General features: G+C 62.5%; 173 protein-coding genes, 2 tRNA genes, 1 pseudogene and 1 riboswitch. Of the genes and pseudogenes, 35 read left to right on the top strand and 141 right to left on the bottom strand.

Going from position 1 to position 214,522, the window contains the following annotated elements; genetic code table 11:
* Window positions 1-269: 269 nt before the first annotated feature.
* Together GMST_RS15785 and GMST_RS15780 are read left to right on the top strand one after the other, a co-directional pair.
* The gene (locus GMST_RS15785; RefSeq protein WP_183355649.1) at window positions 270-560 is read left to right on the top strand and encodes a type II toxin-antitoxin system RelE/ParE family toxin; all 291 of its coding nucleotides are present in this window, start codon (window positions 270-272) and stop codon (window positions 558-560) included.
* A gap of 8 nt (window positions 561-568) precedes the next feature.
* The gene (locus GMST_RS15780) at window positions 569-862 is read left to right on the top strand and encodes an addiction module antidote protein (RefSeq protein ID WP_183355648.1); all 294 of its coding nucleotides are present in this window, start codon (window positions 569-571) and stop codon (window positions 860-862) included.
* Window positions 863-914: 52 nt separating this feature from the next.
* Here GMST_RS15780 and GMST_RS15775 read toward each other — a convergent pair whose 3' ends face one another.
* The 5 genes from GMST_RS15775 to GMST_RS15755 all read right to left on the bottom strand — a co-directional run bounded on the left by GMST_RS15775 (window position 915) and on the right by GMST_RS15755 (window position 4,748).
* Entirely contained in the window at window positions 915-1,208 is a 294-nt protein-coding gene (locus GMST_RS15775; protein WP_183355647.1) for a hypothetical protein, read from the bottom strand.
* Between the two features lie 25 nt (window positions 1,209-1,233).
* Entirely contained in the window at window positions 1,234-1,884 is a 651-nt protein-coding gene (locus tag GMST_RS15770; RefSeq protein ID WP_183355646.1) for a dihydrofolate reductase family protein, read from the bottom strand.
* Between the two features lie 203 nt (window positions 1,885-2,087).
* A complete protein-coding gene (locus GMST_RS15765; protein WP_183355645.1) occupies window positions 2,088-2,582 on the bottom strand; it encodes an FKBP-type peptidyl-prolyl cis-trans isomerase in 495 nt (164 codons plus the stop codon).
* A 64-nt stretch (window positions 2,583-2,646) separates the two neighbouring features.
* The gene (locus tag GMST_RS15760) at window positions 2,647-3,351 is read right to left on the bottom strand and encodes a GGDEF domain-containing protein (RefSeq protein WP_183355644.1); all 705 of its coding nucleotides are present in this window, start codon (window positions 3,349-3,351) and stop codon (window positions 2,647-2,649) included.
* 488 nt (window positions 3,352-3,839) lie between these two features.
* Window positions 3,840-4,748 (bottom strand): AraC family transcriptional regulator, encoded by a 909-nt coding sequence (locus GMST_RS15755; RefSeq protein WP_183355643.1) that lies wholly within the window; start codon window positions 4,746-4,748, stop codon window positions 3,840-3,842.
* 271 nt (window positions 4,749-5,019) lie between these two features.
* Between GMST_RS15755 and GMST_RS15750 the strand changes: the two genes are divergently transcribed.
* Window positions 5,020-6,264, top strand: coding sequence for an MFS transporter (locus tag GMST_RS15750; RefSeq protein WP_198424567.1), 1,245 nt, complete (start codon window positions 5,020-5,022; stop codon window positions 6,262-6,264).
* A 52-nt stretch (window positions 6,265-6,316) separates the two neighbouring features.
* Complete coding sequence (locus GMST_RS15745) at window positions 6,317-7,348, top strand: alpha/beta hydrolase (protein ID WP_246399738.1); 1,032 nt, start codon at window positions 6,317-6,319, stop codon at window positions 7,346-7,348.
* Between the two features lie 713 nt (window positions 7,349-8,061).
* Here the strand turns inward: GMST_RS15745 and GMST_RS15740 are convergent.
* From GMST_RS15740 to GMST_RS15710, 7 genes are all read right to left on the bottom strand, one after another.
* On the bottom strand, window positions 8,062-9,750 hold the full coding sequence (locus GMST_RS15740) for an AIPR family protein (RefSeq protein WP_183355641.1): 1,689 nt from the start codon (window positions 9,748-9,750) through the stop codon (window positions 8,062-8,064).
* A 160-nt stretch (window positions 9,751-9,910) separates the two neighbouring features.
* Window positions 9,911-10,525, bottom strand: a complete 615-nt coding sequence (locus tag GMST_RS15735) for a hypothetical protein (RefSeq protein ID WP_183355640.1) — start codon at window positions 10,523-10,525, stop codon at window positions 9,911-9,913.
* A gap of 681 nt (window positions 10,526-11,206) precedes the next feature.
* A complete protein-coding gene (locus GMST_RS15730) occupies window positions 11,207-11,569 on the bottom strand; it encodes a hypothetical protein (protein WP_183355639.1) in 363 nt (120 codons plus the stop codon).
* On the bottom strand, window positions 11,566-11,991 hold the full coding sequence (locus tag GMST_RS15725; protein WP_183355638.1) for a hypothetical protein: 426 nt from the start codon (window positions 11,989-11,991) through the stop codon (window positions 11,566-11,568). The genes GMST_RS15730 and GMST_RS15725 overlap by 4 nt, the downstream gene beginning before the upstream one ends.
* A gap of 236 nt (window positions 11,992-12,227) precedes the next feature.
* Window positions 12,228-14,390 carry a hypothetical protein gene (locus GMST_RS15720; protein WP_183355637.1) on the bottom strand — a complete coding sequence of 721 codons (2,163 nt, stop codon included), beginning with the start codon at window positions 14,388-14,390 and terminating at the stop codon, window positions 12,228-12,230.
* A 422-nt stretch (window positions 14,391-14,812) separates the two neighbouring features.
* Complete coding sequence (locus tag GMST_RS15715; protein ID WP_183355636.1) at window positions 14,813-15,592, bottom strand: hypothetical protein; 780 nt, start codon at window positions 15,590-15,592, stop codon at window positions 14,813-14,815.
* 983 nt (window positions 15,593-16,575) lie between these two features.
* Window positions 16,576-16,953: a hypothetical protein gene (locus GMST_RS15710; RefSeq protein ID WP_183355635.1), complete on the bottom strand. Its 378-nt coding sequence runs from the start codon at window positions 16,951-16,953 to the stop codon at window positions 16,576-16,578.
* A gap of 406 nt (window positions 16,954-17,359) precedes the next feature.
* On the opposite strand from GMST_RS15710, the gene GMST_RS15705 reads away from it, so the two are divergent.
* Window positions 17,360-17,560 carry a hypothetical protein gene (locus GMST_RS15705; RefSeq protein ID WP_183355634.1) on the top strand — a complete coding sequence of 67 codons (201 nt, stop codon included), beginning with the start codon at window positions 17,360-17,362 and terminating at the stop codon, window positions 17,558-17,560.
* Between the two features lie 481 nt (window positions 17,561-18,041).
* On the opposite strand, the gene GMST_RS15700 is transcribed toward GMST_RS15705, so the two are convergent.
* From GMST_RS15700 to GMST_RS15675, 6 genes are all read right to left on the bottom strand, one after another.
* A tRNA-Glu gene (locus GMST_RS15700) sits at window positions 18,042-18,116 on the bottom strand.
* A gap of 32 nt (window positions 18,117-18,148) precedes the next feature.
* Window positions 18,149-18,223 (bottom strand) — tRNA-Gln (locus GMST_RS15695).
* A gap of 80 nt (window positions 18,224-18,303) precedes the next feature.
* The gene (locus tag GMST_RS15690; RefSeq protein ID WP_183355633.1) at window positions 18,304-18,849 is read right to left on the bottom strand and encodes a 2-oxoacid:ferredoxin oxidoreductase subunit gamma family protein; all 546 of its coding nucleotides are present in this window, start codon (window positions 18,847-18,849) and stop codon (window positions 18,304-18,306) included.
* A 39-nt stretch (window positions 18,850-18,888) separates the two neighbouring features.
* Window positions 18,889-19,629, bottom strand: a complete 741-nt coding sequence (locus tag GMST_RS15685; protein WP_183355632.1) for a thiamine pyrophosphate-dependent enzyme — start codon at window positions 19,627-19,629, stop codon at window positions 18,889-18,891.
* 28 nt (window positions 19,630-19,657) lie between these two features.
* Entirely contained in the window at window positions 19,658-20,716 is a 1,059-nt protein-coding gene (locus tag GMST_RS15680) for a 3-methyl-2-oxobutanoate dehydrogenase subunit VorB (RefSeq protein WP_183355631.1), read from the bottom strand.
* Between the two features lie 124 nt (window positions 20,717-20,840).
* Window positions 20,841-21,044: a ferredoxin family protein gene (locus tag GMST_RS15675; RefSeq protein ID WP_183355630.1), complete on the bottom strand. Its 204-nt coding sequence runs from the start codon at window positions 21,042-21,044 to the stop codon at window positions 20,841-20,843.
* Window positions 21,045-21,237: 193 nt separating this feature from the next.
* Here GMST_RS15675 and GMST_RS15670 point away from each other — a divergent pair, with 193 nt between their 5' ends.
* Window positions 21,238-21,744, top strand: coding sequence for a Ros/MucR family transcriptional regulator (locus GMST_RS15670; protein WP_183355629.1), 507 nt, complete (start codon window positions 21,238-21,240; stop codon window positions 21,742-21,744).
* Between the two features lie 120 nt (window positions 21,745-21,864).
* Here the strand turns inward: GMST_RS15670 and GMST_RS15665 are convergent, their stop codons facing one another.
* Window positions 21,865-22,650, bottom strand: coding sequence for a pseudouridine synthase (locus GMST_RS15665; protein ID WP_183355628.1), 786 nt, complete (start codon window positions 22,648-22,650; stop codon window positions 21,865-21,867).
* 127 nt (window positions 22,651-22,777) lie between these two features.
* Entirely contained in the window at window positions 22,778-23,107 is a 330-nt protein-coding gene (locus GMST_RS15660) for a cupin domain-containing protein (protein WP_183355627.1), read from the bottom strand.
* Between the two features lie 207 nt (window positions 23,108-23,314).
* Here GMST_RS15660 and GMST_RS15655 point away from each other — a divergent pair, with 207 nt between their 5' ends.
* A complete protein-coding gene (locus GMST_RS15655) occupies window positions 23,315-24,571 on the top strand; it encodes a DUF445 domain-containing protein (protein WP_183355626.1) in 1,257 nt (418 codons plus the stop codon).
* 480 nt (window positions 24,572-25,051) lie between these two features.
* The gene (gene gdhA / locus GMST_RS15650; protein WP_183355625.1) at window positions 25,052-26,401 is read left to right on the top strand and encodes an NADP-specific glutamate dehydrogenase; all 1,350 of its coding nucleotides are present in this window, start codon (window positions 25,052-25,054) and stop codon (window positions 26,399-26,401) included.
* A 294-nt stretch (window positions 26,402-26,695) separates the two neighbouring features.
* Here the strand turns inward: gdhA and GMST_RS15645 are convergent, their stop codons facing one another.
* The 6 genes from GMST_RS15645 to GMST_RS15620 all read right to left on the bottom strand — a co-directional run bounded on the left by GMST_RS15645 (window position 26,696) and on the right by GMST_RS15620 (window position 37,906).
* Window positions 26,696-27,289, bottom strand: coding sequence for an outer membrane protein (locus GMST_RS15645; protein WP_183355624.1), 594 nt, complete (start codon window positions 27,287-27,289; stop codon window positions 26,696-26,698).
* A gap of 262 nt (window positions 27,290-27,551) precedes the next feature.
* Entirely contained in the window at window positions 27,552-28,511 is a 960-nt protein-coding gene (locus GMST_RS15640; RefSeq protein WP_183355623.1) for an acetyl-CoA carboxylase carboxyltransferase subunit alpha, read from the bottom strand.
* A gap of 180 nt (window positions 28,512-28,691) precedes the next feature.
* Window positions 28,692-32,162 (bottom strand): DNA polymerase III subunit alpha, encoded by a 3,471-nt coding sequence (gene dnaE, locus GMST_RS15635; protein ID WP_183355622.1) that lies wholly within the window; start codon window positions 32,160-32,162, stop codon window positions 28,692-28,694.
* A gap of 205 nt (window positions 32,163-32,367) precedes the next feature.
* Window positions 32,368-33,615 (bottom strand): histidine--tRNA ligase, encoded by a 1,248-nt coding sequence (gene hisS, locus GMST_RS15630; protein WP_183355621.1) that lies wholly within the window; start codon window positions 33,613-33,615, stop codon window positions 32,368-32,370.
* Window positions 33,616-34,113: 498 nt separating this feature from the next.
* On the bottom strand, window positions 34,114-35,496 hold the full coding sequence (locus tag GMST_RS15625; RefSeq protein WP_183355620.1) for a GGDEF domain-containing response regulator: 1,383 nt from the start codon (window positions 35,494-35,496) through the stop codon (window positions 34,114-34,116).
* Between the two features lie 70 nt (window positions 35,497-35,566).
* Complete coding sequence (locus tag GMST_RS15620) at window positions 35,567-37,906, bottom strand: DNA internalization-related competence protein ComEC/Rec2 (RefSeq protein WP_281380060.1); 2,340 nt, start codon at window positions 37,904-37,906, stop codon at window positions 35,567-35,569.
* A gap of 410 nt (window positions 37,907-38,316) precedes the next feature.
* On the opposite strand from GMST_RS15620, the gene GMST_RS15615 reads away from it, so the two are divergent.
* Window positions 38,317-38,718 (top strand): DNA-binding transcriptional regulator Fis, encoded by a 402-nt coding sequence (locus GMST_RS15615; protein WP_246399734.1) that lies wholly within the window; start codon window positions 38,317-38,319, stop codon window positions 38,716-38,718.
* Window positions 38,719-39,091: 373 nt separating this feature from the next.
* Here GMST_RS15615 and GMST_RS15610 read toward each other — a convergent pair whose 3' ends face one another.
* The 12 genes from GMST_RS15610 to sppA form a co-directional block, all read right to left on the bottom strand.
* Window positions 39,092-39,985 carry a radical SAM protein gene (locus tag GMST_RS15610; protein WP_183355618.1) on the bottom strand — a complete coding sequence of 298 codons (894 nt, stop codon included), beginning with the start codon at window positions 39,983-39,985 and terminating at the stop codon, window positions 39,092-39,094.
* Between the two features lie 197 nt (window positions 39,986-40,182).
* Window positions 40,183-41,430, bottom strand: coding sequence for a serine hydroxymethyltransferase (gene glyA, locus GMST_RS15605; RefSeq protein WP_183355617.1), 1,248 nt, complete (start codon window positions 41,428-41,430; stop codon window positions 40,183-40,185).
* 86 nt (window positions 41,431-41,516) lie between these two features.
* Window positions 41,517-41,972: a ribose 5-phosphate isomerase B gene (gene rpiB, locus GMST_RS15600; RefSeq protein ID WP_183355616.1), complete on the bottom strand. Its 456-nt coding sequence runs from the start codon at window positions 41,970-41,972 to the stop codon at window positions 41,517-41,519.
* A complete protein-coding gene (gene fabF, locus GMST_RS15595) occupies window positions 41,973-43,205 on the bottom strand; it encodes a beta-ketoacyl-ACP synthase II (RefSeq protein ID WP_183355615.1) in 1,233 nt (410 codons plus the stop codon).
* An 82-nt stretch (window positions 43,206-43,287) separates the two neighbouring features.
* Window positions 43,288-43,521 carry an acyl carrier protein gene (acpP, locus tag GMST_RS15590; RefSeq protein ID WP_012531540.1) on the bottom strand — a complete coding sequence of 78 codons (234 nt, stop codon included), beginning with the start codon at window positions 43,519-43,521 and terminating at the stop codon, window positions 43,288-43,290.
* Between the two features lie 135 nt (window positions 43,522-43,656).
* The gene (gene fabG, locus GMST_RS15585; RefSeq protein ID WP_183355614.1) at window positions 43,657-44,397 is read right to left on the bottom strand and encodes a 3-oxoacyl-[acyl-carrier-protein] reductase; all 741 of its coding nucleotides are present in this window, start codon (window positions 44,395-44,397) and stop codon (window positions 43,657-43,659) included.
* Between the two features lies 1 nt (window position 44,398).
* The gene (gene fabD / locus GMST_RS15580; RefSeq protein WP_183355613.1) at window positions 44,399-45,328 is read right to left on the bottom strand and encodes an ACP S-malonyltransferase; all 930 of its coding nucleotides are present in this window, start codon (window positions 45,326-45,328) and stop codon (window positions 44,399-44,401) included.
* A gap of 166 nt (window positions 45,329-45,494) precedes the next feature.
* Entirely contained in the window at window positions 45,495-46,478 is a 984-nt protein-coding gene (locus tag GMST_RS15575) for a beta-ketoacyl-ACP synthase III (protein WP_183355612.1), read from the bottom strand.
* Window positions 46,475-47,533 (bottom strand): phosphate acyltransferase PlsX, encoded by a 1,059-nt coding sequence (gene plsX, locus GMST_RS15570; protein ID WP_183355611.1) that lies wholly within the window; start codon window positions 47,531-47,533, stop codon window positions 46,475-46,477. Before plsX ends, GMST_RS15575 begins: the two co-directional genes overlap by 4 nt.
* Window positions 47,534-47,584: 51 nt before the next feature.
* On the bottom strand, window positions 47,585-47,767 hold the full coding sequence (gene rpmF / locus GMST_RS15565; RefSeq protein ID WP_183355610.1) for a 50S ribosomal protein L32: 183 nt from the start codon (window positions 47,765-47,767) through the stop codon (window positions 47,585-47,587).
* 12 nt (window positions 47,768-47,779) lie between these two features.
* Window positions 47,780-48,316, bottom strand: a complete 537-nt coding sequence (locus tag GMST_RS15560) for a YceD family protein (RefSeq protein WP_183355609.1) — start codon at window positions 48,314-48,316, stop codon at window positions 47,780-47,782.
* Between the two features lie 332 nt (window positions 48,317-48,648).
* Window positions 48,649-49,524, bottom strand: coding sequence for a signal peptide peptidase SppA (sppA, locus tag GMST_RS15555; protein ID WP_183355608.1), 876 nt, complete (start codon window positions 49,522-49,524; stop codon window positions 48,649-48,651).
* A 188-nt stretch (window positions 49,525-49,712) separates the two neighbouring features.
* Between sppA and GMST_RS15550 the strand changes: the two genes are divergently transcribed.
* On the top strand, window positions 49,713-50,177 hold the full coding sequence (locus GMST_RS15550; RefSeq protein WP_183355607.1) for a metallophosphoesterase family protein: 465 nt from the start codon (window positions 49,713-49,715) through the stop codon (window positions 50,175-50,177).
* 46 nt (window positions 50,178-50,223) lie between these two features.
* Here the strand turns inward: GMST_RS15550 and GMST_RS15545 are convergent, their stop codons facing one another.
* From GMST_RS15545 to GMST_RS15495, 11 genes are all read right to left on the bottom strand, one after another.
* Window positions 50,224-50,613: a hypothetical protein gene (locus tag GMST_RS15545; protein WP_183355606.1), complete on the bottom strand. Its 390-nt coding sequence runs from the start codon at window positions 50,611-50,613 to the stop codon at window positions 50,224-50,226.
* 171 nt (window positions 50,614-50,784) lie between these two features.
* Entirely contained in the window at window positions 50,785-51,171 is a 387-nt protein-coding gene (locus GMST_RS15540; protein ID WP_183355605.1) for a response regulator transcription factor, read from the bottom strand.
* A gap of 16 nt (window positions 51,172-51,187) precedes the next feature.
* Window positions 51,188-52,114 (bottom strand): ABC transporter substrate-binding protein, encoded by a 927-nt coding sequence (locus GMST_RS15535; protein WP_183355604.1) that lies wholly within the window; start codon window positions 52,112-52,114, stop codon window positions 51,188-51,190.
* A gap of 50 nt (window positions 52,115-52,164) precedes the next feature.
* A complete protein-coding gene (locus GMST_RS15530; protein ID WP_183355603.1) occupies window positions 52,165-54,285 on the bottom strand; it encodes a hypothetical protein in 2,121 nt (706 codons plus the stop codon).
* 24 nt (window positions 54,286-54,309) lie between these two features.
* Window positions 54,310-55,311, bottom strand: coding sequence for a DmsE family decaheme c-type cytochrome (locus GMST_RS15525; protein ID WP_183355602.1), 1,002 nt, complete (start codon window positions 55,309-55,311; stop codon window positions 54,310-54,312).
* A gap of 1 nt (window position 55,312) precedes the next feature.
* Window positions 55,313-56,146 (bottom strand): ABC transporter ATP-binding protein, encoded by an 834-nt coding sequence (locus GMST_RS15520; RefSeq protein WP_183355601.1) that lies wholly within the window; start codon window positions 56,144-56,146, stop codon window positions 55,313-55,315.
* A 489-nt stretch (window positions 56,147-56,635) separates the two neighbouring features.
* Window positions 56,636-57,070 carry a hypothetical protein gene (locus tag GMST_RS15515; RefSeq protein WP_246399732.1) on the bottom strand — a complete coding sequence of 145 codons (435 nt, stop codon included), beginning with the start codon at window positions 57,068-57,070 and terminating at the stop codon, window positions 56,636-56,638.
* 40 nt (window positions 57,071-57,110) lie between these two features.
* Window positions 57,111-57,518, bottom strand: a complete 408-nt coding sequence (locus GMST_RS15510) for a CoA-binding protein (protein WP_183355600.1) — start codon at window positions 57,516-57,518, stop codon at window positions 57,111-57,113.
* A 274-nt stretch (window positions 57,519-57,792) separates the two neighbouring features.
* Window positions 57,793-58,737 (bottom strand): tetratricopeptide repeat protein, encoded by a 945-nt coding sequence (locus GMST_RS15505; protein WP_183355599.1) that lies wholly within the window; start codon window positions 58,735-58,737, stop codon window positions 57,793-57,795.
* A gap of 1 nt (window position 58,738) precedes the next feature.
* Complete coding sequence (locus tag GMST_RS15500) at window positions 58,739-59,554, bottom strand: hypothetical protein (RefSeq protein WP_183355598.1); 816 nt, start codon at window positions 59,552-59,554, stop codon at window positions 58,739-58,741.
* The gene (locus tag GMST_RS15495) at window positions 59,535-60,689 is read right to left on the bottom strand and encodes an acetoin utilization protein AcuC (RefSeq protein WP_183355597.1); all 1,155 of its coding nucleotides are present in this window, start codon (window positions 60,687-60,689) and stop codon (window positions 59,535-59,537) included. The genes GMST_RS15500 and GMST_RS15495 overlap by 20 nt, the downstream gene beginning before the upstream one ends.
* A 240-nt stretch (window positions 60,690-60,929) precedes the next feature.
* Between GMST_RS15495 and GMST_RS15490 the strand changes: the two genes are divergently transcribed.
* The 3 genes from GMST_RS15490 to GMST_RS15480 all read left to right on the top strand — a co-directional run bounded on the left by GMST_RS15490 (window position 60,930) and on the right by GMST_RS15480 (window position 63,723).
* A complete protein-coding gene (locus GMST_RS15490) occupies window positions 60,930-62,150 on the top strand; it encodes an ammonium transporter (protein ID WP_183355596.1) in 1,221 nt (406 codons plus the stop codon).
* 125 nt (window positions 62,151-62,275) lie between these two features.
* Window positions 62,276-63,145: a response regulator gene (locus GMST_RS15485; RefSeq protein ID WP_183355595.1), complete on the top strand. Its 870-nt coding sequence runs from the start codon at window positions 62,276-62,278 to the stop codon at window positions 63,143-63,145.
* Between the two features lie 305 nt (window positions 63,146-63,450).
* Window positions 63,451-63,723 (top strand): PilZ domain-containing protein, encoded by a 273-nt coding sequence (locus tag GMST_RS15480; protein ID WP_183355594.1) that lies wholly within the window; start codon window positions 63,451-63,453, stop codon window positions 63,721-63,723.
* A gap of 31 nt (window positions 63,724-63,754) precedes the next feature.
* Here GMST_RS15480 and hypE read toward each other — a convergent pair whose 3' ends face one another.
* The 5 genes from hypE to hypB all read right to left on the bottom strand — a co-directional run bounded on the left by hypE (window position 63,755) and on the right by hypB (window position 69,276).
* A complete protein-coding gene (gene hypE, locus GMST_RS15475) occupies window positions 63,755-64,765 on the bottom strand; it encodes a hydrogenase expression/formation protein HypE (protein WP_183355593.1) in 1,011 nt (336 codons plus the stop codon).
* A gap of 161 nt (window positions 64,766-64,926) precedes the next feature.
* Window positions 64,927-66,018, bottom strand: a complete 1,092-nt coding sequence (gene hypD / locus GMST_RS15470; protein ID WP_183355592.1) for a hydrogenase formation protein HypD — start codon at window positions 66,016-66,018, stop codon at window positions 64,927-64,929.
* Window positions 66,015-66,245, bottom strand: coding sequence for a HypC/HybG/HupF family hydrogenase formation chaperone (locus GMST_RS15465; RefSeq protein WP_183355591.1), 231 nt, complete (start codon window positions 66,243-66,245; stop codon window positions 66,015-66,017). Before GMST_RS15465 ends, hypD begins: the two co-directional genes overlap by 4 nt.
* Window positions 66,246-66,324: 79 nt before the next feature.
* Window positions 66,325-68,610 (bottom strand): carbamoyltransferase HypF, encoded by a 2,286-nt coding sequence (hypF, locus tag GMST_RS15460; protein ID WP_183355590.1) that lies wholly within the window; start codon window positions 68,608-68,610, stop codon window positions 66,325-66,327.
* A 15-nt stretch (window positions 68,611-68,625) separates the two neighbouring features.
* Complete coding sequence (gene hypB / locus GMST_RS22730; RefSeq protein ID WP_443093444.1) at window positions 68,626-69,276, bottom strand: hydrogenase nickel incorporation protein HypB; 651 nt, start codon at window positions 69,274-69,276, stop codon at window positions 68,626-68,628.
* Window positions 69,277-69,315: 39 nt separating this feature from the next.
* On the opposite strand from hypB, the gene GMST_RS22725 reads away from it, so the two are divergent.
* Window positions 69,316-69,735 (top strand): hypothetical protein, encoded by a 420-nt coding sequence (locus tag GMST_RS22725; protein ID WP_246399742.1) that lies wholly within the window; start codon window positions 69,316-69,318, stop codon window positions 69,733-69,735.
* A gap of 74 nt (window positions 69,736-69,809) precedes the next feature.
* Here GMST_RS22725 and GMST_RS15450 read toward each other — a convergent pair whose 3' ends face one another.
* The 11 genes from GMST_RS15450 to GMST_RS15400 all read right to left on the bottom strand — a co-directional run bounded on the left by GMST_RS15450 (window position 69,810) and on the right by GMST_RS15400 (window position 80,354).
* A complete protein-coding gene (locus GMST_RS15450; protein ID WP_183355588.1) occupies window positions 69,810-69,989 on the bottom strand; it encodes a twin-arginine translocase TatA/TatE family subunit in 180 nt (59 codons plus the stop codon).
* A 102-nt stretch (window positions 69,990-70,091) separates the two neighbouring features.
* The gene (locus GMST_RS15445) at window positions 70,092-70,577 is read right to left on the bottom strand and encodes a HyaD/HybD family hydrogenase maturation endopeptidase (protein WP_183355587.1); all 486 of its coding nucleotides are present in this window, start codon (window positions 70,575-70,577) and stop codon (window positions 70,092-70,094) included.
* A gap of 269 nt (window positions 70,578-70,846) precedes the next feature.
* A complete protein-coding gene (locus tag GMST_RS15440; protein WP_183355586.1) occupies window positions 70,847-72,529 on the bottom strand; it encodes a nickel-dependent hydrogenase large subunit in 1,683 nt (560 codons plus the stop codon).
* A 21-nt stretch (window positions 72,530-72,550) separates the two neighbouring features.
* Window positions 72,551-73,882 (bottom strand): Ni/Fe-hydrogenase cytochrome b subunit, encoded by a 1,332-nt coding sequence (hybB, locus tag GMST_RS15435; protein ID WP_183355585.1) that lies wholly within the window; start codon window positions 73,880-73,882, stop codon window positions 72,551-72,553.
* A complete protein-coding gene (gene hybA / locus GMST_RS15430) occupies window positions 73,882-74,811 on the bottom strand; it encodes a hydrogenase 2 operon protein HybA (protein ID WP_183355584.1) in 930 nt (309 codons plus the stop codon). The genes hybB and hybA overlap by 1 nt, the downstream gene beginning before the upstream one ends.
* Window positions 74,795-75,904, bottom strand: a complete 1,110-nt coding sequence (locus GMST_RS15425) for a hydrogenase small subunit (RefSeq protein WP_183355583.1) — start codon at window positions 75,902-75,904, stop codon at window positions 74,795-74,797. Before GMST_RS15425 ends, hybA begins: the two co-directional genes overlap by 17 nt.
* 207 nt (window positions 75,905-76,111) lie before the next feature.
* Window positions 76,112-76,444, bottom strand: a complete 333-nt coding sequence (hypA, locus tag GMST_RS15420) for a hydrogenase maturation nickel metallochaperone HypA (protein WP_183355582.1) — start codon at window positions 76,442-76,444, stop codon at window positions 76,112-76,114.
* A gap of 94 nt (window positions 76,445-76,538) precedes the next feature.
* Window positions 76,539-76,898: a PilZ domain-containing protein gene (locus GMST_RS15415; RefSeq protein WP_183355581.1), complete on the bottom strand. Its 360-nt coding sequence runs from the start codon at window positions 76,896-76,898 to the stop codon at window positions 76,539-76,541.
* Between the two features lie 246 nt (window positions 76,899-77,144).
* Window positions 77,145-78,017 carry a sensor histidine kinase gene (locus GMST_RS15410; RefSeq protein ID WP_246399730.1) on the bottom strand — a complete coding sequence of 291 codons (873 nt, stop codon included), beginning with the start codon at window positions 78,015-78,017 and terminating at the stop codon, window positions 77,145-77,147.
* Between the two features lie 92 nt (window positions 78,018-78,109).
* Complete coding sequence (locus GMST_RS15405; protein ID WP_183355579.1) at window positions 78,110-78,466, bottom strand: STAS domain-containing protein; 357 nt, start codon at window positions 78,464-78,466, stop codon at window positions 78,110-78,112.
* Window positions 78,467-78,509: 43 nt separating this feature from the next.
* On the bottom strand, window positions 78,510-80,354 hold the full coding sequence (locus tag GMST_RS15400; RefSeq protein ID WP_183355578.1) for an MEDS domain-containing protein: 1,845 nt from the start codon (window positions 80,352-80,354) through the stop codon (window positions 78,510-78,512).
* 222 nt (window positions 80,355-80,576) lie between these two features.
* Here GMST_RS15400 and GMST_RS15395 point away from each other — a divergent pair, with 222 nt between their 5' ends.
* Entirely contained in the window at window positions 80,577-80,852 is a 276-nt protein-coding gene (locus GMST_RS15395) for a hypothetical protein (RefSeq protein WP_183355577.1), read from the top strand.
* A gap of 86 nt (window positions 80,853-80,938) precedes the next feature.
* Here GMST_RS15395 and GMST_RS15390 read toward each other — a convergent pair whose 3' ends face one another.
* Window positions 80,939-81,658, bottom strand: coding sequence for a spermidine synthase (locus GMST_RS15390; protein WP_183355576.1), 720 nt, complete (start codon window positions 81,656-81,658; stop codon window positions 80,939-80,941).
* 51 nt (window positions 81,659-81,709) lie between these two features.
* A complete protein-coding gene (gene rsgA, locus GMST_RS15385) occupies window positions 81,710-82,600 on the bottom strand; it encodes a ribosome small subunit-dependent GTPase A (RefSeq protein ID WP_246399717.1) in 891 nt (296 codons plus the stop codon).
* Window positions 82,601-82,997: 397 nt separating this feature from the next.
* On the opposite strand from rsgA, the gene GMST_RS15380 reads away from it, so the two are divergent.
* Entirely contained in the window at window positions 82,998-83,435 is a 438-nt protein-coding gene (locus GMST_RS15380) for a GSU0071 family protein (RefSeq protein WP_183355575.1), read from the top strand.
* Here the strand turns inward: GMST_RS15380 and GMST_RS15375 are convergent.
* The 5 genes from GMST_RS15375 to buk all read right to left on the bottom strand — a co-directional run bounded on the left by GMST_RS15375 (window position 83,404) and on the right by buk (window position 89,746).
* Complete coding sequence (locus GMST_RS15375; RefSeq protein ID WP_183355654.1) at window positions 83,404-84,057, bottom strand: HAD family hydrolase; 654 nt, start codon at window positions 84,055-84,057, stop codon at window positions 83,404-83,406. The genes GMST_RS15380 and GMST_RS15375 overlap by 32 nt on opposite strands.
* Before the next feature lie 100 nt (window positions 84,058-84,157).
* Window positions 84,158-86,332, bottom strand: coding sequence for an alpha/beta fold hydrolase (locus GMST_RS15370; protein WP_183355574.1), 2,175 nt, complete (start codon window positions 86,330-86,332; stop codon window positions 84,158-84,160).
* Window positions 86,333-86,383: 51 nt separating this feature from the next.
* Entirely contained in the window at window positions 86,384-87,130 is a 747-nt protein-coding gene (locus GMST_RS15365) for a glycerophosphodiester phosphodiesterase (protein ID WP_183355573.1), read from the bottom strand.
* 10 nt (window positions 87,131-87,140) lie between these two features.
* Entirely contained in the window at window positions 87,141-88,676 is a 1,536-nt protein-coding gene (locus tag GMST_RS15360; RefSeq protein ID WP_183355572.1) for a phosphate acyltransferase, read from the bottom strand.
* A complete protein-coding gene (buk, locus tag GMST_RS15355; protein WP_183355571.1) occupies window positions 88,673-89,746 on the bottom strand; it encodes a butyrate kinase in 1,074 nt (357 codons plus the stop codon). Before buk ends, GMST_RS15360 begins: the two co-directional genes overlap by 4 nt.
* A 522-nt stretch (window positions 89,747-90,268) precedes the next feature.
* Between buk and GMST_RS15350 the strand changes: the two genes are divergently transcribed.
* Window positions 90,269-91,549, top strand: coding sequence for a sigma-54-dependent transcriptional regulator (locus tag GMST_RS15350; protein ID WP_183355570.1), 1,281 nt, complete (start codon window positions 90,269-90,271; stop codon window positions 91,547-91,549).
* Window positions 91,550-91,807: 258 nt separating this feature from the next.
* Window positions 91,808-93,856: an MCP four helix bundle domain-containing protein gene (locus GMST_RS15345; protein WP_183355569.1), complete on the top strand. Its 2,049-nt coding sequence runs from the start codon at window positions 91,808-91,810 to the stop codon at window positions 93,854-93,856.
* Between the two features lie 133 nt (window positions 93,857-93,989).
* Here the strand turns inward: GMST_RS15345 and GMST_RS15340 are convergent, their stop codons facing one another.
* The 4 genes from GMST_RS15340 to GMST_RS15325 all read right to left on the bottom strand — a co-directional run bounded on the left by GMST_RS15340 (window position 93,990) and on the right by GMST_RS15325 (window position 101,606).
* On the bottom strand, window positions 93,990-94,874 hold the full coding sequence (locus GMST_RS15340; RefSeq protein WP_183355568.1) for a Rossmann-like and DUF2520 domain-containing protein: 885 nt from the start codon (window positions 94,872-94,874) through the stop codon (window positions 93,990-93,992).
* Window positions 94,875-95,011: 137 nt separating this feature from the next.
* Complete coding sequence (locus tag GMST_RS15335; protein ID WP_183355567.1) at window positions 95,012-95,233, bottom strand: hypothetical protein; 222 nt, start codon at window positions 95,231-95,233, stop codon at window positions 95,012-95,014.
* A 149-nt stretch (window positions 95,234-95,382) separates the two neighbouring features.
* The gene (locus tag GMST_RS15330) at window positions 95,383-99,840 is read right to left on the bottom strand and encodes a translocation/assembly module TamB domain-containing protein (protein ID WP_183355566.1); all 4,458 of its coding nucleotides are present in this window, start codon (window positions 99,838-99,840) and stop codon (window positions 95,383-95,385) included.
* Entirely contained in the window at window positions 99,837-101,606 is a 1,770-nt protein-coding gene (locus tag GMST_RS15325) for an autotransporter assembly complex protein TamA (RefSeq protein ID WP_183355565.1), read from the bottom strand. The genes GMST_RS15330 and GMST_RS15325 overlap by 4 nt, the downstream gene beginning before the upstream one ends.
* Before the next feature lie 309 nt (window positions 101,607-101,915).
* On the opposite strand from GMST_RS15325, the gene GMST_RS15320 reads away from it, so the two are divergent.
* Together GMST_RS15320 and GMST_RS15315 are read left to right on the top strand one after the other, a co-directional pair.
* Window positions 101,916-102,440, top strand: coding sequence for a GNAT family N-acetyltransferase (locus GMST_RS15320; protein WP_183355564.1), 525 nt, complete (start codon window positions 101,916-101,918; stop codon window positions 102,438-102,440).
* Complete coding sequence (locus GMST_RS15315; protein ID WP_183355563.1) at window positions 102,424-103,548, top strand: M20 family metallopeptidase; 1,125 nt, start codon at window positions 102,424-102,426, stop codon at window positions 103,546-103,548. The genes GMST_RS15320 and GMST_RS15315 overlap by 17 nt, the downstream gene beginning before the upstream one ends.
* 77 nt (window positions 103,549-103,625) lie before the next feature.
* On the opposite strand, the gene GMST_RS15310 is transcribed toward GMST_RS15315, so the two are convergent.
* Both GMST_RS15310 and GMST_RS15305 read right to left on the bottom strand, forming a co-directional pair.
* Window positions 103,626-106,076, bottom strand: a complete 2,451-nt coding sequence (locus GMST_RS15310) for a methyl-accepting chemotaxis protein (protein WP_183355562.1) — start codon at window positions 106,074-106,076, stop codon at window positions 103,626-103,628.
* 75 nt (window positions 106,077-106,151) lie between these two features.
* Complete coding sequence (locus GMST_RS15305) at window positions 106,152-106,907, bottom strand: substrate-binding domain-containing protein (RefSeq protein ID WP_183355561.1); 756 nt, start codon at window positions 106,905-106,907, stop codon at window positions 106,152-106,154.
* Window positions 106,908-107,252: 345 nt separating this feature from the next.
* Between GMST_RS15305 and GMST_RS15300 the strand changes: the two genes are divergently transcribed.
* Both GMST_RS15300 and murB read left to right on the top strand, forming a co-directional pair.
* Window positions 107,253-108,509: an exo-beta-N-acetylmuramidase NamZ family protein gene (locus GMST_RS15300; protein WP_246399706.1), complete on the top strand. Its 1,257-nt coding sequence runs from the start codon at window positions 107,253-107,255 to the stop codon at window positions 108,507-108,509.
* Window positions 108,510-108,628: 119 nt separating this feature from the next.
* Entirely contained in the window at window positions 108,629-109,579 is a 951-nt protein-coding gene (gene murB / locus GMST_RS15295; RefSeq protein WP_183355560.1) for a UDP-N-acetylmuramate dehydrogenase, read from the top strand.
* On the opposite strand, the gene GMST_RS15290 is transcribed toward murB, so the two are convergent.
* The 11 genes from GMST_RS15290 to GMST_RS15240 form a co-directional block, all read right to left on the bottom strand.
* Complete coding sequence (locus GMST_RS15290) at window positions 109,576-112,041, bottom strand: ATP-binding protein (RefSeq protein WP_246399704.1); 2,466 nt, start codon at window positions 112,039-112,041, stop codon at window positions 109,576-109,578. The two genes, murB and GMST_RS15290, sit on opposite strands and share 4 nt — an antisense overlap.
* A complete protein-coding gene (locus GMST_RS15285; protein WP_183355559.1) occupies window positions 112,038-112,571 on the bottom strand; it encodes a TOL_0243 family YfiR-like periplasmic protein in 534 nt (177 codons plus the stop codon). Before GMST_RS15285 ends, GMST_RS15290 begins: the two co-directional genes overlap by 4 nt.
* A gap of 366 nt (window positions 112,572-112,937) precedes the next feature.
* Window positions 112,938-113,729, bottom strand: coding sequence for a hypothetical protein (locus tag GMST_RS15280; protein ID WP_183355558.1), 792 nt, complete (start codon window positions 113,727-113,729; stop codon window positions 112,938-112,940).
* A 240-nt stretch (window positions 113,730-113,969) separates the two neighbouring features.
* Window positions 113,970-114,662, bottom strand: coding sequence for a lipid-binding SYLF domain-containing protein (locus tag GMST_RS15275; protein WP_183355557.1), 693 nt, complete (start codon window positions 114,660-114,662; stop codon window positions 113,970-113,972).
* An 82-nt stretch (window positions 114,663-114,744) separates the two neighbouring features.
* A complete protein-coding gene (locus GMST_RS15270) occupies window positions 114,745-114,999 on the bottom strand; it encodes a YMGG-like glycine zipper-containing protein (protein ID WP_183355556.1) in 255 nt (84 codons plus the stop codon).
* A gap of 30 nt (window positions 115,000-115,029) precedes the next feature.
* Complete coding sequence (locus GMST_RS15265; RefSeq protein ID WP_246399692.1) at window positions 115,030-115,485, bottom strand: hypothetical protein; 456 nt, start codon at window positions 115,483-115,485, stop codon at window positions 115,030-115,032.
* Between the two features lie 333 nt (window positions 115,486-115,818).
* Window positions 115,819-116,544 carry a hypothetical protein gene (locus GMST_RS15260; RefSeq protein WP_183355555.1) on the bottom strand — a complete coding sequence of 242 codons (726 nt, stop codon included), beginning with the start codon at window positions 116,542-116,544 and terminating at the stop codon, window positions 115,819-115,821.
* Between the two features lie 132 nt (window positions 116,545-116,676).
* Window positions 116,677-118,128 carry an efflux transporter outer membrane subunit gene (locus GMST_RS15255; protein WP_183355554.1) on the bottom strand — a complete coding sequence of 484 codons (1,452 nt, stop codon included), beginning with the start codon at window positions 118,126-118,128 and terminating at the stop codon, window positions 116,677-116,679.
* Window positions 118,129-118,193: 65 nt separating this feature from the next.
* Window positions 118,194-121,328 (bottom strand): multidrug efflux RND transporter permease subunit, encoded by a 3,135-nt coding sequence (locus GMST_RS15250; RefSeq protein WP_183355553.1) that lies wholly within the window; start codon window positions 121,326-121,328, stop codon window positions 118,194-118,196.
* Between the two features lie 358 nt (window positions 121,329-121,686).
* Window positions 121,687-124,758, bottom strand: a complete 3,072-nt coding sequence (locus GMST_RS15245) for an MdtB/MuxB family multidrug efflux RND transporter permease subunit (protein WP_183355552.1) — start codon at window positions 124,756-124,758, stop codon at window positions 121,687-121,689.
* Window positions 124,755-126,179, bottom strand: a complete 1,425-nt coding sequence (locus GMST_RS15240; protein ID WP_198424566.1) for an MdtA/MuxA family multidrug efflux RND transporter periplasmic adaptor subunit — start codon at window positions 126,177-126,179, stop codon at window positions 124,755-124,757. Before GMST_RS15240 ends, GMST_RS15245 begins: the two co-directional genes overlap by 4 nt.
* Before the next feature lie 346 nt (window positions 126,180-126,525).
* Between GMST_RS15240 and GMST_RS15235 the strand changes: the two genes are divergently transcribed.
* Window positions 126,526-127,239, top strand: a complete 714-nt coding sequence (locus tag GMST_RS15235; protein WP_183355551.1) for a PilZ domain-containing protein — start codon at window positions 126,526-126,528, stop codon at window positions 127,237-127,239.
* Window positions 127,240-127,271: 32 nt separating this feature from the next.
* Here the strand turns inward: GMST_RS15235 and GMST_RS15230 are convergent, their stop codons facing one another.
* The gene (locus GMST_RS15230) at window positions 127,272-127,736 is read right to left on the bottom strand and encodes a metallophosphoesterase family protein (protein WP_183355550.1); all 465 of its coding nucleotides are present in this window, start codon (window positions 127,734-127,736) and stop codon (window positions 127,272-127,274) included.
* 335 nt (window positions 127,737-128,071) lie between these two features.
* Between GMST_RS15230 and GMST_RS15225 the strand changes: the two genes are divergently transcribed.
* Complete coding sequence (locus GMST_RS15225) at window positions 128,072-128,380, top strand: hypothetical protein (protein WP_183355549.1); 309 nt, start codon at window positions 128,072-128,074, stop codon at window positions 128,378-128,380.
* A 24-nt stretch (window positions 128,381-128,404) separates the two neighbouring features.
* Here GMST_RS15225 and GMST_RS15220 read toward each other — a convergent pair whose 3' ends face one another.
* The 4 genes from GMST_RS15220 to ccsA form a co-directional block, all read right to left on the bottom strand.
* Window positions 128,405-128,911: a hypothetical protein gene (locus GMST_RS15220; protein ID WP_183355548.1), complete on the bottom strand. Its 507-nt coding sequence runs from the start codon at window positions 128,909-128,911 to the stop codon at window positions 128,405-128,407.
* Between the two features lie 24 nt (window positions 128,912-128,935).
* Window positions 128,936-130,426 (bottom strand): B12-binding domain-containing radical SAM protein, encoded by a 1,491-nt coding sequence (locus GMST_RS15215; RefSeq protein WP_246399687.1) that lies wholly within the window; start codon window positions 130,424-130,426, stop codon window positions 128,936-128,938.
* Window positions 130,413-130,811: an HsmA family protein gene (locus tag GMST_RS15210; protein WP_246399686.1), complete on the bottom strand. Its 399-nt coding sequence runs from the start codon at window positions 130,809-130,811 to the stop codon at window positions 130,413-130,415. Before GMST_RS15210 ends, GMST_RS15215 begins: the two co-directional genes overlap by 14 nt.
* Window positions 130,812-130,880: 69 nt before the next feature.
* Complete coding sequence (gene ccsA, locus GMST_RS15205; RefSeq protein WP_183355547.1) at window positions 130,881-131,717, bottom strand: cytochrome c biogenesis protein CcsA; 837 nt, start codon at window positions 131,715-131,717, stop codon at window positions 130,881-130,883.
* Window positions 131,718-131,969: 252 nt separating this feature from the next.
* Between ccsA and GMST_RS15200 the strand changes: the two genes are divergently transcribed.
* Complete coding sequence (locus GMST_RS15200; RefSeq protein ID WP_183355546.1) at window positions 131,970-133,745, top strand: tetratricopeptide repeat protein; 1,776 nt, start codon at window positions 131,970-131,972, stop codon at window positions 133,743-133,745.
* Window positions 133,746-134,094: 349 nt separating this feature from the next.
* Here the strand turns inward: GMST_RS15200 and GMST_RS15195 are convergent, their stop codons facing one another.
* From GMST_RS15195 to GMST_RS15140, 12 genes are all read right to left on the bottom strand, one after another.
* Complete coding sequence (locus GMST_RS15195; protein WP_183355545.1) at window positions 134,095-134,514, bottom strand: hypothetical protein; 420 nt, start codon at window positions 134,512-134,514, stop codon at window positions 134,095-134,097.
* 10 nt (window positions 134,515-134,524) lie between these two features.
* Complete coding sequence (locus GMST_RS15190; RefSeq protein WP_183355544.1) at window positions 134,525-135,595, bottom strand: WG repeat-containing protein; 1,071 nt, start codon at window positions 135,593-135,595, stop codon at window positions 134,525-134,527.
* Between the two features lie 31 nt (window positions 135,596-135,626).
* On the bottom strand, window positions 135,627-136,988 hold the full coding sequence (locus GMST_RS15185; RefSeq protein WP_183355543.1) for a cytochrome c biogenesis ResB family protein: 1,362 nt from the start codon (window positions 136,986-136,988) through the stop codon (window positions 135,627-135,629).
* Between the two features lie 9 nt (window positions 136,989-136,997).
* A complete protein-coding gene (locus GMST_RS15180) occupies window positions 136,998-137,834 on the bottom strand; it encodes a cytochrome c biogenesis protein (RefSeq protein ID WP_183355542.1) in 837 nt (278 codons plus the stop codon).
* 52 nt (window positions 137,835-137,886) lie between these two features.
* Complete coding sequence (locus GMST_RS15175) at window positions 137,887-139,059, bottom strand: hypothetical protein (RefSeq protein WP_183355541.1); 1,173 nt, start codon at window positions 139,057-139,059, stop codon at window positions 137,887-137,889.
* A gap of 172 nt (window positions 139,060-139,231) precedes the next feature.
* Complete coding sequence (locus GMST_RS15170) at window positions 139,232-139,735, bottom strand: hypothetical protein (RefSeq protein ID WP_183355540.1); 504 nt, start codon at window positions 139,733-139,735, stop codon at window positions 139,232-139,234.
* Between the two features lie 68 nt (window positions 139,736-139,803).
* Window positions 139,804-141,060, bottom strand: coding sequence for a hypothetical protein (locus GMST_RS15165; RefSeq protein ID WP_183355539.1), 1,257 nt, complete (start codon window positions 141,058-141,060; stop codon window positions 139,804-139,806).
* Window positions 141,057-142,388 carry a DUF2318 domain-containing protein gene (locus GMST_RS15160; protein ID WP_183355538.1) on the bottom strand — a complete coding sequence of 444 codons (1,332 nt, stop codon included), beginning with the start codon at window positions 142,386-142,388 and terminating at the stop codon, window positions 141,057-141,059. Before GMST_RS15160 ends, GMST_RS15165 begins: the two co-directional genes overlap by 4 nt.
* A complete protein-coding gene (locus GMST_RS15155) occupies window positions 142,388-143,062 on the bottom strand; it encodes an ABC transporter ATP-binding protein (RefSeq protein ID WP_183355537.1) in 675 nt (224 codons plus the stop codon). The genes GMST_RS15160 and GMST_RS15155 overlap by 1 nt, the downstream gene beginning before the upstream one ends.
* Before the next feature lie 148 nt (window positions 143,063-143,210).
* Window positions 143,211-144,371 (bottom strand): ABC transporter permease, encoded by a 1,161-nt coding sequence (locus GMST_RS15150; RefSeq protein ID WP_183355536.1) that lies wholly within the window; start codon window positions 144,369-144,371, stop codon window positions 143,211-143,213.
* 1 nt (window position 144,372) lies between these two features.
* A complete protein-coding gene (locus GMST_RS15145) occupies window positions 144,373-145,602 on the bottom strand; it encodes an ABC transporter permease (RefSeq protein ID WP_183355535.1) in 1,230 nt (409 codons plus the stop codon).
* Between the two features lie 363 nt (window positions 145,603-145,965).
* Window positions 145,966-146,421: a hypothetical protein gene (locus GMST_RS15140; protein ID WP_183355534.1), complete on the bottom strand. Its 456-nt coding sequence runs from the start codon at window positions 146,419-146,421 to the stop codon at window positions 145,966-145,968.
* Window positions 146,422-146,842: 421 nt separating this feature from the next.
* Here GMST_RS15140 and GMST_RS15135 point away from each other — a divergent pair, with 421 nt between their 5' ends.
* The 4 genes from GMST_RS15135 (at window position 146,843) to GMST_RS15120 (ending at window position 159,062) form a co-directional block, all read left to right on the top strand.
* On the top strand, window positions 146,843-147,286 hold the full coding sequence (locus tag GMST_RS15135) for a tetratricopeptide repeat protein (protein ID WP_183355533.1): 444 nt from the start codon (window positions 146,843-146,845) through the stop codon (window positions 147,284-147,286).
* A 619-nt stretch (window positions 147,287-147,905) separates the two neighbouring features.
* Window positions 147,906-148,001, top strand: a riboswitch (cyclic di-GMP riboswitch).
* Window positions 148,002-148,225: 224 nt separating this feature from the next.
* A complete protein-coding gene (locus tag GMST_RS15130) occupies window positions 148,226-156,415 on the top strand; it encodes an InlB B-repeat-containing protein (protein WP_183355532.1) in 8,190 nt (2,729 codons plus the stop codon).
* Between the two features lie 329 nt (window positions 156,416-156,744).
* Window positions 156,745-158,469, top strand: coding sequence for a tetratricopeptide repeat protein (locus GMST_RS15125; protein ID WP_183355531.1), 1,725 nt, complete (start codon window positions 156,745-156,747; stop codon window positions 158,467-158,469).
* A gap of 164 nt (window positions 158,470-158,633) precedes the next feature.
* Window positions 158,634-159,062, top strand: coding sequence for an FKBP-type peptidyl-prolyl cis-trans isomerase (locus tag GMST_RS15120; protein WP_183355530.1), 429 nt, complete (start codon window positions 158,634-158,636; stop codon window positions 159,060-159,062).
* A 104-nt stretch (window positions 159,063-159,166) separates the two neighbouring features.
* On the opposite strand, the gene GMST_RS15115 is transcribed toward GMST_RS15120, so the two are convergent.
* From GMST_RS15115 to GMST_RS14950, 34 genes are all read right to left on the bottom strand, one after another.
* Window positions 159,167-159,718: a YkgJ family cysteine cluster protein gene (locus tag GMST_RS15115; protein WP_183355529.1), complete on the bottom strand. Its 552-nt coding sequence runs from the start codon at window positions 159,716-159,718 to the stop codon at window positions 159,167-159,169.
* A 95-nt stretch (window positions 159,719-159,813) separates the two neighbouring features.
* Window positions 159,814-160,218, bottom strand: a complete 405-nt coding sequence (locus GMST_RS15110) for a hypothetical protein (RefSeq protein ID WP_183355528.1) — start codon at window positions 160,216-160,218, stop codon at window positions 159,814-159,816.
* A gap of 419 nt (window positions 160,219-160,637) precedes the next feature.
* Window positions 160,638-161,531, bottom strand: coding sequence for an SEC-C domain-containing protein (locus GMST_RS15105; protein WP_183355527.1), 894 nt, complete (start codon window positions 161,529-161,531; stop codon window positions 160,638-160,640).
* Window positions 161,532-161,633: 102 nt separating this feature from the next.
* Entirely contained in the window at window positions 161,634-162,776 is a 1,143-nt protein-coding gene (locus GMST_RS15100) for a glycosyltransferase family 39 protein (protein WP_183355526.1), read from the bottom strand.
* Complete coding sequence (locus GMST_RS15095) at window positions 162,777-164,510, bottom strand: tetratricopeptide repeat protein (protein ID WP_183355525.1); 1,734 nt, start codon at window positions 164,508-164,510, stop codon at window positions 162,777-162,779. It lies immediately after the preceding gene.
* Window positions 164,507-165,439 carry a glycosyltransferase family 2 protein gene (locus GMST_RS15090; RefSeq protein WP_198424565.1) on the bottom strand — a complete coding sequence of 311 codons (933 nt, stop codon included), beginning with the start codon at window positions 165,437-165,439 and terminating at the stop codon, window positions 164,507-164,509. Before GMST_RS15090 ends, GMST_RS15095 begins: the two co-directional genes overlap by 4 nt.
* 293 nt (window positions 165,440-165,732) lie before the next feature.
* Window positions 165,733-166,770, bottom strand: coding sequence for a cytochrome c3 family protein (locus tag GMST_RS22470; RefSeq protein WP_183355523.1), 1,038 nt, complete (start codon window positions 166,768-166,770; stop codon window positions 165,733-165,735).
* Entirely contained in the window at window positions 166,760-167,860 is a 1,101-nt protein-coding gene (locus GMST_RS15080) for a TlpA disulfide reductase family protein (protein WP_183355522.1), read from the bottom strand. Before GMST_RS15080 ends, GMST_RS22470 begins: the two co-directional genes overlap by 11 nt.
* 12 nt (window positions 167,861-167,872) lie before the next feature.
* On the bottom strand, window positions 167,873-168,400 hold the full coding sequence (locus tag GMST_RS15075; protein ID WP_183355521.1) for a tetratricopeptide repeat protein: 528 nt from the start codon (window positions 168,398-168,400) through the stop codon (window positions 167,873-167,875).
* On the bottom strand, window positions 168,397-169,749 hold the full coding sequence (locus tag GMST_RS15070) for a cytochrome c3 family protein (protein WP_183355520.1): 1,353 nt from the start codon (window positions 169,747-169,749) through the stop codon (window positions 168,397-168,399). Before GMST_RS15070 ends, GMST_RS15075 begins: the two co-directional genes overlap by 4 nt.
* Window positions 169,750-170,098: 349 nt before the next feature.
* Window positions 170,099-171,871, bottom strand: a complete 1,773-nt coding sequence (locus GMST_RS15065) for a tetratricopeptide repeat protein (RefSeq protein WP_183355519.1) — start codon at window positions 171,869-171,871, stop codon at window positions 170,099-170,101.
* A gap of 68 nt (window positions 171,872-171,939) precedes the next feature.
* Complete coding sequence (locus GMST_RS15060; protein WP_183355518.1) at window positions 171,940-172,674, bottom strand: OB-fold nucleic acid binding domain-containing protein; 735 nt, start codon at window positions 172,672-172,674, stop codon at window positions 171,940-171,942.
* A gap of 181 nt (window positions 172,675-172,855) precedes the next feature.
* Window positions 172,856-173,164 (bottom strand): tetratricopeptide repeat protein, encoded by a 309-nt coding sequence (locus GMST_RS15055; RefSeq protein ID WP_183355517.1) that lies wholly within the window; start codon window positions 173,162-173,164, stop codon window positions 172,856-172,858.
* A gap of 149 nt (window positions 173,165-173,313) precedes the next feature.
* The gene (locus tag GMST_RS22720; RefSeq protein WP_183355516.1) at window positions 173,314-174,033 is read right to left on the bottom strand and encodes an FKBP-type peptidyl-prolyl cis-trans isomerase; all 720 of its coding nucleotides are present in this window, start codon (window positions 174,031-174,033) and stop codon (window positions 173,314-173,316) included.
* A 24-nt stretch (window positions 174,034-174,057) separates the two neighbouring features.
* Window positions 174,058-174,372 (bottom strand): hypothetical protein, encoded by a 315-nt coding sequence (locus tag GMST_RS15045; RefSeq protein WP_183355515.1) that lies wholly within the window; start codon window positions 174,370-174,372, stop codon window positions 174,058-174,060.
* Window positions 174,373-174,420: 48 nt separating this feature from the next.
* A complete protein-coding gene (locus GMST_RS15040; RefSeq protein WP_183355514.1) occupies window positions 174,421-175,239 on the bottom strand; it encodes a tetratricopeptide repeat protein in 819 nt (272 codons plus the stop codon).
* A 115-nt stretch (window positions 175,240-175,354) separates the two neighbouring features.
* Entirely contained in the window at window positions 175,355-176,260 is a 906-nt protein-coding gene (locus tag GMST_RS15035) for an NHL repeat-containing protein (protein ID WP_183355513.1), read from the bottom strand.
* Window positions 176,261-176,267: 7 nt separating this feature from the next.
* Entirely contained in the window at window positions 176,268-177,548 is a 1,281-nt protein-coding gene (locus GMST_RS15030; protein ID WP_246399685.1) for a cytochrome c3 family protein, read from the bottom strand.
* 17 nt (window positions 177,549-177,565) lie between these two features.
* Window positions 177,566-179,491, bottom strand: coding sequence for a cytochrome c3 family protein (locus tag GMST_RS15025; protein WP_246399684.1), 1,926 nt, complete (start codon window positions 179,489-179,491; stop codon window positions 177,566-177,568).
* A gap of 114 nt (window positions 179,492-179,605) precedes the next feature.
* A complete protein-coding gene (locus GMST_RS15020; protein ID WP_183355510.1) occupies window positions 179,606-181,372 on the bottom strand; it encodes a peptidylprolyl isomerase in 1,767 nt (588 codons plus the stop codon).
* Between the two features lie 165 nt (window positions 181,373-181,537).
* On the bottom strand, window positions 181,538-182,683 hold the full coding sequence (locus GMST_RS15015) for a hypothetical protein (protein WP_183355509.1): 1,146 nt from the start codon (window positions 182,681-182,683) through the stop codon (window positions 181,538-181,540).
* Window positions 182,676-183,275, bottom strand: a complete 600-nt coding sequence (locus tag GMST_RS15010) for a GNA1162 family protein (protein ID WP_183355508.1) — start codon at window positions 183,273-183,275, stop codon at window positions 182,676-182,678. The genes GMST_RS15015 and GMST_RS15010 overlap by 8 nt, the downstream gene beginning before the upstream one ends.
* A gap of 15 nt (window positions 183,276-183,290) precedes the next feature.
* The gene (locus GMST_RS15005) at window positions 183,291-185,579 is read right to left on the bottom strand and encodes a hypothetical protein (RefSeq protein ID WP_183355507.1); all 2,289 of its coding nucleotides are present in this window, start codon (window positions 185,577-185,579) and stop codon (window positions 183,291-183,293) included.
* 8 nt (window positions 185,580-185,587) lie between these two features.
* A complete protein-coding gene (locus GMST_RS15000; RefSeq protein WP_183355506.1) occupies window positions 185,588-186,991 on the bottom strand; it encodes a YncE family protein in 1,404 nt (467 codons plus the stop codon).
* A gap of 15 nt (window positions 186,992-187,006) precedes the next feature.
* On the bottom strand, window positions 187,007-188,191 hold the full coding sequence (locus GMST_RS14995) for a cytochrome C (protein WP_183355505.1): 1,185 nt from the start codon (window positions 188,189-188,191) through the stop codon (window positions 187,007-187,009).
* 601 nt (window positions 188,192-188,792) lie between these two features.
* Complete coding sequence (locus GMST_RS14990; protein ID WP_183355504.1) at window positions 188,793-190,112, bottom strand: cytochrome C; 1,320 nt, start codon at window positions 190,110-190,112, stop codon at window positions 188,793-188,795.
* Window positions 190,113-190,961: 849 nt separating this feature from the next.
* Window positions 190,962-191,903, bottom strand: coding sequence for a 6-bladed beta-propeller (locus GMST_RS14985; protein WP_183355503.1), 942 nt, complete (start codon window positions 191,901-191,903; stop codon window positions 190,962-190,964).
* A gap of 122 nt (window positions 191,904-192,025) precedes the next feature.
* Window positions 192,026-193,939 (bottom strand): tetratricopeptide repeat protein, encoded by a 1,914-nt coding sequence (locus GMST_RS14980; RefSeq protein WP_183355502.1) that lies wholly within the window; start codon window positions 193,937-193,939, stop codon window positions 192,026-192,028.
* A 57-nt stretch (window positions 193,940-193,996) separates the two neighbouring features.
* A complete protein-coding gene (locus GMST_RS14975; protein ID WP_183355501.1) occupies window positions 193,997-196,969 on the bottom strand; it encodes a fused MFS/spermidine synthase in 2,973 nt (990 codons plus the stop codon).
* An 85-nt stretch (window positions 196,970-197,054) separates the two neighbouring features.
* On the bottom strand, window positions 197,055-198,665 hold the full coding sequence (locus GMST_RS14970) for a glycosyltransferase family 39 protein (protein ID WP_183355500.1): 1,611 nt from the start codon (window positions 198,663-198,665) through the stop codon (window positions 197,055-197,057).
* 107 nt (window positions 198,666-198,772) lie between these two features.
* Entirely contained in the window at window positions 198,773-199,510 is a 738-nt protein-coding gene (locus tag GMST_RS14965) for a glycosyltransferase family 2 protein (protein ID WP_183355499.1), read from the bottom strand.
* A gap of 82 nt (window positions 199,511-199,592) precedes the next feature.
* Window positions 199,593-201,221, bottom strand: a complete 1,629-nt coding sequence (locus GMST_RS14960; RefSeq protein WP_183355498.1) for a tetratricopeptide repeat protein — start codon at window positions 201,219-201,221, stop codon at window positions 199,593-199,595.
* A gap of 46 nt (window positions 201,222-201,267) precedes the next feature.
* Window positions 201,268-202,212 carry a class I SAM-dependent methyltransferase gene (locus tag GMST_RS14955; protein ID WP_183355497.1) on the bottom strand — a complete coding sequence of 315 codons (945 nt, stop codon included), beginning with the start codon at window positions 202,210-202,212 and terminating at the stop codon, window positions 201,268-201,270.
* A 108-nt stretch (window positions 202,213-202,320) separates the two neighbouring features.
* Complete coding sequence (locus GMST_RS14950) at window positions 202,321-204,012, bottom strand: tetratricopeptide repeat protein (RefSeq protein WP_183355496.1); 1,692 nt, start codon at window positions 204,010-204,012, stop codon at window positions 202,321-202,323.
* A gap of 330 nt (window positions 204,013-204,342) precedes the next feature.
* Here GMST_RS14950 and GMST_RS14945 point away from each other — a divergent pair, with 330 nt between their 5' ends.
* The 6 genes from GMST_RS14945 to GMST_RS14920 all read left to right on the top strand — a co-directional run bounded on the left by GMST_RS14945 (window position 204,343) and on the right by GMST_RS14920 (window position 213,339).
* Window positions 204,343-205,026 carry a glycosyltransferase family 2 protein gene (locus tag GMST_RS14945; protein WP_183355495.1) on the top strand — a complete coding sequence of 228 codons (684 nt, stop codon included), beginning with the start codon at window positions 204,343-204,345 and terminating at the stop codon, window positions 205,024-205,026.
* Between the two features lie 29 nt (window positions 205,027-205,055).
* Entirely contained in the window at window positions 205,056-206,897 is a 1,842-nt protein-coding gene (locus tag GMST_RS14940; RefSeq protein WP_183355494.1) for a tetratricopeptide repeat protein, read from the top strand.
* 1 nt (window position 206,898) lies between these two features.
* Window positions 206,899-209,274 carry a hypothetical protein gene (locus GMST_RS14935; RefSeq protein ID WP_183355493.1) on the top strand — a complete coding sequence of 792 codons (2,376 nt, stop codon included), beginning with the start codon at window positions 206,899-206,901 and terminating at the stop codon, window positions 209,272-209,274.
* An 82-nt stretch (window positions 209,275-209,356) separates the two neighbouring features.
* Entirely contained in the window at window positions 209,357-210,118 is a 762-nt protein-coding gene (locus tag GMST_RS14930) for a cytochrome c3 family protein (protein WP_183355492.1), read from the top strand.
* 72 nt (window positions 210,119-210,190) lie between these two features.
* Window positions 210,191-211,273: a tetratricopeptide repeat protein gene (locus GMST_RS14925; RefSeq protein ID WP_183355491.1), complete on the top strand. Its 1,083-nt coding sequence runs from the start codon at window positions 210,191-210,193 to the stop codon at window positions 211,271-211,273.
* A gap of 170 nt (window positions 211,274-211,443) precedes the next feature.
* Window positions 211,444-213,339 (top strand): tetratricopeptide repeat protein, encoded by a 1,896-nt coding sequence (locus tag GMST_RS14920; RefSeq protein WP_183355490.1) that lies wholly within the window; start codon window positions 211,444-211,446, stop codon window positions 213,337-213,339.
* Window positions 213,340-213,956: 617 nt separating this feature from the next.
* On the opposite strand, the pseudogene GMST_RS14915 reads toward GMST_RS14920, so the two are convergent.
* Window positions 213,957-214,522: pseudogene (locus GMST_RS14915) on the bottom strand (cytochrome C); the annotation flags it as partial.

Here is a 214,522-nt window from a genome sequence, read left to right as displayed (position 1 = left end):
GATGTAGTAAAGTGCCGCCATGGGAGCCTCCTGTGGTTTGATTCTGGGCGATTTATTCGACCCAGCTGCTTGCTTAGCAAGCTTCTACCACCAGGAGGCTCCCTCTTTCAATTCCCCTCACTCATGCATTTAAACAGGGGGGATTCGACTTTCCCTGCAAACCACGCACACGAGGGACGTTGTTAAGCGGGTTGAGTTTCTGCAGTTATCGTCTTTCAAACCTAATCGGCATTACTTGACCTGGTGTAGCCGATTGGCTACAATTGATTATGGCTGAAATCCGGAAAACCGAAGTCTTTGCTCAGTGGCTCGATAACCTGCGCGATATCCGAGCTAAGGCGCGTGTCCTCGTCAGGATTGAACGCCTTGCCTCAGGAAATGCAGGAGACGTTAAGCCTGTTGGTGAAGGTGTCTGTGAAATGCGGATCGACTACGGTCCCGGTTATCGTATCTATTTCATCCAGCGCGGGAACGAATGGATTGTTCTTCTGGCCGGTGGCGATAAGAGCAGTCAATCTCGTGATATTAAGACCGCAATCCGGCTAGCACAGAATCTGTAGGAGGAACCATGCCTAAAACTACTACCAGTCGCTACGATGTTGCCGAGCATCTCCGTACGCCGGAGGAAATGGCAGCCTACCTTGAAGCCTCACTTGAGGAAGCTAATGGCGATGCCGCTTTTGTTGCCAAAGCACTCGGGGACATCGCACGTGCCAAAGGGATGTCTCAAGTTGCGCGTGATGCAGGCCTTTCCCGTGAGAGCCTGTACAAAGCCCTCTCCGGGGAGCGGGTACCCGGTTTTGATACCATCCTCAAAATAGTCACCGCCCTCGGTATCAAACTTCATGCAGAAGCCAGGTAGCTACCAGAAGCTTATAGCCTCCTCGCCGCCCCAGCGTCCCCTCTCCACCCACTCAGCGCTGCCTCAGCAGTGACTGGATCAAGGCGTCAACCTCTTCGAGGACCTCGCCCGGCAACTTGTCGACCTGCACGATCCTGCTCACCAAGTCGGCCTGAACGAAGTCCGGCAGCAGCTTCATGATCTCGCTTGAGTGTTCCGGTTCCAGCCTGGCCAGGACAACTGCAATGGTCTGTGGTTGTTCTTGTAGTAGTTTTTTGGCAACAGCGCGATAGTCCATCTCGATAGCTCCCCCTCCGTCTTCCTGATGCTCCCACAACTTCGTTATGGGCATTTTCTTCGTGTGCATGGGGTGATCCCGGAGGGCCAATAGCTCATCTCTGGCGCCGGAGCACAACGTGGGTGCCTTTCTCCGAGGCAACGAACTGAACACATTCGTATCCAAGAGCGCGGGCGTCAACCCCCTCGGACAATCGCTCTCCCCTGCCCAGCAAGACCGGCGAGATCGCGATGTGCAGCTCATCGATGAGCCCCGCACGAAGAAACTGCTGGATAGTGTTAACTCCGCCGCCAATGCGCACATCCATGCCGTTTGCAGCGTCGCGCGCCCGTTCGAGCGCCTCGTGAATCCCCCCCGTGACGAAATGGAAGGTCGTTCCGCCTTCCATCTGGATGGGCGGGCGCGCGTGGTGAGTCAGGATGAACGTTGGCACGTGATAGGGTGGGGTGTCCCCCCACCAGCCCTTCCAGTCCAGGTCGGGCCAGGGACCGCGGACGGGTCCGAACATGTTTCTTCCGAGAATCCAGGCGCCGACATTCTCAAAGCCCCGCGCAGCAAAGTCCTCGTCGATCCCCGTTGTGCCGCCATCGCCGCCAAACAGCATCCGTTGGAACGTGCGTGTTGAGACCAACCACTGGTGCAAATCTGTCCCGCCCACACCAAGCGGATTCTCGATGTCCTGATGCGGCCCCGCTCCGTACCCATCAAGCGAGATGGTAAACCCTGCAACTCTGACGCGTGTCATCTCCATGTCCTCCTGTCGGTTGGCACTTAACCGTACAAGACAACCTTACTCCACATGAGTAACTGTGGTAACAAATAGATGTTCGCGCCACACCTTACCTGCTTCCCTACCTCTCAACCCCGACTGTCTCCGCTATTCTTGGATTCTTGCCCTCCCCTGCCTCTTCCCTCCGTCTCTGCTGCTCCGCAACTGGTGGCGCCCCCCTAGCCGTCCTTTTCCTCGTCGGCCTCGAGGACCTGGCCCTGCTTGATCTCTTCGGGACTGGCCTCACGGATTGCGGTGACGGTGCAACTGAAGACGAGGGCGGAACCCGCCAGAGGGTGATTGCCGTCCAGCACCACCTTTTCATCATCGATATCGGTGATCCTGTAGATAATGAAATCCTCGTCGTCACCCCCTTCTGCGGCGCCTTCAACTTCGCTACCTACCTCGATATCCTCGGGAAATTCCTCGCGAGGCTCCTCCAGGACCAAACTGGCGTCGTATTCCCCGTATGCATCGGCAGGCTCCAGCTTGACCCGGATGGATTCATTCACCTTCTTACCCTGCAGGGCATCCTCGAGCTTGGGGAAGATCTCTTCATAACCGCCATGCAGATAGCTGAGAGGCTCCACCCCTTCATCGACCACGCCACCATCGGAATCGGTAACAGTGTATTTGAGAGTTACCACTGTATTCTTTTTTACCTCTGAGACCATATACTCCACTCCTTCTGTTTACCTTGGACCAAAGCAGGGGGCATCCCCATGATGCCCTCGCCGCCTAGATGATCACGCAACGGTTCTTCCCTTCCCGCTTGGCCTGCTGCACGCCCCGGTCCAGGGCGGCCAGGAACTCGTGCATCCCCTGGTCCGGGCGGAAGTTGCCCAGCGCCGCGCTGACCGTGGTGCGCAAGCCGGGCCGGTCCACCCGGAACTCGGTCATGGCGATGGACTTCACCACCTTCTCCGCGACGATGAGCGCCCCCTCCATGCCGGTCTCGGCGAGGATGATCAGGAACTCGTCCCCGGACCAGCGCCCGCAGACGTCCTCGCTGCGCACGAAGCCCTGCAGCTGGCAGGCGACCTCCACCAGCAGTTCGTCGCCGGCGTTGAAGCCGTGGATCTCGTTGATCTGGGAGAAGTCGTCCAGGTTCACCAGGATCAGGGAGAAGGTGCGCCAGTGTCGCTGCGAGCGGCTGTCCTCGCGCACCAGCCGTTCGCTGAGGTCACGGCGATTGGGGAGCCGGGTCAGGAGGTCGATGCGCGAGGCCTGGTTCAGATAGCTCGTATAATCGGTGAGGTGCGACTCCAGCTGCTGGTTCTTCTTGGCGAGCCTCTCGCAGTGGCATTCGAGGTTCCTGGCCAGGACCAGCAGCCGCTGCATGTGGGGCAGCAGTATGTTGTCGGCCAGGGCCGCGTCCTGCAGGACCCGCTCGAAATGCAGCAGTTCCTTGCGGACGGCGTCCTTGCCCGCCGGGTCTTTCATGGGGTACTCCCTCGGAGTCAGACAGGGGGGACGCCCCTGGTCAGACAGGGGGGACGCCCCTGTAATATTGTAATTCTTGATCCGCTCCTCCTGACTGCACATCCTGATAGCACGGCCTCATGAATGGAGTCAACACATTAGCAGGAGTCAGTAAGGACACTGGGTGCAAGCAGGGGGACGCTCCTGTAATGCTGCAATTCTTGTTAAGCCTGCCGGGAGGTCAAACAACTGCTGTCTCAGCTATTCCAAAACAATTACAGGATTACAGCGGCGTCCCCCTGATGCCCCCCCTGATGCCCCCCCTGATGCCCCCCCTGATGCCCCCTAGACTGCGGAGTGCTCAGACGGCTCCACGTCCATGCTCGAATTGCATGAAGATAATCTGGTGCGAGTGGCGATTGAAGCTGGGAAAATTCTCGTACCAGGGCGGGTGATGTGGAACCGTTAGGTAGTGGTGGTGCGAGGAAACCGCCGTCTCGCAAATTGCATTATTCGACAATGGCCATCTTCCGTAACTTGGTGATGTCCCTGATTGGCGGCGTGCCAAACAGTCGGCTGTATTCGCGGCTAAATTGAGAGGGACTTTCGTAGCCGACCTGAAACGCTGCAGTAGCTGCATCCAGAGACTCCGCTAGCATCAATCGTCTGGCTTCGTGCAAGCGCAGGTGTTTTTGGTACTGCAACGGGCTTTGGGCTGTTATGGCCCTAAAGTGATTGTGAAAAGAAGAAGTACTCATATGTGCCTGCGAAGCCAGATCATCGATACGAAGCTGCCGTGAAAAGTTGCTTTTCAGCCATTCAATTGTCCGAGCTACCTGTTGGCTCTGGCTTCCCGCCGTCGCTATTTGGTGTAGACACGCACCTTGCTCGCCCACCAGTAAAAGATAGATGATCTCCTTCTGGATGATGGGTGCAAGCATCGGAATGTCCTGCTCTTCATCAAGCAGGTCGATTAGCCGCTGAAAAGCGGTTACCAGTGGCAGGGTGATCTCGCTGGTTGCCATACCGTGATCGGAGTTTTGGGCACGATGGTGGGGGAAATTGCTGTCGATGAGCATCTGGGAAACCTGCTGCATGTCAAATGTCAGCTTGAGTCCCAGTAATGGCCTCTCTTTGCTTGCATCAATGACCTGAACAAAGGTGGGTAGATCCACTGATGCTATCAAATACTGATGAGGATTGTACACATACGATAAATTTCCGAGGATAACACGTTTAGCCCCCTGCACTACCATGCAGATACATGGCTCGTACACTGCACTGAACGGTTCGCTAAGCCCGTCTTCCCGGAAAAAAGACAAGGTCGGAATCGCGTCCGGGTTCTGGTTGCCGCCGATCGTCCATCGGGCAATGCTGTCTCGTAATATTTCGCGGGCCGCATCCAGCCTGTTCTTCATGCCATCTCCCTATCTGACTAATCCCGCAGTGAACCCCATCACGACATGCCACGCCGCCATAATATCAAGCATGAAGGTGCCTTACAACATTCGAGGATCGTTTTGTACGATTAGGCAAAGATTGTAAAGAATCGATCTACCGCCGCTTTTCTCGTACGAGGTAGTATCCCGTAACGAAAGACGATAGGGCCTGCCGTTAACGTACCTCTCCCCGGTGTGGGACAGGTTTGATAACAAGCTGAGCTCACAACCTGAAAAGGAACCGCAACATATGTCAACGATTGAGCAAACCTATGACGATATGGTGGAGGCACCTTCCGAGCAAGCTTCAGCTTGGGGTGCTGTCTGGGCCATGTCCCTATGCGCGATGGTGCTGATTGCTTCGGAGTTTCTCCCCCTGAGCCTTTTAACACCTATCGCATCCAACCTGAACATTACGGAAGGTGTCGCAGGGCAATCCATCTCCATCTCGGGGGTATTTGCCGTTCTGACCAGCCTGTTCCTGACCTCCATGATCGGGCAGTTTGACCGGCGCCACGTTCTGCTCTTCTTTACCTTTCTGATGGTTGTCTCCGGTACGGTGGTGGCCCTGGCCCCCAATGCCATGGTTCTCATGATCGGGCGGTCTATCCTGGGTGTTTCCGTAGGCGGATTCTGGTCCATGTCGGCCGCGGTCGCCATGCGCCTCGTTCCCGCGCAGTCGGTTCCCAAAGCGCTGGCGATTTTCAACGGCGGAAACGCACTCTCCACCATGATTGCGGCTCCGCTTGGGAGCTTTCTCGGTGGCATCATAGGATGGCGTGGCGCTTTCTTCTGTGTGGTGCCCCTGGTAGTGGCAGCTTTTGCCTGGCTCTGGCTGAGCCTTCCCGCCCTACCCGTCCGAGAATCCTCCACCGGTACGGGCCCGATGGCAGTGCTCAAGCTTCTGACGCGGTTACAGGTCACCCTCGGCATGAGTGCAACCATGCTCTTCTTCATGGGGCAATTCGTCCTCTTCACCTATTTGCGCCCTTTTCTCGAGCATGTCACCGGGGTGACCACCAACCAACTGTCGCTGATTCTCTTGGGGATGGGCGTCTCCGGATTGATCGGCACCTTTGCTATCGGCTACGCGCTGAAGACCAGGCTACTGCTTGTCATGGGTTGCCTTTCGCTTCTGCTCATGCTGGTCGCTCTGGCCCTGGTGTGGTTCGGCCATTCCTTGTGGGGCGCCTTCGGGTTGGTGTGCCTATGGGGATTGCTCGCGACCTCCGCGCCCGTAGGTTGGTGGGCATGGGTTAGCAAGACCATGCCGGATGACGCCGAAGCCGGTGGCGGATTGATGGTTGCTCTGGTTCAACTGGCAATCGCCGCAGGGGCATCAGTAGGCGGCTATTTTTTTGATGGGTATGGATATCGAAGCACCTTTTTGATCAGCGCCATTCTGTTCTGTGGTGCAGCCTGTATAGCGTTCATCACGTATCTGCATGCAAAGACCAACAATGAAGGTCTGAAAACCACTCAAGTCGTTCGGTAACTACAAAAGGGAGTGTACGATGAGGAAAATACCATTTACCAGTAGCCGCCAGATGTTTACTACCGTGCTCATGGGGGTCTTAATTTACATGGCCGGCGTAGCTTCTGCCGCGGGCATACCCAACGGCGCCGATAACTTCTACAAGAGCGACAAGGTCGCCGTCCAGAAAGTGAGCTTCAAGAATCAGTTCGACATGCAGGTGGCAGGCAACCTCGTTCTCCCGAAAGGGCTGGACCGGACTTTCAAATCTGCAGCAATCATCGTCGGCCACCCCATGGGCGCGGTCAAAGAACAAAGCTCCATGCTCTATGCGCAGAAGCTGGCTGAACAGGGATTCGTGACCTTGGCCATCGACCTGCCGTTCTGGGGTGAGAGCGAAGGACTGCCTCGCAACCTGGTGGCGCCGGAAGTCTATACCGAAGCCTTCAGTGCCGCAGTCGATTACCTTGGTACGCGGGACTTCATCGATCGTGAGCGGATCGGCGTGGTGGGCATCTGCGGCAGCGGCAGCTTTGCCATCAATGCCGCCAAGATGGACCCGCGGCTGAAGGCAATTGCCACCGTCGCCATGTACGACATGGGCGGGGTGGCCCGTAACGGCCTCAATCATTCCGGTACGGTTGAGCAGCGCAAGGCTATGCTCGCCAAAGCGGCGGAACAGCGCTACACCGAATTCACCACGGGCAAAGGCATCTTCTTAAACTATTTGCCAGTCAAGCTCAGACCGGATGCCGACCCCATCACCCGTGAATTCTGGGAGTTCTATCGCACCCCACGCGGCATCGCCATTCCCAAAGGGCGCACGTTAGAACTGACTCAAAACCGCATGCTGACGAGCGAAGTCCGGTTTGTGAACTTCTATCCCTTCAACGACATCGAAACCATTGCGCCGCGTCCACTGCTCTTCATCACCGGCGACCAGTCCCACTCCAAAGAATTCAGCCAGGACGCCTACAAACTGGCCGCAGAACCCAAGGAGCTGTACTGGGTTGCCGGGGTCGGTCACGTCGATCTCTACGACCGTGTGGACGTAATTCCCTGGGCCAAGCTCACCTCGTTCTTTACCAAGAATTTGGGGAAGTAATGGCTTTACATCGACAGAGGCTAATGGCCCGCAGTTCGGTTGGTGCGTAAAAACGTGAACAGGTAGAAGGTCGCTGCTCTCCTTACCGGAGGGCGACCTAAGTCGCAATGCAAAAGGCCCCCGGCGATGCCGGGGGCCTTTTTTCTTCGAGCATACAGAACCGCTCAGAGAGCCTCCACTCGGTCAGGTAAGACCTATTGGGATTGCTGCTCCTTAGGACGGGCTTGGGGGACGTCCATTCGATCATGCGATTCTTTACAGATCTCGCCAGAAACGCATTATCGCATGGACGTCCCCCATGCCCTCCCTGGAACCGAAGGTTTTCTGGTCCGCGCAACGCGGAAGGGGCCACTTCGACAACTTCCTAAACGGCCTTGAACCTGATGGGTGACTGGATGCAGCAAAGGCTGACATCGAAACGAAAGAAATAACGGCAATGGTACAGACGGCGGTCACCGACAAGCAGAGCAGGAAAAAACCGATTCTTGCTTAGGGTAGCTTTTTGCCCTTGACGGACAGCCTTTTAATGGGTGACCCTACGGAGTCACTCTACGGAGTCACTATTGCAGCTGCCAGGAAAACAGGGGGACGTCCCAAAAATTCAAAAATTCTCCTTCTCGTGGTCCCATTGCCCCCACTATTCTTGGATTCTTGGGACGTCCCCCTGCCTCTCTTGGGACGTCCCCCCGGAGGTGTCCTACGGAGTCACTCGGTTACGGGGTCACAAGCCCTACAATAGCAGTGCACTTTTCTGCATTTTGGAATAACGTTACAATATAGTTGTTTGTATATTTCTGGTTTACTGCTGAGATCACAGCCTCAATTTCCTGTTCTAAGCGCAAGATATCGACCGATTGCTGTTGCAATGAAGCGGCCATCAAAGCTCGAGGAGCTGTTGGAAGATTCTTATAATAAATCTGCTTTATTAACAAACTGCCCGAATCGCATATATTGTCCATTTTAAGTAAGGTTTTACCTGCTGCCTTGAAACGGCTCAAAATATCTTTAATAGCTATTGACAGCTTTAGATTTAGCTCGTAGGCATTAATAAGTAAAATCGCATTCGTAGATTCGTTGAACAGACTCTTGTATTGGGGCGCATCAGGGTTCTGAAGTCGGCCAATTTCCTTTCTGAAGAGTGCCGCCAAGTTGGGGCGATTCGAGACCATGACAAGAGATTCGATTGCCTTCTCGAGGGTAATATCTTTCTGGCCAGCAACTACTACTTCATCACGTTTTAGTAGGTAGTTGTAGCCTGATAGCGAGACTTGCTGCTGAAGATTTATCTGATTTTTGTCTTGGGCCACAAAGTCTCTCGGAAGGATACTGTTCTGGGTATTGTTGTGCCGTGTAATCTCATCCTTGAGGAGGTCGCTGCTCTTGCCCGTTTGAATCACCCTAAACGCAACTGATAAGGACTCAACGTTTGCGCCTTTTTTCACCGACTTGCCTATGGTGCTGTAGGTTTGAGCACCGTTAACGATGCTCGCATTTACCGCCTTGAAGAAGCCAAAGTCTCGCTTTTTCCCATTCTCTGCACTCTTTTTGATTTCATCACAGATGACGGTGATTCCGTTGTTGAAATACCAAAAGAGCTCCGGTTTTTCTGTAATAGTCTTGGTGATTAGGGTATTAACCGGAGTCTGCCCTAGAGAGTTTCTAATATTGTCACGAAACAACCCATCACCGAAGGTGTTCCACCATTCAGCAAGTTTTGCACCTTCAATCTTGCCGTAGTATGCGCGATACGGATCATCAATAAGGCCATAGTCGCGAAGTAGAAACTCGATATCGATGTTCCGTTGTCCAATCGAACGCGTCAGAGATTCAGTCATTCTTTTTCTGGAGAGAAGGTGAAATGTGAAACATGGGTCATCGTCTTCATCGTCTCCGTTTAGGTCTGCCATCATTTCCGCGATCGCGTCTGTTGCTGGGTGTGCCAACTCATCTTTTGAAGTGTAAGCGAGAATTATGTCAAACTTTGTCCCAAACTCCCTGATCTTTGCTAGATCTTGGCTCCTATCTGAAATACGCTTGTCAAACTTTGCGAATCGTCCCTCTATCAGGTCGTAAATTCCTGACCGGAAATCGCGGACCTCGGAGGCAGATGGTTCAGAATTGCCATTTTTAATAAGCTTAGACTGAACAATAACAAGACGTTTCCGCTGATCGTCATAGAAAAGAGCATCGATACCATTGTCTTTATCGCAATCTGTCACAGATCTGGCTGCCATTTCATAAGAGCAACCAGACATCCAATGAACTCCGTAGGCTGCTATGCAACGTGATTGAATCTTATCACTAAGTTGCTCGCCTTTGTGTTTTTGCAGATCGCTTATGTCAAGGTGGTTTGAGAACATTTCTTCTAATTTTCCGACGAGTTGGCTAACCTGTACATTCATTTTATATATTCCTTTCGGTTTTGTGCAGAAGCTGTAAAAGGACACAGCGGGACGTCCCCAAAATTCAAGGATTCTCCTTCTCGTGGTCCCATTGCCTCCACTATTCTTGGATTCTTGGGGCGTCTCCCTACCATTCCCCTGAAGCTTACTCAACCGTTCTTTACACTGTTCGAAGCCATTCTGATACCAAAGTTGCATAGTCATTGAACGTAAGTTCTTCCTCCCTAATTCTAGCGTTTAGGCAAATGAGCGGGAGTTCTTCTTTAAACTTTTCATATCTCTCGATGATAGCAGCACCGCCGGGTATTGATGTTCTTTTCGATGCGCTTCGAAGCCAATCTCTCACAACTCGAATTGCATTGTGAGGATTACCTTCATGCGCTCTTATATCCTGTCCAGCGATATCTGAAATAAAAATTTGGAATCGGTACCTTTCAACATCTGTGATGAGGCAACTCTTTTTTCGTTGTTCCGGATTGCCATATTTTCTGGCCCCGAGAAAGATACCAAGTTCGAGAGGCATATTAAATCGAGGCAATTTAGTTTCAGCACATAGTTCTGTCCTGCTAATATCATGTATGCCGTATCGACACTTATTAATTATCCTTACTATTTTTTCAATCCGAACATCTCCACCATCATCTTCTTCTAAAGCACATCTTGCCGTGAAACCACAATCAAATATGGCAAAAATTTTGGCGTGAAAAATCGGTAAAAAATTCTGATCAAATGGGCAATTTATAAAGACGTTGTCGTTGTACCCTTTCACTGCCATTATTTTTTGCCTCGAGATTTTGCCACGGAGTTTACAGCCGACCTTGCCACGGTCTTTGATACGGTTCCTGATTTGGCAGAGGGTTTCACGGTTCGCGACAGAACACTGCCGGCTGTCGACTTGGCAGTCTTGCTTGCCTTCGGATTACTTAACACTCTGCCTGCTGCACTAGCCGCCTTTTTAGTGATAACCTTTGTCATTTACTTATTCACCTCACTTTTAATGTATTCTCTACGCATCATGCTGCCAAACATCGTTTAGCCCGGAGCACACAAGGGACGCCCCCTGTTACACTGTAATTCTTCATAAGAAACCAGCGAGGGGTGTCAGACACATTGAGTCGTTCCTGAACAATTACAAATCGCAGGGGCATCAGGGCATCAGGGCATCAGGGGGACGTCCCAAAAATTCAAAGATTCTTCATTCGTTGTCCCAGGTCACACAGTGGAACGCCCCTGTAATACCTGTAATTCTTTCTATAAGCCTGCCGGGAGGTCAAACACCAGCTGGCTCAGCTATTCCGAAAACAATTGCAGGATTATAAGGGTGTCCCCTGAATCTCCCCGAGGATGGCGGCATAAGGGGGAGCTCAGAGGGACGCACTCAAGTATATAAGTTTCTTCCGCGCGCCGAAGATTAAAACTTATAATCTGAAGTGCCGTCCCCTTGTCTCCCCCCCGGTTAGAGTTCGTCTGGCCCCTTGCTCACCCACTCTGGAGCATGCAAAAGTACTGGTGCTCTATCATTTCTATTCCAGATTGGTACCTCAAGCCCCCAATAGAAAAAATGAGTTCTTTTATTTTGAGCGATAGTTTTCTCACTTTCTTTCCCACTCTTTGAATACAAAACTACAAGGTCCCCTGCGGCAACAGCTTTATATGGAAACCAGTAAGTATGAAATGTGGCGACAGTTACTTCACCATTAGAATATCCAGTCTGGATTAGGACATGATCACCTATGTCGGTGTCAGATACCACCTTAAAAATTATACGTTCTTTTTCTTTGACACCTTTATCGGCAATAGACTTTATCTCTACTTTCATTGCTTCACCACCCTTGAGGCGATACCGCCCCCAATAAGGATTAAGCCGAAACAGATCGTTATCCAACCGGTAGGTTGAGCGGACCATACCGCGGGAGCATAGCCAAGTGCCGCAGCACCAAGCGTAAGAGAAACACCGAAAATCAGGTCCTGTGACAACGACTTTTTTACCTTTTCCTCAAGAACCGCAGCCTTTTTATCGGCCTCATGGTACTTTTCCATATACTCTGTCAATTCAAACTTTTCCTTTTCAAGTCTTTCAATGTCGTCGATCAAAACTCGTTGTAAGGCTGGAGAGGATAATTCTTCATCCGACAACTCTCGCCTTACGTTAACGAAAGCCCGTCGACCTTTAGAAGGTGTGAGATGGAGAGTATCACTTGCGAATTCTGGCTCTTGGTCTGGTGTCTCATTTTCGGCCATGGTGGCTTCTCGCTTTTATTTTGTTTTTACCCCATTACTCGCTGACTTATCTAGCTTTCTGGCAATTGGAACTCATACGCGCCAGGGGGATGTTGCTAAACTGGGACAGGCTTGGGGGACGTCCATTCGATCATGCGATTCTTTACAGATCTCGCCAGAAACGCATTATCGCATGGACGTCCCCATCAGTGACTTAGACAATTACAGGATTACAGGGGGCGTCCCCCGTGATGCCTCTAGGCACTTAACTGTTTTACATCGCAGTATAAAGCTTTTAAATGCTCCGGGGCCATGTCGAGGATAGGCTCGTACATGAACGAGTTCAGGTGAATGTTTTCGGGGGTCATTAGGTTGACCTGGTTCAACAACTTTAGGGCGTCAGCCTTAGCAGGAAAATCCTTTGAGTAGCGGTCGAGGAGCATCCTAGTCTGGTCTTTGGTTATGCCATCAACAAATGGCTGGTCATTTATCTCCTTCACCATAAACTCTTCGGCAAGCAGGCGAATGGCGATGGAAAGGATAACTTTGCTTTCCAACTCTGCCTTGGAATTTTCTTCACCAAGAATCGCCTCTGCTGTCTCATGTATCAAATCGACCACAACTTTGTCAGCATCGCACAACGGAATTCCTTTCACGTCTTTCAAAATCAGCATGAAAATGCTTTCCAAATCTTTAATTTTAATGGTGCCGGTATCCGCTTTCAAATGAAGAAGGGAGGTCAGCTTCAAAAATTCAGCATCCATACCGCAATATTCTGCAAGATTTCTAACAAATGGAATAGAAGCCACCACAAACTTTTCGTGCTTTAAATTTTTTTTCCAATGTTCAAATGGATTTTTTTGATACTTCTCTTGAGCAAGATTTAAATCCCTGCCGTTCTTAACAGCAAACAGTCTGTATTCTCTATCAAGGTGCAGTCTTCCACTTACTGTTCGATGAAAATCGAAGTTGTGCGTCAAAAAAATTGGAAAAAAATTAGAATACTTTGATACCTCTCTTAAATATTCTACAATTGCATATTTATTTTTATAATCGAACGAATCTGCTATATCGTCGATAATTAGTATGGTGTCAATAGATTGCTTTACACGAGCATTAAGCTCAAATAAAATGTTTATGATGTATAAAGCCTTCTTCTCCCCCTGACTTAGCACTTTCAACAGAGCATGGATATCGACCGCCGCTGATTTCTCTGGGTCGGTGAACGTGAAGGAAACTTGGGGACTGGATCCTTTCAATATCACGTCTTCTTGGTTGGTGACCCTCATGGTGAAGGGAACCGAAAATCTTTTGTTGAAGATTTCCACGACCTCCTCCCAGTCGGTTCGTTCACTTTTTGCCGCCTCTATTGCTTCCTCGATAATAATCTTTCCGCTCTGGTACGCGTGCAGCACCTCGTTAAATTCCGCTTTTTGGGTCCAGAAATAGGCAAGCCAAAGTTCTTTCTGGAATTGTTTGAGGTTTTCAAGTTCAGGCAGGATGTCTCTGTTGTCAAATAGATAATCCCTGAATTTCCGCAAATCCACTGTTGTGAGCTTTTTATCAATTGCGTCAAATTTTTTAACCAAGGTCTCATCAGAAAGAATTTTTTTCTTTTCGGTTTCGAGCTTTTCGTCAAGTTGCTCAGCTGATATTATCTCATTCTTTTTAGTTCCGTCGAAAAGATTAATTGAATGGTTTGCTGAAAAAAATCCATTTTCTGTCAGATTTTTGTGAACATTTTTAGCGTGGTAATGGTTAAAGCTTTTGCACAATACTGGTGAGTTTTCAACAAGCTCGTTGTACTTTTCGATATACTCTTTCAACTGTGTCCTTATCTGGCCAGATTCTAAAAACGGGATAGTTTTTTCGTTAAACACCTCGGAATACACAACCTTTGAAAATTGGTGTTTTGAAAACGCTTCTACCTCTAAGACTACCTTTTCCAATGCTTCGAATAATGTTGCCCCGCCAAGGCATTTCAAGATTTCAGTCTCAGGGGTCACAGTTCGCCCGGTAAGCCCTGATAATTGCTTGAGCGTCTTCAAAAAGGCTTGTTTTTTATCGTCAATTTTTTTTAGCTCGTCATCGTATTTCTTTTTAATGGTCTGATTTACAAGAAGAAGCGATGTCTTATCAGAACTGAATTCCTGAGAATAAGGTTCAATGACGAAGACATTTTCAGCCTGAATGTCGGCGTCGTTCTCATCTTGAATGAGTCTTATCGTCTTCCTTTCTGGGAAAATGATATCGGACGAATCTTTGCCTTTACTTAGGTCTATAAAGGCCTTGGAAAAGGAAGTTTTCATAAAGCCGTTCGGGGCATATATCGAATAGCCCTTGGTATTGCTGAAATCAAATTCATGGGTAAGGGTCTTAATACCATAGCAGTTTTCCAACTTTAGCTTAAGCTTATTCACAAAATTACCCCCCGTTTGAGAACTCGTAACGTGTTCCTGCGCCCCTGCCGAAGCATCTAAGACACCGATATTATAAAAACCATAAACTGCGTAGTTGATTTGTTATTATTGCCGTCTTTTCTGCGCCGTACTCAAATTCTCAATTAGGTCCCAATTTTCCCACGCGCCCGGTGTGGCAGCCAGAATCAGGGAGGTTTATTCGTCGACACCAAAGTAGCTGTTTCTGGATGGTTCTGCCCCTGCGGCCTGTCCCGAAAGTAGAGAATGAAGGGATGGTCTTCCATCCTATTTGGGCTGCTTTTTCATTTTTCTTATTTTGCCCATCAACGAATACACATTTTCCGCAAGGGGAGCTGACAGGGGGACGCCCCTGTAATACTGTAATTCTTGATCTTACCTGCAGGGGCCTCTACCTGATTCTTTCACAAAACCTCCGAAAGCTTTGTCGCCTCCGGAAAATACATGTGCAAAATGAACGCAGCGATTAGTGCCACTGCAAAGGTTGCCATGAATGGCTTCCAGGTCGTCTTGACGATGCTGCCGATCCAATCCTCGTCGTCGATGATTCTGACCTTGCTCACAAGCGATGCGGCTAGAATGCCTTCAAAGGCTGCTTCGGAGAGAATGATGGGGGCCTCTGCTATCATGTAGACCGCACTTCCCAAAACCGTGGCAACTACCGCGGCAAGGGCGGCAAGAACCACGATACCGACTACCCCGGCTTCCTCTCCGAGTGCTCCCGCTGCTTCACCGACGACCTCTCCCACTCCGTCAACTATTCCAGACGAACTTTCGGAAACAGTTGTTAAAGGAGTTTCCGAAACAATACTCGCGTCCACGTCGAATGACGCAGAAGCCCCTGCCCCAGAGAAATCCCCTCCCCCGCCATGCAACCACGGGAACTCTCCACCGCCCGGTGATGAGGTGGGAACGTCAACCCAGTCAGTCCATCTCGAATCTGCGACTCTTCTTGGTGTGACGTGCCAGAGCCATAGTTTTACGCAGAGGAAGAAAATGAGGTAGGCAATGAGAACGGCCAGGGGATATCTGAGGACGAGGCTATCAATGTGGAGGAAAAGAAAGAGCTTTGAGGCCAAGACTCCCGAGAGTCCGGTGGCAACAAGGATGGCGCTCATATGGAACCGCAGTGGATGCCTTTGCTTGAAGTCTCTGGTAAAGGTGTCTTTTCTCTTCAGTAGCATCTACCTTCCTTCTTGCTTGATCTCACACAACGGCGGCCCGATCTGCTCGGATCAAGCTATTGGAAACTCTCTTTCGCCTGGCGATCTGTTTCAAGATATCGCCTTCCCCCACCTCTTCGCCTTGCTATATCACATTCGCTCCTGAGATAGTAGAAATTTATTAAATATAGCTCTCAATAGCTCTATTCAGCGAGAACTGCGCCCCGTTAACAACTTCAGGACCATTGTTACCCTGAACGGAAGCAGAATAGCTTGCAGCTAGGGCCATCTTTGCTGGTGAGTGCGCGAGAACAGCAGACACGGCGCCATATAAGCTAAAATTCTCGCGCGCTCGCTCGACCTCCGGCTGTTTCTGCCAGAATTCCCAAGCACAACCTTAAGCTGACCGTTCGTAATTAAATGACCTCGCGTATAATTAAATCACGCCGTACTTAAGCTCAGTGCCCCCGCATTTAAATAAATCATGCAGTTCATGAAAGTCGGTTTTGGCGAGTACGAGAATTGGCCCTGCCCTATCTCGAAAAGCAAGGCCGCTGATACTTAAAATGCGCGTTACAAAGCTTTTTCTTCGCTTTTTTCAGACAAATCGTCGAGCGATGAGTGAAATGCAGGGAAAGTATAATTAGTGGTCGCGTGTTCTGAGCCATCCACGCCGCTCGAGCCGGAAGTGATTCGGTTTTTTAAGCTAAAAAGGGCTTCAGTTATTTATAATGGCCCTTACATTAGAATAAACGCTGCTGTTTTGCATATAACGCGCTTGTATTAAAACTACGGCGAGGACACCCCATCGCTGGACCTCTTGATGGAGTGAAGATCTTTTTTGGAGAATTTTGTCTAAGGCAGGATTTTGGAGGAGGCGGGAGCAAAGAAGAAAGCCCCCGGCAGTTTCAGGCCTGTTAAATGGTCTGAAACCGACGGGGGCTTGCGACAGGGTGCCCTTCTAAGTACAAGGGGATCTGTGACGGGACGTTGCGGCTGCTAGATTAGGTTGCCGGTACAGCCTTCGTGCTTCTGCGGGCCTTCCGGGACTTCTTGGTTACTACGCCGGAGCTGATCAGCACCTGGATGTCGCCTTCGTCGGCAAAGATCGCGATGTAGTAGAGGATCTTCTGGATCATCACGTTCAGCCCCTTCCGGGCTTCCCTGCGAGCGGCAATCTGGACTCTGTTGCCGGTCAGGCCGCCCTGGAACATCTGCTTGAACCAGTCCAGGGCCTTTTGCAGGAAGCTCTGTGACCCGAGCTTGTCCTCGTGCCACCTATCTTTAAAGATGGCAAGGGTGAACAGGGTGGCGAAGAAAATGTTGATGTTGGCGAGATACGATGCGTCGGGTCCTGTTGAGTTGAACTTGAGCTCTTCCATGACTTACCTCCTGTGGGTTGGTGTTTCATCGCTTGTTGATAAACCTTAATCCAACAATGATGCCAACCCTTCTAGGTGGTGTGCCAGAATTTTGCAGGGGACTGATGCCATTAGGGTTTTCAGCAGGTACGCCCTCTGCTTTCGAGACCTCAGCCTTGCCGCCTGCTGCTCCGGGCTTGCACAGGTTTTTTCTGCGCTATGACGCACATTGTTAACTTTATTTAAGTTTCAGGATTTGAGCAGGGCGGTCAGTAGTTGACCTTGTGCTGGCTGAAGGGGCGTTACGGGACGAGGATTCGTGGCAGGATACGGGCGAGTCCGGGCTCCAATTTGACGATGGGTAAAGGTATGTGGTAATCTTTCCTCGGTTCGAAACTCGATAAGTATCTTATTTTGGAGCATTACTATGCTATCGCTAAAAAAGCTAGAGGCTGAGGTCGCCTCCCTTCCTGATAAGGAACTGCGCCAGTTCAGCCAGTGGTTTGCACAGTACGAGGCAGAACGTTGGGATCGAGCGTTGAAAACCGACGTTGCCGCGGGGAAACTTGACCATCTCGCAGATGAAGCGCTTGCTCAATTCGCTGCGGGTAAATGCAAACCGCTTTAACCCACCATACTTCTCCCGGTTTCTGGGATTGCTACACCAACCTGCCATCTAAGGTTCAGGCGCTTGCCGACGGTAACTTCGCTCTTCTAAAGCGCAATCCTCGCCACCCATCTCTACATTTCAAACAGATAGGCCGCTTCTGGTCAGCCCGTGTCGGATTAAGATATCGCGCCTTAGGAGTAGCAACCGCCGATGGTGTCCTCTGGTTCTGGATCGGCACCCACAAAGACTACGACAGGATGCTATCCTGATCAGCTACGGCGGGTCGTTCTAAAGGCAAATCCCCCCTGTCCACCCTTTTTCAAAGTGGGGAACGTGAGGGCACCTGCTGTGGTGTAACGTGAAACTTGGGCGCATGGAATTTTGGAGGTGGGAGCCAGCCCCTGGCGGTGGGGCGTATATATAGATAGGGGGAGCTTCTGCTACGGAGGCGGAGCGGGAAAAGAAAAAGGCAGCGACCTCACGGTCACTGCCTTTTTTATGGTGATCCCAAGGGGACTTGAACCCCTGTTACCGACGTGAAAGGCCGGTGTCCTAACCACTAGACGATGGGACCAATCTGTAACGGCCAAAGGCCGGGACTGCTGTTGGCAGGGGTGCGAGGATTCGAACCTCGGAATGACGGAGTCAGAGTCCGTTGCCTTACCGCTTGGCGACACCCCTTCGTTGCGAGACAAACTAAATACCAGAATCCTTCCGGTCCTGTCAAGCGTTTTTCGGAGCGATGCTCATTAATTTACCGGCTACTCGACGCGGGCGCACTGTGCACCGGTCTCCATCGCCTTGGCGTTGGCCGGGATGAAGCGGTGGTTGCGCTCGGGGAGCGCTGCCTTGAGTGCTTCGGCCAGCGCCTCGAGGGAAACGGCACCGGTGAGCTCGGCGTACGCGCCCAGGGCCACCATGTTCACCATCCTCGGGTCACCCAGGTCGGTGGCGATCTCGTTCATCGGGACGCTCACCACCTTCACGTCGCTGCGCCCCAAGGTGGCGGCATCGACCAGCGAGGAATTGAGGATGCAGATGCCGCCGGGGCGGATCTTGGCTCCCAAGCGGTCCAAGGAGCCCTGGTTCAAGGCCACCAGCACCGAAGGGGAGCCTACTACCGGAGAACCCACCGCGCCGTCGGCGATGACGACGGTGCAGTTCGCGGTGCCCCCACGCTTCTCTACGCCGTAGGCGGGAAAGTAGCTAACGTTTTTCCCTTCGTCCAGGGCGGCATAGGAGAGGACGTTGCCGGCCAAGAGCACGCCCTGCCCGCCAAATCCGGCTATGAGTACATCGTGTCGCATGGAAACTCCCCCAGAGAAACAGGTTGAGGTTGTACTTAATTACTGTTCTTCGTTCTTGAAGACGCCCAACGGGAAGTAGGGGATCATCTCATCCCCGATCCTCTTGTTGGCGGCAAGCGGGTTCATCCCCCAGTTGGTCGGGCAGGAGGAGAGGACTTCCACAAAGGAGAACCCTTTCCCTTCGGCCTGGAACTGGAAGGCGCGCTTGATCACCTTCTTCGCCTCCAGCACGTGCTTGGGCGAGTCGACCGCCACGCGGGCCGAGTAGGCGACCCCGCCCAGCTGCGCGAGCACCTCGGCCATCCTGATCGGCGCGCCGTCTTTTGCCTTGTTGCGGCCGTAGGGCGAGGTGGAGGTCTTCTGCCCCACCAGGGTGGTCGGCGCCATCTGGCCGCCGGTCATGCCGTAGGTGGTGTTGTTCACGAAGATGACGGTGATGTCCTCGCCGCGGTTCGCCGCGTGGATGATCTCGGCGGTGCCGATGGCCGCCAGGTCGCCGTCGCCCTGGTAGGTGAAGACGAAGCTGTCGGGGCGGGCACGCTTCACGCCGGTGGCGACGGCGGGGGCCCGGCCGTGGGGGGCCTCGACGACGTCGATATCGAAATAGCCATAGAGAAAGACGGAGCAGCCGACGGAGGCGACGCCGATGGTCTTCTGCTGCACCCCGAACTGATCCAAAGCCTCTGCCACGAGACGGTGCACGGTGCCGTGCTGGCAGCCGGGGCAGAAGTGGGTCTGCACGTCCTTGAGACTTTCCGGTCTCGCAAATACCTGTTGCATAGTGGTAACCCCTCTCTGGGTCGAAAGCCTAGGCGTAGTGTTTCCTGATCTGATCCAAGAGTTCCTCGGGCGACGGCAGCGATCCCGCCCCCGGCGGCCTGCCGTAGAAGGAGACCTCGACGTTGGAGCCGACCGCCAGGCGGACGTCCTCCACCATCTGGCCGGTGTTGAGCTCGATGTCGAGGATGCGACCGGCGCGCTCGCCTGCGGCCTTGAGCGCCTTTTCCGGGAAGGGGCAAAGGGTGATGGGACGGAACAGGCCGACCTTGAGCCCTTCCTCGCGGGCCATGGCGACCGCGGTGTGGGCGATGCGGGCCACCGAGCCGTAGGCCGTGACCAGGAGCTTCGCGTCGGCGGTCTCGAACTCCTCGCTCAGGCACTCCACGTCCATCATCTGCTTATACTTCGCGTGCAGGCGCCAGTTGTGGGCCTCCAGCTCGCCGTCGCCCAAAAAGAGCGACTTGACGATGCGCTGCTCGCCGCCACTCTTGCCGCGCACCGCCCATCCCTTGGCGGGGAGCTCGCGGTTGGGACGCGGGTTGGGGACCAGGGCCTCTTTCATCTGCCCGATCACCGAGTCACCCAACACCATGACCGGCGTGCGGTACTGGTCCGCCAGGTCGAAGGCGTGCATGGTGAGGTCGTACATCTCCTGCACCGAGTTGGGCGCGAGGACCGCGATCCGGTAGCCGCCGTGGCCGCCACCTTTAACCGACTGGAAGTAGTCCGACTGGGAGGCGTCGATGCCGCCCAACCCCGGGCCGGAGCGGGAGATGTTGATGATCACGCCGGGAAGCTCGGCGCCGGCCATGTAGGAGATCCCCTCCTGCTTAAGCGAGATGCCGGGGCTCGACGAGGAGGTCATGGCACGCACACCGCAGGCCGAGGCCCCCAGGAGCATGTTGATGGCCGCGACCTCGCTCTCGGCTTGGATGAACTCGCCGTTAAGCTTGGGGAGTTCGCGGGACAGGTACTCGGGGATGTCGCTCTGCGGCGTGATCGGGTAGCCGAAATAGTAGCGGCACCCGGCCTCGATGGCACCCATGGCGGCGGCTTCGTTGCCTTTCACGAAAAGGCGCTTGGACACGTGCTCCTCCCAAAAATGCCCGTTCCCTGCGGAACCGGGCTGTGCTCTTTGCAGGTTACGCTCAGAAGATGTGGCGATGGCTCACCAGGTTTGGACGAGTCTTGCACAGCACCTGTGGCGGGTACTATCTGAAAACTTTGATGGCGACATCAGGGCAGATTTCCGCGCACAGCGCGCACCCTGTGCAAAGCTCCTGATTGACTGCCTCGGCAGGAGTGTACCCTTGAATGTTGGCCTTATCGCACAGCTTTACCAGCTGCTTCGGGCAGGCCACGGTGCAGATTCCGCACCCCTTGCATCTGATTTCGTCTATCTCTATGCGTCCCATAATTCGATCAACCCTCTTGTCGGTGGACCCCTCACATGCGGGAAAATGAGCCATGAAAATTAGCAGAAGTGACTCTGGCCAGTCAACTTTTTTCGTTTACAGAAAACTTTATTGCTTGATTTTGCAGGTGTATGTAGTTTAATAGTGGCAATTAGATTTTTCACCTTAAAAATTTCAAATGGAGGACAGGCATATGGCATCATCGCTTCTGGAACTGACCGCCAACATCGTCTCGTCACACGCCTCGGTGTCCGAGATGTCCGGGGAGGATCTGCTTCTGGAGCTGCAGAAAGTCCACATCGCTCTGCAGAAGCTGGAAGGGGAAATCGGGGAAGGGACCGAGCGGCCCGAGGCGAAATCTCCGGCCATGTCGGTAAAAAAGGCCTTTCAGCCGGACCAGGTCTGCTGCATGATCTGCGGCAAGTGCGGCATGAAGACCCTGGCGCGCCACCTGGCCCAGGTGCACGGCATGAAGCCGGGGGAGTACCGCAAGCAGTTCGGCATCCCCAGCAGCCAGGCCCTCACCGCGAAGAACTTCTCGGAGGCCAGGCGCCGCATGGCCCAGGAAAAAGGGCTCGCGGACAACCTGGCCAAGGCGCGGGCGGTGCGTGCCGCCAAGCTTGCCGCCAAGGGGGGCGGCGAAAAGAAGGCGCCCAAGACGCCGCGGACTCCCAAGGCCAAGCGAGCCGCCAATGCGTAGCGACCACCCGCAGGGCTATCGACAGCGAAGCCGCCTGAGCAGCAGGCGGCTTTTCCAGTGCTGGAACTTTTTCCCGCTGCTCCCCTTCGCCCCCTTGGGACCACAGCAGCCCATCAAACCTCAGCGGCGCGGTGCCGTTCCTCTCCTGGCAACGACCCCGGTCTTGCGGGGGGCACGGCCGCTAACATGTCCAGTCTTCCTCTTCAGGCGCACCACCTCTTCCGGACTCAGAAAGCGGAACTCCCCGGGCTTCAACTCGCCGATCTCCAGGAAATCGTAGCGCGAGCGCTTAAGGCGCACCACGCTCAGCCCCACCGCCTCGCACATCCGGCGCACCTGGCGGTAGCGCCCCTCGTGGATGGTGATGGAGATCCAGGAGTTGTTCTCGCTCTCGCTCACCGGGAGCACCTTGGCGGGCGCGGTCATGCCGTCCTCCAGCATGACCCCCTTGGCCAGCTTGTCCATCTGGCTTTCGGAGACCTTGCCGCTCACCCGGACCAGGTACCCCTTGTCGACCTCGTGGCTTGGGTGCATCAGAAGGTTTGCCAGCGCACCGTCGTTGGTGAGCAGCAAAAGCCCCTCGGTGTTGTAGTCCAGGCGGCCGATCGGGTAGACCCGCTCCTTCACGCCATTCAAAAGGTCGGTGACGATCGGGCGCCCCTCGGGGTCCTTCATCGTGGTCATGTAGCCCACCGGCTTGTAGAGCAGGATGTAGACCCGCTTCTCGCTGATGACGAGCTCCTTGCCGTCCACGGTGATGCTGTCCTGGTCCGGATCGGCCTTGGTGCCGAGCTCCGTCACCACCACGCCATTGACCGCCACCCTCCCCTGCTGGATGATGGTCTCCGACTCACGGCGCGAGGCCACCCCCGCCTGTGAGAGTATCTTCTGCAAACGCTCCTGCATGTAGTGTTAATCTCCTCGTCCGGGATACCCCCGGATCCAATCTTTCTGACATTACTTCCAGTCATAACACAGCAGATACAGCCATCGCAATGAATAAGGATGGAGTACTGCGGCTGGCTTCCCGCGATCAGCCCTGCGGCAGGTAGTCTTCACGGACTGGGGCGAAGACTTCTATGGCTACGGCGTCCTCGAGGATCTCCGCGCCGTGCGGCACGTTGCCGGGGATGCACCAGCTGTCGCCGGCCTCGACGCGGAAGGTCTCGGCACCGATGGTGAGCAGGATCGTGCCGGAAACCAGGTAGCCGGTCTGCTCCTGATCGTGCGCGTGCATCGGCAAGAGGTGTCCCGCCTCGAGCTTGAACTCGGTGAGCAGGGTGTTCGCGCCGTGCACCAGGGTCTTCAGCGCCACCCCCGCGACGGCGCTGCGGTAGCCGTTGTGGTCTTTTTTGTAAAACATGGGTCCCCTCCCCGATGTCGATCGCAGTGAGTCTGAGAGATTACCACACAGGATAGCCCGCACCCAAGGCAAAACCCGATCCTGTCTAAAGAAAGGAATCTCACAGCGGTATTGCCATGTGAGCGACAACCTGTTAAAAAGATGAGTTGCTCTGCCTTGGCGTCCTGCCACAGCACGGCACGATTGATCTGACAGTAAGGAGTGGAGATGGAAGCACGGAAAGCAGCACTGAAGAGGAACAAAATGGTTGCCGGCGCACTGCTGGTAGCCGCCAGCATTCTTTTCGTCATCGCGCGCAGCCAGCACGGCAGCGGCGCCTGGGCCTGGGTGGCCGCCTTCGCCGAGGCAGCCATGGTCGGCGCTCTGGCCGACTGGTTCGCCGTGGTCGCCCTGTTCCGGCACCCGCTGGGGGTCCCCATCCCGCACACGGCGATCATCGCCAACAAGAAAGAGACCATCGCCGAGAACCTGGCGAAGTTCATCCAGGACAAGTTCCTGGCGACCGAGGTGCTGGTGGCGAAACTTAGGGCGTGGAACCCGGCCGCGCACCTCTGCGGCTACCTCGTCGAGCGCCACAACGCCGACAGCCTGGCCCGCGGCCTCTCCCGCGTCATCTCCGAATCGCTCGACTTCGTGGAGGACGAGCGGGTTCAGAAGGTCCTGAAGGAAGCGCTGGACAGCCGGATCGAGAAGTTCGACCTGGCGGGCTCGGCCGCGGTACTCATCGACTCGCTCAGGAAAGAGAGCCGGCACCAGGTCGTGCTGGACGAGTTTATGCACCGCTTCGCCGCCTGGATCTCCACTCCCGAATCCCAGGAGAAGCTCGCTGCCGCCATCGACACCTGGGCCGGCGCCGAGTACCCGATGCTCAGCATGTTCATCCCCGCCGGGTTCTCGAAGGGGGCCGGCGAGAAGATCGTCAAGCGCCTGAACGAGTTCGTGCAGGCGGTCGACGCCGATCCGACCCATGAGCTCAGGCGCGAGTTCGACAAGGCGGTGGATGAGTTCACCGTGAAGCTCAAGTACGACCCGCTCTTCCGTTCCAAGGTGGAGGCCCTGAAGCTGGAGACGGCCGGCAACGCCCCCTTGGGCGAGTACGTGAAAAACGTCCTCGCGGACCTGAAAAACTGGCTCGTGGAGGATCTGGACCGCCCCCATTCCACGGTGCTGAGGAAGCTTTCCGATGCGGCCGTCGCGCTGGGGAAGACCCTCTCGGCAAACCGGGACCTGGGGGAATCGATCAACGAGCACCTGGAGACCATCGTCAGAAACTACGCGGAGAACCTGCGCGGCGGCATCGCCAAGCACATCTCCGGCACCGTGAAGGACTGGAAGGACGAAGACTTCATCAACGAGATCGAGCTGAGTATCGGCACGGATCTCCAGTTCATCAGGATGAACGGCACCCTGGTAGGCGGCGCGATCGGCCTTTTGCTGCACGCCGTGGCGCTCACCCTCGGATAGCCGAACCAGCCTCAATCAATCGGGCCGAACTGTGCGCAGTCGTCGCGCCGCCTCGAGCCTGCCCCTCTCAAAGCCCCTGGGACACTAGCCTGTTCCGGGGGCTTTCCTTTTGCTTCTTCAGGGATTTCCGGAAGCTGCTGAACCGGGTTCCGCGACCTGCCCCCTTCTGCAAAAAGAGGAGCGTCCCCTGCCAGCGAGGCCACGATCCATCGATTCGCAGTGCCCCTCGCAAGCCAAGTGAGTAACTCTTAGAATTAGAGTATGTGTATCTCCTACTCTACCGACACTGCCCGCCCCTCGTCTGGCTCGGCGCACCTCGATCCAACTTGCCCACAACTAAGGCACTTGCCAAGTTTTTACGCAGCATTGCCTTATTTTTAGTCAAAATGGTGCGCTTTGTGCGCAATTTTTAGGCTCAATGCTGGCGGCTGCCGAAGTTGTGGGCAACTACCACTACAATTTTTTGTTCAAAGGAGAGCAATGATGCCGCAGATGGACGAGAAGATCGAGGGGATCTACCAGGAGGTACTGAAGCGCAACCCCGGGGAGACGGAGTTTCACCAGGCCGTGCAGGAAGTTCTCGAATGCCTCGGGCCGGTGCTCGTGAAGCACCCGGAATTCGCCGACCGCAAGATCATTCAGAGGATTTGCGAGCCCGAGCGCCAGATCATCTTCCGGGTACCCTGGCAGGACGACAAGGGTGAGGTGCATATCAACCGCGGCTTCCGCGTCGAGTTCAACAGCTCGCTGGGACCTTACAAGGGGGGGCTGCGCTTCCACCCCTCGGTGTACCTGGGGATCATCAAGTTCCTCGGGTTCGAGCAGATCTTCAAGAACTCTCTTACCGGCATGCCGATCGGCGGCGGCAAGGGTGGCTCCGACTTCGACCCCAAGGGGAAATCGGACGACGAGGTGATGCGCTTTTGCCAGAGCTTCATGACCGAGTTGCACCGCCACCTGGGCGAGCACACGGACGTTCCGGCCGGCGACATCGGCGTGGGTGGGCGCGAGATCGGCTACATGTTCGGCCAGTACAAGCGCATCACCAACCGTTACGAGCCCGGGGTCCTGACCGGCAAAGGGCTCACCTGGGGCGGGTCGCTGGTGCGCACCGAGGCGACCGGCTACGGGGCGACCTACTTCGTGAACGAGATGCTCAAGGCCCGCAAGGAGAGCTTCGACGGCAAAACCTGCCTGGTCTCCGGTTCGGGTAACGTCGCCATCTACACCATCGAGAAGATCCACCAGTTGGGAGGGAAGTGCGTCGCCTGCTCCGACTCAAACGGCGTGATCTACGACGAGAAGGGGCTCGATCTGGCACTCATCAAGCGGCTCAAGGAAGTCGAGCGCCGGCGCATCCAGGACTACGCCACCGCCCACAAGCACGCGCGCTACATCCCCAACGGCAACATCTGGGAAATCCCCTGCCAGGTGGCCATGCCCTCCGCCACCCAGAACGAGATCAACGGCAAGGATGCCAAGAAACTGGTGGAAAACGGCTGCATCGCGGTAGGGGAAGGCGCCAACATGCCGACCACTCCCGATGGGATCAAGGTCTTCCAGACCGCGAACATCGCCTACGGTCCGGGCAAGGCAGCCAACGCCGGCGGCGTCGCCACCTCGGCCTTGGAGATGCAGCAAAACGCCGGCCGCGACTCCTGGGACTTCGATTACACCGAGAAGAAGCTGGAGCAGATCATGATCAACATCCACCGGAACTGCTACGAAACGGCAGAGGAGTACGGCTCCCCCGGCAACTACGTGCTCGGCGCCAACATCTGCGGCTTCATCAAGGTCGCCAACGCGATGGTCGCCCACGGCCTGATCTGATCCAGGGAACCGGCCGCCACGAGGCCCGGTGATCACAATAAAAGAGGCACAGCGGATATTTCGGAACCACCTCTCCCCCTCCCTTGACGGGAGGGGGCCGGGGGGTGGGTGATGCTGCCATCAACGATGCAGTGGCGCCGTCCCCCTAACCCTGCCCCTCTCCCGCAAGGGGAGAGGGGACCCATCGGGACCGTTTTCCCCGAAATACCAGCACAACCATAACAAAGGCGCTTGTTGTCTCATCACGTGATGGACAGCAAGCGCCTTTTTGTTTCGTCGCTAGGGCGTGACGTACTAGAAGTTGTAGCGCACCCCGGCGAGGATGTTGCTGCTGTGGTAGGAGATGCTCAAACCATTCTCGCTGAAGTCAGAGGCTGCCCCCTGGAAGCGATAGGAGAGATCCAAGGTTATGTGCTTATTGATTTTATACCCAGCACCGACCATGAACTGATACCCGAAAGTGGTGTCATCGGATTTGACGCCGGCATCATCTAACTCTCCGTGCAAAATACCGAGTCCTGCGCCAACATAAGGCGTAAACGGACTCGAAATTTTGAAGTCGTAGTAGCCGTTTAACATGTAGCTTAGAACCGTCACGTCACTGCCACTACCACTGAAAGTCGATCCACCTACAGTGATCTTGTCAAGATCCGCATTCTTGTACCCGAATTCTGCCTCTAAGCGCACGGGGTCAAAGTTGTATCCGCCATTGATGTTAAAAGTAAAGCCAGGGTCGTACTCAGCATTTGCAGTGTTACCACCTGCACTAAGGTCGCTGTCGTGAAAAATAGCGACTCCAAGCGAGCCACCCATGTACGGGCCGGCAGCCATTGCCGGAGTGGCAAGTACAGCAACAATGAAGACTACTAGCAGCATTCTCAGTTTCATAGTCGTTCTCCTTTTACTTCGTTGTCGATTGCAGAAATTACAGAATACACATTACCCGATGTAAACACTGAAATAAATAGCACCGTTACCAACTACTGTCAAGACTCAAGACCGGAATCCTAAGTTTTTTACACATTTAAACCTATCGACATATTAGCAAATACCAACAACTCAATCCTGCTATGTCAGAAGCCTCGATAAAAAAAGGCCCAAGGTTTTCGCCTTGGGCCTTTTTAAATCATTTCAAGAAGCAGCTCGGATCTTACTCCATAAACCGCGACATCTTCCTGAACTTCTGGTAGCGCAGCTCGATGAGCTGGTCGGGGGTGACTTCTTTGAGCTCCTGCAGGTTCCTGGAGAGCGCCTCGTGCAGGTTCTTCGCCATTTCGGCGTGGTCGCGGTGTGCACCGCCGGCCGGCTCCTTGACGATCTCGTCGATGACCTCGAGCTCCTTGATGTCAGTCGCCACGAGCTTCAGCGCCTCGGCGGCCTGGGCACCCTTGGTGCCGTCGGACCAGAGGATGGCGGCGCACCCTTCCGGCGAAATGACGGCGTAGACCGAGTGCTGCAACATGAGGATCCGGTCGCCAACGGCGATGGCGAGCGCGCCGCCGGAGCCGCCCTCACCGGTGATCACCACGATGATGGGTACGGTGAGGCGGGACATCTCGCGCAGGTTGCGGGCGATCGCCTCGGCCTGGCCGCGCTCCTCGGCACCGATGCCGGGAAAGGCGCCCGGGGTGTCCACGAAGGTGATGATGGGGAGCTTGAAGCGCTCGGCCATCTGCATCAGGCGCAGCGCCTTGCGGTACCCTTCGGGGTTGGGCATGCCGAAGTTGCGGAACACCTTCTCCTTGGTGTCGCGCCCCTTCTGGTGGCCGATCACCATGACCGGCTCGCCGTCCAGGCGGGCCAAGCCACCCACGATGGCGTGGTCGTCGCCGAAGTTGCGGTCGCCGTGCAGCTCGACGAATTCGGTGAAGATCAGGTTCAGGTAGTCAAGGGTGAAGGGGCGGTTGATGTGGCGCGCCACCTGGGCGGTCTGCCAGCGGCTCAGATTGTTGAACATCTCCTCGCGCATCTGCTCGGCTTTCTGTTCCAACTTGGCCACCTCCTGGGTCAGATCGACCCCCTCGGATGCAAAGGAAGAGAGTTCCTGAATCTTCTTCTCCAGCTCTGCCAGAGGTTTCTCGAAATCCATGTAGGTCTGGGTGACTGCCATATATGGGTGTCTCCTGTTCACTAAAATGAAATGACTGCGGGTTCAGCTCACCGCAAAGACGCAAAGGGCGCAAAGAAAATCAGGTGGGCGTAACGACAGCATAACCACCTGAACTCAAACCTGCTTTAGGTTATCTTTGCGTGCTTTGCGTCTTTGCGGTCAACCGGATTTTCCTACCGGCTACTCGAATGAGACGGCATTATAGCCCAAGAGGTTGCTGACTTCCACTGTTAATTCTTCGGTAGCCGATACTTTGTATACGTCGGAAAGCTTGATGGTGACGCGGGATTTGTTCTCCATGTTCAGATGCAGGAAGGTGCGGCAGGCCCCCTGATAGCGCGCGAAGATGTTCTTGAGAGCGGGAAGCTTGCTCGAGTCAGTCTCTGTGGCCTCGATGGTGACGTTCACCCTGCGGGTGTGCGTCTCGATCATGTCGCGCAAGAGGACGATGTCGCTCGCCATGACCTTGGCCCCCTTCTCCCCCAACTCGACCGTGCCGGTAACGAGCAGCGGGTCGTCGTTTTTCAGGTGCTGGGAGCAGCGCGCGTAGACGTCGGAGAAGATCACCACCTCGACGTTCCCCACCAGGTCCTCCAGGGCGATGAACCCCATGCGGTCGCCCTTCTTGGTCATGATCTCCTTCAAGGTGGTGGAGACGCCGCAGAGCTTCACCTCGCTCTTCTCCTTGGCCTCCAGGATGGTGAAGGTATCCACGTTGGAGAAGCGCTTCATGTCGCCGACCCAGCGGTCCAGCGGGTGCCCGGTGACGAAGAAGCCCAAGGCCTCCTTCTCGCACCCCAGGCGGTACTTCTCGTCCCACTCCGGGATATCGGGGAGCCGGTTGCCGCCACCGTTTGAGCCGCGCACGATGTCCGCGGCGCCGAAAAGAGAGACCTGGGCGCTCTCGCGCTCCTCGCGCACCTTCTGCCCCAGAGCCGCCGCCTCGTCGAGGACCGCCATAAGCTGGGAGCGCTTGGCGCCGGTGCAGTCGAAGGCGCCGCACTTGATGAGCGCCTCGATGACGCGCTTGTTGACGCGCCGCAGGTCCACCCGCTCGCAGAAGTCGAAGATGTCCTTGAAGGGCTCGTTGCCGCGCCCCTCGATGATCGCCTCGATGGCACCCTCGCCGACGTTTTTCACCGCACCGAGACCGAAGCGCATCGCCTTGTCCAAGACGCGGAAGGAGCGGTTGGACTCGTTGATGTCCGGCGGGAGCACGTCGATCCCCATCTCGCGGCAATCGCTGATGCTCTTGATGACCTTGTCGGTATTCCCCATGTCCTCGGTGAGGAGCGCCGCCATGAACTCGACCGGGTAGTGCGCCTTCAAGAACGCGGTCTGGTAGGCGACCAGGGCGTAGGCTGCGGAGTGCGACTTGTTGAAGCCGTACTCGGCGAATTTCGCCATCAGGTCGAAGATCGCAGCCGCCTTGGTGAGGTCGAGTCCGAGTTCTTTGGCGCCGATGAGGAACTTGTCGCGCTCCTTGGCCATCTGCTCGGCATCTTTCTTACCCATGGCGCGACGCAGGAGGTCCGCGCCGCCCAGCGAGTAGCCTGCCAGGCTTCGGGCGATCTGCATGACCTGTTCCTGGTAGACGATGACGCCGTAGGTGTCCTTCAGGATCGGCTCGAGCTGGGGGAGTTCGTAGACGACGTCGCGGCGGCCGTGCTTGCACTCGATGAAGGCGTCCACCATGCCGGAACCGAGCGGGCCCGGGCGGTAGAGGGCGCAGACTGCGATGATGTCCTCGAAGCAGGAGGGCTTCAGCTTGACCAGGAGCTCCTTCATGCCGCTGGACTCGAGCTGGAAGACGCCGGTCGTGTTGCCGGCCTGCAGGAGCTTATAGGACTCCGCGTCGTCGTCCCTGAGGAGGGTGATGTCGAAGTTGGGGTCCTTGCCCGCGCGGATGTGCTTCACCGCGTTGTCGATGACCGTCAGGTTCTTAAGGCCCAGGAAGTCGAACTTAACGAGGCCGATCTTCTCGACGTACTTCATGGAATACTGCGTGGTCAGGGATCCCGACTTCTGATCCATGTAGACCGGGCAGAACTCCTCCATCTGCTTGGGCGCGACCACGAGGCCGGCGGCGTGGGTGGAGGCGTGGCGCGCGAGACCTTCGAGCCTCAAGGCGACCGAGAGGACTTCCTTAACACGGGCGTCCTGCGCGGCCAGTTCGTTCAGCTTCGGTTCCTGCTGCAGCGCCTTTTCCAGCGTGATGCCGAGCACCTCGGGGACCAGCTTGGCGATCTTGTCGACGTCGCCGAAGGGGAGGTCGAGCGCGCGCCCCACGTCGCGGATAACGCCCCTGGCCGCCATGGTACCAAACGTGATGATCTGGCAGACCTTCTCGCGGCCGTACTTCTCGACCATGTACTGGATCACCTCTTCGCGGCGGTCCTGGCAGAAGTCGACGTCGATATCAGGCATCGAGATACGTTCGGGGTTGAGGAAACGCTCGAACAGCAGGTTGTAGGGCATCGGGTCGATGTCGGTGATCCGGATGCAGAAGGCGACGAGACTACCCGCCGCCGAGCCCCTGCCCGGCCCTACCGGGATACCGTGGTCTTTGGCCCAGTTGATGAAGTCCGCAACGATGAGGAAGTAGCCCGGGAAGCCCATCTGCTTGATGCAGGCGAGTTCGATCTCCAGGCGGTGCCAGTAGGCCTTTTCTCCCTCGGCGGTGATGTCGGGGTACTTGACGCGGATCTTCTCGAGCCTGAGCTTGAGGCCGTCGCGTGCCTCCTGGGCCAACTGCTCGTCGAGCGTCTGCCCCTCAGGGGCGGAGTAGGCCGGGAAGTGGTAGGTCTTGAAGTCGAACTCGAGGTTGCAGCGCTCGGCGATCTTGACCGTGTTGGCCAGAGCTTCCGGAGCGTAGTGGAAGGCCTTGGCCATCTCATCCGGCGTCTTCACGTAGAACTCGTCCGCGGTGAAGTGCATGCGCGAGGGGTCGCTCATGGTCTTGCCGGTCTGGATGCAGAGCAGGATCTCGTGGGCGCGCGCGTCTTCCTTGTTCAGGTAGTGGCAGTCGTTGGTGGCGACCAGCGGCAGGTTCAGCTCGCTCGCGATCTCCATGAGCCGGCGGTTGGCCACGTCCTGTTCGGGGAGGGTATTCTCCTGCAGCTCGATGTAGTAGCGGTCCGGGAAGAGCTCCGAGTACCACTTGGCGACCGCGCGGGCCTCTTCCATCTTGTTGCGCCCGGCGAGGTAGGCGACTTCGCCCTGCAGGCAGGCCGAGAGCACGATGAGACCTTCGCTGTGGGCGGCGAGGATCTCCTTGTCGATGCGGGGGCGGCGGTAGAAGCCTTCCTTGAAGGCTGCCGAGGTGAGGTAGGAGAGGTTTTTGAACCCCTTCATGTTCTCGCAGAGGAGGATCAGGTGGTAGCTCGAGGCTTCGCCTGCGGTGGGCGCCTGCTTCAGGTGGCGCGACTGCGGGGCGATGTAGACCTCGGCGCCGAGGATCGGCTTGATCCCCTTGTCCTTGCACTTGAGGAAGAACTCGAGCGTGCCGAACATGTTGCCGTGGTCGGTCATGGCGACGGCATGCATGCCGGTCGATTTCACCTTGCCGAGCAGGTCGCCGATGCGGATAGCACCGTCCAGAAGCGAGTACTGCGAGTGCAGATGCAGATGTACGAAATTACCTGGTTCCACTAAGTCCCTCTAAACAAAAAAACAACGGCAAAAAAGGCAAATCTACGTCGAAGGCTTTGCACGCGGATTGTGCGGATGAGAGGCGAACCGGAAAAAACAGGTTCACCTTTTATATGCGTGCTGCGCATGCTCGCAGGCTGATCGTTTTGGTGTATCCGCAGAGCCCCGTGCGGTTTCCGCCTGATCCGCGTCCACGCTTTGGGGGTTAGCCTTTAATGACCTTCACGATGGCGTCGGCGTTGAGAGCCACATCGCTCTGGGTGCCGCCGTCCATGTCCTTGAGCGGGGCCGTGCCGCGGGCGAGCTCGTCGCCGCCGATGATGAGGGTGAAACGCGACTTGAACTTGTCGGCACGCCGCATCTGGCTCTTCAGGCTCTTCCCTTCGTAGTCTATCTCCACCGCCGCTCCCAGCCGCTGCAGCGCGCTCATGATCTTGAAGGCCTCGGCGTGCGCCTCGTCACCCAACGCCGCGATGAAGAGGTCGGGACGACGCGAGAAATCCTTCTCGGCCAAGAGGAGCGCCACGCGCTCGACGCCGATCGCGAAACCGATGCCGGGGAGTGCCGGACCGCCCAGGTCGCTGATCAGGCCGTCGTAGCGCCCGCCGGCGGCGACTGCGCTCTGCGAGCCCAGAAGCCCGGTCACGAGCTCGAAGGTGGTGCGGGTGTAGTAGTCGAGCCCGCGCACCATGCGCTCGTTGATCTGGTACGTGGTCCCCACCAGTTCGAGGTACTTCTTGGTGGCCTCGAAGTGCTCGGCACACTCGGGGCAGAGGTACTCCAGCATCGCCGGGGCTCCCTTGGTCGCCTCCTGGCAGCCGGGGGACTTGCAGTCGAGGGCGCGCAGCGGGTTCGTCTCGTAGCGGCGGTTGCAGTCCTCGCACAAGAGCTCGATCTTGCTCAAGAGGAAGCTCTTCAGCGCCTCGCGGTACACCGGGCGACACTTCGGGCAACCAAGCGAGTTGATCTGCAGCGACGGCTCGTCGAGGCCCAACTCCGCGAAGAAGTGGGTCAGCATGGTGAGGACCTGCGCATCGACGGTCGGGGCGCTCACCCCGGTCACCTCGGCGCCGATCTGGTGAAACTGGCGGTAACGCCCCTTCTGGGGACGCTCGTAGCGGAACATGGGCCCCATGTAGTAGAGCCTGGCCACCGGGTCGAGCGCCTGCATCTTGTGCTCGATGAACGCGCGCATCACCGCCGCGGTCCCCTCCGGACGCATGGTGACCTTGTTCTCCCCCTTGTCCACGAAGGAGTACATCTCTTTCTCGACGATGTCGGTGGCATCACCGATGGAACGGCAGAAGAGCTCGGTCTTTTCCAGGATGGGGGTGCGGATCTCGGAGAAGCCGTAGAGTTCGAAGACCCGGCGCGCCGTCGCCTCGATGTGCTGCCATTTCTCTACGTCGCCGGGAAGGATGTCGTTAAAGCCTTTGATTCCGTTGATAGCCACGAGTCACGCTCTCCTTGCACAATCAGTGTCAGCCTCAAAACGGCTGGAATAGTAGCAGTGTTGCCAGCGTTACATCGGCCGCTCTCCTTGATGAGGAAGCAAGCTGGCGACCGCAGATAGCAAAATTTTACAGCCTAAGAGCAAGCGCAGAGGATAGCATTTTCTCCCCGGTACGACCATAAAAAAGTCTCCGTGAACGGAAGGTTTTGCAGGTAGCTGAAAGAACGAGAGCTCGGGGCGTTGGAGGGTCCGTAGGGGGAATACCGGTCGCAGTTACCATGGGAAAAAGGGGCAGGTTGTATCGACAGGGCAGGCAGAAAGTCCCCCTGTGCGAAGGGGGATTTAGCGTTGCGGCAAACATCGGCGCGGTGGCTGCCTGGGCTAAATCCCCTCTGTCTTTCCTTCGCAAAGGGGAGGACGTGAGGCCACCTGCCGCTGCGTGAACACGAACGTCTTTACCTGGGAAAAAGGGGCGACAGCCAAGGCGGCGAGGAAGCGTTACCCGGCCGGCGGCGGGGTGGCGGGGAGGGCGTGGAAGGCCATGTTCTTGCCGCCGGCCTTGCCGCGGTACATGGCCTGGTCGGCCATCTCGAGAAGCTCGCCCTTGGTGTTGCAGTCGGCAGGGGCGCAGGCGTAGCCGAGGCTCACGGTGAGCTTGATGGCCAGGCCGTCGGCGCGGCTGAAGGTGTGCTGCTCGATGGTGCGCCGGATACGCTCGGCTACCACGGTTGCACCCTCGACCCCGGTTTCCACCAGGACGATGGTGTACTCGTCGCCGCCGTAGCGGATCACCGCGTCGACGTCACGCACCCCTTTCCTGAGCAGGGAGCCGACCTCGCGCAACACGCGGCTGCCGATCAGGTGCCCGAAGTTGTCGTTCACCATCTTGAAGAGGTCGATGTCGAGGAAGAGGACCGAGAGGTTCGATCCGTAGCGCTCGCAACGCTTCAGCTCGCGCTCGAGCACCACGTCGAGGTAGCGGTAGTTGTACAGGCCGGTCAGCTCGTCGATGTAGAGGAGATCCTTGGCGAAGTTGTAGCGGGCGGCGTTATCGAGGGCAAGCGAGGCCTGATCCAGGAGGAAACTGAGGTTCTTGCGGTTAACCGGGCGGGGGAGCGGCTGTCCGGGGTCGTTAACCAGCACGACCACCCCCTGGAGCGTCGACTTGTGCCGGATGTAGAGGCACATAGCCTCGGTGACACCTGCACCGTATTCGGCGTCGTCGGGGAGAAAATCCTTGAGGGTAACGAGCGCTCCGCCATCGTCCATCAGCTCGCACTCGGAGATCACGGCTTGGCCGAGCAGCGAGGCGTGCTCCGGGTCGATCCCTTTCACTTCGTGAAGCACGAGGTTGCCGCTGTCGCTGAAGTAGCCGAGGCCGCGGGTCACCCCCACTTCCTTGGAGAGCGCGTCCATGAGGAGCTGGTAGATGCGGTCGAGTTCCAGGCAGTTGGCGATGGTCTGGCTCACCTGGAACAGGTGTAAAAGTCCCTTGAGCTCCAGGTTCTCGTCCAGCAGACGCCGCTGGTCCATGCACTGCGCCACGATGTGCCGGAACTCGTCGTGGTTGATCGGTTTCACCAGGTAATCGGTGGCGCCGTTTTTCAGGGCGAAGATCGCCGTCTCCACATTGGCGTGGCCGGTCACCATGATGACGTCGACAGCAGGGTCGAGCCTTTTTACCGCCGAAAGGATGTCGAGGCCGCTCACATCGCGCATGACCAGGTCGGTCACCACCAACTGATATTCGCGATTCGATATCAAATCGAGCGCTTCTTCGCCGGAGGCGGCAACATCGACACTGTAACCGTCTTCTTGGAGCAGGTCGGTGAAGACCTCACGGAAGAAGCTGTCGTCCTCGACTATGAGTATCCGTTCCATGAAGCGGCTCTCCTACTGACACAAAGATAGACCAATTCCAGCCTAAACTAGCAGATACATCTTTGAAGTGTCAATTAAAATGCCCCCAAGGTGCCCCTATTATAACAGTTCCATCGGCCTGACAGATAGCCTGGATCGAGCCTTCCAAATCGGTCCGGTACACCCTGGTTCCCCGGTGTTGCAGCCTCCGGAGCGTGGCCGGTGCCGGCAGGTGGAAGTTGTTCCCGAACCCCGCAGAGATCACCGCAAATTTCGGGGCAACCGCCTTGAGGAACTCGGCGCTTGAGGAGTACTTGCTCCCGTGGTGTGGCACCTTCAAAAGCGAAGTGTTGAGGGATGTGCCGCTCGCCAGGAGCTCGGCCTCCGACTGGCCACCAAGATCCCCGGTGAAGAGCACGGAACTTCGCCCGTGACGCAACCTGAACACCAGGGAGTCGTCGTTCTCGTCCCCGGTAAGCGGCACGCTGCGCTCCGGCCAGAGCGGCTCTACCTGGACGCCACCCGCGGCAAAAGGCGCACTTGCCGCGTTGATGGTGCGGACCGGGACCGCGCGACTCGCCAGCACCCACTTCAGTTTCCGGTACTCCTGCGAAGTGCCGGGAATGCCGCTTTCCCAGAACTCGCCCACCTCGAGATAGGCGGCAGCCCAGAGGACACCCTGCAGGTGGTCGGGATGGGGATGGGACAGTACCAGGTAGTCCAGCCGGTCCACCTTGAGCGCGTGCAGCGCCGGCCCCAGCAGTCGCTCCCCTACCCTCAGTTCGAGGTCGCCGTAGTCCCCGCCGCCGTCCACCAACATCCGCTTGCCGTCCGGCAGACGCACCAGCGCAGCATCCCCTTGGCCGACGCTCAGGAAGATCACCTCGAGCCGCCCGTCAGCCTGCCGTCCCGCCGGCACCCCGCGCGCCGTCAGTACCAGCACCGGCAAAAGGACGACGATCCGCGCCAACCGGACCGGACGGACCAAGGTGAGAGCCCCCAGCGCCGCCACCGACAGCGCCAGGTCCGTCTGGGTCGGGTAGTACCCGCTCCATACCGGCAACCGGGCCAGGTAGGCAACCAGGTAATCAGAGGCCCGCACCAGTGCTGCTGCCAGCTGCACCAGAGGCTGGGCCGCTCCCGGAGCCAGCAGGCAGATCGGCAGCGAGGCGAAGCCGACCACGACCGCCCCGTAGCCCATGAGCGGCACCACCGCCACATTGGCAAGGAGCCCGGTAAAGGACACGCGCTGAAAATAGTAGGCAACCGGAACCAGCGTCGCCAGGATGGCCGCCGCCGAAGCCGCGAGAAGAAGGAGAAACCACCCGGGTACCCCCTTGATCCCGCGAACGGGTGCGGCAAGTTCGGAGGAAAGCACCACGAGCCCCCAAATGGCCAGGAAGGAGAGCTGGAAGGAGAGATCGAACATGGTCTCCGGAGCGCCGCTGAGGATCGCGAAGGCGGCCAGGACGATGCAATTCACCGGATCGAGCTCGCGCTTCAGGTAGAGTGCCAGCAGGACCGCCACGATCATCAGCACGCTGCGCAGGGTCGCCGCCTGGGTTCCCGAGAGAAAGAGATAGAACACGACCGCCGGCAGGGCGACGAGCAGCAAGGTGCGCCGCAGGTTGCAGTGGCGGGTTAGCGTCTCCAGCTGGCGTGCCAGCAAAAAGAGCAGCTGAAACAGGCAGATGAAAACGATGCCAACATGGAATCCGGAGATGGAGAGGATGTGGTTGACGCCGCTGAGTGCGTAGGCGGTGTTGAGTTCGGCGGGAACATCGCCGGTGTCGCCGATGAGCAGCGCCTTGAGAACCCCGGCCTCGGCAGGCGGCGCGCTCGCCATGAGGAAGTTCCCCAACCGGGCAGCCAGGTAATCGATGTCGTGCCGCCAGCCGATCCCGCTCTGCAGCAGTACCAGCTCACCGGGATCTTTCAGAAATCCGGTCAGGAATATCCCCTGGTAGGCGAGCCGGCGCGGGTAATCGGATTCCCCGGGGAGCCCCAATAGACGCGGCCGGCGCAGCTTCGAGGAGAACAGGATCCGGTCTCCGGTGCCAAGCTGAACTCTCCCCTGCTTGAGGTGCACCAGCAGTCTGCCCGGTAGCCGGCGCGTCCCCGGCCCCTCGTGCAGCAGCAGATCACCCAGGACCAGCCGTCCCCCGCCATCGGGGAGTCCCTCGGCACGACGCTGCAGTACCCCCTCCACGACGTGCTGCTCGGCGCTGCTCCAGGCGGCTATTTCTTTCGGAGGGTTCAAAAACGGAGACAGGGAGAGCTGGCCGTAACAGAAGAAAAACGCGGCCAAGGAACAGGTGAAACCAAGGCTTGCGGTGCGGCAGGAGGAGATAATGAGCAGTACCACGAGGGCGCCGACGCTCCAGGACGGTGGAAGGCAGCCGGTGGCATCGGCAGTAAAAAGCCCGGCGATGAGCGCGGTTAGCGGTATGAGCAGCGGCCTTTCCAGGATCCACCTCCATTAAGTCACCCCAATTTATATCATGTCCAGCAGCACCGGCAGCTGTGTGTGCAGCCCGCCTCCCGGACTGTTCACGAATCGACATCGCCATAAGTTCTTGTTTTTACCTAGATTACCATCTTCCGAACAGGTCCCTGTGCAGGCTTGAAACAGACCGCGGCTCTCAGGCGCCGGTGTCCGCGCCCAAAAATGAAGTCGTTTTCCTTTGTGAATTCGGCTGGTTAGTGACGCGAGACCCATTCCGGCGAAGTTGGTACGACCGTTGAACAGGTAAGGGAAAAACCGCAGCTGCAAGGGGGGACATCATGGCATACCGGGATCGTAGCACTGCTGAGAAATCTGGGGCCTTCGAGTATAGCATCATGGAAGTGCGGCTGAAGCGGAGGGGCGCGGCGGCGGGGACCAGGGACGATCTGCGCCTGATGACGGTCGACAATCATTGGGACACGCTGCGCTGGGTGCAGGATCACATGGAGGAGTGTGTCGGCAACATCGTGAAGCTGAAGAGACTGCAGGAGCGGGAAACCAAGGGGGTGAACGAGAGCGCCGCCCTGTTCCAGAGGAACCTGGAGCCGTTGGTCTCTTCGTTGGCGGCCAGCAATGGTCAGGGTGTGATGGACAAACTTTCGGCGTCGCTCAAAAAGGCGCTGCTCCTCATGGTGATGGAGCGTTACCAGAGCGACAGGGACAAAGCGTGCCGAGTGCTCGGGATTTCGCGGGAGAAGCTCGATACGGAGCTTCAGCTCTGCGGAGTGGCGCGCTAGCGTCCCACACGGACCGGATGCAGCTCCCGAGCAGTTCTCCGGTCTATTATCAGATGTTTAAGAGCTCGGCCCAGCGACGCCCTTGCCAGGACGGTGGCCGTTTCGGTGCAGGCACCGGAACGGGGCGGGTTGGGAGAGAAGCGGGACCGTCGTACACCCCCTTGGCAACACGGAAAAGCCACTCCGGTTTCGGAGTGGCTTTTTGTTGTTCGGGAGCGACTTCCCTAAATTTAGGCAAAGCAGCTGGCGTCACGTCCTCCCCTTTGCGAAGGGGGGAACCTGAGTTCGGCCACAAATCTTCGTGAAATGGATCCCCCCTCCGCCCCTCGCCCCAGTCCCCACTCTCTAGTCCTCACTCTCCAGCCCCTAGCCCCTAATAATACTCCTCCTGGTAATCCGGAACCTCGTTGAACCATCTCGGCTGCCGGCGGGCTTCGGCCAGGGCCCGCTGCGCGGTTTCGATGAGCCGCTCGCGGTCCTTGGGGTAACTCCCCGCCAGGTTCAGGAAGTTGGAGACGTGGTTGGAGCGCAGGATGGTGCGTTGCGGATTGAGTTCCTGCAGCATCGAAAGCGCCTCCTCGAGGATCCCCCCGTAACTGAGCGGCTCGATTTCCTTGAAGTAATCGTCGTTGTGGCGCCGGAACATGGTGAGCAGCGAAAAGTACTCGGGCGAGAGTTCGTTGATCCACTGGGCGGTAGCCTTGGCGTGTTCCGCGCTGCGCGCCTTGCCGGCCAGGCCGAGAATAGCCGTCACCGAAAGCTTCATCCCCGCCCTTTGGGCTTTTCTGCAGAGCTCGAGCATCTGCGCGGGCTCAAACCCCTTGCGCACCAGCTTGAGGGTGTCGGCATCGCCGCTTTCCAGGCCGAAGTAGAGGATGCGCAGTTTCTTCTGCTGCAGGAGCGCGAGTTCCTCTTCGGTCTTCGTGGTGAGGCTGTTGGGCGAGGCGTAGGCGCCCACCCGGGTGAGGCGGGGAAAGGTGGCCGAGAAAGCGTCAAGCAGTTCCACCAGCCCGGCCTGCGGATAGACCAGCGCGTCGCCGTCGGCGATGAAGACGCGCTGCACGTGGGGGCGCACCGACTCGGGGACCGAGTGGATCTCGGCGAGCATCTCGGAGACCGGGCGGATGCGGAAGGTCTTCATCTTGTACATGCCGCAAAAACGACAGGTGTTCTGCGAGCAGCCGATGGTGGCCTGGAAAATAAGACTGTTCGCCTCGGAGGGCGGGCGAAAGAGCGGCTCTTCGTAGCGGATGCGGTTGAAAATCATGAGGCCTCCTGGGTGCGCCAGCTGCACTTTTTCGGACCGACCAGTCGGTCAGGGGGAAACGGCCAATGGGGCTGAAACAAACGAGCCCGCAGCCCCCTCACCTCGACCCTCTCCCGGAGGGCGAGCGAGAGCTGACTCAACAAAAAAGGGGGCGCCCTAGGCGCCCCCCTCTTGTTTATTGCCTGTTACCGCCGCACCTAGGCCAGACGGTCGGCGTAGAGCGGGAAGCGCTTCATGAGGGTATTGACCTCGCCCTTTACCTTGGCCAGGACAGCCTCGTCCTCGACGTTGGCGAGCACCTCGGCGATGAGGGCGGCGACCTGCTCCATCTCGGCCTCTTTCAGGCCGTGGGTGGTCGCGGCCGGGGTGCCGATGCGGATGCCGGAGGTGACGAACGGCGAACGGGTGTCAAACGGAATGCCGTTCTTGTTCACGGTGATGCCGGCCTTGTCGAGCGCCTCTTCGGCCACCTTGCCGGTAAGGCCGGTTTCGGTCAGGTCGACCAGCATCAGGTGGTTGTCGGTGCCGCCGGAGGTGAGCTTGAAACCGCGCTTCATGAGGCCAGCGGCGAGCGCCTGGGCGTTCTTCACGATCTGCGCCTGGTAAGTCTTGAACTCCGGAGAGAGGGCTTCCTTGAAGGCGACGGCCTTGGCGGCGATCACGTGCATGAGCGGTCCGCCCTGGATCCCCGGGAAGATGTTGGAGTTGAGGGTCTTGGCGAACTCCTCGCGGCACATGATCATGCCGCCGCGCGGTCCCCGGAGGGTCTTGTGGGTGGTGGTGGTCACGAACTCGGCGTAGGGAACCGGGTTCGGGTGCAGACCGGCGGCCACGAGACCTGCGATGTGGGCCATGTCCACCATGACCACGGCGCCCACCTTGTCCGCCACACGGCGGAAGGCCTCGAAATCGATGATGCGCGGGTAAGCGGAAGCACCCACCACAATCATCTTCGGCTTGTGCTCGAGGGCCAGACGCTCGACCTCTTCGTAGTCGATGGTCTGGCTCTCTTTCGAGACGCCGTAGGGAACGATGTTGAAGAAGCGGCCGGAGAAGTTGACCGGGGAACCGTGGGTCAGGTGACCGCCGTGGGCCAGGTTCATCCCCAGCACGGTGTCGCCCGGCTTCAGCACGGTGAAGTAGACCGCCATGTTGGCCTGGGAACCGGAGTGCGGCTGCACGTTGACGTGATCGGCGCCGAAGAGCTCCTTGGCGCGCTCGATCGCCAGGTTTTCGGCCTGGTCCACGCAGTGGCAGCCACCGTAGTAGCGCTTGCCGGGATACCCTTCGGCGTACTTGTTGGTGAGCACCGAGCCCTGCGCTTCCAGGACCGCCGGGGAGACGAAGTTTTCGGAGGCGATCAGTTCGAGGTTGTACTCCTGACGCTCGGTCTCGGCCTTGATGATCTGCGCGATGGCCGGATCGAAATTCTCCAGTACTGACATGTCTGTTCTCCTGAATTTGTACGTTGGTGGAAATGAAAACGGGACCGAGGGTCCCGTTTGTGCTTTGCTTAAATGCTGCCGGGCCCTTAGGGTGCCTGGACCCGGAGGTCCTTCTCCAGCGCGGCGATCTTGTCGAGACGCGCCTGGTGGCGCCCCGCGGCAAACTCGGTGTCCAGCCAGGCCGCCACCATGGCCCGGGCGGTGGCCGGGTCGATGACGCGCCCCCCGAGAACCAGGATGTTGGCGTTGTTGTGCTCCTTGGCCATGGTCGCCATGAAGACGTCCGTGGCCAGGGCCGCCCGGATACCCGGGAACTTGTTGGCCACGATGGACATCCCGATGCCGGTGCCGCAGACCAGGATGCCGAGATCGGCACTCCCCTGCGAGACGCGCTGCGCCACTTTTGCGCCGAAGTCGGGGTAGTCGACCGAGTCGCCGTTGTTGGTGCCGAGATCTTCGCAGGCTACCCCGCGCTCGCTCAAGAGAGCCTTGATCTCATCCTTCAGGTTCAAACCGCCGTGATCACTGGCAATGACTATCATCTACACCCTCTTGAAAAGCAGCGACGCGTTGGTGCCGCCAAAGCCGAACGAGTTAGACATGGCGTACTCGACTTTCGCCTCGCGCGCGGTGTTCGGGACGTAGTCCAGATCGCATTCCGGATCGGGCTCGGTGTAGTTGATGGTCGGCGGTACCACCTGGTTCTGCATCGCCATGAGCGAGAAGACCGCCTCGACGCCGCCTGCCGCACCCAAGAGGTGCCCGGTCATCGACTTGGTCGAAGATACCATCAGCTTGTCGGCATGGGTGCCGAACACGGAGCGGATGGCCATGGTCTCGCCCACGTCGCCAAACGGGGTGGAAGTGCCATGGGCGTTGATGTAGTCGACCTGCTCGGGGTTCACACCGGCGGTCCTGAGCGCCATCTTCATGCAGCGCGCGGCACCCTCGCCGCCCGGAGCCGGGCTGGTCAGGTGGTAGGCGTCGCCGGACATGCCGTAACCCACGACCTCGCCGTAGATCTTGGCGCCGCGGGCCTTGGCTGCCTCGTACTCCTCGAGCACCACGATACCGGCACCCTCGGCGAGCACGAAGCCGTCCCTCCCCTTGTCGAAGGGGCGCGAGGCGGCGGTCGGGTCGTCGTTGTTGGTGGAGAGCGCCTTCATGACGGAGAAGCCGCCGATCCCCAAGGGGGTCACGGTCGACTCGGTGCCGCCGGCGATCATGGCGTCGGCATCGCCGCGCTTGATCATGTGGTAGGCGTCACCGATGGAGTGAGTGCCGGTCGCGCAGGCGGAAACCGAAGAAAGGTTCGGCCCTTTCGCGCCGTACTTGATGGAGATGTGGCCCGGAGCCAGGTTGATGATCAGCATCGGGATGAAGAACGGGGAGATCTTCTTGTAGCCACCTTCGGCAAGAGCGGAATGGTAGCGCTCGATGGCGGGGAGGCCACCAAGGCCGGCACCCACCAGAACCCCAACACGCTCGGCGTTCTCCTCGTTGATCACCAGCCCCGAGTCTTCCATGGCGTAGTGAGCGGCACCCAGTGCGTACTGGATGAAGAGATCCATCTTCTTGATCTCTTTCTTGTCGATGAAGTCTTCGGCGACGAAATCCTTCACTTCGCCGGCGATCCTGACCGGCAGCTCGCTGGCATCGAAACGGGTGATGGGAGCGATCCCGGAGGTGCCCGCGATCAGGTTTTCCCAGTTCTTGGCGTTCCCGGTCCCCAGGGGGGAGACCACGCCGATCCCCGTGACAACAACTCTTCTCATATTTCGGAACTCCTTATTCTCTGATCGATCATGCCGCTTGAGGCGCCATGAAAAAAGGGGAAGTCAACTTCCCCTCTGTCTACTAGGTGTGATCAGTAATGTAGTCGATGGCGTCCTGGACGGACTGGATCTTCTCGGCGTCTTCGTCGGAGATTTCGATTTCGAACTCTTCCTCGAGAGCCATCACCAGTTCTACGGTGTCCAGGGAGTCTGCGCCCAGGTCGTCCATGAAGGAAGACTCGTTGGTCACCTGCGCCTCGTCCACCCCAAGCTGCTCTGCCACTATCTCTTTAATACGTTTTTCGATCGAAGCCATCTATACACCTCCAGTTGATTTTGTTCAGACAATTTAGTTGGGAAAAAGCACGCCTAGTTTCATAGCATGCACAAAGCGAATTTGCAAAAGGTATTTTAGGGCCTGCAAGGTAAAATTTTCGGCCCCTTCCCTACCCTACATGTACATCCCGCCATTGACCGAAAGGACGTGCCCGGTGATGTAAGAAGCCCCCTCGGAAACCAGGAAAACTACCGCCGCGGCGATATCTTCCGAGCCCCCCAGGCGCCCCATCGGGATCTGTTCCTGCAAGGACTCGCGGGTCTTCTCGGAGAGCTCGCTGGTCATGTCGGTCTCGATGAAGCCGGGGGTGACCGCGTTCACGGTGACGTTGCGGCGCGCGAGTTCCTTCGCCACCGACTTGGTGAGGCCGATCATGCCGGCCTTGGAGGCGCAGTAGTTGGCCTGGCCGGGGTTCCCCATCTCGCCCACCACCGAGGAGACGTTGACGATGCGCCCGTAGCGGGCCTTGCTCATCACCTTGGCCGCCTCGCGGGTGCAGTTGAAGGCGCCTTTGAGGTTCACGTCCATGACGGCATCCCAGTCGGACTCCTTCATGCGGAGCAAGAGGCCGTCCTTGGTGATCCCGGCGTTATTGACCAGGATGTCCAGGCGCCCGAAGCTGTCAGCGGTCTTCTTGAAGAGCTCCTCAACCTCTGCCACCTGGGAGACGTCCACCTTGACGGCGAGCGACTTGCCGCCGGCTGCGACGATCTCGTCGGCGGTCTTCTGGGCCCCCTCGACGCTCGTTGCGGTGACCACCACGGTGGCCCCTTCGGCGGCAAGTTTCAGGGCTATGGCGCGGCCGATGCCGCGGGAAGCTCCGGTTACTACGGCTACCTGTCCGTTAAGACTCATGTTATGCCACCTCCGCCAGGGCTTTGATCCCGGCTGCGTCCTGAACGTTAAGGGTCTGCACCTCTTTCTCGATGCGCTTCACGAGACCGGCGAGCACCTTGCCCGGGCCGATCTCCACGAAGTTCGTCACACCCTGGGCCACCATGAAGCGGACCGACTCGTCCCAGCGCACCGGGGAGCAGACCTGGTCCACCAAAAGCCCCTTGACGCGGGCGGCGTCGGAGTTCGGCTTGGCTTCCACGTTGGAAACAACCGGGATGACAATGCCGGAAACAGCGACTTTTTCCAGGACGCCAGCCAGGCGCTCGGCGGCCGGCTGCATCAGGGCGCAGTGGAAGGGTGCGCTTACCGGCAGCAGCATCGCCTTTCTAAAGCCGCGGGCCTTGGCGATCTCGATGGCGCGATTCACGGCGCCGGTGTGGCCTGCGACCACGATCTGGCCCGGCGAGTTGAAGTTGGCGGGAGAGACCACCTCGCCCTGCGCCGCTTCCTGGCAGATCTCGGCGAGCACCTCGTTCTCAACGCCGAGGATGGCGGCCATGGCGCCCACGCCGACCGGAACCGCGTCCTGCATGAAGCTGCCGCGGGCGCGCACGGTGCGCAGGGCGTCGGCGAAGTCGAGAGCGCCGGCGGCTACCAGCGCGGAGTACTCGCCCAGCGAGTGGCCGGCCACGAAGCTGGCGGAGAGCGGCGACTCGGTTTTGAGCACGCGGTAGGCGGCAACGCTTGCGGCCAGGATGGCCGGCTGGGTGTTGGCGGTGAGCTTCAGGTCCTCCTCGGGACCCTCGAAGCACATGGTGGAGAGTTTGAATCCGAGGGCGTCGTCGGCCTCTTCGAAGCTCTCCTTGGCGATCTTGAAGTTCTCGGCAAGCTCGCGTCCCATGCCGGGGTGCTGCGACCCCTGGCCGGGAAAGATGAATGCATGACTCATGTCGATACCTCGTTGTTTCCGGCCGGTACCGCACCGGGAGATGTCAAGCCGCAGGCCTCGGCTCGCCGCACGCGTTTTACGTAAGCGGCAGCCGGTTGTACGGCGCAAAGAAGGCGGATCTAAGACCCGCCCCCAAAGCTTTTTAAAGAGTAAGTTGTCGGTCCGGCTACCAGCGTAAGAGCGCCGAGCCCCAGGTGAGCCCGCCGCCGAACGCGGAGAGGAGCACCAGGTCCCCCTCCTTGACGCGCCCGCCGCGCACCGCCTCGTCCAGCGCGATGGGAATCGACGCAGCCGAGGTGTTGCCGTAGCGGTCCAGGTTCACGAAGACGCGCTCGCCGGTCAGGTTCAGGCGTTTGCCGACCGCATCGATGATGCGCTGGTTCGCCTGGTGCGCGATGAAGAGCGTCAGGTCCTCGCCGGTTATCCCGTTTTTCTCCAGGGCCTCGAGAGAGACCTCCGCCATCGCGCGCACCGCGTACTTGAACACCTCGTTACCCTGCATGGTCAGGTACACAAGGCCTGCGTCCAGGTTCGCCTGGGTGGCCGGATTGCGGTTGCCGGACCCGGTCTGGTAGAGGATCTCCCAGAAGTTGCCGTCGGAGTACATGTGGGTCGACAGCAGGCCGTTATCGCCACCCTCGACGGCCTCGAGCACCACCGCGCCGGCACCGTCGCCGAAGAGCAGGCAGGTGTTGCGGTCCTTCCAGTCGATGATGCGCGAGAGCACCTCGGCACCGATCACCAGCGCCTTCTTGTGGGTCCCGGATAGGAGGTACTTCTCGGCGGTGGCCAGGGCGAAGACGAAACCGGAGCAGGCTGCGGAGAGGTCGAAGCAGAAGGCGTTCTTGGCGCCCAGGTTCTGCTGGACCAGGCAGGCAGTTGCGGGGAACGGGAAATCAGGGGTGAGCGTGCCGAGGATGATCAGGTCGATCTCATCGGCGGAGACGCCGGCGGCCTCGAGGGCGCGCTGGGCTGCCAGGGTGGCGAAGGTGGAGGTGTACTCCCCTTCCGAGGCGATGCGGCGCTGGCTGATGCCGGTGCGGGCGACGATCCACTCGTCGGTAGTGTCGACCATCTTCTCCAGGTCGAAATTGCTGAGTACCTTCTCGGGAAGTGCCGATCCCGTTCCGGTGATCCTTGCTCGAATCATGAGACTACCCTCTCCTTCGCGTCGGCGGGGGCCTCGTTGGCCTCGCTTTCGCGCACGCTTTTGGGGAAGCTCTCGTCCAGCTTTTCAGCCATCCGGGAGTTCACCCCCTTGAGCGCATAGTCATAGGCGAAGCGGATCGCGTTCTTGATCGCCTTGGGATTGGAGCCGCCGTGGCAAATCATCCCCACGCCGTTGATACCCAACAGCGGTGCGCCGCCGTACTCCGCGTAATCTACGGTTTTTCTGAAGTTATTGAAAGCCTTGCGGCAGAGGAGGTAACCGATCTGGGACAGGAGGCTCGATTTGATCTCGGCCTTGAGCATCTTGCCGACGGTCTCGGCAAGCCCTTCGGAGAGCTTTAAGACTACGTTGCCGACGAAGCCGTCGCACACCACCACGTCGACCGAGCCGTTGAAGACGTCGCGCCCTTCCACGTAGCCTATGTAGTTGAGCGGCTTCTCGCGTAACAGCGCGCTGGTTTCCCGGGTGAGCTCGTTCCCCTTGCTGGCTTCCTCGCCGTTGGAGAGTATGCCGACCCTGGGAGACTGAAGCCCCATGACGAAGCGCGCGTACACCTCGCCCATTACGGCGAACTGTACCAGGTGGTCCGGCTTGCAGTCCACGTTCCCCCCCACGTCGAGCACCAGCGTGGAACCGGTGAGGGTGGGGAGCAACTGGGCAATGGCAGGGCGGTCGATCCCCCGCATCCGTTTCAGCACGAACATCCCGGCCGCCATGGTGGCGCCCGAGTTACCCGCGCTGACGACCGCGGCGGCCTCGCCCCCTTTGACCAGCTCGAAGGCGACGCGGATCGAGGAGTCCTTCTTCTTGCGTACCGCGTCGGAGGCCGAGTCGTGCATGCCTACCACTTCGGAGGCATGCCAGATCTCGATATCAAGTCCAGTGCAGTCGTGGCGGGCCAGTTCGGCCTCGACACGCTCGCGGTCACCGACCAGGGTGAGCGGCACGCCAAATTCGCGCGCCGCAGCCACCGCACCTTCAACTTCGACATGAGGGGCGTTATCGCCCCCCATCACATCCACTGCAACTCTCATATTTCCCCTACGGAGCGGATTCCGAACAGTCACGGCAGGTTCAACCCGACGTTATACTTCTTCGGCTTTCAGCACCTGGCGACCCTTGTAGGTGCCGCAGGAGGGGCAGACGCAGTGCGGCAGCTTGGGAGCCTTGCACTGGGGGCAGGTCGAGACGGTGGGAGGGGTCAGGAAGTCATGAGCACGCCTCATGTTTTTACGCGATTTGGAGGTTTTCTTCTTAGGTACAGCCATCGGTTTCTCCTTTTACTTGTCTATGCTTAACTTCTTCAGGGCACTCATCTTCAAATTCACCGTGCCGCGATCGCAACCGCAGTCGCCCTGGTTCAGGTCTGCGCCGCACTCGGTGCACAGCCCCTTGCAATCCTCGCTGCACAGCGGCTTGAAGGGTATTTCCATCATTACTTGCTCGGCGATCTCGAAGTCAAAATTGATCTCGTCCCCCTGGAAGGAGACCGAGATGAGGTCTTCGTCGCTGAGCTCCACCTCTTCGTCAAGTTGTTCCCCCGACGACTGGGTGTAGAAAATTGTGAAGTCGGAACTGACCGGGATCTCGTACTCGGCCAGGCAGCGGGAGCAGGTAAGCTTCGCCGCAGTGTTCACCTTGCCGGCGGCGCGTACGTGGTCGTACTCCCAGACCGCCGAAAGTTCCGTATGAACCGGCGCAATGAAGCTGCACTCGCCGGCTTGTTCCATTTCAACCAGATTCGGATAGTGGGCCGCTGGTTCCTCTTCGTTGAGGTCTACCCGCTTCTTCTTAACCTCATCGACACGTATCTTCAAGGACGTAGCCCCCCTTTTTGGAAGCAACTGAGTATATATACGCTAGCATTTTTGTCAAGGTATAAATGCAGGAACGAGGCACGAGCGGCTGGGGACGAGGGAAAACCTTTCGTGACCAGGCTTCTGACAGCGTCGACTGGACCAAAAAGACAATCCAGTGAGAAAGCCTGTCCTAGAGCCAGTGCGCAGTCGTCCAAGCCCCAGTCCCTGCTGTTCTCAGAGAGCTTTGTGTCTCAGTTCCTGCCTTGGTCTTGCTTTTCCCTAGTCCCTAGTCCCTTGCCCCTGCCTCGGTCTTACGTTTTTCTAGTCCCTAGCCCCTAACCCCTGCCTCTTCACATCCGGTAATCGACACTGACCCCGTCGCCGGCGCCCTTCAAAAGTCCCAACTGTCCGGCGGCACTCTCCACCAGGAAGTCCCAGGCCGAGGTCCGTTTCTTGGGCGGCTTGATGATGGAAGGTTCGCCGGTCACCCCGCCCAGGCGCGCAGCCTCGTCGATGGCATCCTGCATGGTCCCCAACCGGTCCACCAGTTTCAAAGCGAGGGCCTGCTCGCCCGAGAAGATCCTGCCGTCGGCTATGGCGCCCACCGTGGCGACGGGAAGCTTTCTCCCCTCGGCGACGGCACGCACGAACTGGCTGTGGGTGCTGTCGATCACCCCCTGCAGCATGGCCCGCTCCTCGGCGGTCATCTCGCGGCCGGGGGAGCCCACATCCTTGAACTGGCCGCTTTTGATGGTGTAGGCCTTCATCCCCACCTTGTCCATGAGCCCTTCCAGGTTCGAGAACTTCATAAGTACGCCGATGGAGCCGGTGATGGTGCCGGGGTTGGCGAAGATCTTGGTGGCCGGGGCGGAGATATAGTACCCGCCCGAGGCGGCCACGCTCCCCATGGAGACCACCACATTCTTCACCTTGGCGACCTCGCGCACCTGGGCGCAGATCTCCTGGGAGGGGCCGACCACACCGCCGGGAGAGTCCACCCGCAAGACCACCGCCTTGACCCGCTTGTCCTTTTTCAGAGCCCGCAACTGGCGCACCGTGTCCTGACCGTCGACGATCACCCCTTTCACCTCGACCAGCCCGACCCCGTCGCCGCTCCCCCCCTCGTTGTCACCTATGAGGGCGGTAGCGACCAGCACGCAGACTCCGAAAAGCAAGAGGATCCCGCCTGTCCCGAAGGCGGTCCAGATCAGCCACCTGTTCTTCATGACACCTCCAGAAAATTTTACTTGTCACCAGCCGCACACCTGTCCTATATCAGGTGGACCGGCCGTTCATGAAAAAGCCGGCCGCGCCACAGCGCACGGCGACCGGCCGAAGTAGCGAGGACCACCAGGCATTCTAGCACCATTTCGGCTCAAGGCGCAGCCGGTTATTTATTGAAGCAGAGGACATCATGAGGATTCTGGTCATCTCCGACAGTCACGGCAACTACCCCCTGGCGCTCAAGGCTCATGAACTGGCGGGTCCGGTGGACCACATCATCCACCTGGGCGACGGTGCCGACGACGCGGAGCTTTTACAGGAAGTTCTGGAGGTTCCCGTGCTGCGGGTTGCCGGCAACTGCGACTTCGACGCGAGCCTCCCCCGGGAGCTGACCCTGGAGATCGGCTCCTGCCGGGTCTTCGCCACCCATGGCAACCGGCAGGCGGTAAAGTCGGGGCTCAGCCTTTTGATCGAAAGAGGGATCGAGGTGGGAGCCGGCGTGGTGCTCTACGGTCACACGCACCTTCCGGCGGTTCTAAGGGATTCGGGGATGCTTTTGATAAATCCGGGGACGCTGAAGCAGGGATTCGCGGGAAGCTACGCCATCCTAACCGTACAGCACGGTGAGCCCAAGGCCGAGCTCTTCAAGATCTAGCCAGGCGACACCGACGCCGTTTCCCTGCAGCACGGCCTCCCCGCCCCTAACAGCCGCAGCCGCAGTTGTGGCAGGTCCGGCGGTTCTCGTCGTCGGGGGGGACAGTCTCCGGAGCGAAGGCGATCCGGTTCACGGCACGCTTAATGTCTTCCTGGGGGTCAAGGTGCGGACTCTTGCCGATGACGTGCCCGACACAGACGTTGGCGATCCCGTCCGAGGGAGAGGCGATGCGCACGGCGTTTAAGAGGTCGGCGTAACTTTTCACCTCGATCACCTGTCCCGAGCCGTCCCCGCGCTCCAGGGTGATCCCGAAACCGGCTAGGTCCTGCACCAGTTCGGCGAAGAAGAGCTCAAACCCGATACCCGAGAGGCTCTCCTGCCACTCCGGCCTCAGGTGTTTCTGCTCGTAGCAGGTCAAGCGCATCATCTTTCCCATCTAAACTCCTCCAGCACGACCACCAGACTTGCCATATCTCAAAAGAGCAAACCTTTTACGGGTCAGAAATGAAAGCCCCCGGGAGACCGGGGAGCTTGGACCGCGCCATCATGTGAGGTAAGGGCTCCCGCGTCGGGAGACGAAACCCCGTGAACCGGTGCCTTTTACGCCCTAGCCGCCTGCCGCCTTGCGCTGCATCGAGCTGAAGATCATGTCCAGGACCGCCTTCTGCTTGGCTTCGTACTTGTTGAGCACGGCGAGGCAGGTCCCCATCGGGAACTGCTCGTGCAGGTAGTCGGAGTCCCGCCCGGAGAGGATGACGATCCGGTTCTTGTCCATCCCAAGCGACACCGCGAAGTTGAAGATCTTGGTGCCGTCCATGACCGGCATCTCCAGATCGACCAGCAACAGGTCCACCGGCTCCTGCTTGAGCACGGCCAGGGCCTGGACGGGATCGGTACAGGTCACCACCGCAAGCAGCGGGTAGAGCGAACGGATCTGCTCCCTCAGGGCATCCAGGAACGGAGCATCGTCGTCCACGATCAAAATTTTTCTCATTACCACCTCAAACCGGTTACTTAAGCACTCGGGTCGCTGCCGAAAGCACCGGGAACGGCACGTGCAGGTCCAACGCCCTGGCCACCTTCATGTTGACCACCAGCTCGACCTTCTTGGGCGTGGCCACGGGCAGGCTGCCGGCCTTCTTGCCCCCGAGGATCCGCGCGGCGTAGTCGGCCGCCACCTGCCCCTGCTCGGCCGGATCGGCCTCCAAGGAGAGCACGGCACCCTTTTGGGCCGCTCCCGGCATCTGGGAGAAGACCGGGATCTTCGACTCCCCGGCGCGGTGCACGATCTTCTCGAAGCCCCGCGACCCGGCAGTGCACTCGGTGACGTAGATCCCCTCGACCCGCGCGTTGAACATGGTGGCGAGCGCGGCGTCGATGCCGCTGGTCCCGGCCAGGTTCACCTCCACCAGGATCACCCCGTACTGGGCGCCGATCTTGCGCATCTCCTTGAGCTGCACCATCGACCCTTCCTCGCGCCCCGTGTAGACCACCCCGAGCACCTTGATCGGCTTGACCTCGAGTGCCGTCTTCACCAGGGTGACCAGCGGCACCTTGCTGCTCACCCCCGCCATGTTGTGGCCGGTCCCGGAGAGGCTGCGCGCCACGCCGGTTTCCACCGGTCCGTAGACGTCGGCAAACACCACGGGGATGTCGCCTGCCTCGCGCAGGGCGGTCATGGTGGCCGGCGCCCCGTAGGTGACGATCAGGTCCGCGCCGATGGCGTTGAATTTCCGGATGCTGTTGGCCCAGGAGATGGGGTCGGGGTTGGGGGTCTGGGTGATGACTTCGACGTTGCTCTGATCGTACCCTTTCTGTACCAGTGCCTTGACAAAAGCGCGATGCGCCTCCCGGTAGCGCGGGATGTCACAGGTCAATATGGCAGCCACGAGCTTGCCGGCCGCACGGGAATCCGCCGCCGGAAACAGGGCTGTCATGACCAACAGCAGCAGTATAGTACGGATCAGTTTCAGGGGCTACCTCTTTGTCACCACCTGGCCGTAAGGTAGGCGACCACGGCGTGCACGGTGCCGTTTTGGTCGCTATAGGCCTTGTTTCTCTCGTGGTAATCCTGCAGGGTGTACTCGAGCTTGCCGGAAAACTGCTTGGTGAAACGGTACTCGCCGCGCCAGGCGGCGGAGCTTATCACGGTGTCCTGCCGGGTGATCTCCCGGATGCCGGAGGTGTCTGCGCTGCCAAAGGTCACCAGTTGCGGCGTGAACGCCGACTCCGAGCGGATCTGCTGCAGGGCAAGCGCCAGGTCCAGTTCCTCGGTGGCCGCCAGGTTCGCGGTGATCCCGTAGACGTGGGCGCGGCTTAGGTAGTTGCTGGCAGCCTCGCTCCCCGCACCGACACCGGTGAAGAGCACCGCCTGGTCCACCGAATTGCTGAGCCAGGCGTAGTTCGCCGAAAGGGTCAGGCGCTTCACGGGATTGACCCAGACCCCCAGGTTCGCGTCCTCGGCCGCGCGGGTGCGCGACAGGGGGCTCGAGGCGCTCCACCCCACCGGATCGCTGAAGGGGGGCGAGTTCACGATGAAGTGCTCGATGCTGTCGTTCCACTCGCGGCGCGCCCGGACGTTGGCAGTCGCCCCCCAACGGCCCGAGGTGTAGGTAGCCAAAAGCTCCCCTTCGTGACGCTGTTCGTAGGAGTTGCCGTAGGCGGGGTGGTCGGTGGTCGCATAGGCGTACTTCGCCGTGAGCCGCACCCCCTTGATCGGGTGGTAGAGCAGCGCGAGGGACCCCTTCTGGGTCGCCGAATTGGCCGGCAGGGCCCAGGTGCTGGCGCCGGGGAGGTCGGAGACGTGGTCGCGGTGCACCATCTCGCCGCGGTACTCGGCATTGAGGGTGAGCCCCGCCATCGGCTTGAAGGCGAGGTTGACCAGCACCACGTCCTTCGAGCTGTCCACCGGCGGTTTCACGCTCTGTTGCGGGTCGACGAAGTTGGAGCTGACCAGCGGGTCGCGGTTGTCGTGCTCGAGCTCCTGGCGGCGGTACTTGACCGCCAGCGAGAACTCCTTGCACGGGGTGTAGACGAAGTCGCCGGCGGCGTTTTGCAGGTTCACCTGGGCGTGCTTGATCCCCACGGTGTCGCTGAGCCGGGAGAGGTTCTCGCGCTGGTCGATGCTGTAGGAAGCGCTCCCGACGATGCCGCCGGTGAGCGAGGTGTGGAGCTTCACGGTGTTGGAGAAGAAGATACTGTCCGGGTTTTCGTTGTGCTGCCGGACCCCTCCGACGCTTTCGGGGGCCGCGACGGTCCCGAAGCCGGTGTTGCGGGCCAGGTAGTTCGCAGTGGGGATGGCCGGCTGGTCCTCGAAGGTCCGGACCTTGAAGTCGTAGATGAGGTCGACCCAGCCAAGATGCGCATCCACCCCGAGGCGCCCTTCCTGGGTCACCTGGCGGATCTGGCGCGCCTCCGCGATGATCCGGTTGGTGTCTCCCTCGAAACCGGTGTCGGCGTAGCGCTGCTGCACGGTCCCCTCGCGCACCAGGCGCCAGTAGCCGAGGTTTACGTGCAGCGGGAAGTTGTGCAGCCGGTAGCGGAACTCGGCGATGTCCTGGGATACCGTGATGCCGTAGTCGGTGGCGGGATCTTGGAACGAGGTGTAGCTGGCCGGCTGGCCGAGCAAGGGGGGATCCACCCGTGCCGAGGTGAAGGACTGGGAGAACAACAGCTCGCGGTCCAGGTTGTGAAAGAGCGCCTCGGTGCGCAGGTGCAGCCGGTAGTCCCCCTTGTAGTCGATGAGGAGGTCGCCGTGGTAGTCGTTCTCGTTTAGGAAGTTCCCTTCCAGCTCGAAGTTGCCGTCTTTCTCCAGGGTCCGGTAGAAGAGCCCCCCCGAGCGCGAGGAGTGCAAAAAGCCGTAGGGAGCCGCCCGCCCGCCGTAGCCGCGCCCGTCGACGAAGCTGTAGCCGATCTGCCCCCCCTTTTGCTCCAGGGTCTCCACCACCCGCTCGTCGCCGCCGTAGACCTTCCCCTCCTCGGCGAGGGCCACCCGCTCGGCCTCGGGCGCGGCGTCGCGCGGCTCGGCCTCGGCCTGGGCGTTGCCGGCACTGAGCAGCAAAAGCAGCAGCAGTGAGGGGGCGCCGTATGCAGGATGCAGGGTTTTCATCTCGTCCTTAAGGCTCCTTTGCCGTTACTGACGCAGGGTGCCCCTTCCGGTGACGCCTTGGGAGGGGGTATCGCTGCCGTGGATCTGCGAGTGGCAGTCCGTGCAGCGGTTGGTGAAGAGCTGCTTTACGTTGGCGTTGCTGATCAGGTGCCCGGTGTGGCACTGCAGGCAGAGAAAGGGGAGCGCCGCGTTCAACAGGTGGTTGTTCACCGAGCCGTGCGGGGTGTGGCAGGTGGAGCAGTTCTCGGTGACATCGCCGTGCTCATAGGCGAAGGGACCCTGTTTCTCCATGTGGCAGCGGGTGCAGGTCTCCTTGGGGGTGTTCCCCTTCAAAAGCTTCTCCTGGGTGGAGCCGTGCACCTCGTGACAGTCCACGCAGACCATCTTCTTCTCGCGCAGCGGGTGGTGCGAGTAGAGCGCGTTCTCGGCACGCACCTCAGGGTGGCAGCCGAAGCACATCTCGGCCATCTCCTCGCGGCTCACCTTCTGCTGGGGACCTTTGTGGAGCTTGTGGCAGTCAAAGCAGCTCACGTCGTTCACCGCGTGGGCCGAGGCGTTCCAGTGGGCCAGGGCGGGGATCGATGCTGCGGAGTGGCACTTGAGGCAGATGAGGGACTGGGCCTGGGGGGGGAGGTGCATGATGTCCAGGAACTTCGAGGTGTCGCACTTCTTTTGCAGCTGGGTGTTCTTCTCGCGGTCGTCGTCCAGGTGGGCGATGGCGAGGCTTCCCGGACCGTGGCAGGATTCGCAGTTCACCAGGGGGAGCCCGGTCTCGGGCTTGATCTGCTCGCCGTGCACCGAATGGCTGAAATCGCTGGTGATTCTATCGTGGGCGTGGCACTTGGAGACGCAGTTGTTGGTGCCGACGTACTCGGCGTCCAGGCGCCCCACGATCATCCTCTCGTACTCGCGCACCGGGAGGATGGGCTTTGACTGCTTGAGCGAGGCGCACGAGACCAGCAAAAGCGCAAAGCTCAGCGCTACAAGGAAGGCTCGTTTCTGGCGCACGGTGCCCGGCAGTGCCATCTTAGTCTCCCCTGATCCCCTTGGTGGTGGTGTAGATGAAGCCGCGCACGATGGGGTTCTCGCTCTTCTTGATCTCGCGCGGCGTCCCCACCTCGACGATGGTGCCGCCGTGCATCATGGCGATCCGGTCCGAGATGTAGAGCGCGAAGTTGAGGTCGTGGGTCACGATCACCGTGGTGTTCTTGGTGCTCTCCTTGAGCTTCAGGATCGTGTTGGCGAGCTCGTCGGTGGTGACCGGGTCGAGCTCCGCGGTCGGCTCGTCGTAGAGGATCAGGTCCGGGTTCATGGCGAGCGAGCGGGCGATCGCCACGCGTTTTTTCATCCCGCCGGAGAGTTCCGAGGTGCGCAGCTGTTCCTTGCCCACCAGCCCCACCATCTCGAGCTTCTCGCGGATGATCTCCCGGATCCTCTGTTCCTTGCAGACCCGCTTTTCCCTGAGCCACAGCCCCACGTTCTCCCCCACGGTGAGCGAGTTGAAGAGCGCCGAGGACTGGAACACCATCGAGTAGCGGTAGTCGCGCTGCTCTTGGCCGCGCGCCTCGTTGAAGATCGGGATGTCGTCGATGTAGATCTCGCCGGAATCGGGGGACTCCAGCTTGACGATGTGCTTTAAAAGGACGCTCTTGCCGGTGCCGGAGGGGCCGATGATGCTGAAGGTCTCGCCGGATTTGATCTCCAGGTTGATGTCCTTCAGGACGTGGTGCCCGTCGAAGTACTTGTTGAGCGCTTCGATGCGGATACCGACGCCGCGGGTATCCTCCAGGTTGATCGGGCGATCCGCGTTGTCGGCATGAAAGAAGGAGCCGGTCAGACCATGTTTGAGCTTGGCAAACACTATAGTTCCTCGTCGGCGCAATGGTTGGTGTCGGAAAAGGTGCTGTAAGCTCGAACCGGGCCGGTAGCTAGCGCGGGTTCCAGAAAGCCTTAAACGGCGCACATACTAGCAGAGATTACAGTCACCTGGCAAGAGAAGATTCTTGGTTGACACTAACCAGGGTGCGGTTTGGCTGATATTTTCTAAATCTGGATCAATAACACGGACAATGTCCTACACTACCTACTCGAATCGCCCCGTGAACTAAGCAGACGAGCGACTGTGTTCCGCCCTTTCGGGTACTCTTCATACGCCTGCGCCCCCATGCATCCCGGCCGCATTTCGGCGCGGCGGGGACGGCAAAACCAGCTGTCGCAGCAGCGAAGATGAACCGCAGCACTCTCCTTGGTAGCTGGGCCAAGTACCCTTTGAGTCGAAGGGTGGTAAAGGACTAATCGGCACGAGCCCTGGAAACTGAAAGGAGACAGCGCAGTGCTGCAGCGCTTAAGCTTAGAAGAGGTACAGCGAGCGGTTGTAAAAGTGGCGCCGGTTGCGGAACACGTAGAGGTTGAGCAGCATGAGCACCACCGCGGCGACCAGGGTGTTCAGGCGCAGGTCGTCTTCGGGGATGGCGGATTCTGCCAGACGGGCGTACTCGGAGGCGGGAATGCGGGCCAGGTTCACGCAGGCGTTCAGGATGTCGAAGAGGTTGTAGCCGATGAGGAGCCAGACGGTGAGCTGCTGCCGTTTCAGGATGCCGAGCCACAGGTAGAGCGAGATCATGCTGTCGGCAAAGACCAGCCACTGGGCGGCGGACCCGGTGTAAAACCTCCCCCAGAGCGGGAAGGGGTAACCGTAACTCGACATGGTGAGGATGAGGAACAGGAAATAAGCCGCCGAAAGGGCTGAGAGGCCCCAGGGGCGGCTTTCGGGTTGGTACGACATGCGTGTCTTCCTTAGGGTTGGCTGAAACACCCGACCCGGTTCACCGGGTGTTCTTGTGCAGCTTGTAGTGCTCCTTGAGCATGCAGTGGTCCATCACGACCAAAAGGCCGGCCGCTGCGGCACGGGCCGCCGCCGCCTCGTGCACCACACCTTCCTGCATCCAGATGGCCTTCACCCCCTTCTGGATGGCCTGTACCACCACCTCCGGGACGAACTCGGAGCGGCGAAAGATATCCACCACCTCGACCTCTTCCGGTATCTCGGAGATGCTCGGGTAGCAGCGCTCGCCCAGGACCTCCCGGCAGGCCGGGTTCACCGGGATGATCCGGTAGCCGGCCTTTTTCAGGTAGGAGGCCACCTCGTAGCTCGGCTTGCCGGGGTCGGGGGAGAGCCCCACCACCGCGATGGTTTTGTAGCTGGTGATGATCTGCTCGATCGGGTTACTCATGGCGAACCTCCTTTTTTGGGTAAAACCGTTGGGCGGTCGAGTCGTTGAGTGGTCAAAAGCTCCCTTTTACTGGATGAGCGGCCCAGGAGCCAGTGAACCAGCCCCGCCTCCCCGTTTTTCCCCGACTCAACTACTCAACGTCGTTCACGGTTTTAGCACCTACAGGATATCATCTCTTCCTCATGCCGCTTATGGCAACAAAGAAAAAAATCACGCCCATCACGCCGGCTATGAAGATCCAGTCTGCGGGACTAAAGCCAAACATTCGCTCCTCCTACTCGGAAAGTTTTTCCAGGGCCTCGCGCGCCTCGGCGAAGTCCGGGTTGAGTTTCAGCGCCTGGCGCAGCAAGAGGCGGGCGTCCCGGCCGCGCCCCAGGTCGCTGCAGCAGAGTGCGCACAGGTAGGGGATCTCCGCCATCGGGAACTCCCCGGCGAACTGCTCGTCGGCCATGATGTCACCGAAGACGGCCGCCGCCTCGTCGCTCGCCCCGCCTTGCTGCAGGGAAAGGGCCACCGCCACCGCCTCGAGGTAGTCGACCGCCGGCACCCGGGGGAGCTCGCCCTTCTCGATCTTCTCCAGGCGGGTGCGCACCACCTCAGCTGCCTCCGGGGCGAGCCCCGGCAAAAGCCCCTGCCACAGCTCGGCCGCGCGCGGGTACTTGCCGAGCAGGAAACAGACCTCCGCCAGGGTGGAGAGCACCTTGGGGTTGTCGGGAGAGAGCCTGAAGGCCCGCTCCAGGTACTCCTCGGCGCGGTACAGCGTCATCGTGGAGAGGTGCAGCGCCGAGAAGCGGCACCCCTTGTCCAAAAGCGTCGCGCCGATCTCCAGCGGGAAGTGGGCGTTCTCCGGCTCCATCAGGGCGAAGATGCGCAAAAGGTTCACCCGGCGGTCCAGGTAGGGGACCTCGACCTCCTTCTCCCCCAGCATGAGGATGTGGCTCGCCAGCTCGGAGAGGTAGTGCGGGTACCCCTCCTTGAGAAGCCTCGCGTACTCCTGGGCGTTCAGGCACCCCGGGTCGCTGCGCAGCGCCTGGTAGATGCCGCGCCCCAAGGCGTCGTAGCCGAGCTCGCCGGAAAGGGCCAGGAAGTCCTGCTCCAGAAGCGGTAGCGGCAGGTTCCCGACCTTAAGCTCGACCTTGCCGTCCAGCCCGGTGACCACGGCCTCGGGCGGGGGGGTGAAGTAGACGATCCCGGGAAGCGGGGTGGTTTTCCTCTCCATGCTAGATCTCCTTGCGTTCCCGCGCGGGGAAGGTATCCACGCCGGCATCGACGCCGACGGTCTTGTAGATGCGCACGCCGTCCCATGGCTCGTCGAGGATCCCGTCGTGGATCGCCCAGCTGCGCCCCAGGACGCTCTTCTCGGCGCCGGGCCGGCGAAAGGGGGTGGAGCCGTCCAGGCGGCGGGTCAGCACCCCTCCCGGGGCGAAGCCGGCGTCGATCTCCTGCATGAGCCTCTTCCCCACCAGGTAATCGAAGCCGTAGTGCTCGTAGCGGATGGCGTTGTCGTAGGTAAGCGGCTCCGCGACGATGAACTGCATGTCGAGGCTCGCGGTGAAGCGCTCCAGAAGCGGCAGGAACTCGCGGAACATGCGCAGCCCGTGCCGGGTCTGGTTCGGGAAGAGCCCGGCCGCCATGGCGCGCTCCTCCTCGGGGAGGTTTCTCCCTTGGGTGGCGAAACAGTTGTCACGCCCCTGTTCGTCCTGGTCCACGTTGAAGCGCGGGGCCCTGGGGTCCGTGATGATGCAGAAGGAGAGCTCCATCTGCCGGTGCTGAGTGTCGCAGAGCTCCACGAAGAAGACCAGGTCCCGGTCCTCGGGCTTAAGGCGCGCCTCGATGCGCACCAGGCGCAGCCCGTCGGGAGCGACGAAGCGGACCGAGCCCCCCGACCGTTCCAGGAGCTCGACCAGCCGCGCCGGCAGCAGGACGCGGTAGATCGCCTCCTTTTCCGCCGGCTCGAGCCGGTTGATGTCGTGGAGCGAGTAGAGCTCGCGCCCGCGCGCATCCTTGAGGATCTCTTCAGCGCCGGTCGCTGCCATAGGGACCGATCAGTACAGGGAAGACCCGGGCCCGTACCAGGGCGATGCTCTTTTGCACGGCGTCGAGCGCCACGTTGCGGTCGTCCTCCTGGGCCCAGTGCATGGCGTCCAGGAGCATGCGGTGCGGAAAGCCCAGGGCTCCGCTTAACTTCAGGAAGGACTGGGGGAGCCTGGGCGAAATCTCGCGGTCGTTCATGATGGCCCAGGCGAGGGTCCAGGCGCGTGCCACGTTCATGAGGTCGTACCCCCCGCCCCCCACGGCGACCCAGGGGATGGCGAGGGCCCTCAGCTTCTTCATGATGTAGGCGTAGGCGTGGGTGGTGACCTCGAGCCGGGTCAGGGGGTCGGTGCGGAAGGTGTCGGCCCCCAACTGGGTAACGAGCAGGTCCGGATCGTAGGCCGCGATGAGCGGGAAGGCGACCTCGTCGAAGGCCTTCATGAAGAGTGCGTCGTCGGTGTGGGCCTGCAGCGGGACGTTCACGCAGTACCCCTCCCCCGCCCCGGTGCCGGTCTCGTCCTCGAACCCGGTCCCCGGGAAGAAGTACCTGCCGCTTTCGTGCAGCGAGATGGTGAGCACCCGGTCGGTGTCGTAGAAGGCGTTTTGCACCCCGTCGCCGTGGTGGGCGTCGAGGTCCAGGTAGACCACCCGCTTCCCCTGAGCCACCAGGTAGTTGATGGCGACCACCGCGTCGTTTAGGTAGGAAAAGCCCGAGGCGCGGCTTTTCTGGGCGTGGTGCCACCCCCCCAGCGGGTTGAAGGCGGCGGCGAACCCCTCTTCACTCACCAGCCGGGCCGCCTCCAGGGTCCCCGAGACCCCCAGGCAGGCCCAGTCGTAGACGCCGGGGAACACCGGGTTCTCCAGGTCGCCCAAGCCGAAACGGAAATCGGCCCGCGGCTCGCTCGCGGCGCTGAACTCGCGCAGGCGCTCCAGGTATTCCGCGCTGTGACCGGTAAGGAGTTCCTGGTGAGTCACCGGGCGGGGCCGGCGCAGCTCCATCCCCGGGAGCTGCAAGAGCCCGTAGGCCCCCATCAGGTCGTGCGCCAGGCGAAAGCGCTGTACCTTGAAGGGATGCGCCTCCCCGTAGCTGTACCCGCCCAGATCGGTGCAACTGATGAGTGCTGTCTTGCGCGACACGGCTCCCCCTCGCTCGAACCGGTTGAATGTACCCCGTGCCGCAGGGGAGGTCAACCCCTATTCCTGCACATTCATTAGGCAGCTGCGCCCAGCAATTAGGCAGAGCTGCACCTTAATTAGGCATCTGCCGTTCACCCCCTCATGGGTTTCCGGGGGGTTAGCAAATTGGCAGGAAGCTTGCTGTTGCAGGGCGACCTCGGTCAGCGCAGACCGGGCCACTTACCAACGGAGGTACCTTCAATGAACGGGATGTCAATGACGACCCCACTGGGCAGCAGCAGCGATGTGCTCTTTCTCATGCTCGGCGCGGTCATGGTATTCGCCATGCACGCGGGCTTCGCCTTTCTCGAGGTGGGGACGGTTCGCAAGAAGAACCAGGTCAACGCCTTCGTCAAGATCCTCACCGACTGGTCGGTCTCCACGGTGGTCTACTTCCTGGTCGGTTTCCCGATCGCCTACGGCATCAGCTTCCTGAAGCCGGTGAAGCAGATCCTGGGCGACAACCAGGGCTACGACATCACCCACTACTTCTTCCTGCTCTGCTTCGCCGCCTGCATCCCCGCCATCATCTCCGGCGGCATCGCCGAGCGCGCCAAGTTCTGGCCGCAGGTAACCGCGGGTGCCATCTTCGCGGGCCTGAGCTACCCCCTCTTCGAGTCGCTCATCTGGGGGAAGAACATGTCGCTTCTGCAGGACCTCTTCAAGTCGCTGGGTGGCGCCGAGTTCCACGATTACGCAGGTTCCGTGGTGGTGCACTCCATCGGCGGCTGGCTCGCCCTCCCCGCCGTCCTGATCCTCGGCCCCCGCATGGGGCGCTACGTTCGCGGCAAGTCGCACCCGCTGCCGATCAGCAACATCCCCTTCCTGGCCCTGGGTTCCTGGATCCTCGCGGTGGGGTGGTTCGGCTTCAACGTGATGAGCGCCGGACACCTGGAGAAGATCTCCGGCATCGTGGCGGTGAACTCGCTCATGGCCATGGTAGGCGGGGTGCTCGCGGCCCTCATCGCCAGCAAAAACGACCCCGGCTTCGTGCACAACGGCGCCCTGGCCGGCCTCATCGCGGTCTGCGCCGGCAGCGACATCATGCACCCCCTGGCCGCCTTCGTGACCGGCGCCATCGCCTCGATCATCTTCGTCTACGGCTTCCACATCGAGCAGGAGAAACTGAAGATCGATGACGTCCTGGGCGTTTGGCCGCTGCACGGTATCATCGGCTCCTGGGGCGGTATCGCCGCGGGTCTCTTCGGCGGTGAGGCGCTGGGCGGCCTGGGCGGGGTCAGCTTCGTCTCGCAGCTCCTGGGAACCTTGGCAGCGATCGTCTTTGCACTGGTCAACGGTTTCCTGGTCTACGGGGTACTCTCCAAGACCGTGGGGATCCGTCTCGACCCGGAGGCCGAGTTCAACGGCGCCGACCTTTCCATCCACAGCATTGGCGCCTACCCGGAAGACAGCATCCGCTAAGGCTAACTCCAGCAACAGCAACCCCGAAAGGCCCGGAAACGGGCCTTTTTTATTTTGCTATTTTTGGGAAAGAGGATATATTCCTGGTGAGCTAATTCTAATTACAGGAAAAGGTCCGGTCAATAATGAAAATGCACCTCGGCGAATTGTTGGTTCAATCCGGCATCATAACGGTGAAGACCCTGGAGCGCGCTCTCATCAGACAGCGGGGAACCGGTAAAAAATTAGGAGCGGTACTCGACGAGATGGGGGTCATCTACCAGGAAGAGTTGGTGGAGGCACTGGCGCGCCAGTTCGGATTCCAGACCCTCGGCGAGACGGTACGCCGGGAGATACCCGAGGCCCTTCTCGCGCTTATACCTCAAGAGGTCGCCCTGCAAAAGCTGGTATTTCCGCTGAGCCGGGAAAACGGCAAGCTCTCCCTGGCCATCGCCGACCCCTTCGACCGCGACACCATCGAATATTTGGAGCAAAAGACCGCCCTGAGCATCGTCCCGGTCCTCGCCACCCGGGGAGCCATCCTGGCGGCGGTGCGCGAGCACTACCTGCGTGGCGAGAGCGCCGAAAACTGCCAGCTAACGGTACTGGTCGTCGACGATTCCCCGGAAATCACCGACCTCATCAGCGCGGCCCTGCGCAGCGAGGGGTACCAGGTGCTCACCGCGGGCGACGGTGTCGAAGGGTTGCGCGCGACCTTTGCCGAGCGCCCGGACCTGATCCTGTGCGACTCGGCCATGCCCAAGTTAGACGGCTACGGTCTGATGCGGGCCATCAAGGCGAACCCCGCCTCGGCGCACATCCCGATGATCCTGTTAAGTGCAAAGGCCTCCCCGGAAGAGGAGCACCGCGCTCTCAAGTCCGGGTTCCACGACTTCATCGGCAAGCCGATGACCACGGTGCGGATGGTGGCGCGCGTCAAGCGCGCCTTCGACCTGGTGCAGCAGTTGCGCTCCCGCGGCGCGGCAACCCTGGGACGCAGCGCCCAAGGTGCCTGAGGTGTCGGGCTCCCCGGGATCTGCTCCGCGCAAACCGCCGTACCACTTCCGGTCCCTTCCCCATTACCGGCCGGCATCGGCAGGACACAGCCCCCCAACCCCCCCAGCACGAACGTCCCCATGAGAGAAAGATTAACCCGAAGGAACACGCGAATTCATGCGAAGACCGGAGCCGCTTGAACCAGTAACCGCGCAGCTTTATCTTTTCGGGCTCGGCCGCTTGCATTCCGCTTTGATTAGACTAGACTAATCAAAGCCATTTTGGCGTCACTCAACCTTACTTTTGCCGTCACGTGGGAGGGCCGATGTACAAGGAGAAACGGAATTTTGCCAGGCTGGCACTGCATGCGAAGGCGAACATTCATGTGGATGACGAAATGGTCGAGGCCGAAGTGGAGAACCTCAGCATGAAGGGGGTGTTTGTGACCTCGGCTCGCAAGATGGAGATCGAGGACAAGGTCTCGGTCACCATCTACCACACCCTGACGCCGCAGATCCTCTGTGACCTGAAGGCGAAGGTGGTGCGGGTAACCGACCGCGGCATGGGTCTGCAGTTCGAGAAGACCCTCCTCGATTGAGGAGGGTCCAGCCTTTCCGGTCCGTCGGGGGTCAGCAGATGCGCGGTAGTTGTTCGCCGGCCAGCATCTCGACCCCCCGCAGGCCGCCCACCGAGGTTCGCATCTGCACCCGCCCGTCGGCGGCCCCGGTCACTTCCCCGATGACAGCGGCGTCTTTCCCCAGCGGGTGGCGCCGCATGATCTCCAAAGCTTCCCCGGCACGCTCCGGTGCCACGATTGCCAGAAGTTTCCCTTCGTTCGCCACGTAGAGCGGATCCAACCCGAGAATCGAGCAGACCCCTTTTACCCCCGTGCTGATGGGAAGGCTCTCCTCGTCGAGGACGATGTTCACCCCCGACTGGGCGGCGATCTCTTTGAGCGTCGTTGCCACGCCGCCGCGCGTGGGATCGCGCAGGACGTGCAGCGCCTCGCCCAGGGTGATAAGTTCCTGGACCAGACCGTTGAGCGCGGCTGAGTCGGTGACGATGCCGCTGTCGATCTCCAGCCCTTCCCGAGCCGAGAGCACCGCGATGCCGTGGTCGCCGATGCTGCCGTTAACCAGCACCAGGTCGCCGGCCTTTGCCGAGGCGCCGTCGATGGTGAGGGTGTGCTCTATGACGCCGATCCCCGAGGTATTGATGAAGATGCGGTCCCCCTTCCCTTTCGGGACGACCTTGGTGTCGCCGGTGACGATTGCCACCCCGGCGGTCTCGGCCGCGGCGGCCATCGAATCGAGAATGCTGGAGAGTTCTGCCTTGGAAAACCCCTCCTCGAGGATGAGCCCGACGCTTAGGAAGCGGGGGCGCGCGCCCATCATGGCGAGGTCGTTCACCGTACCGTTCACCGCGAGGTCGCCGATATTGCCGCCGGGGAAGAAGATCGGGTCGACCACGTAAGAGTCGGTGGTGAAGGCGAGCTTGGCGCCGGCAAGTTCCACCAGGGCGGCGTCGTTTTGGCCGCGCGCCGGAATGCGCGAGAGTTTCGCGATGATCAGGTCGTCCAACAGCTGGTGCGACAGCTTGCCACCGCTGCCGTGGCCCAGAAGAATGAGGTCGTTGTTCAAGCGGTGCTCCTTAAAGATATTCTACGTTCTAAGTTCTACGTTCTAAGTTCTACGTTCTAAGTTCTACGTTCCAGAATCGAAGTTCTGGCCTTGGCTGCCGTGTTTTGCCGTCTGGGTTTGTAACCTAGAACGTAGAACATAGAACCTAGAACTTGTTTAATTCACCTGCCGTACTTGTGCGCCGCGGCGCAGGTCCCCTCGGAGGAAACCATGCAGGCCCCGACCGGCGACTCCGGGGTGCAAGCCTTGCCAAAGAGCGGGCAGTCAAAGGGCGACACCTTCCCTTTCAGGATCTCGCCGCACAGACAGCCGCGGTGCTCCTTGAGCGGCTCGACCTCGACCGGAATGGCCCGCTCGGCGTCGAAGGCGGCATAGGGCTCGGCGATCCTCAGCCCCGAACCGGGAAGCACGCCGATCCCGCGCCAGTCGGCGTCAAACGGCGTGAACACCTCCGCCAGCAGCGCCTGCGCCTTGGCGTTCCCCTCCCAGCTCACCACCCGCGAATACTGGATCTCCACCTTGGCCTCGCCGGCCAGACGCTGCTTGACCAGCATCTCCACACCCTGCAGCACGTCGGCCGGCTCGAACCCGGTGACCACGCAGGGGACCCCGTACTCCTCGCACAGGAACCGGTACGCGTTGCCGCCGATGATGGCGCTTACGTGGGCGGGGCAGAGGTAGCCGTCAACGGAGAGCTCCGGATCTGCCGAGAGGATCCCCATCGGCTGGGGCATGGTCTTGTGCGAGGCGAGCACGAAGTAGTTCTTGAGCCCAAGCTTCTGTGCGCTCACGATGCTCCCGGCAATGGTGGGCGCCGTGGTCTCGAAACCGACACCGAGGAAGATCACCCGCCTGGCGGGGTTTTTGACTGCGATCTGCACGGCATCAAGCGGCGAATAGACGATGCGCACGTCGGCGCCCTTGGCGCGCTCCTCCATGAGCGAGGAGCTGGAACCGGGCACCCTCAGCATGTCGCCGAAGGTGGTGATGATCACGTCGGGGAGCCGGCTCAACGCGAGCGCGCGGTCCAGGTACCCGTTGGGGGTGACGCAGACCGGACACCCCGGGCCCGAGATGAGCCGCACCTGGGGGGGAAGGAGGGTGCGCAGCCCGAACTGGTAGATCGCCATGGTGTGGGTGCCGCAGACTTCCATGAAGGTGAGCGGCTCGCTCAGCCCGGCGGTCAGCTCGGTGATACGCCGGGCCAGCCCCTTGACGATCTCCTTGTCGCGAAACTGGTCGAGGTAGTTCATCCCATGCTCTCCGGCGTGAACACCTCGCGCATCAAGGCCAGGGTCTCCCGGGCATCTTCCTCGTCCAGCTTGGAGATGGCAAACCCGGCGTGGACGATCACGAAATCCCCCACCGCCACCTCATCGTTTAAGAGCATGAGGCTCGCCTCGCGCTTCACGCCGTCGACCTCGGCCACCGCCTGATCGCCGTCGACACTGATAATCTGCATCGGTACACCAACACACATAGCTGACTCCTTGGTTCGCGCCCTGCGGCACGCGTGGAAAGTGAAAATGGGTTGCTGCTGAAGACCCGCCTCGGGCGGATCAGGCCGCCTCGGGCGGATCGGGTCGCCAGCGCCTCGCAGCGATGGCCGCCTGCCCCAGGGCGAGACCGCCGTCGTTGGGCGGCACCAGCCGATGGCAGTAGGTGGTAAAGCCGGCCTGGTTCAACAGGGTCGCGGTCTCCTCGGTCAAAAGCCGGTTCTGGAAGACGCCGCCGGAGAGCACCACGCGGTCCCGGCAGCTTTCCCGGCGGATCCGGCTGCAGACCTCGACGACGGCCTCGGCCACGGTGCGGTGGAAGGCGCGGGCCAGCTCGGCCCTATCCCTGCCGGCGGCCAGATCCTCGCACAGCGCCCGGATCATCGGCGCGAAGTCGAGGTGGTGCCCCTCGACGCCGGCCACCTGGAACGGATACCCCTTGACCGGCGCACTGGTCTCCGCCAGGGCCTCCAGTTCGATGGCCGCCTGCCCTTCGTAGCTGATCCGGTTACGTACCCCGATGAGTGCCGCCACCGCATCGAAGAGTCGGCCGCAGCTCGAGGTGACCGGCGAGTTGACGCCGCGCTCCAGCATCTTCAAAAACAGGGAGCGCTCCATCGCGCCCAGCTCGGGGAGGTGGGCCGGCATCCGGTCGAAGAGCGCCGCACCGTAGCAGTCGTAGAGCACCGAGAGCGCCATGCGGAAGGGCTCCTTAACGGCCGCGTCGCCGCCGGGGAGCCGCAGGTACTTGAAGTGCCCGCGCCGCTCGAAGCGCTCGTAGCCCCCCAGCAGAAACTCCCCGCCCCAGATGGCGCCGTCTTCCCCGTAGCCGGTGCCGTCCAGGATCACCCCGATCAGCTCCCCTTCCAGGTGGTTTTCCGCCATGCAGGAGGCTAGATGCGCGTGGTGGTGCTGTACCCCGATCCGCGGCAGGTTGAGGCCTTCGGCAAAACCGGTGGAGAGGTAATCCGGGTGCAGGTCGTGGACCACCACCTCGGGTGTCACCTCCAAAAGCCGGCCCAGGTGCTGCACCGTCTCCTCGAGAGACTGCAGGGTCGCAGCGTTCTTCAGGTCCCCGATGTGCTGGCTCAAAAAGCCGCGGCCGTCCCGGGTCAGGCAGATGGTCCCCTTCAGTTCCGCTCCCACCGCCAGCACGCTCGCCTCGGCCTGCTGCAGCGCCACGCTGCGCGGCACGAAGCCCCGCGAACGGCGAAAGAAGAGCGGCTCCCCCAGGCTCAGGCGTAGCACGGAGTCGTCGGTGCGGGTGTGGATCTCGCGGTTGTGGGTGAGGAAGAGGTCGGCGATCCCCCCCAGCCGCTCCAGGGCGTCCGTGTCCAGGTGGGCGATCGGCTCGTCGGTCAGGTTGCCGCTGGTCATCACCAACGGCCCGCCGGCCCCCTGGATCAAAAGGTGCTGCAGGGGGTTCCCCGGGAGCATGATCCCGAGCCAGCCGTTACTGGGCGCAACCAAGGGGCTCACCGGGTTCCCTTCCCGCTTGCGCATGAGGACGATGGGGCGCTCGACCCCGGTCAAAAGCCGCCCCTCAAGCTCGGAGCAGTGCACCAGCCGCTGGACCGCTTCGAGGTCCGCCACCAAAAGGGCGAAGGGTTTCTCGTCGCGCTTCTTGCGCTGCCGCAACCTTGCCATCGCCTCTTCGTTTGCGGCGTCCACCGCCAGGTGGTACCCCCCTACCCCTTTCACTGCGACGATCTTCCCCGCCGCAAGCGCCGCGAGCGTCTCGTCGAGGGGATCGCCGGCAACCGGTTCGCCCGCCGCATCAAGGAGGGCCAGCTGCGGGCCGCAGACCGGGCAGGCGTTGGGTTGGGCGTGGAAGCGCCGGTTCAGGGGATCGTGGTACTCGGCGAGGCACTCAGGGCACATGGGGAAGCTCGCCATGGTGGTGGCGGGGCGGTCGTAGGGGATGCCGGTGATGATCGAGTAGCGTGGACCGCAGTTGGTGCAGTTGATGAAGGGGTAGCGGTAGCGGCGGTTGGCGGGATCCGACATCTCGGCAAGGCAGTCGTCGCAGACCTCGCAGTCCGGCGAGACCTGCCCTCCGCTTTTCACCTTGGCGCTCTGCTCGATGGTGAATCCCTCCCCTCCCTGGGGAATGGCGGGAACCACCCTGAAGGCGCTTATCACGGCAAGCGGCGGCGCCTCGATTTTGAGGGCCTGGCAGAAGGCGTCCAGATCCTCGCCGGCGCCCTCCGCCTCGATCTGCACGCCGCGCCCGGTGTTGCGCACCCAGCCGCAGAGACCGAAGCGCCCCGCAAGCCGGTAGACGAAGGGGCGGAAACCCACCCCCTGTACGATTCCCTCGATCTCGATGCTGGCGCGCTTGCGGTTCATGAGCGTCCCTCGGCGCTAGCCGCGCGCCTTACCGATGCCGTCCTTAAGCCAGGTATACCAGGCGTCCATCCCTTCTCCGGTCCGACTGGAGACCTCGAAGATGGTGATCCCGGGGGAGACCCGGCGCGCCATCTCCTTGCAGGCCTCGACGTCGAAGTCGAGGTGCGGCAGAAGGTCCACCTTGTTGAGCAGCATGATGTCTGCCGCGTGGAACATCTGCGGGTACTTGAGCGGCTTGTCCTCGCCTTCGGTCACGCTCAAGACCACCACCTTGTGGTGCTCGCCAAGGTCGAAGGAGGCCGGGCAGACCAGGTTCCCGACGTTCTCGATGAGCAGGAGGTCCAGGTTGTCGAGATCGAAGGTGTCGGTGGCGTGCAGCACCATGTGGGCGTCCAGGTGGCACCCCTGGCCGGTGTTCACCTGCTTCACCGGAACTCCCGTGGCGGCGATCCTGACCGCGTCGTTGTCGGTCTGCTGGTCCCCTTCGACGACCGCGGCGCGGCAGGTACCGGCCAGGTCCTTCAGGGTCCTTTCCAGGATGGTGGTCTTCCCCGACCCCGGAGAGCTCACCAGGTTCAACACGAAGAGCCCCTTGGACTGGAACAGGGCACGGTTCGCCTGGGCCATCCGGTTGTTCTTGGCCAGGATGTCGGTCTCGATAACCACTTTCCTGGGGGCCTCGGGCTGAGCCGCCGGCGCCTCGTGATGGTGGTGCTTCCCCTCGTGATGGTGGTGGTGCTTGCCGTCATGGTGGTGCTTGTGGTCGTGCTCATGATCGCCCTGGTGGTGATCGTGGCCATGACCGTGCTTCTCTTTATGATGTTCATGAGCGTGGTCGTGATCCTCACCCTGCCCATGGTCATGGTCGTGCTTATGGTAGTGGCTGTGTTCGTGATCGTGGCTGTGACCATCGCCATGATCGTGGCTGTGACCATCGCCATGATCGTGTTTGTGGCCATGGCGATGCTCGTGACCGTGGTGGTGGTCATGGTCATGATCGTGATGGTTGTCAGGGGGAGCGCAACCGCAGTCGACGCACATGGTGTACCTCCGTGGTCTTGGGGCCGGCAGCGAAAGACCTGCCCCGAAGAGGAAAATCAGATTGACGGGCGGCTAGCCGCATAGCCACCCACGCGGGTGCCGCAAAAACAGCGGGGTTTTCCGAACCGGCCCAAGACAGGGCCTTCCGGAGCCCCTCGTTAGGCCTGGTCCTGCTTCTTCTCGGCGATCTTCTCCGCCTCGTCGCCGGCGATGGCCTTCTTGAAGCCTCTGATGCTGCTTCCCAGCGCCTGGCCGAACTGCGGCAGCTTGCTGGGACCGGCGACCAGCAGGATGATGACCAACACGATGCACAACTCGGGCAAACCGAAACCAAACATGAACTGTCTCCTTACCTGGTGCACCGGGTGCCCGGTGGCGCGATGTGCGCCGCGGGCCCGATGCTCGAAAATCACTACGTACTGCTGCAGCGCCGGAAGCCCCTAGGCGTTTTTCCTCTTCAGTTCCACGCCTACCGACTTAAGCTCCTCGACGACCAGGCCGGCCACCTTCTCGAGTCCCGCCTCAAGCGGCGGTGTGAGCTGGTCCCCCGGATCGAGGCTTTGGGCGATGATGCCGTAGAAGGTGAGGTCCGGTTTGGGGGCGTCGCGCATCTCGGACAAGAGCAGCATCTCCTGCAGGCCGATCTGGTGCGGCGACATCTTCACCGGGATCTTCTTGAGCATGATGTCCTCGCGCTCGTAGCGGAAGATGTCACCGGGCTCCCCTTGGGTTGCCACCACGTCCACCAGGATGACCTTGTCGGCCTCCTCGAACTTGAAGTGCACCATGATCCCGAGCGTCCCGCCGTCGTAGAGCTCGACGTTCTCCGGGACCTCGTAGTTTTTCTCCAGGTGCCGCACGAAATGGACCCCGAAACCCTCATCGGAGAGGATCAGGTTGCCGGCACCGTAAATCAGAATCTGCATGTAAATCTCCTTAAAAAAACAGGGGCTAGGGACTGGGGACTAGGGGCTAGGAAAACGGGGCCCCTGGATCGGCCAGCCCGGGTCGCCACCTATCGCTTAGCCGGGAGCAGGCTGGGCATACCCCAGAGAACACCGGAGCATTTCTCAGCCTTAACCTCAACCTGGTTCTCTGGACCGAGCGCCTCATGATAAAGCAAAGGGGCTGAGGGCTCAAGGAATATCTCCTTGGCTAGCCCCCAGCCCCTGGCCTCTAGCCCCTACGGTTATTCCTACAGTACCTTGACCTTGGTGATCTCTTTACCTTCCGGATCGATGGTGTGCACCGCGCAGGCGATGCAGGGGTCGAAGGAGTGGATGGTCCTCAAGACCTCGAGCGGACGGGAGCTGTCGGCGATCGGGTTGCCGATCAGCGATGCCTCGTACGGCCCGTGCTCGCCCTTGTCGTTCTTCGGAGCGGCGTTCCAGGTGGAGGGAACCACGGCCTGGTAGTTCTCGATCTTCTTGTTCTTGATCACGATCCAGTGGCTCAGGGTGCCGCGCGGAGCCTCGTGGAAGCCGACGCCGCGGTACTCGCCCTTGGGAATCTCGGTCGGGTTCGCGTACGCCTTGTCGCCGGAAGCGACGTTGGCGATCAGCTTGTCCAGGTTGTCCAGCGCGATGTCAGCCATGAGGTGGGCACGCGCACCGCGGGCGTAGAGACGGCCCATGGTGGAGTGGATGTCGTTCAGGGAGATCCCCAGGGTCGACACGGCGCCGTCCACGAGCTTCTTGACCTTCGGGTTGCCGGCTGCGTAGGCAGCCAGGATCTGGGCCGGCGGGCCGACCTGGACCGGCTTGCCGTCGAGGGTCGGGGCCTTGCACCAGGAGTACTTGCCGTTTTCCTGGAAATCGGTGTAGTTCGGCTTGGTCTCGCCGTCCCAGGGGTGCAGGGTACCGTTTCCTTCGTACCAGGCGTGGGTGACGTTCTCCTTGATGTTCTTGATCAGGTAGTCGTCGCGGTGGTCCTTCACCATCTTGATGCCGCCCACGTTGCCGCCCATGATCACGCCGCCCGGGAGGGTGAACTTCGAGTTCTTGGTGTCTTCCGGGAACTCCGGCACCGCCATGTAGTTGGTGACGCCTGCGCCGTACTTGAACCAGTCCTTGTAGGCGCCGGCCACGGCGAGGAGGTCCGGGTAGTAGACCTTCTGCACGAAGTCGCGGGTCTCTTCCATGAGGCTTCTGAGGTAGGCCAGACGCTCCACGTTCAGGGTCGCGATGTTTTCCATGTTGATCGCGGTGGCCACGCCGCCCACCACCAGGTTCTGGATGTGCGGGTTCTTGCCGCCCAGGATCGCGGTGGCCTGGCTTGCCTTTCTCTGGTAGTCGAGGGCCTTCAGGTAGTGGGTGACCGCCATCAGGTTAACCTCGGGGGAGAGCCTCATGGCCGGGTGACCCCAGTAACCCGAGGCGAAGATCCCCAGTTTGCCGCCGGCCACGAAGGCCTTCAGCTTGTCCTGCACCGCCTTGAACTCCTTCTCGGAGTTGCCCGGCCAGTCGGAGATGCTCTGGGCGATGGAGGCGGTCTTCTTCGGATCGGCCTGGAGAGCCGAGACGATGTCGACCCAGTCGAGCGCGGAGAGATGGTAGAAGTGCACGATGTGGTCCTGCACCGAGTGCTGGGCGATCATGATGTTACGGATGTACTGGGCGTTCAGCGGCACCTCGACGTCGAGGGCGTGTTCCACGGCGCGGATCGAGGAGATGGCGTGCACGGTGGTGCAGACGCCGCAGAAGCGCTGTACGAAGCTCCAGGCGTCCTGGGGCTCGCGGCCCTTGAGGATGACCTCGATACCGCGCCACATCTGTGCCGAGGACCAGGCGTTGGTTACTTTGCCGCCGTTTGCTTCGACATCGATGCGCAGATGTCCTTCAATGCGGGTAATCGGGTCAAGAGTGATTCTGGTAGACATGTATTTCCTCCAAGAAGCTTGTTAGTTATGGGTATTGAGCGCCGCAGCGCCAGCGTAGCCGGCTTCCTTGACGGGCTCTGCCGCCGGAGCATGGCCATGTGACTTGCCGTGGGAGGTGTTGGGGAGCACCGGGAACAGTGCCACGAACACCTTGTAGGCGAGGATCTCGAGCGCCACGATCCCGACGGTGATCATCACCTCGGCAAAGGACGGGAAGTACCTCCACCCCTTGCCGGGGTTGAAGCCGATCAGGTAGACGTTGAAACGGTACAGCGCCCCGCCGAAGACGATCATGGCGGCGGAGATGAAGAGCCAGCGCGGCGAACGGCGCAGCTTCCCGGAGAACATGAAGAGGCTGCCGATCGCGACCAAGAGAAAGTCCGACAGGAAGTACCGGGAGTAGAAGTCGAACTTGAAGGCCGCCGCCAGCTGGCCGCGGTAGATCAGGTCGCCCACCATCACGCTGAACCAGATGACGGTGACGTAGGGGATAAGGCCGGCCAGGCCGGAGAGTTCTTTGATCTCGAAGGGGCGCTTGAAGGCGTAGCTCGAGATGAGCGACTCGAGGATGGCGATCGAGTAGCCGATGAAGATGCAGTTCAAAAGGAACAACAGCGGCAGGAAGCCGGTGTGCCACAGGGGGTGCAGCTTCGTGGAGGCGATCAAGAGCAGGCTCCCCAGCGAGGACTGGTGCATGGTCGGGAGCGTGATACCCAGGACGATGAAGAAGATGAGGACCTTGTTGAGGCGCGGGTTGAGCCAGGCGGCGCCCAGGCGCACCATCTCGAGCTTGTCCTCCATGGTCTTCTGGTCCGGGGCGATGCGCGGGTGCAGCCAGTTGCGGATCGCGTTCATCCTGGTCCACTTCGAGTTCTCGATGGAGGTGAGGATGGCCGGGATGAACTCGATCATGAGCACGGTCGAGTAGGCCATAACGCACAGCGCCACTTCGAACATGGCGGAGTTGGCCTGCCACTGGCGCGGCACGAAGAAGTTGTAGGCGTTCCAGGGGCGGCCCAAGTCGACCATGACCGAGAAGCCGGCCAGGCCGTAGCCGAACATGGAGGTGAGGATCGCCGAGCGGATGATCGGGTGGTACTGCATCCGGTTCCTGATGTAGACCAGGATGGCGACCGCGTAGCCGCCGCAGGCGATGGCGGTGCCGGTGGCGACGTCGTAGGTGATCCAGATACCCCAGGGGTAGCCGTCGCTCATGTTGGAGACCGCGCCGATCCCTTTCACGAAGCGGACGCCGACGAAGAAGAAGCCGGTAAGGACCACGGCGAGCAGGATGAAGAAGGATTTGGTGAAGATCCTCCCCTCCAGCTTCTGAAACTCTTCACTGTGTGCCATTACTTCTCCTCCTTCTTATGGGAGTCGTCCTCGCCGTGGCCGTGTTTTTTCATGTTCTTCACAGCGATGAAGCACAAGGTCGAGTACAGGGCCACCGGGGCGATGAACCCCTTGTAGATGGTGTGCTGGATCTTCTCGGAGAACTCGGCCGGTGCCTCCGGCTTGATGTCCGGGAGCCCCAGCTTGTTGAACGGCATGGAGGCGAGGTAGATGTGGTTGGTGCCGCCCCCCTCGTGCTCGCCGTAGATGTGGGCGATGTACTTGTCCGGGTTGTCCTTCAAGCGGGTCTGGGCCTCTTCGAGCAGGTCCTTACGCTTGCCGAACTTGATGGCGCCGGCCGGGCAGACCTCGGCGCAGGCCGAAATCCCCTTCTCGCGCAGGTTGGTGTTCTTGCACAGGTCGCACTTGACGATCTGCGGCAGCGCCTTCTCCCACTGGAACTTCGGGATGTTGTAGGGGCAGGCGACCTGGCAGTAGCGGCAGCCGATGCAGGTGTTCTTGTTGTAGTCCACGATGCCGGTCACCGGCTCCTTGGTCATGGCCGAAACCGGGCAGACCGAGACGCAGGAAGGCTTCTGGCAGTGCATGCAGGAGTACTTCACGTAGCTCCACTGCTTGTTGGACTCCTTGAACAGCTTGATCAGGGTACGGGTCGAGCCGGAGAGGTCGCTCGGGGCGTCCCACAGGCCGTCCGTGTCGAAGCGGGCCTTCTCGTAGGAGAGGCTGCCGTAGTCGGCGTTCACCCTCTTGCAGGCCGACATGCAGGCCTTGCAGCCGACGCACTTGGTGGCGTCGTAGAGCATCCCCAACTCTTCGTTGTTCACCTTGAGGGCCTCGTTGGCCTCGCAGGTGGCGCTACCTGCCGCCACCAGCCCGGCGCCGGTGGCGCCGACCAGCTTCAGAAAGTCCCTTCTACTTTGTTTTTTCATCGACACCCTCCTCTCCGGCGGGCAGCTTCTTGGCCATCATGGCGCCGGCGCCCAGGGCAGCGCCTGCGGCGAGCCCCACGAAGCCGGTGGTCAGCGGATCCGGACCCTTCCCTTTCTCTTTCAGGTCCACCGGGGCATAGCTGTCGAACGGAGTCGGCTCGTGGATCTGCACCTTCTCGGCGATCGCTTTTTTGAAGAGGATGTCCGGCTCGGTGCAGCCGATGCAGGGGTGACCGATGGATACCGGCCAGGCGCCCACGTCGTTGAAACGCTGTACGGAGCAGTTTGCGTAGGTCGCCGGCCCCTTGCACCCCAGTTTGTAGAGGCAGAAGCCCTGGGCGTGGGTCGGGTCGCCGTAAGCCTTCGCGAAGCGGCCGGCGTCGAAGTGCGGACGACGCTCGCAGTGCTCGTGGATGCGACGGCCGTAAGCGAACTTGGGACGTCCCATCTCGTCGAGCTCGGGCACCTTCTTGAAGGTGAGGTAGTAGAGGACGGTGGAGAGGAAGTTGTAGGGGCTCGGCGGGCAGCCCGGGATGTTGATGATCGGCTTGTCCTTCACGATGTCGCGTACGCCCACCGCGCCGGTCGGGTTCGGGGAAACGGACTGGATCCCGCCGTAGGAGGCGCAGGTACCGATGCAGATGATGGCGGCGGCGCCTTCAGCGGCGTGCTGCATGCTCTCCAGCGCGGTCTTGCCGGAGACCTTGCAGAAGATACCGTTCTGCTTGGTCGGGATGGCCCCTTCCACTACCAGGATGTACTTGCCGTGGTTGGCCTTCATCGAGTCGTGCAGCGATTTTTCCGCCTGCGCCCCGGAGCCGACCATCAACGTTTCGTGGTAGTCGAGCGATATCATGTCCAGGATCAGGCTGGAGATGGTCGGGTGCGTCGAGCGCAGGAGCGACTCGGAGCAGCCGGTGCACTCCTGGAAGTGCAGCCAGATCACTGCCGGATTGCCGTTTTTCTCCATCGCTTCGGCAACCTGGGTGTGCATGGCAAAGGGAAGCCCCATCATGGCCGTAGCGGTGACGGCAGCCTTCATGAAGCTCCTGCGGGTTACCCCTTCACAGAACATTTCAGTCTCTTCTTTCATAATACCTCCCGAGAAAAATCACGTCCCGCGTATACGGCAACTCCCATGCCAATCCGGTAAACAAAAATACTTTTAACAAAGTGCTGAAATGTTTACAAAAAAACGGCGCGCCCGGGAAACCTCTCCCGAGCGCGCCGCAACCCTTTTGTATCCTTTTGTCCAAAACGTGTCATTTTGACACGTAGATTTTGGGACAGTTGCTCCCTTTTAAAGCAGTTCGAGCTCCTTGACCCGAAGTTCCTCCCCCTTCAAGAGGGCCAGCCCGAAACCGCCGCAGTGGGGACAAGGATCGAAGTGGGTCTTCACCGGGGCCTCCCTGCCGCAGGAGCCGCAGCGCGCAAGCGCCGGCACGATCTCCATGGTGAGCTTCGCCCCCTCCAGAAGGGTCCCCTTGGTGCAGGCCTCGAAGCAGAACTCGATACTGTCGGGGACCACCCCGGAGAGCTCCCCGATCTCCAGCACCACGTCGGTCACCCGGCGCCCCGAGGCGTTCGCCAGGCAGATCTCCACCATACTCTGCGTAATCGACATCTCATGCATGAACACCACTCCGTGCAGCTGTAATTGATTGGCGATGATAGCAGAAAGGTGGGCGCGGCAAAAGGGGCTTTTCCAATCCTGGTCTCCGTGCCCCTCAACGGGGACGGTTGAGCGGCAGCAGGTCACCCAGGCCGCGCTGCAGCAAGACCCTGTCGAAGCGGACCGCGCAGCCGGTGTCGGTGGTGCGCACCACGGTGGCCGGGAGGTCGGTGAGGTTGCCGGGAACCCGGGCACTCTCGTGGATGCAGACGGTGACCACCTCGTTGAGCGACAGGCGCGGGTAGATCTTCAAAAGGGCCCCCCCAAGGCTCATATTCACGACCTGTGCCGGCATGGTGGCCTCCTCGCGCCAGATGGTGGCCGACGCGTTCACCGGGTACCGGGTGTAACAGCGGTTCTCGACGGTCCCCGCACGCGATGGCGCCCCCCCCTGCTCGTACTCGGAAATGATCATATCCCCTCCTCGCCCGCTGGCCCGGTGGCCTGGCCGGCAGCGGTCTCTCCTTAGTGGGTTCTCTAAGCTTCGTGGCAAGGCTGCGGCCGCAGCCCCGGCCCCTGTGCGGCAGGCGCGCCCTGAGACGGGACGCGGGAGGCGGTGCAGCAACGGCAGGAAAGATGGGCAGTGGGGGCCCTCGGCAATCCGCGTCGCAGGGAGGCCGGCCGCCGACAGGCCTCGGCGTCAGGCTTTTGCTGGGACGGGTCAGGTGATGCAGGACTGCAGGGTGAAGTAGAAGGTCGCTCCCCTGTCGACCTCCCCCTCGGCCCAGATCCGACCGCCGTGGCGGGTGATGATCCGCTGTACCGTGGTGAGGCCGATCCCGTTGCCGGGGAAGTCGGCGCTGTTGTGCAGGCGCTGGAAGGCGTGGAACATCCGCTCGGCGTTGGCCATGTCGAAGCCTATGCCGTTGTCGCGGACAAAGCAGGTCTTTTCGGCACCGTTCTCGCGGGCACCGAACTCGATGAGCGCCTGTTCGCGCCGGCTGGTGAACTTCCAGGCGTTGCGCAAAAGGTTTCGCATGACGATTTCCAGGAGGTTCGCGTCGCCGAAGGTGCGGATGCGCGGCTGGATGGTGAACTCTACCTTGCGCTCCGGGGCCCCCTGCCTGAGTTCCTGCGCCGTCTCGCCGGCAATCTGGGAGAGGTCCACCACCTCGCGCTTGAGGGAGAGGTAGGAGAGCTGGGAGAGCTGCAGGAGCGCCTCGATCAGCTCGTTCATGTGCTGGGAGGACTTGTAGATCCGCTCCAGGTAGTCCATCCCCTCCAGGTCGAGCCGGCCGGCGTACTGCTGCTGCAGCTCGCGGGTGAAGCCACAGATCCTTTTGAGCGGCGCGCAGAGGTCGTGGGCTACCGAGTAGTTGAACGCCTCGAGGTCCCGGTTGATCGTCTCCAGGCGCTCGGTCTGCTCGGTTAAAAGCCGCTCCACCTGCTGGGTCAGCTCGCTGATCTCCTCGTTTTCCGGGCGTTCCTGGAGCATGCTGCGGATGGTCTTCAGGGAGGTGTGCACCGCCGTCTTCAGATCCACCGCGTAGGACGTGGTGAGCATGCTCGACGCGATTTCCTTGTCGATGTTCAAGTATCTGCCTCCTGCGCTGCCCCGTTTCTCCCTGAAGATGCTGGCCATGCGGACTCCTTGTACCTGTTGCCCGGCGCGGGGCAGTGCGGCAGCTACTCAGCTTTGGGCCCCTCAGGCGCTCCCCAGAGCCGGCACCCCTCGTTCGGCTGGCGGTGGCAACCGCGCTCCCGGAGGTAGCGCAGCGCCTCCCCCCCGCGACGCGGCAGACCCGAAAGCCTCAGCTCCTTGCCTGCCAGCTCCCCCTGCCGGTGCAGCAGGCACAACAGGGCGGAAAAGCTGGCATCGAGCTGGTCCACCCCCGAGAGGTCCAGGGTGAGGACCTGACAGCCGCCGAGGAGACGGCGCAGCTCCCGTTCCAGATCGCTTACCTGGGTGAACTGTGCGACTCCCCGTAATGCCAGGGTCAGCTCGCCTGCGCGCTCCCCCGGTAGTTCCCTGTACCTCACCACGGCGTGCTCCCTCGCCGCCCCGCCACCTGGCGGCAGACCTTGGCTAGACCCTGAAATAGAAGGTGGCCCCCCGCTCCGCCTCGAGGGCTGCCCAGATGCGCCCTCGATGCAGGGAGATGATGCGCTGTACCGTTACCAGCCCGAGCCCGCCCCCCAGTCCGCTGCCGCTGCGGCTGTGCAGCTTTTGGGAGGGGAGTTTCGACGGGCGGCGCGGCCCGTTGTCGCTGACGAAGAAGCTCCGTTTTCCTTCCACCTCGGTCGCGCCGAAACGGATGAGCGGGTGCGCGACGCCGCAGGTCGAGTTCCAGGCATTCTCGAGGAGCTGCTCCAGGGCCAGCTGCAAAAGCTGCCGGTCCCCGGTCGCCGTCACCCCCTGCTCGATGTTGAAGGTCACCCGGTGCTCGCCGCTGCGCCCGCCCAGCTTGGCGGCGATCTCGGCCGCGATCGCGCTGAGGTCGACCTGCTCGGGGCTCAACCCCTCGGCCGCCAGCGCCGTGAACCGCTTCAGCGCCTGGACCCTTCCGGCACTCTCCCGGATGGTACGGTGCATCTCGGCCAGCACCTCCTCCCCCCCCGAGGCGAGCGAGGCGGCGCCCAGTTGGCGCAGCAGGGTGCACTGCTGCTCGATCCGGGCGAGCTCGCCGCTCAGATCGTGGGAGACTGCGTGCCCCAGGGCCTCGAGTTCGGCGCCGCGCACCTTGAGCTCATCGCCCAGAGCATAGAGCCCGCGCTCGGCGTGGCGGGTCGCCGTGATGTCGATGCCGATGATCCAGTTGGGCCACCCCTGGATCGGGACGTACCAGGAGAGGTTAGACCAAAGAATCGCCTTCACGCTGCCGTCCTTGCACCGAAGCGGCCACTCTTCGTCCCGGTAGTCCCCCCCGTCGCCGGGATGCGCCAGCAACACCTCCTGGTGCTCCTCCTCGTCAACCTCGAGCAGTTCGAGTAGCTGTTTCCCCATCACCTCCTCGGCCCGGTAGCCGGTGAGGTGCTCGAAGAGGTGGTTGCAGGAGGCCAGGCGGTTCTCGTGATCCAGGGCCATGAGGACCACCGGCAGGTGCTGCAAAACGGTCTGCAGCCTTCTGCGGTGTTCGAGGATCGCCTCGTCCTTTTCCTGGAGCTCTTGCTCGTTGGCCCTCAGGGTGTCCTCCTCCTGCCAGTTCTCGTAGATCTTGCGGGCCAGCGCGGCGTAGGCCTGCTCAAGTTCCTGGCGCAGGCGTTCCCGGTCGTTGGCGGCGCCCGAGGATGCCTGGACCGCTGCCAGGAACAGGTCCAGCTCGCTGGTAGCCGTGATGCCGGCCTCGTCCTCCCCGGGGACGAAGAAAGGGTTGTTGCAGAGCGCCTCGCCGATCAGGAGTTGCCGGTGCAGCCGCGCCAGTTCCAGAAGCTGTTCGGCGCGGAAACTCCCCCGGTGGTACAGGCAGAGCAGCCGAACCTGGTTTCGCTCCGCAAACCGTGTGAGCTCCAGCTCGAACTCCGCCAGCACCCGCCCCGGCACCGCGCCCCCACCCGCCCATCCCATGTCGCAGATGATACGGGTCCCCTTGAAGCCGTCCCCCAGCGCCCGGGCACAAAGGGACTGCAAAAGCCCCAGAACCCGTTGGGGATCGAAGCTCCCGAGCTGCAGCCAGACCTCGCGGGAAGAGAGCACCATCAGGGCGCCGAGGTCACTCTTCTGGCTCGCCAGGGCATTTTTAAGGACGCAGTCCAGCATCTCCTCGCCGGCGTTGAGATAGATGCAGCGCTGTCCCAGTTGTACCCCTTTCTGAATGAAGGGGACTACCGGCACCAGCAGCTCAGCCTCGGACTCGTAGAGCAGGCAGAGGTGGCCCGGCCCCTCGTCGCGTTCCAGCTTGAGCTGTTCGATCGGCTCGTTGTTGTCGGACATCCGCGTCTCCCGGCCTCGCGTCAATGAAGGTTAGAAAATTCTTAACCAATATACTGGAAAGTCGGTTCAATGCAACAGCGCCTGGAACTTTGTGCACCCTGCTGAAACGTGCGGGACGGGTAAGCCGGCATGGCGGGATTCTTGACCCAGGTCAAGGCGGCGGCAGCGGGAAAGGGGTACTCTCTTGCGCAACTAAACAACGAGCGAGGTAAGGAGGCAGGAATGTGCGATTGTGGATCGGGGAGTAGATCTGGAGGGCCGTACGCGACCGGCCGGGAACTGGTGGAGTTCGTACTGGCGGCACACGGCGGGGCGGTAGCGGACTCGGAACTTCCCAACGGCGGCCTGGCACTTGCCTGTCACGACTGTGGCGAGGACTTCGTGCTGCGGACCTTCGTCCAGGACTGCCCGGCCTGTGGCGGGGTGCACGCGGTGAGCCCGCCGCGGGCGAACGACCCCGGTGCGGTCCAGTTTGCCGGAGCCGATTTCCGCCGCTGATGTGGGGGGGGGGCCGGAGCCGGCGCACCAAGCTTCGGGGCATCACAGCACCTGCGGCTCGCGCCGCCTTCCGGCACGGGCCGGGGCTAGCGTCGGGCTGCTTTCTTTTTCTGGGGGCGCGCAGCCGCCTGCGCCTCCTTCTTGCGGGCCAGGTAGACCACGTGGCGCAGGCCGCCGTGCCCGGGGCGGTCGGTAGTAACCGAGAAACCGGCGGAGGCGAGGCGTTTTTCGAACCCCTGGTCGTAGTTCTCGCCCCAGACCGCGAACATCCCGCCGGGCTTCAGTGCCGCACGGGTCATCTCGATGGCGATCGAGCCGTAGAGCGGATCCTCGACCTTGTGCGAGCGGGCGTGCGGACCGGTGTAGAGGTCGAGGACCACGGCGTCGAAGGGGGTGCGGTTCATGGCGCTGCGCCTGATGACGTCGGCCACGTTGGCGATTTCGACCGAGACCCGGGGATCGCTGGCAGCATTTTCGGTGAGAAAGGCAAGCGGCCCCCGGCACCACTCGAGCACCACCGGGTTCAGCTCAGCCACCACCACCTGCGCCGAAGCGCCGAGCTGGTCCAGCACCGCCCGCAGCGTGAAGGCCATCCCCAGCCCCCCGACAAGCACGCGTGCGGCCGGCTCACCCTTGAGGTGCCCGCAGGCAACGGCCCCCAGGGCAACCTCCGAGCGGTGCAGCGAACTGTTCATGAGCACCAGTGAGTTAACGGTGATCAAAAAGTCGCGTTCCCCGCGCTGTCTGAGCTCAAGTTTCCCCTCGGCGGTCGCCACGCTGTCCAGTATTTTCCACGGTTGTGCCATCTTCCGGTTCCCTTTGTTGCAAAAAGTCAGTTATCTGTCGCTTGGTGCGGGTTACTTCTTCCAGCCGCGGCGCTGCGCGGCCTCCTCGGCGGCCTCGACCTCGTCGAGCAGCTCCAGGTAGGTCCGGTAGCGCTCCGCATTCAGCGCGCCCGAGGCGGCGAGCACTGAGACTGCGCACCCCGGCTCGCTGCGGTGCCGGCAGTTGTGGAACCGGCACCCCTGCCGCTCCAGGGCCTCGAACCCCGGGAAAAACTCGGCCAGCTGCTCGCAGGTGATGTCCACCAGGCCAAAGTCGCGGAAGCCGGGGGTGTCGACCAGCTCTCCTCCGCCCGGCAGCGCGTGCAGCGAGGAGACCGTGGTGGTGTGGCGCCCCTGGTACTTGTGTTCACTTACCTCCGCCACCTTCAGGTCGAGGTTGGGGACTAGGGCGTTCAAAAGCGAGCTCTTGCCGACGCCGGTGCTCCCGACGAAGGCGCCGCGGTGCCCGTTGCGCAGGAACTCGCGCAGCGGCTCGAGTCCGCTGCCGGTAGCGGCGCTGAGCGCGAACACCAGCACCAGCTCCCGGTAGAGCGGGACCACCGTTCCGGCGACCTCCTCACCCTCCGGAAGATCTAACTTGTTGACCACCAGGAAGGGTTCCAGTCCGGCAGCCCGGGCCGCCACGATGGCCCGGTCGGTGAAGCCGGCCGGAGAGGAAGGGGCCACCACGATCCCCAAGACGTCCAGGTTGGCGGCAACCAGGTGAATGCCGCCCCGGGCATCCCGGCGCTGCAGTTCGGTCTTTCGGGGGAGGCGTGCCAGCACCTCGCCGGTCACCTCGACCCGGTCCCCAACCACGTGCCCCGAGTTGCGCTTCACCTTCACCATGCGGCGCGCGCCGTCGCCGAAGAGCACCTCGACTGCGATCCCGTAGTGCGATACGATGACCCCTTGCACCCTCACCTGTTCATTCCCCTTCTCTTCACCAGCCACCCCTTCTGTCGTTGCGGTTCACTCCCTTGCCGGCCAGAGCAGCTGCGAGGGTACGGCAGGCTTCGCGCCTTGTCAACACATCGCTTGGCCGGCGGAGTTGCTGCGGCAAAGCACGCCGGGTGCCGCTACCCGTCAGACGGTTGACAGGGTAACTCTTTTCTTTCATAGTTTAATCAGAAAAGCGCCTCGCTGCGGCAGCCGGCAAGCGCCGCGGCGGAGCCCGTTTAGCCCGCTAAGCCATTGATGTCATAAGGGATAGATTTCGGCCCATGGCGATCGGCGCTTGAGCCGGGGCTACCCGCTTCCTGAGCTTCATTAGTTGACGGCGTACCGGCGGGAAGCGGCGGGGAGACCGGAGGGACTGATCATGAAAAAAGACTCCGTCGATGAAGCCATAGATCTCTACGTCACCGAGCGGATGGTACGTGGGAAGGAGAGCGCCAGCAGCCACTTTCTGGCCTGCATCTACCTAAAGCAGCAGCGCTGGGAAATCGCCGAGTACCTGCAGCGCATCTGCGGCATGACCCGCTACTACATCGACCTCGCGACGGTTACCCGCAACCCCTTCAAGGGTCCGGAGATCGCCTGGCTCGGCACTATGCTCTGCCTCGCGGCCTACGCCGTCATGCTCATCTCCATGGAAGAGCAGCGCACCCTGGGGATACTGCTTTTGTCGGGGGTCATGGTGAACGCCTGCTACCTGATGCGCCGTGTGGCGGCCAAGTGGTGCGAACTGCACGTCATGGTCGCCATCTACGACGAGATCGTCCAGATCACCGAGCACGAACTGGAGAGCATGGCCTGACCGGCAACTCCGGGAGGGCCAGCGCCAGCTCCGCCAGACTCCCCACCGCGATATCGGTCAGTTCGGGCCAGCGAAAGGCACGGCTGGTATCGACGTGGATGGTGGCGGCGCCCGCAGCCCGGCCCGTCTCAAGATCGAATCCGTAGTCTCCCACCATCACCAGGGCGGACGGGGGCACTCCCCACTCCCTGGCCAGCCGGTAGATCCCGTCCGGATCGGGCTTGGCCAGGGCCTCTTCACGCCCCAGCACATCCCGCTCCGCAAAAAAATTCTGCAATCCGATGCGCCGCAAGGTGGCGAGCGCGTTGTCCCGGGTGTTCCGGGTCAGCACCCCGAGCCGGGTGCCGCGCCCGTGGAGCTTCTGCACCAGCCCAACGGCCCCGCAGGCCGCCTCGGTACGCCCCGCCAGCTCCTCTTCGATCGCCACCAGCTTTTGCCGCATGAGCCGGGCCTGTTCCAGGGGGAGCGCCTCCAGGTGCTCCAGGATGTCGCCGCCCGGTGGCACCCCGAGCGCCTTCCTGATGCTGGCGAAGTCGTGGATCGCCACGGTGAGGGTCCCGTCCAGATCGAAGATCCAGTGACCGCGCCTGAGAATGTCCGCATGCCGTCCCGAAAGAGTCATAGCCACCGTTGTAGCAGATCCCGCCAGTTTTGGAAATGCCTAGGCTTCAGCAGTTCTTCCGGTAAGCCTGCCTCCCGTGCGGAGGGAGGCGGCGTCCGCCTCAGGAGCCTTGTTCCGGTTCGGGAAGCCCTCCCATCAGTTTCCCGATAAACGCGCCGATGGCGGCGTGCACCTCCTCCGCACCGGGCCCGGCCAGGATGCCGTGGCGATCCAGCGCAAAGCGCAGGTACTTCTTCTGGCTGCTCCCCAAGAGGTTGAACAGGCGTGCCGACCCGCGCGGGTCCACCACCGGGTCCCGGTCGGCCTGCAGCACCTCGACCGGCACCTGGATCTGCCCCAGCTTCGCCTCGAGTTCCTTCATGAAACGCCCCATCTGCCTAAGCCCCGCCACCGGCAGCCGGGAGTAGTTGATCTGCGGGCGTTCGGGGACCGTCGGGACGAACTCCATCTTGGCGTCCTGGTAGCTGATCAGGTCCATGACCCGGTTCCAGGCCGCGACCGCCGGGGTGAGACGCGAGGAGATGTCCATGAGCTGCAGAGGGGGACAGACCGCGAAGACCCCGGCCACCCCCTCCACCCGGCTGGCACAGTCGAGGGCCACCCCCCCTCCGAAGGAGAACCCCCCGAGCACCACCCGGTCGCAGATGGCGCTCATGAGCGCGTAGCCCAGGTCCACCGAATCGGCCCACTCCCGGCCGTGGCGCCCGGCCAGGTCCTCGGGCGCCGTGCCGTGCCCCTTAAGGCGCACCTGGTAGACCCACAGCCCCCGCGCGTTCAGGTAGCTTGCCAGCTCCGACACCTCCTGGGGGGCCGACAAAAACCCGTGCACCAGCACGACGCCGAGGCGCCGGGTGCGCCCGCGGCGCAAAACCGGCGTTCCCACCGAGCGCTCCTTGGACTCCCCCGCCCGGTAGTACTCCCGGTAATCCGCCTCGTACTGGTCCAGGGCCTGCCGCTCCAGGAGAGAGGCGACCCGGCTCTTCACCAGCCAGTTGGGCTGCCAGGCGGTCAGGTGCACCTCGCGCTGCAGCTGGGTGAGCGGCACCACCTCGTTGGCGATCACCCCCAGCGGGTTCTCGATGCGCACCCGCTGCAGGTCGAAGGGGGCCGAAAACTTGGAGCGGTCCTTGGTGAGCACCCCGCCGTGCCGGGTCAGCACCCCGGTCTCGATGGCGAGCATCACGAAGTCGCGGTACTTGTGGTAGCGGTCGTCGGTCAAAAGCGGGATCTGCCCGGTCCCGAGGCTGTCGTGACAGGTGACCTGGCTCGCCTTGAGGTGCTCGGCGGCCAAAAGGAAGACCTTGCGCCTGAAGTCATCCTCGCGGATGGTCTTCAAGGGGAGCGCGCGCAATAGCGAGGCGAAGAGGTGGTCGTGGTTCACCGTGGTGAGCTCGTAGATCGCACTCATGTAGCTCAGCATCAGCCGGTTGGCGGCGCGCCTCAACTCGGGGAGCGAGGGGAGCTCGTCGTCGAAGTCGATCGGGGCGGCCGAGCCGATGTCGGCACGGATGCCGGGGGTTGAGAGGAAGGTACCCGGATCGAGCGGCTCCCCGAAGCGGATGTCGATGTCCACCCCCGAGAAGATCATGCTCCCCTCTGTGAGCATCTCCTCCTTGAGGCGGGGGGAGAGGTCCTTCAGGAAGAGGTCTCCCAGGGTGCTCAGCACGTTCTCGCGGGCCCGGATCGGGTAGTAGGTGAGGTTCACCGGGACGATCCAGCAGGCACCGGCGAGCACCGGCCCGAGGTCGCCGATCTGGAACAGGCCGCGCAGCCGCTCGAGCTCGGCCGGGTTCTGCCGGGCCAGGTACCCCAGGCGCTGGCGGTAGAACTCGGTACGCAGGGCGAGGGTCGCCGCGCCGGAGTGGGGGCGCTCGCCGCGCGGCTTGAGCAACAGGCGCCGGCGGAAGACCCCCTTGTCCTTCACCATGCGCCCCTCGGGGAAGATGACCCAGTTGGCCTCGCCGGTCAAAAGGGACTTCACGATGGTGCGGTCGCGGTGCGGGTTCCTGGTGGAGACCGCACCCATCAGGTCGAGAAAGACCTTCAGGGGACTGTCGAAGAGGGAAGCGTCGGCCAGGGACCAGACCGGGGTGTGGGTCAGCTGGTAGATGTGGTAGGGGAGCAGCAGGGTCTCGATGCGGGTGAAGTGGTTCACCACGAAGATGATGGAGCCCTTGGGGATGTTCTCCTCGCCGTGCAGGCGCACCCTGAGCTTGGAGAAGCTCTCGGCTAAGGCGATCATCCGGCCGGTGGCAAGGTAGGCGTTGCGGTTCATGGGCTCATCCCGGTTGCGGTTGTGAGGTTTGCCGGGCGGGTCCGGCACCCCCTAGCGGTCCAGGTTCTGGCGCAGCCACCCGGGCCGGTTGGTCATGATGGAATCCACCCCGAGTTCGAGGAGCCGGCGCGCCTGCCGGACGCGGTCCACGGTCCAGACGTGGATCTCCTCCCCCTCGCGCCTGAGCTCGGCCACGAACTCCCGGTCCAGGACGCTGCGCTCGCGGCTCGCCAGACCGTCGGCCCGGCAGGCTCTCAGGGTCTCCAGCACCTGCCGGGGCTCGGGGTGCCAGCTCCCCCGAAAGCGGTAGTCGGTGAGCCAGCAGGCCCGGTACCCGGGGAGACGCTCCTTTACGGCGCGGATCAACTCGGCGCTGAAGGCAAGGATCCTCACCTTATCGGCAGGGAACCCGGATCCCAAAAGGGTGTTTTCCAGCCTCGGGAGGATCTCCGTCCCGCACTTTATCTCGATGAAAAAGAGCTTCCCCGCGGGGATCTCCTCCAGCACCTCGGCGAGGCTCGGGATCCGCTCGCCGCGCCAGCGCTCCCCTTTCCAGGCGCCGGCGTCCAGGTGGCGCAATTCGCCGAAGGAGGAGCGCGCCACCACCAGGTCGGCGTCGGCGGTCCGGGCGGTGCGTTCGTCGTGCAGGCAGACGATCTCGCCGTCTTTTGAGAGGCGGAAGTCGGTCTCGATCCCGTCGGCCCCTTCGGCAAAGGCGAGCCGGAAGGAGCCCAAGGTGTTCTCCGGGGCCTCCCGCGGGGAGCCCCGGTGCCCGATGATGAGGGTCTTTTGCGACATCACGCGCCTCCTAGGGTGCCGGCGCCGGCAGCGCGGCGTCGGCGCTCCCCTCCCCCTCCCCTCGGTTCAGGAAGTGGCTGTAGAGCGCGCTCGCGCTGATGGTCAAAAACTTGGTGAGGTCCGAGTCGCTGCGCGAGGTGAGGATGATGGGTGCCCGGGCCCCCAGGACCACGTTGGCCACCTCGGCCCCCATGGTGAACACCCAGCTCTTGTACAGGAAGTTCCCCCCCGAGATGTGCGGCACCACCAGGATGTCGGCCTGGCCTGCCACCGGGTTTCCGGTGAGCCCCTTCTTGGCGACCGCCTGCGGGTAGAGCGCGAGGTCGTAGGAGAGCGGCCCGTACACGTCGGCGAGCGCCCACTCCCGCTCCGAGAGGCTCCTTTCCATGAGGGTGGTCGGGATCTTCGCCGAGGGGACCTCGTTTGCCTCCAAAAGCGCCACCTTGGGGCGCTCCACCCCGAGGGCGCGCGCCACGTCGACCGCGTTCTCGATGATGTCCACCCCGGAGGCGGGGTCGTCGTGCAGGAAGAGCTCGGGGTTGATCCCGGGATCGGTGAGAAACACCAGCCGGTCCACGCCGGGGAGCTCGAAGATGCTCACGATGGAGAGCCGGCGCCCGGTGCCGATGCCGTGCTCCCGGTTCAGGACCGCCTTTATGAAGGGGGCGGTGTTGATGCTCCCCTTCATGAGCATGTCCCCCTTCCCCGCGCGGATCAGGCCGACCCCGGCCCGCGCCGCCTCCTCCTCGTAGCGCTCGCTCTCCGCCTCGACCTCCAGGTACTCGTAGCGCTTTAGGTAGAGGAGCTCGTTCGCGCACTTACTGCGGGTGCGCTCGACGCTCCCCACCAGGAAGGCGCGCTCGATGATCCCCTCCTCGATCCCCTTGTTCACCGCCGAGAGCGACACCGGGTCCGGGCAGACCAGGACCACGTTCTGCCGGGGCAAAAGCTGCGCCGCCTCGATGAGGCTCTTCATGCCGCGCCCCTGGGTGAGGTTCAGCATCGACTCGCTCTTGTAGATGACCGCCACCATGCGCGCCTTCTCGGTGATGGCCCTCAGGGTGTGCGGCAGGACCGAGTCGAAGTAGAAGGAGTCGCCGGGCTCCAGCCGGTAGGGGGTTTCCCCCACGGTCACCTCGAGCTCCCCTTCCAGCACGAAGAGGAACTCCTCGCCGGGGTGGCGGCTTACGTCGAGCTCCTGGCTTCTCTCCTGGAAGATATCCACGATGAAGGGCTCCAGGTGCCGCCCGGCAAAGGCGGGGGCCAGGCTCTCGTAGTGCAGGAAGTCGCGCCGGGTGACGCCGACCCGCTCGTTCTTGCTGGTCTTGAGCGCCTTCTGCTCCACCTGGTCCTTGCCGTAGAGGAGCCGGGAGATCCCGACGCCGAGCAGGGTGGCCAGCCGGAGCAGCTCCGAGATGGAGGGGGCGAGCTGGTCCGCGAGGACACTCTCCAGGGTGCCGCGGTTCCAGTTGAGCGCCTGGGCCACGCTCTCCAGGGAGACCCCCTTTAGCTTAAGCACCTCCTTGAGGTGGCGACCGATCTTCATGCCTCCCTCCCCGGGTAGACCCGCGCCTCTTCCAGCCGGGTCAAGACCCTCAGTGCGCCGCCGATGAGCGCCTCGAGCTCGAACTCGCCGGGGCGCAGAAAAAGCGGCGCGATGAAACGGACCTTGGCGGAGAGCGCCGCGACCAAGCTCTGGCTGCGGGCGAGGCCGCCGGTCAGGACGATGCCGTCCACCGCCCCGTCCAGGGCGGCCGCGAGCCCCCCTACTTCCTTGGCGATCTGGTAGGCCATGGCCTCGAAGATCAAAGCCGCCTCGGCATCCCCTGCGGCCATCCGGCTTTCCACCTCGCGCAGGTCCACGGTCCCCAGGTACGAGTAGATCCCCCCCTTGCGGGCGACGAGTGCCTTCAGTTCCGGGATCGTGTAGACGCCCCGCTCCAAAAGCTCCAGCACCCCGACCACCGGGAGGCCGCCGGTCCGCTCGGGTGCGAGCGGCCCGTCGCCGTTCAGGCCGTTGTTCACGTCCACCACCCGACCCTTGCAGTGGGCGCCTGCGGTAATGCCACCCCCCATGTGCACCACGATCAGGTTCAGCTCCTGGTAGGGGCGGCCGAGTTCCTGGGCCACGTCGCGGGCCGCTGCCTTCTGGTTCAGCGCGTGGAACATGCTGCGCCGATTGATCCCGGCGAGTCCCGAGACCCGGGCCACCGGCCAGAGCTCATCCAAGACCGGCGGATCGACCACGAACGCCGGCGCGCCGCTGCGCTGGGCCACGCTGCGCGCAAGTATACCACCGAGGTTCGCGGCATGTTCCCCGCTCACCCCGACGCTCAGGTCGTGGGCCAGGGCCTCGTTGACCAGATAGACACCCCCCTCGACCGGCCGCAACAGGCCGCCGCGTCCGACCACGGCGTCGAAGGCAACAGCGGCAAGCCCCTCTCTCTCCAGGTACCTGTCGATGCACTCCAAACGGAACGCGAACTGATCGCCAATCCTCACGAAACGGTCGATCTCCTCCCGCGGGTGCTCCAGGTTCGCCTTCAGGGTCCGCCCCTCGTAGAGCACCCCGACCTTGGTCGAGGTGGAGCCAGGGTCGATGGCCAGAATGTTCATGACGCGCCTCCTGTTTGATATAACCAAACATAAAATTTGTTTACACCATACAGTGAAGGGCGGCAGGCCGTCAAGCAGAACCCCGCTAACGCGCACGGTTTTTCGGGATTTTGAGAGCGCTTCCCGGGTCCGGCTCCTGGCGCAGGCGGCTCGCGAGTCGCCAGATTCTATCTCATTTATTCCAGCTGCTCAAGTGAGCGACGGGAAAATGGCGAGTGAGAGACCAGGCAAGAGTTTAACTGACTGGCCATCAAGGACCGGCTGACACTACTCAAATCAGGAGCTAATGCAGGCCTCAATTTAAGAGAGTTTAGCCAGGGGTTCAGCACAACAAAAACAGATTTAAAGAGTTGAAGCACCGCAGTTTTAAAAACAAAACAAAGTGTATACCGCATCATAGTGTTTTCCCCCTAGCCTATAAGGAAATACCCGCTACACTTTAGCTTGCAACGCGGACCAGATCGTCCGAAACACCGGCCAGAGGCCAGTTTAATCGAACAGGGCCGGCACGTGGAGAGCACCATGAAGCAAAAGATCCTGCTGATCGAAGATGACACCTCCAACCGCCTCGGCATCGTCAGGTCCCTCTCCGAAGTGGGCTTTGCGGTCAGCGTGGCCAGCAACCTGGCCAACGCCGAGGAGGACGTCCTGGCGCGCCGCTTCGATGCCGTCGTGCTGGGAGTTTCCCGCGCCTTCGGCAAGGCTTCCGCGTTCATCAGGGCGGTCAGGGTCTACGACCCCTACCTTCCCATCGTGGTCCTCACCGGCAGCGAGGAGATCGAGGTCGCGGTCGACGCGGTGCGCTGCGGCGCCGACAACGTGCTGGGGAAACCGGTGGAGTTCGAGGCACTCAGCGACACGCTCAGGACCCTTTTGGCGGACGAGGCCCGCAAGGCGCCGCGCGCCGCCGGGAGAAACCAGGCGCGGCGCATCGAGGAACGGTTTTTCGGTACCGGCCCGGCGGCCCGGCGCTGCCTGGAACTGGCGGCCCAGGCGGCCGCGGGGAGCGCGCCGGTCCTCATTACCGGCGAGACCGGAACCGGCAAGGGACTGCTCGCCAAATGGATCCACCAGAAGAGCTCCCGCGCCAACCGCCCCTTTGTCGCCTTGAACTGCTCCGGGCTCCCCGGCAAGCTGGTGCGCACGGAGCTCTTCGGCAGCCGCTCAGGCGCGCAGTCGAAGCCGGGGCTTTTGGCGCAGGCGGCCGGCGGCACCCTCTTTCTCGACGAGATCGGCGACCTTGACCTCGCCGTACAGGGCGAACTCCTCGCGGCGCTCAGCGCCCGCCCGGGTGTCCCGTTCCAGCTGATCTCCAGTACCAACCGCCAGCTCGACGCCCTGGTCGGCGCCGGCTACTTTCTCCCGGAACTCCTCTACTTCGTAAGCGGCAGCGTGTTGAGGATACCGCCCCTTAGGGAGCGGCTGCGCGAGCTCCCCAACATCGTGCGCTTTCTTCTGGACGAGCTGCGCGGGCCCCAGGCCTCGATCGGCGAGGAGGCACTCGCCACCCTCAAGGGGTACCACTGGCCCGGCAACCTGCGCGAGCTCAAAAATGCCCTGGAGCAGGGGCTCATCGTCTCACAGGGTGCGCCGCTTGGCCCGGAGCACTTCAACTGGCTCAAGCCCGCCCTCAAGGCCCGCGGGAGCCACCCCCTGCTCACCATGAGCGAGATCAAGGAGCAGCACATCGCGGCGGTCCTCAAGCGCGCCAGCGGCGACGTAAACGCCGTGGCCAGCTGCCTGGGGATCTCGCGCGCCACCATGTACCGAAAGCTTAAACAGCTGGGGAACCGTTCCTGGTAACAGGCCCGCCCCCTCCCCCCCTTTCGGACCGAAGCGGGGGGAGGAGGCGCCCCCGCCACTCCCCTCCACAGCACCCCGCCCCCGTTAATCCACTCACACATTATATTAAGCTCACCCCTGAGAAATACCCTCAACATTACCGGTTTCTCTGTCGATACCAATCACAGAGTCGGGAAGCTGTGCGATTGCACTGGCACAGCCCGGCCTTCCCAAGGAAAGCACAACGCTCTGTATCAATAAAGAATCGGGAGGATTGAGATGAACTGGTTTTTAAACCTGAAACTGGGTGTGAAACTCTTGGCGGGGTTTCTGGCCGTCGCCCTCATCGCCGGTTTCATCGGGTGGTTCGGCATCAGTAAGATCAACCAGATCGAGCAGGCCAGCGACACGATGTACCAGAGGGTGACACTCCCCTTGGCGGAACTGGGCGACATGGCGGTCTCCTTCCAGCAGGTGCGCATCACCATACGCGCCATGGTGGAGACCAACAACCCACAGGAAAAGGCCCAGTACCTCGAGGCGATCAAGAAACTGCGCGGCGAGATCAGCGAGAAGTCGGCGGCCTTCGAGAAGACCATCCTCTCCGACGAGGGGCGCCAACTCTTCGAGGAGTTCAAGAAAAGCCGTGCGGCCTACGGCGCGGTCATCGACCGTGTGGTCCCCTTGGCCATGGCCGAGAAGGACAAGGAGGCGATGGCGCTCATCAACGGCGAGGGGCGCAAGGCGGCCAACTCCGAGAAGGGGATCATCGACAAGCTGCAGGACAGCAAGGTGAAACAGGCCAAGCAGACCGGCGAGGCCAACAAGGCCCTGGCGGTCGCCGCGGCGCGCCTTATGACCGGTGTCGTCTTTGGCGGTGTGCTGCTCGCCATCTGCCTGGGGCTCTTGATCAGCCGCATCATCACCGGCCCGATCAACGCCTGCGTGAGCGCCGCCAACCGGATCGCCGCCGGCAACATGGAGGTCCAGCTCGACTCCAGCAGAAAAGACGAGACCGGGATACTGCAGGGGGCCATGCAGCAGATGGTCCTGGCGGTTCAGGCCCTCATCAAGGACGGCATCATGCTCTCCGAGGCCGCGGTCGCCGGGAAGCTCGCCACCCGCGCCGACGCCTCGCGCCACCAGGGGGACTTCAAGACCATCATCTCCGGCGTGAACCAGACCCTCGACGCCGTGATCGGCCCCTTGAACGTGGCCGCCGAGTACGTGGAGCGGATCTCCAAGGGGGACATGCCCCCCAGGATCCGCGAGGAGTACCGCGGCGACTTCAACGAGATCAAGAACAACCTGAACGTCCTCATCGACTCCACCGAGAAGATCACCGAGGCCGCCAAGCAGGTGGCCGGCGGCAACCTGACCGTGCAGTTGGCCGAGCGCTCCCCCAGCGACGAACTGATGCGCTCGCTCTCCACCATGGTCGCGAAGCTCTTCGAGGTGGTAAGCGACGTAAAAGGTGCCGCCGACAACGTGGCAGCGGGGAGCCAGCAGATGTCCTCGGGGTCCGAGGAGCTTTCCCAGGGGGCGAGCGAGCAGGCGGCCGCCGCCGAGGAGGCGAGCGCGGCCATGGAGGAGATGTCGGCGAACATCCGGCAGAACGCGGACAACGCGCTGCAGACCGAGAAGATCGCGGTGAAATCGGCGGCGGACGCCCAGGAAGGGGGAAAGGCGGTACTGCAGACCGTGGCGGCCATGAAAGACATCGCCGGCAAGATCTCCATCATCGAGGAGATCGCCCGCCAGACCAACCTCCTTGCACTGAACGCAGCCATCGAAGCGGCCCGCGCCGGCGAGCACGGCAAGGGATTTGCGGTGGTGGCGAGCGAGGTGAGAAAGCTTGCCGAACGGAGCCAGAAGGCGGCGGCGGAGATCTCCGAGCTCTCCTCGACCAGCGTCGAGGTGGCCGAGCAGGCGGGCGACATGCTGACCCGGATGCTCCCGGACATCCAGCGCACCGCCGAGCTGGTGCAGGAGATCTCGGCTGCCTGCCGCGAGCAGGACAGCGGTGCCGAACAGATCAACAAGGCGATCCAGCAACTGGACCAGGTGATCCAGCAAAACGCAGCGGCCGCCGAGGAGATGTCCTCGACCGCTGAGGAGCTCTCCAGCCAGTCCGAACAGCTCCAGGAGACCGTCGAGTACTTCGACATCGGCCAGGGGAAGGGGAGCCGGACCGGCAAGGGGGCGAAGCCGGCCGCCAAAACGGTGTTAAAAAAGGGGGCCCCGCCCGCCGCCAAGCTCACCCACTCGGGGAGCCACGGAGCCACCCTCATCATGTGTGAGGTGGACGACCAGTTCGAAAGCTTCTAGACCAGTCGGAAAACGGTTTCGGGGCGCCCTGGCGCCCCGAAACTATCCTCTCGCGTGCGCGCGAGCCCCTCAACACACCAACTCCAAAACTCAGCGGCCGACGGTCCGCCCCCCCCAATCTGCCTTGTTCCTCTCAGCCCTTTAGAGGGCCGTTTTCCAACAGCCCCCCCAATTTGGCCGGCCGCTGCGGCGGTGCGCCCTCTTTCTGCCCGGAGAGTTCCAGGGCGACCAGCCCCAGCTGCCGGTAGAGTTCCGCGACCGAGGGATCCCACTCGCTCAAGGCGGCAAGCTGGCGCGTCACCGTCCCCAGGTCGCCCCGGGCGATTGGGCCGGAGAGCGCTCCTGCCGTGCCCATCCGGAAGATGTTATCCACTGTCCCCGAAACCAGCGGCTCGAGTACCTGCCGCGCGACCTCGGGCCCCACGCCGGCCCGGCCGAAGGCCCGCAGCCCCAGTTCCACCAATACCGGCAGGTAGTTGCAGGCGAGCACGGCCCCGGCGTGGTAGACGCTCTTGAAGGCGGGATCGATGGGGAAGAGCTGGGCGCCGAGCGCGCCGAAGATGGGTTGCAGCAGTTCCAGTGCCTCGGAATCACCTTCCGCAGCGCACCACGTTCCGGGAAAGTCCTGAACGGCGCGTAGAGGATCGGCGAAGCTGCGCACGGGATGCAGGCTAGCGATGCGGGCCCCTGCCGCGGCAACCGGCGCGAGGACGGAGCTTGAGAGCGCACCGCTTAGGTGGCAGACCACACACCCCGCGCGGAGCCTTCCCGAGGCGGCCAAACGCTCGGCGCATCCGGCGATGGCGTCGTCGGGAACGGCGATCAGGTAGAGTTCGGCGGGGGCGAGCTGCGCATAATCGCGCACCGGACGGCCGGCACCGATAAAGAGCGTCCCGTCGGTCCCGGACTCGGCCGAGCGGGTCAGGATGTCCCGGACCTCGCAGAGCCGGGCCTCGTTGAGAAGACGCCCGAGGGTTCGCCCCACCGCGCCGCAGCCGATCAGATTGAGTGTTGTCATGAGGTTCACCTCGGGGTAGCTGGCGGGTCAGGTTACCCGCAAAGCGGCGGGGTGTCAATCAGGATGGGCAAAGGAAAACGCCCCTCTCTCGTGCGAGGAAGGGGGCGTTTCCGTGATAGCGGCTATGGGCGCGGGGGCTACTTGTCGCGTCCCTCCAGACCGTAGTCGTCACCCTCGACGCACTCGGTCTGCGCCTCCAGAAACGACTCAAGCTGCGGGTCCTTGATGATCTCGGTGACGCCGTGGTTCACCGACCAGGCAGCACCGCAGACGCTGCATTCGGTGATCCCCTCGGTGAATCCATCTGAATGGAGATTGGTGGCGGTCTGTAGCTGGTTTTTGCATACCGGGCATTTCATGGCGATCCTCCTCTCACATCGTTTGCGGGAAGTAAGGGTCCGTCGCTCAAAGTATGACGGCTGATTGCTCTTTGGCAAGGATGCGCTTAAATTGCCGCGGACTTTTGTCACGGGCTCCCCAGGAAGATCCAGTCCGCTCACGCTCAAGATCAGTCGAACTCGACCTTGTAGTAGATGTCGGCGCCGCTTTCACTGCCGCTTTGGGTCTCGATCTGCCAGTGCCGGAAGATGTCATAGCGCAACTGGAAGAGATTTCCTCCGGTAACCAGCGAGCGCCCGTAGCTTAAGTAGAGCTTCGGGGTGAGGTATTTCCCCACGGTCAAGAGCGACTCGCCGGTGGTCTGGGTGCGGGGGGCGAGGCCCGAGGGGGTGACCGAGATCTCCTTGTACCCCATGCGCCCGGCGCTGGCCTGGTCCACCGTCTGCAGCCCCAGGACGCTCAGCCCGAGGCGGTCCTTGATCTGCTCCTGCAGCGACTCGGACTGGCCGAGGGAGAGGAGCGAGCTGGCCGCTCCGGCGACGAGGCTCGCCTGGTCGCCGCTCCCCGCCCCCAGCGGATGGCCGAGCACCATGTAAGCCATGATGTCGACGTCGGGAAGCGCCGGCTCCGAGTAGAGTTTCACCACCTGGGACCCAAGCGGCCCGGCGACCGTCACCCCCGCCTTCACGTCGGCCACGGTGCGCAGCGCCAGGATGTCGAGGGTCGGGCGCTCCACCGGGTCGTTCACGTAGTAGAGCCGGCCGCGCACGATGTCGAGATCGATCCCGTAGGCACGGTAGCGCCCCTTGACCACCCGGATCTCGCCGCGGCTGGTGATGCGCTCGAGTCCCGACAAGGCGAGATTCATCTCCCCTCCCAGGGTGGCGTCGATCCCCTCCGCCTTCACCTGCACCTTGTTCCCCAGGGCGAGCCGGATCTCCCCTTCCACCTCGAGGGGGAACTTCTTGCCTGCCGCGGCCGTTTCGGCCGGTGCACCCTCGAGGACTACGTCGGGGCTGGTCCCCACGGCGGAGCGGGTCGGGGGTCCGGAGATGAGCATCTCCGGCACCACGATGTCGCCGCGGATGGCGACCCGGGTACCTTCCCCCTCGATGCGCAGGTGCGGGGAGGTCAAAAGCTGCAGCTCGGGAAGGTAGACGGTCTGGAAACGCTCGCCGCTTAGGACGGCGCTGTAGCTTGCCAGCTGCCACCCCTTAAGCCGCAGGAGTGCGTTCCCCTCGAGCCGTCCCGGCCCCGACTTCGCCGTGATCCCCTCGATGCGCACCTCGTCGTTGCCCAGTGCCGCCTTGAGTCCCAGCTCCTCGACCCGGATCCCGGCGCTGGGGAGGTAGGCGCCGGCGTTGGCCAGCGTCACCCCGCCGGTCAGGTTCGGACTCCCCCAGGTGCCGGCCAGGGCGAGGGCAACCTCCAGGTCGCCGTGGGTCTCCTGCGCGAGCCCCGGGAAGAGCGAGGTCAAGAGCCCCTGCTCGCGGAGCCGGCCGTTCAAGGAGCCCTTGAGGAGGCCGGAGGGGTTCGGGGTGACCGGGAGCCGGGCCGGGATCGGGAGCGCCAGGCGCCCCTGCGCCGAGCCGTACTGGGCCAGCGAGAGGTCGAGGTTCCCGGTGAAGCTCTCGCCGCGCCAGTCGAAGTTAAGCGAGGCCGAGCGGAGCTTCGCGGTGAGCTGGGTGGCGCTCCCCTGCCAGCCGGCCGTCCCGGAGGAGAATTCGCCCGCACCGGAGACCTCCAGGCGCCGGCCGGGCAGGAGCCTGCCGCGCGCCTCGCCGGACAGAAGCCCGGTGATGTTGACCGAGCCGGGGAGCCAGGGCTTTAAAAGCTCAGGCTTGAGCCCCCCCCAGGCGAGGGCGAACTCGCCGGTCTCGGGAAGCGCGAGCGACGCGGGCGAGTTGGAGGAGAGGCTCCCGCGCAGCGCCGCCCCCCCTTCCAGGGCCAGGTTCACGCTAGCGCGGGTCCCCTTGTCGTCGGCGTCCAGGCGCAGCGCCAGGCGCTCGAAGGCGAGCTGGCGCCCCTGGGACTGGTAGACCCCGTTCGCCTCCGCCGCGCCGGCGAGCTGCAGGCGGCCGGGGGCACCCTTGGCGGCGCGCCAGCCGAAGTTCACCTCGAACTTCTGCAGCTGGGCCGCCAGGGAGTCGTCGCCGCTGATCCAGGAGCCGCGCCCGTCGGAGAGGGCCAGGTTCCCCTTGAGGTCGAGCCGGGCCCCGGGCCTGAGCCGGCCGCTGGTCACCCCGGCGAGCCGCCCGGTCACCTGCACCCCCTGGGGGAGGAACGGGGCCGCGAGCGCCAGGTCGAGCTGGGAGACGCGCAGGCTCAGCTCCCCCTGGTCGGGGAGCGCCAACGCGGCGGGGACCCGGGTGTCGAAGACGGCGTAGGCCGTCCCCTGGCCGCCGGAAAGCGCCAGGTCGACGGTGGCATGGCTCCCGGCGGCGCCGCCCTCCAGGGAGGCGCTCAAGCGCTCGATGCCGAGGGTCTTTTTGTTGGCGGTAACGCTGCCGGCGGCCTCGAGGCGGGCGCTGACCGCCACCCGGCGCCCGGGCAAGAGGGTCAGCTTCAGGTTTCCGGAGCTCGCACCGGAGAGCTCGCCGCCGGTGAGCCAGGCGTTGGCGCGGGCCAGGTTCAGCCGGCTGAAGTCGCCGGCGAGGGTGCCGGTGGAGGCTTTCAGGTTCAGCTCCCCGGAGAGCTCCAGGCGCTCCTGGGGGAGGCCGTTCAACACGAGCGGCGACACCGAGAGCCGCTCGGCATCGATGGTAAGCCGGGCCGGCGCGGCGAGCTGCCAGGGGCCGACCTGGTCGCGTCCCGAGAACTCGCTCAGGGTGGCGCTCCAGGTCCCCGCCTGGTACCCGCCGGAAAGCGCGAGCTGCGCCGAGGCAAGCGGCCCGGCGAGCTGCGCGGCAAGCGTGTGCCTTGCCAGGGTGCCGTCCAGGAGGAGCCGGGCGTTCTGTGCGCTGAACCCGCCGACCGCCACCCCGGTGAGCTCCGCGGAGAGCTGCAGGGGATAGGCGGGGGCCTCGCCCAGAAGTGCCGCGAAGCTCAGCTGGGCGGCGCGGATGCCGGCGACGGCCAGCCCGCCTCCCGTTCCGGTCGCACTCCCGGAGAGGCGCCGGTCGCGCCAACGCACCCAGGCGTCGGCGTTCAGGCTCCCGGCGCTGTTGGGGACCAGGCGCGAGAGGTCGTTCACCCGCGCGCTCAGGTCGAGGCGCTGATCGAGTTCCCCCGATCCCTTCAGTTCGAAGCCCCGCCCGGCAAGGAGCAGGCGGTCCACCCTGAGGCGCTCTCCGGCAAAGGCCGCCGCGAGCTCCCCCTGCAGTTCCTGGCCGTGCAGGCGGCTCTCCAGCAGGCGCCCGTTCACCCTGCCGTGCGGCGCTCCTTTCTTCGGGAAGACCAGGTCCGCGGCCAGGTCGAGGTTTACCTCTCCGGACCAGTCGGGGGCGAGCCGCGCCGGGTTGAGCCCCCGCCCCGCCAGCCGGCCGCGCACCGTGAACTCCTTCAGCCAGTCGAGGTCGAGGTTCCCGGAGAGGGCGCCGTCCAGGGCCTGAGCGGCGATACGGCTCAGGCGGAGGGTGGTCGCGGTCCCCTGGTAGCGCGCGGCGAGGGCGGCGCTCTGCCAGCCGGGTCCCCGGTTTTTCAGGTCGAAGCTGCCGCGGTAGCGCTGCGAGGTGCCGGAAAAAAAGAGCGTTCCGGAAAGGCGGGTCGGCCGGTGCAGGTACTCGTTCAGGTCGAGGTCCCGGGCGTTGAGATCGAGGGCGATCAGGGGGGCGCCGGCTGTGAGGGTGAGGCTCCCCGTTCCCCCGAGGGTGCCACGTTCGCCGGGGCGTACCAGCCTCAGGTCCCGCAAGAGGAAGGCGTGTTGGGTCACGGCGAGGCCGCCGCTTAGCTCCAGGCGCTGCCGTCCGCGGCTCTTCCCCGCCGCTGCGAAGCTTCCCGCCAAAAGCTCCGGACCCCGCCCCCCAGAAAGCCTCGCCTGCAGCGCAAAGGAGTCCATGCCGTTTAACGGTGCCTGGGGCACCAGCGCCAGGTCTATCTTGAGGCGCGGGGCGAAGAACCCGGCGGCGAGTTCCCCGGTGGCCCGCCCCTGGGGGAGCTTCACAACGAGCCCCGTCACGCCGAGCTCCCCCTCGCGGTAATCGAGGGAGGCGGCGGCGCGCTCTACGAGCACCGGGTCCTGGGCGAGTTTGCGGTAGCTGACCCGGGCGAGCTCCAGGCGCTCGACGCGCCCGCTCAGGCGCCGGGTCATCCCGGAGAGCCTGGGCCAGGAGAGCAGCGGCGCCTTCGTGGAGGGGGGGAGGTCATCCTGGACGGTCACCCCGGAGAGGGCAAGCCGCGACACGGCAAGCCGCCAGTTGAAAAGCTCCTGCGGCTGCCAGACCAGGTCGAGCTCCCGGACCTCCACCGAGAGCTTGGGCTTGGCAAGCGCCACCCCCACCAGGTGCAGCCGGTCCCACAGGCGCCCCTCGACCTTTTGGGCGCTCACCCGGTACCCGGCCGCCCCAGCCCCGGTCTCGAGGGCGAAGCGGGCCCCGGAGCCGGTGCCGACGAGCCAGGCGAAACCGACAGCGAGCGTCACAAGGGCGAGCAGCACGGCGAGGGGCAGGTAGAGCGCTAGCCGCTTCATAGCTGGAACCCCACGGTGAACACGATGCGGTAGCGGGTCCAGCCGCTGTCCAGTGGATGGGCCAGGGAGAGGTTCAGCCCCCCGACCGGGGTGTAGTAGTGCACCCCGATACCCAGGGCCTGGTAGAGCTTGATCCGGTTCAGGTCGCTGAAGGCGTTGCCGGTATCGAAGAAGGTCGAGACCCCCCAGTTGTCGAAGAGGTAGCGTTGCAGCTCGGCGCTGGCGAAGATCAGGTGCCGCCCCCCCACCACCTGGCCGCTCGCGTCGCGGGGCCCCAGGCTCTGGTAGCTGTAGCCGCGCACGCTCTCGTCACCGCCGGCGAAGAAGCGGATGGAGGGGGGGACGTCCCCCAGGGGGTCGGCGAGCAGCGTCCCACCCAGCCGGGTGCGCAGCTGCAGGGCCAGGCGCCAGGGGAGCGGCAGGAGCGCGTTCCCCTCGACGATCCCCTGGGCCAGTGCCGAGTCGGAGCCGAGCGCCTGGTGCGCCCCCCTCAGGTCGACCATGAAACGGTAGCCCCGGTGGGGGCGAACCAGGTTGTCGAAGTACTCCTTGGAGAAGCGGAAGCCCGGGAGCACCAGCCGCGAGGAGGAGTCCTGGCCACCGATGGTAAACCGCTCCTCCTGGACCTTCACGTAGGCGGTCCCCACCTCGCCCCGGTTGAAGCTGCGGTTACGGTCCACCTCGACCGCGACCAGCTTGCTCTGGTAGGTCCCCACGTCCTCTTGCTGCAGGTTCAGCTGGAACATGGTGGAGGTCTTGATGTCGCGGGGGCTCGGGATGGTGTAGCGGCCGGCAAAGCCCTGCAGGCGCTGAGCGGCGTAGATGTTCAGGTCCAGGTCGTGCCCCAGGTGGAACAGGTTCAAGTCGCGGAAGCGGACCGTGAAGCGGGCCCCGGTGTCGGTGCCGTAGCCGACCCCGGGCCGGACGCTGCGCCGGGGCGCCGGGGTGAGCACCACCTGGACCGGCACCTTGTGCTCCCTGGCCAGGTCCCTCTGCGGGTTGACCACCACCTGCTTGAAACGCTCGGAGTTGGTGAAGTTGAGCTGGGTCTCGGCGAGCTTCGCGTTGGAGAAGACCTCACCCTCCTTGAAGGTGACGAAGCGGCGCAGGTACTCTTCGGGGTAGTCCCCCGCCCCCTCGATGCTGACCCCGTCGAAGAAGTAACGCGGGCCGGTTTCCAGTGTGAGCGCGATGCGGGCCTCCAGCTCGCCCGGAGCGATACGGATCTCGTGGCGGGTGTAGTCGGCGTCGAGGTAGCCAAGCGAAACCGCCTGCGACTTGAGCCCCCCCTTGGCCCGGTCGTACTCCGGCTGCAAGAGGACGTCCCCCTTGGCAAGCGGGAAGGCGCGGGAGAGGCCGACCAGCTCTGCGGTGCCGGCGCCGGGGCCGCTCAGCGACACCTCGACCCGGCTCACCCGCACCGGCTCGCCCGGGGCGACCCGCACCAGGAGCCGGTAGCGCCCCCGGCCGCGGTTCTCCTCGATGGAGACCCCGACCACCGCGTGGTAGTAGCCGAACGGTTCCAGGGCGTGCCGGACCTGTTCGGGCGCGCGCCCGGCGAAGCGCTCCAGCCAGAGCCGGTCCACCTTGCCGTCCCGCACCAGGCCGGGGGGGAGCGCCAGGGCCTGCTGCACGTTCTTGAGGGCGTCCCCCTCGACCCCGGTCACCTCGAGCGCCACCGGGTCGGCGGCGCATGCCCGCCCCGCCCCCCCCAAAAGGAGCAAAAGCGTGCAGATGATGAGCGGGAGCGTGGCGAAGCGGGACATGGCGGCAGCCTTTGCGAGGAAAATAGTGCCGGGTGGGGGTGGGCGCCCGCCGGACGCTGCAATTCTACCACCTATCCTTGACGCTGCAGGTGCGCCGCCCACACTTTCATTGGAAAAAGCTCGGCGCCCCCCGCGCCCTCCCTGGCGGCCGTGCCACCCCCTTGGCGGATTACTCATTGTAATCACTAGAGAATCTGGAGCGTTGCGGTCGAATGCCCGGGGCCGCAAGGTCCCTTCCCGGCCCCCTGCCTAAGTCGTGCCAGTCTGATATAATGAACAAAGGCTTCAACGACCCGAAGGGAGAGCGGCATGCATGAAAACAACCACAGCGGCGAAGAGCTCTTGCGCATTCGAGAGATGATCATCGACGACCTCTCCGAGGTGTTCCACATCGGGGAGGAGCTCTTCACCGCCGAGTACTCGCAGAGCCTGTACCGGACCTGGGACGAGTACGAGATCACCACCCTCTTCAACTCGGACAACGAGCTGTGCATCGTGGCCGAGCAGGGGGAACGGCTCCTCGGCTTCGCCCTGGGGACCACGGTGAAAAAGCACAACAGCCCCTGGAAGTACGGCTACCTGGTCTGGCTCGGGGTGCGCCGGGAGCTCCAGAAGCTGCAGGTGGGGGAGCGGCTTTTCAAGGAGATCGTCAGGCGCATGAAAGATCAGGGGGTGCGCATGGTGATCATCGACACCTCGGCCAACAACAAGCCGGCCATCAACTTCTTTATGAAGCACGGCTTCGACAACATCCAGGAGCACGTCTACATGACGCTCAACCTGTCGCGCAGGCACAAGAAGAAGGCGGTGAAGAAACATGAACGAGCGTCTTGAGCGGGTGCTGGCCGCCATCGACCCGGTGCGGCTCAAAGAGAGCTTCCTGGAGCTTGTGGACATCTACTCCCCCTCGGGCAAGGAGGAGGACATCCAGCTCTACCTCGAGGAGCGGCTCAAACAGGCGGGGTTCGCCGTCGAGCGCCAGGAGGTGGAGGAAGAGCGCTACAATCTGGTCGCCACCATGGGTAAGGGGGAGCCGGGGCTTTACCTGGTGGGGCACGTAGACACGGTCCCGGCCTGGGACCTGGAGGAGTTCGGGGCGCGCGAGGAGGGGGGGACCGTCTTCGGGCTCGGGAGCGCCGACATGAAGGGTGGCTGTGCCGCCATGCTCGAGTGCTGGCTTGCGCTCGCCCAGGCACTTCCCGAGGCAGAGCGCCCGCCGGTTGGGCTCTTGTTCGCCATCGGCGAGGAGGAAAACGGCGACGGGAGCGCCCGCTTCCTTAAGAGCTGCCGCCCCCCCTGGGCGGTGATCGGGGAGCCGACCGCCCTTGCCGCCTGCTTCGCCCACTACGGCTACCTCGAGGCGGGGTTCGTGACCCACGGCGTGAAGAGCCACTCCTCGCTCCCGGAGCTTGGGCACAACGCGGTGGAGTCCATGCTGCGGGTGCTCTTGCACCTGGGCAGCGACGCGCTCTTTCGGCGCGAGGAGAGCGAGATCGTCTACTCCATCCGCGAGATGCGCTCCTCGCAGAAGGGGTTCGTGGTCCCGGACCGCTGCGAGGCCTGGATCGACCTGCACCTCCCCCCCGAGCGCGATCCCGCGGCGCTGGAAAAGGCGATCCGCACTCTGGTGGCCGGCGCTAAGCGCTACATCCCCGGCCTCGAGGTGAGCGTCGACTTCGACTTCGCCTCGTCCGGCTACCACCTGGGGACCGGCAACCACCTGGCGGCTGCGCTGAAGGAGCTCTACCCGAGGCTCGGGCTCCCGCTCAAGCTGGACGCCTTCAGGTCCCACTCCGACGGGAACCTCTTCTACGCCGCCGGCTGCCGCCCCCTCATCCTCGGCCCCGGCGCCCTGGAGGTCTGCCACACCCCCGAGGAGCAGGTCCCCTTTGCCGAGGTGCTGGAGGCGGCGCGGGTCTACGCCGCCCTCTGCCTCGCCTAGGCTCCCTCCCCCGACGCAAAAAGGCCCGGAAGCGCTTAGCCTCCGGGCCTTTTCCGTTCCCCTTGTCGCGCCGCGCGCTACACCTTGAACCACCCCACCATCCCGTCCAGCTCGCCCGCCAGCTGCGAGAGCTGGCTCGAGGAGTGCTGGATGTCGACGCAGGAGCTTTTCAGCTCGTGGTTCACCTGGGCGATGCCGTCCATGTTGTCCGAGACCTCGACGCTCGTCGAGGACTGCTCCTCGGCGGCCACGGCGATGCGCTGCACCATGTCGGTCACCCGCTCCACGTAGCTGACGATCTCGCCGATCGCCTTCAGGGTCTCGTCCACCTCGACCTGCACCCGCCCAACCGAGTTGCGCTCGTCCTGCATGAAGCGAACCGAGGCGGCGACCGAGTTCTGCATGGTCTTCACCGTCTCGGAGATCTCGCTGGTAGCCACCGTGGTGCGCTCGGCCAGGTTGCGCACGCTGTCGGCCACCACGGCGAAACCGCGCCCCTGCTCGCCGGCCCGGGCCGCCTCGATGGCGGCGTTCAGCGCCAAGAGGTTCGTCTGGTCGGCGATGTCGTTTATGAGCGTCACCACGTTGCTGATCTCCTGGGACTGCTGCCCCAGGCTCTCAACCTTGGCGGCGGCCTCCTTCACCGAGTCGGCGAAGACGGCGAGCTCCTGCACCGTGTGCCGCATGGCCTTTTGCCCCTGCTCGGCGATCTGCCGCATGCTGAGGGCCGCCTCGGAGGTGTCGCTCGAGTTTCTGGCGACCTCGACGGTGGTCTGGGTCATCTCGGTCATGGCGCTCGCCGACTGGTCCACCCGCACGGTCTGGGCCTCCGAGCCGCGCTCCAAAAGCTCGGCGGTGCCGGAGAGCTCCCGCGAGTTGCGGGCCAGGGAGGCGGTGGCCGCCATGATCTTTCCCACCATCTCGCGCAGGTTGCGCACCATCTCCGCCATGGCCCCCTGCACCTTGCCGATCTCGTCCTGGCTGTGGACCGATATCTCGACCGCCAGGTCCCCCTGCGCGACCGACTGGGAGACCTGGATCAGCTGGCTTAAGGGGCGCGATATGGAGCGGTAAACCCAGGCCCCGAACAGGATGCCGAAGAGGACCGCGCCCAGGCTGATGGCGCCGATGAGGCCGATCGAGTAGTGCACCATGCGGTTCACCGAGGCGATCGCCTTCTCCTGGTCCCCTTGCGCCGCGCTCACCGTCTTCTTGCCGTTCTCCGACTGCTTGCGCACCACCTCGCGCAGCTTCTGGGTGGAGGCCTGCGCCTTCTCCTCCATCTCGAGGCGGTTACGCATCTTGAAGAGCACGCCGTCCTTGGCGAAGAGCACCCCCTTGACGCTCCCGAGCGCCCCGCCCGCCCCGTTCAGGGTGGCGATCTCCCGCTTGGCCCCCAGTCGGGTGAGCGACCTGGCAAGCCCCGCCTGCAGCGCCTCGACGCGGGCGAAGACCCGGGAGAGCTCGCCCGCCAAAAGGTCGACGTCCTTCACCGAGCGCGCCGTGGCGACCCGGGTGGCGAGCGCCTCCACGTTGAGCCCCAGGCTCAAGAGCTCCGAGTTCTCGGCCATGATCGAGGTGGCGAGGTTGCTGGAGCCGAAGTAGCCGCTTTGCTTGCGGGTCTCGTTGGAGAGGTTGTCGTTGGCCATGGCCCCTTCCTGCTCCGCGGTCAGCATGACCGCGTTCAGCCGGTCGGTCACCTCGGCGGCCAGGGCGTCGCGCTGCGCGGTGTCCGCCCCCTGCTGCCCGGCCACCTGGGTCTGGGCCTTGATGAAGAGAGGCACCTTGACGCTCAGGGTCTTAAGATCGCCGGCCAGCGCCGCGGAGGTCTTCATGAGGTCGTTTTGCTGGGCCTTGGTGAGCGCCGAGTTGCACTTCCCCTGGGCGATCAGCACCGCCTTCTTGTTCTGGGTCTTCAAGACCTCTAAGAAGCCGAGCTGGAAGTCCTTCAGGGTGAGCTTCAGCTGCTCCACGTTGTGCACCCGGGCCGAGACGTCGCGGGTGGTGTCCACGGACCTGGTGTAGGAGCTCGAGGCGCCGGACTGCAGCCCCTTGATCCGGCTGTCCAGCTCCTTTAGGCGGTTACTCGTCTCGGCGAGTTTCTCCGAGATGTTGCGGGCCGCGGCCTGGGACTCCTCCTCGGCCTTGAGCCTGCCGTCGGTGATGCTGAAGAGCTCGCCGGCTATGGCCGATAGCTCGTCGTGCGCGGCGAGCTGGGCGTCCCCCGAAAGCTCCTTGAGGGCCGCCTGCCCGGCCTGCACCTCGCCCAGCGCCCGCTCGGCCTCCGCCTTCGCCGCGGCGAAGTCGTTGCGGCTTTTGGCGGAGGCGACCTTGGTGAGGTCGGCGGTGGCCCCCTGGATGGCGCGCTGGAACTCCACGGTGCGCATCTGGAAGGGGGTGCTGCGCTGGGTCAGATCCTGCAGGCGGCTCTTCACGAAGCCCATCCCTACGATGCTGGTCACCGCGACCGCTGCGATGACCAGGATGACGATGACTACGTTGAGGGTGAGTTTGGTTTTGATAGTCATTGCTTTAGTACTCCAGACCTTGGGCGGCAAGGATGTCGGGGGCCCGCAGACCCCCGTGGTACGCTTGGGTGCGGTTTACAGCTTGAGGTACTTGTTCCCCTCGCCCTTTATGTAGTCGATGAGCTTTTGCAGTTTGGCGCTCGGTTTCCCCTTGGTGATCAGGTTGACCGGGCGCGAGAACTCCGGGGTCTCGACGGTCTTGACCGAGGTGTCGAGCATGCTGGTCGGCCCGAAGGCGATCGATTCGGGGGTGGAGGCCACCTTGTCGCGCACGTCTTCGAAGCGCCCCGCGTCGAGCACGTCGGCCAAAAACGGCTGGTCGTTCAGGGCGAGTTTGCGGTAGGCGGCGTTGGTCGCCGGGTTGATTTTGGAAAGCACCACGATGATCGGCGCGTCGCTCCCCCCCACCTCTTTCCAGTTCACGATCTTGCCGGTGAAGATCCCCTGCAGCTGCTCCTTGGAGAGCTTGCCGACCGGATTCTCCTTGTGCACCACCGTAAAGATCTTGCTCACCCCGAGCATGGTCGCCTGGTAGGCGGACGGGTCCGGGACCTCGAGCTTCTCGTTCTTCATGGCGGTCAGCAGGTCCGGGTAGGCAACGCCGGCGGTGGCGGCGTCCAGCTCGCCGGCGATGAGCTGCTTGAAAGATAGGGTCGCGCTGGAGAAGTTGAGGTTGATGGCGATGCCGGTGGCCTTTTCGAAGTAAGGTTTGACCGGTCGCAAGGCGCCGTCCAGGGGAGCCCCCCCGCCGCCGACCTTGATCTCCTCGGCCCCCGCCACCCCGGCCTGGACCAGACACAGTGCTGCCAACGCCACGATCATCTTTTTCATGCTACTTCCCCCTTTAGCTTTTGATAAAAGGCCCGATACACGCTGTATGGTCGGAATTGACCTACAGCGGCTGGGCGGTCTGGAACAGCGCGGATATTTAGAAGCCTTAACAGTTTTTCTCTTTCAGGGAGTTACGCTGTCAGCTCTCTTAACCTGAAGTTTGCATACCTTAATCGGCATATCTCAGAAAAGCTTTAGTAAAGATTGATCGGAAGTCTGTCTTTGAGGGGAAATTACTGTATGAACTCCGCGCGAAATAGTATCTACATTGCAAATAAATCCTTGATCCAGCGTATCTTTGAAGCTAAGCTGACAAAAACTTTCCACCAACGAAGGCGGTTACCTGTGCAACGTGGCACCATGCTGTTCCTGTTCCTGCTCCTTTTCATCCTGGTCCTTCCCGCCCCTTCCGGCGCCGCCGTGGTGAAAACCGGTGCTGAGCTCCTCGCCGAGGGGGGCTTCGCGGCGCTCAAGGGAAAACACTTCGCCCTCATCACCAACCACTCCGCCCAGGTGGAGGGGGTGCACCTCATCGAACTCATGGCCCGCCAGGGGGTGCAGCCGGCCCTGGTCTTCACCCCCGAGCACGGCCTTACCGGCAGCGCCGAGGACGGCGTCAAGCTGAGCGACTCGAGCGTGCGCGGCATCCCGGTGAAGAGCCTCTACGGCGCCGTGAAGCAGCCGCAGCCGGCCGACCTCAAGGGGATCGACCTCGTGGTGTTCGACATCCAGGACGTGGGGGTGCGCTTCTACACCTACATCTCCACCATGGGGCTCGCCATGCAGGCGGCGGCGCGGGCGGGAATCCCCTTCTGGGTCCTGGACCGCCCCAACCCCCTGGGCGGCGACGACGTGGCCGGCTTCGTGCGCCGCGAGCTCCCGGCGAGCTTCACCTCCCTCTACCCGATCCCCATCGCCCACGGCATGACCGTCGGGGAACTGGCGCTCATGATCAAGGGAGAGGTGATGCTCCCTGGGCTGGAGCACCTCGAATTGAGCGTGGTGCGCATGCAGGGGTGGCAGCGCTGGATGCGCTGGCCGGACACCGGGCTTGCCTGGGTGGCCACCAGCCCGAACCTGGCGAGCTTCGCCTCGGCGCTCCTCTACCCGGGGATCGGGCTTTTGGAGGGGACCAGCGCCTCTGAGGGGCGCGGCAGCGAGGCCCCCTTCCAGATGGTGGGGTGGCCGGGGATCGACCCGCAGCTCTTGGCGCAGCGCCTAAACGCCGAGCAACTGGCCGGGCTGCATTTCGAACCGGTCCGCTTCACCCCGGTGAGCCTCCCCGGGAAGTCGAGCGCCCCCAAGTACAAGAACCGCGAGCTGGGGGGGGTGCGCATCGAGATCAGCGATCCCCACCGGGTGACCCCGGTACAGGCGGGGGTGGCGGTGCTCTGCGCCCTGTACGGCACGCTGCCGGAACCGGCGCGCCGGGTGCTGTTTCGCCCCGGGTTCGACGACATGGCCGGCTCGGCCGAGCTGCGCCAGGGGGTAGTGGCCGGGACCCCGGCCGCCGCGGTGAGCGCCCGCTGGGGCGCCTCCGTGCAGCGCTTCCGCAAGGAGCGCCAGGGGTACCTGCTCTACGAAGAGGGGCAGGCCCCCTAGCCGAGGGTCGCCCGCAGGCTCGAAAAGCCCCGCCCGAAAAAGCGGGGCTTTTTTGCGCCTGGCGCCGGCTGCCGGAAAAGCGCTTTGCCTTCGGGCCTTTACCTGTTAAGGTAGTAGCCATGATCACCCTTAGAGAAGAGATCCCGCTCGCCCCACTAACCACCTTCGGCATCGGCGGGGCCGCCCGCTTCTACGCCGAGGTGGCCAACACCCAGGAGCTGCGCGAGGCGCTCGACTTCGCCCGCCACCAGGGGCTCCCCTTCTTCCTCATGGGAGGGGGGAGCAACCTCTTGGTGAGCGACGCCGGTTTCCCCGGGGTGGCACTGAGGAGTACCGGGCGGGGCCTGCGCCGGGAGGGCGCGGAGGTCGTGGTCGAGGCGGGGGTGGAACTCACCGGGCTGGTACGGCGTTGCGCGGAGTGGGGGTTGGCAGGGGTGGAGACGCTGGCGGGGATACCGGGGCTTGTCGGCGGGGCGGTGCGGGGGAACGCGGGGGCCTACGGCGGCTCGCTGGCAGAGGCCTGCGCCTCGGTACGGGTCCTCGACGCGGAGACCCTGGAAGAGCGTACCTTAAGCGGCGAGGAGTGCCGCTTCGGCTACCGCGACAGCCGCTTCAAGCGGAACCCCATCCTGGTGGTGCTCGAGACCCGGCTGAGCCTTACTCCCGCGCCGGTCGGCGAGCTCAGGGAGCGGGTGACCGCGACCCTCGCCAAGCGGGCCGCGCGCCGGTTGGACTGCGAGCGGAGCGTGGGCTCCTACTTCACCAACCCGAGCGTGGCGGACCGCGACCTGGTGGCGCGCTTCGAGTCCGAACAGGGGGTCCGCGCCCGAGAGGGGCGACTACCGGCGGGTTGGCTCATCGACCAGGCGGGGCTGCGCAACCTCCGGGTGGGCGGCGCCCAGGTGAGCGGGGTGCACGCCAACTACCTGATCAACACCGGGGGGGCCAGCGCGCGGGACGTGCTTGAGCTGGCGCGCCTGGTAAAAGAGCGGGTCTTTGACGCAACCGGGGTGCGCCTCGTCGAGGAGGTGAGCCGGCTCGGCTTCAGCGCGGAGGAACTCTCCGACTAGGCCGCCACCAGCCCCGCGCTCGCCTGGCGGAACTCGGCAAACCCCTTTTCGAGCCGGGCGAAGAGCAGCGGCTGGTCGGCCAACTCCCCCGCCTTGGCCCGGGTCTCCATCTCCAGCGCCAGCGCGCGCATCGCCTCGGCACCGATACTGGCGGCAGCCCCCTTGATGCTGTGCGCCCTCAGGTGGATCCCCGGCCCGTCCCCCTCCCGGATCGCCTCCCCCAGCGCCGCGAGCAGCTCCGCGGTGCTCTGCAGGTACTTCTCCACGAAGATCCCGAGAAACCCCTCGTCCCCCCCGATACGCCGCAAGAGCCCGTCACGGTCGAAGACAAGCGGCGCGGCCGCAGCGGCACGCCCGGGCTCCGCCCCCTTCTCCGCCCCCTTCTCCGCCCCCTTCTCCGCCCCTTGCTGCGCTGCGGCCGCCTCACGCGCCAGGTCGGGGACCCAGCGCAGCAGCATGCCACGCAACTGGTTCAGGTCGAAGGGCTTGGTGAGGTAGTCGTCCATGCCGGCGGCCAGGCAACGCTCGCGGTCCCCTGCGATGGCGTTGGCGGTGAGCGCCACGATCGGCGCGCGTGGGAGCCCCTCACGCGCCTCCCACTCCCGGATCGCCTTGGTGGCGGCGAAACCGTCCCGGCGCGGCATCTGGCAGTCCATGAAGATCAGGTCGTGGCCGCCGCGCGTCGCGGCCTCCGCCACCACGATGCCGTCCTCGGCCAGTTCCATACGGCAGCCGAGCAGGGTGAGCATGTGGCGCACCACCTCCTGGTTGACCGGGTTGTCCTCGGCGACCAGGATCGAGGCCCCGAAGGAGACGGCGGCGGGGGCCGGGGTGCACTCGGCCTCCGCCCCCCGCTCCCCTGCCAGCGCCGAACCGAGGCACTTTTTTAACCGCGCCGTGAACCAGAAGGTGGAGCCTACCCCCAGGGTACTCTCCACCCCCAGCTCGCCCCCCATGAGGCCGGCCAGCTGGCGGGCGATGGCGAGCCCGAGGCCTGTGCCGCCGTAGGTGCGCGTCGTCGAGTAGTCGGCCTGGGAGAAACTGTCGAAGATGCGCTCCTGGGCCTCGGGCGCGATCCCGATGCCGGTGTCGGTCACCGTGAAGCGCAAGAGCCCCGCAGCGCCGGACTCCCTGGCCGGGGAAACCCGCAACTGCACCTCCCCTTCTCCGGTGAACTTCACCGCGTTCCCCACCAGGTTCACCAGGATCTGGCGCAGCCGCACCGGGTCCCCCTCCACCAGGCGCGGCACCCTTTCGTGCACCAGCGCGGTAAGCTCGATCCCCTTGCGCTGCACCCCCGGCCCGAACATCTCCGCCACCTCGTCCACCACATCGACCAGGTTGAAGGCGACCGTCGCCAGCTCGAGGCGCCCCGCCTCGATCTTGGAGAAGTCCAGGATGTCGTTGATGATGGAGAGCAGCGACTCCCCGGAGCTGCGCACCGCCTCGGCGAAGCCGAGCTGCTGGCCGGAGAGCCCGCTCTGCAGCAAAAGCCCCACCATCCCGAGAACGCCGTTCATCGGGGTGCGGATCTCGTGGCTCATGTTGGCCAGAAACTGCGACTTGGCGAGGTTGGCGGCCTCCGCCACCTCCTTGGACTGTTTGAGCTTGTCGACCGTCTGGCTCAGTTCGGCCGTGCGCTCCAGCACCTGGTCCTCCAACTGGTCGCGCTGGGCCGCCAGCCGCGCCTCGCGGTCTTCGATCTGCCCGAGCATCTCGTTGAAGCCGTCGATCAGGGTCCCCAGCTCGTCCTCGCCGTGTTTCTCCGCGCGCGCCGAGTAGCAGCGTTCGGTGGAGACCCGCTTCATCACCTGGGCCAGGTGCAGGATCGGGTCCGAGATGACCCGCTGCAGCCGGGAGGCGAGGAAGTAGACCAGGGCGAGCCCCCCAAGCATCACCGCGACCAGCACGCCGAAGAAGCGCAGCAGGCGGTCGGCGAGTTCCCGGCAGTCGGAGCGCAGCACCACGGTGCCGATCTCCTGGCCGTCCAGGATGATCGGCGACACCCCGTAGAGGTCCGAGGCGAGGGCAAAGGGGGAGTCCGCGGCACGCACCCTGGCGGCGAGCCGGGCGGCGTCCACCCGGATCCCGTCGGCGCCGGTCTGTGCGAATCCGAGCCGGGATGCCTGCACCCCCTTGGCCAGGTAGCTCGCCAGGACCGAGCCGTCCTTTAAGAGCACGAAGGCGGCCATTACGGGGGGCTTGGCCCGCAGCCCCGAGAGGGTCTCGCTGGCCGCCACGCGGTCGTTGAAGGCGACCGCCGCCGAGGTGTTGTTGCCGATGATCTCCGCCAGGGCCGCCAGCTCGGCGCGGGCGCCGACGCGGAACTGGGTCGCCTCGTTGACCACGAAGGCGCAGGCCACCAGGGCCAGGACCGCGCAGTTGGTGACCAGCAGCAAGGCGACCAGCTTGCGCCGGATCGAGAGGTCTCTCAGGTTGGGGATGATCCGCATCCTGTTCATTCCACTACCTGCCTTGCCAACTTGAGCAGTTGGGAGCTGATCCTCAGGCGGGCCCGGGTGGCGGCAGCCACGTTCACCTCGAAGCCGACCCTGTTTTTCACCGAGACCAGGTTGATCATGCCGCCTGCCTGGCAGAACCCCTCCTGGTCGGCGACGGTGAGCACCCGGTAGTTCTGCACCGCCTTGAGGATCTGGGCGAAACGCCCCTTTTCCGAGGCGCAGACAAAGAGCAGGTCGCACTCCCGGGCCTCCTCCGGGGTGCGCAGGTGCACCACGGCGATGCTCCGCCCTTTGGCGGTCTTACCGCGCACCTCCTCGATCGCCTCGCCGAACGGGTCCTTCCCCAGGATCCCCAGGGTGATGGTCCCGGCCGCGTTGAGGCTGTCGCCGGGCCACTCCACGAACTTCATGAAGTTGTAGAGAAAGGCGGCCTTCACCTGGTACTCCGAATTTCCCGCCGCCCCCAAGAGGGCAGGGAAACCGAGCAGCACCCCGACCAGCACCAGCAGGGCGCGGGTTAGCGCGCGCACGGGCCGGCGCCGGGATACTGCGGTTCCCGGTCTCCTCGCGGTAAGTGATGGCGTACCTGTCATGGTGCCCCTAAAACCGATAGTCGTACTGCATGTGGCAGGTCCTGCGCCCGTATCTGTCGTGCAGCAACCCGGTGCGCCTTTGGAAGAGTACCCGGCTGCGCGCAGCCACAAAGAGTCCGGCTCACCTTCTTGACGAGTAACAGAGGAACTCTTACTAACTTCTCGGTCGGATCGTGAGCAAACTTGAATTGATACCGCGGCAGAGGTTTAAAAATGAAAGATTTATCTGACAGTGCGGAAGGGTGACAGAGGGTAACCGGGAGCTTAAGAAAACGGAGCCGGGGGAGGTAGCCGCCGGGGCGGCTACTTGGGGGCGGGTTTGCTGAAAATCGACTTCATCGCCTCGGTCTCCACCAGCACCTGGCGCGAGAGCTTGGCGTACTCTTCGGGGGCCTTGGCGAGCTCGAGGTGCCCCATCAGGTCGGAGAAGCGACGCAGCTCCTTGAGGCTGTTCTGTTCCACCAGCTTGGGCATCAGGGTCTGCCAGGCGAGGTGCATGCGGATCACCACGGTCGAGAGCTTTTCGAGCTTTCTCACCTCGCTCCAGATCTCCAGCTCCCGGCCGTTGTAGTCAAGCAGCAGCAGTTCGGTGGGGATGACCGGTTTGAAGGGGACCGCGACCGTGGCCGCGATCAGGGTTATCCGGTTCGAGTAACGCATGGTGTCCAGGCGGTTCTTGGTCTGAACCGCGGCGTCCAGCTCCCCGATGGTGCGTCCCAGGCGCGGCAGCAGAATGCTGTTCCCCTCGTCCTGGAGGTAGTCGAAGGCGGCGGCATTCTTCTTGAGCTGTTCGAGCTTTTTGGGCACCCGGTCCATCTTCCCGGACAAGGCGAGGGTGAAGATCTCCACCGCGGAGCTTGAGAGGGTGTCCAGCCCGGAGACGATGAAGTTGGCGCGACCGGCGGGTGCGAAGACTCGCGCGGGTTCCCGGGAAGGGGCCGCGGTGGAGGCCTTGGCCGGCTCGCGGGGAGGAGCCGGCGCGGCTCCCTGGGCCCGGGCCGGCAGAGGCCCCAGGGCGGTTAGCGCAACGACGGCAACGAGCAGCCAGAGCTTGCAGGTGGTGAGGGTGGTGCCAAGACATCTCGGGTAGGTCATGCAGGCGATTCCTTTGCAGCGAGCGGGAGGACACATCACACGGGCTTTCTGGGGTGCTCCGGGCGGTTTTCTGGCCGGCAGGCGACAACAATGTAGCAGGATCAGCGGCTTCGGGCAAGATCTCACTGTTAAGGTATCGGTACGGCACCGGAACCACTGGAGATTTTTTTCCGACCGGCGCTCCTGCTGCGTGGGATGGGTGGGAACGCCGGGAGTGTGACCTCGCTCCCGGCGCGGGGCCTATTTCATGATGGAGTACTGGTGTAACAGCTGCTTGAGATGTTTCACCTCGGAAGTCGCCTTCCCTCCCTTACCGGAAAGGACGTCTGCGGCACGCGCCCTGCCGCCGTAGTAGGCCGCGGTGGCGTCCTCATCCACCTGCAGAGAGGCACCTTCCAGCGACACGCCGGCAAAGAGGCCGCGGCTGCGCGAATAGGAGAGGATCTCGCTCTTCAGCATGATGTCGGTGGCAGCTTCGGCGCTGCGCCCCACCGGACCGGCTGCCACGGCAGCGTCCGCACCGAGGGTGAACTTACCCTTTAAAAGCCCCTCCACACCCTTGCGGTGCTTGAAGACCAGGATGACGTCGGTGGACTGTCCCCCCACCTGCCAACCGATACTGCCGCCGGTCAGGCTCACGAAGGCCGGGTCGCTCCAGCCGCCCCCTTCCTGGCGCACCACGACGACACCGGTGCCGTGACGACCGCCCACGATAAAGGCCCCCTTGATGACGTCGGGGACGATGACGATGGCCTGCGCGTCGCGCAAGAGAACCGGCGGGATCCCCTTTTCGGGAATCTTCATGATGGTCTGCAGTACGCTTGCGGAGTCCCGGACGTCCTTGGCGCTGTCTCTGGCCTGGGCAGCAACAGCCAGTGCCCCGACGAGTACCAGGGCCAGCGCTGTCACGACGATGCTTCTCGCGATCTTCATGATGTACCTCCTTTTAGTGCCGGAATCGCTCCTTCGTTGCATCCGGCGTTTGGACTGCTCGATGCCTGCCGAACCTCAGTACCTAGCGCTCGTGGTGGCGGCGGCCGCCGCGGTGGTCGCCGGGGTCGCCGAGAATATAGCCGGTAAGAGCGCCTGCCGCTCCGCCCAGCACCGCTCCAACGGCGGGGCTCCCGCCGGAGACCCCCCCTAAAAGGGCACCGCCACCGGCTCCGATGGCGCCACCGCTCAAGGTCCCTTGCTGCCGGTTCGACATGCCGACGCAGCCGAACAGCACCAAGGCCAGAATGAGGAGAGTCACTACCCTTATTGCTCTCATGGTTGCCTCCTTGGACCTTGCGCTCCGGAGTTACTGCTGGCTCGTGGCAAGGGGCCGGTCCGCGATGCCGGTTTTCAGCTTCGGTTTCACCAACTGGCGCCAGACCACCCGCAACACCGGCATGTCGAGGTCGTCGGGGTTGTTACGGTAGTAGGCGTCCACCGCCTGGATGATGGTGCTCATCGGCACGCCGCGCAGCCCCTCGGCAAGCTTCGCCGTGAAGTCGGGGCGCTTTAGTTCGGGGTGCCGCTGCACCACGTTCTCCTCGATGGTGACCACGTGCCCCACCCCCCAGATGAAGGCCACCTTGGTGTCGGGCTGCAGGGTCTGCCATTCCTCCCCGGTCAGTACCGGCATTTCCTCGAGTTCCCGGGTCAGGTCGGCCGGCGTCTTCTCTTCTGCCGCAAGGACTGCCCGATAGCCAAGCGGCACCACAAGCAGCGACAACAGGCCAACTATAAGAGCCAGTCTTACGCGTATCCTCATACCCCACCTCCTGAAAAATCATTAATCACCTTTAACTATTGATAGCATTACCGCTCTGCAATGTCAATGAAGGGGCTTTTGTAGAGAGGGTCAGCCAGGCGCCTTGCCGAACAGAGAGAGAACTGGGGGGGACAAGCAGAAGCTGACAGTCTGACGAGTGCGGACTGTGACAGGCAGGCAACCGCCAAAGGGGCGAGGAAGAGGGGCTGAGCGATACGGGCAAGCCCGGGAAGAGGGAAACGGCGCTGAGGTAGCCAGAGACAGAGAAGAGTGAACGGCAGTGGTTAAACGGCGAGGTGGCGCCGAAAACGGGCGCCACCTCGCGGGGAAAAGCTATTGGGGCAGAGTTGTCACGCCAAACGGTGAGGTGTTTTCTATGACGTAGGTCGTCGCATCGACGGTCAGGGAGGTGGTTCCGGTGGCGCCCGTAGGAATCTGCAGCAGGAGGTGATGGCTTGCCAGGTTCGAAACGTTGAACGTGGCCGCCGAACTGGTGAAGGCAATCACGTTGTTATTGCTGGCGTCGGTGACGGAGAAGAAGGTACCGGGGCCGCTCATCTTGATGGTGTGCCCCGGGTCCAGTGCGGTGAGGGGTCCGGTCGTTATCTGCGTGAAAGACGGCGACGGTTGAACGGTGGTCTGCGTGAAGATCGGCGTGTTAATGGTCTGGGTGACCGTGGTGAAGGTCCCCGGGCGGGTCCCGATGTTGATGTTGGTGACCTGCGTGGTCCCCAGCTGGCTTGCCGCGGTCTGGATGACCTTCACCGTGTCGTTGTTCTTCACGGTTCCGGTCAGGCCGGTGGCGCGCACGCCATTGACCGAGAAGGCACTGCCGCTGGAGACGCTCAAGGAAGCAGCCGTGGAGTTATTGGCGAACCCGCTGACGACAATAGCATTGGAGGAAATATTTCCCTGAACCGGTACTCCGATCTTCGAAGTGAAGGTGAAACCATTGGGCGTGTTCGGCGATTGAGTCACGGCGGGAAACCAGTCGATGCCACACCCCCCCCACAAGGAGGCGAGCGCCACTACACAAAGAAGCTTGAGCGCGGTTTTCACAGTAGATCCCCTAATTAAATCAAAGTAGATTTCGGCTGGATAGTATAGCAAGGGTACGGCTTTGACAAGCTCAAAGAATGGCATGACTCCATGTGACAATCGGCACGCCGAAAACGGGATTTCAGTGGCGCATCAATGCCCCTTTGTCGCTTCGGCGAGCGTCGCGGCATCCCAGCCGCCGCCCAGGGCCCTGATCAGGAGCACGCTCGCGGTCAGGCGCCGGCCGAGGATACTGACCGCACTGCGCCGGTTGGCGAGTTCGGTGCTTTGGGCGACGGTGACGTTGAGGTAGCTGATGATGCCGGCCCGGTACTGGTTGAGCGCCACAGCAACGGTTTCCGACGCGGCCCGCACCGCGTCATCTTGGGCAGCCGCCTCCGCGTCCAGGACGCGCAGCGCGGCCAGGTTGTCCTCTACCTCCTGGAACCCGGCGAGCACGGTCTGGCGGTAGTTGGCCACGGTCTGGTCGTAGGCTGCCTGGGCCTGTTCGTTCTGCCCGCGGCGCAGCCCGCCGTCGAAGAGGGTCTGCGACAGCACCGGCCCGACCGACCAGAAGTGGCTGGGCCAGCTGAACCAGTCGGCGAGGCTCGACGACTGCAACCCGGCCGAGGCCGAGAGCCCCACGGTCGGGTAGTAGGCGGCCTTGGCCACCCCGATCTGGGCGTTGGCGGCTGCCATGCGCCGCTCCGCCCCGGCGATGTCCGGCCGGCGCTCCAGGAGCTCGGAGGGGAGCCCGGTCGGGATCGGGGGGAGGAGCGGTGCGAACGGACGCACCGGGAGCGCGAAGTTCGAGGCGGGCTTGCCGACCAAGAGCGCGATGGCGTGCTCGAGCTGGGCGCGCTGCACGCCGAGGTCGATCGCCTGGGCCCGCGTCGTCTTCAGCTGGGTCTCGGCCTGGAGTAGGTCGCTCTTTGCCGCCACTCCCCCCTTGTAGCGGTTCAGGGTGAGGTCGTAGGCCTTCTGGTAGCTCGCCACCGTCTCGTCAAGAAGCTTTTGCTGCAGGTCCTGGACCCGGATCAGGAAATAATCCTGGGCGAGTTCCGCCTGGGCGCTCAGCCGGGCCGCCGCCAGGTCGGCCGCGCTCGCCTGGTAGCTGTCGCTGGCCGCCTCGACGCTGCGCCGGATCCGTCCCCAGACGTCGGCCTCCCAGGAAAAGTCGAAGGGGAGCGAGAAGACCGTGCCGTTCACGGTGCCGCTCTGGCTCCCCCCGCTGGCACTCGTGGTGGTGACGCCGCGCTGCGACCGGGTGACCGAGGCGCCCACGCTGAGGGTCGGGAAGTAGGCGGAGCGCTGTTCCCGGATGATGGCGCGGGCCTGGCGCACCTGGGCTTCGGCCGCCTTCAGGTTCTGGTTGGAGACCACCACCTGCTCTTCCAGGGCGGTCAGGTCCGGGTCGTTGAAGAGCTGCCACCAGGTCTCGCTGAGCTTCCCGCTGCCGCCGGGCTGGGCGAGCTTCCACCCTTGTACCTCCTTGAAGGCGACCGGAACCGGAGCCTCGGGACGGACGTAGTTGGGCCCCACGGTGCAGGCGGAGAAGGCCAGCGGGAGCAGCAGCAGGCTTAGTTTTGCGAGATGGTTGGTCATGGTTAGTTCCTTATCGAGGACCTAAGGGACGCAAGGGACCTCAGGGACACAAGGGAAAACTAAAGCTAGTGCTCGGTATCGGGGGCGAGCCGGTCGCGGCTCTCCTCGTAGAGGCGGCGCTGTTCGCTGCGGCCGCGTTTTTTATCCAGCCAGGCGCGCAGGCGGTCCAGGTAGAGATAGACCACCGGCGTGGTGTACAGGGTCATCATCTGGCTGAAGATGAGCCCTCCGACGATGGAGATCCCCAAGGGGCGCCTGAGTTCGCTTCCCACCCCGGTCCCCAGCGCCAGCGGCAGGGCGCCGAAGAGTGCTGCCATGGTGGTCATCATGATGGGGCGGAAGCGCAAGAGGCAGGACTCGAAGATCGCCTCGTCGGGCTTTTTCCCTTCCTGGCGCTGGGCGGCCAGGGCGAAGTCCACCATCATGATGCCGTTTTTCTTCACGATGCCGATCAAGAGGATCACCCCGATGATGGCGATGAGGCTCAGGTCGGTCCTGAAGAGGAGCAGCGCGAGCGCCGCCCCCACCCCTGCCGAGGGGAGCGTGGAGAGGATGGTCAAGGGGTGCATGTAGCTCTCGTAGAGCATGCCGAGCACGATGTACACCGTGATGAGCGCCGCCAGGATGAGGAACGGCTCGTTGGCAAGCGACGCCTGGAAGGCCTGTGCCGTCCCCGCGAAGCTCCCCTGCACCCCGGCCGGCATGCCGACCTCGCGGGCCGCCGCCTCGATCGCCTTCACCCCGTCGCCGAGCGCCACCCCCGGCGCCAGGTTGAAGGAGAGCGTGATGGCCGGGAACTGGCCCTGGTGGTTCACGGCGAGCGCCGAGGCCGAAGGCTCGAAGTGGGTGAAGGTGGCAAGCGGCACCAGGGCCCCGCCCGTCCCCGGCACGTAGATGTCCTTCAGGGTCTCCGGGCTCTGCCAGAAGGCCGGGTCGACCTCCATCACCACGTGGTACTGGTTCAAAAGCGTGTAGTTCACCGAGACCTGGCGCTGGCCGAAGGCGTCGTAGAGCGCGTTGTCGATGGCGGCGGGGGTGATCCCCATGCGGGAGGCGGTGGCGCGGTCGATCACCAGGGTCGCCTCGCGCCCCTTGTCCTGCAGGTCGGAGTTCAGGTCCACCAGTTGCGGCACGGTGCGCAGCTTGCGCAAGAGCCGCTGCGAGGCGTCGTTGAGCTCCGTGGAATTCGTCCCCTTCAGGGTGTACTGGTAGAGCGAGGCGCTGATCCTTCCCCCCACGCGCAGGTCCTGCACCGGCTGCAGAAAGGTCGGCGCGCCGGGGATCTGGGCGAGTTTCGGGCGCAGCCTCTTGATGACCTCCGAGGCGGTCGCCTTCCTTTTGTCGAAGGGCTTGAGCGCGATGAACATGCGCGCCGTGTTGGTGGTCGAGCCGCCACCACCGGTGAAACCGGTGACGAACTCCACATCCGGGTCCTGCCTGATCACGGCGACTACGCGGGCTAGCTTGTCGCTCATCGCCTGGAACGAGGTGTCCTGCGCGGCCTGGATCGAGCCGGAGATGCGCCCGGTGTCCTGCTCCGGGAAGAACCCCTTGGGGACCAGGCGGAACAAGAGCACGTTCACCACCAGGGTGATAATGAGCACGCCGAGCATGATCCGGGTGTGCCCCAGCGCCCAGCGCAGCGTGGTCTCGTAGCGCCGGTGCAGCCAGTCGAAGGAGCGCTCCGAGAGGCGGAAGAGCCAGCCGTGCTCGCGCGGCACCTCCGGCTTCAGGAGCTTCGCGCTCATCATCGGGGTAAGGGTGAGCGAAACCACCAGGGAGACCAGGATCGCCGCCGAGAGCGTGACCGCGAACTCGCGGAAGAGCCGCCCCACCATCCCTTCCATGAGCAGGATCGGGATGAAGACCGCGATGAGCGAGATGCTCATGGAGACCACGGTGAAGGCGATCTCCTTGCTCCCCTTGAGGGCCGCCTCCAAGGGCGAGAGCCCCGCCTCGCGGTAGCGGGTGATGTTCTCGAGGACCACGATGGCGTCGTCCACCACGAACCCGGTGGCGATGGTGAGCGCCATGAGCGAGAGGTTGTCGAGCGAGTAGCCCAATAGGTACATGACCGCGAAGGTGCCGATGATGGAGACCGCCACCGCCACGGCCGGAATCACGGTGGCCCGCACGTTGCGCAGGAACCAGAAGACCACCAGGATGACCAGGGCGCCCGAGACCATGAGCGAGAACTCCACGTCCTTTAAGGAGCCGCGGATGGGGGGGGTGCGGTCCAGCACCACCGAGAGGTCGACGCCGCCGGGGAGCGCCGCCTTCAATTGCGGCAGGAGCGCCCGCACGTTGTCCACGGTCTTGATGATGTTGGCGCCCGGCTGGCGGAAAAGGATCACCATGATCGCGGGTTTGGAGTTGACGATCCCCATGGTGCGGATGTCCTCCACCGAGTCCTTGACGCTCGCGACATCCGAGAGACGCACCGCGGCGCCGTTTCGGTAGCTCACCACCAGGGGGAGGTACTCGGCCGCCTTTCTCAGCTGGTCGTTGGAGCGCACCTCCCAGCTCTGGTCCCCTTTGACCAGGTTCCCCTTGGGGCGGTTCACGTTGGTGGCCGCGATGGCGCCGCGCACGTTTTCCAGGCTCACCCCGTAGCGGTTGAGCGCGAGCGGGTTCAGGTCTATGCGCACCGCGGGGAGCGAGCTTCCCCCCACGAAAACCTGCCCCACCCCTTCCACCTGGGAGAGCTTCTGGTTCAGGATCGAGGAGGCAGCGTCGTAGAGCTGCGGCTTGGTCATGGTGTCCGAGGTGAGCGCGATGATCATGATCGGTGCGTCGGACGGGTTCACCTTGCGGTAGGTCGGGTTATTGGGGAGGTTGGCCGGCAGGTAGCCGCGCGCCGCGTTGATGGCCCCCTGGACGTCGCGGGCGGCGCCGTTGATGTCGCGGTTCAGCTCGAACTGCAGCGTGATGCTGGTGGCGCCGCGGTTCGAGGTGGAGGTCATCTCCGTGACGCCGGCGATGCGGCCGAACTGGCGCTCCAAGGGGGCCGCCACCGAGGTGGACATGGTCTCCGGGTCGGCGCCGGGGAGCGAGGCGCTCACCGAGATGGTCGGGAAGTCGACCTGCGGCAGCGGCGACACCGGCAAGAGGCGAAAGCCGATGATGCCCGCGAGCACCAGCCCGATGGTAAGGAGCGTGGTGGCGACCGGTCGGCGTATGAAGGTGGCAGAGATGTTCATGGTTTCCTAAAAATCGTAAAAGCTCGAACCACAAGGACACGGAGGAACACAGAGGAAAACCACAGCAAAATCTGAGGCAAAATCCAGGAGTAAAAATCAGAAGCAAAATCAGAAGCATGAACACAGAGGACACAGAGGGAAAGGCGAGGAACACAGGGAAAACAACGTCAAAAACAAAAGCTTGGGGGTAAGCTTTAAACCCGATCCTGTTTTTGCTTTTCCTCTGTGTTCCTCTGTGTTCCTCTGTGTGCCTCTGTGCGCCTCTGTGGTTAATGCTTTGCCGCTATAACCGATTTTTTTTAGCTTTCCCCTGTGTTCCTCGCAGTTTCCTCTGTGTACTGTGGTAATGCTTTTGACCTTACTCTTTCCTCATCCTGCGCGACATCCGGTCGAAGGCCAGGTAGATGACCGGGGTGGTGTAGAGGGTCAGGATCTGGCTGATGATGAGGCCGCCCACGATGGAGATCCCCAAGGGGCGCCTCAATTCGCTCCCCACGCCGGTCCCCAGCGCCAGCGGCAACGCACCCAACAGCGCCGCGAAGGTGGTCATCATGATGGGCCGGAACCTCAAAAGGCAGGCCTGGTAGATCGCCTCCTCGGGGCTCTTCCCTTCCTTTCGCTCGGCCTCCATGGCGAAGTCGACCATCATGATGCCGTTTTTCTTCACGATGCCGATCAACAGGATGATCCCGATCACGGCGATGACGGAGAGCTCGGTGCGGCAGACCATGAGGGAGAACACCGCGCCGGCACCGGCCGAGGGGAGCGTGGAGAGGATGGTGATCGGGTGGATGAAGCTCTCGTAGAGCACACCCAGAACGATGTACACGGTGATGAGCGCGGCGAGAATCAGGAGCGGCTCGTTGGTGAGCGAGTCCTTGAAGGCCTGCGCGGTCCCCTGGAAGCTCCCCTTGATGCTGACCGGGAGCCCCATCTTGGCGGTCGCCTCCTCAATGGCGGCCACCGCCCCTCCCAGCGAGACGCCGGGGGCCAGGTTGAAGGAGGCGGTCACGGCGGGGAACTGACCCTGGCGGTTCACCACGAGCGGCGTGGTCCCCTCGCTGGCGCGGGTCACCGCGGAGAGCGGCACCCTGCCGCCGGCCGTACCGGGGAGGTAGATGGCGGAGAGCCCCTGCGGCCCCTCTTTGTACTCGTCGGCCACCGAGAGGATCACCCGGTACTGGTTCAGCTCGGTGAAGATGGTGGAGATCTGGCGCTGACCGAAGGCGTCGTAGAGCGTGTCGGTGATGGTCTGGGTGGAGATCCCGAGCCGCGAGGCGGTAGAACGGTCGATGTCGAGCGCCATCATGAGCCCCAGGTCCTGCTGGTCGGAGCTTACGTCTCTAAGTTCCGGGCGCTGGGAGAGCGCCTCCACGATCTTGGGCGCCCAGGCCTTCAACTCGTCGGTATTGGGGTCCTCCAGGGTGTACTGGTACTGGGTCCGCGCCACCCGGGCGTCCACGGTCAGGTCCTGCACCGGCTGCATGAAGAGCTGGATGCCGGGGACCTTGGCGAGCTCGGGCTGCAGGCGGCGGATCACCTCGGTCGCCGAGAGGTCGCGGTCGGCAAGCGGCTTCAGGTTGATGAGTATCCTGCCGCTGTTGAGCGTGGTGTTGGTGCCGTCCACCCCGATGAACGAGGAGAGGCTCTGCACCGCAGGGTCCTTGAGGATGACCCGGGCCAGCTCCTGCTGACGCTCGGCCATCGCCGCAAAGGAGATGGACTGCGGCGCCTCGGAGATCCCCTGGATGGCGCCGGTGTCCTGCACCGGGAAGAACCCCTTGGGGATCCAGACGTAGAGGAGCACGGTCACCACCAAGGTCGCCACCGCCACCAAGAGGGTGGTCCCCTGGTGCTTCAAGACGAACTGCAGCGATTTCCCGTAGCGCGCGATGACCCGCTCGAAGAAGCGCCCCGAAGCGTGGTAGAAGCGCCCCTGTTTCTCCTCGGGGACGTGCTTCAAAAGCCGCGCGCACATCATCGGGGTGAGTGTCAGGGAGACCACCGCCGAGATCAGGATGGTAACCCCCAGGGTGATGGCGAACTCGCGGAAAAGCCGCCCCACCACGTCCCCCATGAAAAGGAGCGGGATGAGGACCGCGATGAGCGAGACGGTGAGCGACAGGATGGTGAAGCCGATCTGCTCAGCACCCTTCAAGGCCGCCTGGAGCGGGGTCTCCCCCTCCTCCACGTAGCGCGAGATGTTCTCGATCATGACGATGGCGTCGTCCACCACGAAACCGGTGGAGATGGTGAGCGCCATGAGGGATAAGTTGTTGAGCGAGAACCCCAAGAGGTACATGACCCCAAAGGTCCCCACCAGAGAGAGCGGCACGGCGACGCTCGGGATGGCGGTCGCCGGGAGGTTCCTCAGGAACAGGAAGATGACCAGCACCACGAGCCCCACGGCGAGCAGGAGCTCGAACTGGACGTCCTCCACCGAGGCGCGGATCGTAGTGGTGCGGTCGGTGAGCACCTGCACCTTGATCCCCGCGGGGAGCGAGCTCTTTAACTGCGGCATGAGCTTCTGGATGCGGTCCACCACCTCGATCACGTTGGCGCCGGGCTGGCGCTGGATGTTCAAAACAACCGCCGGGGTGTGGTTCATCCAGGCGGCCTGGTTCACGTTCTCGGCGTCGTCGATGACCTGCGCCACGTCGGTGAGCTTCACCGGCGAGCCGTTACGGTAGGCGATGATGAGCGGCTTGAAGTCCTTCGAGGAGTAGAGCTGGTCGTTTGCGCCGATGATGTAGGCCTGGTGCGGCCCGTCGAAGCCACCCTTGGCCTGGTTCACGTTGGCCGCGGTGACGGCGGTCCGCAGGTCCTCCAGGGTGAGCCCGTAGGAGGCGAGCGCGGTCGGGTTCGCGTGGATGCGCACCGCCGGGCGCTGGCCGCCGGAGATGGAGACGAGCCCCACGCCGGGGAGCTGGGAGATCTTCTGGGCCAGCCGGGTATCGGCCAGGTCCTCCACCTGAGGCAAGGGCAGCGAGTCCGAGGAGAGCGCCAGGGTGAGGATCGGGGTATCGGCCGGGTTCACCTTGGAGTAGACCGGCGGGTTGGGGAGATCCTTGGGTAAGAAGGTGAAGCCCGCGTTGATAGCCGCCTGCACCTCCTGCTCGGCCACGTCCAGCGAGAGGTCGAGCGAGAACTGCATGGTGATCACCGAGGCGCCCCCGGAGCTCGTCGAGGTCATCTGGGTGAGGCCGGGCATCTGGCCGAACTGGCGCTCCAGGGGAGCGGTGATGGCGGTGGCGACCACGTCGGGCGAGGCGCCGGGGTAGAAGGTGCGCACCTGGATGATCGGGTAGTCCACCTGCGGGAGCGCGGCCACCGGCAGGAGCCGGTAGGCGACGGCGCCGGCCAAAAGGATGGCGACCATGAGAAGCGTGGTCGCCACCGGGCGGAGTATGAAGGGACGCGAGATGTTCATTGGGCCTGCCTTGCAGCCGGGGCGTTCTGGCCCCCCCTCCCCTGCGGCACCGCCGGCGCGCCGTAGCCCGCCTGCGACCCCGGCCCGGCCTGGTTGCCGGGGCCCGCCGGGTTCGCCAGGTTCCCCTGGCCCCCCTGCGCGGCACCCGGGCCATGGCCCGCGGGAGTCCCCTGCCCTGTCTGGCCCGGCTGAGCGCCCTGCCCCGCCTGGCCGTTCTTGCCGCGTCCGCGGCCTGCCTTGGTGGGATCCCTCATATCGACCTTGCTCCCTTCGCGCAGCCGCTCCGCGCCGTCCACCACCACGAGTTCCCCCTCGTTCACGCCGGCCGTAATCGAGGTGTCGTCACCCTGCACCACGCCAACGGTCACCGGGCGCACGGTCACGGTGCGGTCCGGTTTCACCAGGTAGACGAAGGTCCCCTGCGGCCCGCGCTGGATCGCCGAGGTCCCCACCAGGACCGCCTGGCGCTTCACCTCCAAAAGCAGCCGGGCGTTCACGAACTGGTTGGGGAAGAGTTCGTTGTTGAGGTTCGGGAAGAGCGCCTTCAGGCGCACCGTGCCGGTAGTCGGATCGATCTGGTTGTCGACCGTCAAAAGCGTCCCGTCGGCGAGCTTCTGTTTCTGCTCGCGGTCGTAGGCGGCCACACCGAGTTTCGCACCGGTTTTCAGCTTGGCGAGCACCGGCGGCAGGCTGTCCTCGGGGATCGGGAAGAGCACCGCGGAGGGCTGCAGCTGGGTGATCAAAACGAGGCCGTTGGTGTCGGAGGCGTGCACCATGTTGCCGGGATCCACCTGGCGCAGGCCGACCCGCCCGCTCACCGGTGCGGTGATCCGGCTGTAGGTGATCTGCAGCTTCGCATTGTCGATCGATCCCTGGTCGATCTTTATGGCGGCCTGGTACTGGCGCACCAGCGACTCCTGGGTGTCCAGCTGCTGCCGGGGGATCGAGTCCTGGGACCAGAGCAGGCGGTAGCGTTCCAGGTCGACCTGGGCGTTACGCAACAGCTCGCGGTCGCGGGCCATCTGCCCCTCGGCTTGGGTCAGCTGCACCTGGAAGGGGCGCGGATCGATGAGCGCCAAAAGCTCCCCCTTCTTGACGAGCTGCCCCTCGCGGAAGCGGACCTCCATGAGCTGGCCGTCCACCCGGGACTTCACCACCACGGTGTTGAGCGGGGTGACCGTCCCCAGACCGTTCAGGTAGACGCCGACGTCCCCCTTGCGGGCCGGCAGGGCCAGGACCGGTGCGGGCGGGGGCGCAGGTTTGCCGGCGCCCTTCGAGGTGGCGGCGTGCTGGCGCCCCGCGAAGAGGTACCAGCCCACCCCGACCAGGGCGACGGCCAGGACCGGGACCCACCAGCGCTTTTTCCTGGCGGGGGGAGAGTAAGAGAGATCCGGCTCACTGCTGGTATGCGGTTCAGTCATGGTGTGGCACTCACCTTATACAAAAGAGTAGCTGCTGGTAACAGCAAAGGGGAAATCGTACAGCCGGATTGGATGAAAGTAATTACGTTAACATACCGGCAGGCGGCTGTAAATTTATACCTGGTATCGTGATGGCTGCAAGGTAACAGAACAATAGGGAAGAAATGTGAAGGCAATGTGGAGTTTGCTTGGGTGCTACGGCGCCTGGATCAGGAGCTGATCCATCAGAATCACGTCGGCATTTTTGTTAAAGATCTCTTCCTCTAGTCCGATAACTCTCAATAGAGCAGTTACCGAATGGGGCGTGCCCCGATCCCGACTGTGACCCTGACCAAGGTGACCTGCCATGAAAAAAGAGCACTACAAGCTGATAACCATCGCCGACGGCAAGAGCGATGCGGATGCCATCAGGGAGGTCTTGGCCGCCCTGTTGGAGAACCGCCTGAAAAACGACCTGGTGCTGGTGAATTACTACGACGAGGTCCCGGTCAGTTACCGCTCGGCAGTCACCGGCCTGGAAAGCGACGGGGTCGAAATGAGCGTCCACGAGCACCAGGCCCTGATCATGAAGCACGAGAAGAGCACCTTGATCAAGAGCAGCCATTTCCAACAGGGGTTCGGGGTGCACTGCTACGCAAGCTACGTGAACGTCCCGAAGAAACTGGTGATCCTCAACAACTTCAGCTACGCCCAGATCCGCGCCGAGCGCCGGGAAGCCATCCGGGTCAAGGTGCGGGATACCTTGCCCGTGCAGTTCAGTTCGGAAGGGGGGGCGCTTACGGGAAACCTGGTGGACATCTCCGGGATCGGGCTGTCGCTTACCTGCGAGGCCAAGCCGAGGCTGCGGCCGGGGCAATCCGGCGAATTTTCCTTCAACCTCGGGGGAACGGCGGTGCAGGCGCCGGGGTGTTTCGTGCGGGCGGACCTGGGAGAAAGCGGCAGCCTCTGCATGTTCAAGATCCGCCCGGACCGGCGCAACGACAGTTTCATCAGCCAGTTCATCTACCAGCGCCAGGTTGAGATCGTGCGCGAACTGAAGGACATGGTGGAGGTTGCCTAGACGGCGCTCCTCGCCAGGCCTTCCCTTTCCGGTCAGCGCAGCGGTCCCAGGTCCACGATCTCCACGCCGAGCTTCCCCTCATTGACGGTGAGCAGCGCGACCGTCACCGGGAGCCGGAAGCGGCGCGGCCCGGCGCTCCCCGGGTTCAGGTAGAGCACCCCTTCCCTCTCTTCGACAAGCGCCCGGTGCGAATGCCCGGTGACGATGACCCGCACCTCGGAATCCGCCGGTTCTGCCAAAAGCTCGTGGCGGTCGTGCAGGACCAGCAGCGCCACACCGTCCAGGGTCAGCAGCCGGCGCTGCGGGAAATCCTCGACCCAGGCGCCGCGGTCCACGTTGCCGCGCACCGCCGTCACCGGCGCCAGGGCCCTCAAACCGTAGATCACCTCGGGGGTACCGATATCCCCGGCGTGGATGATGTGGTCCGCCCCCCTGAGTATCCTGAGCGCCTCGGGCCTGAGCAGCCCGTGGGTATCCGAGATGACACCGATCAGCATCGCGTCCATCCTCTCCAACTGGTCCGCCGCCCCCCTCCCATCATCTAAAAAACGACCGTTCCGGCTTCCTCAGTTCTTTTGTAGGCGCGCGCCCCTTTAGCTGTCAAGGGAAAGCTAACTGAACACTCTGGCCGCACCGGCACTGTCAACACGCACCTCTCCCGCTGCCGCAATGACAGGCGGCACACACCCTTTAATTGTCCTTTCGGCGTTTGACATGGCATGAGCCCATGTTAATACTTGTGTGTCGCGGATCCGGCCGGTTGTGATTGCCGTGATCCGCCGAGAGGAGCCATGAAGATGGGAGTTGGAGCTGGAACAACGGGAGGAAAGACATGAAAAAGTATGCGCTGATCATCGGATTGCTGATCTGGTCGATGCTGCCTCTGGAGAGTCTGGCGGCGACCTTCGAGGAACCGGTACAGCTTCCCCCGGGGCGTACCGACCAGCGGGACAAGTCCCAGGAAGACGACTGCGACTGCTGCCAGAAGTGCAAGGCAGCCAAGAAACCGATCACCACCAGCGAAGAAGGCACCGAGCAGGACAACAAAAGCGGCTGCGAGCAGTGCTGCGAACGCTGCGGCAGAAAGCTGCCGGGATCCCCCCAGGACACCCCGCCGGACATCATCGAGAAAGGAAGGTAGAAGCAGGGGCTAGCCCTCTGCCTTTCACATCTTCCTGCTGTCGTAGGCCCAGTGCAAAAGCGCCTGGCGCTGTTTCCTGCGGCAGCTTAACACCCCTTCCGGGCAGTTCTTGCGCAATTGCCCTATGTGCCTGGCGATCGCCTTCCAGCGCTTGATCTGACGCTGGTCGTCGGGCCCCCGCCTCCCCAGGTAGTACCGGCAGTACCACTGGAACCAGCCGCGCGGGTCGTCGCTGTGGATCCACCCCTTCTCTCTCCAGTACGACAGGGGCTTCGAGGCGTTCACCCCGAAGAAGTTCAACTTCGGATCGTGGAACTCGTGGCAGAGCTTCGCGTTTTCGAACCAGTCGGCCGGGAACTCGTCGCGGCAGTCGGTCAGGTACTTCCCCCCAAAGACCCCCAGCTCCAAAAGCTCCTTCGGGGTGAGCTCCGGCTTGAACTCGGGATCGAAGTTCTCTCCAACCGGCTCGGTGAGGTAGTAGACGTAATCCGTCTGCATCAGGTCGTTCACCACGACCTTCTTCCCTTTCATGACCACCTCCGGGCACCTGCCTACCTATTTCTTCCCACCAAGTTTCCCCGGCATCATCGCCTTTACCAGCATGCCGAACTTCTTCATGACGAACGCGCTGGCCATGATCAGCTTGGTGGCGCGCACCATGTAGCCGCGCCGGAACTCGTCCTTCATGGTCATCACCTCGAAGACCTTCCCCATGTAGAACTTGCGGAAGCAGTCGGTGAGGGCAAGGTCGAGCTGGGCGAGGGTCATCCCATGCGGCTCGAGCACCGGATCGATCAGGTTGTAGCGCGAGAAGTCGGTTTCCCGGATCAGCTCGTTGAGCTCCCGGTAGAGCGGCGTGTAGGGCCAGGGGGTGAGCGGGAGGAAGTTCGCGGAGTCGGGGTTGAGCAGCTGCGCGAATCTGAGCGCCTGCGCGACCGTCTGCTGCGTGTCGTCGGGGAAGCCGAGCACCAGCGAGATCTCCGAGACGATGCCGTTTTCCCGCAACAGCTCGACCGCCTGCTGGGCCTCCTCCACCCGCTGCCCCTTGTGCACCTCGTCGAGCCGGGCCTGTTCGAGGGACTCCACGCCGATCGAGACGTGGATCACGCCGGCCTTTTTGTACTTGGCGATGATGTCGCGGTCCCGGATCAGGTCGGAGACCCGGGTCTCCAGGATCAGGCGCACCGGCAGCGCATGCTCGATGAGCAGGTCGAGCAGCGCCTCCCAGCGCTTTGGGTCGCGGGTCGGGTGTTCGTCGGTCAGCTGCAGCACGTCGACGCCGTAGCGCCCGTGCAGCAGGGCGATCTCCTCGACCACCGCCGCGGGGGTGCGCCCGCGCCAGGAGTGCCCCCAGAACAGCTGCTGCGAGCAGAAGCTGCAGTCGTGCGCGCAGCCACGCGAGGTGGCGATGGAGCCCAAGCGGGAATCCGGGAGTACCTGGTAGCGGTAGTTGCTCCAATCCAGGAGGTCCCAGGCGGCCGGGAGCCGATCCAGGTCCAGTTCGGGAGCCCGCGCGGCGCTGGTGACGATCCGCTCCCCCTGGCGCAGGGCGAGCCCGGCGACCGCCTTCGGGTCGCCGGACTCCGAGAGGGTTTCCAGGAGTTCGCGGAAGGTCGCCTCCCCTTCCCCGAGCGCCACGAAGTCCACCGCGGGCGAGCTTTCCAGGATCTCGCGGTACAGGAAACTCGCGTGCACCCCGCCCAGCACGGTTACCGTCGCCGGGTTGAGTTTCTTGGCCAGTTCCAGGATGCGCAGGGCATCGTTCACCGCGGCGGTGACGGCGCCGACCGCAACCACGTCGGGGCTCGCGGCCGCGAGCTTGGCCTCGATCTCCGGGAAACCGTGGCTCAGGACCTGGGCGTCGTAGATCTCCGGATCCGCTCCCGCCTGACGGGCGGCGCCGGCCAGGTAGACCAGGTTGAGCGGAATCCAGCGCCCCAAGACGTCGGTCAAGCCGTAGTGGTAGGGAGGGGTTACCAGGAGGACTTTTTTGGGTGGAGAGGACATAGGGTTAAAGGGGGGTGGACAGCTGTCAATGGTGCCCATGCATCCTCATCATCCCAGAGATGGCGCCGGAGAAGAAGGCGATCAGCCAGCAGCTGTAGATGGTGAGGCTGACCCGGTGAAAGACCCGGTTCACGGACTCGGTCTTGTGGGCCAGCGCGGCGATGAGCGCCAACAGGAAATGAAACGCCATCCCGCCCAGGGACGCGATGCCGGTGATGTTGTGCCACTCCGGCGCTTTGCCGAAGCTCTGGGCGAAGATGTTCATCTGGTGGGTCCCCAGGTAGTCGCACAAAAGGCCGATGCCGAAGATCACCAGGTGCTTGGCGTGCAGCCCCTGGCGCCGCCCGCTGAACACGGCCCAGGTGTAGAAGACCAGGGCGAGGTTCATCCAGATGACGGCCTGCAGGAGAATGGTTTTTTCCATAGAGTGTGCCTTCAGCCCTTCCCGGCGCGGCGTGCGGCGAAGTGGTACCGGTTTCGCGCCGGAGGCTGCTTAACGGACCTGGAAGACGTGCAGACTGGAGTTGACCACGAAGGTCACCCCGAAGAAGGAGATCACCACCGTGGTGAGGGCCGCCACCGCAAGCCAGGCCTGCTTGGTCCCCTTGCACCCCATGGTGACCCTGAGATGGATGATGATGCCGTAGATGAGATAGGAGATGAGCGACCAGGTCTCCACCGGATCCCAGTTCCAGTAACTCCCCCAGAGCCCTTCGGCCCAGATGGAACCGGCAACCAGCATGATGGAATCGGTCACGAATCCGAAGACGATGTAGCGGAAGATCAACTCGTCCAGGCGCTCGAGGCTGGGAAACCGGTCGTAGAAAGGGTGCTGGGACTGGTCGCCTGCGGCAGGGCGCTTCAGGAGGTACATGACGCCGGCGGCCATGGCCAGGGTGTAGGAGCAGAAGGAGAGCCAGGCGAAGTAGACGTGGATGTAGAGCCAACCGGTCTTGAGGCTCGCGGCCATCGGGGTCAGGGTCGGGTTACGCATCACCCCGTACCCCATCATCACCACGACCAGCGGCACCGTGGCGGCCGCCACAGGCTGCATCTCCTTGGTGCGCCGGGCCACGAAGAGCGACGCCGCGATGATGAACCATCCCCCCATCAGCGCGTACTCGTAGTCTCCCGACCAGGGGAGATGGCCGGTACTGGCAAAGCGCACCGCAATGGTTGCGCTGTGCAGCACCAGTCCCGCCGTAAGCAGCGCGGTCAGCTTGGGGAGCGGACGCTCGTTCTTGAAGACGATGGAATAGATGAACCCCCCGCAGACAATCGCGTAGATGCCCAGGGTGATCCAGAAGAGTACTGTTTCTAGGTTAGACATGCCGGTGCGCCCTTAGAGTAAGTCCTTGTGACACGTGGAGTTCCGTGCTGCGTGACCATAACACCACCGTTTCGAGGTCGTCAACAGAATTTCCAGGTTACCGGGAGTAATGTTCAGCAATCAGTTGCACTTACCTCGGGTCCTGGGGTACTATCGGCCAGCCCATCTCTGGAGATACCAATGAACCAAGGTGATTCACCCATTGCGTCCAAAGCATCAGGCAACCGTCTCCAGCACATTCTAGCAGCTCTATTGCTTGTCTTTCTCACCGCCGCAGTCTATGCACAGGTCGCAGGGCACCGGTTCGTCTCTTTCGACGACACCCAATACCTGACGGCAAACCCGAATATGTCCCAGGGGCTCACCCCCGATTCCGTCCGCTGGGCCTTCACCTCGCTCTATGCGAGCAACTGGCACCCCCTGACCTGGATCTCGCACCTTATCGACGTGCAACTCTGGGGGATGGCTCCCGCCGGTCACCACCTGACGAACCTGGCGCTGCACATAGTCGCCGCGCTTTTGCTGCTCTTCTTCCTGTACCGGGCCACCGAAGCCTTCTGGCGGAGCTGGCTGGTGGCGGCCCTGTTCGCGCTGCACCCCCTGCACGTCGAGTCGGTCGCCTGGGCCGCCGAGCGCAAGGACGTGTTGAGCGCTCTGTTCTGCTTTCTCACCCTCATCCTGTACCGCCGTTACGCGTCCCGCCCCGGGGTTACGGCCTACCTGCTCGCCCTGGGCGCCTACCTTTGCGGGCTCTTCGCGAAGCCGATGCTGGTCACCCTGCCGATCATGTTGGCGCTGGTCGATTACTGGCCGCTTAAGCGCTTCGAGTTGAGCGGCGGGGTGCGCACCTGCTGGCCAAGGTTGAAGCCTCTCATCCTGGAGAAAGTGCCGTTTCTGGCCGCGGCGCTCGCCTCCTCGCTCATTACCGTTGCCGCACAGCAGCGCGGCGGTTCGGTCATGGACCTGCAGCGCATCCCGGTCTTCCCCAGGCTGGAAAACAGCGTGGTCTCCTACGCCGCCTACCTGGCCAAGACGGTCTGGCCCGCCGACCTCGCGGTCTACTACCCCTTCTCGGCCGAGCTTCCCTGGTGGCAGATCGCCGGGGGGCTTTGCTTCCTCGTCCTCACCTCGTACCTGGTCCTTCGTTTCGGCAGCCGCTTCCGCTATCTTCCCGTCGGCTGGTTCTGGTACCTGGTCACCCTGCTGCCGGTCATCGGGCTGGTTCAGGTCGGCGGGCAGGCCATGGCCGATCGCTACAGCTACCTGCCGCTGGTCGGGATCTTCGTGATGGCGAGCTGGGGGCTTGGCGAACTGGGCGAGAAACGGCAGCTGCAGCGCTGGGTACTGCCGGCCGCCGCGGCGCTCGTGCTCGCCGTTTTTTCGGCGCTCACCTGGCACCAGGTAGGGTACTGGAAAGACAGCATCACGCTCTACCGGCATACGGTGCAGGCGACCCGGGACAACAACATCATCCTCGACAACCTGGGGGTGGAGCTTTTAGAAAAGGGGGATCTTGCCGGGGCGATCGAGTCCCACCTGGCGTCCCTGCGCATCAACCCGCAGTTCGCGACCGCGCACTACAACCTGGGGGTCGCCCTCGATACCAAGGGGGACTTCGCGGGGGCGGTGCGGGAATACCAGACCGTGCTGCGCCTCAACCCCAACCATTTCGAGGCGTTCAACAACCTGGGCTACGACCTGCAGCAGCTCGGCGCGCTCCCCGAGGCGATCCTCGCGTTCGAGCGGGCCTGCCAGCTCCGTCCGGAGCTCACCATGCCCCGCATCGCGCTCGGAACCGCCCTGGTCGGCGTGGGCGACCTCCCCCAGGCGGTAGCCGTGTTTCGGGAGGTGTTGCAGATGGCCCCGGGCGACGTCAAGGCCCGCAGCAACCTGGGGGTGGCGCTGGCGCGCCAGGGGAACCTGGCAGAGGCAAGCCGCGAGTTCGAGGCCGTGCTCCAGCTGAACCCGCAGGACTCGGTGGCACGCCAGAACCTGCAACGCGCCCAGGCCCAGCTTAAAGGGAAGTGATCCGAGGCGCGGGGTGGTGCGGCTCCGACGTGATGAATTTCCGGCAGACACGGTTTTCATCGACAACCTGGCTGGTACGCTCTCACTTCCCCAAGGTCCAGCCGGGAACGACATCCCCCCTCCCTTGACGGTAGGGGGGCGGGGGGTGGGTGAAGCTGCCATCTGCTATGATCTGGTCTCCTCCCCCTCACCCTGCCCCTCTCCCGCAAGGGGAGAGGCGACCAATGCCCACGGCTTCCCCGGAACTCCCGGATGAACCCCAAAAAAACGAGCCGCGGGTGCGTTTTGCACCGCGGCTCGTCTCTGTTTGTCGCTGACGCCTTCCGGCTATGACGCCGCAGGTTTGAGGCTACTCCGCAAGCCGGGCCCGATACTCCTCAGGGAGGCTCTCCTTGAGAACGGCTACCTTCTTCTGCATGCGCCGCCAGGCGATCACTCCCCAGACCACTGCGGCGAACATCATCACGTGCTTTACCGCCAGAGCCGGGATCTGCAACTTGTCGGCAGCGTTCGCCCACTCGAAGCTCGTGTAGAAGATGGTGCGCGGCACCCCGCCCAAAACCACCCACCAGAGGGCGAACTTGAAAAGCTTCACCATCTTCTGGTTGGTCTTGAGGAAAAACAGGGTCGCCTCGGGGGTGTTCATCACCCGCTGGATCTGGATGATGGCGTGGAGGGCAAACCCGCTCCCGACGAGCAGGCCGGTGGCCATGTCGTGGAAGTAGTTGTTCATCATGATGGCGACGCCGAGTCCTGGACCGATCTGCATGTTCTATTTCCTATTGGTCTTTTCTGAAATGAGTGTTGTAGTGGGTGTACTGGTCGATGGCGCGCTGGTCCCAGACGAACCGGGCCTCGGCCACCAGCTTCCCTTCCTTGTTGATCAGGCCGCACTTGCCGTTCACCCGCACCGGCGCGTAACCGTCGACGAAGATCGAGCCCGATTCGAACTGCGGCTTGATCACCATCTTACCGGTCTTGTCCATGTACCCCACCTGCTTGTCCACCATGACCGGCGCGAGCCCCTCGGAGAACAGCGTCGGGGTCGGATAGGTCTTGTCGATGATCTGCTTGCCGGTGCGGTCGATGAGGATCCAGCTGTTTTCGCGGCGCACCGCAGCGACACCGTCGTTGAAGTTGGTCCCCTGGGAGTACTGGGCCGGGATCACCATCTTGCCGGTCTTGTCGATGTACCCCACCACACCGAACTTGCCGTTGATCTTCACCATGGCCAGGCCGTCGCGGAACATGGCCGCGTCGTAGAACTGGGGCGGGATCACCATCTTCCCGGTCTTGTCGATGTAGCCGTGGTTCTTGCCGACCTTCACCGCGGCAAGTCCCTCGGAGAAGTTGGCGGCGTCGTCGAACTGCGGCTTGACGGCGAACTTGCCATCGAGGTCGATGAAGCCCCCCTTGGCCCCCTCCTTCACCTGGGCGATCACCGGGGCAAGCCCCTCGGTATAGCCGAAGGTCGAGACGAAGTCGTAGCCGGTGATCTCCTTGCCGGACTGGCCTATGTAGGCATACCGGCTCCCCTTGCGCACCGCGGCGCGCCCGTTGAGAAACGGCGCGGCCGACTCGAAGCTCGGCGGGATCACCGTCTTGCCGTTCACGTCGATATAGCCGTTCTTGCCGTTCACCTGCACAACCGCAAGCCCCTCGGAGAAGACGGAGGCCGCATCGAACTGGGGGAGGATCACGGTGGTCCCGCTGGGGTCGCAGTAACCGTACTTCCCGTTGAAGTTCACCAGGAAGCGGTAGGAGTTGTCGAGCTTGACCACCTTTTCCTCGCGGTGGCAAGCGGTGCAGGCCAGCAAGGCGGCCAGGGACAAAATGAGCAGACGTTTCATGTCATCTCCGTTTTAACAGGATCAAAATTCGCTAGCCGGCCAGGGGGGGACCGAACAGCTCCCCGCACATCCTGGCAAATTCGTCTTCGGCCAGTTTCTTGTAGTACTCGGATTTTCCCGCCACCACCAGGCAGCGCCGGCCGTCCTTCTCGCGGAAGGCCCCGACCAGTTCGCGCCGGTAGAACATCAGGCGCCAGATGACCGCGATGGAGGCGATGGCGAAGCCGAGGTAGACCAGGGAAAGGCCGCGCTGCTTGATCACGTAGAAGCGGACCCAGAAGGGGCACTCCTTCATCTCGATCCGGTAGCCGCCTGCCAGGTTCAGCCCCCCGAGGACCGGAACCGTCCCCTCGGCGACTTTCTTCCCGTCCCGCTCGGCGACCAGGAAGAAGGTCGGGTTGTTGAACTCCTGGCTCTTGGTGCGGTGCTTGCCGTCCTTGAACTCGTAGTCCGGGTAGTAGCGGGCCGTGAAAATCAGGTCCCCCAGGCGGAAGGTATCGGTCTTGCCGCCTACCACGTCGAGCTTGAAGTAGTTACCCCCAACCTCGCGCCCGGCAGGGTCCTTCAGGACGAACAGCGGGGCCACCCCCAGGTGCTTGAAGACGAACGAGGAGTGCGCGGTATTCAGGGGCTTGTTGATGTCGACGACGTGCTCGGCGCCCGTTTTTTCTTTCACCTTCACGGTGATCCCGGTCGGGGTGTTGCGCACCACGTGGGGCTCGACGCTCGTGACGGTGAAGGCGACCTCGGGAAGGCTCCCGACCTTGGGGAGCTTCGGGGTCGGCCTGGCGTTGTACTGGGCCAGGGTCCCCCCGAACGGCTCCCCGACGGCGAGATCCACGAACCCGATAAACTCGGTGTAGAAGCTGACCAGCCCACCCAGCAGGATCAGGAAGAAGCTCAGGTGGAAGAGCGCGGAGGCGATGGGGGAAAGCCGGTTTTTCACCGCGTAGAACCCGGAGTCGTTACTGACCATGGCGAAGCCGCGTTTCTCGAGGGCAGTCACCATACTGGACCCATCGGTCCCCTCAGGCACCGCGTAGGCCGCGCGGAACACGAAGCCGCCGCCGGTCTCGGGATCGACGATGCGGCTGGCCGGCATCTCGATGCGCTTCAGGATGAGCGGGATGCGCTGCCACATCACCAGGGTCAGGTTCAAAAAGAAGAGCGCCCAGAGGGTCACCGTCAGCCAGGAGGTGTAGACGCTGGTCAGCTGGAAGAAGTCCAGGAAGGCGACGAGCCGCGGCGACTGGGCCTTCCAGTCGAAGTAGATGTCCTTCAAAAGGCTTTGCTGGGGCACCCAGAGCCCGATCGCCAGTATGGCGCCGAGCAGGGCGATCAGGACGATGGTAAAGCGCAGGGAGCGCAGGTATTTGAGTGTCTTCTCGAACATCGGCGCCGGCTACCTTACCTGGAACATGTGCAGACTGGTGTTGACCACCAGGTTCACCCCGAAGAAGCAGATGATAACGGTACTCAGGGCGCAGATGACGAGCCAGGCGAGGCGGTTCTCCTTCCAGCCGAAGGTCACCCGCAGGTGGATGGTGATGCCGTAGGTGAGCCAGGAGATGAGCGACCAGGTCTCGACGGGATCCCAGTTCCAGTAGCCGCCCCACAGGTCCTTGGCCCACAGCGAGCCGGCGGCCATCATGATGGTGTCGGTGATGAAGCCGAAGACGACGTAGCGGAAGATGAGCTCGTCCAGGTGCTCGAGGGAGGGGAACCGGTCGTAGCTCGGGTTGGGGACCGGCTGCAGGGAGTTCTTTTTCTTCTTGAGGTAGAGCACCCCGGCGGCCATGGCGAGCGAGTAGGCGCCGAAGGCGAGCCAGGCGAAGTAGACGTGGATGTAGAGCCAGATGGTCTTGAGGCTCGCAGCCTTGGGGGTGAGCCCCGGGTTCTGCATGTAGCCGTACCCCATCATGATGATGACCAGCGGGAGGGTCGCCACGGCGAGCCCCTGCAGCTGCTTGTTGCGCCAGCCGACCCAGAGCGTGCCGCAGATGATGAACCAGCCCCCCATCAGCGCGTACTCGTAGTGCCCGGACCAGGGGAGGTGCCCCGTCGCCTGGAAGCGCGCCCCTATCGCCACGGTATGGGCGAGAGCCCCCACCGCGAGCAGGGCGAACATCCTGGGCATCACCTTCGGGTTCTTGAAGATGAAGGAGTAGAGAAACCCGCCGCAGGAGAGGGAGTACACGATGAGTGCCACCCAGTAAAAGATCATTTCCCAATATGCCATTCTTACGCCTCGTTTATCGTGTAATCGGAAAGCCCGGAGCCAGCCCGAAGGCTCAGGCCTTTTCCAGGATCTCTTTTGCGGCAGCGCCCGCGGCGCCGACCCGGCAGTTGCCGTAGACGTTTTCCAGCCAGACCCGCTGCCGCCCGAAGACCAGCCGCAGGATGACACCCAAAAGGGCGAGCGCCGCACCTGCGACGAGCAGGGCGATATGGCGGCGGCGCACCACGTGCAGTTCCGACCAGACCCCCATGCGCTCCACGACGAAATCGATGTTGCCGGAACTCTGCATCCGGTCCCCCTGGAAGACCAGTTCCTTGTCGACCAAAAGCAGCGAGCCCTGGCGCAGGGTGAACCTGAGCCGGCTCTTCTCGGGCTGGTAGAAGACCTCGCCGTCCAGGTTGTTGTTGACGAAGGCGCCGTAGAAGCTGTAGCCGCGCTCCGGGGTGACCAGCGGGTCGAGGAGCACCGAGCCGGAGAAGACCTGGTTCACCTTGTCGATGGTGACCAGAAGCTTCGGCTCGTACACCATCTTGGACATGTAGATGTCGAAGACGCCCAGCGGGAAGGGATCCGGGCACTTGAGGATGGTCTTCTTGGCCGCGCCGTCGGGAAACAGGAAGGCAACCTCGGTCGCCCCGCGCGGGTAGGACTGGTTGGGGTTGATCTGACGCAGGATCTTCAGCTGGGGGAGCTGGCTCGGCGTGCCGGAGAGCGGCCCGGTGAGCAGGTCCCGGTAGGACTCCGCCTTGTTCAGATCGGTGGCGCGCCCCTGGCCGTCCAGAAGGGTGCCGGAGAACTGGTAGAGGTTGTCGAAGGCCCCGGTCGCAAGCGTGAGCAGGAGCCCGCCGTAAACCAAGACCGTCCCCCAGTAGCCGCGGTCCGGCTTTTCGCCGTAGCTGCCGTCCGCGCAGAACCGGAACCCGCCGGCCTTCAGGCGCTCGCGCACCTCATCCGGGGCGCCCGCCGCATCCAGGGTGTAACCGGGGACACCTGCCGCGCCGTAACGGATCCCGCTGGGAAGCCGCAGCAGGTAGTAGCCAAGCCTCAGGGCGGCGACCACGGCGAAGCTGATGTTGTTGACCAGCAGCGGGGTCTTGACCCCGGGCAGCGGCAGGGGAAGATGCCAGGCAACCTTCAGGACTGCCAGAAGCGGGATGAACAGAAAAATGGCCAGGGACCAGGGTGAGACCAGGACCCATCTTTTGAGCGTTGCTCCCTTGTTCATGCGCTGGAGTACTTCCTTATCTGGGATCACAAACGTGGTGACACGCCGGCATGCCGCACCGGGCTCCCGCTCGCGCCGGTGTTGTTCTGCGGCGCGAGCGGCAGGTTCAGGCGGGGCGTATCGGATACGTTTCGGCGCGGTTGCCGCCGAACTTTAGGAAAAGTTCCTGAAGCTACCCTTTCTGTTTCAGCTCGGTCTGGTTGATCCCGGTCAGCTCGAAGGCCCCCTTCTTGGAGCGGCCGATCACCAGGCGGAGCTGTTTGGGTTTCTTTTCGTACTCAACCGCGTAGATGAAAACCTGGAACTTGTCCTGGGGGCGCACGCTGTGCTCGAGGAGCTTGGCGTCCTTGAAGGCCCCGGTCTCCTCGACCTGGCGGCGCCAGAGGTCCACGAAGCGCTGTTCGGCGCCGACTTCCCGGAACCCCGCCGAGGCCTGGCGGTAGATCTCGGCGAACTGCGCCTGTTTGACCTGGGCCAGCACGCGGTCGCGCACCACCCCGGCCTCCGCCTCGTCCCGCTGCTCCGGAGTGGCGGCGGTCGCCTGCGGGGCAGCTCCGGCAGCCTGGGGCTGGGGAGCGGAGGGGGCCGGAGCCTGGGCGTTTTCTTTTTTGCTGCAACCAGCCAAGGCAACCAGCAAGACGAGGGCGAGGACGCTGCGTGAACGGGTAATTTTCATGATGTCTCCTGTTTCTCGGGACCCTGAGGGCCAAGTCCCGGTCGGTATTAAGATGGTGGCAGACGGCTCTAGCAGCCGGAGTCCCCCGCGATGCGATCCAGCGCCTCGTGGAACTGCTCGTTGTGGCGGCGGCTGCGCCCTTCGGCACGGGACAGGGCGACGGCGGGAGCGCTCTGCCAGGTGAAGATGAGCTCCCGTCGGGGGCTTACCAGGCGGACCGCCAGCCAGTAGCAGAAGGCGAGTGCGAAGATCACGCCGGCAAACCAGATGGGGATCACGCCGTTGTCCCTGATCAGGTCGGTGATGACCACGCGCCGGGTGTCCTGGATCGCGAGCCGGTAGCCGTCGCGGACGAACTCGGCCCCCGCGGGGAGGGTGCCGGAGGCGACCTCGCTGGAGCCCTGCAGGATCTTGAAGTTGAGGGCCATCTTCCCGGTAATGTAGGGATCGCTCCCGTCGGCCGGCGCCTGCAGGCTGAAGCGCAGGCGGTAACCGGTATCCTGGACGGGAACCTCGGCCGCCTTCCCCGGGGGGTAGATGGCCAAGGGGGCCTGCTGCTGGAATCCGGCGGGGAGCTCGGGCGCGGCGAAGTGGAAGGCGACACCCACGCCGAGGTAGCGGGGATAGACGAATGCCCCCTGGTAGCGGGCCGGCGGGTAGATGCCGAACTCCTCCTTGCGCCCTGAGCGGGAGTCGCTGTTCTCGATGATCAGGCGCTTGGAGAGGATGAGGCCGTCGACCTTGGCGTAGGTGATCCGGGAGACCGCCTGCCCCTCGCCCCCCGGGCCCGGCAGCGGCTCGCCCTCGGCGACCGCGCCGCGCAGCGAGGTCCGGGTGGTCAGGCTGACCAGTATCCCGGCGAAGAGGCAGAAGACCCCGACGAGGTACAGAAAGCGGGCCGGGAAGGAGTTCAGGCCGCGCCAGGCAGCCGCGTCGCGCTCCCCCAGCCGGGTCCGGTACCCCTCCGCCTCCAGGTTCCCCTTGATGCGGGAAAGCGTACCCTGGGCGGGTGCCGCCCCCTCCCCCACCGCGACCTCCTCGTCGAAGAGCCCCGGCAGGACCGGCAGGTCCGCACCGGCCAGCAGGCGGCGCCGGTGGATGAAGGCGCGCGTTTCGGCGATAAGACAGCAGGCGCTGTTCACCGGGATCAGGGCGAGGAGCGCGCAGAGCAGCAGGTTGCCGCGCACCAGCTGCATCAGCACGATGAGCGCCTCGTCGGTTAAGAAGGCGATGGCCGCGTAGACGAGCAGGAAGATGGCGATCACCGCGGGGGTGAGGGCGCCCGAGGAGAGCAGGCGCCACAGGCGAGCGGGCAGCTTGGTCATTTCCCCTTCTCCATTGTGCGCGTCGTCGACTGCACGGTCCCGCTCCAGGTGTTGATCAGGGTGACCCCGTTTAGGTGGATGCCGTCATCCTTCTCGGTGAACTCGACCGGGACCGGATTGCAGCCGCCGGGTTTCCCCACCGTCTCCAGCGGGATGAGCGTCTTGCAGTAGTAGCAAAGGACGGTCCCCTCCGCCTGCCCGTAACCGTCCGGCTTGCAGATGGCGCAGGCGTCCAGGTCGACGGTGAGCTTCCCCGAGGGGGCGAGCAGCACGAAGAAGCGCGCCGTCTTCCCCCCTTGCTGGTACAGGAACTTGTGCAGCTTGCCGTCCATGAGGTCGATCTCCCCCTTGCGCGGCAGGAAGATCTCCCCACCGGCGTTCGCGGTGACCGGGACCGGCTTGGGGTCCCAGTACTCGACGCTCGGGTAGAGGCTGCGGTACACGGCGTACGCCAGGAGCAGGACGGCGATCCCGGGCAAAACCAGCCTGAGCCGGCGCGCCCTGATCGCCTCGGCGAGCATCCGGCGCCGCTGCGCCCCCTGGCGCAGGTGCCCCACCGAGGGGAGCCTTTCCAGCCGGATCGCCAGGAGCACCATGACGACCGGGGTGAACCAGATCACCAGCCCCCCCCAGAAGCCGACCTCCTTGCCGAAGAGCAGGCCGATGTACCCCCACAGGTAGCTGTGGATGAACAGGTGGTCCGGGATCAGCATCGACTCGAAGAACTGGTGCACGAAGTCGTGGGTGAACTTCATCACCTTCATGGTGAGGGGCGCGAACAGGTCGAGCCGGGTGGACCAGGAGGCGCTGAAGAGCAAGAGGGCGACGGTAAGCGCGATGAACCCGGCGCGAGAGGTGGTAAGCGTCGCGGGGAGCCGCGACTCCAGAAGCAGTGCCGCGAGCGCCAGACAGGCCGCCGCGGCCGCGAGGGCTCCCCACCCCCACAAGGGGAGCGCCCCCCCCAGCCGGGTCCCGGCCACCGCGCCTGCCCCGGCCGAGGCCACGAGAAGCCCCAGGGTCCGGGTGAGCGGCCAGCCGGCGACCCGCTCGAGCCTCGCCAGGGGGAGTTTCCCCCCCACGCTCAGGTAGAGCGCGGCGAAGCTCACGGCGCAGAGCAGGAGGAACGGAAGCGCCAACAGGGCGCGCAAAAGGCTGTAGGTGAACTCGCCGGGAACGCTGCCGGTCAGGGTGGCGGCGAGCCCCGCTCCCCCCAGAAAGCCCGCCAGGGCCGCCCCGGCAAGCATGCCGCGCCGCGTCGCGCCCCGGAGGGCGACCGTCGCCATGCCGAAGAAGGCGACCAGATGCGGTACCAGCTTGAGTGCGGTCATCAGGGACGGGTCCTCTCTTCGCGCACCAGCACCCCGTCGGCGAGGTAGATGGTGCGGTCCCCCCAGGCGGCGACCTCTTCGTTGTGGGTCACCATGACGACCGTGAAGCGCTCCTCGGCGCGCAGCTCCTTCAAGAGTTCCATGACCATGAGGGTGCTCTTGTGGTCCAGGTTGCCGGTAGGCTCGTCACCCAAGAGGAGCTTCGGGCTGTTGATGATGGCCCGCGCGATGCAGACGCGCTGCTGCTCTCCCCCCGACAGCTCGCCGGGACGGTTCTGCAGCCGGTGCCCGAGCCCCACGCGCTCCAGGGCGTGCCGGGCCTCCGCCTCGTCCGGGACGCTGTGGAAGTACTGGGAGAGCATGACGTTTTCAAGGGCCGAGAGGTAGGGGACCAGGTGGTGCTGCTGGAAGATGATCCCCACGTATTCGCGGCGGAACCGGGCCAGGCCGTCCTCGCTCAGGCTGGAGAGATCCTGCCCCCCCACGTGGAGCGACCCGGCGCTGGGGCGGTCCAGTCCCCCCACCAGGTTCATCAGGGTACTCTTGCCGGAGCCCGAGTGCCCCATGACCGAGAGCCACTCACCTTCCGGAACGCTGAGATCGATCGGCTTCAAGGCGCAGATGTCGCCGTAGCTCCTGGTGAGGCCGCTCGTCTTAATTGTCGTTTGTGACATGTGGAGAAAACCTTTCGTCTATTGCCGCAAAAAGGCACAAAAGAACACAAAAGAGATGCTTAAAGACGTGGAGAAAACAGCTTTGGTCCGGGCCTGCTCAAGATGAACGGTTCGATCTGCAGCGGCGCGTTGCACGCTGCGTCGGCCGTCACTCTCCGCGCAGGCTGCGCACCGGGTCGAGCTTGAACACCGAAACCATGGGGCCGACGCTCCCCAAGAGGGCCCAAAAGAGGCTCACGGCGAGGGAGACCCCCGCCATCCAGGGGATGAACTCAGCCGAGGCCGCAAAAACCGTACGGGTAATGAAATGGGCGATGCCGCTCCCCAGAAGGTAGCCGGCTATCCCGCCGGCGCACCCAAGCAGGGCCGCCTCGGCGCAGAAGATGAGCAGCACCTCCAGCCGGGTCCCGCCGATCGCCTTCATGAGGCCGATCTCCTTGCTCCGCTCAAGGACCGTGGTGCTCATGGTGCCGGTGACCGAGCTGCCGGCCGAGATGAGCACCACCCCGGTTACCAGCAGCATGAGCAGCTTGACCTTGGCCAAAAGCCCCTCGGAAGTGTGGGCGGTCTGGCGCACCTCGTTCACCTTGGCCTTCGGCAGCTGGCGCTGCAGGGCCTGGGCAGCGCCCTTCAGGCTGTCGCCGCTCGCGGTGACCATGAGGCGCACCTGGGAGAGCTCTCCGCCAAGCGCGAGCGCCTGCTGCAGCTCGGGGAGCGCCAGAAAGAGCAGCCCGTCCTCCTCGCCACCGGTGGAGACGGTCCCCGAGACGCGCAAGGCAAGAGGCCCGGTGCTCCCCGACACCTCGATCCGGTCGCCGGGCTTGAGCTTCAGGCGGGCCGCCAAGTCCACCCCGAGGACGGCCTCGCCCGCGGCGGGCCAGGCCCCGCGCACCTGCCACCAGGGGAACAGCCGGCGGATCTCGGCGAAGTCGACACCCTCGGCGGGAAGGTCGGCGTTTTTCAGGCGCAGTGCGCCGCGCAGGTGCAGGGAGCGCTCCGCCTTGATGCCGCTCGTGGTCAGCGCCCGCTCCACCTCGGCCTGCGCCAGGTAGCTCGGCTCGGCGATGCTGCCGAAGTTGAGCCCGCCGCTCCCAACGTCGAGGCGCGCGGCCTCGGGCACCACCACGAGGTTCGCGCCGTACTTGCGCACCTCTTCGGCGATGCGGCGCTCCATGGAGAGCGAAACGATCCAGAGCGCGGTCGCGAGGCTCGACGCCATGGCGAGCACCGCCAGAAGCAGCGTGGTCCTCCCGCTGCGGTGGGCCAGGGCCTGAAACATCATCTTCAAAAGCCAGCGGCGCCTGTTCATGTTACCCCTTGAGAACCCGCACCGGCTCGATGAGCAGCGCGCGACGCAGCGGCGCGATGCTCCCCGCACAGGCGACCAGGAAGGCGGAGCCGATCGCCATGGGGATGAGCCACAGCGGCGAGGCGATGCTTGAATTGAAGACGGTGTGGCTGATGAGTGCCGCGAGTTGGTTCCCGATCAGGTACCCCACGAAGCCACCCACCACGGAGATGATCAGCACCTCGCCCAGGAAGATGGCCGAGACCTGGAAGCGGTCCGCGCCCATCGCCTTCATGAGGGCGATCTCAGGGCTGCGTTCGGCCATCGAGGCCATGAGGCTCGTGGAGACGGCGGTCGCCGAGGCGCCCAGGGCCAAGAGGGTCAAAAGGAGCATGACCGCGTTCAATTTGGTGAGGAGCGCCCCCTCGGCGCTGGCGATCTGCCAGATCGGCTTGGCGCGACTCCCCGACATCACCTCTTCGACGTTCTTGGCGACCGAGGTGACGTAGGCCGTGCAGTACCACTTCTCGTACTCGTCCTTGGTCATGGTGCTCGGGTCTTTCCTCCCGAAGTCGTCCATCGGAACGGTGAGTGCGCTCACCAGGACCCGGGAGACCTTCCCCTGCTGCCCGAGGAGCTGCTGTACGGTCACCAGCGGGGCGAAGAGCTGCTCTTCCTCGAAGCCCCCCGTGGTCACCACACCGCAGACTTTCAGGCGCTGCACCGTGCCGCGCACCGTCGCCGCGACTTCGCTCCCCTGGTCGAGCTTGAGCCGACGGGCCAGCGCGGCGCCGAGGATCGCCTCATCGGCCGCCTCCGGCCAGCGCCCCTTCAGGTCCCACCAGGGCGCCATCCCCTTGATCCCCTGCTCGGTGCTCTCCTCGCCGGGGACCTGCAGCTCCTTGGAGAACCAGGTGCCCGTTACGACCGAGCGTTCGCGGCGCCCTGCGGCGTTGAGGTCGGCGACACCGAAGAGGTAGGGGGTAAAGCCGGTGATGTTGTACTTCCAGAAGACGGTTTTTATCTTGGGGAGGTCATCTTCGCGCAGGAACCCGCCCCCCTCCAGCGCAGTCGGCTCGAGGAGGATGTTGGCCCCGTAGCTGCGCAGCTCGAGAGCCATCTTGTGGGAGACTTCCCCGGCAATGCCGAGAAAGGCCGTGGCCACCGCGGCGCCCATAGTGATAGAGAGGAGTACCAGGAGTACCGGCTTGGGTCGCTTCAGGAATGAGTTTTTGAGGATGCGAATCAGCACGGGTATCTTTCAGGCAGTGGCAGAAGGCTAAGGGACTAATTAAGGCCCGAATATTACCAATAATCTTTCGCCGCCGTCAACGGCAATTATTTTGCATCTCGGGCTGCCGTCGCGGTTTAGAGGCAATGGGACAGGGGTGCGGGGGAAACGAAGCGTGGGGCAAAGAAAGAGCCCCTACCCTCGCAGCAGCTATCCTCAGTCAAGCCGCGGTGATAGGTAGGGGCGCTCGGTCGGCGACCGGAGATTACCCTGGCCGGTTCAGACTACACGGTTACGCGGTTCGTTGCCGTTCGCCGCTGCTACCCAAGCGTTCCCCGGCCCGAGACAGCTCTCCAAACGCGTGACGGCAACCGCCGAAAGCTGCTACTTCTTTTCGAACTGCAACACCGTCATGTCCGCGCGCTTGGGGACGTACATGAAGGTGATGCGGGTCTGCTTCCCTTCCCAGACGTAGGTGGACATGTGGCTCGATTTCGGCCCCTGCTTCCCTTTGCCGTACTGCTTGATGTACTTCTGCAACATGGCGTCGATGCCGGTTTTCTGGACGTACCTGCTGTCGTAGGTGACCGAGACGCTGGTCAGCAGGCCGTCTTTGAACGCGAACATCCGGGATGCGATGGCCTGGTCCGGGTTATCCTGGGTGTAGACCATCTCCTTGTTGTACTCGGTCATTTTCCCTTTGGGATAATCTTCCATGATTTTGTGGAACAGGGTCCCCCAGCGTATCTCTTCGTAGCCGTTGGGAATCGAAGCGGCATAGGAATTGGCCGAGAGTGTCAGCAACATAACAGCAAGGAAACAAAAGACAATTTTCTTCATGATGGACCCTTCCCCTGTGTGGTTTATCTGCCTAAGGCGAGACCATATGTAGCATCAATCGCCGCTTTTTTGAAGCTTTATGTTCCGTGGGGATTTCCGGGGAAGCTCAGAATTAATTTCCACGCAGCACTGCAGGAGGCCCCGCGTTCCCCACGTTGGAAAAGAGGGACAGGGGGGATTCGACTTTATGGCAGCTGTACCGCCCCTGCACAGCTGCCCGTCCTGTGATTATTTCTGTAATTTCTGTGATTTATCCACACTGCACCGTTCCGACGTGTTCAACCGCCACCCTGTCCGAAATATCCCCCACAACCTGCAACATACCAGTTTTTATCATCTTTTTAGGCACAGCAGTTTGGCACCCTTGTTGCTCCAAGAGAGATCGGAGGGTGGTATCCAGCCACCCCGACGGGAGGGTCCTATGAAACGATATCTTATCGGCAGTTTTCTTTGTGCGGCTCTTCTTGCAGCAGGAGCGCATCCGGCCCTGGCAGATCACGAGGCGGGGCTAAGGGCCTACCAGAAGGGAGATTACACCCTTGCCTTCAAGGAGTTTTCCAAGGACGGCAGCGCAGCGTCCCAGTTCATACTCAGCCTGATGTACCAGCAGGGTGACGGCACCCGGCAGGACCTGGAGGCGTCGCTGGCCCTGTTGCACAATGCGGCCGAAAAGGGGTTGGACGTCGCCCAGGCAAGTCTGGGGCTCATGTACCTGGAGGGCGCAGGGGTTAAGGCGAACGAGAAAGAGGGCCTCAAGTGGCTGGCCAGGGCTGCCGACCAGGGGCTCGCCGAGGCCAAATCCGCCCTGACACTGGCCGGGCTGGACTACCCCGCCCTGGGCACTACGCAGTTGGCCGCCAAGTAGAAGCAGAATCTCATGGTGCAGCAATCCCGGCGCGTCCCCCCGACCGCCGGGGCACCAGTTCTGCACACCCAAAGTCTATAACATATTTTAATGAGCCATCAGTCTCTCCCGTCCTGATCAGGAGACCTGACGACGCTCTTCCGGGGGCGCTCCTCCCGCGTCAACCGCGGGCCCGCGTTTCCGCGATCCGGCGGCACTCTCCCCCCCTGCCACCCTCCCTTAAATATCACTCAGCGATATCGCGGACCACTCGAAGGTGTCTGATGGTCTCCGCCTTCCCACCAGGCGCACCGGCTATCTGTGATCACCTTAAGAATTCGGCACGTTAATGGATCACAAGCTTCTTCTAACGGCACCGTGGAGCGGAACAAAGAACACAGTGAAATAGCGTACACCCCTGCGTAATAACGTGCCCCCACACCCACCCCCATTTACAGATCAGCTCCGCGATTTCACCTTTTGTAAACATTACCCAAACTTACAGCCGAACCAGCTAATTCCTATAATCCTGGCACGGTTGCTGCTTAGGCTGACGTCGCAGCAGCTGGATTAGCCGCTTACAGTTCATTAAACTCTTCCAATTGAAGTTATGGGGGGAACAGCACCAGACATAGCTCACTCCGTTCAACGGCAAACCCGGAGCAATCCGGCGACGCAAAGCCATGGATCCACGTCGGCCCCCTCAAGGGGCGGCGGGGACAGCCAGGTTACCGAAGACTGCAGCGGAGTAGGCCCCAGGTCCGCCACGACCTGGAACTGATGAGGCCCATCTCCGTTGATGGGCTTTTTTTTTTGGCCTCATCGCCCCTGCCCCGGTGCCTCCCCGCAAAAAGGCACTGCGGAGGTGGCATTGGCGGAGGGCCGCAACAACCGATCGAGTTTCAGCTTTTTTTCCATACCGACTTGTACTGCTTCATTTTTATTTTCAGGAGGGACTTCATGCACAACCACGGGAGTTGTAACGCTCGAAGACCAAAGGGGAGCCAGTGGTGGTTCTCCACCATCATGCGGCTGGCCGCGCTGCTCGTGCTGGCGGCGTGCCTGGTACCGGTTTCCGAGGCGACGGCCAAGAACTTTGCCCCGCAGCCAAGCGTAACCGCGACACGCTACGCTAACACCATCACCCTGCTTCCCAACGGCCTGGTCCTGATCGCAGGGGGGTACGACAACACCAACTGCCTCAACACGGTCGACATCTACGATCCGGCAACCGGGAACGTCAGCGCAGGCAGGAAGATGAACGCCGCGCGCATGGAGCATACGGCGACCCTGCTCGGCAACGGCAAGGTGCTGATCGCAGGAGGCAGAAACGGGACTGCCGCGGTCAACAGCGCCGAGATCTACGATCCCGCCAACGGCACCTTCACCCCGGTAACGGCCCCTACCCTGGGCCGGGTCGGCCACTCCGCGACACTGCTTCCCGACGGCAGGGTGTTGCTGGCCGGCGGCACCAACAACAACAAGTACATCGCCACCGCTGAAATCTACGACCCGCAAAAAGGTTCCATCACCCAGGTTGCCTCCCTCAACGCCCCCCGCAGCGGCCACACCGCAACCCTCTTGAGAACCGGCAAGGTGCTGCTCGTGGGCGGCATGAACGGCGCGAGCTACACCGGCGACGCGGAGATCTACGACCCCTCCACCGGGAAGTTTTCCGTGGCGGGACGCCTTAACGTGAACCGTATCGCTCATACGACCTCCCTCCTGGAGGACGGCAGGCTGCTGGTCACCGGGGGGCGCAACGAAAGCGGCATCGTCGGCAGCGCCGAGGCCTTCGATCCGGCAACCGGGAGCTTCAGCAGCGTCGGCAACATGGCCTCGGTCCGCGCCGACCACACCTCTACGCTCATGCCGGACGGCGCGGTGCTCATCGCCGGCGGCCGCAACGCCCTGGGGTACCTGAACAGCGCGGAAGTGTACTATCCCGAAACGGCGGCCTTTACCCCGACGGTCAACATGACGACGGTGCGCGACATCAGTTCTGCGGTCCTGCTCCCCAACGGCAAGGTACTGGTGGCCGGAGGGTGGGACGGGACCTCCGCCGCCTCGGGCGCCGAGATCTTCGACCCCGAACTGGTACAGGCGAAGTACCGGCTGCACCTGGTCACCCTGAGCAACAACACGGACGTGGTCAATTTCACCCCGGGGCAGAGCTGCTCCGGCGGTTGCGTGCAGTTCTTCCCGGGCGGCACCCAGGTACGGCTCACTCCGGCGCCGGCCCCCGACTCCACCTTTGTCGGCTGGTCGGGGTGCGATGCGGTACAGGGGAGCGACTGCATCGTGACGATGTCGCGGGACCACCTGGTCAAGCTGAAGACCACCAAGTCCGATACCGGCAACAGCGACGTGAGTTATCCCGTGGTGGCCTTGGCTGGCCCGCACGGCACGATTGCCCCGGCCGGCATTACCATGGTGGATAGGGGCCAGAACATAAGCTTCAGCATCACCCCTGCCAGCGGCTACCACATTGCCGACGTTCTGGTCGACGGCGACAACAGCATGGGTGCCATCTCCTCCTTCACCTTCACCAACGTCAAGAAGGCGCACGCCATCGCGGCGATCTTCGCGCTCAACGACGCAATCACCATTACGGCGAGCGCCGACGCCAACGGGACCATAGCCCCCGCGGGCGCCACGGTCCTTGCCATCGGGGCGAGCCAGAGCTACACCATCACCCCCGCCGCCGGCTTCAAAGTGGCGGACGTCCTGGTCGACAACGTCTCCGTGGGCGCCGTCACCAGCTACACCTTCAGCGATGTCGGCTCCGACCACACCATCAGCGCCAGCTTTACCCCCAATATCTACAGCATCACCGCCACGGCCGGGGCAAACGGCAGCATCTCACCGGCGGGGGTCAGCACCGTCAACCAGGGTAACGGCCAGAACTACAGCATCACCCCGGCGGCCGGGTTCCAGGTGGCGGACGTCCTGGTCGACGGCGCGTCCGTCGGCGCGGTCACGAGCTACAGCTTCTCCAACGTGACCGCAAACCACACCATCGCCGCGAGCTTCGCCCCGATCGTCTACCAGATCAGCGCGAGCGCCGGCGCCAACGGCAGCATCACCCCGGTCGGGGTCACCAACGTGAACAGCGGCGCCGACCAGAGCTTCACCATCACCGCGGCAGCGAACTTCAAGATCGCCGACGTCCTGGTCGACGGTGTCTCCGTCGGGGCGGTCGCCAGCTACAGCTTCACCAACGTGACCGCAAACCACACCATCGCCGCAACCTTCACCCCGATCGTGCACGTCATCACTGCCAGCGCGGGCGCCAACGGCAGCATCACCCCCGCAGGCGCGACCAGCGTCAACAGCGGCACCGACCAGTCCTTCGCGGTAACCGCGGCACCGAACTACAAGATCGCCGACCTCCTGGTCGACGGTGTCTCGGTCGGCCCCCTGGCCAGCTACAGCTTCACCAAGGTCACCGCCAACCACACCATAGCCGCAAGCTTCGCCCCCATCGTCTACGTCATTACCGCGAACGCCGGCGCCAACGGCAGCATCACCCCAGCCGGCCCGAGCAACGTCAACAGCGGCAGCGCCCTCTCCTACAGCATCACCCCGGCAGCCAACTTCAGGGTCGCCGATGTGCTGGTGGACGGGACCTCGGTCGGCCCGGTGACCTCCTACAGCTTCAAAAGCGTCACGATGGACCACACCATCACCGCGAGCTTCACCCCGGTCGTCTTCGTCATCACCGCGAGCGCCGGCGCTAACGGCGGCATCGACAACGCCGGCCCGGTCAACGTGAACAGCGGCAGCAGCCAGACCTACAGCATCACGGCGGCACCCAACTACAAGGTCGCCGACGTCCAGGTAGACGGCGTTTCGGTCGGCGCGGTGTCGAGCTACAGCTTCAGCGACGTGACCGCGAACCACACCATTACCGCCACCTTCACCCCGATCGTCTACGTGGTAACCGCGAGCGCCGGGGCCAACGGCAGCATCGACCCCGCCGGCCCCGTCAACGTGAACAGCGGCACCGGCCAGTCCTTCAGCATCGCCGCCGCGCCCAACTACAAGGTCGCCGACGTCGTGGTGGACGGCGCCTCCGCCGGCCCCGTGTCCAGCTACAGCTTCGCGAACGTCACCGCCGACCACACCATCACCGCGAGCTTCACCCCGATCGTCTACGTGGTGAGCGCCAGCGCCGGGGCCAACGGCAGCATCACCCCGGCAGGCCCCTGCAACGTGAACAGCGGCACCGGCCAGACCTATACCATTACGGCGGCAGTCAACTATAAGATCGCCGACGTCCAGGTGGACGGCGTTTCCGTCGGGGCCGTGGCGAGCTACAGCTTCTCCAACGTGACCGCGAACCACAGCATCGCCGCAACCTTCACCCCGATCGTGCACGTCATCACTGCCAGCGCGGGCGCCAACGGCAGCATCGACCCCGCCGGCCCCGTCAACGTGAACGGCGGCAGCAGCCAGAGCTACACCATCAGCGCAGCGCCCAACTACAAGATCGCCGACGTCCTGGTGGACGGCGTCTCCGTCGGTCCCGAGGCAAGCTACAGCTTCGCCAACGTCACCGGCGACCACACCATCACCGCCACCTTCACCCCCATCGTCTACGTGGTGAGCGCCAGCGCGGGAGCCAACGGCAGCATCACCCCCGCCGGGGCGAGCAACGTGAACAGCGGCACCGGCCTCTCCTACAGCATCGTGCCGGCGGCCAACTACAAGATCGCCGAGGTCGTGGTCGACGGGGTTTCCGTCGGGGCGGTGGCAAGCTACAGCTTTAGCAACGTGACCGCCAACCACACCATAACCGCCACCTTCACCCCGATCGTCTACGCGGTAACCGCCACTTCCGGGGTAAACGGCAGCATCACCCCCGCCGGGGCGAGCAACGTGAACAGCGGCGCCGGGCTCTCCTACAGCATCACGGCAGCACCCAACTACAAGATTGCCGACGTCCTGGTCGACGGGGTCTCCGTCGGGGCCGTGGCGAGCTACAGCTTCTCCAACGTGACCGCCAACCACACCATCGCCGCGAGCTTCGCGCCGATCGTGTACGTCATCAACGCGAGCGCCGGCGCCAACGGGAGCATCGATCCCGCCGGCCCGGTCAACGTGAACAGCGGCACCAGCCAGTCCTACAGCATCACGGCGGCAGCGAACTACAAGATCGCCGACGTCCTCGTGGACGGGGTCTCCGTCGGGGCCGTGCCGAACTACAGCTTCAACAACGTCACCGGCAACCATACCATTGCCGCAAGCTTCACCCCCATCGTGTACCTCGTCAGCGCCAACGCAGGGGCCAACGGGAGCATCTCCCCGGCCGGCGTCACCTCGGTGAACAGCGGCTCGGAGCTGCGCTACACCATCACCCCCAACCGCGGCGCCACTCCGCTCGACAGCTACAAGGTAGCCGACGTCCTGGTCGACGGGACCTCCGTCGGGGCAGTCACCAGCTACAGCTTCTCCAACGTGACCGCGAACCACAACATCACCGCATCCTTCGCGCCGCTTGCCGAGAGCGTCGACTACTACATCGTCAGCGCCAGCGCCGGCGTGGGCGGCAGCATCAGCGCTTCCGGCGAAACGGTACTCTTCCCCGGCGAGAACAGCCCGGTCTACGCCATCGCCCCGTCGACCGGATACCAGATCGCGCAGGTGCTCGTTGACGGCCAGCCGATGGGCAAGATCACCAGCTACAGCTTCGCCGCGGTCTCGGCGAACCACACCATCACCGCGTCCTTCACCCCGATCCGCTTCGACCTGAGCGCCAGCGCAGGGGCAAACGGCAGCGTCACCCCCGCCGGCGTCACCGGCGTGGACTACGGCACCGGCCAGTCCTATGTCATCACCCCGGCCACCGGCTTCAAGGTGGCGGACGTCCTGGTCGACGGCTCCTCGGTCGGCGCCGTCAGCAGCTACCGCTTCAACAGCGTCACCGCAAACCACAGCATCAGTGCAACCTTCACCCCGATCGTGTACCTCCTCAACGCCAGCGCCGGCGCGAACGGCAGCATCGCCCCGGCAGGCCAGTTAAGCGTGAACTACGGTACCAGCCAGGCCTACGTCATCACCCCCGCCACCGGCTTCAAAGTGGCAGATGTCCAGCTCGACGGAACCTCCGTCGGCGCCGTCACCGGCTACACCCTGAGCGAGGTCACCGCGAACCACAGCATCGCCGCGACCTTCACCCCGATCGAGTACCTGATCAATGCCAGCGCAGGTCCCAACGGCAGCATCACCCCGCAGGGACCGGCCAGCGTGAACTACGGCACTAACCAGAGCTACAGCATCGTCCCGGCAGCAGGGTACAAGGTGGCGGACGTCCTGGTGGACGGCGTCTCCGTCGGTGCCGTGACCGCGTACAACTTCAGCGGCGTAACCGGAAACCACGCCATCGCCGCAAGCTTCACCCAGATCACCTTCGACCTGATCGCCACCGCCGGCGCCAACGGCAGCATCACCCCGGCAGGCGTCACCAGCGTAGTGACCGGCGCGAGGCAGACCTACAGCATCACCCCTGCCGCCGGCTTCAAGGTGGCCGATGTCCTGGTGGACGGCGTCTCGGTCGGCAAGGTGACCAGCTACACCTTCAGCGCGGTCGCCGCAGGGCACAGCATCGTTGCGGCCTTCACGCCGATCACCTACGACCTCAGCGCCAGCGCAGGGACCGGCGGGAGCATCGACCCGGCCGGGATCACCACGGTGAACAGCGGCGCGGGCCAGACCTACACCATCACCCCCAACGCGGGGTACAAGCTCTCCGACGTCCAGGTCGACGGCGTTTCCGTCGGCAAGGTGACGAGCTACAGCTTCAGCTCGGTGACGGCAAACCACACCATCAGCGCCTCCTTCGCCCCGCTCGTCGTCAACGTGGACTACTTCGTCATCAGCGTCACCCCGCCGGTCAACGGGACCATCACCCCGGCTGGCGACACCAACGTCCTTGCGGGTGCCAACAGCCCGCTCTACACCATCACCCCGGCGGTCGGCTACGTCATCTCTTCCGTAGGCGACAACGGCGCACTGCTCGTGCGTCCCCCCGCAGGGCCGTACACCTACACCTTCCAAAACGTCAGCAAGGCGCACGTCCTGAGCGCGTCCTTCCGGCAGGCGACCTACGCCATCACGCCGGTCATCGGCGCCAACGGCACCATGTCGCCCTCCAGCACGGTGTACCCGACCTACGGCGCCAACCAGTACTGCAGCTTCACCGCAAGCGCCGGCTACCACGTGGCCGACGTCCTTTTGGACGGGGTATCCCTCGGCCCGGTCGCCAACTACACCATCACCAACATAACCGCCCCGCACACCATCGAGGTCCGCTTCGAGGCCAACGTCTCGGTCACCGTGACCGCCAGCGCCGGGGATAACGGCAGCATCACCCCGGCAGGTGTCACCACCGTACTGAGCGGCACCAACCTGACCTACACCATGACCCCTGCGGCCGGCTACCGCGTCGCCGACGTCGTGGTGGACGGGGTATCCAAGGGAGCTCTGAGCAGCTACACCTTCTCGAAGATCTCCTCGGTGAACCACACCATCTCCGCGACCTTCACGCTGGATGTCTACAGCATCACCGCCTCCGTGGGGGCAAACGGCAGCATCGACCGTCCGGGGGTAACCGGCAACATCGCCCCAGGCAGCACCCTGGTCTACAACTTCACCCCGGCGACCGGGTACAAGGTGGCCAACGTCGTGGTCGACGGCGCCTCCAAGGGGAGCCTGACCAGCTACACCTTCAGCTCCATCATGGCGAACCACACCATCGCCGTGAGCTTCACCCCGATAACCTTCACCATCACCCAGTCGGCAGGGGTGGGCGGCACCAACTATCCCAACTCGGTCGCCTACGTAGCCTACGGCACCAGCGCGACCTACAGCATCGTCGCCAGCCCCGGTTACCACGTGGCCGATGTGCTGGTCGACGGCGTCTCGGTAGGCGCGATAACCAGTTACACCTTCACGAACGTCCTGGCCGACCACAGCATCGCGTCGGTCTTCGCCGAGAACCCGACCGTCACGGTCACCGCCAGCGCGGGCCCCAACGGCAGCATCAGCCCGTCCGGCGCCATCTCGGTCCTGGCAGGGAAGAGCCTGACCTTCACCATGACCGCCGATCCCGCCTACCGCGTGGCCGACATCGTGGTGGACGGCGTCTCCAAAGGTCCCGCAACCAGCTACACCTTGAGCAACATCTCGGCTACCGACCACACCGTCCACGTCACCTTCATGCTCGACGCCTACACCATCAAAACCAGCGTCGGGCCGGGCGGGAGCATCACCCCGTCGGCGGACGTGAGCGTCGCCAAGGGAGGCGACAGCCCGGTGTACACCGTGACTCCGGCTACCGGCTACCAGATCGTGACGGTGGGCGACAACGGCAAGCTGCTGGCCAAAAACCCCAGCGCCCCGTACAGCACCTCCTTCACCAACGTGACGGCCGACCACACCCTGAGCGCGAGCTTCCGGCTGATCACCTACACCCTCACCCCCATCGTCGGCGCCAACGGGAGCATGACCCCGTACAACCCGGTGTTCCCGACCTACGGTTCGAGCTACTATGTCGCCATCACGCCGAACCCGGGCTACCACGTAGCCGACGTACTGGTTGACGGGGTATCCGTCGGAGCGGTGACGAGCTACACCTTCAGCAACATAACGGCGGACCACACCATCGAGTCGCAGTTCGCGCCGAACCCGGCGGTGACCGTCACCGCAACTGCCGGCCCCAACGGCACGATCGATCCGGCGGGGGTCAGTACGGCATACACCGGCAGCAGCCTGACCTACACCATGACCCCGGCAGCCGGTTATCGGGTGGCGGACGTGCTGGTGGACGGCGTGTCCAAGGGGGCACTGACCAGCTACACCTTCGCGAAGATTTCCGGGACGAGCCACACCATCAGCGTCACCTTTACCCCGGACGTGTACACCATCGTCTCCACCAACGAAGCAAACGGCAGCATCGACCCGCTGGGAACCACCATGATAACCGCCGGCGACACCATCACCTACACCATCACCCCGGCAGACGGCTACAAGGTGCTGAACGTAGCGGTTGACGGAATTTACATCGGCCCGGTAACCAGCTACACCTTCAACTCGGTAGCGGGAGATCACACCATAACCCCTTCGTTCGCACTCATCCAGGTGCCGTAACCCGCAGCTGAGGCAACTCCGCAGCAACCGGTAACATGAAAGAAGGGCTCACCTGCAAAAGCGTGAGCCCTTCTTTTTTTCCTCGCCATGGATTTCGGAGCTAGACCTAGGGGCGAATGATCATTCGCCCGGCGCGCCGGCAGGGCCTAACACACGCCCCTAGCACCTGACACCGCTTCAAGGTGTCCAAGTGGCTGATACCATTTTAAGATTGTGCAGCAGTAACGGTTTATGCTAAGTAAGTTCTGCCGTTGCAGGTACCTTGACACCTCGCGCCCAGGATTCTGCGCCCCCTGCACAGCGCCGCCCGCCTGAAAGGAACAAGAAGCATGAACGTGCTTAAGCAGGACCGACAAGCAGCGCCCTACCTGCCGACCTGGGTTGTCGTGGCCCTGCTTACCGTGGCAAACCTGGCGGTCTTCTTCCAGGTCCGTCATTTCGGCTTCGTCAATCTGGACGACAGCATCTATGTTTACCAAAATGCCATGACCCTTAAGGGGCTTACGGCTGCGGGCGCCAAGTGGGCCTTCAGCGGTTTCCACGCCTCGAACTGGCACCCGCTGACCTGGCTTTCTCACATGCTGGACGTCTCCCTGTTCGGCCCCGCGCCCGGTCCGCAACATCTGGTCAACCTGCTTTTTCACGCCGTCAACTGCGGGGTTCTCTTTGTGTTGCTGCGGCGGCTTTTTAAGGACACCTGGCGCAGCGTCCTCGTCGCAGCCCTTTTCGCCATTCACCCCCTGCACGTCGAGTCGGTGGCCTGGATCTCGGAACGAAAAGACGTCCTGAGCGCCCTCTTCTTCCTGCTCTGCCTCAACTCCTATGTGACCTTTTCCCGCACCGAGTCGTACCGCAGCTACCTCGCCAGTATCGGCTTCTTCGCCCTGGGCATCCTCAGTAAGCCAATGGTGATCACGCTCCCGGTGGTCCTTTTGATCCTCGACTGGTGGCCGCTCGATTCCGCAGCCACCCCGGCGCAGGAAACGCAGCACGGTCGCTACCGGCGCCTGATCCTGACGAAGCTGCCGTTTCTGCTTATCTCCGCGGCGACGGCTATCGTCACCTTCCTGGCACAGGCTTCCGGCGGCGGGGCGAGCGCCATGTCGCCGATCCCCCTGGTGCCCCGCCTGACCAACGCGGCGATCGCGGTCATCGGATACCTGCAGAAAACGCTCTGGCCGGTGTCGCTCGCCTCCTTTTACCCCCACCCCGCTACGGTCAGCCCGGACCTCCCCCTGGGTCGTCTGGCAGTCGCGGTTTGCTGCCTGCTCCTCATCTCCTATTTCTGCATCCGGGAGAGGCGCCGCCGCCCCTATCTGCTCTGGGGATGGATCTGGTACCTGGTGATGCTCTTGCCGGTCATCGGGATCATCCAGGTTGGCGGGCAGGCAATGGCGGATCGCTACAGCTACCTTCCCCTCATCGGCGTCTTCGTCAGCCTGGTATTCGGGGGAGCAGAACTGGTCGAGCGCGTGCGCCTGCCGCATTGGGCAACCTTGGCGGCGGCAGGAATACTGGTGAGCGTTTTGGCAGTCGTGGCGCACCAGCAGGCAGGCTACTGGCGGGACAGCGTCACGCTCCACGAGCGCTCGCTAGCGGTAACGGAGCGGAACTGGAAGGCGTGGCAGGGACTCGCGGACGCCAAGATCGAGGCGGGATCGTTCGACGACGCGATCGCGGCCGGAGAGCAGGCCACCCGGATCCTGCCGACCTTCCCCGAGGGGTGGCAGACCATGGGGATCGCCTATGCCAGCAAGGGGGACTATGGCAAGGCGGTGGCGTGCTTCAAGCGCGCGCTGGAACTCCGCCCGGACTACTTCAACGCCATCTCCAACCTGGGATCGGTAGCGGGGAACCTGGGCGATTTTCGCCAGGCGGCGGACTATTTCCGGCAGGCGCTGCGGATCAAGCCCGGGGATCCTGAGACCATGTACTACCTCGGCATGTCGCTCTTCAGAGCCGGAGATACCGCCGGCGCAAACGAGATGTACCGGATGCTCTCCGGAGTCGACGAGAAGATGGCGCAGAAGATGCTCGCCAAGTTTGCCCGTTGAGAAGAGCCTTGCAGGTACCAGGCAGCTGCCGCCAAAGGTAGTTGCTGCCGCAGATCTGGTTACGGCACGGTGCTCCGCAGGCAACGCCATCTAAGGATGACGCTGCAGCGTTACCGATGACAGTATGGATGGGCCCATCACCATTTTGAAAACGAGGAGCAGGTATGAAAAAGATTTGTGTTGCTATCGCGCTGGCTCTCGCAATCCCGGGTCTTGCTGCGGGAAATGACGTCATCGACAAAGCCGCCAAGGAAAAAGGGGCCGTCAAGACTGCCTCCGGGCTGGTGTACATCCCCGTCAAGGAGGGGAGCGGCGATTCGCCCAAGGCCTCCAGCGTCGTCGGGGTCAACTACCGCGGCACGCTGCCCAACGGCAAGGTGTTCGACAGCTCCTACGAGAGCAAAATGATTCCCACGTTCCCGCTCTCGGGGGTCATCCCCTGCTGGACCGAGGGGGTACAGATGATGAAGGTCGGCGGCAAGGCAAAGCTGGTCTGCCCGCCCGATCTGGCCTACGGCAGCCGCGGCGCAGGCCGGGACATCCCCCCCAACTCTACGCTCATCTTCGAGGTCGAACTGCTCAACATCCAGTAACAGGGGGGCAAGATTCCTGCTCCAACGCAAAAAGGTCCCGGCAACACGTTTGCCGAGACCTTTTTTTGTGCTCCTTCCGTAAAGCCTGGGCCGTAAGCCCGGCCTTACTCGAAGAGATCTCTTATATCGTACACCGGCTTGCGCCCGTTGAGCTTCACCAGGATTTCGTTCAGCTTGGCGTAGAAGTAGACAGAGTACCGGCCGTCGCTGCTGCCGTAGATGTAATGAGGTTCGCCCGTTTTACAAAATTCGGGATCGTCGAGGGTAAAGAGGGTCCGGCAGTTAAAGGGACGGAAGGAATAGATGGTACAGGCCCCTTCCGCGTTCAAAAAGGGGCACGGTTTCAGCTCACGTTGTGAGGCGCTGGACCCGGCCTGTTTCCTCACCCTGCCGGTATTCTCCTCGATCAGCTTCGCTTCCAGGTCCGTGAGCCCCACCTGGTTCTGGCAGCAGTACGAACAACCTTCGCCGCATACCGTGAACGTGGAGACGTACTCGGAAAACCTGTCCATGAACTGGTAGATCTTCCGCAACTTCAGGGTAGCCCGTTCGTTCACCGTGTCCAGTTGCTTCATCAAAGCGGCAAACTCGACGAAAAACTCGTCGGGCACCTTGGGGATCGGGAACTCCTGCTGCTCGCTGTCGCCTGTTGTCATGGTGCTCACTTTGATACTCTTGGCAAAACATCCGATAACGTAATGGACCAGCACATGGCATTACTGCTTCTGCGACAGATCGGCCTTGACCCGCTTCAGTTCAGGGAACCGGAATTAACCTCATTTCCTGTCTTGGTGACTCTCGTTTTAAGCTTCTGCCTCTCCGCATAATACGGCTCATCCGTACTGCCGTCCTTTTTCACGAATCTCTCGTTGATCCCGTATTCGCCGAAGGAATTCTTCGTTGCGTACCTCAACAAATAGGTATCGTACTTACGGTAATCTTCGTCTTTGACGACCTTTTCAAAGCTCAGGAACCTTGCGCTTTCCGGGTCAGGCAAGGTCTTGCGTACACCATCGAAAGCAACCTGCCCCGGGTCATGCCGGAACCTTCTATAGGTTTCCCACGCCGAATTCGCGCATTCCTCTGGCAGAAACAAAGAGAGGGCCACGGCCATGAAAACCAGTCCAAAACATCCTCGCAGAATCACCCTTGTCATGTTGTTGATACCTTCTCGAGTGCCCCCCAACTGGGCGTGCATAACAAATAAAACATAAATATTGTATTTTTATAATCCACCTATTCTTAACTTGCAAGTACTTTAATAATAAAAAGCGTATACTTTAAAGCTGCCTCAAAGGATGTGATACAGATAGGATCTGGCTTGGTTGTACTACGTCAATAGCCGAGAGAACAGTACAGCTTCTTTAACAGTCCGCTCCGCACTATCTACTGTGTCTCGGGGTGTTAAGTCTTGCTGTTTGGGTAAGGAGGGAAATACTGCAAGGGTATCTGACAGGGGATCCGCTTGGTTCTCCGACACGAACCAAGCGGATCCTGGAGGTAACAGCTGGGGCAGGCTTGATTCCAGGACGGAGTCAACCGGGGTATGCATGAATGCTTTACAATATCTCTTCGCTAATCTTTAAAGATCTCGGCGAGTTCGGGCATATCGGGCTGCAGTTCCCGCGTCTTTTCGAAACAGGCCATCGCCTTCTCCTCCAGCCCTTGCGCCTTGAAGGCGTTCCCCAGGTTGTAATGCGCCTGCGCGAAGCCGGGGGTGAGGGAGAGGGCTTCCTGGTAGTGGGCTATGGCACCATCGAGGTCTCCCTTTTTGCTCAGGGTGAACCCCAGGTTGTTATGGGCTTTCGCGTAGCCGGGGTTCACCTTGAGGGCCGACTGAAGCGACGCGACGGCCTTGTCGAGTTGATCCAGTTTCAGGTAAACCGTCCCCAGGTTGAAGTGCGCCTCGCCAAAATCGGGCTTCACCTTAAGTGCCTGCTCGTAGCAGACCGCGGCTTCGTTGAGCTCGCCCAGGTTGTTGAACAGGTTGCCCAGGTTGAACTGGTCCAGCGGGGTGTTGGCGATGAGCTCCCTGATGCTCTGGAAGCACTCCTGCGCCTTTTCCGGCATATCCAGGGAGTTGTAGATGGATCCGATCCGGATGCGGTAGTTGTAGTTGTTGGGGTCGGCGTTCAGGCACTTTTCCAGATACTCCACGGCCTGGTCCTTGTCCCCTTTGGCCTGGCCTATCAGGGCGAGGGCGAAAAGGGCATCCTGGTGCTCCGGCTCGAGCAGGAGCACGTTGTGGTAGATCTTCTCGGCAAGGGGGAAGCGGCTGGCCTTTTGATGCTCGACCGCCAGCACGATCGCCTTAGCTACCGAAACGGGCTCGCTCGGGTGGATCCCGCACGCATCGCGCAGGGCAGCGAGCGCCGCGAACCTCCGGGCCTCGAGTTCGGGCAAGCAGCACGACTTGTATTTCTTACCGCTGCCGCAGGGACATTTATCATTGCGAGTTATCTTGGTCATTTTCCCCTCTCACGTTAACTGCATGGAATTGAATACGGCAACTGCACCTAAACCGTCGAATCTCTTACATTAGATCCTCCCCCCGGCGCGGCGGGGAGTTTATCAGGCGACCCACCTGTTCGAGGCGTGCAGCAAAACGCCGGCGACCTGAAGGATAGAGCAAGGAACCAGATAGAACAACACCGTTTTTCCCCTCAGCGTGAGCGCCAGGTAGACGAAAATGGGGAACACGATGACGAGGTAACGCACGTACGAGGTGAGGCTGCCGGTCAGGGCCGGAACCAGGCCGGTAATCAAGAGGTAGGCGAACTGGGTCTTGTCCAGTTTCCGGTAGGAGAGCGCCGCGATCACGGCGTAGACCACGAAGAACACCCGGTTCACGATGCTCGTGGTGAAGCCGTTCAAGGTGAACTCCGTGTAGACGAAGTTGGAGAGAAACCAGTTCACCGGATGCAGCATGTTGAGCAGCGAGTTGCTTGCCTGGAATACCTTCTGGGCGTCGAAGCCGGCAAAGGCGTCGCCGGTCGCGAGCAGCATCACCAAGAGGTAGCTCCCGTACCCCGCCAGGAATCCGAACGGTACCAGCAGCTTCTTGGGGTCGAGTTTCCCTTGGGCGCGCAGCTCGAAAAACAGGGCGACGAGCACCGGGACGACGACCAGTATCCCGGTGGGGCGGGTCAAGGGGAGCAGGAAGGCACAGGCGAGCGCCGGCGCGCTCCGGTTCTCCTTCAGATAGTAAAGGAGCATGGTCGCCAGCATGAGGAAGACCGACTCGGTGTACACCAGGCCGATGTAAAAACTGGTCGGGAAGGCGAGCAGGATGAGGCAGCTCCGGAAGGCGACCTCCTCGTCGTGCGTCGTTGCCACCAGCCGGAAAAGGTACACCACCGAGAGGACCGTGCAGAGCGTGGAGACCGCGAGTCCCGCAACCAGGTTGTGCCCCAGGGCGAGGTACCCCGCCACCCGGATCAGGAAGGGGAGTAGCGGGTAGAAGGCGTTGCCGATGTGGAACGGGGAGTACCAGTTGTCGGCCAGGTAGAGGTAGTGGTTGGCATCCCAGGTTTTGAAGGCGGAGGCCCAGTAGGCCGGTTCGCCGATCGGGTACACGAAGTTCACGTCGTGCCCGGTGAAAGAAAACGGCACGAGGTACGTGCTCGCGCCTATCAGGCCGAGTACGGCGAGCTTGACCAGCAAGGTGATCACGACGAGCTTCTTGACGCGAGGATTCAGGGCCCTTCCGATCACTTATCTGCTCCTTTGCTTCACGGCGTAGGCTTCGGCCAGCGCGGCACGGTAGGCGGGTTCGTTGGGGTTCAGGCGCAGCGCCGCCTCGAACTGCGCGAGCGCCGGGTCTATCCTGCCGGTGTCGCGGTAGACCAACCCCAGGTTGAAGTGGCTGTCGGCCTGGGCAGGGTCGAGGCGCACGGCAGCTTCCAGGTGCACGATGGACTGCCCGAAGTTTCCAAGCTCCGCGTAGAGTGAACCGAGATCGTTGTGGGCCATCGGGTTCGCCGGTTCCAGGGTGACCGCCTTCTCGTACTGGCGGGCCGCCTCGGTTTTGTCTCCGGCTTCGTAGTAGGCGTTCCCCAGGTGCCGGAAGTACTCGGTGTGCGGGTCCAGTTCCGCCGCCTGGCGCAGTTGGGCGATCGCCTCCGGCAGCCTCCCCATCACCCTGAGCGCCTCGCCCAGGTTGTTGTGCACCACGGCGTTGCCCGGGGATTTCAACACGGTGTCGGACCACAGGGTGTAGTTGTCCTTCCAGACGGCGTTGCGCCGGACGGTTCCGGCCAGGTAGCAGCAGGCGACCACGGCCAGGGCGACCTGCAGCGTCCGGAGCAGCTTCGGCTGCCGCGCGTACCGGGCCAAAAGGCCCGCGAGGACCAGGACCGCGCCGACCGAGGGGAGGTAGAGGTAGCGTTCGGCGAACGGGTACGGAATAGCGCGGATGTAGAAGGCCGGAAGCAGCGGAACCACGGTCAGCACCACCCCGAAGGCGACCGTCTTCGACCTCCGGGCGCCGGCCGGGCAAAGCCACGCCGCAGCCGCCACGGCGCCGACGGAAAGGTAGGCGCGCGGTTCGGCGAGCGACTTCACCGGGTGGAACTCGTACATGGCGTTGAGGTCCACCGGCAGCAGCAGCTTGAAACCGTACTGGACGGCAAGCGGGAAGATGTTGAGGATCAACTGGAAACCCGAGAGGTCGGGATGCCGGTTGATGGGGGCGAAGGCGCCGAGCACGCTCCCCCGGACCGCCAGGTAGGCCAGGGCAACGACCAGGTAGGGGGCGTGGCGCGCCGCCAACCTGGCCAAGGGCGCCCGCCGCTGCGCGAGGAGGAAATCGCCGGCAATAAGTACCAGCGGCAGCGTGATGCCGATCTCCTTGGAAAGGAGCGCCAGGCCGAACAACCCCGCCGGAACGAGGTTGAAGTACCAGGGGCGCTCGGCAAAGCGCAGGTGCAGGTAGAGCGCCGAGACGTAGCTGACGGTCAGGAGCAGGTCGGTCACGCTCATGACCGGCGCCACGACCTCGGTGTGGATCGGGTGGACCGCGAAGATGAGCGCCGCCGCCAGCGCCGGGAAGGAGTACGCCCCGGAAGGCGCGCCGGCAGTCTCCCTGGAGAGCACGGTCTCGGCAAGGAGGTAGACCAGGAGGGTCGCCACCGCGTGCAAGAGGAGGTTTATGGCATGGTAGCCCCAGGCCGCGAGGCCAAAGAGGTGGTACCCCACCAGGTAGGCCACGTGCAAAAGCGGCCGGTAGTAGTTGGAGATGGAACTTCCCTTGAAGCCCCAGACCTCGCTCGAGAAGATGGCGGGGAGGTTGCGGAAGTCCCGGATCCACGGGTTCTTGAGCACCTGGAACTCGTCGTCGTAGACGAACCCGTTGGCCAGCGTGTTCGCGTAGGCGAGGCAGGCGGCCGCGACGAGGATCAGGGCGAGGACCAGACGGGGGCGGAGGGTGGCATGCGCCGTTGAGCTCATGCGTCCTCACCCCGGTCGATGTTCCTGGTGTCGCCCACCCAGTAGAGCGGCCTTCCCTGGGACTGCTCGAAGGACCTGCCGACGTACGAGCCGATGATGCCGATACTGAAGAGGATGATGCCGTTGTAGAAGGTCATCAGGATGATGATCGAGGTCCAGCCGGGGACCGTCACCTTGAAGACGAAGTGATCGAGGAGCGCCTTGATGAGGTAGATGAGGCTTATCCCCCAAAGGGTGAAGGACGCCCAGGTGATGAACCGGATGGGGCTTGAGGAAAAACTGAGGACGGCGTTGATGGCCAGGCTCAGCATCTTGCGGAACGGGTACTTGGTCTCGCCTGCGTAGCGGCGGTCCCGGTCGTACTGGATGATGCACTGCCTGAAGCCGATGATGGCGAAGATGCCGCGCATGAAGCGGTGGCGCTCCCGGAACGTGCGCACCACCTTGAGCACCTTGCTATTGAAGGCGCGGAAATCGCCGCAGTTGTCGACGATCTCCCGGGTGGAGAACCGGCGCATCAGCTTGTAGAAAAGCCAGGCGGTGGCGAGCTTGAACGGGCTCTCGCCGTCGCGCCGCTTGCGCTGGGCGTGCACCAGGTCGAACCCCTCCTCCAGCTTCGCCAGCATGCCGGGGATCTCTTCGGGGGGGTCCTGCAGGTCGGCATCGATGATGACCACCAGGTCGCCGCCGGCGAAATCCATCCCCGCGGTGATCGCGATCTGGTGCCCCATGTTGCGGGCCAGGTGCACGACCTTCACCCGAGCGTCGCGCTCGGAGAGCTCGTTCAGCCGCAGGGCGGTATCGTCCCGGCTCCCGTCGTTGACAAAGATGATCTCGAAGTCGTACGTTCCAGCCCGGTCGGCGACCCCGGTCATTCTCCGGTAAAACTCAGCGATCGTTTCACGCTCGTTGTAGCACGGTACTATCACGCTGACCGTTTGCTTGCACCCGCCAGTAGTCACCTTCGGCCTCGCACCAGGTTTAGTGGGCAACGCAGGCGAATCGGATATCGCCCTGTCTGCCCTGCAACAATCGCTCGGTTCCCGCTTCGAAACCGACCCATAACATACTTCAAAATTCACGGTAAGGCTACCGGCTTGTAGACTTCGTTCCTACCGCTGCCGTCCGGGGCCACCCGGAAGCGCTGCGCCCTTCTTTTTCCTCTTGATTCAGCCTACCTTGCGGCCCCGGCCATTGCCCGGAGGGGCGCCCGCGGCGTGGATCACATGCCGTGGCACTTCTTGCAGAAGTCGCTGATCGGGGCAGACTCATCGTAGTTCTGCAAGAAGTAGGGAGAGCTCCCCGCGTGGGGATTGTGGCAGGAGATGCAGGTGAACTCCCGCCCCGGGTGGTACGGGTCAGGGGTCCTGCGCACCGGGTGCCCGGCGTTCGAGAACCCCACGATGACGTGCGCCTTGGTCGCGATCTCCTCGTGGCAGCCAAGGCAGAGGTCGCCGGCGGATACCCGGAGGAAGTAGCGGTTGTTGGAGGCATGGGGGTCGTGACAGGTGGCGCAACTGCCGGCCGCCGTCGGCCCATGGCCGTACTTCATGGAGGACCAGATGTCCTCGTGGCAACCGAAACAGGACTTGCTGTCCGGCTTCACCGTGGCGAGCTTCGGTGTCCCCCTTTTGCTGTGGCAGGAGAGGCAGGACCAGACCGCGGCCGGCCCGTGCACGTTGGCATAGCTGCTGAGGAGCTTCTTGTGGCACTGGTAGCAGGGGGAGCTGGCCGCCGGGGTCTCCCCTTCGGAGGCCGTGGCGAACTCCAGCTGGTGGCACGGCATGCAGACCTTCTCGGTCTGGTAGGCGTGGAACTGGAACCGCTTGAAGCCGTCGGGTGCGCTGGAGGCGTCGGAGGTCAGGTCGGAGCGGTAAAAGACCCGCGCGTGCAGCTCCTCCACCTTCTTCCCCCCCTTCATCGCGACCACCTTGAGGTCGTTGGCGCCGCTGTAGAGCTCGATGCCGTCGAAACAGACGGTGTAGCGGCTGTAGTCCCTCTTGGGGAGCGACACCCTCCGCCTGTTAACGAAGAGCTGAAGCTCGTCGACCGCTTGGGACGGCACGCGCACCACCAGGTTAACCAGCGGGCTTTCCAGAACCGAGCGGTCCGGCGGGCTCACGATGCCAAGCTGCACCGTGCCGGGCTCGCCCGCCGCGTGGCCGGCAACCGGGCAGACCGCAAGGGCCGCCACCAGGATAAGCCTTTTCAGTCCGGCCAAAAACGGGCGCGCCGCTTTGTTCACGAGATCAGTGTCCATGGATGATCGTCTCCAGGGCCCGGCCGTAGGAGTCGGCCGCCTTTTGCAGGTCTTTTTGCTGTTCGTAGAGCATCCCCTGGTACGCATACACCTGGTAGTCGAACGGTGCCAGCTTGGCGGCCTCCTCGAAGAGCCGCGCCGCGTCGCCCCCCTTCCCTTCCCGACCCAGTGCGTACCCCGTGTAGTAGAGGCAGGGGGCATAGGAGTCTTCGGAGCCGCGCGCGGCGTCTAGCAGCGCGCGCCCTTCGGCACCCTTCCCCTGCTCGACCAGGAGGATCCCGAGCTCGCACAGGGCGACCGGGTGCCGCGGCTCCTTGGCAAGGACCGCACGGTACTCGGCCTGCGCCAGCGCCTGGTCTCCCCTCTCGCGGTAGATCCTCCCCAGGCTCAGGTGCGGCAGGACGAACCCCTGGTCGGCCTCGGCCGCTTTCTTGAACCAGAGTTCGGCCTTGCCGGCCAGAAGCTTCGACTTCAGGTTGTTCTGCCCCATGTTGTAAAAGCTGAGCGCGCTCTTTTTCGGCTGGTAGTGGGGTTTCGCGGCGACCACCTTCGGCTTGGCGCCGGACATGGTGGCGGAAACGAAGTCGTCCAGCTCCTCGGCACCCAGGAGGGGGTAGCCGGTGAGGTCGTGCCTGATGGTCCCCCCCTGGTCCAGCACCACCGTGGTGGGAAGCGCGATCACGCCGTAGTCGCGAAAGGCCACCAGCCCCGGGTCGGCCAGCATGGGGAACTGGATCTTCAGCCTGTCCCGGGTCGCCTTCACCTGCCTCAGGGTCTGCGGCGAGACCTTCTGCTCGTCGACGTTGATCCCGACCACGGAGAGGCCGGAGGCGCGGTAGCGGGCGTAGAGTTTCTGCATCCGGGTGAGCACCGCCTCCGATTTCTGGGTCCAGCTGGACCAAAAAACCAGCACGGTGAGCTTGTCGCCCTTGAGCTCGGCGGAGCTCACCTTCTTCCCCTCCGGGGAGGTCAGGGAGAATTGCGGCCCCTCCATGCCGACCTGGAGCACCAAGAGGGTCGCCGCCGCAGGGGCGGAGACGAGCAGACCGAAGGTAAGCAGGAATACCACAGCCATGGCCATTTTTTTCATAGCATCCCTATCCTAGTTCCGGCCCTGTCTGTGTTTGCGAATCCCTTCCTTGAACTCGTCCACGGCCTTCTGGTACTCCCCCATCTTCCGGTAGAGGACTCCCAACTCGTAGTGGACCCGAACCGGATTGGGGTTGAGGAGCAGCGCGTCGCGCAGCGCCTTTTCCGCTTCGGGGTACCTCCCCAGGCCGGCGAGTACCATCCCCCTGCCGGTCTTGGCCTCGAAGGCGCGCGGGGCGAGGGCGAGGGCGAGGGCGAACTGGCCGAGCGCCTCCTCGAGCGCTCCCGTCTCGGCGAGCAGGTACCCCAGCCGGGTCTGCGCCGGGGCGCTCTCCGGATGGGTCGCGGCCTCGGTGCGTGCCGCAGCGAGCTCAGCCCCGGGCGCGGCGGCCCTGGCGGTTGCCGTCTCCCCGGCATTTGGGGGTGCGGCGTCCGAGGCCGCGCAGGGTGTGGCCGCCACCAAAAGCGCGCACCCGCAGAAGAGGTAGAGACCCTGCCGCAGCAGGGCGAGCCTCGAGGGCCCCTGACCTCGGGCCGTCACTTAGCCACCGGTTTGTTCACCACCGGAACGGCCCTGTCGTAGCCGAACAGCTGGTGGCAACCCGGCTGGCAGGAGCCGCCGGTCTTGGTCTTCTGGAACCCCACCGGCAGGTTCCACTTGGCGAACGGCACGCTGTCGCGCACGTGCTTCGGGTTGTTGGTGGCGTGGGCGTCGTGGCAGGCCCGGCAGGTGCGCCCCTTCACCGACTTGTTGACGTGCACGAAGTGCAGGTTCTGGTCGCCGTTTCTGAAGCCGGTCAGGGTGACGGTGGTCTCTTCGCTGGCGATGGTCTTTTGGTGGCACATGAAGCAGAGCTTGTAGTTGTCAGGGGAGTACGGCGCGTAGAAGAGCTGCGGGAAGCTCTCGCGCAGGATGCGGAAGTTCTTCGACCCGTGGGGGTTGTGGCAGCCGGAGCAGTCCTTTTCCTGGATGGGGCCGTGGTGCACCGCGTTGTTGGCCAGAACCGATTTCAGGTTGGCGATCTTGCCGTTGGCGCCGTTGTACTCCCGGTCGTGGCAGCTAAGGCAGAGGTCCATCGGCTGTTTGGTGAGCTGACGGGGGAAGTCGGAGACGTGCGGGTCGTGGCAGGCCAGGCACTTGCGGTCGGTGGCGAGCGCCAGGTGCGGCACGGTCGCCCCCGGGATCTCCTTGGCCTTGTCGGTGTGGCAGCTGTAGCAGAGGTCCTGGCTCCCCTGGGCGCTCAGCGTGTAGCGGTAGTTGGAGCTGTGCGGGCTGTGGCAGTTGACGCAGGCCTCGCGCACCGGGGAGTGCATGAACCTGCTCTTTTTGAAGGACTCTGCCTTGTCGGTGTGGCAGCTAAAGCAGACGTCGTTCCCGGCGGCCGAGAGGAGCCTCGGGAATTCGCTTTGGTGAGCGGCGTGGCAGGAGTTGCAGCTGCCTGTCCCCAGCGGGCCGTGCAGGTACTTGCCGCCGGCGATCGCCTTGTCGTGGCAGAGAAAGCAGAGGTCGGCTCCCTCGGCGCGCAACTGGAACTTGAAGCCGGACTGGTGCGGGTCGTGGCACGTGGTGCACTTCCCTTCTTTCACTGGCTTGTGCACCACTTTCTGGGTGTGGAGCCCCTCGTGGCACTCCTCGCACTGTTTGCCCGGATCGCGGATCGGCTCGAAGGCGTGCTTGCCGATCTGCTTGTGGCACCCGGTGCACTCGCCCACCGCTACCGGGCCGTGGACGAAGCGCGCCTTCCCCAGGTTGGGGTGGCAGGATGCGGTAACACACGCCGCCTTCCCGGCTGCAGCCTCGGCTCGAGCGAGCGAGGGTGCGCCCGCCAACCAGGAAAGTACCGCCATGGCAATCAAAATAAGAGCCGAAGCAGGGTGTCTCTGCGCCATGGTCAAGTTACTCCTCCAATACGGCGATGGCCGCACTCATAAAAAATCCGGCAAGCGGAAAAAACCGTGGACGGGTTCAGGGCACCCGTAAAGCGCAGCCCGCTTTCGCGAAGCGAACGGAAAAGCTCAACAGGCCGGGTGCGAAAAAAAGGCCGACTCGTGCCAAGTCGGCCTTCCGATTCTCAGGTGAGAGCCATTAAGGAAAAGCACCCCTGGCCGGCGAGGTGAAGATCCGGAGCCTGCCCGCCCCGAGTGCGCCTTAGTGCCTGATTTGGATGGGATATTAGTGGTATAGCGGCCTTCTTGTCAAGCCAATAGTTGGCATTTACGAGACCTCTTCCTGCACGCGTCATTTCTGCTGCGCCGGGCTCTGGGTGCGGCTCGCGATAAAGCCTTCGAGCTGCTGCGCCAGCGCCGGGTCGAGGGGGCGCAGCTTCTCGAGTTCGCGGACGGCGGCTGCAGTCTCCCCCAGGTTCACGAGGCTCACCGCAAGGTTGAAGCGCAGGTCGGCCCGGTCCGCACCGGGAAGCCCCAGAGCGCGCTCCAGGAGTTGCCGCGCCTCGGCCGGGCGCCCCATTTCGTTGAGGGCGCCGCCCAGGTTGATCTGGGCGTCCAGGTAGTTGGGCCTCAGCTCGATAGCGCGCTGGTACAGGGGGGCAGCTCCCCTGCTGTCCCGGTAGGCCACCTGCCGGATCCGCCCCAGGTTGTAGTAGGAGGAGGGATCCAGCGGTTCGACCTCGATGGCGCGCGTCAGCACCTGGACCGCTTCCTCGGTCCGGCCGGCGTCGTTCAAGGCGGCGCCGTAGTTGTTCATGATGAGGTAGTTGCCGGTGGTGACCTCCAGGGTGTGGCGGTACAGGGTGAGGCTGTCGGCCCAGACCCCGACCTGGCACCAGGTGGCAACCCCCAGGGCGGCGAGCACCGTGCCGGCGAGCGCAGCCGCCCCCTTCCCCCCCCAGGAAACGCGTTCCAGGAGGTCGGAGGTCCCCCAGACCACCGCGAGAAAGATCCCGGTCAGCGGGAGGTAGCTGTAGCGGTCCGCCATCGACTGGGCACCCACCTGAATGAGCCCTAGCACCGGCAGCAGCATGACCAGAAACCAGCACCAGCCGGCCGCCAGGTAGGGGGAACGCCGCACCCGCCAGAAGGCGAGCGCCGTGAGGGCGCAAAGAAGCGCGGCGGCCCCCGCCGCCTGCGCCGTCGGGATCGAGGCGGGCAGCGGGTAGAGTACCGCCATATCGTGGGGCCAGAACGCCTGGCGCAGGTAGCCTAGGCAGGCGGTTGCCGCGTTGGCGATACGCCCCCCCAAAGGGACCGCGCGCAGCTCGGCCATCGAGCCGCCGTGGTGCTGGGCGTAGATGGTCACGGCGCAGGAGGCGAGGGAGAAAAGGAAGAAAGGGATCTTCTCGACGAAGAGCCCGGAACGTGCTGCGGCCGGGCGCCCCCCCTCTTCCCCCGGCACCAGGCGCCCCAGGGGCCAGGCATCGAGGATCAAAAGGACCACCGGGAGGGTCACCAGCATCGGCTTGGCGAGGAGCCCCAGGGCGAAAAGGGCGAGCGCCCCGAGGTAGCGCCCGGAACTGGGCCGTTTCAGGTAGCCGACCCAAGAAAGGAGTGTCGCGTGGAAGAGAAGCCCGCTCAGTACGTCCTTGCGCTCCGCCGCCCAGGCGACCGATTCCACGTGGAGCGGGTGCCAGGCGAAGAGCGCCGCGACCACCAGGCTGCGCCAGGGGCGCGCCGTGAGACGCAGCAGCAAAAGGTAGAGGAGCACGGCCGAGACGCCGTGCAAAAAAACGCTCATCAGGTGGTGGCCGGCCGGAGCCAGGCCGAAGAGCTGGACGTCGACCAGGTGCGAGATCCAGGTCAGGGGGTGCCAGTTGGACATCGCGAGCGAGGTAAAGGCCCAGGCGAGCGAAGCGGCACTGAGCCCCGAGCGTACCACCGGGTTGCCCGAGAGGTACCCCGGATCGTCGTAGCTTATGAAACCGTGGTGGGCGGTCTGCGAGAAAAGGACGAACGTCACCGCCAACAACAAGGCCGCGCGGGCGTAGTCACCCCTTTGCAGCGACGCCATCTGCACTGCGGTCTGTTCCGCCCGGACCGTTCCAACCGATTTCGCCATCTGCTCCCCAAAAAAAGATCCGCGCCCTGAAAAATGGCGCGGAATCTTAACAATTGTCGTTTAGGTGGTTATTTGGACTGCGGGGTCGCCAGTTCCAGGATCACGTCGTACTTGTACCCGGAACCGAAGTTCTTGTTCTTGGCGAGGGTTCCGGTGAGGGTTACCACGTCACCCACCTTGGGAAGCAGGTTGGTGGTCACCACCAGGTCGTTGTTCTTCTCGAAGGCGGTCCCGGAGCCGTCCTGCAGGTGCAGCCAGTTCTTCCCCATGATCTTCGCAGAGACCTTCATCACCTTCCCCGTCACGACGACCTGTTTTTTGTCGAGCTCGCCGCTTTTGGCGTAGAGTTCGGCGATGGTGAAGGCGTTGGCACCCTTGGCCGCCTCGACCACGATCTTTTCCTTGGCCTCGGGGACCAGGCCGCTGCTGCCGGTCGACTTCTTGTTGAGGAACTCGCTTTCCGTCGAGGAGAGCGGGGCCCCGCAGAACATGATCATGTCGAAGGTGCGCTTGAGCGCCTTGCTCTCGAAGTTCATCATCGGGGTGCACCCGACGAAGGCGATCTGCTGGCCGACGGTTATCTTGCTGATGCTGCAGGCAACCCAGGCCTTCTTGCCGTCCTTCTCAACGCTCACGTAGGTATAGTCGCCGGCCGTGGTGGTCTCGACGACCGTGCCGGTGACACCGGAGTTGACCGCCATGCCGGCGACTCCGGGGGAGCTTTGGGGGGCTCCTTCCGAGCAGAAGCCCGCTACAGGCAGAGAGAGGACGAAGGCTGCGGCCAAACTAAGGTATCGATTCATCAAAGACTCCTCGCTGTAAGAGATAATGCTACAAAGTCAGGTACCACGTGCATTTCCAGGTACGATAGCACCAATGATTCGTGAGAGACAAGAGGTTTCCCCGGGCGGCGGCCGTCCGCGAAACGACAAGACCCGCAGCGCGGGCCTTGGGTGGTGCGTTGGGATCCGGGCGGGTTGGCGGCTACTTCCCTTCTTCCAGGCGCTTGAGGGCCTCCTTGGCGGGGAGGAACCCCTTGAAGGCGGCTTTCTTGTACCACTTCTTCGCCTCGGTGAGGTCCTTATCGATGCCGTAGCCGTTGGAGTACATTACCCCCAGGCGGTACATCGCCTTGACCGAGCCTTTGTCGGCCGCCTTGGCGTACCACTCCGTCGCCTGCTTGCCGTCCTGGGCGACCCCCTCGCCATGGTCGTACATGTAGCCGATCATGTAGAGCGAAGCCTGGTCGTCCTCATTCATGAACATCTTGAGTGCCTTCGGGTAGTCTTTCATCAAATAGGCTTCCCTGGCCCTGGCAAAGTCCCCATAAGCCGGAAGAGCCGAACAGACGGAAAACAGCATAAAAGCGACTGCGACCCTTTTCATCGTTAATCTCCTTGCATGCACTGGTCTTTCGTACTGCCGGTAGTGAGTGCCAGCACTCACGGTTGAGCGTCGAGTAACTCAATGTCGAATATAAGCGTGGAATCCGGCGGGATCTTGCTCCCGGCCCCCTTCTTGCCGTAACCCAGGGCGGGGGGGATGGTCAGCCGGCGTTTGCCGCCGACCTTCATGGTCAGGATTCCCTCCTCCCAGCCGCGGATCACTTCACCCCTCCCCACCGTAAAGACGATCGGTTTCCCCCGGTCCAGGGAGCTGTCGAACTTGGTGCCGTCCTTGAGCCACCCGGTGTAATCGACCCGCACCTTGTGGTCCGACAGCACGCCGCGCCCGGTCCCCACCACCAGGTCCTGGTAGATGAGCCCGGAGCGGGTCTTGATCTTCTTGACGGAGGCGGGGATCTTCGCGGTCTCCTCCTGAAACGAGGACTGCTCCTTCGCCTTGAGCGAAGCCGCCAGGGCCTTCATGTCGATGGTGGTCCGGTCCATCACCTTGTAGAAGATGTCGCTTGGGACGACCTCCTTCTTGATGATCTGCGACTTGGAGGCGTAGGGGCGGCCGTCGATCACCTTCTGGGCCAGCGCCTCGTCGAACCCCGGCAGGGTCATAAGCTGTGCCTTGCTGGCGAGGTTCAGATCGACCAGTCCCTGCGCGGCCTCGGCTTTTAATTGGGGCGGCGCCCCCCCCTCTTGGGAGAAGCTGGCGGTGCCACCCAGGAAAAGTAGCCAGGCCGCAGCGCCCAGGGTATGCAAACATCTCATGCGAAGTCCCTTTTCGAGTGCCGCCTAGGGCTGCTTGGTGAACTTGTCGTCCTCGATGATGAGGGACGTCTTGCTTTCCAATTTCCCGAAGATCGTCTTGTTGATCGGCTGTGCGAACACCATGGCGACCACGTCATCTCCCTGCATGCTCCACTTGTAGGGGAAGCTCAGCTTTGCGGCGGGGACCTGCGGCAGGGTCATCATCCCGTTCTTGTCCGCGGTGAATTCGAAATTACCGGTCTTGCCGACCCACTTGCCGATCAGTTTCGACTCGGGCTTCGAGCAGGCGACGATCCCCAGACAAAGTACCATGGCGCAAACTAGCTTTAACAGTCTCAAGATAACAACCTCCAGTTGATTTACCGGTGCGGCAGTGCCGGGCCGGGCTCAGTGTTTCCCGAGTCCGGCCAGGGCCCTGACGGCGTCCTGGTTTCCCTGGGCCGCGGCCTTGCGCAGCCAGATCTCGGCCTCGCGGTAATCGCGCTGCACACCTTTTCCCTTCTGATAGCAGTCGCCCAAAAGGTACTGGGCCTGTGCCAGACCGCTCGAGGCCGCCTTGTGGAGCCAGCGGGCCCCTGCGACCTCGTCGGCCTTTATGCCGTCCCCCGCGGAGAGCATCGCCCCCAGCTGCAGCTGCGCCGGGAGGTTCCCCTGCTCGGCGGCCTTGGAGAACCAGCGTGCGGCCTCGGCCTTGTCGAGCACCGCGTCCTCGCCGTGGTAGTAGGCGAGCCCCAGGTTGTACATGGCGAGCACGTGCCCGCGCAGGGCGTCGCCCCGGTACCAGTGGGTCTTAAGCCCCTCGGTCTGCTCGAAGAGCCGCTCCAGGTCCTGGCGCACCTCGTCGTGCCCCTGGTCGGCGGCCTTGCGGTACCACGTGATAGCCTCCCGGGGATCCGGCGCGGTCCCCTCGCCGAACTCGTACATCTGCCCGAGGCTCGCCTGTGCCTCGGCATCCCCCGCCGCGGCGGAGCGGGTGAACAGAACCAGCGCCTGGCGCAGGTCCTTGCCGACCCCGTCCCCCTTGTAGTACATGAGGGCCGCGGCATTGAGGGACTGCGGGGTGCCGTCCGCGAGGTACAGACTGAGGGCGCTTGAGTATTGGCCGGCGGCGTAGGCCTTTTCGGCGGCTTCGTAGTCGGCGTGCGCCACCGTGGCGAGGCTTCCCAGTATGGCGCAGGCGACGAGCACCCCTTGTACACGTTTCATAGTCCGATCCTCAACCGGCAGCTAGGCCCCGGGCGTTACCCGTGCCGGGGGCGGCAACCTGCGCTCCGGGCCTTACCGGGGTAAAGCCCCGCGGCAAGGCCCGGCGCGGGCACCCTTATTTCAGGTTCTCAAACAGCTGAACCCTGCTGTTACCTCTGTCGGCGATGACCACGTCGCCGTTTTTATTGATGCACATCTGCTGCGGGTAGTAGAGCTGGCCGTTTCTCCAGCCAAGCGAGAGCTGGCGCCCCTTGAAAAGCCCGTCCGGACCGAGGATCACGATCGCTCCGCCGTCCTGGTCGATCAGGTAGATGTCCGCGCTGCGGCTGGAGGTCAGCATGTTGGTGGCGAAGTTCAGGTACTCCTGCAGCCCCTTGGTGAAGGGGGCGAACTGCGGGGCGTCCTTCTTGGCGATGTAGAGGGTCGACTTGGCGGAGTCGAGCAAAAGGACGTCCCCCCCCGCGGTGACCGCCAGGTCGGACATGGCGCCGTAGTTTTTCGGGAAGGGGAACTGGGCCAGGAGTTTCCCGGTCGGGTCGATCTCGAGCACCCGCTCCCCCGCGATGTCCAGCAGGTAGATGTTGTCCCGGCTGTCCAGCTTGAAGCTTTTCGGGACCACGTTGGGCGGGTTGACCCCGACGGGGGTTACGTACTTCACGAAGGTCCCCTCCGGGGTGAGCTGCGCCAGCTTGCGCTGCTGGCCGTCCAGGACGAAGATGCTCCCCTTGGAGCTCAGCTGCACCCGTACCGGGAAGACCACCTCCGGCACCTTGATCTCGCCCCCACCCTTAAGGGCGTTGTCCTGGAGGGTGTAGCGCACCAGGCGCCCGTTCTCGGTATCGGCGATCACGATCTGCCCCTGGTCGTCGCAGGCCACCCCTTCGGGCTTTTTCAGACCGACTTCCTTGATGTCACCCAGGATGACCCCCAGGTAGCGCAGCTTCAGCGCGTCGGCGCCGTAGCAGCCGAGCGGGTACATCGTCGTCAGAACAAAAAGGCTCCACAAAACGATTGAGCGCATAAAAGAATTACCTCCTGAACTGTTCGTGACACTGCGTGCAGAGATCGCTGATGGCCGGGAAGGGCATCATCCCCTTGTACTCCGTGCCGTGAGAGCGGTGGCAACTCAGACAATTCAGCGTGGCGTTCTTGTTCCTCGGATCGACGAACTTGTCCCCGATCGGGTGCGTCGAGTGCTTCATCCAGTCGTGGCAGGTCGCGCAGAGGTCGACCACCGAGGCCTGCTTCGCCAACAGCGCGCTGTCGGAGGCGTGCGGGTCGTGGCAGGCGACGCAGTTGCCGTTTTTCACCGGCTCGTGCTTAGTGACCGACTTCGCCTGGCGCTTGATGGTGTCGGCGTGGCAGCTACCGCACAAAACCAGGGGCGCTTCCTTAAGAAGCCCTTTCTCCTTGCCGGCGTGCGGGTTGTGGCAGGTGAGGCACCCCTTCTTGCTGAGCAGCGGCGAGTGCATCCGCTTCTTGCCGAAGGTGGCGTTGAACATGTCGCTGTGGCAGCCGCGGCAGAGTTCCGCGCCGTCCCTCTTCACCTTGAGCGGCGAGCTGGAGGTGGCCTCTTCGTGGCACTGGTTACACATGCGGGTGGAGACCGGCTTGTGCACGTTGTTGTAGAGGATCCCCTTGCGGTCCGAGCCGTGGGGGTCGTGGCAGGAGGTGCAGCGCGAGGTGGCCACGGGGTAGTTCATGTGCTGCTTTATGAAGGAGGGGCGGTCCGTTTTGTGGCAGCTCACGCACAGCGCGGTGACCCGCTCCTTCAAGAGGGAGTCGTCCTTGACCGAGGCGTGGGGGTCGTGGCAGTTCAGGCACCCCTTCTCAACCGGGTTGTGCTTCACCTTCACCTTGGCCAGGGTCTCCGCCAGCGACTTGTGGCACTCGAGGCAGAGCTCGTTGCCGGTCTTCAAGAGGTTGTTCTTGTTGGCCGAGGAGTGCGGGTCGTGGCACTTCATGCAGGAGCCGTCGGCGACCGGCTTGTGCACGCTGAGCGCGTTGGCGACGATCAGGGTCTTGTGGCAGCTGATGCAGATCTTCGAGGCGTCGCTCTCCAAAAGCTTCGAGAACGCCGAGGTGTGCGGGTTGTGGCACCCGGTGCAGTTGCCGTTTTTGACCGGCGTATGGACGTGCTGCTTCTTGAGCTTGTCCTGGAAACCCGGGTGGCACTCCAGGCAGAGTTTGCCGTAGGCGCCCGGCTTCAGCTTGAACTTGGCGGTGTTGTCCTGCGCAAAGGAGTTCAGGCTGAAGGAAAGCATAGCCACGACGCCGAGCAGTATAAATGTTTTAAGATGAATTTTCATTGTATAGCTCCTCATGGCTATTGTTTTATGTGGCAGTCATCGCAGGTTCTGGCCGCAAACGGCGGATGCGTCACATCCTTGAAGAACTTGGGATCCTTCGACGCGTGCGGGTTGTGGCAGGCCATGCAGTCGAGGTCGGCCGCCTTGATGCCGAGGTGGGCCTTGGCAAAAGGCTCCTTGGCGGTCTCGTGGCACTGCGAGCAGATCGACTGAACCGGCTCGACCAGGAGCGCGCGCTCCCCTGCGAAGTGCGGCTTGTGGCAGGTAGTGCAGTCTTTCTGCGCCGGCGAATGGTTCTTCTCCCGGGCCAGTTTTGCCTTGATGTCCTTGTGGCAGTTCAGGCAGAGGTCCGGGCTCTGCGCCAGGAGCAGTTTGGGGAGTTTCGCCTTGTGCGGGCTGTGGCACTTGGTGCAGTCCCCGTTGCTGAAGGGGCGGTGCGACGACTTGGCGTCCTTGTGCCCTTTGAACGCGCCGTCGTGGCAGTTGGCGCAGAGTTCGGTCTGCTTGCTGACGATGAGCCCCGGGAGGTTGCCGGCATGCGGGTCGTGGCAGGTGAGGCAGTCGCCGTCGCTAAACGGCTGGTGGTTAACCCCCTGGGTCAGCTTCTTCATCATCTCGGCGTGGCACGGGGTGCACAGGCCGGGTGCCGCGCCCTTCAGGAGCTTTTTCTCGTCTGAGCTGTGCGAGGTGTGGCAGGCGGCGCAGTTCTGCTCCAGCACCGGGCGGTGGATGTAGTTCTTCTTGAACTTGGTCTCGGCATCGGTGTGGCAGGCGTAGCAGACCGTGTCCATCCGGTCCTTCAGCATCCCCTGGAAGCTCGAGCCGTGCGGGTTGTGGCACTTCTCGCAGTCGCCGCCGGAGAACGGCATGTGGACGTCCTTCTTCTTGAGCCCGTCTTTCGTCTTCGCGTGGCAGCTGTAGCAGAGCTCGGAGCCCGCCGCGACCAGAAGCTTCTTCTGCACCGAGGCGTGCGGTTTGTGGCAGGAAAGGCACCCTTTCCCCTGGGTCACGGCGCCGTGTTTCACGGTGACCATGGCCGATTTTTCCTTGTGGCAGTCAAAGCACAGCGAGTTGCCGGATTTCACCAGCAGCTTCTCCTGCTCCGAGGCGTGGGGGTTGTGGCAGGAGAGGCAGTTGCCGGTCTTGAACGGCTGGTGCTCGACCGTGCCCCCGCCGTTGAGCGCCTTGGCTTCGTGGCACTGCGCGCAGAGCTCGCTCCCCTTGGCGGTCACCTCGAACGGTTTCGCCGAGGTGGGGGCCGGGTGGCAGCCGTCGCACCCCGAGGTGGCGACCGGGCTGTGGGCGCTCACCTTCAGGAGCTTCGCCTGGGTCGAGGAGTGCGGGTTGTGGCAGCCGGTGCACTTCTTGGTTTCCACCGGGTAGTTGCCGTGGGCCTTCTTGAAGGAGCCCCCCTTGCTGTCGTGGCACCCAAGGCAGAGCGCCGGCTCCTCCTTGCTCAAAAGGTTACTGAACGCGGAGCTGTGGGCCAGGTGGCAGGCGCGGCACCCTTCGGTCTGCAGCACCTTGTGGACCACCTTCTTCTCGTAGGCATCTTTTTTGTGGCAGGCGTAGCACGCCTCGGACCCGGCGGACTTGAGGAAGAAGCGCTGGTCGGAGCCGTGCGGGTTGTGGCAGCCGGTGCACTTGCCATTTTTGAGCGGGGTGTGCACCTTCCCCTTGGCCAGCCCGATCTTGTCGGCCGGGTGGCAGGCGAGGCAGAGCTGGTTGCCGTCGTTTTTCAGAAGGAGCTTGGGAACGATACCGTGCCGCAGGTGGCACTCCTCGCACTTCTTGTCCTTCACCATGGTGTGCAGGTACTTTTTGGACCCGTACTTGTCCTCGAACTTCTTATGGCAGTCCGAGCATTCCTTCCGGGCGAATTTCATGGCAGCCGAGGCCGGCTGCGAAGCAGTCAGGGCAAAGAGTATTCCAAGAAAAGCCACCAGACTCCAGATTAAAGACCGTCCACTTTTCTGCATGTTAAACATGTTCATACAGTCCCCTCATTCATTTTAACGACTAAGAACGTTTGCCTGAACTACTCGCGGCACGGAAATCTAGCGCTCCTCGAGATAGATCTTCACGGTGTAGGCGTCCCTCAGCTTTTTAAACCACTCTTCCACGGTTTTTTTCTGGTTCTGCCAGACGACCTGCTCGCCGATGGAGTTCTTCACTTCCTCGAGAGACTGCACCCGCGCCGGCACGTAGTTCGCGACCGCCAGTACGTAGTAGTAACCTTCCGGGCTCTGGTAGAGCTTGTAATCCCCCTTGACGACGCCGTTTAGGACCTTCTGCATGTCCTGCGGGAAGCTGGTGATCGGCAGCATCTCGCCGTCGAACTTCATCATGCCGGGTGCGTCCTTGCGCACCTGGTTCTCGGCGTTGTCCTTGAGCCACTTGAAGTCCATGCCGTGGCGCAGCTTGTCGATGGCGGCCTGGGCGGGCTCGTTCTCCTTGAAGGCGATCCCGTCGAGCTGCAGAAGCTCGACCGACTTGTACTCGGCGGCATGGGCGTCGTAGTACTCCTTCAGGTCCTTCATGGAGTAGGTGACGTCGGGCTTGACGACCTTCTCGACGAAGATGCTGAACAAGACGGTGTTCTTGTAATCCTCGAGCTTCTTCTTGTACTCCTCGTTGTTCTCGATGTGCCGGACACCGATCTCCTTCTTGAAGAGGCGCAGCGAGGTCATCTCGTCCAGGGTCGCCAGCTTCTCGCGGTTCAATTTATGCTCTTTGATCGCGTTCTCGACCCCATGGAAGAATTTGGTCTGGATGGCGTCGGCAAGGTCGGCAACGGTGATCGGCTTCTCACCCTTGATGCTCACCAGCACCCTCTTGTCTTCCATGAGCTTCTTGATGCCGGGCTTGGGGGCTTCCAGGTCGAGGCTCTTGATGAGCTTGGTGTTCTCTTTGCCGTACTTCTTCAGCAGCTCGTCCTTGTAGGCCTTCAGGCTCTTAAGACGCATCTGGCTCAGGAGCGTCGCCTGCGCCTTGGCCCGTGCTTCCGGACTCTCCACGGACTTTACGTCTTCCACCTTCACCACGATGAAGCCGTTGATGCCGGAGATGACCGGGCTCACCGTGCCGGGCTTCACGTTCTCGAGCGCTGCGGTGAGTTCGGGTCCCAGTCCGTCGGAGTTGACGAAGTCGTTCTCGTTCCTCCCCAGGGTGTCCGCCTTGTAGTCGGCGAGGAGCTTCTCGCGCAGCGTCAGGAAGTCCTTCCCTTCGGCGATCTCCTTGCGGAACTTCTTGGCCTCGGCCTCCTTCTCGAAGCGGAGGGTCTTAAGCTTCCACTCGCGGATCTTGCTCCGGTAGAGCTTTTCCACTTCCTTCTCGTCGGGCTTCAGGTCCTTCACGCGCTCGAGGAAGAGCGTCTGCCTAAGCTGGGCCGCGGAGAAGTTTTCCAGGTCGCTCGCCACCTCCGGCAACTTGTCGAGTTCCATGCTCTTGGCTTCCATGACCACGAGTTTTACGTTGATGAGCCGCTGCAGGGCGTCGAGGAAGTTCTTCTTGGCGTTGGTCGCCTTCTCCTCGGTCATCTTCTCGTGCACCGACATAAGGGCCTTTTGCAGGTCTTCCAGGGTGATTTTTTCGTCGTTCACCGCGGCCAAGGGGACGTCGGTGAACAGCGGGGAGTAAAAGGGTACTCTCAGGTGCAGCGCGACGCCATCGGAGGCAGCGGCCGGAGCAGCGGTAGGTGCGGCAGCCGGCGCGTCGGCAGCAGGCGCGGCGGCAGGGGTCTGGGCAGGGGCCGGAGCAGGGGCCGCGGTCTGTTCAGCGGTAAAACCCGGATGTGCAGCCAGCAGTAAGAGGACGGCTGCCATTGCTATTTTCCACGACGTCAAACCTTTGCTTTTCATTGGACCTCTCTTTTTTGCTGATAGGTTGAAATCTAGGCTACCGAAAACCGGTCAAAAACGCCCACACCTTATGTAAATTAAAGGCAAATTGCAACTGTAAACTTTTTTTAGATTAGGGGGGCAGACAGGCTAGTTGGAAGGCCGATCCGACTTGGTTTTTCGCTCGCCAAGCCTCATTTCGCTCACCACTCTTCCGGTCATCTTTTCGGCCATGCGGTCGGCGTTTCGGTAAAGCCCGACATCGTAGAAGTACACGCCGTCGTCACCTTCGTTGTAGCTCTTCGAGGCGAACACCAGCTTCCGGTTGATTTTGTCGGCCAGTAACGCGTTGAAATCGAGTTTCGGGATGCCGCTCCCTCCCAAGGGGTCCTGGTAATCGAACACGGTCCCGGAAAGGACGTAGTCGGACTCGAGGATGTAGCTCATGACGTCGACGTCGCGCGTCGAGATCCCCTCGCGCATCACCATCCTGATACTGAGCATCTTCTCGCGGACCAGGCCGGGTTCCACGACGTCCACCCGGGCCAGGCAGGCAAGCTGGTTCACGAAGTGCAGCTGCAAAAGCTGCCCCGCGGAATTCCTGAAGCTCTCGTTGTAAAAGGGGACCACGGCGATGGAGGTCCTCTTCTCCTGGCCGGCGGGGGTGGGCCTCGCGACGGTCTTGGGCGCGAACTTGGACTCGAGGGAGCCCCGGTCGCACTGCCGCGGGTCGTCCTCCAGGTAGAGCCTGAGGGAGTTTGCCAGGCGCTGCAGCACCCTCTCCTGCACGACCTTGAAGTCGCTAACCAGCCCGAGCCCGAGCAGCCCGGGGGAGTCGTCCCCCGATATCCCGTCGCTGTCCATCCAGAAAACCCGCGGCTTCTCCTCGGTGCTCACCAGGCGCGACATCAGGCTCAGCTTGGGCGGAAGGTCGCCGTAGATCTCCAGCGAGCTGACCACGATGGCATCGGCGCCCGCCTCCTTGCGGAAGGCCTGCGCCGTGGTGGTGTCCACCCCCCCGGTATAGCGGATCCGGTATTTGGCGAAGACCCGCTCCATCTCGGCGTCGGTCACCACCTCGAGCCCGAGCCCCCTCAGCTTAGCGATCCAGGCGCGCCTGATCTCCTTGACGGGCGCAGGGGTGCCGCTTAGGTTCTCGATGGGATAGACCACCACCCGCAGCGTCGCGATCTCGGCAACGGGCTCACCCGATGCCGCCGGTTTTCCGGTGGGAGCGTGCTGGCAGCCGGAGAGCAGGCAGAGCGCCGCGAGGAGGGCCAGCCGCAGCTTATTCAAAAAGCTTCTTGATGAGGTCATTGACGGCCTTTTGGGTGACGATGTTCAGGGGTTGGCCGCCGCCGCCCAGCAGGCGGTCCTTCAGAGTGATCCCCCCCTGCGTGGTATCCGCCGACCAGACCACCCGCCCGGTCTGCCCCTCCATGAGCTGGATGCTCAGGACGATGGCATTGGCGGAAGCGGTGCCGGAACGGATCTCGCCGTACTCCCTGAGGGTGCCGGTGAAAAGCGCGTCCGCCTTCACGTTCTTGCAGATCTTCATGGCCTCTTCCGAGGTGGGGGTGCTCGGGCTCCCGGCACCTGCGGCCACGATCCCGCGGGCGACCTCGCCGGCCGGTACCACGTAGATGCCGCCGGTTGCCATGAGTTCGGAGGTAAAGACGTCCCTCACCCGGTCGTTGGCCTGCTGTTCCTTGGTCAGGTTGGTGAAGGGCAGCACCGCGACGGTGTGCAGCGATCCGAAGTCCATGTTCGAATCGCGGTACACGTCCGTCTTTCCCAAGGCGGCACAGGCGTTCAACGACAAGAGGGCGACCGCCAGAAGTGCGTACTTGAGACGAGAGGTTCCCGTTATCCGTGTCAGTAGTGTCATGTCTCCCCCGAAAACTTAGAGTGCGATTCGCAGTTGGGCCGAAAACGAGTTGACGTCCGTGGTACCCGAGAAATCGCTTACCGATTTTTGTCTGTTGTAGGACAGGTCCAGCGAGGAACCCGACCTGATGTTCCAGCGCAGGCTGGGCCCATAGGTGGTGACCTTTTCGTTCCCCGTCGAGGTGAGCGATTCGGTGTAGTTGGTGCTTAACTGGAGGTCCCCGCCGGAAAAAGGCGACCAGTTCACGCCGTAGTTGATGAGCGTCACGTTGGGACGGTCGTTTTGCATGTAGATGCTGTACCCCCCCACCAGGTAGACGGCGGCGAAGGGGCGGTAGGTCGCCGATACTGCGGCACTGCGGATGAAGGAGGTGGCCGACGGCTGTCCCCCTCCGGTGTGTTCCGCCGTAGAGTCCTGGTAGCTCACCCCCAGGGTGACGTCCTTGTTGGGGACCATGTCCAGGCCGGTGGTAAAAGAGACGCTGTGGGTCTCCCCCCCTTGGGCGTCGTTCGTGGTGCTGTAGCCGGCCCCCACGTTCAGCGAAAGCCCCCGGTAGAGGGACGCCGAGTTGTTGAAGTACACCGAGTTGTTGAGGGAGGTACCGGCACTGGAGATGTCCGCCCGCCCGCCGTAGACCAGGGTGTGGCTCAAGGTGGGGAGCGGGGTCGCGTTGAGCCCCGCGCTGTAGGAGATGGAGTTCCTCACGTTACTCTGGGCATCCATGCTGAAGTCCTCCGCCACCCGGCCGTTGGTGGTGAAAATCTCGTTGAGCCGATTCGCAAAGGATACCCCGTTGCTCATGAGGTAGGTCGTCGCGAGGGAGGACTGGTCCGACTTGCTGTGGCTCATGACGAAGCTGAAGTCGTAGGAAAGGTTGATGGCCTCAAGCAGCATAACCCTGGCGCTCGCGTCCAGGACGCCGCTTATGTTCGAGGAGCTCAAGGAGGCCCCCGCCTTACCCTGCACTAGGGTGAAGGACTGCAGCCTGCTCAAAAGGATGCTCCCCGCGTCGATGTCGGCGGGAATGATCGTTGAGATCGGGATCTGTGCCGGGGTCTCCACCACCTTGACATACTGGGCAGTCGTCGTGGGAAAGCTCAAAAGGAAGCCGGATTCGCTCCCCCCGGGATTCGACGGGTTCAGACTCGCCGTCACCGTGGGAACCAACCGGTTGTTCCAGGTCACCCCGTCGGTACTGGTGTACACCTCCCAGGTGAAGTTGCCGGCGAGTTGGTTCAGACTGTTGGTCGACGGCGCGGCGCCTTTCGAGGTGACCGAGAGAAACAGCGTACTGAGCGTGGTCGGGCTCGCAAAGGAAAGTCCCACGTTGTTCTGCTTCAGAACCGGCGGGGGGACCGTGTTTTGGGGGAGCACCAGGTTCAACGCGGGGAAACTCTGCACCGCCGTCAGCGCCCCGGTGAGCACCGTGGTAGGCGGCACGACAGTGTTGTCGGGAGTGGTTGCGAAAAGCTGGTTCTGCACCACTTGGGGGGTGAACAGGGTCCCGGCGCTCCCGTGGGAGGCGATAGTCGAGTTCTGCAGGGCGAAACTGTAACCCGAGTGGAAGATGACCCGGTTTGCCCAGTACGATCCCGAGTAGGCGATGCGCCCCGAGTTGGTGAGGCTCGTGGTTTCCGACTGGAGCAGGTTGTTCTGGTCCTGGCTGTAGCTCCCGCTGTAGTTCAGCTCCAGACCCTTGAGGTCCCGGAAGGTCGAGGTCCAGGTGTAGTTCTGGGACTGCAGGTCCTGGGAGAGGTGCTGCTCGTCGTAGAAATCCCGCTTCGTGTAGAAAAGGCTGAAGGTGGGGAGCCCCGCAGGGCGCCAGCCCAGGTTCGCCGTGTACTCGTTGCGGATCAGTTTCGGGGTCGAAAGGCCGTTACTCGTTGCCGATTCTTCCCTTCTCCGGTAGCCGACCCCCCCGGAAAGGAAATTGTTTTTCAGCGACAGGTCGGCAAAGGGGCTCAACCTGGTTGTAGAGGAGTTGCTACTGATCCCGTCCGTCGTGGCGTGGGCGTCGGTGTTTTCGTAGAGTCCACCCGCAGAGAACACCAGCATCGGGTAGATCGTCTTGTCCAGGGCAAGGTTGTAGCGCTGCAGAAAACTGGAGTTCTTGGTGTTCGAGGCCACCCCGGAGATGTCCTTGATGTTGTAAGTGGAGTTTCCGTAGATGTACTCCAGGTAGCCGCCGATCCCGTCGGCCCGGGCCGTGCCGGGGCACAGGGGCGCCAAAAGCACGGGGAGCAGGAGTATCGGCAGCAGCTGCCTGCGCTTCGCTGCGCATGATGTCTGTTTCCGTTCAGGCACGGTCTGTCCTACCTCTCGCCCATGATGGTTGACCAGAAGGGGGCAGATCCCGTATCGAAGAGGAAACGACCCTTTTTACTCACGAGGTTCACGCTCTGCACGGCGTTTTGCTCTGGCAGTACCATCAGCAGGTTGTTCTCCTCGGCGTCGATCAGGAAATAGCCGGGCCAGCCGGCCACCTCGAGCGAGTCCATCGGGATGGGGGAAAACGGGTCGTAGATGTCGACCAGCCGGCTGCCGGTCTTGGCCACGTAGAGCCGGTCCGTCACGCCGTCCACCTTGATGGCGCTGATCCCCATCCCTGCGTAGAGCCTTTTGGTGATGGCATAGGAGGTGGTGTCGTAGATGAAAACGTACGGGGACCACTGGCAAAAGACGTAGAGCTTGTCACCGCGCCGGTTGAAATCGCCCCGCACCGGGCTCGCCTCGGTGTTCAGGGTGGCGGCCACACTGCGGCTTATGACGTCGATGACCGTTATGTTGTTGGAGAAGGTGTTGAACACGTAGGCTTTTCTGCCGGCGGGATCGAGGATGATCGAGCGCGGCATGTTGCCGACGTTGAGCCGGGTGGTCTCGAAGTTCGAGGTCGGGTCGATGATGCTCACCGAGTTGGACCCGGTGTTGGCGACCAGCAGCGTCTTGGCGTCGGGGGTGAGGACCGCCTCGCTCGGTGCATCGCCGTTGTTAAGCCGTATCTTCCTGATGAGCTCGTGCGAGGAGATGTCGACGACCTCGACCACGTTCTCGCCGGAGACGACCACATAGGCAAGCAGGCGGCTGCGGTCGAACAGGACGGCCCTGGGCCCCTGCCCGGTCGGGACCACGTGCCGGACCTCGCCCGACCTCTTGTCGAACACGGTCACGCTGTTGGAGGCGAAGTTGGTCGCGTAGCCGGTCAGGTTGACCGGGGGCCTTTCCGGGAAGAAGAGGGAGAACACGGGGCGAAACGCGCCCTTCGCGCCCAGAGATTCGGCGAACTTGAAGGAGAGCGACAGGACCCGCGCCTTTTGCCGGACCACGTCGAAGGGGAGCTCGGCGAGTTCCTGGTTGCCGGCCACGGGCAGTGCGGCCTCCCCCTCCTGCTGCTGCAGGAAGGCGTTTTTCGCCTTGAAGTAGATCCCGCGGTAGCGCCCCGGCGCAAGCACGCCGCTGGCGACCAGCACCTGGCGCTGGGGGCCGCTGCCGCTGTAGGGGGCCCGAACCAGCGTGAGCGGCACTTCGACCCCGTCGTTGCGCAAAGCCGAGACCGCTGCCAGCTCGAAGCGCAGCTTCCCCGCTTCCTGCGGCAACGGCTGCAGGTAGAGGTAGACCTCCCCGTCGCTGTTCAACGGCTGCTTCACGACGACGCGCGAGGCTTGGCAGCCGGTACAGAGCGCGACGATGACGAGCACTAGAAAAAGGTTCAACCGCATGGCACGCCTTTCACGTTACTGGGGGAGGGTCGCATGGCACTTGTAGCAGAGCCCCTGCTGGTTGGGGTCGAACTTGACCGCCGGGGTCTGGTAGTACGCCTGCAGGGCCTCGGCCTCGGTTCTTCCCTGTCCGAAGGGTTGATACAGGAGAGTCTCCTGGGAGTATTTCCCGTTGGAGGTGATCTGGCTGGTCTTGGTGTTCCACCTCATGCCGTAGTCCCAGCCGCTCGCATGGGCGCGGTGGCAGGAGAGGCACATGACCGCTGGGGTGCCGTCGGCCAGATCGGGCCCCTTGGTCGGGGTAGTGGTCACGATCGACTTGAGGATGCCGTAGTTCTGGGATCCGACCTCGAAGGGGACCAGCGAGAAGTAGGCGTTGGCGGCGGTCCCGGAGAGATCGCCCGTCTTTATGTACTGGTCGTAGTAGTTGATCATCGTCGCGTCGAGGTTCCCCGTCGTCGCGCCCGAGGCAAACCCCGCTGCCGGATGGCTGAAGGAATAGGTCCCGTTGTGGATGTTGGTATGGCAGTTGCGGCACCAGTCGGAGAAACCGGAACCGTAGGCGACCCGGGTGACGCTGGTGGCCTCCGAGCGGTTGTAGGTGCTGGGCGCCACGGCGTTGGGGGGGGCGTAGCTGAATGCCAGGCCGCCGGTCATCCCCGGCTGGACGTATCCGGTCCCGGCCAGCATCCGGTAGCTGCCGACCGAGGTCTCCGCGTCGGGTGCGGAACTGGTCTCGTAGGAGCCCGACTCCTTGATCGGCTTGCCCGAGGTGGAGATGGTGCCGTCCTGATTTCTGCGGTAGGTGCCGTGGGGATCGTGGCAGCTCGTGCAGGAGAGCGCGCTGGACGGGTAGGCGCCACCCGGTGCGGTCAGGTTCTTGCCGTCCTGCTGGAACCCGAAATCTTGTGCATTGACGTTGTGGCCGTGGCGGTCGCCGGCGCTGGTGGACATGGGAGAAACCACGTCGGCATACCAGGTGTAGGTCTTTTTGAGCCAGCCGAAGTCCCCGCCGGGGGAAAGCTGTTTCGGAGGAGTACCAAACGGCATCTCCCCGTTCGGCGTACTGATGTGGTAGCTGGCAGGGCCGGTGTCCCCAGCTACCTGGTGGCAGGTGAGACAGGTGGAGCTGGCGTCCCCTCCCTTGAGCAGGTAGGCACCGCCTCCCCCTGCAGGAAAGCCGGATTGGGAGTTGTGCATGGAGTGGCACCCCTCGCACTCACCGACGCCGCCCGAATGAAATGCCCGGGCTTCCTTCGCACCGGATGCCAGACACGAGAGCAGCGCAGACACCATCAGGAATGTCAAGATCCTAGAATTCGTCAAATGCGTCATTCCTCAAGGCAGGCAGTGATACTAGGTGGAGCGCGAAAGGGAAATTACTCTGGTCACAGCTGCGACATATTACTCAATATCAACAGTAATTGTCAAACGTTTCCCGAATCAGTGGACTTCATTGTGCCACTAGGTTCCGTTCACATTTTGAACCTGAGCGTTATCACCTTTTTTCAGAGAAGTGCTGGTGTCAGGATCCGCCCATTTAGATCCAGAGCGGACGTGCCTTAAGATACTTGGCCTGCAAGACTTTCTCTGCCACCTCCCAGCACCTGTAAGCAACAGTGCAGCAAAACCGAGGTAAACCCTCAGAAACTCATAAGTGTCCCCGCGAGTAGTTTCCCGCCCTGGCGGCAGACCGGCAGAGGGCATAAAAAAACCCCGCTTCCGAAAAAGCGGGGCTTGTCAATGGTGGGGCCGGCCAGATGCCGGCCCCGAATTTCATCACAATCAAGCGAGGGTAGTACTAGTCTTTAGCGTGGCATTTGTTGCAGTAGTTACGTGCCCACGGTCCGAAGACGGTTGCCGGACGGCCGTTGTAAGCGTTGGTCTGCTGAGCAACGGTGAGGCCCATGTTGATCTTGTTCTCGGTGGTGCTGGTGTCGTAGGAAGCAGCGTTGGAAGCATCAGCAATGGTCATGAACTCGTTGCCCAGGTAGTAGCGGGCCATGCTCTCGAAGCCGGAAGCGTGTGCACGGTGGCAGGAGAGGCAGAGCACGTTGTTGCTGGTGGTCGGAGCAACCGGAGCAGCCTGGAAGGCTTTCAGAGCGGTTACGTCGGCAAGGGACTTGGTTGCGCCGGTCTCGAACGGAGCCATTGCGGAGTAGCCAGCGCCGGTGCCGGTCATGATACCGGAAGATACGTAAGCTGCGTAGTTGGCGGCGATCGGAGCGGTCAGCTTGGCGCCGTTACCAGCCGGGTGAACCAGGCCCTTGGTGCCGGAGTTGTAGGTATCAAGGTGCATCGAGGTGTGGCAGTTTGCGCACCACTCGGACATACCGGAGCCGTAAGCAACGCGGTCAGCAACGCCGGCTGCGGTGACGTTGGTGGTTGCGTTGTAGGTGGACGGAGCAACTGCCATCGGGGTCTCGCTGGTGAAGGCGTAGGAGCCTGCCAGGGACTTCGGCTGGTAGCCAACGCCGGCTAGGATGCGGTATGCACCGGCTGCGGAGATGCCGTCAATCGGGGCTGCGGAGCTGGTGTAGGAACCGGAAGCGAAGATCGGCAGGCCGGTGGAAGCCTCGGTACCGTTAGCAAAACGACGGTAACGGCCGTGGGGATCGTGGCAGGAGGAGCAGGCCAGGCTGGCTGCCGGGTAGGAACCGCCCGGTGCTGCGGTCAGGGTCTTGTCAGCGGTGTAGCCGAAGTCAACTGCAACGATGTTGTGGCCTTTGCGATCGCCTTCCCAGGTGGTCGCGGCTTTGCGGATGCTGCCGGTGGTGGTCATCTTGAGCCATGCGAAGTCGCCGCCCGGGGTCAGTTCGACCGGACCCTGCTTGGTCTGGCCAACGAGCGAGCCGTCGGTGGAGATGTGGTAGCCGCTGCCCACGGTGTCAGCCGAGTTGTGGCAGTTGAGGCAGGCGCCGGACTGGTCCTGAGCTTTCAGCAGGAACGGGCCGGATGCATACTGAGCCATGCCGGTTACGTTAGCGGAGCCTTCGAAGCTGTTGTGCATCGAGTGGCAGCCTTCGCACTCGGCGACGCCGCCGGAGTGGAATGCCAGTGCGCTACCTGCGGTAGCAAAGGTGAACAGTGCTGCGGCTACGAGAACCTTGCTTGCTTTCATTTCTTTTCTCCTTTTTGGTTTGGTACTACCAGTGAAAGTGAACTGCAGTGAATAACATGTGCCGCCTTTTGCTGCCCTTGAAACTCAAACCTTGCTGCTTGACTTCCAGTCACCTACTTTTAAATTTCCTTTTTCTTGCCCTATCACTTCCAATTTCTTTCGTTAACCTTTCGATGTCATCTCTTTAGCACGCCGCATGCCAACCTGAGTATTTTTCCGGAAAAGACTGAATTACAGAGACTTACGATGGAGCACCGGAAATCGGTCCGGATCTCACCGGCGATTTAACCGGCGCTTTGGCCAAAACACCTGGCCATATCGCGAAGAGACCGGGGATTCACGGGGTGCCGATACCTGGCGGGGGATCCCCAACCCGCCTTGCCGGTCCGACCGGGCGTGCTTTGGGAGGCGTCACCCCACAGATATCATCCTGTTATTGCGTAGTTTTCAGTCAAAACCACCCACTTTGTTTTTTTGCCGCCAAATAACATAGGCCGGCGTAAAGCCGGCCCTTGCCATACTGCAGCGTGAAATAACTAGGTGGTGCTGAAAAAGGTCCCCCGGTGAATTCCGGGAAAGCGCGGTTTTCGATCGTGCTGGAGCTCTCAGGCTCTCGGTTGGGAGGAGTGGTGCCGTGAAGTAACTGAGGTTTCTTCAGGAATTTCCGGCAATGCATGGCTTTTGGCAGGCTAAAGCTCTTAAGGTTCACCCTTAGGAATAGTTGGGACGGGGGGCGATTCGCCTGACCGGGTACGGGGGATGGCTGTAGTGGCCTGGCAGGGCAAAAAAAAGGCCGGCATAAAGCCGACCCCTGGTAGTTCTGTTTGGCACGAGCGGTTCAGGTTTACTTCACTCGTAGCTTACCTGGTACACGTTCACCCCTCTGCGCCGCATCTGGCTGACGTAGACCCGGTTATTCACCGTATCAATCGCTATTTCGTTGGGGACGATCAGGTTGCCGGGGCGCAGACCGCGGAAACCGAACTCCTTGATGAACTTGAAATCCTTGTCGTAGACCATGACAGCACCGCGCAGTTTGTCGGTGATAAACAGGTTGCCGAACTTGTCGGTGGCGACTCCGTACGGGACGCCGAACTTGCCGGCGGAGCTTCCGCGCTGTCCATGTTGCGACGTAGTGCCGTCCGGCGTGCACTGGTACTCCTTCCCCAGCGCCGAGATGACATAATACATGTTGTCGCTGTGATCGACCCAGAAGCCCCCGAGTCCGGTATCGGCACGCTCCTGGTCGGAAAGATTCGCCATTGCGGCCAGGTCGTAACCCACCCGGAACGATCCTTCCGTGTCGGTCACCACCACCTGCATGCCGGTAAGACTCACGAGGAACAGCTTCGAGTTACGGTAGACGATCCGGGAGGGGCGGAAATCGTCAAATTCCGCGGGGAGGTCTTTAATGGTAGTCGACCTAAAGGGCTCCCCACGATAGTTGCAGGTCACGATACTGTAGATCCCTTCCTTGTAGGCTAGGAGCAGGATATTCCCCGCCTCGTCAACCGCGGCGTCGTACACACCACCAAGTTCGCGATCGCAATCGATGTGAAAAATCTGCATGCCGCTGGCATTGAAGATGTCGATGCTGCCGCCTGAGACCACAAACGACTCGCTGTTCACTTCGTCGAGAACGACCCGCGCACTGTCATAAGGGAGCACGCCGTTGAAGTCGGAGAGGTTGTAAAGGTAGGAGACCCTCAAATCGCCCGCCAGGGCCGGTACGGCGGTAAGCAGGGCCAAGAGCAGTGCGAGCGACAGGTAGTGAAAAGTTGTACGTTTCATGATGAATTCCCACTTCTCTCGGCAATGAGCTCCCATGCAAGGGAAATATAGGGCAGGAAGAAGTTCAATGTCAACTTTTTACGCCACACTCTGTATTCCTGTTTCCGCTTCCCTTTTTGACACTAGTTCGTTTGGCGCAACATGTCCAACCAGTGCTGTGCCTCGGGCGCACCGGGGCGCAGTTCGAGCACCCTGGCGAATTCCGCCGCGGCCTCGTCCTTCCTGTTGAGCCGCACAAAGGCAAGTCCGCGGTTGAAATGCGCCTCGACCGAGGCCGGCGCAACGCGAAGCGCATCCTCGAAATACCCGAGCGCCTCCACCATCTTCCCTTCCTGCGCCATCGCTATCCCCATGTCGAGAGCGGCCTTGGGAGAATTCGGCTCCAACTGCAAGGCTGTCATATAGTGGGATTGGGCCTCGGTATTCTTGCCCAGTTTCATAAGTAGCAGGGCCAGCTTTTGGTGGGCTGTGGCAAAAGAGGGATCTATCTTCAATACCTGTTGGTACTGCCAGACCGCCTCGTCGAGACGTCCCATTGCTGCCAGCGTCTTGCCCATGCCGGCGCGAGCCTGCAGATGGTTGGGGTTGATCTCCAGTGCCTTGGTGTAATTTTGGATGGCTTCGTCGAGCTTTCCCCATCCCAGGCTGACGGATCCCAGGTTGGAGTATGCCATGGCCGAGCGGGGATTTACCCGCACCGCTTCCACGAAATATCCATACGCTTCGGAATGGTTTCCTTTAGCATCCAGGGCAATTCCATAGTTGTTGAGGATCAGGTAATTGTCGGAAGTCACATCCAGGGTGTGGCGAAACAGAGAGAAATCGTCCTTCCAGTAACCAAGTTGATGCCAGGTGACTGCGGTAAGGAGACAGAACACGAGTGGCGCCAGAACAGCCAACACGACCTGGCGATGCTGCCATCCCTGCATGAGGTCGGGAAGCAACCAGCAGCAGATGATAAAAAGTCCGATGAGGGGAATGTAGGTATAGCGGTCGGCGAGCGACTGACCACCCACCTGGATCAGGCCGATAACCGGCAACGTCGTGACCAGGTACCAGAACCATCCGGTGACGAGGTAGGGGAAACGGACCCGGTACCGGAGTACGACCGTGGAAATGAGGACCAACGCCACTGCGGCGAGAGCGGCCTGCCACAGTACCAGATGCTTTGGGAACGGGTAGAGTATAGCCAGGTCCTGGGGCCAGAACATCAAAGCTATGTATTTGATCCAGGCAATCAAGGCATTTTCGACGCGCGCAAAAACGGGTACCTTATCCAGGGTAGCCATGGCCCCACCCTTCTGCTGGCCGTACACGGTGATAATGGAGGACGCCGCTGAAAACAGGAAAAACGGGATCTTTTCCCTAACTAAGCGCAAGAAAGGTGCTCTACGCGACACCGTGCTATCCCCGCAAGCCTCCTCCATCCGCACGTAGCGGGCCAGTGGCCAGTAATCCAGTAGGAGCATCACCACGGGAAGCGTGACCAGCATAGGCTTACTCATCAGGGCGGCAACGAAAAGGAGCAGCGACACCAGGTACCAGCGATACCCCGATGATTTAACATAACGGACATAGCTGGAAAGTGCCAACAGCCCGAACAGGCAGCTAAGCACGTCCTTGCGCTCCGCAACCCAGGCGACAGATTCCACGTGGAGCGGATGAATCGCGAACAAAAGCGCCACGAAAAAGCTCTGCCAGAGGGCTTCGGTAATTCCGGCCAGCAGTTGGAAGAGCAAAAATACTGCAGCAGCATGAAGGAGCACGCTGGTCAGATGGTGCCAGCGCGGTTCCAGGCCAAAGAGTTGAACATCCAGCATGTGAGAGAGCCAGGTCAGCGGATGCCAGTTGGACATAGCCGTTGAGGTAAAGGCCCAGGCCACGCCGGCAGCAGAGAGGCCTCCCTTCACAGCAGGATTTGCCGTGACGTATCCCGGATCATCGAAATTGATGAATTGGTGTGTTGTCGTCTGCAGGAAGACGGCCACGGTAACCACCACCAGAACGATTCCGAGCAGCATCTTGTTATTGCGCATACGTTATCCTTTTTTCGTAACAATTGAGAACTGAGTTAGTCTCGGACACGCGCAGCCTCATTGAAGGGCGCGGTACGTGGCAAGCAACCGGTACAGCAGGTCGGGCTCCTTACCGCCAAAAGTTCCTACCCTGAATTTAGACCATAACGCTTCCGAGGTCGCGACATCGCCGCACGCCAATGCACCAAGCATCGCCGAAGCTAACAGGTATTTTACAGTCCCCTGGGTCATGCTGTCGGCATTTTGCAACAGTGCGCTGGCGTTGGTACTCATTGCGCGGGCATCACGACGACCAGTAGCCTTGAACAATGAGGCTAAGGCTTTGGTGGAGGGCGGCAGCGAGGAGGTGCAAGGACCGCTCTCCAATCGTGCCCACACAGCATCCAGTTCCTCGGGGCTCAAATACGGGATCATGCGAATCGCCGTGGCAAAGAGCGCTCCCAGTTGCTGATCAGGATTGCCGCCGCAAACGGTAAAGAGTCTTTTCACCTGCAATGCGTCCTGCTTGACTTGATCCGGAACAATATTGTAGCGGTCATGGAAGTCCCCCACGAGAAAGAAGTCCCTAAGCGCCGTGGCAGCAAACGCCGCTTGGCTGTTGTGCGAATATACCGCAGGAGTAACTTTCGTTTCCCGCCAGCGCCTGGGCTCTCCCTGGAGCATTTCGAGGACAGGCAAGGGTACCTGAGGTAGCTGCAACAATTCGGTGGCACTGCTACTAAGAAAACGGGTCTTCGCGGCATTCTGATCCACAAACGGGTAGTAATCGGAATTTGCCCGACAAGGGTAATTCTCTAAAAAATTCCCGAGAAATTTCTTAGTGCCGATCTTACGTACGGCAATGTCCTGTGTCCCATAGATGCTGTTTTTACTCAAGGCAAACCTCAAGGCAGGCAGGTTCATGATCTCCTGGTCCGGCTCGCCAAGCAACCCTCGTTTTTTTGAGATTATGACAATATCGAAATCATTTGGCGCATACACGGCAAAATCGGAGAACTCGTTGGATACCGCCTTAAGTACGGAGACAACCAGGTCGGTGTTGATTTCATAGAGTTGCACCCACTGAACGAATACCGCGTCGTCGCTCATGTGGTGCTTGATCAGCCGGTAAAACTCCGCGGAGAAGAGTCCCGCAACCCCGCTAACCCAAGGATTTGACGGCTCTGAAACAATAAGATCGTACTTTTTGTTATGACTGGAAAAGTAGGTCTTTGCATCGTCGATGTAGATTTTGCTGCGCAGATCGGTGAAAACACGCTCCACAGCGGGGCGGAATAGACGAGCGGCCTCTACCATCCTGCTTTCGATTTCGATGGTATCGACTTGCTGCAACCTTGGATTTCCCAGCAAGGCATGGGAAGTCATGCCGGAGCCCATACCTATGGAGGCAGCAGTACGTGCCCCAGGGTTCAAGGCCATGGGAAGCGCGGCAAGCAGTATCATGGTGGATTCGTCGCTGGTTGCCCCCTGCCCCTGCATCATGATGGAGGCATCGGTCTTGCCATTGGTATTGACGGACATTGAGCCGTCGCCATCCCGCACCACGCTTATTGAGGCCGTTTTGCCGTCCTGGTAGTAGACAAGTTTGGTGTTTTGCCGGTTCAAGAGGGTACCGAACCGATACACTCCCGACGCCATCTTGTAGGGGTCCAAATTCACGAAACCAAGCGTAAGAAGCAGCGCAGCCAGGCCCGCCGCGGTAAATCCCATAGCCTGGCGACGGTCTCCCGTATCGGTGGCACCCCACAACAAGACCACACCAACCAGAATGTCAAGACCCGCACCGAAACCGATCAGCCCCTTCAGCCCGAATAACGGCAGCCCCAGGTGGATAGCAAAGAAGACCCCGATGATCGCCCCCACCGTGTTGGCAGCATACACGGCACCGATGCTCCGCTCCCCGTGTCCCTGACGCAGCAGGACAAAGGTGATGAGTGGCAGAGTCATTCCTGCGCAAAAGGTAGCCGGCAACATGACGACCATGGCGATGGCGCTGCCGGAGAGGTTAAACAGACCATATCCGAGATCAGTCTTCGGCAGACTTTTCACGATCCACTGCATCACTTCAAAGGTGTTGCCGTACAGAAGGAGGGTCGAAAGCGCCAGAATACCCATTACAACCTGTACGCAAGCCAGATAGCGGACCGGCTTGTCAACTTGATCTATACGCCGCTGGATCCACAAACCACCGAAAGCCAGACCGCAGATAAACGCACTCAACATAAGCTCAAAAGCGTGAGTTGAGGTACCAAGAACCAAGCTCAGCATTCTGATCCAGCCGATCTCATAGATGAAGGAAGCCGTGCCGGTCAGCAGTGAAACCAAAAGGAAAAACCGATACCACCCCCACCCTTTCGGTGCGGCGGTAGCCACAGTATCGGTCTCGACATTTTCAACAGTGGAGTAGAATCTCTTCACCATGAACCAGACCACAAGAGCCAGTGCAATGTTGATGGCCCCGGCAAGGCAGATGGTGCCCGGGAGGCCAATCCACCGCACCAGGACGAATCCGCTCAACAAGACCCCGAGGGTCGCACCGATGCTGTTGGTGAAATACAGGAACGCGATGGAGCGACCAGGCCGATCAGGGAAACGGCGCAGGATTCCCGCACTCATGAGCGGAAAGGTCATTCCAAGCAAAATGGACTGAGGCAGGATCATCAGCGCGGAAAGCGTCCATTTAAAAATGCTGACCGCAACCGGGCCTCCGATCGCAGGAATCATCGTAGTATATGCAGCGTCAATAATCCGGGTAAAGGCAGGATGGAACAACAGCGCACAGAATCCGACGACCCCTTCGGTAACGGCATACCCCAACAAAAGGTTCTTCCAGCGCGCGGAATAGTTGCTGCAGATCCAGGAACCGATCGCCATGCCGCCCATGAAAATCGCGAGCACCAGAGTCTGGGCATAGGCCGCATGGCCCAAAAAAAGCTTGAGGTAGTGGGTCCAGATGGACTCGTAGATAAGGCCGGAAAACCCAGAGAGGCCGAACAGTAGAAAAAAAATGTGGCGGCGATTAACGCTCATTGCAAATGATCTCCCTGTGGTGTCAGAAAAGAGTTATTAAAAACGCCCACTGACGGCTTCCGATTTTCATGGTCAGGTGCACAGTTTAGTCGTACTTCTTATGCAACAGTGCAATCCTGCTCCGGACCTTCGGCAGCAAGGACTCATACTTGGCCGAGGCCTTGGCGAGAAAGGCCTCGTACAAGGGGAGCGCCTCTCGCCCACGGTCTAATTTTTCTAAGAGCATGGCAAGGTTGAAAAGCGCCTCGACGTTGCCTGAATCTCCCTGCAATGCCAACCGGAGATAACGCTCCGCCTCCTGGTAGGATTGGGCATTAATCTGAATGCTGGCCAGTTGAAAGAGCGAACCGCTGTGTAGCGGGTCGACCCGCAAGGCGGCTGAAAACGCTTGCGTCGCGCCGGCGAGATCCTGCTTGTCCAAGAGCACTACGCCGAGGTTGTAGTATCCCCAGGTGGAATTGGGGGCGACCTTTATGGCACTGGCGAAGAGGGAGCTGTCATCTACCCAATCAAGGTTCCGCCTGACTGTCAGCGTCACCAGGAAAATGGTCAGAATTGCGCCTGCGCCCAAGGCGAGCTTTCGAGGTCTCTTGCTATACCTCAGTCCCTGGTCGATGACTACCAGACAGAGACCGAGCAACGGCAGGTACATGAAGCGATCAGCCAGAGGGGCACTCGGGATTGGAATTATATTGGCAACCGGGAAAAGGTTGATGGCACACCAGACGAGCCCCCCCCGGGTTACCGGCCGGCCAGTCCGCCAAAGAAGCACAATACCAGCGACAACCAAACACCACACCGGCGCAAGCCACCAGTCAGCAGTCCTCAGTTCTGATGGCACCTGGTAGTCCACACTAAGCCGCAGCGGTAGCAGCAGATTTTCCAAGTAGCGCGGCACCACGAAGAGATTCTGCAACATGCGGTGGCCCAAGCGGTCAAAGTCGAGACTCGTCTCGGAACTGCCGGTTAGGACCCCACTTCGCAGAACGAGGTAGACTCCGGCAAAAAAGATAAGTGGCAAGGTGCTCACGAGCCTGTCCCACAATCTCCCCCTCAGCGCGCCGAGAGTTGGAAAGTCGTACACAAAGAGAAACGGAAGCAGCATGAGCGCCGTCTCTTTGCATAGTAGGCCCAGAAAGAAGAACACGCCGGAGACCAGAAAAAAGACTTTCTGCCCTGTCCTTGAGGCACGGTTGAAGGCGAAAAAAGAGAGGAAAACGAAGAGCGCCGCCAGCAGGTTGTTCCGGGCGGAAACAAGATTTACGGTTTCGGCATTAATCGGGTGGATGCCGAACAGTAGTGCAGCGGCGAAGGCGGGAGTCGGTGCCCCGAAGAGGCGCAAGGCCAGGAGGTAGAGGCAGCATACCACGGCAAGATGCAGGAGGATATTCTCGGCGTGGTAACCCAACGGTTTGAGCCCGTACAGTTGGTAGTCGACCAAGTAGCTGAGACGGTTCACCGGACGGTAGAAGGGGGCGGACACTCCCGCCCCCCTCATCAGGTCGTCAGGTTGACTGAACACGGTGCCGATATTGGACCAGTCTTTGTTGACGGGATTATCGACTATTATTTCATGATCGTCCCAAACAAAGCCGTTGTGCAGACTGTTGCCATAAACCCCGCAGACGATTACCACAAGGAGCACGGCAAAGAGGAGCTTCGTAGGACGGTATCTGGTAATTCCCTCATCAGGCATGCCACACATTCCCCGTGTACGTCTTTGTCAGGCAGTTTGAGCGCGAGGGCACACGCAACTATGGTTGCCCACCTTGCAGATTGGCCCGGCGAACTCGACTCCCTTTTTTAAGAGAAAATCGACGAACTAGCGATGCCCCACTTGTGCAGACGGTACTGCAGGGAGGTCTTCAAAACGCCCAGGCCGTAGATGACGCTGCGCTTAAAGTTGATGGACGAGGCATCCTCGAAGTACTTGGTGGGGCAGGTGATCTCGCCGATCCGGTAACCGAAGTAGGTGATCTGGGCCAGCATCTGGTTGTCGAAGACGAAGTCGTCGGAGTTGCGGTCCAGCGGCAACTCCTCCAGTACCTTGCGGGTAAAGGCCCGGTAGCCGGTGTGGTACTCGGAGAGTTTCTGGCTGAGCATCAGGTTTTCGAACAGGGTCAGGGCCCGGTTGGCGATGTACTTGTAGAGCGGCATCCCCCCCTCGAGGGCGCCGGTCCCCAGGATGCGCGAGGCGAGCACCGCGTCGAACTCGTCGTAGGCGAGCATGGAGGCCATGGCCGGGATCAGCTTCGGCGTGTACTGGTAGTCGGGGTGCACCATGATGACGATGTCCGCGCCCAGGTCGAGGGCCGCCTTGTAGCAGCTCTTCTGGTTCCCGCCGTACCCTTTGTTGTTGGAGTGCACGATGGTGTGGATCCCGATCAGCCTCGAGATCTCCGAGGTCCGGTCGCGGCTGGCGTCGTCCACCAGCACCACCTCGTCGACGATCTCCATCGGGATCTCGTTGTAGGTTTTTTCCAGGGTCTTTTCCGCGTTGTAGGCCGGCATGACTACGATAATTTTTTTCCCGTTCAGCATACACTCTCCACGATAGGTTTAGTCATCTTCTCAATTCGAGGGTTCTTCAATTCAGTTCGGATGCCAGTGCAACAGAGGACGACTAGTGCGCCTCGGCGGGGGCGGCTGCACCCAGGGCCGCTACCCGGCGCTCGGCAAGGGGGCGGTACTCTTCATAGCTCAGGTTGACGTTTTCCAGGAAGAGCCGGTAGTGGCGCAGCGCCTCCCTGGGCAACCCTTTCTTCTCGTAAATCTTGGCCAGGTTGAAATGGGCCATCGACGCACCGGGCGCGTTTTTCGCCGAGGGGGAGTCGAGGGCCGATCGGTAGTAGCTCTCGGCGCGGTCCAGGTCGCCCTGGGTCGCCGCCAGCGTGCCGAGCTGGGCAAGGGTGTCGGTATGCTGGGGGTCGATGGCGAGCGCCTTCTGCCATTCCCGTTGCGCCCCCGCCAGGTCCCCCTTCTCCATCAGGGCCGTCCCGTAGTTGAAGCGGGCTCCCACGGAATCCGGGTTGTTGCGCACCGCGCTTCCGAACAGGGAGAGGTCGTCCCGCCAGTCCAGGTTGCGGTCGACGGTGAGGCCGGCGCAGCAGATCACCATGACGCCGGCAGCGATTGCCGCCCAGCGCCTGGTCTCAACGTGGGCCTGCAGCCAGCAGAACCCCGCTCCCGACAGGAGGAAAAACCCGACCGCCGGCAGGTAGAGAAAGCGCTCCGTCATGTAGTCGCTCGGTATCGGCACGACGTTCGAGATTGGCACGTAGTTGGCCGCGAACCAGAGCAGCCCGAAGCGGGCCGCGGCGTGACGCCCGCGCAGGATGAGGAAGACCGCACCCATAAGTGCCGCCCAGGCCACGAAGAGCCAGGGGATGGAGAAGAGGTTTTCCTTGGGTACGGTGTGAAAGATGGTGAAGCCGTACGGGGCCAAGAGCAGCCCGAGGTAGCGGGGGATGATGTAGTAGTTCTGGGCCAGGCGCGCAAAAAGCCCCTCCGCGGGGACCGCGATCCCCACCACCCCCTGCAGCGAATAGCTCCTCATGCCGAGGTAGAGCGCGAGGAAGAAGAGGTAGGGGAAGATCCATACCACCCGTTCCCGCCACCCGACCGCGGGGGCCCCGGGTTCGGAGCGCTGCAGATAAAAGGGGAGCACGGCAAGGAGCATGAGCCCGGTCTCCTTGCTGAGCAGCCCGCCGAAGAAAAAAAGCGCCGAGATAAAGAGCGGGCGCCCCCAGCGCCCCTTGGCCTCGAGGAACCAGAGGAAGGCCGCCAGCGAAAAGCCCAGGGAGAGGAGGGTGTTGCGCGCCGAGATGAAGTTGACCGCCTCGGCGTTCACCGGGTGTACGGCAAAAAGCAGGGCCGCAAAGAGGGCCCCGCGCCGGTCCGGAAGCAGCCGGCAGCCGACCAGGAAAAGCAGGAGCGCGTTTACCAGGTGGATGGCGATGTTGACCGCGTGGAAACCGAGCGGGTTCATCCCATAGGCCCAGTAATCGAACAGGTAACTGGCGCGGTTCAGCGGGCGGTAGTAGGGCTTCACCACGTCGGGGGAGAACAGCACATCGGGCAGGTGGCTGAGCTCGAGGGTCTGCGAGTTCTTGACGATGATGCTGTCGTCGTCCCAGACAAAGCCGTTGGAAAAGCTGACGTAATAGACGGCCAGGGTGAGGCACGCGATCAAGAGCAGCGGGATCCACAGCTCTTTGCGGGAACCGCCGAGGCCGGCGTTTGCCTGGATCATGCCGCTCCCTCCACGTGGGGGAGACGGCTATCGGAAAAAAGACGGATCATTGTGCTGCCACTCCCGCGGCGTCCGCCGGGTTTGCGGTAGAGGGGCGCCCGGCGACGCAGATCAGGGTGCCGCCGCGTTTGAAGAAGGTGCCGGCGTACTGGGCTGGGAGCAGGATAAGGGTGAGCAGCAAGCCGAGCAGGTAGCCCGCCCCCGTCACCAGGGGACCGTGCTTGGCGGGTTTGCCGGCCAGCGCCTCGAAAAACACGTTGGGGTACGGCATGAGGTAGTTGAGCGCACTTTGCGACCACCCCAAGAGGTCGTACTCGAACTCCTGGTGCCACGCGCGCTCCACGGAGAAACCGCCCCCCTTAAGGCAGCGCTTGAGGGCGCCGGCATCGAAGTGGTAGAGGTGGCGCGGCGCGTCCACGTGGAGCCATTTCCCCTTGAAGAGCTTCGCCTGCCAGCCGCCGAAGTCCGGCACGGCGACGATCAGTTTGCCGCCGGGTTTGAGCACTTTGCCGATGTTCGCCATCATGGAGGGGAGGTCGCGCATGTGCTCCAGCGTGTGCCACATGGTGATGCAGTCGAAGGGGCGGCTCGGGTCGAGCTGTTCCACCGCTTCCCAGACCTCGAGGCCGGCCTGCCGGGCGGGGTCCGGGTTGAGCTCGGTTCCCGCCACCTCCCACCCCGCGGCCTTGGCGGTGAGCAGGAAGGAGCCGTCGCCGCACCCGATGTCCAGCAGCCGTCCACCCGTTTTACCGGCAACCGCCCGCCCCACGAACCCCATGCGCCGGTTCATGCAGTAGCGCAGGGTGAAGCCGTGCCTGCCGCCGTAATACCCTGCGTAGTAGGGACCCAGGTCTTCGGGCTGCGGCACGGTATGCCCCAGGCCACAAGCGGGGCACTTTTTCAGTTCGAACATCTCGCCGGTCAGCGGGTCCCGCACCTCCGTGAAGTGTGCCGTAAGGGGCTCTCCGCAAACATTGCATTTTTCCAGCATGAACCGTCTCCTTCAATCGCAGTCCGTCCCCGTTTGGAGCGCCTGCCCATCACATCGTTATGTCATTTCACCGGAAGCCTTGTCACAAAGCCCCCACCACGGTTCCAGCTAGTTCGGCCCGCCTGGCATCCCCTGGGGCGCTCTCGACTCCACGATCTCGCGCGTCTGGCGGAGGTTCGCCTGGAAAGCGAGGTTACCGGGGTTCAGGCGCACCGCGCTGCTGAACGAGCGCAGCGCCGCCTCGGCCTGTCCCTTGTTCATCAGCGCGTTCCCCAGATTGAAGTGGGCCTTGGCGAGGTCCGGATCCAGCTTCAGGGCGATGACGAACTGGTCGATCGCCTGGTCGGTCCACCCCTTCATGCCGTAGGCGGTCCCCAGGTTGTTGCGCGTGTTCGCCCAGGTGGTGCGCCAGTTCGGATCCTGGCTCTTCTGCGCACCGATACGCTCCAGGCTCAGGGCCATCTGGAACTCGTTGATGGCCTCGTCGAACCGGCCGCGCTGCAGCAGCCCCTCGCCGTAGGCGTCGTGGGTAAGCGCGAGCCTGGGAGCCTTCGCGCTGGCATCCTTCCAAAGCGTGTAGCTGTCCTGCCATACCGGGACCCTGGCGCTGGCGGCAGCGGCGAAGCCCCCGGTCGCCACCAGGATGAGCACCAGCGTCGCCAGCGAGCGGCGCGAGGCGACCCCCCCCTCCAAACTCGCCTCTCCCAGCAGTGCGGCACATACAAAGGCCGCCGCTCCGAGCATCGGGAAGTAGAGGTAGCGGTCGTTCATCAAGGTGACGATCGGCACGATCTGGGAGACCGGGATCAGCCCGACGAAGAAGAGGGCGTACCAGAAAAAGAGCTTCCGCCTGCGGCGATAGACCAGGAAACCGAGGACCAAAAGCGCAAGACAGCACAGTGCGGCCAGGGCCACCTGCTGGTCCACTGCGGGTTTAAGCTGTACGTCGTAGAAGGCGCTCAGCTGCGCCGGCCAGGCCAAGAAACCCAGGTAGTGCGTCAGCACCGTGAGCATGGTGAGGAAGGTGGCGGTGGGGCTTCCGCCATGAAAGGAGGTGATCCCCCCCTGGGCCGCGGCGTGGCTTTTCAGGGCGAGCACGGCAAAAAGGGCCGCCACCAGAAAATAGGGGATCTTGTCGATAAGCGCCCCCCTCCCCTGCCGCTTCTCGCCGTAGCAGAGCTCATGCAGGAGAAGCACCAAGGGGAGGACGACCGTCACCGACTTCGTCAAGAGCGCCAGGACGAAGGCGAAGAGCGACACCCCGTAGAAGGTTGCGCCGCGCCCCGGCTCCGGGCTCCGGTAGCGGAGGTAGCAGTACCAGGAGACCAGGAAGAAGGTCATGGAGAGCAGGTTCTTGCGCTCCGAGATCCAGACCACCGACTCGACCTGAACCGGATGGACCAGGAAAAGGAGCGCGGCGGCGAAGATCCACACCTTTTCCCCGGCCAGGCGCCGCAGCAGCAGGTAGAAGAGCACACCGTTCACGGCGTGAATGATGAGGTTGCCGAGGATGAACCCGAAGGACTTCATCCCCCAAAGCTCGTAGTCGAGCATGTACGACATGAGATGCAGCGGAGCGTAGTTGCCGAGGTGGAACGTGGTGAAGGCGCCCCGCAGGTGCTCCAGACTGAGGCCCTGGATCAGGGGGTTGTCCAGTACGTACTGGCGGTCGTCCCAGTTGATCAGGAAATCGTGGCGCAATGCCGGGCCGAATACGGCAAAACAGACCAGCACCAGCGTGAAGAGTTGTAGAAAGGTTCTGATTCCGGGGGTTTTCAGGAGGCGTGCTGTGCTGGTCACGGTAACAACCTTTCACCTTGCAATCCGCGTCGTCCGGGCGCGGCCGGCCCGTTCGGGGGGGGCGCGTGCCGGGGGCGTCCAGCGGGGTCCTTGGCCTGAGGCACAAGTGCGTCGGAATATACCTTAAGAGTAGATATCCGCGCAAGCTTTATGACAGTTCCGCCTCGCCTGGTCCTGCTCGGGCGAGTTGACCTTTTGGACAGCTTGTGGTACTCCTCGCTGTCGGCAAATGCCCTGCCTGGCCCGAAGCCGCGGGCTTTTCCGGCGGTGCGGCAACCGGACCGCCGCCGCAGCCACGGCGCGAATCACAACATCCAAAGGACGTCCTTCATGAAACTGTCCGTCGTCATCCCGATCTACAACGAAAAGGGGACCATCAGGGAGATCTACCACGCCGTTCAGGCGGTGGACATCGACAAGGAAATCGTCCTGGTCGACGACTACTCCACGGACGGCACCCGCGAGATCCTGGCCGAGCTGGCCGGCGGCAACACCCGCGTCGTCCTGCACGACCGCAACCAGGGGAAGGGCGCGGCGCTCAGGACCGGCTTTCAGAACGTGACCGGCGACATCGTCATCATCCAGGACGCCGACCTCGAGTACGATCCCGGCCAGTACCACAAGCTCGTGCAGCCGATCCTCGAGGGGAAGGCGGACGTGGTCTACGGCTCCCGGTTCTGTACCGGCGAATATCGGCGCGTGCTCTTTTTCTGGCACATGGTCGGCAACAAGTTCCTCACGCTTTTATCCAACATGATGACCAACCTGAACCTGACCGACATGGAGACCTGCTACAAGGTGTTCCGGCGCGAGGTGCTTGACGGGATCCGGATCGAGGAAAACCGCTTCGGCTTCGAGCCCGAGATCACCGCGAAGATAGCCAAGATGGACCTGCGCATCTACGAGATCGGCATCTCCTACGCGGGAAGGACCTACAAGGAAGGAAAGAAGATCGGCTGGAAAGACGGCTTCTCGGCCCTGAAATGCATCGTTAAATACAACCTGTTCCGCTAGCATCCTCCGCATCCCGAAGGAACCCTCGCATGTACAAGAGCATCTGCGGCAATAAGTATGTGATGGCATCGTTGATTGTAGTCCTGGGGGTGCTGGCCTACTCCAATTCCTTCACGGTCCCCTTCCAGTTCGACGACGAGTCCTACGTGGCGACCAACTCCATCATACGGACCTTCCATTACTTCTTTTCCCCCCTCGATATCTTCAAGATAGAAAAGCTCTCCCCCACCTCGCTCCCACCCGCCCTGCAGTTCGCCTTCATGACCAGGATCCTCGGCTATTTCACCCTGGCGCTGAACTTCAAGCTGCACGGCCTGAACGTGGTGGGGTACCACGTCGTCAACCTGGCGCTGCACCTTTTTAACGGCTACCTGGTGTACCTGATCGCGCGCTACACCCTGGAACTGGAGCGCTGCGCGCCAAGGGGGGACGACTCCCGCGCGGGCTACCCGGAGGCGATCGCCGCCGCTACGGCGCTGTTCTTCGTCGTGCACCCGATGCAGACCCATGCCGTCACCTACATCACCTCGCGCTTCCTCTTGATGGCGTCCTGCGGCTACCTGCTGGCCCTTTTCTGCTACCTGAAGTCCCAGACCGAGCCCGCCGGCAAGCGCGCCCTCTGGTACGGACTTGCCCTGGCCAGCACCGTCGGCTCGATGCTGAGCAAGGAGTTCAGCTTCACCCTCCCCTTCATCGTAGCCCTGTACGATTTCACCTTTCTGGACCGGGGGCTCAAGGCTCGCCTGAAGGCCCTGGCACCCTTTGCCGCCACCCTGTGCATCATCCCGATCCTGGTATTCCTCCAGCAGGGGCAGCTGGGCGCGCTGGACAGCACCATGCGCACCATCACCGCCGCAGACGTCTCGAAGATCTCCCGGGGCGACTACCTGCTCACCCAGTTCGGGGTCATCACCGACTACCTGCGGCTCCTGTTCCTGCCGATCCACCAAAACGTGGACCACGACTTCACCAAATACCACACCCTGTTCGCACTCCCGGTTTTCGGCTGTTTCCTGCTGCTGGTCGCCATTTTCCTCACCGGCCTTTTCTGCTACTACCTGAGCGGCAGGCTCCGCGAGTTCCCCGAGCTGAGGCTTGCCGGCTTCGGCATCCTCTGGTTCTTCGTCACGCTCTCCGTCGAATCGAGCATCCTGCCGCTGGGGGAGCTGGGCGCCGAGTACCGGGTGTACCTCCCCTCCTTCGGGCTCTTCCTCGCGGTGACCGCCCTCTCCCACCTGGCAGCCCGGCTCACGCTGGGGACGACCGCCGGCATCAGGCTCTTCGCCGGCCTCTTCGGGGTGCTGGTCCTGGTCCTCGCCGTGGCGACCTTCTCGAGAAACCGGGTGTGGCAAACAGAGATCTCGCTTTGGGAAGACTCCGCCAAGAACAGCCCCAAGAAGCTGCGCCCGCACCAGAACCTGGGTCTCTACTTAAGTGCCGCCGGGCGTCTGGACGAGGCGAAAAAGGAACTGAGCGCCGCCCTGGCGATCGATCCCAACAACTTCGAGCTGCACAACAACCTGGGGATCGTCTACAAGAAGCTGGGTGACTACCCAAACGCCATCGGCGAGTACACCAAGGCCTCCCAGTTAAACCCCGGCGACCCCATGTCGATTTTCAACCTGGCCAACGCCTACCTGGCACAGGGCGATATCGCCTCGGCGCTGCGCTACTACGAGAAGTGTCTGCAGATCATCCCCGATTACGACGAGCTGCACAACAACCTGGCGATCGCCTACCTGAAATCCGGCCGCCCTGCCGACGCGCTCAGAGAGTTCGAACGCGCGGTGCAACTCAACCCCGAGAACGCCAACGCGAGGCGCAACCTCGAGAGCGTCCGCAGCATGAAGGCCGGCCCCGGGAAGAACTGACATGCTGCGGGAATCGACGAGGCTTTCCGATCCGGGCACCCCGCCCACTGCACCGCGCGCGGTCAGGCCGGCACTTCTCTGGGCCGCGGCAATCGTCGCCGGGGTCCTCTCGCCTGGAGCGCTCTACCTCCTCTCCGGGTACACCCTTTCCTGGCGGGACACCTCCAAACTTTTCCAGCCGATCCGGCCCACCGTCGTCGAGGCGTTGCGCAGCTTTCACCTGCCGCTTTGGAACCCGCACGAGATCCTGGGGATCCCGCTTTTCGCCCAGATGATGCACGGCGTCCTCCACCCGGTGTCGCTCCTTGGTGCCTACCTCTTCCCGCACGCCGGGATGGATGCCCTGATCCTTGGCTACTTCGCGCTGGCGGCGCTCGGGGCGGCGCTGTTCTCCCGCGTGCTCGGTGCCCCGCTTACCGCTGCGGCCATCGCCGGCTTCGGCTACGGGCTTTCCGGGTACGTGCAGGGCCTCAGCTCCAACGTGCAGTACCTCTGCGCCGCCGCAACCGCCCCCTGGGTGTTGGCTGCGCTGCGCCGGGCCGGAGAGGGGCGGCGTTTCGGAGCCTCCGCGGCGGCTCTCGCCTGCTGCGCCCTCTGGTTCTCCGGCGACCCCCAGTGGAGCATCGTCGCACTCCTTTTGGGCTTTGCCCTGTCCTGGGAGGCAGGCGGGGGGCCAGGGGTTCGCCGGGCGGCTCTCGGGGTCGCGGTGGGTACCGCCCTGGCCGCGGTGCAGCTGATCCCCACCCTGGTCTTTCTCCAGGAGACCTCCCGCGGCGTGCAGTTGGACCCCTTCGACCGGCTGACCTGGGCCCTGGCGCCCTGGCGGCTCATCGAGTTCCTGGTGCCCGGCTTTTTCGGCAGCCCGAACCTTGGGACCACCCAGTGGCCGGTGTTCATCTGGCTGGGCGGGATGTCCCGGCCGGGACTGGAAATGCCCTTCCTGCCGAGCGTCTACCTGGGGGGGGGGCTGCTGCTGCTCGCCGTCGCGGGTCTGCGGCAGAAACGGCTGACACTTCTTCTGGGGGGGGCCGCGCTGGTTCTCCTCTGGCTTGCGCTTGGCTTTCATGCCGGTTCGGAGCAACTCCTGCATCACCTGCCGGTCTGGGGCAAATTCCGCTACGCGGAGAAGCTGGTGGGGCCCTTGGCGCTTTGCCTTGCCGTGCTTGCCTCGTTCGGCGCCCAGCAGCTGGCCGGCAATCCCGACCGACGCTGGGCCGTCCTTGCCGGGGGGCTTGGCGCCCTGGCACTCGTCGGCGCGGTTTTCTTCTGGCGCTCCCCCTCCTTCGCCGCCCAAGTCGACACCCCGGCCGCGCAGCAGGGAGTTCTGCAGGCGTACCACAACCTCTCCCGCGGGCTTGTGCATGCCGGGGTGAGCCTCGTTGCCCTGGCCGGCCTGATCGCTGCCGGCCTGCGCTGGCCGCGGCTGCGCCCGGCGCTCCCTCCCCTGCTTGCGGCGCTCGTCTTCCTGGAGTCCTCCCTGGCGGCACCGTTCGCCCTGCACGCCGGTAACCCCGGGGTCTGTGACAGCGCCCCTCTGGCCGCCATCAAGGTGAACGGCGAGCAGACCCGGATCGCCACACCGATGGAGGAGAACTACTACTACCCGAGGGGGCTCGATCTCCTGGACGCCCAGGTCGGCGGCCAGTCGCACATGGGATCCCCTTCTTACAACGTCGCCTCCGGCATCGACCAGATCAACACCTACACCGGGCTGCGCCCGCAACGCTTCGACAGCCTGATCGGCGCCCTGAACGGCAGCTTCGGCCCCCGGTCCCTGGCGGCCCTCAGGCGCTACTCGCTGACCCACATGGTGGTCAAGAACCCGCACACCCCGCAGGAGACCGAGATCGCCATCGCCGCGAGCGAGGGGGGGACCAGGGTCCTGGACAACCCCGAGTGGGACTTCTCGGTCTGGAGGGTGCCGCACCGTCCCTGGGCCCTTTTTGCCGGGGAACTCCTCCCTGCCTCGGGGGAGGACGCAGCGCTCCAGGGGCTTTTGGCCGCGTACGCCAAGGGCGCCGGCGCCGTCGTTCTCGAGGGGGCCACCTCGGTCCCCCGGGATCCGGGGGCGGGGCGGGTCCTCAGCGCGGCGCGCACCGAGAACACCCTGCGCATCGACGCGGAGGCTGGCCAGGACGGGGTGCTGGTCATCAACGACTCCTTCTGGCCCGGGTGGCAGGCGCGCCTCGATGGCCGGGAGATTCCAATCTGGCGCGCCGACTATGTGGTCAGGGCGGTCCCCTGGAGCTCCGGACGCCACCTGCTGGAAATGGAGTACTATCCGCGCGAGGTGATGATCGGCTGGCTCCTCACCCTGGCAGGTGCCGTAGCGTTCATTAATCTGGCCATCCTGGAAGGGCGCCGCAAACGCAACTAATCCCTTGACAGAACTGCCTTTTTCACGCTATAGCATGCTGCCGACTTAGTGCTGTTCACCTCAGGAACTCCTAGGATCCGTAATGTCGCTTAAACACCTCCTCATGGCGGGCACCGTCACCTTGGCCCTTTGCGTTTCGGTCTTCGCCTCGGATGTCTTTGACATCGTGTTCAAGGCCATCAATGGGGGGACGGTCGTTTTCAGCCACGACGTGCACACCAGGGCTAAGGCAATCAACGACAACTGCACGATCTGCCACGAGAAAATCTACCGGAACAAGTCGGTGCGCCCGGTAAGCATGGCGGAGATGTACAAGGGGAAATCCTGCGGCGCCTGCCACGGCAAGATCGCCTTCCCGCTTGGCGAGTGCGGCCGTTGCCACACCATCAGGGATATCACCTTCAACGTCAAAACCGTCGGCAACGTGGTCTTCGTTCACACCCCGCATACCAAGAAGTTCTCCTGCAACGAGTGCCACACCCGCCTGTTTAAAACCGGGAGGAACAACCCGGTCACCATGGCCGAGATGGAGCGCGGCAAGTCGTGCGGCGCCTGCCACAACAGGAAAAAAGCATTTCCCCTCATCGACTGCTACCGCTGCCACCTGGCCGGGGACCTGGTGATGAAGTGCAACAACGCCGGGCCGGTCACCTTCAGCCACAGTTATCACGTCAAGACGTACCGCTGCATCGACTGCCATGCCAAGATCTTCCCTCTCAACTACACCACCCCGCGGGTGACCATGACCGAGATGGACGAGGAGAAAAAATCCTGCGGCGCTTGCCACGACGACTATACGGCCTTTACCACCAGGGAAAACTGCGTCAGGTGTCATGATATGTAACGTCCATCGGTTGTCCCCGCCCTGCTGTCGGGGAACGTACCGGACCGTTGGTTTTAATTCGGAGAGAGCATCTTGAGAGCACCTGTTCTTGCCGCAGCCTTCATAGTAGCGATGCTCCTTGGGACAGGGAGCGCTTTGGCCCAGGAGGCGGAAAACCTCTGCCAGTACCTGGAGACCGACAGTGCCCTGGAATTCCGCAAGACGGCGGGGGGCGGGCAAAAGGGTGCGCCGCGCACGCAGTCGCCGGATTTTGCCGAAGACGAAGCCGGCAACGCTGCGGCCTTGAACGACATCGGCGTCGACCACGTCAACGGGCACAACGTGGCCCGCAACCTGACCACCGCCTTCAACTGCTTTTTCATCGCGGCGCGGCAATCCCAGCTGGAGGCGCAGTTCAACCTGGGGATCATGTACGCCACCGGCCGGGGAGTCAAACGGAACTACCAGACCGCCGCCGCGTGGTTCAAAAAGGCTGCCGAGCAGGGGGACACCGAAGCCCAGTACCTGCTGGGAACCATGTGCGAATCCGGCTGCGGCTTCCAGCAGAACTACGCCAGTGCGGTCAAGTGGTACCTGCTGGCCGCCGCCAAGTGGTACATCCCGGCCCAGGAAGGTCTGGCCAGGATCTACGCGGCCGGTCTCGCCATTCCGCCCAATACCGTCGAAGCCTCGCGCTGGCACCATCTGGCCACGGTGCATCCCCCCGCGGAAGCCGCCTACCTCTTGGGCATGGAGTGCAGCAAAGGGAAGGGAATGGCTCCCGACAAGGTGGCGGCTGCCGTCTGGTGGCGCGTTGCCGCTTCCCAGGGACACGTGGCCGCGGCGTATAACCTGGGAGCGCTCTACGATAACCGCTCGGTAGCCACCTCGCGCCCCGCCGAGGCGCTGAAATGGTACCAACTGGCGGCCACTAACGGTCACGCTCAGGCCCAGTACGACCTGGGGGTACTCTACAGCACCCCGGGGAGCGAGGTCCGCGACCTGGTCCAGGCCTATGCCTGGCTCGATTTCGCCGCGCGCCAGGGAGTGGAAAAAGCCGAAGAAAAGAGGGACTCGCTGGTAAAGGAGATGACCCGGCCGCAATTTTATGCAGCCCAACGGCTCAAGCGGGATATGCTGCAGATCAAAGGGATTCTTCCCAGGCAGGCACAGTAGCACCAGCCGACACCTTCGATACCCTATCGCGCACCCCTCGGGATTTCTTCGCCTCCCCTCCCCCATTGCCCAGGTTCATCCATTACTTCGGGAAAAGTTGCCTTACCTGCCAGGTAACGTGACACACCAGCCGAGATGGTGCCTCGTTCATACCACCTAAAGGATCACACATGCGGCTCAGCACCCTGCTCTGTCTGGTGATGTTGGTTGTCACCCTCGCACTATTCTCGCGCACCGCCGGCTTTGATTTCATAAACTTCGATGATCCCGGGTACGTCACCGCCAACAGCGTGGTGAAGGGGGGGCTGCACGGCGGCAGCGTCGCTTGGGCCCTTCAATCGTCCGAGATGTCCAACTGGCATCCCCTCACCTGGCTTTCCCATATGACCGACGTGCAGCTGTTCGGCCTGAAGCCGGCCGGCCACCACCTGACCAGCGTCGTGCTGCACACCGTCTCTGCCTTTTTGCTGTTTCTGCTGTTGGTCCGCCTTACCGCGATGCCGTGGCGCAGCCTCGTCGTCGCAGGGCTGTTCGCGCTGCACCCCATGCACGTGGAGTCGGTTGCCTGGGTGGCGGAGCGCAAAGACGTCCTGAGCGGCCTGTTCTGGCATCTGACCCTGCTCATGTACGTAGCTTACGTGCACAAACCCAAGCCCTGGCGCTACCTGGCGACCATGGGCTGCTTCGTTCTCGGATTGATGGCCAAGCCGATGCTGGTGACCCTTCCGGTGGTACTGCTCTTGCTCGATTGGTGGCCACTGAACCGCTTCCGGCGCGACCAGGCGGAGACCGCCCCCGCCCCCCGCACCGCGCGGCACCTCTTCCTGGAAAAGGTCCCCTTCTTTCTCATCTCCCTGCTCTCTTCGGCCGCCACCATCTTCGTGCAGCAGCATGGCGGTGCGGTCCAAAGCCTCGAAAAGGTGCAGTTCGGCCTGCGCCTGGCCAACGTCTTCATAGCCTACGTTAGATACCTGATCGGTATGTTCTGGCCTCACGACATGGCCATCCTCTACCCGTTTCCGACCGAAATCATCCTCTGGCAGCTTGCGGGATCGATTTTGGTGCTCATCGCCATCAGCGCTGCGGTGTTCTTTTTCCGGCGACGCTTTCCTTACCTGGCAACCGGTTGGCTCTGGTTCGTCGTTACCCTGCTGCCGGTGATCGGCCTGATCCAGGTCGGTGGGCAGTCGCACGCCGACCGCTACACCTACCTCCCCTATACCGGTCTCTCCATCATCGCGGTCTGGGGTGTTTCCGAGCTGTGCAGCTCGCTGTCGTTCAAGGAGAAGGCCCTGGCAGCCCTTTCCGTCCTGACGCTTGCGGTCTGTGCCGTCATGACCTGGCAGCAGCTGGGCTTTTGGCGCAACAACATCACCCTCTATCGCCACACGCTGGCGGTCACCAGCAATAACTACCTCATCCTCAACAACTACGGCATTGCACTGAACCAGGAATACGGAGACGCCGACGGAGCGCTTGCGGCGTACCAGGAGGCCCTGCGCATCTGGCCGAACTCCGCGCTGACCCGCAACAACCTGGGGACGATGTATCTCGCGAAGGGGAGGTACGCTGAGGCGTTGGAACAGTTTAGGGAGGCGTCGCGTCTGGACCCGGGCGAACCGATGGTGATGGTCAATGCCGGCAGAGCGCTGGCCAAGGCAGGAAGATTGAACGAGGCTGCGGAGCAGTTTGCAGCGGCCCTGAGGCAAGATCCGGCAGCGGCAGACGCGCACCTGCAGTTGGCAATTCTGCTGATCAAGTCGGGCCGCAGCTCTGAAGCCCGGCCCCATTATGAAGCCGTCCAGAAGTTGGAGCCTTCCTCTGCAAGGGGTCCGCTCACGATTGCCGTCGAATTGGCAGCAGCCGGAATGGTGGGAGAAGCCGACGGCTATTTCAGACAGGCCATGACCATCGAACCGAACTCCCTGGACGTCAATTTCAACCTGGGTGTCTTTCTCGCAAAACAAAACCGCCTTGACGAGGCGGCCCACTGTTTTTATCGGGTTCTGCAGCAAAAGCCGGATTCCGACCTGGCCAAAAACTGGCTGAAACGGATCGGGAGGTAGCGGCTTCATAAGGGCAGCAAACCGGGAGCTCGGCGGTTTCGGGTGGCCTGCCCGCTGGGAAAGCACGCTGCCGTAGGACTATCCACCGACTCTCTCCCCCCCGCCCCCCTCTTACCCGATCGCATGCGTCATGCGATTGGGTTCCCGAAGCCCCCCCGCTTCCCTGCTGCGCGGATAACGTAGGGGCGAATCATCATTCGCCCGGCGCGCTGGCAGGCGCGTACCACACGCCAGGACCACCTGACATCAGCTTCGGCCTTCGGCCGCCTCTCCCGTTGGGAGAGAAGGGCGAATGATTATTCGCCTCTACAACGTCAACTACGCCCTGCCGATGGCGACCAGTCCAGCCAAGTCAGCATCCCCGAAGTTCCTTCAAGAGCCTTAGCAAAGAGGGGACACGGGGGATTTCAACCAGAGTTGCCGCAGGCCGACGCGCGCCACGATGGCGAACAGGAAATCCCCTCTGTCTCCCTTTCGCAAAGGGGAGGGCGTAAGGCCGCCAGCAGTGCTGTAGACCGACTTTATCCGGCTTCCCCCGAATATTCCCGATGGGCCAAAAACAAAAGGGCCGGCATAATGCCGGCCCTCAATTTCATCACAGTCAAGCGAAGGTAGAACTAGTCTTTAGCGTGGCACTTGTTGCAGTAGTTACGTGCCCACGGTCCGAACACGGTAGCCGGACGGCCGTTGTAAGCGTTCTGCTGCTGAGCAACGGTGTAGCCCTGGTTGATCTTGTTCTCGGTGGTGCTGGTGTCGTAGGAAGCTGCGTTGGTGCTGTCAGCAATGGTCATGAACTCGTTGCCCAGGTAGTAGCGAGCCATGCTCTCGAAACCGGAGGCGTGTGCACGGTGGCAGGAGAGGCAGAGCACGTTGCTGGTGGTGCCCGGTGCGGTCGGGCTAGCCTGGAACGCTTTCAGAGCGGTCACGTCGGCAAGGGTGTTGCCAGCGCCGGTCTCGAACGGAGCCATTGCGGAGTAGCCTGCGCCGGTGCCGGTCATGATACCGGAAGATACGTAAGCTGCGTAGTTGGCGGCGATCGGAGCGGTCAGCTTGGCGCCGTTACCAGCCGGGTGAACCAGGCCCTTGGTGCCGGAGGTGTAGCTGTCGTTGTGCATCGCGGTGTGGCAGTTTGCGCAGTACTCGGACATGCCGGAACCGTAAGCAACGCGGTCAGCAGTACCAG

It is taken from the genome of Geomonas silvestris, assembly GCF_014193515.1.
In the GTDB taxonomy this organism is placed as follows: Bacteria; Desulfobacterota; Desulfuromonadia; order Geobacterales; family Geobacteraceae; genus Geomonas; species Geomonas silvestris.
Note: the sequence above shows the minus strand (reverse complement) of the source record. Positions and strands in the feature narration are given on the sequence as shown.

Bases quoted from the DNA above. Each gene is read 5' to 3' on its own strand.
- GMST_RS15785 (WP_183355649.1), top strand. From the start codon at position 270: ATGGCTGAAATCCGGAAAACCGAAGTCTTTGCTCAGTGGCTCGATAAC.
- GMST_RS15780 (WP_183355648.1), top strand. From the start codon at position 569: ATGCCTAAAACTACTACCAGTCGCTACGATGTTGCCGAGCATCTCCGT.
- GMST_RS15775 (WP_183355647.1), bottom strand. From the start codon at position 1,208: ATGCACACGAAGAAAATGCCCATAACGAAGTTGTGGGAGCATCAGGAA.
- GMST_RS15770 (WP_183355646.1), bottom strand. From the start codon at position 1,884: ATGACACGCGTCAGAGTTGCAGGGTTTACCATCTCGCTTGATGGGTAC.
- GMST_RS15765 (WP_183355645.1), bottom strand. From the start codon at position 2,582: ATGGTCTCAGAGGTAAAAAAGAATACAGTGGTAACTCTCAAATACACT.
- GMST_RS15760 (WP_183355644.1), bottom strand. From the start codon at position 3,351: ATGAAAGACCCGGCGGGCAAGGACGCCGTCCGCAAGGAACTGCTGCAT.
- GMST_RS15755 (WP_183355643.1), bottom strand. From the start codon at position 4,748: ATGAAGAACAGGCTGGATGCGGCCCGCGAAATATTACGAGACAGCATT.
- GMST_RS15750 (WP_198424567.1), top strand. From the start codon at position 5,020: ATGTCAACGATTGAGCAAACCTATGACGATATGGTGGAGGCACCTTCC.
- GMST_RS15745 (WP_246399738.1), top strand. From the start codon at position 6,317: ATGTTTACTACCGTGCTCATGGGGGTCTTAATTTACATGGCCGGCGTA.
- GMST_RS15740 (WP_183355641.1), bottom strand. From the start codon at position 9,750: ATGAATGTACAGGTTAGCCAACTCGTCGGAAAATTAGAAGAAATGTTC.
- GMST_RS15735 (WP_183355640.1), bottom strand. From the start codon at position 10,525: ATGGCAGTGAAAGGGTACAACGACAACGTCTTTATAAATTGCCCATTT.
- GMST_RS15730 (WP_183355639.1), bottom strand. From the start codon at position 11,569: ATGAAAGTAGAGATAAAGTCTATTGCCGATAAAGGTGTCAAAGAAAAA.
- GMST_RS15725 (WP_183355638.1), bottom strand. From the start codon at position 11,991: ATGGCCGAAAATGAGACACCAGACCAAGAGCCAGAATTCGCAAGTGAT.
- GMST_RS15715 (WP_183355636.1), bottom strand. From the start codon at position 15,592: ATGCTACTGAAGAGAAAAGACACCTTTACCAGAGACTTCAAGCAAAGG.
- GMST_RS15710 (WP_183355635.1), bottom strand. From the start codon at position 16,953: ATGGAAGAGCTCAAGTTCAACTCAACAGGACCCGACGCATCGTATCTC.
- GMST_RS15705 (WP_183355634.1), top strand. From the start codon at position 17,360: ATGCTATCGCTAAAAAAGCTAGAGGCTGAGGTCGCCTCCCTTCCTGAT.
- GMST_RS15690 (WP_183355633.1), bottom strand. From the start codon at position 18,849: ATGCGACACGATGTACTCATAGCCGGATTTGGCGGGCAGGGCGTGCTC.
- GMST_RS15685 (WP_183355632.1), bottom strand. From the start codon at position 19,629: ATGCAACAGGTATTTGCGAGACCGGAAAGTCTCAAGGACGTGCAGACC.
- GMST_RS15675 (WP_183355630.1), bottom strand. From the start codon at position 21,044: ATGGGACGCATAGAGATAGACGAAATCAGATGCAAGGGGTGCGGAATC.
- GMST_RS15670 (WP_183355629.1), top strand. From the start codon at position 21,238: ATGGCATCATCGCTTCTGGAACTGACCGCCAACATCGTCTCGTCACAC.
- GMST_RS15665 (WP_183355628.1), bottom strand. From the start codon at position 22,650: ATGCAGGAGCGTTTGCAGAAGATACTCTCACAGGCGGGGGTGGCCTCG.
- GMST_RS15660 (WP_183355627.1), bottom strand. From the start codon at position 23,107: ATGTTTTACAAAAAAGACCACAACGGCTACCGCAGCGCCGTCGCGGGG.
- GMST_RS15655 (WP_183355626.1), top strand. From the start codon at position 23,315: ATGGAAGCACGGAAAGCAGCACTGAAGAGGAACAAAATGGTTGCCGGC.
- gdhA (WP_183355625.1), top strand. From the start codon at position 25,052: ATGATGCCGCAGATGGACGAGAAGATCGAGGGGATCTACCAGGAGGTA.
- GMST_RS15645 (WP_183355624.1), bottom strand. From the start codon at position 27,289: ATGAAACTGAGAATGCTGCTAGTAGTCTTCATTGTTGCTGTACTTGCC.
- GMST_RS15640 (WP_183355623.1), bottom strand. From the start codon at position 28,511: ATGGCAGTCACCCAGACCTACATGGATTTCGAGAAACCTCTGGCAGAG.
- GMST_RS15625 (WP_183355620.1), bottom strand. From the start codon at position 35,496: ATGGAACGGATACTCATAGTCGAGGACGACAGCTTCTTCCGTGAGGTC.
- GMST_RS15615 (WP_246399734.1), top strand. From the start codon at position 38,317: ATGGAAGTGCGGCTGAAGCGGAGGGGCGCGGCGGCGGGGACCAGGGAC.
- GMST_RS15610 (WP_183355618.1), bottom strand. From the start codon at position 39,985: ATGATTTTCAACCGCATCCGCTACGAAGAGCCGCTCTTTCGCCCGCCC.
- glyA (WP_183355617.1), bottom strand. From the start codon at position 41,430: ATGTCAGTACTGGAGAATTTCGATCCGGCCATCGCGCAGATCATCAAG.
- rpiB (WP_183355616.1), bottom strand. From the start codon at position 41,972: ATGATAGTCATTGCCAGTGATCACGGCGGTTTGAACCTGAAGGATGAG.
- fabF (WP_183355615.1), bottom strand. From the start codon at position 43,205: ATGAGAAGAGTTGTTGTCACGGGGATCGGCGTGGTCTCCCCCCTGGGG.
- acpP (WP_012531540.1), bottom strand. From the start codon at position 43,521: ATGGCTTCGATCGAAAAACGTATTAAAGAGATAGTGGCAGAGCAGCTT.
- fabG (WP_183355614.1), bottom strand. From the start codon at position 44,397: ATGAGTCTTAACGGACAGGTAGCCGTAGTAACCGGAGCTTCCCGCGGC.
- fabD (WP_183355613.1), bottom strand. From the start codon at position 45,328: ATGAGTCATGCATTCATCTTTCCCGGCCAGGGGTCGCAGCACCCCGGC.
- GMST_RS15575 (WP_183355612.1), bottom strand. From the start codon at position 46,478: ATGATTCGAGCAAGGATCACCGGAACGGGATCGGCACTTCCCGAGAAG.
- plsX (WP_183355611.1), bottom strand. From the start codon at position 47,533: ATGAGAGTTGCAGTGGATGTGATGGGGGGCGATAACGCCCCTCATGTC.
- rpmF (WP_183355610.1), bottom strand. From the start codon at position 47,767: ATGGCTGTACCTAAGAAGAAAACCTCCAAATCGCGTAAAAACATGAGG.
- sppA (WP_183355608.1), bottom strand. From the start codon at position 49,524: ATGAAGAACAGGTGGCTGATCTGGACCGCCTTCGGGACAGGCGGGATC.
- GMST_RS15550 (WP_183355607.1), top strand. From the start codon at position 49,713: ATGAGGATTCTGGTCATCTCCGACAGTCACGGCAACTACCCCCTGGCG.
- GMST_RS15545 (WP_183355606.1), bottom strand. From the start codon at position 50,613: ATGGGAAAGATGATGCGCTTGACCTGCTACGAGCAGAAACACCTGAGG.
- GMST_RS15540 (WP_183355605.1), bottom strand. From the start codon at position 51,171: ATGAGAAAAATTTTGATCGTGGACGACGATGCTCCGTTCCTGGATGCC.
- GMST_RS15535 (WP_183355604.1), bottom strand. From the start codon at position 52,114: ATGACAGCCCTGTTTCCGGCGGCGGATTCCCGTGCGGCCGGCAAGCTC.
- GMST_RS15530 (WP_183355603.1), bottom strand. From the start codon at position 54,285: ATGAAAACCCTGCATCCTGCATACGGCGCCCCCTCACTGCTGCTGCTT.
- GMST_RS15525 (WP_183355602.1), bottom strand. From the start codon at position 55,311: ATGGCACTGCCGGGCACCGTGCGCCAGAAACGAGCCTTCCTTGTAGCG.
- GMST_RS15515 (WP_246399732.1), bottom strand. From the start codon at position 57,070: ATGTCGTACCAACCCGAAAGCCGCCCCTGGGGCCTCTCAGCCCTTTCG.
- GMST_RS15510 (WP_183355600.1), bottom strand. From the start codon at position 57,518: ATGAGTAACCCGATCGAGCAGATCATCACCAGCTACAAAACCATCGCG.
- GMST_RS15505 (WP_183355599.1), bottom strand. From the start codon at position 58,737: ATGGAGAGGAAAACCACCCCGCTTCCCGGGATCGTCTACTTCACCCCC.
- GMST_RS15500 (WP_183355598.1), bottom strand. From the start codon at position 59,554: ATGGCAGCGACCGGCGCTGAAGAGATCCTCAAGGATGCGCGCGGGCGC.
- GMST_RS15490 (WP_183355596.1), top strand. From the start codon at position 60,930: ATGAACGGGATGTCAATGACGACCCCACTGGGCAGCAGCAGCGATGTG.
- GMST_RS15485 (WP_183355595.1), top strand. From the start codon at position 62,276: ATGAAAATGCACCTCGGCGAATTGTTGGTTCAATCCGGCATCATAACG.
- GMST_RS15480 (WP_183355594.1), top strand. From the start codon at position 63,451: ATGTACAAGGAGAAACGGAATTTTGCCAGGCTGGCACTGCATGCGAAG.
- hypD (WP_183355592.1), bottom strand. From the start codon at position 66,018: ATGAACTACCTCGACCAGTTTCGCGACAAGGAGATCGTCAAGGGGCTG.
- GMST_RS15465 (WP_183355591.1), bottom strand. From the start codon at position 66,245: ATGTGTGTTGGTGTACCGATGCAGATTATCAGTGTCGACGGCGATCAG.
- hypF (WP_183355590.1), bottom strand. From the start codon at position 68,610: ATGAACCGCAAGCGCGCCAGCATCGAGATCGAGGGAATCGTACAGGGG.
- GMST_RS22725 (WP_246399742.1), top strand. From the start codon at position 69,316: ATGGTGGTGCTTCCCCTCGTGATGGTGGTGGTGCTTGCCGTCATGGTG.
- GMST_RS15450 (WP_183355588.1), bottom strand. From the start codon at position 69,989: ATGTTTGGTTTCGGTTTGCCCGAGTTGTGCATCGTGTTGGTCATCATC.
- GMST_RS15445 (WP_183355587.1), bottom strand. From the start codon at position 70,577: ATGCAGATTCTGATTTACGGTGCCGGCAACCTGATCCTCTCCGATGAG.
- GMST_RS15440 (WP_183355586.1), bottom strand. From the start codon at position 72,529: ATGTCTACCAGAATCACTCTTGACCCGATTACCCGCATTGAAGGACAT.
- hybB (WP_183355585.1), bottom strand. From the start codon at position 73,882: ATGGCACACAGTGAAGAGTTTCAGAAGCTGGAGGGGAGGATCTTCACC.
- hybA (WP_183355584.1), bottom strand. From the start codon at position 74,811: ATGAAAAAACAAAGTAGAAGGGACTTTCTGAAGCTGGTCGGCGCCACC.
- GMST_RS15425 (WP_183355583.1), bottom strand. From the start codon at position 75,904: ATGAAAGAAGAGACTGAAATGTTCTGTGAAGGGGTAACCCGCAGGAGC.
- hypA (WP_183355582.1), bottom strand. From the start codon at position 76,444: ATGCATGAGATGTCGATTACGCAGAGTATGGTGGAGATCTGCCTGGCG.
- GMST_RS15415 (WP_183355581.1), bottom strand. From the start codon at position 76,898: ATGATCATTTCCGAGTACGAGCAGGGGGGGGCGCCATCGCGTGCGGGG.
- GMST_RS15400 (WP_183355578.1), bottom strand. From the start codon at position 80,354: ATGTCCGACAACAACGAGCCGATCGAACAGCTCAAGCTGGAACGCGAC.
- GMST_RS15395 (WP_183355577.1), top strand. From the start codon at position 80,577: ATGTGCGATTGTGGATCGGGGAGTAGATCTGGAGGGCCGTACGCGACC.
- GMST_RS15390 (WP_183355576.1), bottom strand. From the start codon at position 81,658: ATGGCACAACCGTGGAAAATACTGGACAGCGTGGCGACCGCCGAGGGG.
- GMST_RS15380 (WP_183355575.1), top strand. From the start codon at position 82,998: ATGAAAAAAGACTCCGTCGATGAAGCCATAGATCTCTACGTCACCGAG.
- GMST_RS15375 (WP_183355654.1), bottom strand. From the start codon at position 84,057: ATGACTCTTTCGGGACGGCATGCGGACATTCTCAGGCGCGGTCACTGG.
- GMST_RS15370 (WP_183355574.1), bottom strand. From the start codon at position 86,332: ATGAACCGCAACGCCTACCTTGCCACCGGCCGGATGATCGCCTTAGCC.
- GMST_RS15365 (WP_183355573.1), bottom strand. From the start codon at position 87,130: ATGTCGCAAAAGACCCTCATCATCGGGCACCGGGGCTCCCCGCGGGAG.
- GMST_RS15360 (WP_183355572.1), bottom strand. From the start codon at position 88,676: ATGAAGATCGGTCGCCACCTCAAGGAGGTGCTTAAGCTAAAGGGGGTC.
- buk (WP_183355571.1), bottom strand. From the start codon at position 89,746: ATGAACATTCTGGCCATCGACCCTGGCTCCACCTCGACCAAGGTCGGG.
- GMST_RS15350 (WP_183355570.1), top strand. From the start codon at position 90,269: ATGAAGCAAAAGATCCTGCTGATCGAAGATGACACCTCCAACCGCCTC.
- GMST_RS15345 (WP_183355569.1), top strand. From the start codon at position 91,808: ATGAACTGGTTTTTAAACCTGAAACTGGGTGTGAAACTCTTGGCGGGG.
- GMST_RS15340 (WP_183355568.1), bottom strand. From the start codon at position 94,874: ATGACAACACTCAATCTGATCGGCTGCGGCGCGGTGGGGCGAACCCTC.
- GMST_RS15335 (WP_183355567.1), bottom strand. From the start codon at position 95,233: ATGAAATGCCCGGTATGCAAAAACCAGCTACAGACCGCCACCAATCTC.
- GMST_RS15330 (WP_183355566.1), bottom strand. From the start codon at position 99,840: ATGAAGCGGCTAGCGCTCTACCTGCCCCTCGCCGTGCTGCTCGCCCTT.
- GMST_RS15325 (WP_183355565.1), bottom strand. From the start codon at position 101,606: ATGTCCCGCTTCGCCACGCTCCCGCTCATCATCTGCACGCTTTTGCTC.
- GMST_RS15320 (WP_183355564.1), top strand. From the start codon at position 101,916: ATGCATGAAAACAACCACAGCGGCGAAGAGCTCTTGCGCATTCGAGAG.
- GMST_RS15315 (WP_183355563.1), top strand. From the start codon at position 102,424: ATGAACGAGCGTCTTGAGCGGGTGCTGGCCGCCATCGACCCGGTGCGG.
- GMST_RS15310 (WP_183355562.1), bottom strand. From the start codon at position 106,076: ATGACTATCAAAACCAAACTCACCCTCAACGTAGTCATCGTCATCCTG.
- GMST_RS15305 (WP_183355561.1), bottom strand. From the start codon at position 106,907: ATGAAAAAGATGATCGTGGCGTTGGCAGCACTGTGTCTGGTCCAGGCC.
- murB (WP_183355560.1), top strand. From the start codon at position 108,629: ATGATCACCCTTAGAGAAGAGATCCCGCTCGCCCCACTAACCACCTTC.
- GMST_RS15290 (WP_246399704.1), bottom strand. From the start codon at position 112,041: ATGAACAGGATGCGGATCATCCCCAACCTGAGAGACCTCTCGATCCGG.
- GMST_RS15280 (WP_183355558.1), bottom strand. From the start codon at position 113,729: ATGACCTACCCGAGATGTCTTGGCACCACCCTCACCACCTGCAAGCTC.
- GMST_RS15275 (WP_183355557.1), bottom strand. From the start codon at position 114,662: ATGAAGATCGCGAGAAGCATCGTCGTGACAGCGCTGGCCCTGGTACTC.
- GMST_RS15270 (WP_183355556.1), bottom strand. From the start codon at position 114,999: ATGAGAGCAATAAGGGTAGTGACTCTCCTCATTCTGGCCTTGGTGCTG.
- GMST_RS15265 (WP_246399692.1), bottom strand. From the start codon at position 115,485: ATGAGGATACGCGTAAGACTGGCTCTTATAGTTGGCCTGTTGTCGCTG.
- GMST_RS15255 (WP_183355554.1), bottom strand. From the start codon at position 118,128: ATGACCAACCATCTCGCAAAACTAAGCCTGCTGCTGCTCCCGCTGGCC.
- GMST_RS15250 (WP_183355553.1), bottom strand. From the start codon at position 121,328: ATGAACATCTCTGCCACCTTCATACGCCGACCGGTCGCCACCACGCTC.
- GMST_RS15245 (WP_183355552.1), bottom strand. From the start codon at position 124,758: ATGAACATCTCGCGTCCCTTCATACTCCGCCCGGTGGCGACCACGCTT.
- GMST_RS15240 (WP_198424566.1), bottom strand. From the start codon at position 126,179: ATGACTGAACCGCATACCAGCAGTGAGCCGGATCTCTCTTACTCTCCC.
- GMST_RS15235 (WP_183355551.1), top strand. From the start codon at position 126,526: ATGAAAAAAGAGCACTACAAGCTGATAACCATCGCCGACGGCAAGAGC.
- GMST_RS15230 (WP_183355550.1), bottom strand. From the start codon at position 127,736: ATGCTGATCGGTGTCATCTCGGATACCCACGGGCTGCTCAGGCCCGAG.
- GMST_RS15225 (WP_183355549.1), top strand. From the start codon at position 128,072: ATGAAAAAGTATGCGCTGATCATCGGATTGCTGATCTGGTCGATGCTG.
- GMST_RS15220 (WP_183355548.1), bottom strand. From the start codon at position 128,911: ATGAAAGGGAAGAAGGTCGTGGTGAACGACCTGATGCAGACGGATTAC.
- GMST_RS15215 (WP_246399687.1), bottom strand. From the start codon at position 130,426: ATGGGCACCATTGACAGCTGTCCACCCCCCTTTAACCCTATGTCCTCT.
- GMST_RS15210 (WP_246399686.1), bottom strand. From the start codon at position 130,811: ATGGAAAAAACCATTCTCCTGCAGGCCGTCATCTGGATGAACCTCGCC.
- ccsA (WP_183355547.1), bottom strand. From the start codon at position 131,717: ATGTCTAACCTAGAAACAGTACTCTTCTGGATCACCCTGGGCATCTAC.
- GMST_RS15195 (WP_183355545.1), bottom strand. From the start codon at position 134,514: ATGCAGATCGGTCCAGGACTCGGCGTCGCCATCATGATGAACAACTAC.
- GMST_RS15190 (WP_183355544.1), bottom strand. From the start codon at position 135,595: ATGAAACGTCTGCTCATTTTGTCCCTGGCCGCCTTGCTGGCCTGCACC.
- GMST_RS15185 (WP_183355543.1), bottom strand. From the start codon at position 136,988: ATGTTCGAGAAGACACTCAAATACCTGCGCTCCCTGCGCTTTACCATC.
- GMST_RS15180 (WP_183355542.1), bottom strand. From the start codon at position 137,834: ATGGCATATTGGGAAATGATCTTTTACTGGGTGGCACTCATCGTGTAC.
- GMST_RS15175 (WP_183355541.1), bottom strand. From the start codon at position 139,059: ATGAACAAGGGAGCAACGCTCAAAAGATGGGTCCTGGTCTCACCCTGG.
- GMST_RS15170 (WP_183355540.1), bottom strand. From the start codon at position 139,735: ATGAAAATTACCCGTTCACGCAGCGTCCTCGCCCTCGTCTTGCTGGTT.
- GMST_RS15165 (WP_183355539.1), bottom strand. From the start codon at position 141,060: ATGACCAAGCTGCCCGCTCGCCTGTGGCGCCTGCTCTCCTCGGGCGCC.
- GMST_RS15160 (WP_183355538.1), bottom strand. From the start codon at position 142,388: ATGACCGCACTCAAGCTGGTACCGCATCTGGTCGCCTTCTTCGGCATG.
- GMST_RS15155 (WP_183355537.1), bottom strand. From the start codon at position 143,062: ATGTCACAAACGACAATTAAGACGAGCGGCCTCACCAGGAGCTACGGC.
- GMST_RS15150 (WP_183355536.1), bottom strand. From the start codon at position 144,371: ATGAACAGGCGCCGCTGGCTTTTGAAGATGATGTTTCAGGCCCTGGCC.
- GMST_RS15140 (WP_183355534.1), bottom strand. From the start codon at position 146,421: ATGAAGAAAATTGTCTTTTGTTTCCTTGCTGTTATGTTGCTGACACTC.
- GMST_RS15135 (WP_183355533.1), top strand. From the start codon at position 146,843: ATGAAACGATATCTTATCGGCAGTTTTCTTTGTGCGGCTCTTCTTGCA.
- GMST_RS15130 (WP_183355532.1), top strand. From the start codon at position 148,226: ATGCACAACCACGGGAGTTGTAACGCTCGAAGACCAAAGGGGAGCCAG.
- GMST_RS15125 (WP_183355531.1), top strand. From the start codon at position 156,745: ATGAACGTGCTTAAGCAGGACCGACAAGCAGCGCCCTACCTGCCGACC.
- GMST_RS15120 (WP_183355530.1), top strand. From the start codon at position 158,634: ATGAAAAAGATTTGTGTTGCTATCGCGCTGGCTCTCGCAATCCCGGGT.
- GMST_RS15115 (WP_183355529.1), bottom strand. From the start codon at position 159,718: ATGACAACAGGCGACAGCGAGCAGCAGGAGTTCCCGATCCCCAAGGTG.
- GMST_RS15110 (WP_183355528.1), bottom strand. From the start codon at position 160,218: ATGACAAGGGTGATTCTGCGAGGATGTTTTGGACTGGTTTTCATGGCC.
- GMST_RS15105 (WP_183355527.1), bottom strand. From the start codon at position 161,531: ATGACCAAGATAACTCGCAATGATAAATGTCCCTGCGGCAGCGGTAAG.
- GMST_RS15095 (WP_183355525.1), bottom strand. From the start codon at position 164,510: ATGAGCTCAACGGCGCATGCCACCCTCCGCCCCCGTCTGGTCCTCGCC.
- GMST_RS22470 (WP_183355523.1), bottom strand. From the start codon at position 166,770: ATGGACACTGATCTCGTGAACAAAGCGGCGCGCCCGTTTTTGGCCGGA.
- GMST_RS15080 (WP_183355522.1), bottom strand. From the start codon at position 167,860: ATGAAAAAAATGGCCATGGCTGTGGTATTCCTGCTTACCTTCGGTCTG.
- GMST_RS15070 (WP_183355520.1), bottom strand. From the start codon at position 169,749: ATGGCGCAGAGACACCCTGCTTCGGCTCTTATTTTGATTGCCATGGCG.
- GMST_RS15065 (WP_183355519.1), bottom strand. From the start codon at position 171,871: ATGGCGAAATCGGTTGGAACGGTCCGGGCGGAACAGACCGCAGTGCAG.
- GMST_RS15060 (WP_183355518.1), bottom strand. From the start codon at position 172,674: ATGAATCGATACCTTAGTTTGGCCGCAGCCTTCGTCCTCTCTCTGCCT.
- GMST_RS15055 (WP_183355517.1), bottom strand. From the start codon at position 173,164: ATGAAAGACTACCCGAAGGCACTCAAGATGTTCATGAATGAGGACGAC.
- GMST_RS22720 (WP_183355516.1), bottom strand. From the start codon at position 174,033: ATGAGATGTTTGCATACCCTGGGCGCTGCGGCCTGGCTACTTTTCCTG.
- GMST_RS15040 (WP_183355514.1), bottom strand. From the start codon at position 175,239: ATGAAACGTGTACAAGGGGTGCTCGTCGCCTGCGCCATACTGGGAAGC.
- GMST_RS15035 (WP_183355513.1), bottom strand. From the start codon at position 176,260: ATGCGCTCAATCGTTTTGTGGAGCCTTTTTGTTCTGACGACGATGTAC.
- GMST_RS15030 (WP_246399685.1), bottom strand. From the start codon at position 177,548: ATGAAAATTCATCTTAAAACATTTATACTGCTCGGCGTCGTGGCTATG.
- GMST_RS15020 (WP_183355510.1), bottom strand. From the start codon at position 181,372: ATGGCAGCCGTCCTCTTACTGCTGGCTGCACATCCGGGTTTTACCGCT.
- GMST_RS15010 (WP_183355508.1), bottom strand. From the start codon at position 183,275: ATGACACTACTGACACGGATAACGGGAACCTCTCGTCTCAAGTACGCA.
- GMST_RS15000 (WP_183355506.1), bottom strand. From the start codon at position 186,991: ATGCGGTTGAACCTTTTTCTAGTGCTCGTCATCGTCGCGCTCTGTACC.
- GMST_RS14995 (WP_183355505.1), bottom strand. From the start codon at position 188,191: ATGCACAACTCCCAATCCGGCTTTCCTGCAGGGGGAGGCGGTGCCTAC.
- GMST_RS14990 (WP_183355504.1), bottom strand. From the start codon at position 190,112: ATGAAAGCAAGCAAGGTTCTCGTAGCCGCAGCACTGTTCACCTTTGCT.
- GMST_RS14985 (WP_183355503.1), bottom strand. From the start codon at position 191,903: ATGAAACGTACAACTTTTCACTACCTGTCGCTCGCACTGCTCTTGGCC.
- GMST_RS14980 (WP_183355502.1), bottom strand. From the start codon at position 193,939: ATGCGCAATAACAAGATGCTGCTCGGAATCGTTCTGGTGGTGGTTACC.
- GMST_RS14975 (WP_183355501.1), bottom strand. From the start codon at position 196,969: ATGAGCGTTAATCGCCGCCACATTTTTTTTCTACTGTTCGGCCTCTCT.
- GMST_RS14970 (WP_183355500.1), bottom strand. From the start codon at position 198,665: ATGCCTGATGAGGGAATTACCAGATACCGTCCTACGAAGCTCCTCTTT.
- GMST_RS14965 (WP_183355499.1), bottom strand. From the start codon at position 199,510: ATGCTGAACGGGAAAAAAATTATCGTAGTCATGCCGGCCTACAACGCG.
- GMST_RS14960 (WP_183355498.1), bottom strand. From the start codon at position 201,221: ATGATCCAGGCAAACGCCGGCCTCGGCGGTTCCCGCAAAGAGCTGTGG.
- GMST_RS14955 (WP_183355497.1), bottom strand. From the start codon at position 202,212: ATGCTGGAAAAATGCAATGTTTGCGGAGAGCCCCTTACGGCACACTTC.
- GMST_RS14945 (WP_183355495.1), top strand. From the start codon at position 204,343: ATGAAACTGTCCGTCGTCATCCCGATCTACAACGAAAAGGGGACCATC.
- GMST_RS14940 (WP_183355494.1), top strand. From the start codon at position 205,056: ATGTACAAGAGCATCTGCGGCAATAAGTATGTGATGGCATCGTTGATT.
- GMST_RS14935 (WP_183355493.1), top strand. From the start codon at position 206,899: ATGCTGCGGGAATCGACGAGGCTTTCCGATCCGGGCACCCCGCCCACT.
- GMST_RS14930 (WP_183355492.1), top strand. From the start codon at position 209,357: ATGTCGCTTAAACACCTCCTCATGGCGGGCACCGTCACCTTGGCCCTT.
- GMST_RS14920 (WP_183355490.1), top strand. From the start codon at position 211,444: ATGCGGCTCAGCACCCTGCTCTGTCTGGTGATGTTGGTTGTCACCCTC.